Consider the following 229,858-nt stretch of genomic DNA (forward strand, 5'->3'; position numbering starts at 1 on the left):
TTGAGTCCCCTGAAGGGCCGTCGAAGACTACGACGTTGATAGGTTGGGTGTGTAAGCGCTGTGAGGCGTTGAGCTAACCAATACTAATTGCCCGTGAGGCTTGACCATATAACACCCAAGCAATTTGCTTACTCGAAAGAGCATCAGATTGCGGTGTGTGAAGACGCAATGAACCGAAAGTTCGCACCACACAAATCTATCACCTACCCAATTTGCTGAAGCGCGGCCAGCCGGCCACGACTCGGTACCCGAATTTCTTGACGACCATAGAGCATTGGAACCACCTGATCCCATCCCGAACTCAGCAGTGAAACGATGCATCGCCGATGGTAGTGTGGGGTTTCCCCATGTGAGAGTAGGTCATCGTCAAGATTAAATTCCAAAACCCCTATCTGCGTACGCAGGTAGGGGTTTTGTTTTTGTCCGCAGAAAAGTCACGGCTACTGGATTTCTATGCAATAGCTCGGTGCGTGGCTATCATGCGGGCCTCATTGTGAGGCGAGACCTGCATGCTGACGTTGTTAAAGCTTCTTAAAGATGGCCGATTCCATTCGGGGCAAGCATTGGGTGCTGCCCTGGGCATCAGCCGTAGTGCTGTGTGGAAGCAGCTTCAGCATTTGGAAGCTGAGCTGGGTTTGTCTATTCATAAGGTTCGTGGACGAGGCTATCAATTGTCCGCGCCATTGGCGCTGCTCGATCCTGCCGAGATAAGCGCTCAGGCGCTTTCTTGCGCCTGGCCCGTCCAGGTTTACGACTCAATTGACTCCACGAACGCCGAGGCACTGCGTGCTATAGAGCGGGGGCAGGCGGCACCATTTCTTGTGCTTTCGGAGCGGCAGACAGCCGGGCGCGGGCGACGTGGTCGCAAGTGGGTCAGTCCATTCGCAGAAAACGTCTATTACAGCCTGGTGCTACGCATTGATGGTGGGATGCGCCAGTTGGAAGGCTTGAGTCTCGTTGTTGGGCTTGCTGTCTTGCAGACGTTGCGTGAGCTCGGTATCGCAGCCGCTGGGTTGAAGTGGCCTAACGATGTCCTTGTAGGTCAGAAAAAGATCGCGGGAATACTGCTCGAGTTGGTTGGTGATCCTGCTGATGTGTGCCACGTGGTTCTGGGGGTGGGAATCAATGTGAACATGCAGTCCGCTGATGAGGTGGACCAGCAATGGACATCCATGCGGCTCGAGTCAGGTAAATTGTTTGATCGCAACCAATTGGTTGCGATGCTGGGGGAGATGCTGCAGCGATACCTGGCTCGTCACCAGTCGGGTGGATTTTTGGCCATCCAGTCAGAGTGGGAGCAGAATCACCTGTGGCAAGGGCGAAACGTGTCGTTGATTGCCGGTGTTAATAAAGTTGATGGTGAGGTGCTTGGTATTGATGGCCAGGGCGCCTTGCGCCTGAAGGTGGATGGTGTGGAGAAAGTCTTCAGTGGTGGTGAATTGAGCCTGAGGTTGCGTGATGATTCTTGAGCTCGATTGTGGGAATAGTTTCATCAAGTGGCGCGTGCTTGCCGATAATGCCGGACAGGTGCTTGGTGAGGGGGTCGTCGATTCCAATCTCGCATTGCTTGAGGGGTTGGGGGGGCTCAAGGGGCTTGCCCTTACGTTTTGCCGGCTGGTGAGCGTCAGGACCGCGGAGGAGACCGCTGCGCTGACGTCTTTGCTGAGGGATGCCTTCGATGTGCCGGTTGTGTGCGCGTCGCCCGCGCGCGAAATGTCTGGCGTGCGCAATGGGTATGAGGAGTTTGAGCGGCTGGGTCTGGATCGGTGGCTGGCAATGCTTGGAGGCTTTCATCTGGCTTCGGGTGCGTGCCTGGTGCTCGACTTCGGTACGGCCGTGACCGCTGATTTTATCGCTGCGGATGGAGAGCACCTGGGTGGTTTCATCTGTCCGGGGATGCCGTTGATGCGCAACCAATTGCGCACCCACACTCGCAAGATTCGTTATGGGGACCTGGCGGCTGAGCGGGCTCTGGAGAATCTTGTTCCAGGTCGCGCGACTGTTGAGGCTGTAGAGCGTGGCTGTTTGTTGATGTTGCGCGGCTTCGTATTGACTCAGCTCGAGTTGGCGCGCACCTACTGGGGTGAGGACTTTGTCGTGTTTCTCACCGGGGGAGATGCGAGCCTGGTTGCTGAGGTCGTGCCTCAGGCCAGGGTTGTTCCGGACTTGGTGTTTGTCGGATTGGCCATGGCCTGTCCCTTGTCCTGAGGTTTTTATGCGTTGGTTGTTTCTGCTGCTGCTTGTCCTCAATGGCTTCTACTACATCTGGCATCAACAAGAGGCTCCTCTGCGCGCGAAGGATGTCACGCCTTTGAGTCTGTATCGCGGGTCTCAACAAGATATCCGCTTGCTGAGCGAAGCGAGTGACGTCTCCAAAGACAAGGCTAAGGCTGTCTCGACAGACAATGGCTGCCTTTATCTGGGGGGCTATACGCGCCAGGAGGCCGCGCAGGCGGTTGAGCGGCGCTTGAGCGGGATGGAAGTCAAGTATCAGTCCCTGCCGAAAGCTGCGCCTGAGGGTGCAGGGTATTGGGTGCGTATCGCGCCGGAAAGCCGGCGTTGGCTGGACGATTTGCAGCTGCTAAACCTTTCTAAAGAATTCAATGAGTTAAAACATAAAATAATGCCGTGCGAGGGGGTTGCACCCACCGAATAGTTTGCATAGAATGGCGCCCGCTCCACAGCGAACACCGGAAACGGTTAACGGTGTGAAGCGAGGTCAACGCAGCTAAGCTCAGGTTTTTAATGAGAAAAATGCTTGACAGAAGGCTGGCATGATGTAGAATGCCGGCTCGCTTAGGAGGGGTTCCCGAGCGGCCAAAGGGATCAGACTGTAAATCTGACGTCTACGACTTCGAAGGTTCGAATCCTTCCCCCTCCACCATTTTTAGCGAGAGCTGTAAGCCTCGCGGGTATAGTTTAGTGGTAGAACCTCAGCCTTCCAAGCTGATGATGCGGGTTCGATTCCCGCTACCCGCTCCAAGTTTACGGGTTTTGCACAGTGTTACGCTCTTGTAGCTCAGTTGGTAGAGCACACCCTTGGTAAGGGTGAGGTCAGCGGTTCAAATCCGCTCAAGAGCTCCATATAACAAGGCAGATATGAAAATATCTGCCTTTGTTTTAGGTGGTAGTGGTTGCGCCTGATTGTGTTTCTGAAGGTTGCCGGTGTCATGGATGTCGGTGTTGCAACCAGGATTGCCTGGTAAGTGTTGTAAAGTCTTTTTCGGGTCGGCATAATGGTCGGCCTGATTTTGTTTTAGGTCAGTAGCTCAATTGGCAGAGCGACGGTCTCCAAAACCGTAGGTTGGGGGTTCGATTCCCTCCTGACCTGCCAGATTCACTCGGTGTGTCTGGCTTTCTTTTCACAGGATCTTCATAGATGACTCCTAAAGCTGAAGCTCAAGGCTCTCGTTTCGACCTCCTCAAGTGGCTTGTAGTAGTCGCTCTGGTGGTTGTTGGCGTTGTTGGCAATCAGTACTTTTCTGCTTCGCCGATCCTGTACCGCGTACTCGCATTGCTTGCTATTGCTGCTGTAGCTGCCTTTGTAGGCCTGCAGACAGTCAAGGGCAAGTCTTTCTTTGTACTGGTTAAGGAAGCGCGCACCGAGATTCGTAAAGTCGTTTGGCCAACTCGCCAAGAAACCACGCAGACCACGTTGATCGTTGTGGCTGTTGTCCTGGTTATGGCGTTGCTGTTGTGGGGGCTTGACTCCCTGCTCGGCTGGCTTGTTTCCTTGATCGTCGGCTAAGGGTGTCCCGTGGCTAAGCGTTGGTATGTTGTGCATGCTTACTCCGGTTACGAGAAGCATGTAATGCGCTCGCTGGTCGAGCGCGTAAAGCTGGCCGGTATGGAAGATGGCTTCGGCGAGATTCTGGTTCCCACTGAAGAAGTGGTTGAAATGCGCAATGGCCAGAAGCGCAAAAGCGAACGCAAATTCTTCCCTGGCTATGTGCTGGTGCAGATGGATATGAACGAGGGTACTTGGCACTTGGTCAAGGATACTCCTCGGGTGATGGGTTTCATTGGCGGTACTGCCGATAAGCCTGCGCCAATCACCGATAAAGAAGCAGAAGCGATTTTGCGCCGCGTTGCCGATGGCAGCGACAAGCCGAAGCCGAAGACGTTGTTCGAGCCGGGCGAGTCGGTGCGTGTCAATGATGGCCCGTTTGCGGACTTTACTGGTGTTGTTGAAGAAGTTAACTACGAAAAGAGCCGGATCCAGGTCGCAGTGCTCATTTTCGGTCGCTCTACTCCGGTGGAGCTCGAGTTCAGCCAGGTCGAAAAGGTCTAGTTGAACAAAAATCCCAACCCCGCAGCCCTAGGCTGTGGGGTTTTGTCGTCACTGGGATAAACGCGCAAGTAACCGGGGAGCCTTTCGAGGCGTTCGAACCCGTAATTGGAGTGCCTCATGGCCAAGAAGATTACCGCTTACATCAAGCTGCAAGTGAAAGCCGCTCAGGCTAACCCAAGCCCACCTGTTGGTCCTGCTCTGGGTCAGCACGGCGTGAACATCATGGAGTTCTGCAAGGCTTTCAACGCCCGTACTCAGGGTCTTGAGCCAGGTCTGCCGACTCCAGTGATCATCACTGTCTACAGCGACCGTAGCTTCACTTTCGAAACCAAATCCACCCCTGCTTCGGTTCTGCTGAAGAAGGCGGCCGGTCTGACCAGCGGCTCCGCTCGTCCGAACACCGTTAAGGTTGGCACCGTGACTCGTGCTCAGCTGGAAGAAATCGCGAAAACCAAAAACGCGGATCTGACTGCAGCTGATATGGAAGCAGCCGTGCGTACTATCGCCGGTTCTGCTCGTAGCATGGGCCTTAACGTGGAGGGTGTGTAATGGCTAAGCTGACCAAGCGTCAAAAGGCTATCGCCGGCAAAATCGAAGCAGGCAAGGCCTACAACTTTGTAGACGCTGCTGCCCTGCTGGCCGAGCTGTCGACTGTCAAGTTCAGCGAGTCGTTCGACGTAGCTGTAAACCTGGGTGTTGACCCGCGTAAATCCGACCAGGTCGTTCGTAGCGCTACTGTGCTGCCACACGGCACTGGCAAGACCGTTCGCGTTGCTGTGTTCACCCAGGGTCCAGCTGCTGAAGCCGCTCTGGCTGCCGGCGCTGACCGCGTAGGCATGGACGACCTGGCTGCCGAAATGAAAGGCGGCGACCTGAACTATGACGTAGTGATCGCATCCCCGGATGCAATGCGCGTTGTAGGTCAGTTGGGTCAGATCCTCGGTCCACGTGGCCTGATGCCTAACCCTAAAGTCGGCACCGTAACTCCAGACGTAGCTACCGCGGTTAAAAACGCCAAGGCTGGTCAGGTTCGTTATCGCACCGACAAAAACGGCATCATCCACACTTCCGTTGGCAAGATCGGCTTCGACGCCGTCAAGCTGAAGGAAAACGTTGAAGCCCTGATCGCTGATCTGAAGCGTATCAAGCCAGCTTCCTCGAAAGGCATTTACGTCAAGCGCGTTACCCTGAGCACCACTATGGGCCCAGGTCTGGTCATCGACCAAAGCTCGCTCGACGCGTAAGACACAGATTGGCGCAAGTAATTGCGCCAATTGAAAAATTGGGGTCCCTGCCTGGCGGGGGCTATCCAAGACCGTAGGCGACGCAAGTCTTAAACCACAAGCCTACGCAGATGGTGCTCCCGGTTCCTTACCGAATCAGACACCAAAACGACATCCGGTTTCGACCAGATGAAACGGTAACAAGCAGGAGTTAAACCCGTGGCAATTAAACTCGAAGACAAGAAGGCCATCGTCGCTGAAGTCAACGAGGCTGCCAAAGTCGCTCTGTCCGCTGTCGTGGCTGATGCCCGTGGCGTAACAGTAGGCGCGATGACCGGACTCCGTAAAGAGGCTCGTGAAGCTGGCGTTTACGTACGTGTTGTACGTAACACCCTGCTCAAGCGCGCTGTTGCCGACACTGAATTCAGTGTCCTCAACGACGTGTTCACTGGCCCTACCCTGATTGCGTTCTCCAAAGAACATCCAGGCGCTGCTGCCCGGATCTTCAAGGAATTCGCAAAGGGTCAGGACAAGTTCGAGATCAAGGCAGCTGCGTTCGAGGGCAAGTTCCTCGCAGCTAACCAAATCGACGTACTGGCAACTCTGCCGACCCGTGACGAAGCAATTTCTCAGCTGATGAGCGTGATTCAAGGCGCTACCAGCAAATTGGCTCGTACTCTGGCGGCAATTCGCGACCAGAAAGAAGCTGCTGCAGCCTAAGGCTCGTCAACTTCTCGCGTTTTTTGTTTTTTTCGATGGTCGCGTAGGCCGTCCCCAATATCAGGAATTAGATTCATGTCTATCTCTCAGAACGATATCCTTGAAGCAGTTGGCAACATGTCCGTAATGGAAGTTGTTGAGCTGATCAAAGCTTTCGAAGAAAAATTCGGTGTTACCGCTGCTGCTGCTTCGGCTGGTCCAGCTGCTGCTGCCGCTGTTGTTGAAGAGCAAACTGAATTCAACGTCATGCTGCTGGAAGCTGGCGAGAAGAAAGTTAACGTGATCAAGGCAGTACGTGAACTGACCGGTCTGGGCCTGAAAGAAGCCAAGGCTGTAGTTGACGGCGCTCCTGCCATGGTTCTGGAAGCAGTGACCAAAGATGCAGGCGACAAAGCCAAAGCAACTCTGGAAGAAGCAGGCGCTAAAGTCGAGCTGAAGTAAGCATCGACTTTGCGTCTCCAGCCCGAGCGTTAAGCGACAGGCTGATGGCTGGTGGCTCTTGCCACCGGCCTTTTTCCGTTACTGGCAGCCGACTCGGTCGGTGCCGATAACGTGCTGTAACCACCCGATGCGGTGGCGCAAACCATGGGGTTTGCACGATTTTCTGGCTGCTCCCGTCGGGAGGGGCCAAACAAGCAGGTGACCAAGCTGGGGAACGCTGATGGCTTACTCATATACTGAGAAAAAACGTATCCGCAAGGACTTTAGCAAGTTGCCGGACGTCATGGATGTGCCGTACCTCCTGGCCATCCAGCTGGATTCGTATCGTGAATTCTTGCAAGCGGGAGCGACTAAAGATCAGTTCCGCGACGTGGGCCTGCATGCGGCCTTCAAATCCGTTTTCCCGATCATCAGCTACTCCGGCAATGCTGCGCTGGAGTACGTCGGTTATCGCCTGGGCGAACCGGCATTTGATGTCAAAGAATGCGTATTGCGCGGTGTAACTTACGCCGTACCTTTGCGGGTAAAAGTGCGCCTGATCATTTTCGACAAAGAATCGTCGAACAAAGCGATCAAGGACATCAAAGAGCAAGAAGTCTACATGGGTGAAATCCCCCTGATGACTGAAAACGGTACCTTCGTAATCAACGGTACCGAGCGTGTAATCGTTTCCCAGCTGCACCGTTCCCCGGGCGTGTTCTTCGACCACGACCGTGGCAAGACGCACAGCTCCGGTAAACTGCTGTACTCCGCGCGCATCATTCCTTACCGCGGATCGTGGCTGGACTTCGAGTTCGACCCGAAAGACTGCGTGTTCGTGCGTATCGACCGTCGTCGCAAGCTGCCTGCCTCGGTACTGCTGCGCGCGCTGGGCTATACCACTGAAGAAGTGCTGGACGCGTTCTACACCACTAACGTATTCCACGTGAAGGGCGAGACCCTGAGCCTGGAACTGGTGCCTCAGCGCCTGCGCGGTGAAATCGCTGTCCTCGATATTCTGGATGACAAAGGCAAGGTTATTGTCGAGCAGGGTCGTCGTATCACCGCTCGCCACATCAACCAGCTGGAAAAAGCCGGGATCAAAGAGCTGGATGTGCCTCTGGACTACGTCCTGGGTCGCACAACCGCCAAGGTCATCGTGCATCCGGCAACCGGCGAAATCCTGGCAGAGTGCAACACCGAGCTGAACACCGAGATCCTGGCCAAAATCGCCAAGGCTCAGGTTGTTCGCATCGAAACTCTGTACACCAACGATATCGACTGCGGTCCGTTCGTCTCCGACACTCTGAAGATCGATTCCACCAGCAACCAACTGGAAGCGCTGGTCGAGATCTATCGCATGATGCGTCCTGGCGAGCCACCAACCAAAGACGCTGCCGAGACCCTGTTCAACAACCTGTTCTTCAGCCCTGAGCGCTATGACCTGTCTGCGGTCGGCCGGATGAAGTTCAACCGTCGTATCGGTCGCACCGAAATCGAAGGTTCGGGCGTGCTGTGCAAGGAAGACATCGTCGCGGTACTGAAGACCCTGGTCGACATCCGTAACGGTAAAGGCATCGTCGATGACATCGACCACCTGGGTAACCGTCGTGTTCGCTGCGTAGGCGAAATGGCCGAGAACCAGTTCCGCGTTGGCCTGGTACGTGTTGAGCGTGCGGTCAAAGAGCGTCTGTCGATGGCTGAAAGCGAAGGCCTGATGCCGCAAGACCTGATCAACGCCAAGCCAGTGGCTGCGGCGGTGAAAGAGTTCTTCGGTTCCAGCCAGCTGTCGCAGTTCATGGACCAGAACAACCCGCTGTCCGAGATCACCCACAAGCGTCGTGTCTCTGCACTCGGCCCTGGCGGTCTGACTCGTGAGCGTGCCGGCTTTGAAGTGCGTGACGTACACCCGACTCACTACGGTCGTGTATGCCCGATCGAAACGCCGGAAGGTCCGAACATCGGTCTGATCAACTCCCTGGCGGCCTACGCGCGCACCAACCAGTACGGCTTCCTGGAAAGCCCGTACCGCGTGGTGAAAGACGCTCTGGTCACCGACGAGATCGTGTTCCTGTCCGCCATCGAAGAAGCTGATCACGTGATCGCTCAGGCTTCGGCCACGATGAACGACAAGAAAGTCCTGATCGACGAGCTGGTAGCTGTTCGTCACTTGAACGAATTCACCGTCAAGGCGCCGGAAGACGTCACCTTGATGGACGTATCGCCGAAGCAGGTAGTTTCGGTTGCTGCGTCGCTGATTCCGTTCCTCGAGCACGACGACGCCAACCGTGCGTTGATGGGTTCGAACATGCAGCGTCAAGCTGTACCAACCCTGCGTGCTGACAAGCCGCTGGTAGGTACCGGCATGGAGCGTAACGTAGCCCGTGACTCCGGCGTTTGCGTCGTGGCTCGTCGTGGCGGCGTGATCGACTCCGTCGACGCCAGCCGTATCGTGGTTCGTGTTGCCGATGACGAAGTTGAAACCGGTGAAGCCGGTGTCGACATCTACAACCTGACCAAGTACACCCGCTCCAACCAGAACACCTGCATCAACCAGCGTCCGCTGGTCCGTAAGGGTGATCGGGTTCAGCGTAGCGACATCATGGCCGACGGCCCGTCCACCGACATGGGTGAACTGGCGCTGGGTCAGAACATGCGCATCGCGTTCATGGCATGGAACGGCTTCAACTTCGAAGACTCCATCTGCCTGTCCGAGCGTGTTGTTCAGGAAGACCGCTTCACCACGATCCACATCCAGGAACTGACCTGTGTGGCCCGTGACACCAAGCTTGGCCCAGAGGAAATCACTGCCGACATCCCGAACGTGGGTGAAGCGGCTCTGAACAAGCTGGACGAAGCCGGTATCGTTTACGTAGGTGCTGAAGTTGGTGCAGGCGACATCCTGGTCGGTAAGGTCACTCCGAAAGGCGAGACCCAGCTGACTCCGGAAGAAAAACTGCTGCGTGCGATCTTCGGTGAAAAAGCCAGCGACGTTAAAGACACCTCCCTGCGTGTACCTACCGGTACCAAGGGTACTGTCATCGACGTACAGGTCTTCACCCGCGACGGCGTTGAGCGTGATGCTCGTGCCCTGTCGATCGAGAAGTCCCAACTGGACGAGATCCGCAAGGACCTGAACGAAGAGTTCCGTATCGTTGAAGGTGCTACTTTCGAACGTCTGCGCTCCGCTCTGGTCGGCCACAAAGCCGAAGGTGGCGCCGGTCTGAAGAAAGGCCAGGACATCACCGACGAAGTTCTCGACGGTCTTGAGCACGGCCAGTGGTTCAAACTGCGCATGGCTGAAGATGCTCTGAACGAGCAGCTCGAGAAGGCTCAGGCCTACATCGTTGATCGTCGCCGTCTGCTGGACGACAAGTTCGAAGACAAGAAGCGCAAACTGCAGCAGGGCGATGACCTGGCTCCAGGCGTGCTGAAAATCGTCAAGGTTTACCTGGCAATCCGTCGTCGCATCCAGCCGGGCGACAAGATGGCCGGTCGTCACGGTAACAAGGGTGTGGTCTCCGTGATCATGCCGGTTGAAGACATGCCGCACGATGCCAATGGCACCCCGGTAGACGTCGTCCTCAACCCGTTGGGCGTACCTTCGCGTATGAACGTCGGTCAGATCCTTGAAACCCACCTGGGCCTCGCGGCCAAGGGTCTGGGCGAGAAGATCAACCGCATGATTGAAGAGCAACGTAAAGTCGCCGAGCTACGCAAGTTCCTGCACGAGATCTATAACGAGATCGGCGGTCGTCAGGAAAGCCTCGATGACTTCTCGGACCAGGAAATCCTGGACCTGGCTCAAAACCTGCGTGGCGGCGTTCCAATGGCCACTCCAGTGTTCGACGGCGCCAAGGAAAGCGAAATCAAGGCCATGCTGAAACTGGCGGACCTGCCAGAAAGCGGCCAGATGCAGCTGACCGACGGCCGTACCGGCAACAAGTTCGAGCGCCCGGTTACCGTTGGCTACATGTACATGCTGAAGCTGAACCACTTGGTAGACGACAAGATGCACGCTCGTTCTACCGGTTCGTACAGCCTGGTTACCCAGCAGCCGCTGGGTGGTAAGGCGCAGTTCGGTGGTCAGCGTTTCGGGGAGATGGAGGTCTGGGCACTGGAAGCATACGGTGCCGCTTACACTCTGCAAGAAATGCTCACAGTGAAGTCGGACGATGTGAACGGCCGTACCAAGATGTACAAAAACATCGTGGATGGCGATCACCGTATGGAGCCGGGCATGCCCGAGTCCTTCAACGTGTTGATCAAGGAAATTCGTTCCCTCGGCATCGATATCGATCTGGAAACCGAATAACACGTGACGCGAATCGAGAGCGGGGCTGTTTTGCCCGCTCTCTGCTCCGCCAGGAGGAAAGGCCTTGAAAGACCTACTGAATTTGCTGAAAAACCAGGGTCAAGTCGAAGAGTTCGACGCCATCCGTATCGGATTGGCATCGCCTGAGATGATCCGTTCGTGGTCGTTCGGTGAAGTTAAAAAGCCGGAAACCATCAACTACCGTACGTTCAAACCTGAGCGTGACGGCCTGTTCTGCGCCAAGATCTTTGGCCCGGTAAAGGATTACGAGTGCCTGTGCGGTAAGTACAAGCGCTTGAAGCACCGCGGTGTGATCTGCGAGAAGTGCGGCGTTGAAGTCGCGCTGGCAAAAGTTCGTCGTGAGCGCATGGCGCACATCGAACTGGCCTCGCCAGTTGCCCACATCTGGTTCCTGAAATCGCTGCCGTCGCGTATCGGCTTGCTGATGGACATGACCCTGCGTGATATCGAACGCGTTCTCTACTTCGAGAGCTATGTCGTTATTGATCCAGGCATGACCACCCTTGAAAAAGGTCAGCTGCTCAACGACGAGCAGTACTTCGAAGCGCTGGAAGAGTTCGGCGACGATTTCGATGCCCGCATGGGTGCCGAAGCTGTCCGCGAACTGCTGCACGCTATCGACCTGGAGCACGAGATTGGTCGTCTGCGCGAAGAGATTCCGCAAACCAACTCCGAAACCAAGATCAAGAAGCTGTCCAAGCGTCTGAAGTTGATGGAAGCCTTCCAGGGTTCCGGCAACCTGCCAGAGTGGATGGTGCTGACCGTTCTGCCGGTTCTGCCGCCAGATCTGCGTCCACTGGTCCCGCTGGATGGCGGTCGCTTCGCGACTTCCGACCTCAACGATCTGTATCGTCGAGTGATCAACCGTAACAACCGCTTGAAGCGCCTGCTCGATCTGTCCGCTCCGGACATCATCGTGCGCAACGAAAAGCGTATGTTGCAGGAAGCCGTCGACGCACTGCTCGACAACGGTCGTCGTGGCCGCGCTATCACCGGTTCCAACAAGCGTCCTCTGAAATCCCTGGCTGACATGATCAAGGGTAAGCAGGGTCGTTTCCGTCAGAACTTGCTCGGTAAGCGTGTTGACTACTCCGGTCGTTCGGTAATTACCGTAGGTCCGACCCTGCGTCTGCACCAGTGCGGTCTGCCGAAGAAAATGGCTCTCGAGCTGTTCAAACCGTTCATTTTCGGCAAGCTTGAGATGCGTGGTCTCGCTACCACCATCAAGGCTGCCAAGAAGATGGTCGAGCGCGAGCTGCCAGAGGTTTGGGACGTTCTCGCTGAAGTGATTCGCGAACACCCGGTACTTCTCAACCGTGCGCCGACCCTTCACCGTCTGGGTATCCAGGCGTTTGAACCGGTACTGATCGAAGGTAAGGCTATCCAGCTGCACCCTCTGGTCTGTGCTGCGTACAACGCCGACTTCGACGGCGACCAAATGGCCGTGCACGTACCGCTGACGCTGGAAGCCCAGCTCGAAGCGCGTGCGTTGATGATGTCGACCAACAACATTCTGTCGCCAGCCAACGGTGAGCCAATCATCGTTCCGTCGCAGGACGTTGTATTGGGTCTGTACTACATGACTCGTGAAGCGATCAATGCCAAGGGTGAAGGTCGTGTGTTCGCGGATCTGCAGGAAGTTGACCGTGTGTTCCGTGCCGGCGAAGCCGCATTGCACGCCAAGGTTAAAGTCCGGATCAACGAAACCGTCAACGACCGTGATGGCGGCAGCGTGAGCAACACCCGTATCGTCGATACCACTGTCGGCCGTGCGCTGTTGTTCCAGGTTGTGCCAAAAGGTCTGTCGTACGACGTCGTCAACCTGCCGATGAAGAAAAAGGCGATCTCCAAGCTGATCAACCAGTGCTACCGCGTGGTTGGTTTGAAAGAGACCGTTATTTTCGCTGACCAGTTGATGTACACCGGTTTTGCTTACTCGACCATTTCCGGCGTTTCCATCGGTGTTAACGACTTCGTTATCCCGGATGAGAAAGCCCGCATCATCGCGGCTGCAACCGATGAAGTGAAAGAGATCGAAAGTCAGTACGCCTCGGGCCTGGTAACTCAGGGCGAGAAGTACAACAAAGTAATCGACCTTTGGTCGAAAGCGAACGACGAAGTCTCCAAGGCAATGATGTCGAACCTCTCGAAAGAGAAGGTTATCGACCGTCACGGCAACGAAGTCGACCAAGAGTCTTTCAACTCGATGTACATGATGGCTGACTCGGGTGCGCGGGGTTCCGCAGCACAGATCCGTCAGCTGGCCGGTATGCGTGGTCTGATGGCCAAGCCGGACGGCTCCATCATCGAAACGCCGATTACGGCGAACTTCCGTGAAGGTTTGAGCGTACTTCAGTACTTCATCTCCACTCACGGTGCTCGTAAGGGTCTTGCGGATACTGCGTTGAAAACCGCTAACTCCGGTTACTTGACGCGTCGTCTGGTTGACGTTGCGCAGGATCTGGTTGTGACCGAAGTTGACTGCGGGACCGAACACGGTCTGCTGATGACTCCGCACATCGAAGGCGGTGACGTTGTAGAGCCGTTGGGTGAGCGCGTATTGGGTCGAGTTATCGCCCGTGACGTATTCAAGCCGGGTACCGAGGACGTCATCGTTCCTGCCGGCACCTTGGTAGACGAGAAGTGGGTCGAGTTCATCGAGCTCAACAGCATCGACGAAGTGATCGTGCGTTCGCCGATCAGCTGCGAAACCCGCTTCGGTATTTGCGCCAAGTGCTACGGCCGTGACTTGGCTCGTGGTCACCAGGTGAACATTGGTGAGGCGGTCGGCGTTATCGCTGCCCAGTCCATCGGTGAGCCGGGTACCCAGCTGACGATGCGTACGTTCCACATCGGTGGTGCGGCAAGCCGGACCTCCGCAGCCGACAGCGTTCAAGTGAAGAATGGCGGTACCGTCCGTCTGCATAACCTGAAACACGTTGAGCGAGTGGATGGTTGCCTGGTTGCTGTGTCCCGTTCCGGTGAGCTGGCCATCGCTGACGACTTCGGTCGTGAGCGCGAGCGTTACAAGCTGCCGTACGGTGCCGTGATTTCGGTTAAAGAAGGTGACAAGGTCGAAGCTGGCGCCATCGTGGCCAAGTGGGATCCGCACACTCACCCGATCGTTACCGAAATGAAAGGTACCGTGACCTACGTGGGCATGGAAGAAGGCATCACGATCAAGCGTCAGACTGACGAATTGACCGGTATGACCAACATTGAAGTACTCGACGCCAAAGATCGTCCAGCTGCCGGTAAGGACATCCGTCCTGCCGTGAAGATGGTTGATGACAACGGCAAGGATCTGTTGCTGCCAGGCACTGACGTTATCGCTCAGTACTTCCTGCCAGCCAACGCCCTGGTCGGTGTAGCGGATGGTGCGAAGATCGCGATCGGTGATGTTATCGCTCGTATCCCGCAAGAGACTTCGAAAACTCGCGACATCACCGGTGGTCTGCCGCGTGTTGCCGACTTGTTCGAAGCCCGTCGTCCGAAAGAAGCGTCGATTCTGGCTGAAGTCAGCGGCACCATCGCGTTCGGTAAAGAAACCAAAGGCAAGCGCCGTCTGGTTATCACCCCGAACGACGGTACCGATCCGTATGAAGAGCTGATTCCGAAGTGGCGTCACCTGAACGTGTTCGAAGGCGAACAGGTAAACCGCGGCGAAGTTATCTCCGACGGTCCGAGCGATCCACACGACATCCTGCGTCTGCTGGGTGTGAGTGCGCTGGCCAAGTACATCGTTAACGAGATCCAGGACGTTTACCGTCTGCAAGGCGTGAAGATCAACGACAAGCACATCGAGACCATTCTGCGTCAGATGCTGCGTAAAGTTGAGATCGCTGAATCCGGCGATTCCAGTTTCATCAAGGGCGACCAGATGGAATTGACTCATGTGCTGGTAGAGAACGAGCGTTTGAGCGGCGAAGACAAGTTTGTCTCCAAGTTCACTCGCGTTCTGCTGGGTATCACCAAGGCGTCGTTGTCCACCGAATCGTTCATCTCGGCGGCTTCCTTCCAGGAAACCACTCGCGTACTGACCGAAGCGGCGGTAACCGGCAAGCGCGATTACCTGCGCGGCCTGAAAGAGAACGTGGTCGTGGGTCGTCTGATCCCGGCCGGTACCGGCCTGGCTTATCACAGCGAGCGTAAGCGCCGCCGTGATGCAGACAAGCCGTTGCGCGTAAGCGCCAGTGAAGTGGAAGCTGCACTGACCGAAGCCCTGAACTCGAGCGGTAACTGAGTTCTGCGGTAAATGAGTGTGAGGCCCTGGTCGCTCCGTTCATCGAATCGAGACAATTTGTCGAGATTGGATGAGCGGGGAGGGCGGGGCCTTGCCTTGACTGGGGACAAGATCCTCTTTAGACTCTTGTACCCCTAAATTTGGCGGGAACTCGTTCCTGCCATTTTGCTTTTCTTGCAAGACAATAGCGTCGCAAGACAACAGTGGAGCTAGTAGATGGCAACTATCAACCAGCTGGTACGTCAGCCGCGTAAGCGTATCGTCGAGAAATCCGACGTGCCTGCGCTGCAGAACTGCCCGCAACGCCGTGGCGTGTGCACCCGTGTGTACACCACCACGCCGAAAAAACCTAACTCGGCACTGCGTAAAGTATGCCGTGTGCGTCTGACCAACGGTTTCGAGGTTTCCTCGTACATCGGCGGTGAAGGCCACAACCTGCAAGAACACAGCGTGGTACTGATCCGCGGCGGTCGTGTAAAAGACTTGCCAGGTGTTCGTTACCACACCGTTCGCGGTTCGTTGGATACTTCCGGTGTTAAAGGTCGTAACCAGGGTCGTTCGAAGTACGGTACCAAGCGTCCGAAGTAATCGGCCGTTTTGCAGTTTTTCATTTTATTGAGTCGATAAGAGTAAGGTCGGGCACGCATCCATAGGAGCTGTCCCGGGCTAACCTGAAGACCGTTTGAGGGCTTATCAATGCCAAGACGTCGCGTAGCAGCCAAGCGTGAGATTCTGGACGATCCGAAATACGGAAGCCAAATCCTCGCCAAATTCATGAACCACGTAATGGAAAGCGGCAAGAAAGCCGTTGCCGAGCGTATCGTTTATGGTGCCCTGGATACCGTGAAGGCTCGTAAGGCCGGCACCGATCCCCTGGAACTCTTCGAAAAAGCACTCGACGCCATCGCTCCGCTGGTCGAAGTGAAGTCGCGCCGCGTTGGTGGTGCTACTTACCAGGTTCCGGTCGAGGTTCGTCCTTCCCGTCGTAACGCTCTGGCAATGCGCTGGTTGGTAGACTACGCCCGCAAGCGCGGCGAGAAGTCTATGGCTCTGCGTTTGGCTGGCGAACTGTTGGACGCTGCCGAAGGTAAAGGTGCTGCAGTTAAGAAGCGTGAAGACGTTCACCGTATGGCTGAAGCCAACAAGGCTTTCTCGCACTACCGCTTCTAATTTTAGCGTCACTCATTTTGCGAGGGCTTTATGGCTCGTACAACACCGATTAATCGCTACCGTAACATTGGTATCGTTGCACACGTGGATGCTGGTAAAACCACCACCACTGAGCGCGTCCTTTTTTACACTGGCAAAAGTCACAAGATGGGCGAGGTGCATGACGGCGCCGCGACCACAGACTGGATGGTGCAGGAGCAGGAGCGTGGTATTACCATTACTTCTGCTGCCATTACCGCCTTCTGGCAGGGTTCTGCGAAGCAGCACAAGGACCAGTACCGTTTCAACGTCATCGATACCCCGGGCCACGTAGACTTCACTATTGAAGTTGAGCGTTCCCTGCGCGTACTCGACGGCGCGGTCGTTGTGTTCTGTGGTACTTCCGGCGTTGAGCCTCAGTCCGAAACCGTATGGCGTCAAGCCAACAAGTACGGTGTTCCACGTATCGTTTACGTGAACAAGATGGACCGTGCCGGTGCGAACTTCCTGCGCGTGATCGCTCAGATCAAGCAGCGTCTGGGTCACACTCCGGTGCCTATCCAGTTGGCTATCGGTTCCGAAGACAACTTCCAGGGTCAGATCGATCTGATGACCATGGAAGCGGTTTACTGGAACGATGCCGACAAGGGCATGACTCCTCGTCGTGAAGCCATCCCTGCTGAACTGCAGGAACTGGCTGAAGAGTGGCGTAACAACATGGTTGAGGCTGCGGCCGAAGCCAGCGAAGAGCTGATGAACAAGTACCTTGAAGGTGAAGAGCTCACCATCGAGGAGATCAAGGGTGCTCTGCGTCAGCGTACTATCGCTGGTGAGATCGTTCTGGCTGTTTGCGGTTCTTCCTTCAAGAACAAGGGTGTTCCCCTGGTTCTCGACGCCGTTATCGACTACCTGCCGGCTCCAACCGACATTCCTGCCATCAAGGGTACCGACCCGGATGACGAGGAAAAGCAAATGGAGCGTCATGCAGACGACAACGAGCCGTTCTCGGCTCTGGCGTTCAAGATCGCTACCGACCCATTCGTGGGTACCTTGACTTTCGTCCGTGTTTACTCGGGCGTGTTGGCCTCCGGCGACGGCGTGATCAACTCGGTCAAAGGCAAGAAAGAGCGCGTGGGCCGTATGGTGCAGATGCACGCAAACGCCCGTGAAGAGATCAAGGAAGTACGCGCTGGTGACATCGCGGCCTTGATCGGCATGAAGGACGTCACCACTGGTGAAACCTTGTGCAACGCTGACAAGCCAATCATCCTGGTTCGCATGGACTTCCCGGAGCCGGTTATTTCGGTTGCCGTTGAGCCCAAGACCAAGGATGACCAGGAAAAAATGGGTATCGCTCTGGGCAAACTTGCTCAGGAAGACCCGTCTTTCCGCGTCAAGACTGATGAAGAGACTGGTCAAACGATCATCTCTGGCATGGGCGAGTTGCACCTGGACATCCTGGTTGACCGGATGCGCCGTGAGTTCAACGTCGAAGCCAACATCGGCAAGCCTCAGGTTTCGTATCGTGAGCGCATCACGAAGAACTGCGAGATCGAAGGCAAGTTCGTTCGTCAGTCCGGCGGTCGTGGCCAGTTCGGCCATTGCTGGATCCGTTTTGCTCCTGCTGACGAAGGTCAGGAAGGTCTGCAATTCGTGAACGAAGTAGTGGGTGGTGTGGTTCCTAAGGAATACATCCCGGCTATCCAGAAGGGTATCGAAGAGCAGATGAAGAACGGCGTTGTTGCCGGCTATCCGCTGATCGGCCTGAAGGCTACCGTGTTTGATGGTTCTTACCACGACGTCGACTCGAACGAGATGGCGTTTAAGGTGGCTGCTTCCATGGCGACCAAGCAACTGGCCCAGAAGGGTGGTGGTGAGTTGCTCGAGCCGATCATGGCGGTAGAGGTTGTTACGCCTGAAGACTATATGGGTGACGTGATGGGCGACCTTAACCGTCGTCGCGGCATGATTCTGGGTATGGAAGACACGGTCTCCGGCAAGGTGATCCGTGCTGAAGTTCCGTTGGGCGAGATGTTCGGTTATGCGACCGACGTTCGTTCGATGTCCCAGGGTCGCGCAAGCTACTCTATGGAATTCAAAAAATACAATACAGCTCCGTCGCACATCGTCGAAACTGTAACCAAAAAACAAGGCTGATTCAGTCCTTTAGGCAAGGAGTTAATTGTCGTGGCTAAAGAAAAATTTGATCGTTCCCTACCGCACGTCAACGTTGGCACCATCGGTCACGTTGACCACGGTAAAACCACTCTGACCGCAGCTCTGACTCGCGTTTGCTCCGAAGTTTTCGGTTCTGCAATCGTTGATTTCGATAAAATCGACAGCGCTCCAGAAGAAAAAGCTCGTGGTATCACCATCAACACCGCGCACGTCGAGTACAACTCGAAGATCCGTCACTACGCTCACGTTGACTGCCCAGGTCACGCTGACTACGTGAAGAACATGATCACCGGTGCTGCCCAGATGGACGGCGCGATCCTGGTTTGCTCGGCCGCTGATGGTCCGATGCCACAAACCCGTGAACACATCCTGCTGTCCCGTCAGGTAGGCGTTCCGTACATCGTGGTTTTCCTGAACAAGGCTGACCTGGTAGACGACGCTGAGCTGCTGGAACTGGTCGAGATGGAAGTTCGCGACCTGCTGTCCACCTACGACTTCCCGGGCGATGACACTCCAATCATCATCGGTTCGGCTCGTATGGCGCTGGAAGGCAAAGACGACAACGAAATGGGCACCACTGCCGTTCGTAAACTGGTTGAGACTCTGGACAGCTACATCCCAGAACCAGAGCGTGCTATCGACAAGCCATTCCTGATGCCAATCGAAGACGTATTCTCGATCTCGGGTCGTGGTACTGTTGTGACCGGTCGTATCGAGCGCGGTATCGTTCGCGTTCAAGATGCACTGGAGATCGTTGGTCTGCGTGACACCACCACCACCACCTGCACCGGTGTTGAAATGTTCCGCAAGCTGCTCGACGAAGGTCGTGCTGGCGAGAACTGCGGCGTTCTGCTGCGTGGTACCAAGCGTGACGACGTTGAGCGTGGCCAGGTTCTGGTTAAGCCGGGTTCGGTTAAGCCGCACACCAAGTTCACCGCAGAAGTTTACGTTCTGAGCAAGGAAGAAGGCGGTCGTCACACTCCGTTCTTCAAAGGCTACCGTCCACAGTTCTACTTCCGTACTACTGACGTGACTGGTAACTGCCAGCTGCCAGAAGGCGTTGAAATGGTAATGCCAGGTGATAACATCCAGATGGAAGTTACCCTGATCAAGACCATCGCAATGGAAGACGGCCTGCGTTTCGCTATCCGTGAAGGCGGTCGTACCGTCGGCGCTGGCGTCGTAGCCAAAATCATCGAGTAAGCATCTCTTTTGAGATAGCTTCGATGCTTTGAAAAGCCCCCGCTCAGCGGGGGCTTTTTTATTGGGTTGACACCTATCTGGGGCGTCTATAGAATTGCGCCTCCTTTTAACGGGCGTATTGCGCTCGCTGGGAATAGCAGCCGGAGTCTGAAATCCAATGCAAAATCAGCAAATCCGTATCAGGTTGAAGGCTTTTGACCATCGCCTGATCGACCAATCCACCCAGGAAATCGTGGAAACCGCGAAACGTACTGGTGCACAAGTGCGTGGTCCAATTCCACTGCCTACCCGTAAAGAGCGGTTCACCGTTCTGGTCTCCCCGCACGTCAACAAAGACGCGCGTGACCAGTACGAGATCCGTACTCATAAGCGCGTACTGGACATCGTCCAGCCAACGGATAAAACCGTTGATGCACTTATGAAGCTTGATCTGGCGGCCGGTGTGGAAGTACAGATCAGCCTCGGCTAAGACTCGGTCTTAGTCGTGTAACGCTCTGAAATGGGCGGCCATAGCGGGTGAAAGCCCCGTACACTCATGAGGTTTACAACATGACTATTGGTGTAGTCGGTCGTAAATGCGGTATGACCCGTATTTTCACCGAAGAAGGTGTCTCCATTCCGGTCACGGTCATTGAGATCGAGCCGAATCGCGTCACCCAGTTCAAAACTGAAGAGACCGATGGCTATCGTGCAGTGCAAGTCACTGTCGGCGAGCGTCGTGCTTCGCGTGTAACAGCAGCTCAGGCTGGCCACTTCGCTAAAGCGAACGTTGCCGCTGGTCGTACCGTAATGGAATTCCGCCTTGAAGAAGGCGAGTACCAGGCCGGCGATCTGATCAACGCTGAAATCTTCGCCGCTGGTCAACTGGTTGATGTAACCGGTCAGTCCAAGGGTAAAGGCTTCCAGGGTACGATCAAGCGTTGGAATTTCCGCGGGCAAGATAACACCCACGGTAACTCCGTATCCCACCGCGTTCCAGGCTCTATCGGCCAGTGCCAGACTCCTGGTCGTGTATTCAAGGGCAAAAAAATGTCCGGTCATATGGGCGCTGAGCGCGTGACCGTGCAGTCCCTCGAAGTAGTGCGCGTGGACGCTGAACGCAATCTGTTGTTGGTCAAGGGCGCTGTTCCTGGCGCTACTGGCGGCAACTTGGTTGTACGTCCAGCAGCCAAGGCTCGCGGTTAAGGGGAAGCTGACATGCAATTAAATGTAAATGACGCTCAAGCGATCGAAGTTTCCGAACTGACATTTGGCGGCGAGTTCAACGAGACGCTGGTTCACCAAGCAGTCGTGGCCTACATGGCCGGCGGCCGTCAAGGTAGCAAGCAGCAAAAGACCCGTTCCGACGTTCGTGGTGGCGGTAAGCGCCCATGGCGTCAGAAAGGTACTGGCCGTGCTCGTGCCGGTACTATCCGTAGCCCTATCTGGCGCGGCGGCGGTACCACTTTCGCAGCTCGTCCACAGGATCACTCCCAGAAGCTGAACAAGAAGATGTATCGCGCAGCAATGCGTTCCATCCTTGCTGAGCTGGTGCGTACTGATCGTCTGGTCGTGGTTCAGGATTTCGCCGTTGAAACGCCGAAAACCAAAGACCTGCTGGGCAAGCTGAACAACATGAGCCTGACCGACGTTCTGATCGTGTCGGACGCTGTTGATCAGAACCTGTACCTGGCTGCTCGTAACCTGCCACACGTTGATGTACGTGACGTGCAAGGTTCCGATCCAGTTAGTCTGATCGCATACGACAAGGTGTTGATCACCGTGTCGGCCGTGAAGAAATTCGAGGAGCTGCTGGGATGAACCAGGAACGCGTATTTAAAGTTCTGCTTGGCCCGCACGTTTCCGAGAAGGCTACGGTTCTGGCAGACAAGAAAGGCCAGTTCGTTTTCAAGGTTGCTACTGATGCAACCAAGCTGGAAATCAAGAAGGCCGTCGAAAGCCTGTTCAGCGTGAAAGTAGAGCGTGTTACTACCCTGAATGTTCTGGGTAAGAGCAAGCGCACTGCTCGCGGTCTGGGCAAGCGTAATGACTGGAAGAAGGCAGTTATCTCCCTTCAGCCAGGCCAAGATCTCGATTTCAGCAGCAGTGCTGAGTAAGGAAGGGGTGCATCATGGCAATCGTTAAATGCAAACCGACTTCCCCTGGCCGCCGTTTTGTGGTCAAGGTGGTCAACCAGGAGCTGCATAAAGGCGCTCCTCACGCACCGCTGCTCGAGAAAAAATCGAAGACTGGTGGTCGTAACAACAATGGCCGTATTACTACCCGTCATATCGGTGGTGGTCATAAGCAGCATTATCGTATGGTCGATTTCCGTCGCAACGACAAAGATGGCATCGTCGCCACTGTCGAGCGTATCGAATACGATCCAAACCGTACTGCTCACATCGCACTGCTGTGCTACGCAGACGGCGAGCGCCGCTACATCATCGCCCCTAAAGGCGTGAGTGCTGGCGACCAGCTGATCGCAGGCGCACTGGCTCCAATCAAGCCAGGCAACGCTCTGCAACTGCGCAACATTCCAGTCGGTTCCACCGTACACGGCATCGAACTGAAGCCGGGTAAAGGCGCGCAGATCGCTCGTTCCGCTGGTGCTTCGGCTCAGCTGATCGCTCGTGAAGGCGTTTACGTGACCCTGCGTCTGCGTTCCGGTGAAATGCGTAAAGTCCTGGCTGAATGCCGTGCGACCCTGGGCGAAGTCTCGAACTCCGAGCACAGCCTGCGTTCGCTGGGTAAAGCTGGTGCCAAACGCTGGCGTGGCGTTCGCCCAACCGTTCGTGGTGTTGCCATGAACCCGGTTGACCACCCACATGGTGGTGGTGAAGGTCGTACCTCTGGTGGTCGTCATCCGGTATCGCCATGGGGCTTCCCGACTAAGGGCGCGAAGACTCGTGGTAATAAGCGTACCGACAAAATGATCGTCCGTCGTCGCAAGTAAATAGAGGGATACGACAGTGCCACGTTCTCTGAAAAAAGGTCCTTTTATCGATCTTCACCTACTGAAGAAGATCGAAGTGGCGGCGGAAAAGAACGATCGCAAACCGGTGAAAACCTGGTCGCGTCGTTCGATGATCCTGCCACAAATGGTCGGTCTGACCATCGCAGTACACAACGGTCGTCAGCACGTCCCAGTTCTCGTGAACGAAGACATGGTCGGCCACAAACTGGGCGAGTTCGCCGGTACCCGCACTTATCGCGGGCACGTGGCAGACAAGAAAGCCAAGCGTTAAGGGGTTAGGAAATGGAAGTAGCCGCTAAGTTGTCGGGCGCTCGAATCTCCGCCCAGAAAGCCCGCTTGGTCGCCGACCAGATTCGCGGGAAGAAGGTGGGCGAAGCGCTCAACCTGTTGGCTTTCAGCAGTAAGAAAGCCGCCGAGATCATGAAGAAAGTGCTGGAGTCGGCCGTAGCCAACGCCGAGCATAACGAAGGCGCAGACGTTGATGACCTGAAGGTCAGCACCGTTTTCGTCAACGAAGGGCGTTCGCTGAAGCGCATCATGCCACGTGCCAAAGGCCGTGCTGATCGCATCGTCAAGCGGTCTTGCCATATCACTGTCAAGGTTGCTGACAAGTAACGGAGTCGAAGAGATGGGTCAGAAAGTACATCCCATTGGCATTCGCCTGGGAATCGTCAAGGAGCACACCTCCGTCTGGTACGCAGACGGTCGGACTTATGCGGACTATTTGCTCGCAGATCTGAAGGTGCGTGAGTATCTCCAAGACAAACTAAAAAGCGCGTCCGTAAGCCGTATCGATATCCATCGTCCGGCCCAAACTGCACGTATCACCATCCACACCGCTCGTCCAGGTATCGTTATCGGGAAGAAAGGTGAAGATGTTGAGAAACTGCGTCAGGACCTGACCAAGCAAATGGGTGTGCCTGTGCACATCAATATCGAAGAGATCCGCAAGCCGGAACTCGACGGTATGCTGGTTGCGCAGAGCGTAGCTCAGCAGCTGGAGCGTCGCGTAATGTTCCGTCGCGCTATGAAGCGCGCCGTGCAGAACGCCATGCGCATTGGTGCCAAAGGCATCAAAATCCAAGTGAGCGGTCGTCTCGGCGGTGCTGAAATCGCACGTACTGAATGGTATCGCGAAGGTCGTGTGCCATTGCACACCCTGCGTGCCGACATCGACTATGCCAACTACGAAGCTCACACCACTTACGGTGTGATCGGTGTAAAGGTTTGGATCTTCAAAGGCGAAGTAATTGGTGGTCGCCAAGAAGAACTGAAACCACAAGCACCAGCGCCTCGTAAAAAAGCTGCTAAGTAAGGGGTACGCCAAATGTTGCAACCAAAGCGTACGAAGTTCCGCAAGCAAATGACTGGTCACAACCGTGGCCTGGCATTGCGCGGTAGCAAAGTCAGCTTCGGCGAGTTCGCGCTGAAGTCTGTTGCTCGTGGTCGTCTCACCGCTCGTCAGATCGAGTCAGCGCGTCGTGCTCTGACCCGTCACGTAAAACGTGGCGGCAAGATCTGGATCCGTGTATTCCCGGACAAGCCTATTTCCAAGAAGCCACTCGAAGTTCGGATGGGTAAAGGTAAGGGTAACGTCGAATACTGGGTTGCCCAGATTCAGCCAGGCAAAGTCCTGTATGAAATCGAGGGTGTTTCTGAAGAGCTGGCGCGTGAGGCTTTCGCCCTGGCTGCTGCAAAGCTGCCGCTCGCCACCTCCTTTGTTAAACGGACGGTGATGTGATGAAAGCGAATGAACTTCGTGAAAAATCCGCACAGCAGCTGAACGAGCAACTGCTCGGCTTGCTGCGCGACCAGTTCAATCTGCGTATGCAGAAAGCAACTGGCCAGTTGGGGCAGTCTCATCTGCTCTCGCAAGTTAAGCGTGACATCGCTCGCGTGAAGACTGTGCTCAACCAGCAGGCAGGTAAGTAATCATGGCTGAAGCCGAAAAAACTGTCCGTACGCTGACTGGCCGTGTTGTCAGCGACAAGATGGACAAAACCATCACCGTTCTGATCGAGCGTCGCGTTAAGCACCCGATCTACGGTAAATACGTTAAGCGTTCGACTAAGCTGCACGCGCACGACGAAACCAATCAGTGCCACATCGGCGACAAAGTCACTATTCGTGAAACTCGTCCTTTGGCCAAGACCAAGTCTTGGGCGCTGGTTGATGTTCTCGAACGCGCTGTGGAAGTCTAAGGACTAGGGGTCGGAGAAATTATATGATTCAGACTCAATCCATGCTCGATGTGGCCGATAACAGCGGCGCTCGCCGTGTTATGTGCATCAAGGTGCTGGGTGGCTCCCATCGTCGTTACGCTGGTATCGGTGACATCATCAAAGTTACCGTGAAGGAAGCAATTCCTCGCGGTAAAGTGAAAAAAGGCCAAGTGATGACTGCTGTTGTAGTCCGCACTCGTCACGGCGTACGTCGTGCTGATGGCTCCATTATCCGCTTTGATGGCAACGCTGCTGTTCTTCTGAACAACAAGCAAGAGCCGATCGGCACCCGTATCTTTGGGCCAGTGACCCGTGAACTTCGTACTGAGAAGTTCATGAAGATCGTCTCGCTCGCCCCAGAAGTGCTGTAAGGAGATCCGACATGCAAAAGATTCGTCGTGACGACGAGATCATCGTGATCGCCGGCAAAGACAAAGGTAAGCGCGGTAAGGTGCTTAAGGTTCTCGCTAACAACCGTTTGGTTATTGGCGGTCTGAACCTGGTTAAGCGTCATACCAAGCCTAACCCGATGTCGGGCGTACAGGGCGGTATCGTCGAAAAAGAAGCTCCGCTGGATGCTTCTAACGTCGCCATTTTCAACGGCGAAACCAACAAGGCTGACCGCGTTGGTTTCAAAGTAGAAGACGGCAAGAAAATTCGTGTCTTCAAGTCGACCCAAAAAGCGGTTGATGCTTGAACACTGCTAGGTAGATGAGACCATGGCACGACTAAAAGAGATTTACCGGAAGGAAATCGCTCCGAAACTTAAGGAAGAACTTAAGCTTTCGAACGTGATGGAAGTTCCGCGCGTTACCAAAATCACCCTGAACATGGGTCTGGGCGAAGCGATCGGCGACAAAAAAGTCATCGAGCACGCTGTTGCTGACCTGGAAAAGATCACCGGCCAGAAAGTCGTTGTGACCTACGCTCGCAAATCCATCGCTGGCTTTAAAGTCCGTGAAGGTTGGCCGATCGGCGTCAAAGTGACCCTGCGCCGTGAGCGTATGTACGAGTTCCTGGATCGTCTGCTGTCGATCTCCCTGCCTCGGGTTCGCGACTTCCGCGGCCTGAATGCCAAGTCCTTCGATGGTCGTGGCAACTACAGCATGGGCGTGAAAGAGCAGATCATCTTCCCGGAAATCGACTACGACAAGATCGATGCTCTCCGCGGTCTGGACATCACCCTGACCACCACTGCCAAGAACGATGATGAAGGCCGCGCTCTGCTGCGTGCGTTCAAATTCCCGTTCCGCAACTGATTGGAGTAGGACCATGGCCAAGATGAGCATGAAAAACCGCGAGCTGAAGCGTCAGCTCACGGTTGCCAAGTACGCCAAGAAGCGTGCAGCACTGAAAGCTATCATCGTTGATCTGAACGCAAGTCCAGAAGCGCGTTGGGAAGCTACAGTAGCCCTGCAGAAGCAGCCACGTGACGCAAGCGCTTCGCGCATGCGTAACCGCTGCCGCCTGACCGGTCGTCCACACGGCGTTTACCGCAAGTTCGGCCTCGGCCGTAACAAGCTGCGTGAAGCTGCCATGCGTGGTGACGTACCGGGTCTGGTTAAAGCCAGCTGGTAAGTACTGTCAAAGTCTCGGTGTCCAGGATCGCAAGATCCTGACCATCGGTGGCCTTGAATCTGGATCAAGCCCCTTTTGGGGCTTGATTCATTTCTGGGGTGTGTCTAGAATACCCGGCTCGCCTGAGCCCGTGTTTTTCATGCTCGGAGATTCTCGGCGACACGTAATAGCCGCAAGGCTAATTTTTTTGTATTAGGAGCGTCTAGCCCATGAGTATGCAGGACCCGTTAGCGGACATGCTAACTCGTATCCGTAATGCCCAGATGGCTGAAAAGTCCGTCGTAAGCATGCCATCTTCCACGTTGAAGGTAGCTGTTGCCAAAGTCCTGAAGGACGAAGGTTACATTGCGGGTTATCAGATCAGCAGCGAAATCAAACCTCTGCTGTCCATCGAGCTGAAGTACTTCGAAGGCCGTCCGGTTATCGAAGAAGTGAAGCGCGTTAGCCGTCCAGGCCTGCGTCAGTACAAGTCCGTCGATGATCTGCCAAAAGTTCGTGGCGGTCTCGGTGTGTCTATCGTCTCCACCAACAAGGGTGTGATGACTGATCGTGCTGCGCGCGCTGCCGGTGTCGGCGGCGAAGTTCTTTGCACTGTGTTCTAAGGGGGGATAAGCATGTCACGCGTCGCTAAGAACCCCGTTAAGCTGCCAGCCGGTGTCGAAGTAAAATTCGCAGGCCAACAGCTTTCGGTGAAGGGTGCCAAGGGTACTCTTGAACTGAACATCCATTCGTCCGTTGAGATCGTTGAAGAAGCTGGTGAGCTGCGTTTCGCTGCTCGCAATGGCGATCAACAGACTCGCGCAATGGCTGGTACCACTCGTGCGTTGGTAAACAACATGGTCCAAGGCGTAAGCCAAGGCTTCGAGCGCAAGCTCCAGCTGGTCGGTGTTGGTTACAAAGCGCAAGCAAAAGGCACAGTGCTGAACCTGGCTCTTGGCTTCTCGCACCCAGTGGATTACGAACTGCCGGAAGGCATCACCGCTGAGACTCCTAGCCAGACCGATATCCTGATCAAGGGCATCGACAAGCAGCTGGTAGGTCAAGTGGCCGCCGAGATCCGCGACTTCCGTCCACCAGAGCCGTACAAAGGCAAAGGTGTGCGCTACGCGGACGAAGTCGTCCGTCGTAAAGAAGCCAAGAAGAAGTAGGGCATAGCAAATGACCGACAAAAAAGTTACTCGACTGCGTCGCGCTCGCAAAGCACGCCTGAAAATGCACGAACTCGAAGTCGTGCGTCTCTGCGTGTTCCGCTCTTCGCAGCACATCTACGCCCAGGTCATTTCGGCCGACGGCAACAAAGTCCTGGCAAGCGCCTCGACTTTGGATAAAGAACTGCGTGATGGTGCCACCGGCAACATCGACGCGGCCACTAAGGTTGGCCAGCTGGTCGCTACGCGTGCTAAGGCCGCTGGCGTCTCGCAAGTGGCTTTCGACCGCTCTGGCTTCAAGTACCACGGCCGCGTTAAAGCGCTGGCTGATGCTGCTCGTGAAGCTGGGCTGGAGTTCTAAGTTATGTCAAATAACGACCAAAAGCGCGACGAAGGCTACATCGAGAAGCTGGTTCAAGTTAACCGCGTAGCCAAAACCGTTAAAGGCGGCCGTATCTTCACTTTCACCGCGTTGACCGTGGTTGGTGATGGTAAGGGCCGTGTTGGCTTCGGCCGTGGCAAGTCGCGTGAAGTGCCTGCTGCGATCCAGAAGGCAATGGAAGCTGCTCGCCGCAACATGATCCAGGTTGATCTGAACGGCACCACTCTGCAGTACGCAATGAAGTCCGCTCACGGCGCTTCGAAGGTGTACATGCAGCCTGCTTCTGAAGGTACCGGTATCATCGCTGGCGGCGCTATGCGTGCTGTCCTCGAAGTTGCTGGCGTTCAGAACGTTCTGGCCAAGTGCTACGGCTCGACTAACCCGGTAAACGTGGTTCACGCCACTTTCAAGGGTTTGAAAGCAATGCAGTCTCCTGAATCCATTGCCGCCAAGCGTGGCAAAAGCGTCAAGGAGATCTTCTGATCATGGCTACCGTAAAAGTAACGCTGATCAAAAGCATGACCGGCCGCATCCCTAACCACAAACTGTGCGTTAAGGGTCTGGGTCTGCGTCGCATCGGTCACACTGTAGAAGTCCTGGATACTCCCGAGAATCGCGGGATGATCAACAAGGCTTACTACATGCTGCGTGTCGAGGGTTAATCGATGAAACTCAATGATCTGAGTCCAGCGCCGGGTTCCCGTCGCGAAAAGCATCGTCCGGGCCGTGGTATCGGTAGCGGTTTGGGTAAGACTGGTGGCCGTGGTCACAAAGGTCAGACCTCCCGCTCCGGTGGCACCATTGCTCCAGGCTTTGAAGGCGGTCAACAGCCGCTGCATCGTCGCCTGCCGAAGTTCGGTTTCGTTTCCCTGAAAGCCATGGACCGCGCAGAAGTGCGTCTGTCCGAGCTGGCTAAAGTGGAAGGCGACATCGTCACCGTGCAGTCCCTGAAAGATGCCAACGTGATCAACGTCAACGTACAGCGTGTGAAAATCATGCTGTCCGGTGAAGTGACTCGCGCTGTCACTATCGGCAAGGGAATCGGCGCCACCAAAGGTGCGCGTGCGGCTATCGAAGCAGCTGGCGGCAAGTTCGAGGAATAAATGGCTAAGCAAGGTGCTCTCTCTGCGCTCGGCAAAGGCGGTATGTCTGAACTCTGGGCTCGTCTGCGTTTTCTGTTCCTGGCGATTATCGTCTACCGAATAGGCGCACACATCCCGGTTCCAGGTATCAACCCGGACCGACTCGCGGACCTGTTTCGACAGAATGAGGGGACCATTCTTAGCTTGTTCAACATGTTTTCCGGCGGCGCGCTGGAACGGATGAGCATCTTTGCACTGGGGATCATGCCGTACATCTCGGCATCGATCATCATGCAACTGATGACTGCCGTCAGCCCGCAGCTGGAGCAGTTGAAGAAGGAAGGTGAAGCTGGCCGTCGCAAGATCAGCCAGTACACCCGCTACGGCACTGTCGTCCTCGCTCTCGTCCAGGCCATTGGCATGTCCATTGGTCTGGCGGGGCAGGGCGTTGCGTTCACTGGTGACTTTGGCTTCCATTTCGTCGCGGTATCCACGTTTGTGGCTGGTGCGATGTTCATGATGTGGCTGGGTGAGCAGATTACTGAGCGTGGTGTTGGCAACGGTATCTCGATGTTGATTTTTTCGGGTATCGTCGCCGGTCTTCCGAGAGCGATCGGGCAGTCTTTCGAGTCTGCACGTCAGGGTGATATCAACATCTTCGCCCTGGTTGCCATCGGTTTGCTGGCAGTAGCGATTATCGGTTTCGTGGTGTTCATTGAGCGTGGTCAGCGTCGTATCGCTGTTCACTACGCCAAGCGTCAGCAGGGCCGCAAGGTCTTTGCCGCGCAGACCAGCCACTTGCCGCTGAAGGTGAACATGGCCGGTGTTATTCCGGCTATTTTCGCGAGCAGCATTTTGCTGTTCCCGGCTTCGTTGGGTGCCTGGTTCGGTCAGTCTGAAGGTATGGGCTGGTTGCAGGACATCTCGCAGTCGATCGCTCCTGGTCAGCCGTTGAATATTCTGCTGTTTAGTGCAGGGATTATTTTCTTCTGCTTCTTCTATACGGCGTTGATGTTCAATCCGAAAGACGTAGCGGAAAACCTGAAGAAGTCCGGTGCCTTTATTCCGGGCATCCGTCCAGGTGAGCAGTCTGCGCGCTACATTGATGGCGTTCTGACTCGCTTGACCATGTTCGGTGCTCTTTACATGACGGCCGTCTGCCTGTTGCCCCAGTTCCTGGTGGTTGCAGCCAACGTACCGTTCTACCTTGGCGGGACCTCGTTGCTGATCGTCGTCGTGGTTGTGATGGACTTCATGTCCCAAGTACAATCGCACCTCGTTTCGCACCAGTACGAATCCCTGATGAAGAAAGCCAACCTGAAGGGTTACGGCAGCGGCATGCTGCGCTGACCCATAAGGTTCGAGGAGTTGGTGATGAAAGTTCGTGCATCGGTGAAAAAGCTGTGCCGTAACTGCAAGATTATTCGCCGCGAAGGTGTTGTTCGAGTAATTTGCAGCGCGGAACCGCGTCACAAACAGCGCCAAGGCTGAGTGTGATTGTGCTTCAAGCCCGGCAGCTAGTGCGCTGCCGGGTTGATTATTTGTTATTACAGCGATATTATCTCGCGCCCTATTTCTTGGCTTCCGGGGCGTAGGTAGCTGTCAATTGGAGTCCCACTGAATGGCCCGTATTGCAGGCGTTAACATTCCAGATAACAAGCATACTGTTATCTCGCTGACCTACATCTATGGTGTTGGTCGCACTACTGCACAGAAAATTTGTGCAGAGACTGGGGTAAACCCAGCAGCAAAGATCAAAGATCTGAGCGACGAGCAAATTGAACAGCTGCGTGGCGAAGTGGCGAAGTTCACCACTGAAGGTGACCTGCGTCGCGAAATCAACATGAAAATCAAGCGCTTGATGGACCTCGGTTGCTATCGCGGTCTGCGTCATCGTCGCGGTCTTCCAGTACGCGGTCAGCGTACCAAGACCAACGCGCGTACCCGTAAAGGTCCGCGTAAGCCGATCCGCAAGTAATCGCCCCAGCGAATCGACAGGAAAATTATCATGGCAAAACCTGCTGCTCGTCCTCGTAAAAAAGTTAAAAAGACAGTGGTTGATGGCATCGCCCACATCCATGCATCTTTTAACAACACCATCGTGACCATCACCGACCGTCAAGGTAACGCGCTTTCTTGGGCTACCTCCGGTGGTTCGGGTTTCCGCGGTTCCCGCAAGTCCACCCCGTTTGCTGCTCAAGTAGCTGCTGAACGTGCTGGTCAAGCTGCGCTGGAATACGGCCTGAAAAACCTCGACGTTAACGTCAAAGGTCCAGGTCCAGGTCGTGAGTCTGCTGTCCGTGCTTTGAACGGCTGTGGCTATAAGATCGCCAGCATCACCGACGTGACGCCAATCCCGCACAACGGGTGCCGTCCGCCGAAGAAGCGCCGCGTGTAATCCAGGAGATTGTAAAGAATGGCTCGTTACATTGGTCCAAAATGCAAACTCGCTCGTCGCGAAGGCACCGATCTCTTCCTGAAGAGCGGCGTGCGCGCGATCGAATCGAAGTGCAACATTGAAGCAGCACCTGGTATCCACGGCCAACGCCGCGGTCGCCAGTCCGACTACGGCACCCAACTGCGTGAAAAGCAGAAGGTCCGTCGTATCTACGGCGTTCTCGAGCGTCAATTCAGCGGCTACTACAAAGAAGCTGCTGGCAAGAAAGGTGCAACCGGTGAAAACCTGCTGCAACTGCTCGAATGCCGTCTGGACAACGTTGTATACCGTATGGGCTTTGGTTCGACTCGTGCCGAATCCCGTCAGCTGGTATCGCACAAGTCGATCAGCGTAAACGGTCAGACCGTTAACGTTCCGTCCTACCAGGTTCGTGCTGGTGACGTGGTCGCTGTTCGCGAGAAAGCAAAAAATCAACTTCGCATTGTCCAAGCTCTCGATCTGTGTGCCCAACGTGGCCGCGTAGAATGGGTAGAAGTAGACACTGAGAAGAAGTCGGGCGTTTTCAAGAACGTTCCAGCTCGCAGTGATCTGTCCGCCGACATCAACGAAAGCCTGATTGTCGAGCTCTACTCCAAGTAAGGGCTAGAAAATAGGTGCATCCATGCAGATTTCGGTAAATGAGTTCCTGACACCCCGCCACATTGATGTGCAGGTTGTCAGTCCAACCCGCGCCAAGATCACTCTCGAGCCTCTCGAGCGTGGCTTTGGCCATACCCTGGGCAACGCGCTGCGCCGCATCCTGTTGTCCTCAATGCCCGGCTGTGCAGTAGTCGAGGCCGAGATTGACGGTGTGCTCCACGAGTACAGCGCCATCGAAGGTGTACAGGAAGACGTCATTGAAATCCTGTTGAACCTTAAAGGTCTGGCTATCAAGCTGCACGGTCGTGACGAAGTTACGCTGACCTTGTCGAAGAAGGGTTCGGGGGTGGTTACCGCTGCCGATATTCAGCTGGATCATGATGTCGAGATCGTTAATCCCGATCACGTAATCGCTAACCTGGCGTCTAACGGCGCCCTGAACATGAAGCTCGTAGTAGCTCGTGGTCGTGGTTATGAACCGGCAGATTCGCGTCAGAGCGATGAAGACGAAAGCCGCAGCATCGGTCGCTTGCAGCTTGACTCTTCGTTCAGCCCGGTTCGCCGTATCGCATACGTGGTGGAAAACGCCCGTGTCGAGCAGCGTACTAACCTGGACAAGCTGGTTATTGATCTGGAAACCAACGGTACTCTGGATCCTGAAGAGGCAATTCGCCGCGCTGCAACCATCCTGCAACAGCAGTTGGCTGCGTTCGTCGACCTCAAGGGTGACAGTGAGCCAGTGGTTGTCGAGCAGGAAGACGAGATCGATCCGATCCTGCTTCGCCCGGTTGACGATCTGGAACTGACTGTACGTTCGGCTAACTGCCTTAAGGCGGAAAACATCTACTACATCGGCGACCTGATTCAGCGTACCGAAGTAGAGCTGTTGAAGACTCCGAACCTGGGCAAGAAATCCTTGACTGAAATCAAGGACGTTCTGGCCTCCCGCGGTCTGTCCCTCGGCATGCGCCTCGACAACTGGCCGCCTGCAAGTCTTAAGAAGGACGACAAGGCGACTGCCTGATCGTCGTAATCACCGAACGTAGTGTTTGGTAAGGAATGAACCATGCGTCATCGTAAAAGTGGTCGTCACCTGAGCCGCACCAGCTCGCACCGCAAGGCCATGTTCCAAAACATGGCGGTGTCGCTGTTCGAGCACGAGCTGATCAAAACTACTCTGCCAAAAGCTAAAGAACTGCGCCGCGTTGCCGAGCCGCTGATCACTTTGGCCAAGATAGATAGCGTTGCTAACCGCCGTCTGGCTTTCGACCGTACTCGTTCGAAAGCTATCGTTGGTAAGCTCTTCAACGACCTGGGCAAGCGTTACGCTACCCGTGAGGGTGGCTACCTGCGCATCCTCAAGTGCGGTTTCCGCGCTGGCGACAACGCGCCTATGGCGTACGTCGAGTTGGTTGATCGTGCTACTGCTGGCGAAGCTGTATCTGCCGAGTAAGACGTCAGTCTGAAACAAAGAACCGGGCCTAGTGCCCGGTTTTTTGTGTCTGTAAGAAATGCACCCTTTGTACAAGCGTCTCCCTCGTCCACAGCGTCATCATGTGATGGGGATGATCATTAGTTTTTCTCTATCGATGTCTGCAAGTTAATGAATTTGTAGCTGTCATATTGATGATCAATACTCCCTCTCAGCCGATAGCCGGCAGTTCAAGACCGACAGAGGAAGGAAGATCGCATGAGCCAAAACACAACGCTTACCACCGCCAGTGGCGCTCCTGTTGCCGATAACCAGAATTCCCGTTCCGCCGGCCCTCGTGGCCCGTTGCTGCTCGACGATTTTCATCTGATTGAGAAGCTTGCCCACTTCAACCGTGAAAATATCCCTGAGCGCCGAGTACACGCCAAAGGCTCGGGTGCCTACGGTACGTTTACCGTGACGCGCGATATCACTCGATACACCAGCGCGAGGCTGTTTGAGGCAGTCGGCAAGCAAACCCCGACTTTCCTGCGGTTTTCCACCGTGGGTGGTGAGCGTGGTTCGGCCGATACCGAGCGTGATCCGCGCGGCTTTGCCTTGAAGTTCTACACCGAGGAAGGCAACTGGGACATCGTTGGCAATAACACCCCCGTGTTCTTCATTCGCGATCCACTGAAGTTTCCGGACTTTATCCACACCCAGAAGCGTTTGCCGCAAAGCAACCTGAAAAGTGCCCAGATGATGTGGGACTTCTGGTCGCATTCGCCCGAGGCGCTGCACCAGGTCACCATCCTGTTCTCCGACCGGGGTATCCCGGATGGATACCGCCACATGCACGGCTTTGGTAGCCATACTTACAGCCTTATCAACGCTCAAGGTGAGCGTCACTGGGTGAAGTGGCACTACAAGACTAAACAGGGGATCAAGAACCTTGCTCCTGCCGAGGCGACGCGCCTGGCGGGTACTGATCCGGATTACGCTCAGCGCGACCTGTTCAATGCCATCGAGCAGGGTGATTTCCCGAAATGGCGCGTATGCATTCAGATCATGAGTGAGGCCCAGGCGGCAGCGCACTACGACAACCCGTTTGATGTCACCAAAACCTGGTCGCAGAAAGAGTTTCCACTGATTGAAGTCGGAGAGCTGGAGCTCAATCGCAATCCGCAGAATTACTTCGCGGAAGTCGAGCAAGCGGCGTTTGGTCCCAGCAATATGGTTCCAGGCGTTGGTCTGTCGCCGGATCGTATGCTGCAAGGTCGGGTCTTCGCCTACGCGGACGCTCATCGCTACCGTGTCGGCACCAATCACCAGCAGTTGCCCGTCAACGCTCCACGGAGTCCGGTCAACACTTACCAGCGCGATGGTTCGATGGCTTTTGGCAGCAATGGCGGTGCGACGCCGAACTATGAGCCGAACAGCTACGTCGAGTCGCCGAAGCAGGCGCCTCGTTATGCAGAACCGGCGTTGGCCCTCAGTGGTGCCGCCGATCGTTACGATCATCGTGAAGATACTGATTACTACAGTCACGCTGGCGCGTTGTTCCGCTTGATGTCTGAAGAGCAGAAATCACTGCTGGTCAGCAACATCGCCGGTGCGATGGCGGGTGTGTCGAGCGATGTGGTCGATCGCCAGCTGCAACATTTCTACAAGGCTGACCCGGCGTATGGAGAAGCAATCGCAAAGCTGCTCAACGTACAGCTTAACGAAGTCTAAATGAGAAGCAGAACCGCCCTTGTTAGGGCGGTTTTTTGCGTTATTTCGGCTGATTTTCTCAGGATATCTTCGCTTTTATTGCGTCTTGCGAGTGACGATAAGGGCATGTTGGTTCAAACTACAACTTTCAAGCAGGGAGATGTAGGGCGATGCAAGGCCACCCGGATGTGATCGATTACCTCAACACGTTGCTGACCGGCGAACTGGCCGCGCGTGATCAATATTTCGTCCACTCGCGGATGTATGAGGACTGGGGTTTCACCAAGCTCTACGAACGAATCAACCACGAGATGGAAGAGGAAGCAGGGCACGCTGATGCCCTGATGCGCCGGATTCTGATGCTCGAAGGCACGCCGCGCATGCGTCCGGACGATCTCGATGTCGGCACCACGGTGACAGAGATGCTCGAAGCGGATTTGCGCCTGGAATACAAGGTTCGTGCTGCGCTGTGCAAGGGCATCTCGCTCTGCGAGCAGCACAAGGACTATGTCAGCCGCGAAATGCTGCGGGTTCAATTGCACGACACCGAAGAAGATCACACCTACTGGCTCGAGAAGCAGTTGGGTCTGATCAAGTTGATCGGGCTTGAGAACTACCTGCAATCCCACGCCTGATTGCATAGGGGAAGCCCCAACGTCTTTTGTAGGAGCGAGCTTGCTCGCGAAAAATCTGAAGGCGCTGCGTTATCGTTTGCGACCTTCGTCGGAACGCCGCCCGGAGCAAGCTCGCTCCTACAGATATAAAAAAGCCCCTGTCATTGATGAAGTGACAGGGGCTTTTTCGTGGGGCCAGGTTAAGCCCGGTCACGCTCCAGCAGCGGTTTGAGGTAGTAGCCAGTATGAGACTGCTTCATCTCGGACACTTCCTCTGGTGTGCCGACGGCAATGATCTGCCCGCCCTTGGAACCACCCTCCGGACCCAGGTCAACCAGCCAGTCAGCGGTCTTGATCACGTCCAGGTTGTGTTCGATCACTACCACTGTGTTGCCGTGGTCGCGCAGGCGATGCAGCACGTCCAGCAGTTGCTGGATATCCGCAAAGTGCAGCCCGGTGGTGGGTTCGTCGAGGATGTACAGGGTCTTGCCGGTATCGCGCTTGGACAGTTCGCGGGACAGTTTCACCCGCTGGGCTTCACCGCCGGACAGCGTGGTCGCCGATTGCCCCAGCTTGATGTATGACAGGCCGACGTCCATCAACGTTTGCAGCTTGCGCGCCAGGGCCGGTACGGCATCGAAGAACACCCGCGCTTCCTCGATGGTCATCTCGAGGGTTTCGTGGATGCTCTTGCCCTTGTACTTGATCTCAAGGGTTTCACGGTTGTAGCGCTTGCTCTTGCACACGTCGCAGGGCACATAGATGTCCGGCAGGAAGTGCATCTCCACCTTGATCAGGCCATCGCCCTGGCAGGCTTCGCAACGCCCGCCCTTCACGTTGAAGGAGAAGCGCCCCGGCCCGTAGCCACGGGAGCGGGACTCCGGTACGCCGGCGAACAACTCGCGGATCGGTGTAAACAGCCCGGTGTAGGTCGCCGGGTTGGAGCGCGGTGTACGGCCAATCGGGCTCTGGTCGATGTCGACGACCTTGTCCAGGTGCTCGAGGCCTTTGATGTTGTCGTGGGCGGCCGCTTCAAGGGTAGTGGCGCCATTCAGCGCCGTAGCGCTCAAAGGGAACAGCGTGTTGTTGATCAGGGTCGACTTGCCTGAGCCGGATACGCCGGTCACACAGGTCAGCAAGCCAATTGGAATCTCCAGGTCGACATCGCGCAGGTTGTTGCCGCGCGCACCCTTGAGCGACAGCGTCAGCTTCTTGTTGCGCGGTGTGCGCTTGGTCGGGACTTCGATCTTTACCCGGCCTGACAGGTATTTGCCCGTCAGCGAGTCCGGGTGCGCCATGACCTCGGCCGGTGTGCCTTCGGCGACGATATGCCCGCCGTGCACGCCGGCGCCCGGGCCGATGTCCACCACGTAGTCGGCAAGACGGATCGCGTCTTCGTCGTGCTCGACCACGATCACGGTGTTACCGATATCGCGCAGGTGCTTGAGGGTGCCCAGCAGCCGGTCGTTATCGCGCTGATGCAGGCCGATGGAGGGTTCGTCGAGGATGTACAGGACGCCCACCAGGCCGGCGCCAATCTGGCTGGCCAGACGAATACGCTGGGCCTCGCCACCGGACAGGGTGTCCGCACTGCGATCCAGCGACAGATAGTCGAGACCGACGTTGACCAGGAACTGCAGGCGTTCGCGGATTTCCTTGAGAATCTTGTCGGCAATTTCGCCACGCCGGCCGGTGAGCTTGAGCCCGCCAAAATAATCGGACGCATCGCCGATCGGCAGGTTGGTCACCGCCGGCAGGGTTTTCTCGCCAACCCACACATGACGCGCCTCACGCCGCAGACGGGTGCCGCGGCAATCCGGGCATGACTGGGTGCTGAGGAACTTGGCCAGCTCTTCGCGCACCGATGCCGATTCAGTCTCGCGGTAGCGTCGCTCCAGGTTCGGCACGATGCCTTCGAACGGATGCGAGCGTTTGACGATGTCGCCACGGTCGTTCAGGTATTTGAAGTCGACGTTTTGCGAACCGCTGCCGTGCAGGATGAATTTCTGCTGATCGGCCGGCAGTTCGTTGAACGGTACTTCCAGGCTGAACTTGTAGTGCGAGGCCAGCGAGCCGAGCATCTGGAAGTAATAGACGTTGCGCCGATCCCAACCGCGAATCGCCCCTTCGGCCAGGGTCAGTTCGCCATTGACCAGGCGCTTGATGTCGAAGAACTGCTTCACCCCCAAACCATCGCAGGTCGGGCAAGCGCCGGCCGGGTTGTTGAAGGAGAACAGTTTTGGCTCAAGCTCGCTGATGGCGTGGCCACAAATCGGGCAGGCGAAGCGTGCGGAGAAGATCATCTCTTCGCCGGGCTCGTCGTCCATCGGCGCCACCAGGGCGATGCCATCTGCCAATTTCAGCGCGGTTTCGAAGGATTCCGCCAGGCGCTGTTGCAGGTCGGCGCGGACCTTGAAGCGGTCGACCACGACATCGATCGTATGTTTTTTCTGCTTGTCGAGCTTGGGTGCTTCGTCCAGCTCATAGAGCTTGCCGTTGATCCGGGCGCGGACGAAGCCTTGGGCGCGCAGCTCTTCGAAAACCGACAGGTGCTCGCCTTTGCGCTCGCGGATGACTGGCGCCAACAGCATCAGCTTACTGCCCTCCGGTTCGGCGAGGACCAGGTCGACCATCTGGCTGACGGTCTGCGCTTCCAGCGGGATGTCGTGATCCGGGCAACGTGGAATACCCACGCGAGCATAAAGCAGGCGCAGGTAGTCGTAGATTTCGGTAATGGTGCCGACCGTCGAGCGCGGGTTGTGCGAGGTGGACTTCTGCTCGATGGAGATCGCCGGCGACAGGCCTTCGATGGTGTCGACGTCGGGTTTTTCCATCATTGACAGGAACTGCCGGGCGTAGGCCGACAGCGATTCGACGTAGCGGCGCTGACCTTCGGCGTACAGGGTGTCGAAAGCCAGGGACGACTTGCCGGAGCCGGACAGGCCGGTGATGACGATCAGTTTGTCCCGTGGCAGGGTCAGGTCGATGTTCTTCAGGTTGTGGGTTCGAGCCCCACGAATCAGGATCTTGTCCAAGGTGGCCTCGCTCGGCGGGCGTCGAAAACGTAGGAGTATACGGCCAAATACTGGATGGATGCACACTATCAAGCGAATGGGCTACTGTCTTACATGAAGAGTGCGTCAGCAATGCGCGTCAAAGCGTCGCGATATACCCAGCCAATCGATGGGACTGGTAGAATCGCCGCCGGTTCACATGAGGTTTTTCCATGCACGATCCCCACAGCGAGCGCATGAGTGGCAGCGAGACCCGCGCAGCAAGCGGTCTGGCCCTGGTGTTCGCCTTCCGTATGCTTGGCATGTTCATGGTGTTGCCGGTACTGGCGACCTATGGGATGGATCTGGCCGGAGCCACGCCGGCCCTGATCGGCCTGGCGATCGGCGCCTATGGCCTGACCCAGGCGATTTTCCAGATTCCGTTCGGGTTCATTTCCGACCGCATCGGTCGCCGCCCGGTGATTTACCTGGGCTTGATCGTCTTTGCCCTCGGCAGTCTGCTGGCAGCCAATGCCGATTCGATCTGGGGTGTGATTGCCGGGCGCATCCTGCAGGGCGCCGGGGCGATTTCCGCGGCGGTCATGGCCTTACTGTCGGACCTGACCCGCGAGCAACACCGGACCAAGGCCATGGCCATGATCGGCATGACCATCGGCCTGTCGTTTGCGGTGGCCATGGTGGTCGGCCCGCTGCTGACCCGCGCCTTCGGGTTGTCCGGGCTGTTCCTTGCCACGGGCGGCATGGCGTTGTTCGGCATCGTGATCGTGATGTTCATGGTGCCGCGCACCACCGGCCCGTTGCAGCATCGCGAATCCGGTGTCGCGCGCCAGGCGCTGATACCGACCCTCAAGCATCCGGACCTGCTGCGCCTGGACCTCGGCATTTTTGTGTTGCACGCGATGTTGATGTCCAGCTTCGTCGCCTTGCCACTGGCGCTAGTCGAAAAGGCCGGGCTGCCCAAAGAGCAGCACTGGTGGGTGTATCTGACCGCGCTGCTGATTTCTTTCTTCGCCATGATCCCGTTCATTATCTACGGCGAGAAGAAACGCAAAATGAAACGAGTTTTACTCGGCGCCGTCGTGACGCTGATGCTCACTGAGCTATTCTTTTGGCAGTTCGGCGACAGCTTGCGGGCTCTGGTGATCGGTACGGTGGTGTTCTTCACCGCGTTCAATCTGCTGGAAGCTTCGTTGCCATCGCTGATCAGCAAGGTTTCACCGGCGGGCGGCAAGGGCACGGCGATGGGGGTTTATTCCACCAGCCAGTTCCTCGGGTCGGCATTGGGTGGCATTCTTGGCGGCTGGCTGTTCCAGCATGGCGGTCTGTCGGTTGTGTTCCTCGGATGCGCCGGTCTGGCTGCCCTCTGGCTGGCCTTTGCTGTTACCATGCGAGAACCTCCCTACGTGACAAGCCTGCGCTTGCCGTTGTCGCCCGAGGCGATCCGCGAAGCGGGTCTGGTCGAGCGCTTGAAGGCGGTCGTAGGGGTAACAGATGCAGTGATAGTCGCTGATGAAGCGGCCATTTACATCAAATTGGACACCGAACTATTGGATCGCACCACCCTTGAAAGCCTGGTGAACAACCCGGACGGGGCAGCGTGCGTAGCCTAGGAGAACGTAATGGCCCGTGGGGTTAACAAAGTCATATTGGTCGGCACTTGCGGCCAGGATCCTGAAGTTCGTTACCTGCCGAATGGTAACGCCGTGACCAACTTGAGTCTGGCGACCAGCGAACAGTGGACCGACAAGCAAACCGGTCAGAAAGTCGAAAAAACCGAATGGCACCGTGTGTCGATGTTCGGCAAAGTTGCGGAAATCGCTGGCGAATACCTGCGTAAAGGTTCGCAGGTGTACATCGAAGGCAAGCTGCAGACCCGCGAGTGGGAAAAAGACGGTATCAAGCGTTACACCACCGAAATCGTGGTCGACATGCAAGGCACCATGCAACTGCTGGGCGGCCGTCCACAGGGCGAACAGCAGGGGCAGGGCGGCGGTAACAACTACCAGCAATCCGCTCCGCGCCAGCAGGCACCGCGTCCACAGCAGTCGGCACCGCAGCAGTCGCGCCCAGCTCCACAGCAGGCTGCTCCTCAGCCGGCTCCGGATTTCGACAGCTTTGATGACGATATCCCGTTCTGATTCTTTCATCAAAGAATAGAACCTGAAAAAAGCCCGGCCTCCTTATGGATGCCGGGCTTTTTGCATTTTTACCAGGGCATTCCTCGCTGGGATCGAGGACCGTCCAGCCGCCAGCGCGCGGTGATACTCTGCGACTGGTCCAGACCTTGTGCAGAGTTGCCCTATGGATCGTCTGTCTACGTTGTTGTCACAGTTCGGCGTGCGCGCGAACCTGTTTTACAGCGGCATGCTTTGCGGCGTGGCGTCCTACGATGGCGCCGACCAGCGCGGTCATATTCACCTGTTGCAGGCCGGCTCTGTCACGTTGAAAGGCCCAGGGAGGAGTGAGTTGTTGCTCTCTCGCCCCAGCCTGATTTTCCTGCCGCGCCCCAGCCGACATCAGCTCATCGCCAGTGACACTGAAGGTGCTCAGCTGTTATGTGCGTCGATGCTGTTCGATGGTGGCGCCAGTAATCCGATATCTGCTTCGCTCCCCGATCTTCTGGTATTGCCTCTGGATGAGCTGCCGTTGCTGGCCGACACCCTGAGATGGATGTTCGATGAAGCTGGCTCCGGGCATTGTGGCAGGGAGGCGGTGCTTGATCGTTTGTTTGAGCTGTTGATCATTCTGCTGTTCCGGCATCTGCTCGACCACCAACAGTTGAGCACCGGCATGATGGCCGGGTTGGCCGATGTGCGGCTGTCGCGCTCGCTGATACAGATGCAAAACCAACCTCAGCGGGCCTGGTCAGTGGCCGAGTTGGCGAATGAGTCGAACATGTCCCGTGCCGCTTATGCGGTGCATTTTCGCGCGGTCCTGGGGCAAACACCGTTGGATTATCTTTTGAGCTGGCGCATCAGTCTGGCGCAGAAGCGCCTGCGGGAAGGGCGGCCGATTACGCTGATCGCCGATGAGGTGGGTTATGAAAGTCCGTCGGCGCTTGCCCGTGCGTTTCGCCGCAAGACCGGCTGCAGTCCACGGGGTTGGATGAAATCCCTGGCCGTTGAGGGCCGCGTACTTGCTGATGATGACGATGACCTGAATGCATCGAGCTGATTCAGGCCATCGGCGGATGAAGTCGTCAGCTCAAGGGGTTTCCAGTCTGGTCAGCGAATGGCCCGCCACGAACAGGGAGGCGGCAAGCAAGCCGATGTCCTTAAGCAGGAACTGGCCAGGCGCGACCGTAATGGCCGGGAAACCAAGGCCGGGCTCAATCACGCCGGGTGTCGAGAACATAAAGCTCAAGGTGGTGAAAAACAGCCCGGCAGACAAGAAGCCTCCGATCAATGAAAGCTTTGGAGACAGCAGGCGGCCCGCAATCAGAACGCCGATGGAAATCTCCAGGACACCGAGCAAACTGGAAAACAGATCGACACTGAAAAGGTCATAGACCCATCCCAGCAAGGGGCTATTGCTCACCAGTGGCACCAGCCCCTCTGCTTCATAGTGGGTAAATTTCATTCCGCCGAACCAGAAGTAGATAACGGCGAGGGCGAAGTAAATGCCGTAGGTCCCGATCGCCATGGTGGTGAGTCCGAGGGACGTTTTTTTCGACAGGCTGTCAGTGCTGATATTCATGCTGTTCATTGTTCAGGCTTCCAGTGAGTTATCCAGAAAGTGGCATGGGTGAAAGCAACATCCCCCGCGTATGCGTTGGGAGTAGCGTCATTGTTGGCTTTGGCGTGCCTTTCCAGGGTTCTGGCGGTATTGCGTTCGATGCAGATCGTCCAGACTCACTGGCAATAAAAAGCCCATGGCATGTGAGGCCATGGGCTTCTTTCATTTCTGCTGTCTCGTCCTGAATAAGGTTTACACCTTCTGGCTTCCGATCAGGAAATCGTTGGTCGACACCACGCTGGCATACGCAAACGCCAGGGCTGCCATGAACGCCGCATGAACCTGCGCCGCCGGAACCGCTACGCCATTGAACTCCAGGTCGCGGGTGGCGCAGGCGTCGTGGATCACGGTCACCTTATAGCCAAAGTCCGCCGCCGCACGGGTGATGCCGTCGACGCACATGTGGCTCATGCTGCCCACGACCACCAGTTCCTTGATGCCTTGCTCGTCGAGGATCGATTTCAGCTCGGTTTCGCGGAATGAATTGACGAAGTGCTTGAGCACCACCGGTTCGTTGGCACGGTTGAGCACTTTGGGGTGCAGCTTGGCGCCTTCGGAGTTCGGGGTGAAAAACGGTGCCTCTTCGGAGGTGAATTCGTGGCGGATGTGCACCACCGAATCACCGGCGTCGCGGAAGGCCTTGATCAGGCGTACGGCGTTGTCTGCGGCGGCGTCGGCACCGACCAGCGGCCACTTGCCTTGGGGGAAGTAGTCGTTCTGGATATCGACTACGATGAGCGCTTGCTTGGCCATGACTGATTCCTCGAAGTGTGTGTTGGTGTGGAATGAAGTATTGGCGCTGGCAGGCGGTCCGGGGATTGGCCGCACCGACAATAAGAGGGGGAAAACTGACAATGGATGCAGAAAGGGCAATCGCCGAGCTCGGTGTGTTGATCTATCCCGGCGCGCAGAAGGCGGCGGTGCATGGCTTGACCGACCTGTTCGAGGTGGCCAACCGGATCGCCACCAAGCATCAGTCTGCGCAGTTGCCGCTGCTGCGGGTCAGCCATTGGCAAGTCGAGGGTGATCAGCCGCCAGTTCGGGTCTTCGACAGCCATCCCGGCCCGGAGCGTACCCTGGTGGCCGTGTTGATTCCGCCATCGATCGCCGGTTTTTCCGAAGGCCAGGCGCCACAGGGATTGATCCGCTGGTTGCGCGAGCAACATGCCAGCGGCGCGACACTGGGCGGGGTTTGCGTGGGCTCTATCCTGTTGGCTGAAAGCGGTCTGCTCGACGGTCGCAGCGCCACCACCCACTGGACCTCGGCCAAAACCTTTGCCGAACGTTACCCGGCGATCAGGCTCAAGGCCGACACACCGATTGTCGATGACGGCGATCTGATTACCACCGCCGGGCTGATGGCCTGGTCCGAACTCGGTTTGCGCCTGGTCAACCGGTTGCTGGGACCGAGCATTGCCACCAATACCGCACGTTTTCTGGTGGTGGAGCACAGCGACAGCGCCAGCGAGTGCGGCAGTAATTTTGCGCCGATTCTCAGCCATGGCGATGCGGCGATCCTCAAGGTGCAACACTGGCTGCAAAGTACCGGGGCGACCGATGTATCGCTGGCGGCGATGGCCGAAAAGGCCGGCCTGGAGGAGCGCACCTTCCTGCGAAGATTCCGCGCGGCTACCGGGCTCAAACCCACCGAATACTGCCAGCATCTGCGAGTCGGCAAGGCCCGGGAAATGCTCGAGTTCACCAACGGCACCATCGACCATATCGCCTGGACCGTGGGTTACCAGGACCCCGGGGCGTTTCGCGCGACGTTCAGGAAAATCACCGGGTTGGCGCCGAGTGATTATCGGTCGAGATTTGGGGTGACGCCGGGTGCTGCTGTGCGGTAGTCGCTGTACTGCCAATAACCTGTAGGAGCAGGCTCGCTCCCACAGGGCGTCGTGCAAAATGCCGGAAAATCAAAGGGCGTCGTGCAGAATAAAACAGGCCCCATGCCATCACTTTCTGCGTAACAGGCTGATTTGAAAAACGTTTCCCTGCACTGCGCCTTGGCCTGATCTCTGCACCCCTTCAGCTACATTCATCAAGCGTCGATTGAAGGGGGATGCATGACCCCAACAACCCGCAAGAAACTGGTGGTCGCCCATTCGGTGCTCGCCGATGCGCCACCGCATGAAGTTGAAACCAACCGTGCGCTGGCCCGCTGGCTGGCGCAGATTTTGGGGCTCAAGTACGGCGGCAGTTACCACCCGCAATTACACGACGGGCGGGACCTCTACCTGTTGCCGACCCAGACCCTGGTGGGCGCTGCGGCTGCCCGGCAACTGGGGGTCAAGGGGCCGGAGGATTTGTGGGGCGGTTATGTCGACCACGACTTCATATGCACCAAAGCCATCAGCCATGGATTACTCAACCACCATGCCCATGCACCGCCAGGCTGGGCGCCGTTGTTTTCCGAACGGGTGCGCAGTGTCGTGCTCGACGGTCTCAGCGTGTTCTCGCTGGAGGATGCACGGCCAGCGGCGAAGCATCTGCTCTATACCGGCCCGATCCGCCTCAAGCCGATTCACGCCTGCGCCGGGCGGGGTCAGGAAGTGATCGACAGCCTCGACCGGTTCGACGAAATCCTTGCCCGGCCCGAAGCCAAGACGCTGTTCACGCAAGGCGTGGTCTTGGAGCAGGACCTGGATCAAGTGATCACCCACAGCGTTGGTCAGAGTTTCATCGGCGACAAGGTGCTGAGTTACTGTGGTGAACAATACTTGACCAAGGACGCAAGGGGCGAAGAGGTGTATGGCGGCTCGAACCTGTTGGTGGTGCAGGGCAGCTACGTCGATTTGCTGAAGCTGGACCTGGCCGATGATGTGCGGGTGGCTATCAAGCAAGCGCAGGTGTTCGACAGCGCCGCGGATGAAGCCTATCCGCGTTTCTATGCGTCACGGCGCAACTACGACATCGCTCAGGGCATCGATAGCGACGGCAAACAGCGCAGTGGCGTGCTGGAACAGTCCTGGCGCATGGGCGGTGCCAGCAGCGCCGAGGTAGCGGCCTTGCAGAGTTTCGTCAGCGATCCGGGGATGTGCGCCATTCGTGTGTCTTCGGTGGAAACCTACAGCGATCAGCCGTTGCCGGCAGACGCTATCGAGGTGTACCGCGGGCCGGCGCAGACCAGTGACTTTCTCCTCAAGTACGTGACGGTTAAATCCTATGACGGCTAGAAGCGAATCCATTCAGATCGACATCGACAACGAACAGATGAGCGGGACTTTTCTGAGCCCCAAATCGAAAGTCCCCGGCGTGCTCTTCGTGCACGGTTGGGGCGGCAGTCAGGAGCGGGATCTGGAACGCGCCAAGGGCATCGCCGCGTTGGGCTGTGTCTGCCTGACGTTCGACCTGCGCGGACACACCGGCGGCACCGGCATTCCATTGTCCCGGGTGACCCGCGAAGACAACCTGCGCGACCTGCTGGCAGCCTATGACCGATTGCTCGCGCACCCGGCTCTCGATACGTCGGCGATTGCCGTGGTCGGCACCAGTTACGGAGGGTATCTGGCTTCGATTCTGACCTCGCTCAGGCCGGTTCGCTGGCTGGCGCTACGGGTACCGGCGTTGTATCGCGATGAGCAATGGCACGCGCCGAAACGCGAATTGGACAAGCTGGATCTGCGTGATTACCGAGCTAGCCTGATACGTGCCGACAGTAACCGCGCCTTGCATGCCTGTTCGCAATTCACTGGGGATGTCCTGCTGGTGCAGTCCGAGACCGACGAATACGTGCCCCACGCGACGATCATGAGCTATCGGGCAGCCTGCCAGCAGACGCACTCACTGACTCACCGCATCATCGATGGAGCCGACCATGCCTTGAGTGACCCGATTTCCCAGCAGGCCTACACCTCGATCCTGGTGGACTGGATTACCGAGATGGTGGTGGGGGAGCGGTTGAGCATTATTCAATCATCTTGAGATTTGTGGCGCGTCCAAGGCCGCCATCGCGAGCAGGCTCGCTCCCACATGGATCGAGGGTGTACATGGAATCTGCATCCACCAACAGACCCTGTGGGAGCGAGCCTGCTCGCGATGGCGGCCTCGCAACCACCCCATCACTTGGTTTTTTTCTCGACCCGCAACGCCTTGGCCTTGGCCTCCACCAGCAAATACATCACCACGCTAATCAACAGCGGCAAAATGAAATAAATCGCCCGATAGGCTAGCAGTCCCGCTACCAGACTGCCCCGCGAAACCTCATGTTGCAGCAGTGCCACGAACACCGCCTCGAGTACGCCAAGCCCGGCCGGGATGTGGGTGATGACTCCGGCGATGGCGCTGATCAACAGCACGCCCAGCACCAGTGGATAGTCCAGTTTGCCTGGCAACAAGGTGAAAATCACCGCCGCCATCAGCGACCAGTTCAATGCCCCCAGGACCAGTTGCAGCACCGCCATGCGCAGCGACGGCAGATCAATTTCCACGCCGCGAGTCGCCCACTCCCGATGTTTGGAAAACCGACACGCCGCCAGGTATCCGGTGCTCAGCAACAACAACAAAACTCCCACGCCTTGCAGCGCGCTACTGCTGAGTGTCCAGCCCGGTGGCATGTGCACCAGCCCGCTGCTGAACACCGCGCCGGCAATTATCATGTAGCCGAACCAGTTGGTCGCCAGGCTCAGGCCGAGAATTTTCGCGATGTTGCCCTTGCTCACCCCGAGCCGCGAATACAACCGGTAACGCATGGCGATGCCACCGACCCAGGCGCTCAGGCTCAGGTTGAAGGCGTAGCTGATGATTCCCACGGGCAGGATCTGTTTCCACGTCAGGTTCTGGCGGATGTAGGTGCGACCAATCAGGTCGAAGCAGGCGTACACCAGAAAACTCACCAGGGTCAGCCCCGAGGCAATGATCAGCGTGCGCACCTTGAAATCGGCCAGGTTATCGAACACTTCGTTCCACTCGATGCGCTGGGCGAGCGTCGTGAACAGCACGATCAGCATCAGGAAAAACAGCATCGTCAGCGGTCGTTTCCAGCGACGCCAATGGAACTTGCCGGAGCTTTTGCCGGGAGAGGCCGAATGGGTCTCAGCGCGGTTCATGGTCAGCACTCCCGGTTGGCGGGGGGAAGGGTTTCAGGCGAGGTTTATGCGCCGGCAACCAACCGGCCCACGCCGGAAAATGCCGCAGGAAGTGAAACACCAGAAAACCGATGGTCATGTGCCAGACACGCCCTCGTGGCGCGACGTCGGGAGGCATGGCTTTGCAATGGTTATCGCTGAGGTCTTGCAGGCGATCGAACAGATGACGATTGAAGGCCTGGTCGCGGATCAGCACGTTGGCTTCCAGATTCAACGACAGACTCAATGGGTCGAGGTTGCTGGAGCCGACGGTGCTCCAGTCTTCGTCCACCAGGGCGACTTTGCCGTGCAGCGGGCGGTCGCAATATTCGAAGATCTTCACGCCGGACTTGAGCAGGTAGTCATAGGTCATACGCGCGGCGAGCCTGGCCACCCGCATGTCTGGCTGGCCCTGCAGGATCAGCCGCACATCCACGCCTCGGCGGGCCGCGTTGCGGATCTCGCGCAGCAAGCGAAAACCGGGAAAGAAGTAGGCGTTGGCGATCACCGCTCGGCGCTGTGCCTGGCGCAACGCCTGGCGGTAAACCTCTTCGATGTCGGTCGGGTGTTCCCCGTTGTCGCGGTACACCAGCCGTACCTGGCCATCGTGATCGCTGAAGGCCAGTTCCGAGCGCCGCTGCCGACGGCGTTGCCACCAGTATTTGGCGTGCATCGGGCGACCGCATTGCAGCAGGGCGAAGTGATGGATGTCGGCCACGGCCGGGCCTTGCACCTCTACGGAATAATCCTGTTTGGCCTCGGGGCCGAAGTCGGCCAGATGATCGGCGGAAAAGTTGATCCCGCCGACGAACGCGAGGCTGCCATCCACCACCACGATCTTGCGGTGCAGGCGCCGGAACCAGTTGGTGCGGATGCCCAGGCGTTTCGGTGCCGGGTCGAATATTTGCAGGTGTACGCCGGCCGCAGTCAGCGCGGTGAGGAACCCGGTACTCAGCTCGCCGCAGCCAAAACCGTCGAGGCTGACGATGGTGCGCACGCCACGTTGAGCGGCTTCGATCAGGATCTGCTGCAGCTCATTGCCGACCTTGTCCTCGAACAGAATGAAGGTTTCCAGCAGGATCTCACTTTGCGCCCGGCGCAGGGCTGCAAACACCCGGGGAAAGTACGCCTCGCCATTTTCCAGCAACTCGACCCGATTGCTGCCTTGCCAGCCGTATTCGACATCGACCGCTGTCGGCTCGTGGGTGGGCGGAGCGGGGATGTGTTCCAGCGTGGTTTTTTCCATCGGCCGGCTGCTCATAGCTCGATCTCCACCGACAGCGGGGCGTGGTCGGAAAGGTGCGACCAGGGCCGGGTGGACAGCACTTGCGGATGGCTGGCCTTGAGGTTGCGCACGTAGATGCGGTCCAGGCGCAATGCCGGCAAGCGCGCGGGGAAACTGCGCGCCGGTTTGCCATGCTGCGCGGCGAAGACTTCATGCAGACCGCTGGGCTTGAGAAACGCATCGGCGCGCTGGCGCCAGTCGTTGAAGTCCCCGGCGACAATCACCGGGGCATTGCCGGGCAGGGCGTCCAGGCGTTGGGTGAGCAGCTTCAGTTGCGCGGTACGATGGGTTTCGCGCAGCCCCAGGTGCACGCAAATTGCATGCACCTCCTGACCGTCTCCGGGCATGCGCAACACACAGTGCAAGAGCCCGCGGTTCTCGTGGCCGCTGATGGACACGTCGAGGTTGTCGTGGCGGATGATCTGGAACTTCGACAACAGCGCATTGCCGTGATCACCCGTCGGATACACCGCATTGCGTCCATAGGCGAACTGCGGCCACAGGGTATCGGCGAGGAATTCGTATTGCGGCATCGCCGGCCAATTGGTGTAACGCTTGGGGTGCTGTTCATGGGTGCCGTGGACTTCCTGCAAAAACACCACATCGGCAGACACACTGCGCACCGCTTCACGCAGTTCCGGCAGGATGAAACGCCGGTTGAGCGCAGTGAACCCCTTGTGGGTGTTGACCGTCAGTACCGTAAAACGACAAATGACGGACGAACCTTGTACCCGCATGTCGGTTGCGTTTGAGTGTGCGGGAATATCGGTGTGATTCGCTGTCATGTCGCCTCCCGCCTGACGGCTACTGTCTTTGGATGACTCTGGGGCGGCGGCGAAAGTTTCGATGGGGCTACGGGCGGTACACAGTTATCACACCACAACAGATTTAATGTGGGAGCGAGCCTGTGGTGAGGGGGCTTGCCCCCGTTGGGCCGCGAAGCGGCCCCAAAATCGCTGATGTACCAAAGATTTTGTGAGTGCTACGCACTCAAACGGGGCGGTGCGGCGTTCCGACAAGCCCCCTCGGCACAGCTCGCGGTGCTGGCGCTGAAGCCGGAGAGGTCCTGAAGAATCGGCGCGAGAAAGGTAAAGGCGATGAACGAACCGCCGTAGCCGACGGCTGTCATGGCATACATCAGCAACAGGCGCGGTTGTTTGAGCACCTGCAATTACTGCAACATCGCTGTCCTGCTTTCTGCGGGCAATGTCCGAACTTGCCCGGCATTTCTCGATCAGTTCCTTACAGACACAGCCAAAGGAGTGGGTGCTTTGATCAGGCTCAAGACCGCGATACTGCTGGGCGCGTTGCTGTTGCTGGGCAGCGAACAACTGGAAGCCGCCGCGATACCGGGGCTGCCGACCACCGCGACACCGCTGGCGCACCCCGAACCGCTGGTGCAAGGCGGGTTACTGGGGGCCATCAGCTCAAGCATCGACGAGGTCCAGACCAAGCTTGATCTGGACCAAAACCTCGTCGACGTCTGGCGCCTGCGTGTCGACCTCGCGGCCGATGAAGTGGATCAGTTGGTCAATGAGCCCTCGGTCCGTTCGCCCTGGAGCGTCGCCGGCGATTTTCTGCTGTTGACCTGCGTGTGGGCAGCCGTGTTTGCCTGTCTTTGGCTGCTCGGGCGATTGTTGGCCAAACGCCTGTGCGAGCATCGCCTGCTGCTCAGCCGCGAGCGTGGCCAGGCCCTGCTCGGTTACTTACTGCCCTATACCCTTCCAGCGGTGGTCAGCCTGCCCCTGACGATTTATGCCAGCCAGTTTTTGCCGGTATCGGCGGGTCGGGTGCTGGCGCTGTGTCTGGCTTATGCCGCTAGCGCGGGGATATTTTCCGCGTCATTGGTGCTGTCGTTGGTGGTAGTGTTCAATGCCGGCCACAAACGGCGGGCGGTGCAGATCATTCGCGAGAAGAGTCCCCGGCCGTTATTCGGTATCGGTTTTCTGGTGGCCTTGAGCGATGCCCTGACCAGCCCGCAGATCGCCCATCAACTGGGCAGCAATCTCACCAGCAGCATCGCCGTGTTCACCGGGTTGGCAGCGTCGATGTCCTTCGGCTTGCTGGTGATCCGCATGCGCCGCCCGGTCGCCCATGTGATCCGCATCCTGCCGCTGGCCCAGCGCCTCGGCCAGCCGGCGTTGCGTGAAACCTTGCGGATATTTTCCGGGCTCTGGTATTGGCCGATTCTGTTGATGGTACTGGTTTCGATCATCAACCTGATCGGCGCCGGGGCCGACAACCAGAGAGTGCTGCGCAGCGCCTTGTTCACTACGGTGTTGCTGATTGCCACGGTGTTCCTCAGCACCACGCTGCACCATCTGTTCAAGGCGCGTAGCGAAGCGGAGCTGCGCCGCAGCGGGGCCTACAAGGAGCGTTTTCTCAACTTGTCCCATGCCTTGCTGCGCATTGGCATGGCCATCGTGTTCATCGATATCCTCGGGCGGATCTGGGGTGTGTCGCTGTTCGAATTCGCGGTGAGCAATGCCGTGGGCCGGGCGATCAGCGATTCCCTGAGCCACATCGGCCTGATCCTGCTGGTGACCTGGATGGTCTGGGTGGTGCTCGACACGGCGATTCAGGAGGCCCTGAAACCACCGACCAACAAACGCTCGGCGCGTCAGCCTAGTACGCGGGTGAAAACCATCCTGCCGCTGCTGCGCAACGCGATCAAAATCATCCTGGTGGTGATTTGCGCGATCACCACCATGGCCAACCTGGGAATCAACGTCGCGCCTTTCCTGGCCGGTGCCGGGGTGATCGGCCTGGCGATCGGTTTCGGTTCCCAGCAACTGGTGCAGGACGTGATTACCGGGCTGTTCATCATTATCGAAGACACCCTGTCCATCGGCGACTGGGTGGTGCTTGATTCCGGGCATGCCGGCACGGTCGAAGGCCTGACCATCCGCACCTTGCGCCTGCGCGACGGCAAGGGCTTCGTGCACTCGGTGCCGTTCGGGCAGATCAAGGCCGTGACCAACCAGTCGCGGCAATTCGCCTATGCGTTTTTTTCCGTGCAATTGACCTACGACACCGATGTCGACAAGGCCATCGAATTGATCCGCGAAGCCGGGCACTCCATCAGCAACGACCCGTTCCTGCGCTACAACCTGCAAGGGCCGCTGGATGTGTTTGGCGTCGACAGGATGGACCTCAACGGTGTGGTGCTGACCGCGCAATTCCGCACGGTGTCCGGTGGTCAGTATGCGGTGAGCCGGGCTTTCAATCAGCGATTGAAAAAGCTTGTGGATAACTGCCCGTGGGTGCATTTCGCGCAGACTTATCCACAGCAGGCGCTGGTGCCGAGGCATCCGGTCGAAGCGCCACCGGAGATCGAGCCCGAGCATGCTGCGGTGTTGATGCCGGATCAGCCTCGCTCCCAATAGCAACACCCCTGTAGGAGCTGGCTTGCCAGCGAAGGCGCATGGTCAGGCAACATCGATGTTGAACCTGACGGCCTCTTCGCTGGCAAGCCAGCTCCTACAGATAACTGTGTTGAATCAGTTTTTTATGTATTTGAGCGCCCATCTGCTGATCCAGCTCCCCCCAAAACTGTTGCTTGCCAGCAATCTCGGCAGCAACCGGCAATCCATCGCGATACACCAGCCGATTGCTCACCAGCGCCGGGACTTTTACACCGGGCAACAGCGTGCCGGCGAGGTTCAACGGATCGACCCCGCACACTGCGACCAGGCTGCCGTCATGGGGCCGACGCCGGACCTCGCGCAGCAATGGAATCGCTTCGGGCAGGGCGAATTGCTCACCCGCCAGGCCGCTGACAAACCGCCCGCCACGAATCTCGCCCCGCGCCTCCAGGCGATGGAAAGTGCGCAGCAGTTCGCGCCAGCTCGGCAGCCAGTCCGCCTCACGTTCCAGTAAGCGCCAGAACACCACGCCGTAGCGGCGTAGCAAGGTCATGGCGATGTGTTCAAGGGTTTCGGCTGGCGTTGGCGCGGGACGCTGGTTTTCCACCACGGGCGCGGCAGGTGCGCGTCGCAACAGAGCCCAGCGCCCGGCGTCGTCCATACCACCGATAAATGCCCCGCGCCCGCGCCGACTGTTGCGCGGCTGGCGCTTGCTGACCGGGGTGATCAGTGCGCGCAATCCGGCGAAGCTGTCGGCATTCACCAACCCCGCACCCACCAGTTCCTGCAGGGCGATTTCCAGCTCCGAGCGCAGCAGATGGGCCTCATGGATCAGCTCGTCGAAAAACAGCGCGCCATGCTGGCTGAGGGCGGCGTGGACCTTTTGCGTTTTCGGCGACAGTTCGCTGACCGGCGTCTGTTCGGTCAAGCCGCTCCAGAGGCCGACCCGGTTACGCGGCAGCAACACAATCGGCGTACTGCGCAGCGCGGTGCTGGCGCTTTTGTTGTACGCGGTCAGGCGCGTCCACACCAGTCTGCCGCTGCGGCACAACTCATCCAGCCAGGTCGCCGAGTAGTCCTTGATCCGCGCCGGCAGGATGTCGCTGTCCCAGGCTGAAGCGGCGGCGGGGTAGCCTTCGAATTGCGCGACGACGGCTGGCAAAACCGCCGCGCCCTGGCCCTGGCTCGCGGCCGACACATACTGCCAGTCGAACAGGAACCGCATGAAATCCTGCAACGCCACCGGTTCGATTTCCCGGCGCAGGCGCTTGACCGTATAGCGGTGAATCCGCGCCAGCAAATGCCGCTCGCACCATTCTTCCTCAGTGGTGCCCGGGATGAAGCGACCGCGCAGCACGTAGCCTTCGCGCTCCAGCTGCGCCAGGGCTTGATTCACTTGCGTAGCGGGCAAGCCGAGCGGTCCGGCAATGCGATCGAGCGCAAGAGGTCCGAAGGCACTGAGTCGCGCGCGGATCAGTTCGAGGATGGCGTCATCGGGGTCCCAGACCTCGTCGAAGTCCGGCAGCGCTTGTAGCGGTGGCGTCAATTCGGCCTGTGGATAAATCGTCCGCAGGCAGGTCAGGCGCTCGAGCGCCAGCCACAACGATTGGCCGGCGTTGATCTGCAAGTGGCTCGCGCGTCCACTGTCGGCCAGGGTCGTGAGCCAATCGAGCCACTGCGGATTGGCACCGGCCTCGGCATCGGTGATGCCCGCCAGGCTCATCAACGCTTCGTGCATTTCATCGACGCCGGAGGGCGCCGGCCAGGCTTCGTCGTGCACGGCGGCAATCGCCTCGGCGTCCAGCGCACCGAGGTCGTCGGTGGATTGCGGATCGCTCCAGCGGCGATTGAGCACGGCCTGGGTTCTACGTTCCTCCAGTGGCGCATCGTCGAGAAAGGTATAGGGCCGGGCGCTGAGAATCTCCGCCGCCAGCGGCGAGGGCGTCGGCAAATCGCGGCTGATCAGGCGAATGTCGCCGCGTTCCATACGCCGCAACAGGGCCAGCCAGCCTTCAGTGTCCATGGCGTCGTGCAGGCAATCGTCGAGGGTCTGTTCCACCAGCGGATGGTCGGGAATCTCCCGTTCGCCGGCGAGGTTTTCCACGCAGGCGATCTGATCGGGAAACACGCTGGCGATCAGGTCTTCGCTTTTCATCCGCTGGATCTGCGGCGGGACTTTGCGCCCGCCGCTGTAGCGCGGCAGCGCCAGGGCCACCCCGGCATTCCAGCGCCAGCGCACACCGAACAGCGGCGCGTCGAGCACCGCTTGAATCAGGATATGCTCGGCGCTGTTGCTGTGCAGGTAGCGCCAGACATCGTCCAGTTCAAAACTGTGGCTGGTGGACAGCGACAGCACGATGGCGTCTTCGCTGGCGGCGGCCTGCAATTCGAAGTTGAAGGTGCGACAGAAACGCTTGCGCAGGGCCAGACCCCAGGCGCGGTTGATACGGCTGCCGAACGGCGTGTGAATGACCAGTTGGGTGCCGCCGGACTCGTCGAAAAAACGCTCCATCAACAGCGTGTCTTGCGATGGCAGGGCGCCCAGCGTTTGTCGCGCTCGGGCCAGGTAGTCCACCAGTTGTCCGGCGCTGGCGAGGTTCAGGCCCAAGGTGTCAGTCAGCCAGTCGAGCGCTGGCTGCAAGTTGCCTGGCGCAGCCTCCAGCAGGTCGTCGAGTTGTGCCTGCAAGCGCGCAACCGCCGCGGACAGTTCGGCGCTGCGCCCCGGCGCTTCCCCGAGCCAGAACGGAATGGTCGGCGGTTGGCCCTGGGCATCCTCGACCCGGACTTTGCCGGTTTCCACGCGCAGGATCCGATAGGACGTATTGCCCAACTGGAAGACATCCCCGGCGATGCTTTCCACCGCGAAGTCTTCGTTGACGCTGCCGATGTTCAGCCCTTGAGGCTCCAGCAGCACGCTGTAGTCGGCGTTGTCCGGAATCGTCCCGCCACTGGTCACCGCTGTCAGTTTTGCGCCACGGCGACCGCGCAGGGTGCGGCTCACGGCGTCGCGGTGCAGGTAGGCGCTGCGGATGCCCTGACGCCCGTTGTAGCCCTCGGCGAGCATGTGCAGCAGCGCCTGGTAGTGTTTGTCGTCGAGTGCGGCGTAGGGCGAGGCACGGCGCAGCATCTCCAGCAGCGCTTGCTCCGGCCACTCCTGGCAACTGACCTCGGCGATGATCTGCTGCGCCAGCACGTCCAGCGGCGCTTGCGGGATCAACAAGGTATCGAGTTCGCCCCGGCGCACGCAGTCGAGCAGCGCGGCGCATTCGATCAGGTCGTCGCGGGTGGTGGCGAACAAACGGCCCTTGGGCGTGCCGCCGACCTGGTGCCCTGAACGGCCGACCCGCTGCAGAAACCCGGCAATCGAACGCGGCGAGGCGATCTGGCACACCAGGTCGACGTCGCCGATATCGATCCCCAGTTCCAGAGACGCCGTGGCGATCAGCACCTGCAGGTCGCCGCGCTTGAGTCGCTGCTCGGCGTCCAGGCGAAATTCCTTGGCCAGGCTGCCGTGGTGGGCCGCCACGGCGTCCTTGCCCAGGCGTTCGCTCAGATGACGGCTCAGGCGTTCGGCCAGGCGCCGGGTGTTGACGAAAATCAGCGTGGTCCGGTGTTCCCGGGCGAGGGCGGCGAGGCGGTCGTAGACCAGTTCCCAGACATCGTTGGCCATCACCGCCGATAGCGGCACGGGCGGCACTTCGATGTCCAGGTCGCGGGGGCGGGCGTGGCCGATGTCGACGATCTCGCACGGGCGGTCGCGACCGACAAGGAAGCGCGAGACGGCTTCGACGGGTTTTTGCGTGGCCGACAGACCGATGCGCAGCAACGGCTCAGGGCAGAGTGCTTGCAGGCGTTCGAGGCTCAGGGTCAGATGACTGCCGCGTTTGCTGGCGGCCATGGCGTGGATCTCGTCGATGATCACCGTTTGTGTCGTGCCAAGCATCTGCCGACCGGAATCGGAACCGAGCAGCACGTACAGGGACTCCGGCGTGGTCACCAGAATATGCGGCGCCGTCTTGCGCATCGCCGAGCGGTCCTTTTGCGGTGTATCGCCGGTGCGCACGGCAGTGGTGATCTGCATTTCGGGCAGGCCCATCACGCGCAACTGTTCGGTAATGCCGGCCAGCGGGTTTTGCAGGTTGATCTGGATGTCGTTGGACAGCGCTTTGAGCGGCGAGACGTAGACCACCAGGGTGGCGTCGGGCAAGCCTTCGGGGCTTTCCAGACCGCGGTGCACCAGATCGTCGATGACGGCGAGAAAGGCGGTGAGGGTTTTGCCGGAGCCGGTGGGCGCGGCGACCAGGGTCGAACGGCGCTGGCGGATCAACGGCCACGCCCGGGCCTGGGCGGCGGTGACCGCCGGGAACGTGTGGCTGAACCAGGCACTGACGGCAGGGTGAAAGCCGCTCAGGGCACTGTCTGCGGGGATGGGCAGGTTCATGCAGCAAGTTATGCGGGTGGGGGGCGCAAGATGCAAGTACCGCTCGGGATCTCTGGTGGCCTTCAGGGCCTCTTCGCGGGCAAGCCCGTTCCTACAATGGGTTTGTCCGGCCACTGTAGGAGCGAGCTTGCTCGCGATGAGGCCAGTGGCAGCACTACAAAACTCAGGGATCTACACTTTACGGATGACGGTTGCGCACTAAACCCGCAAAATGCAACGATTCCGGCATTTACCAACGACATCGCCTGGGCGCGGTGTCGATAACGCCATTGTTTCAATCAGACTGGGCCTGCTGACTCTATGCGAATGCGCCTTATGTTACTGGGCGGCGGAAATGCCCTTGGGCAGGCGCTGATTCGCCTCGGTGCGGAGGAAGACATCGGTTTCCTCGCACCCCGCCCGCCCGAAGACGGCTGGGATGCCGCGAGCCTGACACAACTGCTCGACGACACCCGTCCCGATGCGTTGATCAACCTTGCCTACTACTTCGACTGGTTTCAGGCAGAGGCGGTGAGCGAACAGCGTCTGGCCAGCCAGGAGCGTGCGATCGAGCGTCTGGCGGAGCTTTGCCAGCACCACAATATCGTCCTGCTGCAACCTTCCAGCTATCGAGTGTTCGACGGCTCCCGTGCCACGGCTTACAGCGAAAAAGACGAACCGGTGCCATTGGGCCTGCGCGGTCAGGCGTTGTGGCGAATCGAACAAAGCGTTCGCGCCACCTGCCCGCAACACGTGCTGTTGCGTTTCGGCTGGCTGCTGGACGACAGCCCGGATGGCACCCTTGGCCGCTTCCTCGCCCGTGCCGAACAACCTGAAGAATTGCTGATGGCCGACGACCGGCGCGGCAATCCGACGCCGGTCGACGATGCCGCCCGCGTGATCATTTCAGTGCTCAAGCAACTCGATTGCGCCGCGCCGCTGTGGGGCACCTACCACTACGCCGGGCATGAGGCGACCACGCCGCTGGCGCTGGGGCAGGCGATTCTGACCGAAGCCCGCAGCTTGCATCCGCTAGCCATCGAATCCCCGACCGCCCAGGCTCACGCCGCGCGTCCGGATGCTGCCGAAGAACCGCAGCACGCGGTATTGGCCTGCAAAAAAATTCTGCACACCTTCGGGATCAAACCGCGCGCTTGGCGTGCGGCGCTTCCCGGTCTACTGGACAGGTTCTATCGCCATGGCTGACGGCCCCGTTTTGATCACCGGCGGTGCCGGTTTCATTGGTTCGCACCTGACTGACGCCCTGCTTGCCAAGGGCCATGCGGTGCGGATTCTCGATGACCTGTCCACCGGCAAGCGCAGCAATCTGCCGCTGGACAATCCCAGGGTCGAACTGATCGTCGGCGACGTGGCCGATGCGGCCTTGGTTGCCCAGGCGATGGCCGGATGCAGCGCCGTGGCGCACCTGGCCGCCGTGGCTTCGGTGCAGGCCTCGGTGGACGATCCCGTGCGCACGCACCAAAGCAACTTCATCGGTACGTTGAACGTCTGTGAAGCCATGCGCCAGACCGGGGTCAAACGCGTGCTGTTCGCCTCCAGCGCGGCAGTGTATGGCAACAATGGCGAAGGTGAGTCGATCGACGAAGACACGCCCAAGGCGCCGCTGACGCCGTATGCAGTGGACAAACTGGCCGGTGAGCACTATTTCGATTTCTACCGCCGCCAGCATGGGCTGGAGCCGGTGATTTTCCGCTTCTTCAACATCTTCGGTCCGCGCCAGGATCCGTCCTCGCCGTACTCCGGGGTGATCAGCATATTCAGCGAGCGCGCACTGAAGGGCTTGCCGATCACAGTGTTCGGTGATGGTGAGCAGACCCGGGATTTTGTCTACGTCGAAGACCTGGTCGACCTGCTGGTGCAGGCCATCGAGAAGCCCCGGGTCGAAGTCGGTGCGGTCAACGTTGGCTGGAACCAGGCGACGACCCTCAAGCAAATGCTCGAAGCGCTGGAAGCCGTGGTCGGCAAGTTGCCACCGGTGAGCTACGGCCCGGCGCGCTCCGGTGACATTCGTCACTCCCGGGCGAACAACCGACGCCTGTTGGAACGCTTCAGCACCACAGAGCAGACACCGATGCGTGTGGGGTTGGCGCGGTTGCTGGGGCGCTGAGATTCTTGCGGCCACAAAAAAGGCGCCTTTGACTGGCGCCTTTTTTGTGGCCGGAATTTGCGTTAAAGCGGACGAAATCCCTGTGGCGAGGGGGCTTGTCGGATCGCCGCATCGCCCCGTTCGACTGCGCAGCAGTCGTCGTCATTTTTAAGTCTAATCACCACAAAGCCTCATTCACCACCACGTGAACATTTTTTAGAACTTGTAACCCAGACCCACCATGTAGATGAACGGGTCTACATCGACGTCCACACGTGCCCGGGTACCTGGGGCAATCGAGTTGTTCTCGACAGTGGCGCGGGTATCGATGTCGATGTAGCGCACCTGGGCGTTGATCATGATGTTGTCGGTCAGCATGTAGTCAGCACCGACCTGCCACGCCAGGCCCCAGGAGTTTTCCGCCTTGAAGTTGCTGAAACCGGCGGACTGCGCTTGGCTGCCAACGTGTTCATCGTAGATATAGGTGTAGTTGATGCCGCCGCCGACGTACGGCTGGAAGGCCGACTTCGGATCCAGCGGGTAGTACACCAGGCTCAAGGTTGGCGGCAGCTGCTTGAGGGTGCCGAGTTTGCCGTTGGCCGCGCTCAGGGCCGTGCCCTTGAGTTTCACGTCATGCTCGAACGGTGTGGCCGCCAGCAGCTCGATACCCAGGTGGTTGGTGAGCATGTAGGCGAAGTTCAGGCCCAGTTGTGTGTCGCTGCTCATGGTTGCCTTGCCGCCCAGGTCGGCACCTGCGAGCGGGCCTTGATCAACCTTGACGCTGGAGCTGTCAGCCTCGGGGTTGACGGTGATTGCACCAGCGCGAATGAGAATATCGCCGGCCTCGAAGGCGTGGGCGAGCGGGGCTGCGAGCGCGAGGGCAACCAGCGAAGCGCTGAGCATGGACTTGTTCATGGGGGCTCCAGAGGACGTTAAAAATGTTCGATGTCCAATGGTAAGGTGCCTAACGAATCGGTCTTTTGATGCAACTCAAGGAAAGTGCTAAGGAATGGATTTTGTAGCGATTTCGATGGCCCCTTTGCGAGCAGGTTCGCAGGTCCTGTGCCTGTCAGGCGATTGGGCCTCGCGGGTAGCGCTTGAGCTTTTCGATCAGCTCATTGCCCGGGATCGGACGATCGAACAGGTAGCCCTGGCCGACGTCGCAGCGGTGACGGCGCAGAAACGACAACTGCTCGGCGGTTTCGATGCCTTCAGCCACGACCTTGAGTTTCAGGTTGTGCGCCATGGCGATCACCGCGGAGGTGATTTCCATGTCGTCCTGGTTGTCCGGGATTTCGTGGATGAAGCTTCGGTCGATCTTGATGATGTCGATGGGGAATTTTTTCAAGTAGCTGAGCGACGAGTAACCGGTGCCGAAGTCGTCCATGGCCAGGGTCAGGCCCAGGCGCTTGAGTTGCTCGAGTTGCAAGTGGGTGTCTTCGGTGGCTTCCAGCAGCAGGCCTTCGGTCAGCTCCAGCTCCAGTAAATGAGCTGGAAGGGCTTCTTCCTTGAGGATGTTGGCAATGGAGGCCACCAGGTCCGGATCGGAAAACTGCTTGGGCGACAGGTTGATCGCCACTTGCAGGTTGCCCAGGCCGGCGACGGTCAGCGCTTTGCTCATGCGGCAGGCCTGGCGGGCGATCCATTTGCCGATCGGAATGATCAGCCCGGTTTCTTCGGCGACGCTGATGAACTGATCCGGACGGATCATGCCCTTTTCTGGATGGTCCCAGCGCAGCAGTGCTTCCATGCCCAGCAGGCGACCGCTGCGCAGGCACAGCTTGGGCTGATAGAACACGTCGAGCTCGTTCTGGGTCAGGGCGCGGCGCAGGTTGTTCTCGACGAACAGCTTGTAGCTGGCCTCGGCGTTCAGCGCTTCGGTGAACACTTGCACCTGGTGTTTGCCGTTGGCCTTGGCCTTGTGCAGCGCCAACCCGGCGTTGCGCATCAGGGTTTGCGGGTCGCGCCCGTGCAGCGGCGCGCAGGCCAGGCCCACGGAGCCGGTGACGCTGATCAACTGGTTGTCGACGAACATCGGTTTGTCGAGGGTCGCCAGCAACTGGTTGGCCACTTGCTGGCCTACCGTGAGGTCGCTGTTGTCCAGCAATACGGCGAATTCGTTACTGGCGAATCGCGCCAGGCTGCCGCTCGGAACCAGGCTGTTGCGCAGGCGCCGGGCGAGGCTGATCAGCAGCTTGTCGCCAGTCTGGTGGCCAAGGCTGTCATTGATCCGCTTGAAGTTATCGATGTCCACCAGCAACAGGCTGATTGGCGCATCGCTGTCCCGGGCGAAGCGTTCATCGAGGTTACGAATGAAGGCCGGGCGGTTGCCGAGATTGGTCAGGTTGTCGGTGTAGGCCAGGCGCTCGATACGTTGCTGAGCGAGCTTGTTCTGGGTGATGTCTTCGTAGATGCCGATGTAGTGGGTCAGCTCGCGGTTGTCGCCGTATACCTTGGAGATCGACAACTGGCCCCAATAGGGTTCGAGGTTTTTCCGGCGGCTCTTGAATTCGCCCTGCCAACTGTTGCTCTTGGCCAACGCCGAAGGCGCGTCGAACAGCAGTTCGCTGAGGTTCTCCAGGGCTGGTAGTTCTGACAGGCGCTGACCGTGCACTTCTTCGGTGGAATATTGGGTGATCGCGGTGAAGCTCGGGTTGACGTATTCCACCACGCCGTCGCAGTTGACCAGCAGAAAGGCGTTGGCACTTTGTTCGACGGCACGCTGGAACAGGTGCAGGGCGCTGGTGGCGGTTCGCCGGTTGTGGTTGCTGATGACCTGGGCAAACTGGTCCGCCAGTTCTCCGGCGAAGGCGATTTCATCCGACTGCCAGGCGCGGGTCGCGCCGGTCTGCTCCAGGCACAAAACGCCGACCACCTGGCCATCGACGCGGATGCTGGCGTCAAGCATTGCGTTGACGTCGCGCGGGCGCAGGCTTTCGGCCATCTCCCGGGTGCGCGGGTCGCGCATGGCGTTATGGGCGTCGATGGCGCGGCCGGTGTGCAGGGCGTCGAGGTAATCGGGGAAAACGCTGACGTCGATCGGTTGCGGCAGCAGGTATTCCTGATTCGTGCGGTGATAGGCCGAGATCGGCACCAGCCTCGAGCCTTCGAGGTGCCACAGGCTGGCGCAGTCGATTTCGTAAATATCGCAGGCGCTGCGGGTGATCAGCTCGGCGGCTTCCAGCAAGGAATTATTGCTGCTGTAGCGTTGGCGGGTGAGCAGCAGGATCAGGTCCTGCTGGGCACGCGCCCGGTCCAGATGCAGCAATTGCTCCTGCTGGGCACGTTGATTGAGTTCCAGGGCGATTTGCAGGCGCGAGTTCTGGGTTTCCAGATCCAGGGCCGGTTGCAGCGGGTCATCCTCGAACAGGCCGTCAATGACCAACAGGTAGCCGCGCAACAGGTGACGATTGTGTTGTTTGTAGGCTTCGCCCAGTTCCAGCAGATTCAGGGAGCCCGAGGCGGTGTGCAGGGTGTAGCGGATCAGGTAATGCGGGCTTTCAGTCAGCTGCTGCTGGACCGCGTCGTGCAGTTGATAGCGCGCTTGCGGTTCCATCAGGCTGGCGTAGGGCGAGCCCACCAGCGCACACAACTCGACGGCTGGCAGACCGAACTGGCGTTCGCAATTGGGATCGAGAAACAGCAGCGCCCAGCTGGGTTCATTAAGCCGTTCGAAACGCAGCATGCCGAGCCGCGAGGGCACAGGCAACTGCGTCACTACCTCGGCCACCATACGGCTGGCGGCATCGGGTTGGCTTTTCATGGAGGGAAACTCGCTTCGAATGTGCTGAACGCGCTGGGCTCTCGCCCTCTTTACTGTTGCCTGCGGCAAGGTTGCATCATTGCGGCACCGACTGACAAGAGAGATGAAGGCCAAGTGCTATAAGAATATGTCGGCAGGCGACGGGATTTCTTCAGTCGGTGGCAAAAAGTAATGCTGTTCGCCGAAAAGTCGCAGTTTTGCACGTGTTGCCAATGGCTGCGATCTGTTTCCGCGTCAGCGAATCGGGATGCCAATGGACTGCAAAAGCTTGCCCTCCCGGTCGTGGAAATTCACCTGAAGCCGCCGAGCCTCGACGACCATGTGTGAAAAGTTATCCTGGCTGATCACGCCGCTGGTCAGTTCATGTCGATAGTCGCCAGCGGCGGTGCAGACCAGGGGTTGATCAAGGGTGAACGTGGCGGCCGTGGCATAGGGCAGCATTCTGCTGTTGCACAGCGGTGACGAGACGACGGTGTGGACTTCGAAGTCCGGGTCCTCGCTGTAGGTCAGCCGACTGGTCAGCGAGCCGTGAACATCACCGGAAATGAACACGACGTTCTTGATGCGGTGTGTGCGAATGGTCTCCAGCAACCGTAGCCGTTGTTCCGGGAAGGCTTGCCAGGCGTCATCATCCGAGCGTTTTTGGTCAGGGTAGAACATGACGCTGGTGACCACGAACTTGACCCGCGCCGGGGTGTGGATCAGCCAGTCGCACAAGGTCTGCTCCTGGTCTGCGTCGAGAATGCGGCGGTCAGTGGCCGACAGATTGCGTCGGGTTCGACTGTCGGTCACAAACCATTCGATATCACCTTCAGTAAATTGATACCAGTATTTGTCCAGTCGTTTATTTATAAGTCCATCATTGGTGAGTGCATGAGCTGGACTATGGCTGGCCTGATACAACTCATAGGCCCTGATTGCGTTTGCATATAAGTAGTCATCGGACTTTCTCTTGTTGGCGGGCCAGTTGTCTTCTATTTCATGGTCGTCAAGGATCATGTAAGTGGGCAGACTGGACATTAGTCTGGCGATATTAACCTGCGAAAACGCCACGCGATATTTTTGCAGGATTTCCTTGAGCTTCCGATCGGGGGCGACGATGTTCAAATCATCGACATAGATTTGGTCCCCTGTCATCACCTGCGCACTGACGGGAGGACTGGCGTGCTCCACCAGGCGTGAAATTGAAGCGAAGATTCTGTCGCCCAATTGAGGGGCCCATGCAATGCCGGCGGTCATGCGCAAGTATCGGCAGGAACCGACAATGTAGGCCCTTGGCAGACTGGCCTGGCTGGAACGGGTACGAAAGTGATAAACCTGCCGTGGCCATTGCAGCGGCAGTTCCTTCACCGTGTCGACGGTGTGCGCCGGTCTCATCGGGCTGAACCACCCGGCCTGATATTCATAGTCGGAGTCGGCGGACAGATTGTTCAGTGCAAAGACTTCGCACATGTCGCGCTCGGGTTCGAGTTTCGCAAAGTCGCCTTTTGACCAGTGATCTTCGCCCAAGCGTCTATAACGAACTCCGGCAAATACCAAGGTGTTTTTATTGTGTTTGCCGCGTAAAAAAATACGGGCGTGATTAGTTGTGGTGTGGCCAATAATCGGGCCGACAGTTGGTTTAAGCATGATTGAGTCCATTCAGCTGTTTACGAATTGGTTAGATGGTTGTTTCGGGTGTGATAAGTAGTCTTTCAGCCAAGGCTAGTTATTTGGCCCGAAAAAATATCTGGCAGAAATGGACTCGAGTTGTGGGCGATATCAGCCACAAATGTAGGAAGACGTTTTAAGCAAGAAATTCAGGCAAAAAAAGCCCCGCCAAATTGGCGGGGTTGAGGTACGAGCGTGGCGCTCGGAAACGTGGAACGCGATCGGCCCTCCGGTGAAGGAGGGCCGGTCGGTGTTACAGGAGCATGGTGCGGATGTCGCCCAGCAGGTCGCTCAGACGCTTGGTGAAGCGTGCAGCAGCGGCGCCGTTGATCACACGGTGATCGTAGGACAGCGACAGGGGCAGCATCAGTTTCGGCTGGAAGGCTTTGCCATCCCAGACTGGCTGGATGGTTGCCTTGGAAACACCGAGGATCGCCACTTCCGGCGCGTTGACGATCGGCGTGAAGCCGGTGCCGCCAATGTGGCCGAGGCTGGAAATGGTGAAGCAGGCGCCTTGCATCTCGTCCGACGAGAGCTTCTTGGTCCGGGCTTTTTCAGCCAGGGAAGCCGCTTCGGCCGCCAGTTGCAGCAGGCTCTTCTGATCGACGTTCTTGATGACCGGTACCAGCAGGCCATCCGGGGTGTCGACGGCGAAGCCGATGTTCACGTATTTCTTGCGGATGATCGCTTTGCCGCTTGGCGCCAGCGAGCTGTTGAAGTCCGGCAGTTCCTTGAGCAGGTGCGCACAGGTCTTGAGCAGCAACGGCAGGATGGTCAGCTTGACGCCAGCCTTCTCTGCAACGGCTTTCTGGGCAACGCGGAACGCTTCGAGTTCGGTGATATCCGCCGAGTCGAATTGTGTCACGTGCGGCACGTTCAGCCAGCTGCGGTGCAGGTTGGCGGCGCCGACCTGCATCAGGCGGGTCATCGGCACTTCTTCGATTTCACCGAAGCGGCTGAAGTCCACGACCGGAATCGGCGGGATGCCCGCGCCACCGGTTGCGCCAGCAGCAGCGGCTGGTGCTTCCTTGGCCTTCTGCATCATGGCCTTGACGTAAACCTGCACGTCTTCCTTCAGGATGCGACCGTGCGGCCCGCTGGCACCCACTGCGTTCAGCTCGACGCCGAATTCGCGGGCCAGTTGACGCACGGCAGGGCCGGCGTGAACCTTGGCGCCCGGCTTGGCTGGAGCGGCGGCCGGGGCAGCAGCAGGTGCAGCGGCGGCGGCAGGAGCAGATGGAGCAGGTGCGCTCGGAGCAGCAGCGGCAGGTGCCGGAGCCGCGGCTGGAGCGGCGCCTTTGACTTTCAGTTTCAGGATCAGGTCGCCAGTACCGACTTCGTCATCGAGCTTGATGGAAACGCTTTCCACCACGCCAGCGGCTGGCGACGGGATTTCCATGCTTGCCTTGTCGGATTCCAGGGTGATCAGCGACTGGTCGGCGGCAACGGTGTCGCCGGCCTTGACCAGGACTTCGATGATCTTGGCCTTGCCCGAAGAACCGATGTCCGGAACGTGGATGTCCTGAACGCTGTCGGCCACTGGAGCAGCCGGGGCTGCCGCAGGTGCAGCGGCGGGTGCCGGAGCGGCAGCCTGGGCCGGAGCAGCAGCTGGTGCAGCAGCACCCGCCACTTCCAGATCCAGGATCAGGTCGCCGGTGCCGACTTCGTCGTTGAGCTTGACGCTGATGGCCTTGACCACGCCAGCGGCAGGCGACGGGATTTCCATGCTCGCCTTGTCCGATTCCAGGGTGATCAGCGACTGATCAGCCGCGACGGTGTCGCCGACCTTGACCTGGATCTCGATGATCTGGGCCTTGCCCGACGAACCGATGTCCGGCACGTGCACTTGCTGAACGCTGGCAGCAGCCGGCGCAGCAGGAGCAGGCGCAGCGGCAGGCGCAGCAGCCGGTTTGGCTTCTGCCTTGGCCGCCGGCGCAGCGGCAGCCGCAGGAGCCGCAGCAGCGGCACCTTCGACTTCCAGCTCCAGCAGTTCGTCGCCTTCTTTCAGGCGATCGCCCAGCTTCACTTTCAGGCTCTTGATGATACCGGCCTTCGGCGCGGGCACTTCCATGCTCGCCTTGTCCGACTCAAGTGTCAGGATGCTCTGGTCGGCTTCGATACGGTCGCCGACCTTCACAAACAGTTCAATTACTTCACCTTCACCGCTGCCGATGTCAGGTACGCGAATGAGTTCGCTCACAAAATCTCTCCTCAGCAGTCCAGTGGGTTGCGTTTTTCCGGGTTGATACCGAACTTGGCGATGGCCTCGGCCACCACTTTAGGTTCGATGTCGCCACGGTCAGCCAGTGCTTCCAGGGCTGCCAACACCACGAAATGACGGTCGACTTCGAAGAAATGACGCAGTTTCTTGCGGCTGTCGCTGCGGCCGAAACCGTCGGTGCCCAGGACTTTGAATTCCTTGGACGGTACCCACTGACGGATCTGCTCGGCGAACAGTTTCATGTAGTCGGTAGACGCAATGACCGGACCTTTACGGCCGTTCAGGCACTCTTCGACATAGCTCAGCTTAGGCTTCTGGCCCGGGTGCAGACGGTTGGTGCGTTCAACGGCCAGGCCGTCGCGACGCAGTTCGTTGAAGCTGGTGACGCTCCACACGTCGGCGCCGACGTTGAACTCTTCACGCAAAATCTTCGCTGCTTCACGGACTTCACGCAGGATGGTGCCGGAGCCCATCAGCTGAACGTGGTGCGCCGCTTCGCGGGTGTCTTCCTCAAGCAGGTACATGCCTTTCTTGATGCCTTCTTCGGCACCGGCCGGCATGGCTGGCTGCTGGTACGACTCGTTCATTACGGTGATGTAGTAGAAGACGTCCTGTTGCTCTTCGGTCATCTTCTTCATGCCGTCCTGAATGATCACCGCCAGCTCGTAGCCGTAGGTTGGATCGTAGGTGCGGCAGTTCGGGATGGTGGCAGCCAGCAGGTGGCTGTGACCGTCTTCGTGCTGCAGGCCTTCACCGTTCAGGGTGGTACGGCCGGCGGTGCCGCCGATCAGGAAGCCACGGGTGCGGCTGTCGCCAGCGGCCCAGGCCAGGTCGCCGATACGCTGGAAGCCGAACATCGAGTAGAAGATGTAGAACGGCAGCATCGGCTGGTTGTGGCTGGAGTACGAAGTACCGGCAGCGATGAAGGAGCTCATGGCGCCCGCTTCGTTGATGCCTTCTTCGAGGATCTGGCCCTTCTGGTCTTCCTTGTAGAACATCACCTGGTCTTTATCGACTGGCTCGTAGAGCTGGCCGACGGAGGAGTAGATGCCCAACTGACGGAACATGCCTTCCATACCGAAGGTACGGGCTTCGTCCGGGATGATCGGCACGATGCGCGGACCGATTTCCTTGTCCTTGACCAGCTGCGCGAGGATCCGCACGAAGGCCATGGTGGTGGAGATTTCACGGTCGCCCGAGCCGTCCAGGATCGCCTTGAGGGTGTCCAGTGGCGGCGTCGGGATGTTGAAGCTCTTGGCGCGACGCTGAGGTACGAAGCCGCCCAGTGCGGTACGACGCTCGCTCAGGTAACGGGCTTCGGCGCTGCCTTCTTCCGGTTTGAAGAATGGCAGGTTTTCCAGTTCATCGTCCTTGACCGGGATGTCGAAGCGGTCGCGGAACAACTTCAGGCTTTCGACATCGACCTTCTTGGTGTTGTGCGCAGTGTTTTTCGCTTCGCCGGCACCGGTGCCATAACCCTTGATGGTCTTGGCCAGGATGACGGTCGGTTGTTCTTTGTGGTTGACCGCTTCGTGGTACGCCGCGTAGACCTTGTACGGGTCGTGGCCGCCACGGTTGAGCTTCCAGATCTCGTCGTCGGACAGGTCTTCGACCATTGCCTTGAGTTCAGGCGTGTTGAAGAAGTGTTCACGCACGAACGCGCCGTCTTTGGCTTTGTAGTTCTGGTACTCGCCGTCGATGACTTCGTCCATGCGGCGTTGCAGGATACCGTCGACGTCCTTGGCCAGCAGTGGGTCCCAGAAACGGCCCCAGATGACTTTGGTCACGTTCCACTGGGCACCGCGGAACACGCCTTCGAGTTCCTGGATGATCTTGCCGTTGCCGCGAACCGGGCCGTCGAGGCGCTGCAGGTTGCAGTTGATGACGAAGATCAGGTTGTCCAGTTTCTCGCGGCCGGCCAGGGAAATCGCGCCCAGGGATTCCGGCTCGTCGCACTCGCCGTCGCCCAGGAAGCACCAGACTTTCTGTTTGCCCGGCTGGATGAAGCCACGGTGTTCCAGGTACTTCATGAAGCGTGCCTGGTAGATCGCCTGGATCGGGCCCAGACCCATGGATACGGTCGGGAACTGCCAGAAGTCTGGCATCAGCCAAGGGTGCGGGTAGGACGACAGGCCTTGACCATCGACTTCCTGACGGAAGTTGTTCATCTGGTCTTCGGTGATGCGGCCTTCCATGAATGCGCGGGCGTAAACGCCTGGCGAGGTATGGCCCTGGAAGTAGATCAGGTCGCCGCCGTGTTCGTCGCTCGGTGCCTGGAAGAAGTAGTTGAAGCCGATGTCATACAGGGTCGCACTGGAAGCGAAGCTGGAGATGTGACCGCCGAGGTCGGAATCTTTCAGGTTCGTACGCATTACCATGGCCATCGCGTTCCAGCGTACCAGCGAGCGAATGCGGCGTTCCATGAACAGGTCGCCAGGCATGCGTGCTTCGTGGGTAACGGGGATCGTGTTGCGGTAAGGCGTGGTGATGGCGTAAGGCAACTGCGAACCGCTGCGGGTCGCGAGTTCACCCATACGGGTCATCAGATAGTGAGCACGGTCTTCGCCTTCTTTGTCGAGAACCGATTCCAGGGCGTCCAGCCATTCCTGGGTTTCGACGGGATCGAGGTCTTGCATGGCTTGCTCCAGGGCGGAAAGGCTACCAGAATCGGTTGCCTGAGTTAGCGACTGGCCTTGTGGGCAGACGTTATGAATTCTTGGATTGCCGACAGGTTGTTCCGGCGGCGTGTAGTTTTACTACAAATCTTCCGGCATTTCAGCCCGTCTAATGTATATACGAGTAGTAAAACTACAGATGAGCGGCTTGTAGCCCCCGGCTGCGTTGTGAGAATAATCGTTAAGGTTGGTCTTTTTCCAACTACAAAAGGTAAAAGCTTGATGCTGGCTGCCAAAACTAAAGAAATTTCAGCTATTTCTAACTTTTGTTCGACAGTCCCTCAGGTAGTGAGTTTTCGAAAACCACTACATGCAGTCCGTTATACGCCGATCAAGGATAGACCATGAGCCTCCCTTCGCTTGCCGAACTGCCCGCCATTCTCCTGCCGTTGGTCACTCGCGCCGAGCAGTCGTTCCGGGCTGCCGTCGCTGCCCTGGACGATGACCATGGGCTGTCCACCTGGACGCCGGAACGCTGGGCGCAATTTGCCCGCGTGACCGCTGCCAGCGATTTCGTGATTGAACAGTGTATTCGTGACCCTTTGATGTTGCTGGCGTTGGTGCAGTCCGGCGAGCTGGACCGCCGCTTCGCTCCCGGTGAGTTGTGCGCGCAGATTGCCGCTGCCGTGAGCGTGGCCGAGACCGATGATCAGCTTGCTCGCGCCTTGCGCCGTCAGCGTGCACGCCATCAGGTGCGGATCATCTGGCGCGACCTGACCCGTCAGGCTGACCTGGTCCAGACCTGTCGCGACCTCTCGGACATGGCCGATGCCAGTATCGATCAGGCCTATCAATGGTTGTACGTGCGGCACTGCCAGCAGTTCGGCGTGCCGACCGGGCGGCGTAGCGGCGAGCCGCAGCAGATGGTCGTTCTCGGCATGGGTAAGCTCGGTGCCGTGGAGTTGAACCTGTCCTCGGACATCGACCTGATTTTCGCCTACCCCGAGGGCGGCGAAACCGTCGGTGTGAAACGCGCGCTGGATAACCAGGAGTTCTTCATTCGTCTGGGCCAGAGGCTGATCAAGGCCCTGGACCCGATGACCGTCGATGGCTTTGTATTCCGCGTCGACATGCGCTTGCGACCTTACGGTTCGTCCGGCGCTCTGGTGCTGAGCTTCAACGCGCTGGAACAGTATTACCAGGACCAGGGGCGCGACTGGGAACGCTACGCGATGATCAAGTCGCGGGTGGTGGCTGGCGATCAAGTAGCTGGCGCGCAACTGCAGGAGATGCTGCGGCCGTTCGTTTACCGGCGCTACCTGGACTTCTCGGCCATCGAAGCGCTGCGCACCATGAAGCAGCTGATCCAGCAGGAAGTGCGGCGCAAGGGCATGGCCGACAACATCAAGCTCGGTTCCGGCGGTATTCGTGAAGTCGAGTTCATTGCCCAGGCGTTCCAGCTGATTCACGGCGGCCGCGATCTGAGCTTGCAGCAACGCCCGCTATTAAAGGTGCTGAGCACGCTGGAAGGTCAGGGTTACCTGCCGCCGGCCGTGATCGGCGAGCTGCGTGAGGGTTACGAGTTCCTGCGTTACACCGAACACGCGATTCAGGCGATTGCCGACCGCCAGACGCAGATGTTGCCCGATAGCGAGCAGGATCAGGCGCGTATTGCCTTTATGCTGGGTTTCGCCAACTGGACGGCCTTCCACGAACAATTGATGTATTGGCGCGGCCGCGTGGCCTGGCACTTCGGGCAGGTGATCGCCGATCCCGACGAAGAGCAGGGCGCCGAAAGCGAAGTGGTGGTCGGTGGTGAGTGGTTGCCGCTGTGGGAAGAGGCCCAGGACGATGAGGCCGCTTGCCGCCAACTGGAAGAGGGTGGCTTCAAGGATGCCCCCAAAGCCTTGAAAGCCCTGGCCGGCTTGCGCAGCAGCCCACAATTGAGGGCAATGCAGCGTCTGGGGCGCGAACGCCTCGATGCTTTTATTCCGCGTTTGCTGGCACAGGCCGTGGAACATGACAATCCGGACCTGGTACTGGAGCGGGTGCTGCCGCTGGTCGAAGCCGTAGCCCGTCGTTCTGCGTACCTGGTGCTGTTGACTGAAAACCCCGGTGCGCTACGGCGCTTGCTGACGCTGTGCGCGGCGAGCCCGTGGATCGCCGAGCAAATCACCCGTTTTCCGCTGCTGCTCGACGAACTGCTCAACGAAGGCCGCTTGTTCAAGCCGCCACTGGCGCCAGAGCTGGCGGCCGAGTTGCGCGAGCGTCTGACGCGCATTCCCGAGGACGACCTCGAGCAGCAAATGGAGGCCCTGCGTCACTTCAAGCTGGCGCACCGCTTGCGGGTGGCCGCCTCGGAAATCGCCGGCAGCCTGCCGCTGATGAAAGTCAGCGATTACCTGACCTGGCTCGCCGAAGCGATCCTGGAACAAGTGCTGGCACTGGCCTGGCGCCAGACCGTGGCCAAGTACGGCACGCCGCTGCGCACCGATGGCACCTTGTGCGATCCCGGCTTCGTCATTGTCGGTTATGGGAAAGTCGGCGGACTGGAACTCGGGCATGGTTCGGACCTGGACCTGGTGTTCATCCACGATGGCGATCCGCAGGCTGAAACCGACGGACCCAAACCCATCGATGGCGCACAATTTTTCACCCGTCTGGGGCAGCGGATCATTCATTTGCTGACGGCGCAGACTAACTCCGGGCAGTTGTATGAAGTGGACATGCGTCTGCGGCCGTCCGGCGCGTCGGGGTTGCTGGTGAGTTCTCTGGGGGCGTTTGCCCGTTATCAGGAGAACGAAGCCTGGACCTGGGAGCACCAGGCGCTGGTGCGGGCGCGAGTGCTGGTGGGCAGTCAGGATGTCGGCCAGGCATTCGAGAAAGTCCGCGCCGCGATATTGGGCAAGACGCGTGATTTGCCGACCCTGCGCCAGGAGGTCAGCGAGATGCGCGCCAAGATGCGCGATAACCTCGGCAGCAAGAGCACGGCGGCCGGCACCGGGGCAAATGCCTTCGAAGCCACGGCGCCGTTCGATATCAAGCAGGACGCTGGAGGTATCGTCGATATTGAATTTATGGTGCAATACGCGGCCCTGGCGTGGTCCGAAACACACCCGCCATTGCTGCGCTGGACGGATAATATCCGCATTCTGGAAGAGCTGGAGCATGAAGGGCTGATGCCCGTCGAAGATGCCGGCCTGTTGCGTGAAGCGTATAAAGCGTACCGTTCCGCCGCCCACCGGCAGGCCTTGCAGAAAGACCCCGGGGTGATTCCGGGCGACCAGTTCGCAGACGAGCGGCAGCAGGTCATGCGGATCTGGCGTGAGCTGGGGCTAAGCTGAAACGGGATATTTGATACGCCAATATCCCCTGTAGGAGCGAGCTTGCTCGCGATGGTCGTTAACGATAACGCGGCGAGCCTGACACCCCGCGGAGTTCTCGGGTTCATCGCGAGCAAGCTCGCTCCTACAGTAGATTTGCGTTGTTCTGTAGAATTTTCGAGGCGGGGAGGCGTAGGCCTCCCCGGTTCGTTTATGGAAACCACATGAAAATTCTGATCGTTGGGCCCAGTTGGGTCGGTGACATGGTGATGGCGCAGACACTGTTCCAGTGTCTGAAACAACGCCACCCGCAATGCGAAATCGACGTGCTGGCCCCCGAGTGGAGCCGGCCGATTCTTGAGCGTATGCCCGAAGTTCGCCAGGCCTTGAGCTTTCCGCTCGGTCACGGTGTGCTGGAACTGGCGACGCGTCGGCGCATCGGCAAATCCCTGGCCGGCCAGTACGACCAGGCGATCCTGTTGCCCAATTCCCTGAAGTCGGCGCTGGTGCCGTTCTTTGCCGGCATCCCGAAGCGCACCGGCTGGCGTGGCGAGTTTCGCTATGGCCTGCTCAATGACGTGCGCACGCTGGATAAGGATCGTTACCCGCTGATGATCGAGCGCTTCATGGCCTTGGCGTTCGAGCCGGACGTTGAGCTGCCAAAGCCGTATCCGCGTCCGAGCCTGCAGATCGACCCGGTCACCCGCGAGGCGGCACTGGCCAAATTCGGCCTGACCCTCGACCGTCCGGTGTTGGCCCTGTGCCCTGGTGCCGAGTTTGGCGAGTCCAAGCGCTGGCCGTCCGAGCATTACGCCAAGGTTGCCGAAGCGAAGATCCGCGAAGGCTGGCAAGTCTGGCTGTTCGGATCGAAAAACGACCATGCCGTGGGCGAAGACATCCGCGCGCGGCTGATTCCCGGTCTGCGTGAAGAGTCTGTGAACCTCAGTGGCGGCACCTCGCTGGCCGAAGCCATCGACCTGATGTCCTGTGCAGATTCTGTGGTGTCCAACGACTCCGGCCTGATGCACGTCGCCGCCGCGCTGAACCGCCCGCTGGTCGCGGTCTACGGTTCGACGTCGCCGGGTTTCACGCCACCGCTGGCCGAGCATGTCGAAATCGTACGCCTGGGCATCGAGTGCAGTCCGTGCTTCGATCGCACCTGCCGTTTCGGTCATTACAACTGCCTGCGCCAGCTCATGCCGCAGGCCGTGAACGAAGCCTTGCAGCGGTTGCAAGGCACTGTGGTCGAGGTCAAATAGCTTGCGGGTTCTGTTGATCAAGACTTCTTCGCTGGGCGACGTCATTCACGCGTTACCGGCGTTGACCGATGCGGCGCGGGCGATTCCCGGCATCAAATTCGACTGGGTGGTGGAAGAAGGCTTTGCCGAGATCCCGACCTGGCATCCGGCGGTGGGCAAGGTGATTCCGGTGGCGATCCGTCGCTGGCGCAAAAACATCTGGCAGACCATCAAGAGCGGCGAGTGGAAGCGCTTCAAGCAAAGCGTGCGCGCCACCCAATATGACTTGGTGATAGACGCCCAGGGCTTGCTGAAAAGCGCCTGGCTGACCCGTTACGTCAAGGCTCCAGTGGCCGGCCTCGATAAAAGCTCCGCACGCGAGCCCATTGCTGCGCGCTTTTATGATCGACGTCTGGCCGTTGCCCGTGGGCAGCACGCGGTGGAGCGAGTGCGTCAGTTGTTCGCCATTGCGTTGGGCTATGACTTGCCCAAAGGTCTGGGCGACTACGGACTGAATATCGAGCGCCTGGTGGAGTTGCCGCGCAAGAATCCTTACGTGGTGTTTTTGCACGGCACCACCTGGGACACCAAGCACTGGCCCGAAGCCTACTGGCGCGAGCTGACCGAACGGGTCGGCTACCTTGGCGTCGGGGTGAAGTTGCCCTGGGGCAATGCCCTGGAGAAAGCCCGGGCCGAGCGTATCGCCGCGGGTTTCAAGCACGCCGAAGTGCTGCCAAAACTGAACCTGGCGGGTGTCGGCAAGGTGCTGGCCGGCGCGCAAGCCTGCGTGGCGGTCGACACCGGTCTTGGTCATCTGGCCGCCGCGCTGGATGTGCCGACGTTGTCGCTGTTCGGCCCGACCAACCCGGGCCTGACAGGCGCTTATGGCAAGGTGCAGATTCACATGGCCAGCGACTTCCCTTGTGCGCCGTGCCTGCAAAAGAAATGCACTTATCAGCCGACGGCTGAAGATGCCCGTCAATTTGACCTGAAACGCGAGTGGCCGTTGTGCTTCACGCGTCTGAATCCCGAGCGTGTCGCCAGCCGACTGAGCACGTTGTTAATGGCTGAGGAGTTGCGCTGATGCAATTGGCATTTGTCCTGTACAAATATTTCCCGTTCGGCGGCTTGCAGCGCGACTTCATGCGAATCGCCCTGGAGTGCCAGAAGCGTGGTCATCAGATTCGCGTCTACACGCTGATCTGGGAGGGTGACGTGCCGCCGGGTTTCGAAGTGCTGGTGGCGCCGGTCAAGGCGTTCTTCAACCATCGCCGCAATGAGAAGCTCAGCGAATGGATGGCGGCGGACCTGGCCAAGCGCCCGGTCGACCGCCTGATCGGCTTCAACAAGATGCCGGGCCTGGACGTCTACTACGCCGCCGACGGCTGCTTCGAAGACAAGGCGCAGAACCTGCGCAACTCGCTGTATCGCCGTTGGGGCCGCTATCGCCACTTCGCCGAATACGAGCGGGCGGTGTTCGCCAGGGACGCCAAGACTGAAGTGTTGATGATTTCCGAGGTCCAGCAGCCGCTGTTCATCAAGCATTACGACACGCCGCTGGAGCGTTTCCACCTGCTGCCACCGGGTATCGCCCAGGACCGTCGCCGACCGGCGGATGCCGATGAAATTCGCTCCGGGTTCCGCGCTGAATTCGATCTCAAGGACGACGAACTGCTGCTGGTGCAGATTGGCTCCGGGTTCAAGACCAAGGGCGTGGACCGTAGCCTCAAGGCACTGGCGGCATTGCCTGCCGAGTTGAGGAAACGCACCCGGCTGTTTGTAATTGGCCAGGATGACCCCAAATTATTCCAGATGCAGAGTGCGACATTAGGGCTGGGCGACAACGTCACGTTCCTCAAGGGGCGCAGTGATATCCCGCGTTTCCTGCTGGGGGCCGATCTGTTGATCCACCCGGCGTACAACGAAAATACCGGCACCGTGCTGCTCGAAGCGCTGGTGGCTGGCCTGCCGGTGCTGGTGAGCGCGGTGTGCGGGTACGCCCATTACATTGCCGAGGCCGACGCCGGCCTGGTGCTGGACGAACCGTTCGATCAGGCACAGCTGACGCAGTACCTGACCGGCATGTTGAACGACGCTCAAGCAAGGGCGGCCTGGAGCCGCAATGGTCTGGCCTACGCTGAGACGGCCGATCTCTACAGCATGCCGCAGCACGCGGCCGATGTGATTCTGGCGGAGCACGCTTAAATGAAGTTGATGCTGGCTGAACCGTTCAAGAGCCTCTGGGCCGGACGCGACCCGTTCGCCGAAGTCGAGGGGCTCAAGGGCGAGGTGTACCGCGAGCTGGAAGCGCGCCGGACTTTACGCACGGAAGTCGATGGCAACGGATTTTTCGTGAAAATCCACCGTGGCATCGGCTGGGGCGAAATTTTCAAGAACCTGCTCACTGCCAAGCTTCCGGTATTGGGGGCCGGTCAGGAGTGGCAGGCCATTCAGCGCCTGCAGCAAGTTGGCGTGCCGACCATGACCGCCGTCGCGTATGGCGAGAAGGGCAGCAACCCGGCCGACCAGCACTCGTTCATCGTCACCGAGGAGCTCGCGCCCACGGTCAGTCTCGAAGATTTCAGTATCAACTGGATCAAGCAGCCACCGGAGCCAAAACTCAAGCGCGCGCTGATTGCCGAAGTCGCACGCATGACCGGCATGATGCACCGCGCCGGGGTCAACCACCGCGACTGCTACATCTGCCACTTCCTGCTGCACACCGACAAACCGGTGACCTCGGACGACTTCAAGCTCTCGGTGATCGACCTGCACCGCGCCCAGACCCGCCCGGCGATCACCTCGCGCTGGCGCAACAAGGATCTGGCAGCCCTGTACTTTTCCGCGCTGGACATCGGCCTGACCCGCCGCGACAAGCTGCGTTTCCTCAAGGGCTATTTCCAGCAGCCGCTGCGTCAGATCCTGATTGAAGAGGCGTCTTTGCTGGCATGGCTCGATGGCAAGGCCAACAAGCTCTACGAGCGTAAACAGCGATACGGGGATGCGCTCTGATGTCGGGTTGGAAACTGGAACCGGCCTACAGCGAACTGGCCGATGACTTTGGCAGCCTCGAGGCTGTGTTTGCGCTGCAAGGCGAGCGTTTGACCAGCGATCTGCTTTCGGAGGTCATCCGGGTCGAGCGCAATGGCGTCAACTATTACGTCAAGCGCTACGTGGGTGCTGGCAAAGGCTTGCGGCGTTACCTGGGCAAGCCTCGGGTGAAGATGGAGTGGCAGAACCTCAAGCGCTTCGCCAAGTGGGGCATCCCCACTGCCGAAGTGGTGGCCTGGGGGCTGGAGCGGCGCGGTGCGGCCTACGCTCGCGGCGCGATGATTACCCGGGAACTGCCGCGTACCGAAGACTTGTCGGCACTGGCCGAGCGACGCGACCCGAAATTGTCGGATCGCGCCTGGGTCGATACCGTCAGTCGTCAGCTAGCCCAATACACCCGGACCATGCACGACCACCGCTTCACCCATAATGATTTGAAGTGGCGCAACCTGCTGATCGACGATGAGGCTCGAGTGTTTTTGATCGATTGCCCCAACGGCGATTTCTGGCGCGGTTTCTGGCTCAAGTACCGTATTACCAAGGATCTGGCGTGCCTGGACAAGGTCGCCAAGTATCAACTGTCGGCGACCCAGCGCCTGCGCTTTTACCTGCAATACCGCAACCGGACCCGGCTCAACGCTGCGGACAAAAAACGCATCCGGCATGTGGTGAGATTTTTCGAGGGGCGCGAATGACTGATTTTCTGGCCGCTGAAGACCGTGCACTGCTTGAGCGCCACGGCCTCGGCACATTCGAAGCACTCTGGGCCAAGCAACTCGATGCGGTGGACGAACCCAACACCGGTCGCGGCGGCTGGAGCAGCGTGTTTCGGCTGGATCTGGAAGGTCATGGTTTCTACCTCAAGCGCCAAAGCAACTATCTGACCCGCACGTTGCGCGCTCCGTTTGGCGAGCCGAGTTTCGCTCGCGAGTTTCGCAACATCTCCCGTTACCGGAAAATGGGCATACCGGCACTGGAAGCGGTGTTCTACGGGGAGCGCAAGGTCGATGGAGAAGTCCGCGCGATCCTGATGACCCGTGCCCTGGACGGCTGGGACGACCTCGACTCGCTGTTGCAGCGCTGGGCTGAATTGAGCCCTGAGCAGCACTCGGAAATCCTCAAGGCCAGTGGCGAACTTGCCCGGCAGCTGCACGCTGCACGCCAGGTGCATGGGTGCTTCTATCCCAAGCACATTTTCATGCGCGCCACCGGCAACGGCTATCAGGCTCAATTGATCGACCTGGAAAAGACCCGACCACTGCTGTATGGGCAGCGTGACCGAATCAAGGACCTGGAACCGTTGACGCGCCGCGCGCCCGAGTGGAGCGAGTCGCAACTGCGGCAATTGCTGGCCGCCTATCTGGATCAACCTCAGGACAGCTCGTTGATCGACAGCTGGCTGGGGCGTTTGACGACGCGGCGCAGCCAAAAGGGACCACGCTGATGCGTTTATCCAAGTTGAAGTCCGTCGGCCGCAATCCGGCATTGCCGCTGAGCGTTTCGCTGGCCGATGCCGCCGGCCCTGCCGATCTGCAACTGCTGAGCCTCTTGCGGGTGTTGCCGGGGCAGCGTTATGTCGGTGCCGGCGTCTGGCGTGGCCGGCCGGTGTTGGCCAAATTGCTGGTCGGCAGCAAGGCTGCGCGGCACTTCCAGCGGGAGCTGGATGGCGTGCGCTTGCTTGCCGCTCAAGGATTGACCACGCCGCAGCTGTTGGCCGATGGCCTGAAAGAAGGCGAGGGTGGTTGGCTGCTGTTCGAGTTTCTGGAGGGCGCCGAAAGCCTTGGTGATACCTGGAAACAGGTTGAGCAGCAACCGGTTCTGTCCGATGGGCAAGGGGCAGTGCTGGCCGAGGCGTTAGGCGCGATCGGTCAGATGCACCGCAAAGGTCTGTGGCAGGAGGACCTGCACCTGGACAACCTGCTGCGTCAGCGTGGTCGCCTGTACTTGATCGACGGCGCCGGGATTTGCTCCGAAACGCCGGGACAGCCGCTGTCCCGGCAGAAGGTCCTGGAAAACCTCGGGGTGTTCTTCGCCCAGTTGCCGAAGTCGATTGAGCCCTTCATTGAAGAATTGCTGGTGTATTACCTGCTGAGCAACGGCGAACACGCCCTGCCCATGGAAGTGTTGCAGAAGCAGATCGACAAGGTCCGCAGCTGGCGCCTCAAGGACTTCCTGATCAAGGTCGGTCGCGAGTGCACGCTGTTCAGCGTCCAGCGCGGGGCCTTCGGATTGCGGGCGATTCGCCGCGAGGAAGAGCCGTCGATGGTGCCGGTGCTGGAGCATGCCGATGCCTTGCTCGATCAGGGGCATCTGTACAAGACCGGGGGCGCGGCGAGCGTCGGTAAGGTCGAGGTGGATGGCCGCACGCTGGTGATCAAACGCTACAACATCAAAGGCTTCGCCCACTGGCTCAAACGCTTCTGGCGCCCGAGCCGGGCCTGGCATTCGTGGCGCGAAGGCAACCGCCTGGCGTTCCTCGGGATCGCCACGCCCAAGCCGCTGGCGTTGCTGGAAACGCGTTTTCTGTGGCTGCGCAGCCGGGCGTACCTGATCACCGAGTATCTGGCGGGGCCGGACATCATCGAACGTTTTGCGCCGTATGTTGAAAGCGGTGCTGCACCGGAAGCCGAGCTGGCGGCGCTGGATCATTTGTTTGCCGAGCTGATTCGCGAACGCATCAGCCATGGCGACTTCAAGGGGCATAACCTGTTCTGGCAGCAGGATCGCTGGGCGCTGATCGATCTCGATTCGATGTGCCAGCACAGCTCCCTTGGCAGTTTCGCCCCGGCGTATGCAAGGGATCGCGCGCGGTTCATGCGCAACTGGCCTGAAGGCAGCGCCCTTTACCAGGTCATCGATCAGCGGTTGCCCAAGGACATCTCCAGCGCGGCCTGAATCCTTTTCGCGAGCAAGCTCGCTCCCACAGGGATCGTTGGTGAACACATAGCCTGTGAATGCCTCGCTCCAAATGTGGGAGCGAGCCTGCTCGCGAAGAGGCCCGAACTGCCAACCGAGAAAGCAGACAAGTTCTTGTGATCCGTCCTACGCGATCTTGGGATGCCATGAACTGTGGCCGAAATCGCCTCGATGCTAGTTTGCCTGACGTTCTCGGAGGGCAGGCTGTGACGATCAAAATGGCAGTTTCAACGGGTGTTTTATCAGTGTCGCTAATGGGCTGCGGGACCGCCGCCACCGTCCTGCAGGATGACGCCCAGGCCGCGCAAGGGCTGCGTCGGCAGAAGACCTATTGCCAGTCCATCCCGCGAACCTACAGCGGCCTGGCTTACGACTTCTGCGTATTGAATGCACCGCCAGACCCTACGGGTATCCTTGTGCCGCTCGTATTGGTGGACCTGGCCGTGTCTGGCGCGCTGGACACCGTTGTCTTGCCGTACACGATTTACCGGCAAAGCGTGGACGGCAATATTTCCATCTATTGGCGACCCGCGCGCGGATAAAAATGCCGCGAGGTCCCCGCCGCAGTTGCTGGCCGTTTGCGGCTAGAGGTTTGCCGCTGCTTTTAAGCTATAATCCCGCCCTTTAGCTGTCTCTCGCCCCTTGCGAGGGCACATTAATTTTTGAGGCGCTTGCGCCTGCATGCAGACTAAAGAGGCTAGACCCCTGTGGCATTGACGATTCTTGGCCTGTCCGGCGCCCTTAGCCATGATCCTTCCGCAGCCCTGTACATCGACGGCAAGCTGGTCGCGGCGGCTGAAGAGGAACGCTTCGTACGCGATAAACATGCAAAGAACCGCATGCCTTACGAGTCGGCGAAGTTCTGCCTGGAACAGGCTGGCATCAAGCCGTCCGACGTTGACGTGGTAGCGATTCCATTCGCACCGATCAGCCTGTTCGGCAAGGCCCGCTGGCAGTACGCCAAGCGTTACTGGTATGCCCCGGACCGTGCACTCGACGCGATCCTGATGGGCAACCGTCGCTACAAGCGTTATCGCAACAAGATCGTCTGGTGCCTGGAGCAACTGGGTTTTGATCCGAAGAAGATCAAGATCGAGCCGGTCGAACACCACCTGGCCCACGCCTCCAGCGCTTATCACTGTTCCGGTTTCAAAGAGAAAACCGCGATCCTCGGTATCGACGGCAAAGGCGAGTACGCCACGACCTTCTTTGGTTACGGCCAAAACGGCAAGATCCACAAGATCAAGGAATTCTTCGATCCGGACTCCCTCGGCGGCCTGTACGGCGCGATCACCGAGTTCCTCGGTTTCGATATGCTTGACGGTGAGTTCAAGGTCATGGGCATGGCGCCGTATGGCGATGCCAGCAAATACGATTTTTCGCGCCTGGCTTCGTTCGAAAACGGCGAGCTGGTGATCAACACCGACTACGCCAACGTTATCGGTCTGCGTCGTTACAAAGAGAAGGGCAAGGGTTACTACTTCTCGCCGAAGCTGATCGAGTGGCTGGGTCCCAAGCGCGAAGGCGATATCGCCGACGAGCCTTACATCCACTACGCTGCGAGCATTCAAGCGCTGTTCGAAAAAATTGCGCTGCAGATGATCGACTACTACTTGGGCGACGTGCTCAAGGAAACCGGCAAACTGGCCTACGCCGGTGGCTGTGCGTTGAACGTCAAGCTCAACCAGAAAATCATCGCTCGCGACGACGTCAAGGAGCTGTTTGTTCAGCCTGCCTCCGGCGACGCCGGTACCGCAGTGGGCGCGGCAGCCTATGTGTCCCACTCCCGTGGCGTACCGGTCGAGAAGATGGAACACGTCTACCTCGGCCCGTCATACAGCAACGAAGACGTGATCGCCGCGTGCGCCCGTCACGAGAACAAGCCGACCTGGCGCAAGCTCGACAACATGCCGGAGCAGATCGCCAAAATCATGGTCGATGGCAACCCGGTGGCCTGGTTCCAGGGCCGCATGGAGTTTGGTCCGCGCGCCTTGGGCGGTCGTTCGATCATCGGTTGCCCGAGCATTGCGGGCGTGGCTGACCGGATCAACCACCAGATCAAGTTCCGCGAGCGCTGGAGGCCTTTCTGCCCATCGATGCTCGACACTGTCGCTCCACAGATGATCAAGATCGATCACCCGGCCCCGTTCATGACCTTCACCTTCGAAGTGGCTGAAGAGTGGAAAACCCGCGTGCCGGAAGTCGTCCACGAAGACGGCACTTCCCGCGCCCAGGTGCTCAAGCGCGAATACAACCCGCGCTACTACGACATGATGAAAGCGCTGGAAGTGCTCACCGGCAACGGCGTATCGCTCAACACCTCGCTCAACCGTCGCGGCGAACCGATGATCTGCTCGCCGACCGACGCCTTGAACATGTTCTTCGGTTCGGATCTACAGTATCTGATCATGGAAGACATCCTGGTGGTCAAAGAGGGCGCGAACGCCTATGACACGTTCGGCTGAACGCCTTGTGCTGCAGTTCTGCCACGGCTATGACGGGCCGTTCCTGGACTGCGCACGGCAGTACGCCAGCCTGTTCGCGGGGACCGGTTATCGAGTGACCACGGTGTTTCTCACCGGGGTTGCCGATGCCGAAGTCGCCGCGGGTTGTGCTTGCGATGAAGTGCTGTTCATGGAGTACAGCTCCAAGGCCATTCGCGGCCTGAAGCTGGGCGCCATCGGCGATCTGCGCAAGATCGCCGCGTCGCGCAACTTCAGTTTCTGCATCGCTCATCGCTTCAAGCCGATCTATATCGCCTTGCTCGGTACGTCGTTGCCGGTGATTGGCGTGCATCACGCTTTTGACGATTACAAGCGTGGCAGCCGCAAACTGTTCGCGCATATCTTTCGCAAGCGTCTGAGTCTGCTCGGTGTGTCCGACGCGGTGCGCGACGACATGCGCCAATGCCTGCCGAAGTGGCCGGCTTCGCGGATCCAGACCTTGTACAACCGTATCGACGTGGACACCTTGCAGGCGACCCAGGTGTCGGCTCGCGAGGCCCGGGAAACCCTCGGTTTGGCGGCGGATGCGTGGATCATCGGCAACGTCGGACGGCTGCATCCCGACAAGGACCAGGCCACGCTGTTGCAGGGTTTCGCCGAGGCGTTGCCGGGGTTGCCGGCCAACAGCCAGTTGGTGATTCTCGGTAAGGGGCGTCTGGAGGAAAACCTCAAGGCTCAAGCCCGGGAGCTGGGTATCGGTGACCGGGTGCTGTTTCTCGGTCAGGTACCGGATGCGCGCAACTACTTCCGGGCCTTCGATGTGTTTGCCCTGAGCTCTGATCACGAACCGTTCGGCATGGTGCTGCTGGAGGCCATGGCCGCTGGTGTACCTTTGCTCGCAACGGCGTGCGGCGGAGCGAAAGAAGTGGTCGAAAGCGTGGGCATCCTGTTCCCGTTGGGTGATGCCGAGCGTCTGGCCCAAGGGCTGCAACATCTGGCTGGCATGGATGATCAGCAACGCCGACAGTGTGCCGAGTTGATGCTCGAGCGCTTGCACGAACGCTTCTCCGATTGCGCGGTACGCGATGCTTTCTGGCATTTGCCGCACGTTACCGAACTGGCACAGAGGGGCTGATGCTCAACCGATTTCAAGGCTGGCGCGAGCGTGGCTGGGCGGTAGTCGACGCCTCGACTTACGCCGAAACCTGGCAGCGTTATGGCGGCAGCGTCGCAACTCATCCGATGGTGGTCGAGCGGCTGGCGAAACTGGCCGAGATTCCGGTGCGTTACCTGGCCTGGGTCCAGGGTGACGAGGTCAAGGCGGCGATCCCGACCTGGGGGCGCGACCTGGCCTTGTCCAAGGACGTGCTCAAGCGTCGCGGCAAAAAGGGCTTGTTCGACCTTGGCAACGCCGAGATCATCCTGCCCGCCGCTGCCGATACCCAGGCGCCTTTGCGCCATCGCGCGCGGTATCTGTCGGCGCTGAACGAAGGCCGTTTCACTGGCATCAGGTTGCAAGCCGAACAACTGGCCATGGCCCGTACCCCCGAAGAGCTGTCGAAAAAATTTCGCTATAACCAGCGCCGCGAATTGCGTTTGCTGGAAGAGGCCGGTGGCGTGGTGCGGCCGGTGTCCGAGTTTTCCAGCATCGATCTGGCGGCGATTTATTGCGACCTGTTCCAGCGCCGCTGGGGCTTCCCGGCGACGGGTGCCGAACGCATGGCCGAGGTCATCGAGTTGCTGCGCGAGTTGTTGATCGGTTCGGTGATTTTCCTCAACGATGCGCCGATTGCGATTCAACTGGTGTACCGCGTCGAAACCTCGCAGTGGATCAGCGTCGAGTACATCAACGGCGGAGTCGATCCCGAGACTCGCGAGTTCAGCCCTGGCAGTGTGCTGAGTTTTCTCAATACGCAAAGCGCCTGGGAGCATGCCCGGGCGCAGGACAAACCGTTGCGCTTTTCCTTCGGTCGCGCCGACCGTGAATACAAGGATCGCTGGTGCAACCCTGTGCCGGTCTTCACCGTATGAGCCAAGCCATAAGCCGCAAACAGCAACTGCTCAAGCGCCACCGGCGCAATAAACGTATCGGCCTGTTGATTGCGCTGGTGCTGTTGATCGTCATGGGTGTGGCGGTGGCCTGGTGGTTGCCGCTGGTGCTGGCGGTTCTGGGCTGGATTGCCCACGAAGCCTGGTTTGCCGACCATCTGTTCTACTCAGCGAAAGACGATTACCAGTACAGCTTTCCCCCGTACACGCCACAGCCCAAGGTGCACCTGAGCGGTGAACACTTGCGGCTGGACGAGGGCGTGATGCTGGTCGACGACGCGACGCTGGTGTTGGCCCTGCGGGTAAAGAGCACCTGGCTGGGGCGTTTTATCGATCCGGTGGTGGAGTTGGCGGGTGGCGAAAACCCTGATCGACAAACCTTCGAACGGGGCGTAAACGGCCTGCGTTACCTCAATCTCAGTGGTCAGGCACAGGCGCTGTCGCGTGGTGACCTGCGCTTGCGCGGGCGCTTCTGTCGCGTGTTTGGTGAGCCCGTGCTGTGGGCGTTCGAGCATCCGGATTACCGGCGTCAGCGGGTGATGGTCATCGCCCCTCACGCCGATGACGCCGAATTGGCAGCCTACGGTTTGTACAGCCAGGCCGACGAAACCTGGATCGTCACGCTGACCGCCGGTGAAATCGAAGCCGAACACTATCGGCAGATGGGCCTGAACAAGGTCGATGCGGCCCGCTTGAAAGGCCGCCTGCGCACCTGGGACAGCATTGCCGTGCCACGTTGGGCCGGTGTGCCCGAGGCTCACTGCGTACAACTGGGTTACTTCTGTCTACAGTTGCCGAGCATGCAGGCTGCGCCTGCGGTGGCGGCGGGATCGCGGGAAGCGGATATGAGCGACATCCGTCTGTTCCGCCGGCTGAATCCTTTCGCACTGCCCGGCGATGTCGATGGCGCGCCGACCTGGAACAACCTGCTGGCGGATCTACGAGAGTTGTTGCTGCGGGCCCGGCCCGAGGTCATCGTCCTGCCGCATCCGACCCTGGATCCGCACCCCGATCATATCTGCGCCCAGGCGGCAGTCCTCGAAGCCTTGCAAGGCCTGGACTGGCAACCGACCACGCTATTGGGCTACGCCAACCACCTGCACGACAACGACCGCTGGCCGATGGGTGATACCGGTGATGGCATCGCCTTGCCGCCGGCCTTCGAACCGGCCCAACCGATGCAGCCTTATTGCCTGCCAATACCGCTGGAACAACAGCGAGACAAAGCCATGGCGTTGGGCATGATGCACGACCTGCAGCCGGCGATGCCGTTCAAGCGTCGCTTGCGTCGGTTGATCCAACGGTTGTTGGCCGGCCGCTTGCCGCCAACCTATGGCCAGAACGAATTCTTTCGCAAGGCCGTCCGGCGCCACGAGCTTTTGTGGTCCCTCAAGCACACACCAGGCAATGTTTCTCAGCGGGGAGAGTTATGAGTCAGCGGTCAAAGGTCCTGCAACTGCAGCCTGACTACAACGTCAAAGCCCATGATTTCGCCGACCTCGCGGAGCAAATCGTCAAGGCCCTGCCCAGTGAGCGCTATGAAGTGACTGCCGCGTTTTTGCGCGGCAAACCCGGGCCGGGCGAAGCGGTGAGCCGAGCCGACCGTTCGGTGTACTTCGAGTTTTCCGACAAGTCCCTCAAGGGCATGCGCCTGCGGGCCATGTGGCAGCTATACAAGTTCTGCCGTCGGGAAAAATTCGATGTGGTGATCTGCAACCGCTTCAAGCCGGTGAACATGATGCTGGCGCTCAACCGCTGGCTGAAAGTGCCTTTGTGCATCGGCATTTCCCACGGCTTTGGCGAGTACGACCGTTTTTACCGGCGCCGCCAGACCCAGCGCCTGATCGATCGTCACTGGCGCTTCGTTGGCGTGTCGCCTGCGGTGAAACAGTATCTGCTGGACTGTGACTGCGGCTTCACCGACCAGAATACCTACGCCATCACCAATGCCATCGACATCGAGCAAGCCGAAGGTCTGCAACACAGTCGTGAAAAGGCCCGAGAAATGTTGGGCATTGATCCGTCGGTGCGGCTGATCGGTGCGTTGGGGCGACTGGTGCCGGTCAAGGGCCATATCTATTTGCTGCAGGCCTTCGCGGCACTCAAGGACAAATACCCGAATACCCAACTGGCGATCATCGGTGCCGGCCGCGAAGAGTCGCGCCTGGCGGCGGAAATCGACCGCCTCGGTCTCAGCGGTCGCGCCCATTTGCTGGGGTTCAAGGAAATTGCCCTGCAGTACATTCGCGCTTTCGATATCTGGACCATGCCTTCCCTGGCCGAAGGTCTCGGGCTGGCGCTGCTTGAAGGCATGAGTGGGCATTTGCCGGTGATTGCCTCGAACGTGCCGGCCATGTTGCCGCTCATCGAGGGGGCCGGTGGCCTGGCGATTACGCCGAAGGATGTGCCGACGTTGCAGGCGGCGCTGGACACCTACCTCGGGCTGTCGGATAACGAGCTCAAGGCCAAGGGTGAGCAGGCCTTCCGTTATCTGCAGCAACACCATGACATCGAGGAGTTCCGTCGCGAATACCTCAATCTGATCGACTCCGGCCTGGAACAGGCCCGCAAGGAACAGCCATGAACGACGCGCAACCCATCGTCACGGTCATCATCGCGTCGTATAACCATGCCCCTTACATCGAGGAAAGCATTCTCAGCGTCCTCAACCAGACCTATCAGAACATCGAGTTGCTGGTGGTCGACGATGGCTCGAAAGATGACAGCGTCAAGCGGATCAAGGCGTTGCAGGTCATCCATGGTTTCGATTTCCGGGTGCAGGAAAACCAGGGGCTGACCAACACCCTCAATGGTGCTATTGCCCGGGCCAAGGGCAGCCTGATCGTGCCGTTCGGTTCGGATGACATCATGTTGCCGGAGCGAATCGCCACCCAGGTCGCGCATATGGATGGCAAGCCCGAGGTCGGCATTTGCGCCGGTAACATCGAGTTGATCGATGCCGATGGCAATCTCTACCCCGAGAAGCGCCAGCGCCGGGATGTACCGTTCCGTCGCCTGGACTTCGACGACATGTTCCTGGAGCGCAAGCCCTATCCTCCGGCACCCACCCTGATGATCCGTCGCGAAGCGCTGGAGAAGGTGGGCGGATTCGACCCGACCATTCGCCTGGAAGACTTGCTGATTGAGCTGAAGGTGACCCATGCCGGTTACTTTATCGATGGTCTGAATGTGTTGATGGCGCGCTATCGCAAGCACGCCACCAACTCCTACAAGAACCACCGCTTCATGATCGACAGCATCCTGCGCACCTACGCACTCTTCAGCGATCACCCGCTGTATGACGAAGTGCGCTACAAATTTCTCAACTCCATGTTCCTCAAGACCGCCAACCGTGATCGCAAGCTGGCGCGGGAGCTGCTGGCGCAGATTCCGTTCAAGGCCTGGAACAAGAAAACCTGGCGCGGGCTGGGGCGGATGTACTTCTCGCGGCTGGAGAAAGACTGAGCCCCGGGCTGGACTCAAGGGGAGCGGGGCGGGATGTTGGGTGGCGATATGCCGCGACGATTGCTCAACGTTGTTGAGCCGTCTCCTCTAAAAACTCTTTCCTCGGCTTCCTGTTCTGGCGCAACCAGTGCAGGGTTTTCTTGCCGGCATTGATACCGGGCTTTTCGATGTACAGGTAAGTCAGGCTGCTGATGATGATCAGCAGGCAACTGCACACAGCCAGCAACGGCAGGAAAACCCAGGCTTGCCGGGCGTCAAGATGCAATAGCGGCGGCAGTCGCTGCACCAGTACCCAGAGCACGAAACCGTGCAGCAAATACGTGCTGTAGCTGATTTCCCCCAGCCAGCGAATGCTGCGTGGTCTCAGGGCGCCGAACAAGGTGTTGCCGGACGCCACGATCACAAAGAACAGTGAAAGCAGCAGCAGCGCTCCCAGGTTGAATGCCCGGTTGAACACCGTAAAGGCGATCGCCAATGCGAGCAGGGCGATGATGCCCGCCAGCGGAGACAGGCTCCAGGCGACCCATTGTGGACGGCGAACCCAGTACGCCGCAGCGATGCCGCCGAGGAAACTGGTCAGGAAGTGCTTCTTCAGCGAGTGCTCCCATCCGACCACCTGATAAAGGGTGTAGATGCCGATCAGGCACAGCACCGTCTGCATCCAGCCTCCGCGATAAATGAACACCATGGCGGCCAGTGGCAGGGCAAGGTAGAAAAACACCTCGTACCCCAGCGTCCAGGTGACGTTGGAGATCAGCATACCGGTCTGGTGGTACTGGTTGACGTCTGGCCGGTCGAAGAACAGCCAGGCCAGGGTCTGGCCAATGAGTTGGGTGGCGGAATCCTTGAGTTCCCAGTCCTGCAAATAGAACACACAGACAAACACGGCCAACATCAGCGGCAGGTAGAGCGGGTAGAGGCGAAACAGCCGAGATACCGCAAATGCCAGCCAGTCGTGTTGCCGCCCGTGGGTGAGCAAGCGGTCCCAGAACAGAAAGCCGGTGATCATGAAAAAGAGGGCGACGCTGCCCTGGCCGAGCTGCGAGTAGAAGTTGCTCGGCGGAAAATCGGTCACGCCGGTTTGCAGAAAGATCCAGGTAATGATCGAGTGATGGACGAACACGCCGAAGGCCAGATACCCGCGTAAGCCGTCGATGCCGGCAAAGCGGCTTTCGCCGCGATGCTCCAGCTGTCGGGTGAGTCTCGGCACGCTGCGCAACAGTAGCGCAGCAGTCGCGATGGCGAGCAGGTAGGCCGTCATCGCGATAAGCGGGTTGGTTTCTATCATCGGTGAGCCTGGGCCGGAGGACTCCCGGCCAGCACGTGCCTGTGCAAATTATCCACGTCGGCTTTCGAAGCCACCGCAGCGTATCCCTGAAGCAGCGCTTCGAAGTGATCCTCGAACAGCCAGTGCCGATCTGATGCGTAGCGCTGCATGTGGCGCAGATTGCGCCGACGCAGCGAAGGGCTCAACGATGAAGGGTAAATCCGCAGGTCGGCCAGGTCGATCAGGCCGAACTCGCCGTCCTCCAGCACCAGCACATTGCCCAAGTGCAGGGAGCGGAAATAGACCCCTTGCTGATGCAGTTGGGCCATGAATTTGCCGAAGCGTTCCACCAGTGCCTGGCGCACAGCCGGGGCGGTGATGCCTTGCAGGATCTGGCGCAGCGTGTTGCCCGGCAAGGGAGAGTAGTGCACAGCGGTGCTGCCGTCTTCGAACCGGTAAAGGTCGAGGATGTGCGGTGTCGGGATGCCCATGCTGCGCAGTTGCACGCTGTTGACGGCAAAACGATCGGAGTAGGGCGTGAAACTGCCCGAGGTGTACCAGCGGCGACGGCGGAACAGCTTGAGAAAGCTGCCATCGGTCAGGCGCAGGACTTTGGGGCCCAAACCATCTTCTTCGATGATCAGGGCATCGGCCGTCAGCTGTTGCAGGGCGCTTGGCGTCGCGGTCTTGATCGGTCTGTCCAGCAGGCGCCTGGCCCGTTGATTGATGCTCAATGCGGCAATCAGTGCCAACGGGATCCACAGCAGGAACCAGTGCTCCTTGGGGCGAGAGATAATCCCGCCACCTTCGGTCAGCCCCGCACCGATACCGAAGGCCAGCCAGGTCGAGGCAATGATGAACAGCGGTTGCACGCGATGGCGCCGGCTGCTGATGAAGCTCCACACAATGAAGAACAGCCATGGCAGCAGACCGATAATGCCGACGTAGTAGAGCACGCCCAGGGCGAAGCTATGAGGCTCCTGAAGGGGGGAGCCGGCGCCGGGGTCCAGGCTCAGTCCAGCGTTGTAGCCGTGCCCGATCCATGGGTGTTCAGCGATCCTGTCCAGGGCCATTTGCCAGAGTTCGATACGGAAGGAACTGCCTCTTTCGAAGATCTTGTCCGCAAACAACGCGAAAGTCGCCGTTTCGGCGATGACCATGGAACCAAGCATGAAGACCGACTGTCGATTCCAGCAGATGTAACTCAGCCACAGCGCGGCCAGCGTCAGTGCAACCAGTGGAGTCCTTGAGCCGGTGGCCAGGACGGCGGCGAACATGATCGCCATCGCCGGTATGCTCAACCAAAGTACCTGGTGTCGCTTGCAGGTCATGCTCAGGCTCAGCCAGTAGGTACAGAAAAAACCGAAAACGTGGGAGCTGAGCAGTGGGTTGTCGAACGCACCTACTCCGATCAGGCGCATTTCCGGTTGGTAGATCAGGCCGAACCTGTACAGGTTGTAGACAGTGGCGACCAGCGCCACGATCGCGGCGCAGAACAGCAGGGGCTGAATGATTTCGCTGCGATAGCGCACCAGCAGGTAGCAGCCGACGAACAGAAACAGGGTGTGCAATGGGGGTTTGAACTGACCGAAGTCGATGTCGCCGCCCGGTCCCCAGCGCAGACTGAGCAGTGCCCACGCCACAAACAGCAGGGCTGCAATGACGATCGGTTCGCGCAGCAGTTCTTTGCTGAACCGCGGACGCAGGCACAGCGCAATCAGTGCCGGAATACTGAACAGGCCATAGTAAAGCTTGTGATGCACACTGCGCCCAGGCAGGAAAAACAGCGCACAAAGCAGCAATAAATAACCGAGCGGAAGGATCCACAAACAAATGAAATCGAAGATTCTATTGGACGTGCTGTTCAAAGCGTTTGATTGCATGCTGAATAACTTATTCCTGAATTGAGCGAGCGTACCAAGGCAGGGACATCTGGTGGGTATTTGACGCGCCACAATACACAGACTGTATGCGATTGCCAGAACCCTGGGGAAGCTGTGCTAAAGTCAGCGTCCTTTTTATCGACATTCGCGTGATATGACCGACTCCAGTCTTAGTGCAAGCCCATCGAGCTTGAAAATCTACTTCCGTCTGCTCGGCTATGTCCGGCCGTACATCAGCCTGTTCCTGATCAGCATCGTCGGTTTTCTGATTTTCGCTTCGACGCAGCCAATGCTGGGCTACATCCTCAAGTACTTCGTCGACGGTCTGTCCAACCCAGAAGCGGCGCTGTTTCCAAGCGTGCCCTACCTGCGGGATCTGCAACTGCTGCAGGCGGTGCCGTTGTTGATCATCCTGATCGCTGCGTGGCAGGGATTGGGGTCGTACCTGGGCAACTACTTCCTGGCCAAGGTTTCCCTGGGCCTGGTCCATGACTTGCGGGTGCAGTTATTCAACAACCTGCTGGTGTTGCCAAACCGGTATTTCGACAAGCATAACTCGGGACACCTGATTTCACGTATCACCTTCAACGTGACCATGGTCACGGGGGCGGCAACGGATGCAATCAAGGTCGTAATTCGTGAAGGCATGACGGTGATCTTCCTGTTTGCCTCGCTGTTGTTCATGAACTGGCGCCTGACGCTGGTCATGGTCGCCATCCTGCCGCTGATCGCCATCATGGTGCGCACCGCCAGCAAGAAATTCCGCAAGCAGAGCAAGAAAATCCAGCTGGCCATGGGAGACGTGACGCATGTGGCGTCCGAAACCATCCAGGGTTATCGCGTGGTGCGCAGCTTCGGTGGTGAAGCCTATGAAGAGAAACGCTTCTTCGACGCCAGCCAGGGCAACACTGACAAGCAATTGCGCATGACCCGCACCGGCGCCATCTACACGCCGCTGCTGCAATTGGTGATCTATACCGCCATGGCCGTGCTGATGTTCCTGGTGCTGTTCCTGCGTGGCGATGCGTCAGCCGGCGACATGGTGGCCTACATCACCCTGGCCGGCCTGCTGCCCAAGCCGATTCGCCAGTTGTCCGAAGTCAGCTCGACCATCCAGAAGGGGGTGGCCGGCGCTGAAAGTATCTTCGAGCAACTGGATGTCGAGCCTGAAGTCGATACCGGCACCGTCGAGCGCGATGCCGTCAGCGGTCGCCTGGACGTGCGCAACCTCAGCTTCACCTACCCTGATACCGAGCGTCAGGTGCTCAATGACATCAGTTTCTCGGTCGAGCCCGGGCAAATGGTGGCGTTGGTGGGACGTTCGGGCAGCGGCAAGTCGACCCTGGCCAATCTGATTCCGCGTTTCTATCACCACGACAAGGGCGAAATCCTCATCGATGGCGTCGAAGTGGAGCAGTACAAGCTGTTGAACCTGCGTCGGCATATCGCCCAGGTGACTCAGCACGTGACACTGTTCAGCGATACCGTGGCCAACAACATCGCCTATGGCGACCTGGCTGGCGCACCCCGTGAAGACATTGAAAAGGCGGCCAAGGATGCCTATGCAATGGACTTCATTGCTCAGTTGCCTGAAGGCCTGGATACCCAGGTCGGGGAAAACGGCGTGCTGCTGTCCGGTGGTCAGCGCCAGCGCCTGGCGATTGCCCGGGCGCTGTTGAAGAATGCTCCGCTGCTGATTCTCGATGAGGCGACCTCGGCACTCGATACCGAGTCCGAGCGGCATATTCAGGCCGCCCTGGATCAGGTCATGAAAGGTCGCACCACGCTGGTGATCGCTCATCGCCTGTCGACGATCGAGAAGGCCGACCTGATCCTGGTCATGGATCAGGGGAAAATCGTCGAGCGCGGCACCCATGAGCAACTGCTGGCGCAAAACGGCTACTACTCGCGCCTCAACGCGATGGGCCTCGACGCCCCGGCCGAAGACATCGCCTGACCCCGAAAGGGCGAGCCTGGCTCGCCCTTTCGCACACCTGACGTGCAACGCGTCTGGTGATTTGTATCCAGACCTTTACGCTTCTTGCCCGATCAAGGACTTCACCGCTATAGACAGTCCCTACGAGGCGCCGCTGCATGCCGAGTGCGAAATCGATGCGCAAGCGATGGGGATGAGCGATACGTGTCGTCGTCTGGCGGATCTGCTGCTCAAAAAATGAGCAAGAAAGCCCCGCGAATCATCCGCTTGCAGCCACCACACAAGCCGACGCCAACCCTGTGCTAATATCGCGCCCCTGTTCATTTTGTATGTGGGTTGCACCATGAAGTTGTCCATGCCGCGATTCGATCAAGCCCCTGTCTTGGTAGTCGGCGATGTCATGCTCGACCGTTACTGGCATGGTGGTACCTCACGGATTTCTCCTGAGGCGCCGGTGCCGGTGGTCAAGGTCGATCACATCGAGGACCGTCCGGGCGGCGCTGCCAACGTTGCCTTGAACATTGCCGCCCTGGGGGCTCCGGCCTCGCTGGTCGGTGTCACCGGCGACGATGAAGCCGCCAACAGCCTGGTCAACAGCCTCAAGGGCGCTGGCGTGCGGGCCACCTTCCAGCGCATCGCGCACCAGCCGACCATCGTCAAGCTGCGGGTCATGAGCCGTCACCAGCAATTGCTGCGTATCGACTTCGAAGAACCTTTCGCCACTGATGCGCTGGCGCTGGTCGCGCAGGTCGATGAGTTGCTCGAAGGCATCAAGGTGCTGGTGCTGTCCGACTACGGCAAAGGTGCGCTGAAAAACCATCAGGCGCTGATCCAGGCCGCCCGTGCCCGTGGCATTCCGGTGCTGGCTGATCCCAAGGGCAAGGATTTCTCGATCTACCGCGGTGCGAGCCTGATCACGCCGAATCTCAACGAATTCGAAACCATCGTCGGTGGTTGCGCCGATGAGCACGAATTGGTGAGCAAGGGCGCGCAGCTGATGCACGACCTGGACCTCGGTGCTTTGTTGGTGACCCGTGGCGAGCACGGCATGACCTTGCTGCGTCCGGATCATCCGGCGCTGCACTTGCCGGCCCGGGCCCGTGAAGTGTTCGACGTGACCGGTGCTGGCGATACGGTGATTTCCACCCTGGCGGCCGCGATTGCCGCTGGCGAAGAGCTGCCTCACGCGGTGGCTCTGGCCAATCTGGCGGCCGGTATCGTGGTCGGCAAACTCGGTACGGCGGCCATCAGTGCGCCGGAACTGCGTCGTGCGATCCAGCGCGAGGAAGGTTCCGAGCGCGGTGTGCTAGGTCTTGAGCAACTGTTGCTGGCGGTCGACGATGCCCGCGCGCACAAAGAGCGGATCGTGTTCACCAACGGTTGCTTCGATATTCTGCACGCCGGTCATGTGACCTACCTCGAACAGGCGCGGGCCCAGGGCGATCGTTTGATCGTTGCGGTAAACGACGATGCATCGGTCAGCCGCCTGAAAGGGCCGGGCCGTCCGATCAACAGTGTCGACCGGCGCATGGCGGTGCTGGCCGGTCTGGGGGCGGTGGACTGGGTCATCAGTTTCCCGGAAGGCACTCCGGAAAACCTGCTGAGCGCGGTCAAGCCGGATGTGCTGGTCAAGGGTGGTGACTACGGGGTCGACCAGGTGGTCGGCGCGGACATCGTGACGGCCTACGGCGGCACCGTGAAAGTGCTGGGGCTGGTGGAAAACAGCTCGACCACCGCGATTGTCGAGAAGATCCGCAAGTCGTAGGAGCTGGCGTAGCCTGCGATCTTTTCCTGTAGCCCGGGGATCGTAAAATCAAAAGATCGCAGCCTGCGGCAGCTCCTACAGGAACACGCGTTCCAACGTAGGAGCTGCCGCAGGCTGCGATCTTTTACGTTTAAGAGCTGACCTTTTTTCTCGGCACGATCTTCTTCAGCAGTTGCTTGGCCTTACCGCGTAACAGCGCCAACCCCGAATCCTTCCCCGGAGGGGTCAAACCCTGCTGTCTCACCCAGTCCTTCCAGCGAATCCGCTCATCGCGCACCAACCAGCCTTCCTGTCGGGCAAAACTCTCGGCCAGGTACAGGCCGCGCGTGCTGGCCGGGTACAGTTGATCCTTTTTCAAGGTGTAGAGCTCAGCCAACGGGTGACCATCCTGCAAGGGCATCAAGTACAGATCGGGGCGCTTGCGGTCGAGGCGGGCGACGAGTTGATCGCCTTCCAGTCTTTCATCGACATGGAGCAGGCTCAGGGATTTGGCTTCCTTGGGAACGTCCAGGCGCAAGTCGTAAATCAACTGCAGTGACGCCGTTGGCAAATGCACGTAAGCCCGCGGGCGCTCTATCAGCATCAGGTTGGCGCAGCGTACCGGCCGCGCCGAGCCGGACAGTGGCGACAAGCGAAATGGCAGGGCTTCACGGTAATGCAGGGCGGCCGAGTAGGGCGTCGGCAGCCAGGTGTCATTGAACCGCCCACCGAGCCAGCCTTCCGGAGTCTCCAGCAGGCATTCTTCGGCAATTTCCTGGATCGCCGTGTGCAAGGGCAGGTTCAGCTCATGAGCCGGCACGTATCCGGAGATCAGCTTGAGCACCACATCGCCACGGTCCTGCCGGCGTTGGCGCACCAGCACCCAATAATCGCGATTCTGCCAATGCAGGGTCAGGCGCACCGAAACCCCGAGATTGGCCAGTTCCAGAGCAAACCGTTCGCTGTCGCCGACCGTCACCGGACGACGACGTTGCAGGGTCTGGGCGAAGTTCAGCGGCCTGCCGACGCTCTGATAAGCCAGGCCTTCGGGCGTCGCTTCGACGAATAACGGCAGGGTCTTGAAGTTGCTCGGGTTCTTTCTGATGAGCGTACGCGACATGTCGGCTCCTGCTTAAGGCCGCGTGGGCGGCGTCAGTGGCTACGTAGGACCTGGGCAACGGTCGCGACATTGTGGGCGAGGTGCAGCGGATTGATGGTCCCGACAATAGCACTGGCAACACCCGGATGTTCAAACAACAATTCGAAACTGGCGCGCACCGGATCTACGCCCGGACTCAGGCAGACATGACCACTGGCGAGGGCTTTCTTGACCAGAATGGCTTTGCCGTGTGCAGCAGCATAGTCAATCACGGCCTTCTCGTTTTGTTCGTTCAGATTGTAGGTGACCATCGCGCAGTCGCCTTGCTCCAGTGCCTTCAGGCCACCGTCGACGGTTTTGCCGGAAAAGCCGAAACCGCGAATCTTGCCTTCGGCCTTGAGCGCGGCAAGGGTCTCGTAGACTTCGCAGTCATTGAGGATCGCCAGGTCGTTACCATCGGAGTGCACCAGCACCAGGTCGATGAAGTCCGTTTCAAGACGTTGCAGGCTGCGTTCCACCGACATTCGAGTGTGTGCGGCGCTGAAATCGTGAAGGGACTGGCCGTCGGCAAACTCTTCACCGGCCTTGCTGACAATCACCCAATCCTGACGCTGACCGCGCAGCAACGGGCCGAGGCGTTCTTCGCTGCGACCATAGGCCGGGGCGGTGTCGATCAGGTTGATGCCCAGGCCGCGGGCGAGTTTGAGCAGCATGCGAGCTTCAACGTCATCGGGAATCCGGAAGCCGTTGGGGTACTTCACCCCTTGGTCGCGGCCCAGTTTCACCGTGCCCAGGCCCAAGGGTGAAACCACCAGGCCGGTACTGCCCAGCGGGCGATGCAGGTCGTGCAGGGTCGGTTGGCTCATGGCAGCAGTTGCTCCCAGGCAGGTACGCCCATCGGCGGCTTCGGCAGCTCAGGCAATGCTGCCAGGTGGCTTGGCTGGATACCGTCGCGGGTCAGGCTGGCGATCACGCGATCGGCGAAGTCCGGCGCCAGGGCGAGCTTGGTCGGCCAGCCCACCAGCAGTCGGCCTTCTTCTGCGAGAAACGCATTGTCGGGGCGGGTCAGGCCGGATTGCAGGGGTTCGGCGCGATCCACACGCAGGGTGGCCCAACGGACCGTGCTCAAGTCGATCCACGGCAGCAACTGGCCGAGTTCTTTCTGTGCGGTGGCGATCTGCTCGGCGGGCTCACGGGCCACACCTTCGGATTCCGCGATATCGCCGCCCAGGTACCAGACCCATTGGCCATCCGCCGCCGGGTGCGTGGTCACGGTGATGCGCGGTTTGGTGCCGCCACCCAGGCAATGGGCGTAAAGCGGTTTGAGGCTCGGCCCCTTGGCGATGATCATGTGCAACGGGCGGCGCTGCATGGCGGGCTGGCTCAGGCCCAGCGCTTCAAGCAATGCCGCCGTCCCGGCACCGGCGCTCAGGACGATGCGTTGGGCACGGATCTCGCGCTCGTCCACCTTCAGGCCGACCAGCACGCCGCCTTCCAGCAGCGGCTCGATCTTTTGCCCTGCGAGCAAGCCATCTCCGGCCAGGTCGGCCAGGCGCTGGATCAGGCTCGGCACGTCGACCACCAGTTCCGCCAGGCGATAGACCTTGCCCTTGAAGCGCTTGTCCTGCAGGGCCGGCGGCAATTGCTCGCCCTTGACCTGATCGACGCGACCGCGCACGGCCTTGCTGGCAAAGAAACTGGTGAGGTTGCCGGCGAGGGTGCCGGGGGACCAGAGGTAATGAGCTTCGGACAGCAGGCGCACGCCGGACAGATCCAGCTCGCCGTCACCGGCCAGGGCTTCGCGCCAGCGGCGCGGCATGTCGGCGATGGCTTCCGAGGCGCCGGTCAGGGCGCCATGCAGCGCGTATTTGGCGCCGCCGTGGATGATGCCCTGGGACTTCACGCTCTGCCCGCCACCGAGGCTGGCACTTTCCACCAGCACGGTCGAAAAACCCTGGCGGCGCAGGCGTGCATTCAGCCAGAGGCCGGCGACACCAGCGCCGACAATCAGAACGTCGGTGGAAATAACGGATGGCATTCGGCGACCTCTGTGTTCAAGACGAGGGCGCAGTATACAGACTCGAAGTGGAGGGGATTTACTGGATCAAGACGTGAGCACAAAACCTGTGGGAGCGAGCCTGCTCGCGATGGGGCCGCATCAGTCGATATCAATGTCGACTAATACACCGCTTTCGCGAGCTGGCTCGCTCCCACAGTGAAATGTGCTTCGGACTTAGTGGCCGGCCGACTTGGAGAAGAGCTGGATGACCACAACACCCAGCACAATCAACGCCATCCCCAGCATCGCCGGCACGTCCAGCTTCTGCCCGTAGATAAACAGCGCCGCGACGCTGACCATCACGATCCCCATGCCGGCCCACACAGCGTACGCCACACCCACCGGAACGCTGCGCACCACCAGGGTCAGCATCCAGAAGGCAATGCCGTAGCCGAGGATGACCAGCACCAGCGGCAGCGGGGTGCTGAGGCCCTTGACGGCTTTCATCGAAACAGTGGCAATCACTTCGGCACAGATGGCAATGGCCAGGTAGTAGTAAGCGGTCATGGGTCAATCCTCGTGTGAAGTGTTGCTCTCTGAGGTCGGCATTCTAGTGATTCGCCAGATGCGGTAAAGTCATTACCTATCTGTTTAGAAGATGGGTTGAGCCATGAGCATGCAATGGAATCTGGAGCAGTTGCGGTTGTTTGTCAGCGTAGCGGAGCAGCGTTCGTTTTCTGCCGTGGCGCGGGATCAGCGCAAGGCGCAGTCGGCGGTCAGCAGTTCGATAGCGCTGCTGGAAGAAGACCTGGGTGTCAGCCTGTTCGACCGTAGCAGCGGGCGTCAACCGAAGCTCACTGAAGCCGGTACCGCTTTGCTGGACGAAGCACGGGAGGTGTTGCGCCAGTGCGAACGGCTCAACGGCCGGGCGCTGGCGATGATGCGCGGGCAGGAAGCGCGACTGCGTGTGGCGCAGGATGAAGCGATGCCGTATCAGCCGATCATCGAAAGCTTCGAGGCCCTGGCGGAAAAATTCCCCAGCCTTGAAGTGCAACTGACCAGCGCCGCCCAAGGCGATGTCGCGCGCAAGCTGGTGGAGCGGCGCGCCGATCTGGGGCTGCTGTTCTTTCACGATCAGATTCCCGAGGCACTTGAACGGCGGGTGCTGGGCAGCGTGGAAATGGTCACGGTGTGCGGCAAGGATCATCCGTTGGCGCGTAAAGGCGCAGTGGATAGCCAACAATTGGCGCAACATCGGCAGTTGCTGATGTCCACGGCGTCGAGCATTTACCCCGGCAGTGATCCCGCCAGCCCGCAAGTCTGGCGCGCCGACAGTTTCTATGTGATGGCCGAATGGCTGGTGCGTGGCCTCGGCTGGGCCTGGTTGCCACGCCACGTAGTGCAGTACCCGACTTATCAGAATCAGATGGTCGAACTGGTCAGCGAATGGACCCCGCCGGCCCTGGTGGTGGAACTGGTATGGCGTCGGGATGAGCCGCTCGGTCCTGCGGCGCGCTGGCTCGCCGAACGTTTTGCCGTGCACTTGCAGACGATTGGCGAAAAAAGCCGATAAACTCCGCCGCCATGAATAGAACTCTCTACACCGCGCTGTTTTATCTGGGGCTGCCATTGGTAGCGATTCGGCTGTGGCTGCGCGCGCGCAAGGCGCCGGCGTATGCCAAGCGCATCGGCGAGCGCTTTTCCTTCGCGATGCCGACGATGAAACCGGGCGGCATCTGGGTGCACGCCGTGTCGGTGGGCGAAAGCATTGCGGCTGCGCCAATGATCCGCGCCTTGCTGGCGCGTTATCCGAATCTGCCGATCACCGTTACCTGCATGACGCCGACCGGGTCGGAACGGATCCTGGCACTGTTCGCCAATGAGCCGCGCATCCAGCACTGCTATCTGCCTTACGATTTGCCGTGCGCCGCCCGGCGCTTCCTCGATCGGGTCCAGCCGAAACTGGCGGTGATCATGGAAACCGAACTGTGGCCCAACCATATCCATCAGTGTGCCAAACGCGGGATCCCCGTGGCGCTGGCCAATGCGCGGCTGTCCGAGCGTTCGGCCAAGGGCTATGGCCGGTTTCCCACGCTGACCCAGCCGATGCTGGCGGAGATGAGCCTGTTCGCAGTGCAGACCGAAGCCGAGGCGCAACGCTTGCGTAACCTGGGCGCCCGGACCGAAACAGTCCAGGTCACGGGCTCGATCAAGTTCGACCTGACCATCGACCCGCAACTGCTGGAGCGCGCCAGCCAATTGCGCGGGCAATGGCAGGCGCTGGAACGGCCGGTGTGGATCGCGGCCAGTACCCATGACGGCGAAGACGAGGTGGTGCTGGCGGCCCATCGTCAGTTGCTGGCCACTCATCCCGATGCCTTGCTGATTCTGGTACCGCGTCATCCGGAGCGCTTCAATTCGGTGTACGGGTTGTGCCTGCAACAAGGGTTTGCCACGGTCCGGCGTTCCAGCGGCGATGCGGTCGGCGCGAATACTTCAGTGCTGCTGGGCGACACCATGGGCGAGTTGCTGTTTCTCTATGCCCTGGCGGACAGTGCATTCGTCGGTGGCAGCCTGGTACCCAACGGCGGGCATAACCTGCTGGAGCCGGCGGCCCTCGCTAAGCCGGTATTGAGCGGGCCGCATCTTTTCAACTTCCTCGAAATCGCCGCGCAGTTGCGCAGTGCCGGGGCGTTGCAGGAAGTGGAGGATGCCGAAGGGCTGGCGGTGGCGGTGCAGCGGCTGTTCGAACTGCCGCGAGATGCGCAGCGCATGGCAGAGGCCGGGTTGAACGTGATGCGCACTAATCAAGGTGCGTTGCAGCGGTTGCTGGACGGGTTGGGGCGGTTGATCGAGCGTTAGACCGAGTTGTATTCATTCGCGAGCAGGCTCGCTCCCACACTCGAAACACTGTGGGAGCGAGCCTGCTCGCGAAGCTTTTGCTTTTACTGCTCCGGTCGCGCTTTCAATTGCTCAGCCGCAGCCTTGGCCAGATCCGGTGGCAGGAAATCCTTGTCCGGGTTGTAGTTCGGATTGAGCCAGCGTGCCAGGGTTTGCAGATCCCCCGGATTCAACGTGCCGGCCTGTTGCTTCAAGCGCAGGTTGTCGAGGATGTAGTCGTAGCGGGTGTTGTTGTAGTCGCGCACCGAGGTGTAGAGCTGGCGCTGCGCATCCAGCACGTCGACGATGTTTCGCGTACCCACCTGATAGCCGATTTCAGTCGCTTCCACCGCGCTCTGGTTGGAAATGATCGATTGCTTGCGCGCCTGTACCTGCTCGACATCGGTGTTCACCGCGCGGTGCAGGTCGCGGGTGTTTTCCACGATGCTGCGGCGCAGGGATTCGCGTTGCTGCTCGGTCTGGTCCAGCTGTGCATACGATTGACGGACCTGGGAGTTGATCAAGCCACCACTGTAGATCGGGATGTTCAGTTGCAGGCCAACGGTCGTTTGCTCGGCGTTGCCACCGAACGGCACGGCCTGGTTGTTCGGGTTGCTGAAGCCCAATGCGTCGTTGTCGCCTTTCTCGTACTTGGCTATCGCATCAACCGTTGGCAAGTGCCCGGACTTGCGCTGCTTGAGGGTTTGCTCGGCGGCGCTGACGGCATAGTTGCTGGCCAACAGATTGAGGTTCTGCCTGCCCGCCGTTTCGACCCAGGCCTTGGCGTCGTTCGGTATTGGCGGCAGGATCGGTAAGTTATGGCTGATGCCCCAGATCGAGTTGTACTGACGGTTGGTCAGGGTGATCAATGCTTCAAAGGCGTCGTCCACCTGGCGCTGCGCAACGATCCGGTTGGCACGTGCGGTGTCGTAGCTGGCTTGTGAGTTCAATACGTCGGTCTTGTCCGAGAGACCGACATCGAAACGCTCGTTGGATTGATCGAGCTGGCGTTTGAACGCCGCTTCTTCAGCCTTGGTCGAGGCCAGGTTGTCCTGGGTGCGCAGCACGTTGAAATAGCTGTCGGCGGTTTGCAGGATCAGGTTTTGCTCGGTCGCCGAGAGTTGCAGGGCGGCCTGTTCGTTGACTTCCTTGGCGGCCTGGAACTGGAACCAGCGATCAGCCCGGAACAGCGGCTGCGCCAAAGTGGCCTGGTAAGAATGAGCGTCGCGGTTGAGCGTGGCGGACGGCTGATCGAGATCCGTACGCACCTCGGAAATATTCGCGCCGGCCGAGAGGTTCGGCAGCAGCCCGGCGCGGGCCTGGGGTACGACTTCCTTCTGCGCGCCATATTGGGCGATGGCAGCCGCCAGATCGGCGTTGTTGTTGACGGCTTCCTGATAAACGCTGACCAGGTCCGTCTTGTTCGATAAGGGCGCATCTGCTGCCCAGGCCATTCCGTTGGACGCACAAGACACGGCAAGGGCCAGTGAGAGTTTGCGCAGCATAGACGATCCCTAGAATTGATATTACGAAGGTAATTTGAGCACCAAGGCTAAGGCCCTGCTTTGACAGCGTCAATGCCGGCTCAGCGTAGCGAGTGTAGTTGTGCATTGGGGCGGCAACAATCCTGATACTGCGTGTAATAACGCCATTCATCATGGTGTTTGCCGCGGGGTTGGCGTTCTTTGCCAGTTGTGTCTAGACTGGTCGGGTTCTTGTCGGGGTGCCTTGCTATGAGGCTGAGATCGAATAATTTCGGATCCCGTTGAACCTGATCAGGTTAGCGCCTGCGTAGGGAACAAGATTTCTCGTCACCCGGCGAGTCCTCTTGTGCTTCGTCCGGGATGTTGTTCGACAATCGAACACCCCTCGAGCATTGAGCACAGCACAGCTGGTTTTCCAGCATCCGTGCGCCCATTCGTTTACAGGTTCGCTCCGACAAAAAATCCACTGCCTGGATGTGTGTCTGGAGAGCCCGTGATGACTACAAAATCAAAAATCGCAACCAATCTGAGTGACTCGGCCAAGGTCGATCAGCAATCGGTTCAGCCGTTTACCCGCTCGCAAAAAATTTATGTCCAGGGCACTCGCCCGGACATCCTCGTGCCGATGCGCGAAATCAGCCTGGACGTGACCCCGACCGACTTCGGCGGCGAAATCAACGCGCCGGTAGTGGTGTACGACACCTCGGGCCCCTACACCGACCCCAATGTCATCATCGACGTGCGCAAAGGCTTGGCCGACGTGCGTTCGCCGTGGATCGAATCCCGTGGCGACACCGAACGTCTGTCCGGCTTGAGCTCCAACTTCGGCCAGGAGCGCCTTGCCGATCCGGAGCTGACCAAACTGCGTTTCGCCCACGTCAACAACCCGCGCCGCGCCAAGCCGGGTGCCAACGTCAGCCAGATGCACTACGCGCGCAAAGGCATCATCACCGCCGAGATGGAATACGTCGCCATCCGCGAAAACATGAAGCTGGAAGTGGCCCGCGCCGCCGGCCTGCTGGACCAGCAACACGCCGGCCATAGCTTCGGCGCCAGCGTACCGAAAATCATCACCCCTGAATTCGTCCGTGACGAAATCGCCCGCGGCCGCGCGATCATTCCGGCCAACATCAACCACACCGAACTGGAACCGATGATCATCGGCCGTAACTTCCTGGTGAAGATCAACGGCAACATCGGCAACAGTGCCCTGGGTTCGTCCATCGAAGAAGAAGTGGCGAAACTGACCTGGGGCATTCGCTGGGGTTCGGACACGGTCATGGACCTGTCCACCGGCAAGCACATCCACGAAACCCGCGAGTGGATCATCCGTAACTCGCCGGTGCCGATCGGTACCGTGCCGATCTACCAGGCCCTGGAAAAAGTCGGCGGCGCCGCTGAAGACCTGACCTGGGAGCTGTTCCACGACACGCTGATCGAGCAGGCCGAGCAGGGCGTCGACTACTTCACCATCCACGCTGGCGTGCTGTTGCGCTACGTGCCGATGACCGCCAAGCGCGTGACCGGCATCGTCTCCCGCGGCGGTTCGATCATGGCCAAGTGGTGCCTGGCGCACCACAAAGAGAACTTCCTCTATACCCATTTCGAAGACATCTGCGAAATCATGAAGGCCTACGACGTCAGCTTCTCGCTGGGCGACGGCCTGCGTCCGGGCTCGATTGCCGACGCCAACGACGAAGCGCAGTTCGGCGAGCTGGAAACCCTCGGCGAGCTGACCAAGATTGCCTGGAAACACGACGTGCAGTGCATGATCGAAGGTCCGGGCCACGTGCCGATGCAGTTGATCAAAGAGAACATGGACAAGCAGCTTGAGTGCTGCGACGAGGCACCGTTCTACACCCTCGGCCCGCTGACCACCGACATCGCGCCGGGCTACGACCACATCACCTCCGGCATCGGTGCGGCGATGATCGGCTGGTTCGGTTGCGCCATGCTCTGCTACGTGACGCCGAAAGAGCACCTGGGCCTGCCGAACAAGGATGACGTGAAGACCGGGATCATCACGTACAAGATCGCCGCGCATGCCGCTGATCTGGCGAAGGGGCACCCGGGCGCACAGATCCGCGACAATGCCTTGAGCAAGGCGCGTTTCGAATTCCGTTGGGAAGACCAGTTCAACCTGGGCCTCGATCCGGACACTGCCCGCTCGTATCACGATGAAACCCTGCCGAAGGACTCGGCCAAGGTCGCGCATTTCTGCTCGATGTGCGGGCCGAAATTCTGCTCGATGAAGATCACTCAGGAAGTCCGCGAGTACGCGGCTAACCAACGGATCGAAGCGGTCGACGTGGATGTCGCCCAGGGCATGGCCGAACAGGCTGAACGCTTCAAGCAGGAAGGCAGTCAGCTGTATCAGAAAGTTTGATCTGACCTGAAAGGGTGGGGCCTGCACAGGCCCCATCGCCAGCAGGCTGGCTCCCACATTGGATCTGTGGCGTTCACATGTCCCCTGTGGGAGCCAGCCTGCTGGCGATAGCGATCTACACAACAACAAATGCCCCTCTGAGATAACACCCTTGAGCATTCAACCCAGCACTTATTCCCCTGACATCGCGGTGCCGACCGACAAACGTGTCTTCGGTGGCCGCGACCTGTTTTCGTTGTGGTTCTCCCTCGGCATCGGCCTGATGGTGTTGCAAACCGGTGCATTGCTCGCGCCAGGCCTGGGTCTGTCCGGTTCGTTGCTGGCGATTTTTCTCGGCACCCTGGTCGGCGTTCTACTGCTGGCGGCGGTCGGAGTGATTGGCAGCGACACCGGCCTGTCGTCGATGGCCGCGCTCAAGCTCAGCCTCGGTACCAAAGGCGCGAGCCTGCCGGCGGTGCTGAACCTGCTGCAACTGATCGGCTGGGGCTCGTTCGAAATCATCGTCATGCGCGATGCCGCCAGCCTGTTGGGCGCCAAAGCGTTCAGCGAAGGCAGTCTGCTGTCCAATCCATTGCTCTGGACGCTGTTCTTCGGCGCCCTGGCGACCCTGTTGGCGGTCAGTGGTCCGCTGACGTTCGTCCGGCAGATCCTGCGCAAATGGGGTATCTGGCTGCTGCTGGCCGCCTGCGCCTGGCTGACCTGGAACCTGTTCGCCAAGGCTGACCTGGCCGCATTGTGGGCCCAGGCCGGTGACGGTTCGATGCCGTTCGCTGTGGGTTTCGACATCGCCATTGCCATGCCGCTGTCGTGGTTGCCGCTGATCGCCGACTACTCGCGCTTCGGCAAGCGGGCGAAAAACGTCTTCGGTGGCACCGCCATCGGTTTCTTTATCGGTAATTTCTGGCTGATGAGCCTGGGCGTGGCCTACACCCTGGCGTTCGCGCCGAGCGGTGAAGTCAATGCCTTGCTGCTGGCGCTGGCCGGTGCCGGCTTGGGGATTCCGCTACTGCTGATTCTGCTGGATGAATCGGAAAATGCCTTTGCCGATATTCACTCGGCGGCGGTGTCCAGCGGGATTCTGTTGCGCGCCAAAGTCGAGCACCTGGCCCTGGCCATCGGCGTCATCTGCACGCTGATTGCCCTGCTGGCGCCGTTGGCCCAGTACCAGAACTTCCTGCTGCTGATCGGTTCGGTGTTTGCGCCGTTGTTCGGCGTGGTGCTGGTGGACCACTTCATCCTGCGCAAGCGTAGCGGCCAGGTGGCCTCGGTCGCATTGCGCTGGCCGGCGCTGCTCGCCTGGCTGGGCGGGGTCAGCACCTATCATTTGCTGGCCAACCTGTATCCGGATGTCGGCGCCACCCTGCCGGCACTGGTAGTGGCAGGGCTGCTGCAGCTTGTGCTGGGCCGGGCCTTCAGTTACGGCCGGGAAACAGCTCGGGTTTGATGATGCCGTTCAGGCGAGGGTAGGGGATCTTCAGTTCGACATGGCCCAGCGCGTAAGGCGCGATGGTGCTGGTTTCGTACTTGAGGATCACCCCACCGTAGGTCAGCGCCACGTTCCGGGTTTTCTGGAACGGCCAGCTCTTCACGAACTCCGGTTCCTGATCGAGCTTGGTGCTGATCAGCCAGCTGTTGTGCGCCACCTGCGCCGCTTTCCAGAACGCGTCCTCCTGCCCTGGCACCAGCATGTCCGACAACGTCAGCACTTTATGCTGCTGGCGCGAGTAGTTGATAAAGCCTCGCCCCGGCGTGCCATGGTCACCGCCGGTGTCCAGGTAGCTGGACAATTCGACGATCACCAAGCCGTCATGCTGCTCACGTACCTTCGCCTGCAGATAACTGCTGTTGTGTGGGCTGGCAGTGTGCAAAAACTCTTCGCGATAGGCCGCCAGGGTCGGTGCCACCGGGGAATCGGGCGAGGTGCGGGTCATTTGCAGCAGGCGTTTTTCAATGATGCCGTCCAATTGCGGCTCGGCCGGGAAGTGCAGGGTGTCGATGTTGACCAGCGGGCAATCCGGGTTGCTGCAACCGGGCTTGAGTTGCTCGGAGGCATCGCGGGTGGTTTCCAGCGGCGTCCGGTAGTTGGGCTGGAACAGACTCGCGCAAGCGCCCAGGGTCAGGGCGATAGCGGCCACGGAGGCGATTTTGAAAAACGACATGTGCGTCCTTTCTGAAACAGGGGAAGGCAAAAAGTTACCGGCTTCGACTCTCAACAAAGCAGTCAGTTCGCCACTAAGCTAATTAGAGTGGGTTTCGCCCTCACCGTCCATCCCGCTGACTGGAAAGGGCTGCATCAAACATCACGGGCGCGTTAGGATGGCGCGAAGTCGAGGCCCAGGAAAAAAAGCAGCCTCGAACAGGGTTTGCAGTAAAAGAGGATAGTCATGACGGATTTTACCAACGCCATTCCGACCGCCGTTGATATCGTGCGGCGCGAAAAGTGCTACGAGGGCTTCTACAAACTCGAGCGTGTGCACTTGCGTCACGAATTGTTCGCCGGGGGCATGAGCCGCGAGATCAATCGCGAAGTGTTCGTTCGTCATGACGCGGTCTGCATGCTGCCTTACGACCCGCAGCGCGATGAAGTGGTACTGATCGAGCAGTTTCGCGTCGGTGCCATGGGCAAGACCGACAATCCGTGGCTGATCGAACTGGTCGCTGGTCTGATCGACAAGGATGAAGTGCCGGAAGCAGTTGCTCACCGCGAAGCGCAGGAGGAAGCTGGGCTGGAAATCGGAGCGCTCTGGCCGATGCTCAATTACTTTCCATCGCCGGGCGGCAGCAACGAATTCGTGCATCTGTATCTGGGGCGTTGCGACAGTACCGGGGTTGGCGGCCTGCATGGGCTGGAGGAAGAGGCAGAAGACATCCGCGTCACGGTCTGGGCTTTCGAAGATGCCCTGCAAGCCGTACGCGACGGACGTATTGCCAACGCGGCGAGCATCATTGCCTTGCAATGGCTGGCTTTGAACCGCGTTGAAGTGAGGGGGTTATGGTCGTAAACAAGCTGCGCGATCGCTATCGGGTGGACCTGGTGGGGCTGCAAGCATCCTGCGAAGCGAACTACGCGCGCCTGATGCGACTGCTGCCGGACATGCGCAGCGAGCCTGCCGCGCGGCGCATCGCCGTGACCCATGGCGACCAGATGCTGGGTGTGCTGGCCCTGGAAGTGCTGCTGACTTGTCCTTACACCACGACCCTGCAAGTGCGTCAGGAACACAGCCTGCCCTGGCTGCCGGTGCCGCAACTGGAAGTGCAGGTCTATCACGATGCGCGCATGGCCGAAGTGGTCAGCGCCGAACATGCGCGACGCTTTCGTGGCATCTATCCTTACCCGAACGCTGCGATGCACCAGCCGGACGAAAAAGCCCAGTTGAACATGTTTCTGGGCGAATGGTTGAGCCATTGCCTGGCGCTGGGGCATGAATACGAAGTAGTACGTTAGTTGTGAAGCGCAGTTGTGAACCATGTCAGGTTCACAGGTTTCCCCTTTCGATCGTCCCCCAGCATAATTGCGGCACTTACCCATCCCCGTGATCACGCCCTGGGAGAACGCCTTGCCGAGCGTATCCACATTGACCACCGCCGATCCGGCGTTGCTGGTGCAACTCTCCGACAGCCATCTGTTTGCCGAGGCGGACGCCGCGTTGCTGGGCATGAACACCCGCGACAGCCTGCAAAAGGTCATCGAACTGGTGCGCGCGCAACAGCCGCGGATTGACTTGATCCTGGCCACGGGTGATCTGTCCCAGGACGGGACGCTGGAATCCTACCGGCAATTTCGCGACATGACGCGTCAGCTCGATGCGCCGGCGCGCTGGATTCCCGGCAATCACGATGAGCCGCAGTTCATGGCCGAGGCGGCGGTGCAGAGCGCCTTGCTCGAACCGGTGGTGGATATCGGCAACTGGCGGGTCACATTGCTCGATTCCGCCGTGCCGGGCTCGGTGCCGGGGTATTTGCAGGACGATCAGTTGCAGTTGCTCGCCCGCTCGTTGAGCGAAGCGCCGGATCGCCATCATCTGGTGTGCTTCCACCATCACCCGGTGTCCATCGGTTGCGTATGGATGGAGCCTATCGGCCTGCGTAATCCCGAGGCGTTTTTTGAAGTGCTGGATCGTTTTCCGCAGGTGCGTGCCGTGCTGTGGGGACATGTGCACCAGGAAATCGATCAATTACGTAACGGCGTGCGTCTGATTGCCTCGCCGTCGACCTGCATCCAGTTCGAGCCGGGCAGCGAGGATTTCAAGGTCGGGGAACAGGCGCCAGGCTATCGCTGGTTGCGGCTGCTGCCCGACGGGCGGCTGGAAACCGGTGTGGAGCGGGTCACCGGGTTTGAGTTCACTGTGGATTACGGCTCCAACGGCTACTGATGTCCCCATTCCCCCGTAGGAGCTGGCTTGCCAGCTCCTACGGGGTGGCGTTCATTTCCAAGGATGCTGGCCCAACACCCCCCGGGTCCCTGTAAACTCCGCCTCTTTAGCCGACGCACAGGGAGCTCAAATGTCCGGTTCGATCCTTTATGTCCACGGCTTCAACAGCTCGCCGTTGTCGAAGAAGGCCTGTCAGTTGGTCGAGGTGATGGAACGCTTGGGCCTGAGCGAACAGGTGCGCGTTCCAGCGTTGCACCATCACCCACGCCAGGCTATCGCACAACTGGAACAGGCTATTTCCGAGCTCGGTCGGCCACTGCTGGTCGGCAGCTCGCTCGGCGGCTACTATGCCACTCATCTGGCCGAGCGCCTTGGCCTGAAAGCCCTGTTGATCAACCCTGCCGTCGGTCCGCACCGGATGTTCGACGGATTTCTGGGAACGCAGAAAAACCTGTATACCGATGAGACCTGGGAAATGACCCACGACCACGTGACGGCCCTGGCCGAACTGGAAGTAGCGGCGCCCCGGGATCCACAGCGCTATCAGGTATGGCTGCAGACCGGGGACGAAACGCTGGACTATCGCCTCGCCCAGCAGTATTACCGGGCTTGTGCCTTGCGCATCCAGGCCGGCGGCGACCATGGTTACCAGGGGTTTGCCGCACAGCTTCCGGCCATGTTGAGCTTTGCCGGCATTGGCGCAGATTTGTATCAAGCGATTGATTTCACGGCATTGTGAAATCTCGCTCTTATTTTCAATGAATGACTGACGACGAGACCCCATGGCCACTCCCAGCGCTAGCTCTTATAACGCAGACGCCATCGAAGTCCTCTCGGGCCTCGACCCGGTGCGCAAACGCCCCGGCATGTACACCGACACCAGTCGGCCGAACCACCTTGCCCAGGAAGTCATCGACAACAGTGTCGACGAAGCCTTGGCCGGGCATGCCTCATCGGTACAGGTGATCCTGCATGCCGACCATTCCCTGGAAGTCAGCGATGACGGCCGTGGCATGCCGGTGGATATTCACCCTGAGGAAGGTGTTTCGGGCGTCGAGCTGATCCTCACCAAACTTCATGCCGGTGGCAAGTTTTCCAACAAGAACTACCAGTTCTCCGGCGGCTTGCACGGGGTGGGTATTTCCGTGGTCAACGCCTTGTCCACCGAAGTGCGGGTGCGTGTAAAACGTGACGGCAACGAATACCAGATGACCTTCAAGGATGGCTACAAGGCCACCGAGCTGGAAATCATCGGCACTGTCGGCAAGCGCAACACCGGCACCAGCGTGTTCTTCGCGCCGGATCCGAAATACTTCGACTCTCCGAAATTCTCCATCAGCCGCCTCAAGCACGTGCTCAAGGCCAAGGCTGTGTTGTGCCCGGGGCTGCTGGTCAGTTTTGAAGACAAGGCCACCGGCGAGAAAGTCGAATGGCATTACGAAGACGGCCTGCGTTCCTACCTGGTGGATGCGGTCAGCGAATTCGAGCGCCTGCCGGACGAGCCGTTTTGCGGCAGCCTGGCCGGTAATAAAGAAGCGGTGGATTGGGCGCTGCTGTGGCTGCCCGAAGGTGGCGACGCGGTCCAGGAAAGCTACGTCAACCTGATCCCGACAGCCCAGGGCGGTACTCACGTCAACGGTTTGCGTCAAGGCCTGCTCGACGCCATGCGCGAGTTCTGCGAATTCCGCAGCCTGTTGCCACGTGGTGTGAAGCTGGCGCCGGAAGACGTCTGGGAACGCATCGCCTTCGTACTGTCGATGAAGATGCAGGAACCGCAATTCTCCGGTCAGACCAAGGAGCGCCTGTCGTCCCGTGAGGCGGCGGCGTTCGTCTCCGGTGTAGTCAAGGATGCGTTCAGCCTGTGGCTCAACGCCAACCCGGAAACCGGCATGCTGTTGGCGGAACTGGCGATCAACAACGCCGGTCGTCGCCTCAAGGCCAGCAAGAAGGTCGAGCGCAAACGCATTACCCAAGGCCCGGCGCTGCCGGGCAAACTGGCCGACTGCGCCGGCCAGGACCCGATGCGTTCCGAACTGTTCCTGGTGGAAGGTGATTCCGCTGGCGGCTCGGCCAAGCAAGCGCGGGACAAAGAGTTCCAGGCGATCCTGCCGTTGCGCGGCAAGATCCTCAACACTTGGGAAGTCGACGGCAGCGAAGTGCTGGCCAGCCAGGAAGTGCACAACATCGCGGTGGCCATCGGTGTCGATCCGGGCGCGGCCGACATGAGCCAACTGCGCTATGGCAAGATCTGCATCCTCGCCGACGCCGACTCCGACGGTCTGCACATCGCAACCTTGCTGTGCGCCTTGTTCGTCCAGCATTTCCGCCCGTTGGTGGATGCCGGTCACGTCTACGTCGCGATGCCGCCGTTGTACCGCATCGATCTGGGCAAAGAGATCTACTACGCCCTCGATGAAGCCGAACGCGATGGCATCCTCGATCGTCTGGTGGCCGAGAAGAAGCGCGGCAAGCCGCAGGTCACCCGATTCAAGGGCCTGGGTGAAATGAACCCGCCGCAGCTGCGTGAGACCACCATGGACCCGAACACCCGGCGTCTGGTGCAGTTGACCCTGGAAGATTTCGAGGCGACCTCGGAAATGATGGACATGCTGCTGGCGAAGAAACGCGCCGGCGACCGCAAGACCTGGCTGGAGTCCAAGGGCAACCTGGCCGAGGTGCTGGGCTGATGCGTCTGGGCTTTACCCTGGCCTGTGGGTTGCTGACGTCGATCACGGTATCCGCCGAGCCGGCGCCACAGCTGCGCCTGTTGTCCGAACATGTCGTCGACGGCATGCGCGGCGGCAACCTGTCCGGGCTGGCGCAGTGCGGCAATGATCTGTGGGCGGTTTCCGACCGCGACGATAATCAGATCTACCGCCTGGATACCCGCGAATCTGCCTGGCAGGCACAAACGGTGCACATCGACGTACCGCCGGTGCCTGACAGCGGTTTGCCCTGGGGGCTGAAGTCTCGCGTCTGGGGGGCTTCGTTCGTGCGTGGCGGCGATCTGGACTTTGAAGGCATCACCTGCGACAGCGCCGGCAATCGCTACATCGTCAGCGAAGGCCATGCCGCTGTCTTGCAAGTGCCGCCAGCGGGACCTGCCGCCTGGCTGAAAATTTCGCCGATGCTGGGTCGCGAGGCACGGGCCAGAGGCCTGCTATTGCAGTTCAATGCGTTGCTCGAAGGGCTGGCGGTCAATCCGGCGGGTGATCAGATGTGGTTCGCCGCCGAGCGTCAAGGCCGCGGATTGCTGATGATCAAACGCAAGCAGACGTTGTGGGATTGCGACGGTGGCTGCGTGCTGCTGAGCGAGGCGGGCGTGGAAATGCAGCCCGAGCAATTTCCTGACGCCAAAGCTGTACTGCGGGATTTTTCTGACCTGTCGCTATTCAACGGCAAGCTGTTCACCCTTGAACGCAACGCCTACCAGATCTGCCGCCGGGATCCGCAGACGGCCAAGGTCGAGCGCTGCTGGTCGTACGCCGCCGAGTTGTTACAACCAAACCGTCGTTATCCACAGGACTACGGGTTGGAAGAGGCGTTGATCGTGGATGCCGATGGCGCCTGGATCGGTGTCGACAATAACTTCGGCGCGCGCGCCGATGGCGAAGTCCGTCCGGTGGTCTGGCGCTTCGCTGCACCGGAAGGTGGCTGGAGTGCCAAGCCATGAGACAACAAAGCCCGGGGCAGCGCATAGGCCGGGTATTCATGGTGCTGGCCTGGTGTGCGGCGCTGTTTCTGGCCACGCGTTTTTTCGGCCAGTGGGAAGCGCGTCAGCAAAATCCGAATGTGGTGGTCAGCTCGGAGCAGGGTGAAGGTTTCATCGAGGTGAAACTGGTGAGCAATGTGCAGGGGCATTTCGTCGCCAGCGGCCAGATCAACGGCCAGCCGGTGGACTTCATGCTCGACACCGGGGCGACCGATGTGTCGGTTCCGGCGGACCTGGCCAGGCGCTTGAAGCTCGAAGAAGGATTTGGCGTGACCCTGAGCACGGCCAATGGCCTGAGCCAGGGCTATCGCACCCGTATCGAACGCCTGCAACTGGGCGACATCGTGCTGCGTGACGTACGCGCACTGGTGGCCCCGGGGCTGCATGGCGATCAGGTGTTGCTCGGCATGAGCGCACTGAACAGACTTGAATTTACCCAGCGCGGTGGCACCATGCTGCTGCGCCAGACAACGAACCGATGAGGCCCGCATGAGCGACTCCCTTGATCTCAGCCTGGACGGTGTAGAACGCCGCTCGCTGGCTGACTTCACCGAAAATGCCTACCTCAACTACTCCATGTACGTGATCATGGACCGTGCCTTGCCGCATATCGGCGACGGCCTGAAACCGGTACAGCGCCGCATTATTTATGCGATGAGCGAGTTGGGGCTGGACGCCGATTCCAAGCACAAGAAGTCGGCGCGTACCGTCGGTGATGTGCTCGGTAAGTTCCACCCTCACGGCGATTCGGCCTGCTACGAAGCCATGGTGCTGATGGCCCAGCCGTTCAGCTATCGCTACACGCTGGTCGACGGCCAGGGCAACTGGGGTGCGCCGGATGATCCCAAGTCCTTCGCCGCCATGCGTTACACCGAAGCGCGGCTTTCGCGTTATTCCGAAGTGCTGCTCAGTGAGTTGGGCCAGGGCACGGCGGACTGGGGGCCGAACTTCGACGGCACGCTGGACGAGCCACTGGTCTTGCCGGCCCGTCTGCCGAACATTCTGCTCAACGGTACCACTGGCATTGCCGTGGGCATGGCCACCGACGTTCCGCCGCATAACCTGCGCGAAGTCGCCACCGCCTGCGTGCGCTTGCTCGACGAGCCCAAGGCCACGGTCGAACAGCTCTGTGAACACATCCAGGGCCCGGACTACCCGACCGAAGCGGAAATCATCACCCCGCGCGCCGACCTGCTGAAAATCTACGAAACCGGTCGCGGTTCGGTGCGCATGCGCGCCGTGTATCACATCGAAGACGGCGACATCATCGTCACCGCGCTGCCGCATCAAGTCTCGGGTGCCAAGGTGCTGGAGCAGATCGCCGCGATGATGCAGGCCAAGCCGTCCAAGGCGCCGCAAATTGCCGACCTGCGTGACGAATCCGACCACGAAAATCCGTGCCGGATCGTGATCATTCCGGGGGCTCGGAAAAACTTCGACCACGATGCCTTGATGCAGCACTTGTTCGCCAGCACCGAGCTGGAGTCGAGCTACCGGGTCAACATCAACATTATCGGCCTGGACGGCAAGCCGCAGCTGAAGAACCTGCGTGCGCTGCTGGTCGAATGGCTGGAGTTCCGGGTGCAGACCGTGCGTCGTCGCCTGCAATTCCGCCTCGACAAGGTCGAGCGTCGCCTGCACCTGTTGGATGGTTTGTTGATTGCCTACCTCAACCTGGATGAAGTGATCCACATCATCCGTACCGAGGAGCACCCGAAAGCCGCGCTGATCGAGCGCTTCGCCCTGAGCGAAATCCAGGCCGACTACATCCTCGACACCCGTTTGCGTCAGTTGGCGCGACTGGAAGAGATGAAGCTGCGTGCCGAGCAGGATGAACTGCTCAAGGAACAAGCCAAGCTGCAAGCCCTGTTGAGCAGCGAAGCCAAGTTGAAAAAACTGGTGCGCAGCGAACTGATCAAGGACGCTGAAACCTACGGCGATGACCGTCGGTCGCCTATTGTCGAGCGCGCCGAAGCCAAGGCCCTGACCGAACACGATCTGCTGCCGAACGAGAAAGTGACGGTGGTGCTGTCGGAAAAAGGCTGGATTCGCTCCGCCAAAGGCCACGAGATCGACGCCACCGGGCTTTCCTACAAGGCCGGGGACGGTTTCAAGGCCCTGGCAGCCGGACGCTCCAACCAGTTCGCAGTGTTTATCGACTCCACCGGTCGCAGTTATTCAGTGGCCGCCCATACCTTGCCGTCGGCCCGTGGCCAGGGCGAACCGCTGACCGGTCGCCTGACGCCGCCGCCAGGGGCGAGTTTCGAATGCGTGCTGATGCCGGAAGACGATGCGCTGTACGTGATCGCTTCCGACGCCGGCTACGGATTCGTGGTCAAGGGTGAAGACCTGCAGGCCAAGAACAAGGCGGGCAAGGCCTTGTTGAGTCTGCCGAACAATGCCAAGGTCATGCTGCCGCGCCCGGTGGCTGATCGTGAGCAGAACTGGCTGGCGTCGGTGACGACCGAAGGTCGCCTGCTGATCTTCAAGATCAGCGACCTGCCACAATTAGGTAAGGGCAAAGGCAACAAGATCATCGGGATTCCAGGTGAGCGAGTGGCCAGTCGTGAAGAGTATGTGACGGACATCGCCGTATTGCCGGACGGTGCAACACTGGTGTTGCAGGCCGGGAAACGTACCTTGTCACTGAAAGCGGACGACCTTGAACACTACAAGGGTGAACGTGGTCGTCGGGGCAATAAATTGCCGCGTGGCTTCCAGAGGGTCGATGCGCTGCTCGTCGAAAATTCGGTCAATTGACCGAAGAACGCGAGTTAGAGTCGCCGATCTACGATTTAACCCGTAGTTCGGCGCTTTGCGCTGGAGTCGGAACGCATATTCACGGATGATATGGCCTTTCAAGCGCCGGCATTGCCGCGTGTTCTTCATATTTGTTGAGTATTTTCACTGTGATCAGCCTTTTAACGATCACCTGGATGGGACGATGACTGCTCTGCGCCTTCCTTTTATTCTTATGCTCGCCGGCGTTCTTGGCCTGGCGGGTTGCAGCGTTCACCAACCGGTGTCGTTGTATCAACTGGACGCTGGTAGTCCGGTTCAGCCCGCACAGAACGCGGGCATGGCGGTATTGTTGGGGCCGGTCACCGTGGCCGACTACCTGCAACGCGAAACCCTGTTGCAGCGCCAGCCCGATGGCAGCCTGCAAGCCTCGACCGACGGTCGTTGGGCAGGCAGCCTTTCGTCGGATATCGATCAGCTGCTGCTGCGTCAGGTCGCAGGTCACCTGGACAGTCAGCGCGTAGTGTTGGCCCCGGCGACAGTGGGTTTCACTCCGGATGTTCAGGTGCTGCTGACTATCACGCGCCTGGATTCGGGTGCAAAACAACCGGCGATCCTCGACGCGCAATGGCGCTTGATCGACCGTCGCGGACAGGTCCGTGACAACCGCATCATCCATTTGCAGGAACAGCATGCCGGTAGTACGGCGGCTCAGGTCCAGGCGCAGGGCGTGTTGCTGCAACGCCTGGCCGAGCAGCTGTCGGTGGCGCTCAAGCCGCTGGCCAATCAGCCACCGATCGCCGAAGTCCCGCGCAAGCCGGCAGCCAAGGCGGCAGCACCTGCGGTAGAACAGGAAAAGCAGCCGAAGATCCCGATGGCCGCGCCGGTCCGGACGGATATGGAAGTGTTCCGCTTCTGACCCTGGATGGATTTGAAACAAAGCCCGTATTGATGCGGGCTTTGTTGTTTCTGCAGGTTGGAGATCTTTATCGTCAGTTCCGGCCTCTTCGCTGGCAAGCCGGCTCCTACAGGTTTTGCGTCGTTCACAAAGTTGTGGGCTTACACTGATCCATTGTAGGAGCTGGCTTGTCGGGTCGCCGCATCGCAGCGAAAGCGTCAGAGCAGGCCACAAAAAAGCCCGCAGACGATCGCTCATCTGCGGGCTTCCAGGTTCAAAGGCTAAAAAATCACAGCCTTCGGCAGCTCCTACGCCCGACGCTCATGCATCCGCGCCAATTGCCTTTCCAGCATTGATGGATACGGCTCCATCAAACGTTCCACGCAGCACGCGCCCTCTGGGCTGGCAATCGGGCGGATCCGTGCACGCTGGCGGATCAACGCGTCGTCACTGATCTTGCGCTCCACCAGCAGCAGGTTGCGGCTGTGTTGCGACAGGGCCAGGGCGTCCTGGGCGGAGTCGGTCAGCAGCAGGTCGATCTGGCTCAGGCCGAACAGTTCGTCACCGAGGGTCAGGCCCAGCTGCAATTGCAGGGTGATGCCGCTGTCCGCGACTTCGATCTGCAACTGGTGGCCCAGGGCTCGCAGCAGCTCGCCACAGCAAATGGCGTTGGTCAGGTAATCGTCGCCGCTGTCTTCGGTGTGGAACAGCATCAGCGTGCTGCCATCGTTCAAGGTCTCCACTTCGCCCTGATACAGGGAAGCGGCCTGGTCGAGGCAGTCGCGATAGCGTTCGAGCAGTTCTTCAAGGCGCGCCCGCGGCAGGCGTCGCAGTTGTTCCTGGGAGCCCAGTTGCACGGCCAGTACGGCGCTGTGCTGCGGCACGTTGGATACCACGGGTTTGGCCACCGGTTTGGTCGCGCTGTCTGCCGAAACATCGAGCAAGTCGGCAAAGGCATCGTCGTCATCATCGTCTTCGACTGTGCTGACAATGCGCCGTGGCGCGGCTTTCATTGCGGCCATCGGACGAGTTTCATCGAAACTTGGATCGCGCAGGTTGCGCACTTCGAAACCCGGTTCGGCATCGTCGTAATCGCTGTCGTCGAGCTCAGGCTCAGGCTCAGGTTCCGGCTCGACGGGTTCCGGTGCGTAACTCGCGTGAAGCTGGCGCGCCAGGTCGCCGATCTCGTCATTACGCTCGGTGGCCGGGGTGTGTTCGTCGATGTTGCGCAACCACACCCGCAGTTGCAGCAGCGGCGTCGAGAGATAGCGGCCCATACGCAAGCTCAAGGCCAGGGACAAAGCCAGCAGGATCGCGCTCAGAATGCCCATGCTTTGCAGGCTGATGGTCATCGGCTGCTGGAACTGATCCATGTCCAGGCTGATGCGCAGCTGGCCAGCCGTCACGTCCTGGAAAGTGATCTTGCTCTGGTAGATGCCCTCGGCTTCGCCCAGCAGGCCGTGTTTGGGGCGCTGACCGGCTTCGGCAAGGATGCGGTTATCCATGCTGTAGATGGCTGCGTGCGCCACCAGCTTGTTCTTGGTCAGGTTGTTGAGCAGCACGTTGAGGCTGAGGATGTCGTTGGACACCAACAGCTCGGTGGCCGAGGTGGCCGTCTGCGTAGTCAGGCTTTCGCCCAGCGCATCCGCCTGCTCGTGCATGGCCTGCTTGAACTGCAAGCCCATCACACCGGCATAGATGACCAGGGCCAGGGCGACCAGGATCACGTTATGGCTGGCGATGCGCAATGCAATCGGTACACGGCGGTGGCGCAGTGCCCGGAAGATCAGCAGGAAGAAGTTATCGGTTTTTACTGGCGTGGGCCGGTTCACTTGAGCTCGGCTCTTTTGTCCGTGAAGTTGACGCGCAGTATAGCGACAGGCCCTAGGCCGTCAAAGCGCTCGCGGTGCCCGATGGTCACTGAAAGTGGGTAGAATGCGTTTTTTTTCCACCTGCGGGGGTGCGCCTTGCGCGAAATCGTCCTGATAAACATCACGGGAGTCGACCGTCCGGGTCTGACTGCGGCCATTACCGGCGTTCTGGCCCAGGGTGGTGTGAACATTCTCGACATCGGTCAGGCGGTGATCCACGACACCTTGTCGTTCGGCATCCTGGTTGAAATTCCTGACACCGAACAAGGCAAATCCGTGCTCAAGGACATCCTGTTCAAGGGGTACGAGCTCGATCAACAGGTGCGTTTCACGCCGGTGTCCGAAGAGGATTACCAGCAGTGGGTCGGCAACCAGGGTAAAAAACGCCACATCGTGACCCTGTTGACCCGCAAGGTGACAGCCGGGCAGTTGCAGGCCGTGAGTTCGATCACCGCCAAATATGGCCTGAACATCGACCACATCGATCGTCTTTCCGGGCGTATGCCGCTGGATACGCCGGCCGACAAGGGCAAGGGTTGCATCGAGTTTTCCGTGCGTGGCGAGGCGGCTGATCCGCAGGCGCTGCGTGCCGAATTCCTCAGCGTTGCCCAGGAACTGAACGTCGACATCGCCTTCCAGGAAGATTCGCTGTTCCGGCGCAACCGTCGCCTGGCGGTGTTCGACATGGACTCGACGCTGATCGAAGCCGAAGTGATCGATGAACTGGCCAAGGCTGCAGGCGTCGGCGACAAAGTGTCGGAAATCACCGAGCGGGCAATGGCCGGTGAACTGGATTTCCGTGCCAGCTTCAAGGAGCGCCTGGCCTTGCTCAAAGGGCTGGACGTCAATGTGCTGGACTCCATCGGCGCCTCGCTACGCCTGACCGAAGGCGCTGAAACCTTGTTCGCCGAACTCAAGCGCCTGGGCTACAAGACCGCGATTCTGTCGGGCGGCTTCACCTACTTCGCCAAGCAATTGCAGGCCAAGCTGGGTATCGACTACGTGTTCGCCAACGAACTGGAAGTGGTCGACGGCAAAGTCACCGGCGTGGCGGTCGAGCCGATTGTCGATGCGCAGCGCAAGGCCGATTTGCTGAAGGAGCTGGCACACAAGGAAGGCTTGCGCCTTGAGCAGACCATTGCGGTCGGCGACGGTGCCAACGACCTGCCGATGCTGGCGATTGCCGGGTTGGGCGTGGCATTCCGCGCCAAGCCGCTGGTCAAGCAGTCGGCCAAGCAGGCGATTTCGACCCTGGGTCTGGATGGTGTGTTGTACCTGCTGGGCTTCCGTGATCGCGACGGGCAGCTCTAAAACAACTGTAGGAGCGAGCCTGCTCGCGATGGACGTTAACGATGACGCGGGCTTTCTGAATGCACGCGTCGCCTATTCACTCATCGCGAGCAGGCTCGCTCCTACAGGTTTGCGTACAAATCAGGCCTTCGGTGAGCCCATGCCCTGACCCATCTGCACCGCTGTACCAGCGGTCATTTCTTCAGCCCACTTCACTTGATCCGGCCCGAACAGCACGACAGCGGTCGAGCCCAGCTTGAAGCGACCCAGTTCTGCGCCTTTTTCCAGGTGGATCGGTGCGCGTGCGGCTTCGTCGTAGCGGAAGGTTTTCAGCTCGCGCTTCGGCGGCGTCACCAGACCGGCCCAGACGGTTTCAATCGAAGCCACGATCATCGCACCCACCAGCACCACGGCCATCGGCCCGCGCTCGGTGTCGAAAATGCACGCCACGCGCTCGTTGCGGGCAAACAATTCCGGAACGTTTTCAGCGGTGGTCTGGTTGACCGAGAACAGGCGACCCGGGATGTAGACCATCTCGCGCAGGGTGCCGGCCAGTGGCATGTGCACGCGGTGATAGTCCTTCGGCGACAGGTAGATGGTCGCGAAGTCACCGCCCATGAACGGCGCGGCGTTTGCCGCATCGCCACCCAACAGTTCCAGCACGCTGAAGCTGTGGCCCTTGGCCTGGAACACGCGGCCGTGCTCGATCGGGCCGAGCTGGCTGATCGCGCCGTCGGCCGGGCTGAGGATTGCGCCCGGGGTTTCGTCCAGCGGACGGGCACCGTCTTTCAGTGCGCGGGTGAAGAACGCGTTGAAGTGTTCGTAGGCGGTCAGGTCTTCGACCAGCGCCTGGGACATATCCACCTGATAACGCTTGGCGAACCAGGCGGTAAAGGCGTTCTTGAACCAGCGCACGCGGCATTCGGCGATACAGCCGGCCATTCGCGAGAGCAAGTTGTGGGGCAGCAGGTACTGGCTGACGATAAACAGACGCTTGTTCATTAACTGTCCTTAAAAACCTTAAATCTCTACGGGCGTGTCGGGATGGTTACCCCACTCGCCCCAGGAGCCGGCGTAGCCTTTGACCCGCGGATAACCGAGAGCCTTGGCCACCAGATAGGTGAAGCCAGAACGATGGTGGGTCTGGCAGTGGGTAATCACTTCTTTGTCTTTGCTGATCCCGAGTTGTTCGAGGATCTGCTGCATGTCGGTGCGGATGCGCAACTGGCGCGCCTGATCCATGCCGGCGGTCCATTCGAAATTGACCGCGCCGGGAATGTGCCCGCCCTTGGCTGCGAGCACTTTCTCGCCGGAGTACTCCAGCGGGCCGCGAGCATCCCAGATTGCCAGGTCGGCGGCGCCGAGTCGGCTTTGCAGGTATTCGCGGGTGGCGGTGGGCTCATCATGCAAGGTCAGTGAAACCGGGCCACCCACGGACGGCGGGATCTGGATCGACATGGGCAAACCCTCTGCCAGCCAGGCCGGCAGGCCGCCATTTATATAGTGGTACTTGCTGTGGCCGATGACATCCAGCAGCCAGATGAAGCGCCCGGCCCAACCGCCGCCTTCGTCGTCATACACCACGTAGACCGCGTTGGGGTTGTGTCCCAGCTCACCAAACAGCGCTTCGAGAGCTGCCTGCGGGGGCATCAGCCCCGGGGCGGGGGCCTGGCCGAGCTGCGTGCGTTTCGGTTCGACAAAGCGCGCGCCGGGAATGTGCCCTTCGGCGTAGCGGGCGGCACTGGTCAAGTCCACCAGAATCAGTTCGCGGGCGTCGAGGCGAGGGAGCAAGTCGCTCGGCTCGATCACCAGCGGCAAGCCAGAGAAGTCAGACATGTGAGGTCTCCAGAGCACAAAAGGGAGGATTGTAGCGCAGCCTTATTGGCCACGGTGGCTAAAGCTGTGCAGGGCTTTCTCGATGCACTGCGCGGTTTTGCCGAAGGCCTGTACGGAAACTTCCGAAAACGGTCCGCCGCCCTGGTCCGCCACGACGATCATGATCACCCGGCCATTGTTGACCAGCGAGCGCAGCAGCAGATGTTCGCCGCTGAACTGCGAACGCAGACTGTTGGGCAGCAGGGCCGAGAATTGCACGTTGTTGGCTGGCGTCAGGCGCACCTGGGCCTGTTGCGCGAGCAGGCGTTGCAACACGTTGCTCTGGCTGACCACGAAGTTCAACCCGGCCGCTTCCTTCGGCAGACCGGCCGTCTGGTGCACGCGCAGGTTGGCATGAGTGCGGTCGGCCATCAGGATCATCACCCGACGCATGCCGCAGGCCACGAGGGCGTCCCGGGCGGCGATGGTCAGGTGCATGGCATTGGTGAAACGACTCGGCTCGACCAGCAATTCGGCGCATTGTTTGCGCCACTTCACCAGGTCTTCGGCGGTGGGTGCCGCTGCCGGCAGCAAGCCTGCGTGGACACGGTTCATGCCCCACGGCCAAATCAGCGATTCGGCAGGGTGCCAGAGGTCGGGCATGGCGTGTTGGCGTGCGCTGTTGGCGGCTTGCTGGTGCAGTTGCTGTTGCACCTCGTCCATCGGCATTTGCAGGTAAAGGCTGGTCAGGAATTGCCAGCGCTCACTGTGCGGGCTGTTCCAGGCGTGTTGCGCCGACAGCGCCAGCCCGTTGGCCAGTAGCACTGTGTTGGCCGGCTGATTGAGCCAGCGACGCAGGGTCGGATCGTCATCGAGACGGTTCTGCTGGCGCAGTGGATGCTCACTGTCACGGGCGATGCGCAGGACTTTCACCAGTTCCCGCTGCTCGGTGAGCAACAGGCGATAACCCTGCTGCACCCAGATCGGCAATCGCCAGACCTCCACCAGCGCCTGGCCGATGTCCAGCAGGCGTACACCAAACAGTTGCTGTTCGACTTTGCGTGCCGACTCACCTTTATGGATGACCCGCAGCTCCCACTCTTCGAGCAGTTTCGGATGGGTCAGCGCCAACGGCCACAGAGGCGAAAGAAACAGCAGGCTGCCCCAGTGGATGTCCTGCCACAGGCGCGCCAGGCGACTGGCAAAAAAACCGTTGGCTTGTTGCGTGGCGTGCTGGCTGATCATCTGCAGCTGACGCAAGGCTTTGGGAATCTCGGACTGGGGTTCGGCGGGCAGGCGCGCGAGCAGTTCTTCGGTGCGTTTGAGGCCGAGGCGATTGATCGCGACCTCAAGGTTTTCCGCAGGCTCGGCCATGCCGCCGTGAGTGTGCCGGTTGGCTTCGCGAATCACGCTCAAGGCCAGGGCCGGACTGCCTTGCATCAAGTCAGCGATATCGCGCAGCGAGCTGCGATTGTCGCGGATGGCTTTGCAGACACGGTCGTGGCTGGCTTGCGGGACGGGAAGACGTACGCCGTCGAGCAGCTTGACCCAGCCTTCGAGCGTCGTTGGTTTTTGCGTTGGAACGTTCGTTTCGTTAACCATGGTGGGAGGCGATCATCGTCAACATTACCTGGGCCCGGATGGGGTCAAATCAGTTTTTCGCCTGAACGGCCTATAGTCTGGCGCAGTTTTGCCGATAAGTAGAAGAAGAGATTTTTTAACTTCCGAATATGACCTTGAACCCGACTCAGTAAGTGCTCCCCTAACCTATGGCTAAAATTATCGGCATCATCGTCGTATTCGCGAGCGTGCTTGGCGGATACGTGCTTTCCCACGGCAAGATTGCCGCCCTGATCCAGCCTTTCGAGGTCATGATCATCGGCGGTGCCGCCCTCGGCGCATTCTTGCAGGCCAACCCCGGCCACATGACGATGCACGTGCTCAAGAAGTCCCTGAGCATGTTCGGCTCGCGTTTCAATCATGGCTTCTACCTTGAAGTGCTGGGCCTGATCTACGAGATCCTCAACAAGAGCCGCCGCGAAGGCATGATGGCCATCGAAGGCGACATCGAAGATGCCGCCGCGAGCCCGATCTTCGCCAAGTACCCGACTGTTCTCAAGGACGAGCGCATGACCGCGTTCATCTGCGATTACCTGCGCATCATGTCCTCCGGCAACATGGCTCCGCACGAGCTGGAAGGCTTGTTCGACATGGAACTGTTCAGCCTCAAGGAAGACCTGGAACACCCATCCCACGCCGTGAACGGCATCGCCGACGCCATGCCCGGTTTCGGTATAGTCGCGGCGGTACTGGGGATCGTGGTGACCATGGCTTCGCTGGGGGAGGGCGATCAGAAATCTATCGGCCTGCACGTGGGTGCGGCACTGGTGGGGACCTTCTTCGGTATTCTCGCCGCCTACGGCTTCTTCGGCCCGCTGGCCCATTCCCTGGCCCACGATGCCAAGGAGGAACTGAACGTCTACGAAGCCATCAAGGCCTCGCTGGTGGCTTCGGCTTCCGGCATGCCGCCATCGCTGGCCGTGGAGTTCGGACGCAAGGTGCTGTACCCGGCGCACCGTCCAAGCTTCGCCGAGCTGGAACAAGCGGTTCGCGGTCGTTAAGTTATGGAAAACAATCAGCCGATAATCATCAAGCGCGTCAAGCGCATCGCCGGCGGACACCACGGAGGCGCCTGGAAAATCGCCTTCGCGGACTTCGCCACAGCGATGATGGCGTTCTTCCTGGTGTTGTGGCTGCTGTCCACCGCCACGCCGGAACAGAAGATTGCCATCGCCGGTTACTTCAAGGACCCGATCGGTTTTTCCGAAAGCGGCACGCCCTACATCATCGATCTGGGCGGCACGCCGACCCTGGCGCCGGAAAACACCCTCAACCCCGAAGTGAAGTCCCAGCCGCAGCCGGACAAGGTCACCATCGATACCGACCAGGTTGAAGGCATGGCCGAGCAGGTCGAGAAAGAACGCCTCGAACTGTTGCTGCAAGAACTGCAGAACAAGGTTGAAGAGAACCCGCAGCTGCAGAAGTTCAAGGATCAGATCCTGTTCGAAATCACGCAGGACGGCCTGCGTATCCAGATCATGGACGCAGAAAACCGCCCAATGTTCGACTCAGGCTCGGCCCGTCTGAAACCGTATTTCGAAGACATCCTGCTGGCCATGGCCGATACCATCAAGGCAGTGCCAAACAAGATCAGCATCAGCGGCCACACCGATGCCAAGCCATACACCGGCACCGGTGATTTCGGTAACTGGGAGCTCTCGGCCAACCGTGCCAACGCCGCGCGTCGTGCGCTGGTGGCAGGCAGCTATCCGGATGCGCAGGTGGCGCGGGTGGTCGGTTATGCCTCGTCGGCCCTGTTCGATCGCGAGCATCCGTTCAACCCGGTGAACCGTCGTATCGACATCGTCGTACTGACGAAGAAAGCCCAACGTGCGATCGAAGGTTCGCAAGGTGCGGAGCCTGCCCCCGATGCGCCGCAAGGTTCGGCTGTTCCGGGAGCCACACCGGCTACACCGGTCGACCCGAACGCATTGCCGGCGGACAAGGAACCGCTGCCGGCCCACGAACTGCGCGAGCGTCTGAACTTGTTCGATAATCCGGCACCGAAACCGGGTGAGCCAGCCAAACCGGCTGAGCCGCCCAAGCAGTGACCCACAAGAAAGCCGACAGTGATGTCGGCTTTTTTGTGCCTCGTGCCAGTGCTTCCGAGTTTTTGTGTTTGCTTAGTAGTTGTAGGAATGATCTGAAATTTCGCACCAAGGTTTTCAGTCGTGCACGCATCTGCTTATAGTTCAGCCGTTGCTGCTCACGCGGTGACCGATCTTAGCCGGTCGAAACAAAGATGGAACCACACCCACATAATCGGAGTTAGACCTATGGCTAAGTACCACCCTCTAAAAGGCAACTTCAGCGTCGGCACGACGTTGTACATCGACACCGAAGCCAAAGTTACGGATCTTCTCGAAACCGCCACTCACCGCATCAAAGCCGCACGTAATCTGCTCAACAGCGTCACCTGCCTATGCGTGAAAGATGCCGAAGGTCATGACCTGGAGCATTTCGCCAACGCCGCACACATATTGATTCAGGATGGCTGCGACGCCTTGGACACGTTGGGGTGGCAGCTGGAAAAGATCGCGCGCTGAAAATAAGAAAGCTGCGCTAGTCGTGTAATGCTGCTCACTTAAGAAATCGAGCGAACAATAAGCAACCTGTGGCGAGGGAGCTTGCTCCCTCGCCACAGATACAGTGTTCGTCCTTAAGTGAACAGCATTACGATAGTCGCGGCTTTTTTACGTTTGCGGAACGACTGGAATGAATGCCGCCGATCATTTTCGTGGTGTCACGAAAATGATCGATAGACCGCAAGGCGAGTATAAGAAGCCGCGACACGATCACGGCTTTTTGTGCCTCTACTGCAGCTTCAGAACCCACGGGTGATCCGGGACTTGAGGTCGGAGTGAAAGCGATCCGCATTGGATTTGTTGACGCTGCGCACCGACTCGCTGCCGGTCACCGACTCCAGTGACATCGAGCGCTTGAGCATCGCTTCGTTTCGATAGGCATCGATAAAGAACTCGATGTCCCGGTCGCTGGTCAGCTTCGGCCATTTGTCCAGGTACAACGGCAGCTCTGTCGGGCCGGTCCTGTACGAACAGATACGTCGATTCGTGATGGTCGCCTCGCCGATTTCGAACGGCACCCACCAGGAAAGCGCGGTTTTCTCCGACACCACCGCCAGCAGGTGCGTGCACTCGCCGATGTTGCGGGTGATCACCCCGGTGATGTCATCGGTGGTCTGGGATTCGGCATCCAGTACGTCGAGGTAGGTCTTGATGTTGGCCTGGATCAGGCGCGCGTTGATTTTGACCGCGTGGGCGCGATCCATGTGGCGGTAGCTGATAAACACTGGCATCAGAAATGTCCCTTGATCGCGAGTTCGCGGTAATAGGCGCCGAGGGCAGTGAGGCGGCAGCCGGTGGCGTGAATGGCGGCGTAGTACATGTGCTCGGCGTCCACCGGTTCGATGAGGCTGTGGCGATTGCACTTTTGCAGCTGGGCGAAGACCTCGCCGTGTTCCGGGTTGAATTCAGGTTCGGTGGGCTCAAAGCTGGGGGCGAGGGGGTACACCGATTCGGCTTCGGCAAACCATTCGGGGAGTTTGCGCAGGATGTCCTTGGGGATCAGCGGCGACACTTCGCGCAGGGAAATGAACTGCGAGACATTGGTCTTGAACACCGGGCGCTGTTCCCAGGCATCGAGCGCGTTGTCGACAAACGAATAAAGGCTGCCGGGGGTGATCTTGCCCAGGATGTTCGCGGCTCCGCCGTGCAGGGCCTGGAGCAGCAATCCGGTGAACACGCCGTGTTGCGCGCCCTCCATCGCCGGTTCTTCCTTTTTACAGGCAGTCAGAATCGTCATGCCTTCGCCGACCACGCTGCCTTCACTGCGCAAGGCGCGCAGTTCGCCGGCCGAGCCGCTCTGGCAGCAGTCGAGAATGATCACTTTGTTTTTGATCTTCGTGGCTTTGCTCGCCCAGTTGAGGATGTCGCTGAGGCGAATCCCGTCCTTGGCGCTCTTGTAATCCTGCGGGATCAACATGCCTTCGTCGGTGTCGGTATCGAAGCTGCCATGGCCGGCGAAGTACAGCAGCGCGACATTGCAATCCCCGACAAACAGCTCGCGGATCTGGTCTTCGAGTTTTTCCCGGCTCAGGTAGTCCTCGGCGGAGGTCAGTACGATGTTCTTGAAGTTTGGATCGCCATTGGCGTCGGTCTTCAACACCGAGGCCATGGCCATGGCGTCATTGCTGCAACCGCTCAGGCGCGACACATGGGTGTAGTCGTTGATGCCGATAAACAGTCCCTTGCGCATGGTTACACCGCCGTATGCTTGCGAATCGCATCGATGATGCTGTTGGTGTTCCACGCACATTCGGCATGTGCCGCGTCACGTACCACCGTGGAAATCCGCTCGGCACCGAACGGCTTGATCGCAATGATCACCTTGCCCATGCGCTTGGCGATCTCGATTTCCTTGTTGATCCACTTGCTGTAGGTGGAGTACATCCCGGCCATGATCAATACCGCCGAACACGGGCGAATCTTGTTTTTGATGGCCTCCTCAAGTTGCTTGTCGGTTCTCGCGTCGACAATCGGGTTGTCCGATGGCACCGAAAAATTCTTGTAGGTGAAACCGGGTTTGGCGTTGAGCAGGCGTACGAGATTGTCGTGGGCGTCGGAGTAGTTCCACGAGTGGCTGATGAACAGATGGTAGGTTTGCATGGGTGTCCCTCGGTGTCGCTGGAGTGCGAAGAGGGTCTGAAGCTAGGCTATTGGCTGGCGGCTACAAGGGGATGTGACTTAAAGAGAATTGCCCTACAAGCGCCGGTGCGGGTGTCTTACAGAAAGGTCTGATGTTTAAGCAGGGGAAAATCCAGCCACCGGCCGCCCCGCTGAAGGCAGGGCGGCCGGTACGTCTCTTTAGTAGCCGTTTTCCGGGAGACTGGCGATGATCGAGCGGTAGCTGTTCATCCGTTGCTGCTGCACGCGGCCGTCTTCAAGGGCCTTGAGCAGGGCGCAACCAGGTTCGCGGTCGTGCTTGCAGTCGCGGAAGCGACAAGTGCCGAGCAGGTCGTTGAACTCGATGAAACCGGCTTCGACGTCGGCACGGCTGACGTGGCCCAGGCCGAATTCGCGGATACCCGGGGAGTCGATCAACTCACCGCCGCCGGGGAAGTGGAACAACCGCGCGGTGGTGGTGGTGTGAGTGCCCTGGCCGGACAGCTCGGACAACGGACCGACGCGGGTTTCGACTTCCGGCAGCAGGCTGTTGACCAGCGACGACTTGCCGACGCCGGACTGGCCGACGAACACGCTGATGCGCCCGTCCAGCTGCTTCTGCAGTTGTTCCATGCCGTTGCCGTGGTGCGCCGACACTTCCAGCACCGGATAACCGAGGGTGCGGTACACCGCGAGCAAGGCATTCAGCGCAGGAGCGTTGTTGTCGTCGATCAGGTCGAACTTGTTCAGCAGCAACAGCGGTTTGATGCCCGCATGCTCGGCCGCGACCAGGTAGCGGTCGATCAGGTTGGCGTGGGGCTCGGGCAGCGGTGCAAACACGATGACGATCATGTCGACGTTGGCCGCAACAGGCTTGAGCTGACCACGGCTGTCCGGGCGGCACAGCTCGGTGTTGCGCGGCAGTTGCGCCACGATAACGCCGATGCCCTGGTTGCCGGCACGCCACACCACCTGATCGCCGGTCACCAGCGCCGGCAGGTTGGCGCGCAGGTGGCAACGGAACACCTGGCCGGCCAGTTCGCCGTCGCGGGCCTCGACCTCGACCTGCACGCCGAAGTGCGCGATCACCAGGCCATGCTGTTCCGGGCCCAGATCGCCGCCCTCAAGTGCCTCGACAGCCGAGGACTCGCGTTTGGCGGCGCGGGCGGCGCGCTCGCCCTGAATCTTTTCGATGCGCCAGTTTTGACGACGATTGAGTTGGCGTTTGGCCATGGGTGTTCCGTATCAAGAATGCAGCGATTAGGTAAAACGGCCGCGAGTTTAGCACGCCCGGCCACCGGCCTAGGCTAAACTGCGCAGCATTGCCTAGGAGCCGACACATGCAAAACCCGCAGAACCTGATCTGGATCGACCTGGAAATGACCGGTCTGAACCCGGATACCGACGTCATCATCGAAATGGCCACCATCGTCACCGACAGTGACCTGAACACCCTGGCCGAAGGCCCGGTGATCGCCATTCATCACAGCGACGAAATCCTCGCCGGCATGGACGAGTGGAACACCCGTCAGCACGGCGGTTCCGGGCTGACCCAGCGGGTTCGCGACAGCCGCATCAGCATGGCCGAAGCCGAAGCCGAAACCATCGCCTTCCTGGAGAAGTGGGTGCCCAAGGGCAAGTCGCCGATCTGCGGCAACAGCATCTGCCAGGATCGTCGCTTCCTTTATACCCACATGAAATCCCTGGAAAGCTTCTTCCACTACCGCAACCTCGATGTGTCCACGCTCAAAGAGCTGGCTGCGCGTTGGGCACCGGACGTGCGCGACAGCTTCAAGAAGGGCAGCACCCACCTGGCCCTGGACGACATCCGCGAATCCATCGCCGAGTTGCAGCACTACCGCAAGCATTTCATCAAGTTCTGATACGGCCCACGGTCCTTGTGTAGGAGCTGCCGCAGGCTGCGATCTTTTGATCTTGAGCACCAAAGTCAAAAGATCGCAGCCTGCGGCAGCTCCTGCAGGGGCTTGTAGGCTTTGGTGAAGTCAGTAGACTGCGCGCCTTTTCGCAAGGATCGCCACCATGCTGCTGATGCTCTACCTGATCGCCATCACTACCGAAGCCATGACCGGCGCCCTGTCTGCCGGGCGTCGTGGCATGGACTGGTTCGGTGTGGTGCTGATCGCTTGCGTCACGGCGCTGGGTGGCGGGTCGGTGCGTGACGTGCTGCTCGGGCACTACCCGCTGACCTGGGTCAAACACCCGGAATACCTGGTGCTGACGTCTGTCGCCGCGATGGTTACGGTGTTCACGGCGCGCTGGATGCGCCATCTGCGTTCACTGTTCCTGGTACTCGATGCCATGGGCCTGGTGGCGTTCACCCTGATCGGCTGCATCACCGCCCTGGAAATGGGCCACGGCATGTTGGTGGCCTCGGTCAGCGGGGTGATCACCGGGGTTTTCGGCGGCATCCTGCGAGACATCTTCTGCAACGATATTCCGCTGATCTTCCGGCGTGAGCTCTATGCCAGCGTGTCGTTTGCGGCGGCGTGGTGCTACATGCTCTGCATCTATCTGCAATTACCCGATGAACAATCGATTCTGATCACCCTGTTCGGTGGATTTTTGCTGCGCTTGCTGGCGATCCGTTTCCACTGGGAAATGCCCAAGTTCGTCTACAACGACGAAGCCTGACGTTCGGCATGTTGGCGCAACGCCCACTCGACGTGTTCACGTACCAGTTGCGAAGGATGTTCCCGTCGCGCCTTCAACGCTTCCAGCACCGGAATCGTTGAAGGCGCATTCCCCAGCCCCACCGCCAGGTTACGCAACCAGTTTTCGTAACCGGTCCGGCGCAGCGGCGAGCCTTCGGTGCTGCTGAGAAACTTCTCTTCATCCCACATGAACAGTTCCGCCAGTTCGGCATTGTCCAGATTGTGCCGCGGCTTGAAGTCGCTTTCACCGGACGGACGGGCGAAGCGGTTCCACGGGCAGACAATCTGGCAATCATCGCAACCGAACACCCGATTGCCGATCAGCGGTCGCAGGTCTTCAGGGATCGCGCCTTTGAGTTCGATGGTCAGGTAGGAAATGCAGCGCCGGGCATCCAGCACATAGGGGCCGACGAAGGCATTGGTCGGGCAGATGTCGAGGCAGGCGCTGCACCGCCCGCAGTGTTCGGTGGCGTGGGGCGGGTCTACCGGCAGCGGCAAGTCAACGAACAATTCGGCGAGGAAGAAATAACTGCCTGCCTTGCGATTCAACACCAGAGTGTTTTTGCCGATCCAACCCAGTCCGGCCTGTTCGGCAATGGCTTTTTCCAGCACCGGGGCGCTGTCGACGAATGCGCGATAGCCGAAAGGCCCGATGACCGCCTGGATCTTTTCCGCTAGTTGTTGCACGCGTTTACGGATCAACTTGTGGTAATCGCGACCCAGGGCATAACGCGAGACGTAGGCTTTTTCCGGCTGGGCGAGCATTTTTGCCATGTGGGTGTCGCCCGCCAGGTAGTCCATGCGCAGGGACACCACGCGCAATGTGCCCGGCACCAGCTCTTCGGGGTGCGAGCGTTTACTGCCGTGAGCGCCCATGTAGTCCATTTCGCCGTGGTAGCCGGCGGCGAGCCAGCGCTCCAGATGCTGCTCATGCTCGGCCAGGTCGAGGCCGCTGATGCCGACTTGTTGAAAGCCCAGCTCGCGGCCCCAGTCCTTGATGGATTGGGCGAGGGCGGGCAGGTCTGTGTCAATAGCGGGAATAGCGGGCATGAGGCGAGAGAAACCGGAGCTGAGGTGCGTATAATTCTGCCAGACATCGGAGCCCGAAGACGCATGCCGCACATTAAAGATGAATTACCCGACGCGCTGTACAGCGCAGCGCAAGTGCGAAGCCTCGATGCGAGCCTGATCGCGGCCGGCACACCGGGCTTCGAATTGATGCAGCGTGCAGCACATGCGACCTGGCGGGCCTTGGTCCGCCGATGGCCGACAGCGAAAGAAATGAGCGTGCTGGCCGGTCACGGCAACAATGCCGGGGATGGGTATCTGGTGGCGGCGCTGGCCAAACGTGCCGGTTGGACGGTGCGGGTGCTGGCGGTGGGGGATCCGCAGCGCTTGCAGGGTGATGCGGCGTTGGCCCATGCCGAGGCAGTGTCTGAAAAAGTGCTCATCGAGCCTTGGACCGCACAATCCGGAATACGCGGCATTGTGCTGGATGCTTTGCTTGGTACCGGACTGGGCGGCGATGTGCGTGAGCCGTATGCCAGCGCCATCGCCGCGATCAACTCCAGCGGGTTGCCGGTTGCGGCGGTGGATATCCCTTCGGGGCTGTGTGCCGATACCGGTCGTGTGCTTGGCTGCGCGGTGTGTGCCGATCTGACGGTGACGTTCATCGGGTTGAAGCTGGGGGTGTTCACCGGTGATGCGGCGGATGTGGTGGGTGAGCTGGTATTCAACGACCTGCGCGCCGATCCACAGCTGCTTGAGGCGGCACCGCGCAGTGCCCTTCGCCTGACGGCGGCTAACCTGCCGCGTCTGGCCTTCCGGCAACCTGCTTCCCATAAAGGCAAGTTCGGCCATGTGCTGCTGATCGGCGGTGATCGCGGTTATGGCGGAGCGATCCTGCTGAGCGCGCAGGCTGCGCTACGCAGCGGTGCGGGCATGGTGTCGGTGGCAACCCGCGGCGAACATGTGCCGGCGGCCCTGGCCAGAATCCCCGAGGCCATGGTGTTGGGCGCTTCTTCGGCCAATCAGTTGATGGAATTGCTGCAAAAAGCTTCCGTGTTGGTGGTCGGCCCGGGTCTGGGTCAGACTGCCTGGGCGCGCAGCCTGTTGTCGGCCGCCGCCAACGCACCACTGCCGCAAGTCTGGGATGCCGATGCGCTGAACATGTTGGCCGAAGCCTGTGTGAGCTTGCCCAGGTATTGCGTGATCACGCCGCATCCCGGGGAGGCCGCGCGGTTGCTGGGCCTGAGCACTGCCGAGGTTCAGGCTGATCGTCCTGCAGCTGCCCGTGCATTGAGCAAAAAATACACAGCGGTCGTGGTGCTCAAAGGTGCCGGAAGTTTGATCGCCAGTCCTGACGGGCGCCTGGCGCTGTGTCATCAGGGCCATCCGGCGATGGCCACCGCCGGGTTGGGCGACGTGCTGGCCGGTTTGCTGGGGGCGCTGCTGGCTCAGGGCATGGCCGCATTCGACGCGGCCTGCCTGGGAGTCTGGCTGCACGCCAATGCCGGCGTGCAACAAGGAAAAATGGGCCGTGGGCTGGCGGCCAGTGATCTGATTCCAGCCATTCGTCAGTTGTTGGAGGAGCAAGCACCGTGTCTGAAGTAACCCTGTACCTGGCCGATGAGCAGGCCATGAGCGACTTTGGCGCACGCATTGCCCGAATCACCCAAGGCCATGGCCTGATCTTCCTCGAGGGCAACCTGGGGATGGGCAAAACCACCTTGTCCCGAGGCATTATCCGCGGCCTGGGGCATGCCGGGGCAGTAAAAAGCCCGACGTTCACCCTGGTTGAACCCTATGAGATCGGCGATATTCGCGCCTTCCATTTCGACTTGTACCGTCTGGTCGACCCGGAGGAGCTTGAGTTCCTCGGTATCCGCGACTACTTCGAAGACGACGCGCTGTGCCTGATCGAGTGGCCTGAAAAAGGTGCAGGCTTTTTGCCAAAGCCGGACCTGACCATTACCATTAGCCCGCAAGACAGCGGGCGTTCGCTGAAAATTTTATCCCAGGGCTCGCGTGGCGAGGCCTGGTGTGCCGCTTTGGCATTGGAATCCAAATAGATGATGGGGTTAGGTATGCGCTTTCGCGCGTTGGTGGCTGCCGTAGGGGTGTTGTTTTTGGCGGTGACCGTCGACGCTGTGGCCGATACGAAGGTCAACAGTGTTCGTCTGTGGCGGGCACCGGACAACACACGACTGGTGTTTGACCTCACCGGCCCGGTGCAACACAGCGTCTTTACCCTGACGGCTCCGGATCGTCTGGTCATCGACATCAATGGCGCGACCCTCGGTGCGCCGCTCAACGTCAACACCTCGAACACTCCGATCACCGCCATGCGCTCGGCTCAACGCACGCCGACCGACCTGCGGGTGGTCATCGATCTGAAAAGGGCGGTAACGCCGAAGAGCTTCTCCCTGGCGCCGAACGCCCAGTACGGCAACCGGTTGGTGGTCGATCTGTTCGATAACGCCGCAGATGCCGCTCCTCCTCCAGCACCAACGCCTTCGGTCGCCACAGTGCCCGCCGTGCCGGTCACGCCTGCTGAACCGGCAATCAAGCTGCCACCGGCCCCGGCCGGCAAGCGCGATATCATTGTGGTGATCGACGCCGGTCACGGTGGCGAAGACCCGGGGGCTTCGGGTTCTCGCGGTCAGCGTGAAAAAGACGTGGTACTGGCCATCGCCCGTGAACTGCAACGGCAGGTCAGCGGCATGAAAGGCTTCCGCGCCGAACTGACCCGTACCGGCGACTATTTCATTCCATTGCGCGGCCGTACCGAAATTGCCCGCAAGAAAGGCGCCGACCTGTTCGTCTCGATCCACGCCGACGCCGCGCCTTCTACCGCCGCTTTCGGTGCCTCGGTCTTTGCCCTGTCTGATCGCGGCGCGACCTCGGAGACGGCCCGTTGGCTGGCCGACAGCGAAAACCGTTCCGACCTGATCGGTGGTGCCGGCAACGTCAGCCTCGATGACAAGGACCGCATGCTCGCCGGCGTGCTGCTTGACCTGTCGATGACCGCATCCCTGACGTCCAGCCTGAACGTTGGCCAGAAGGTGCTAAGCAACATCGGCCGGGTTACGCCGCTGCACAAGCAGCGGGTCGAGCAAGCCGGATTCATGGTGTTGAAGTCGCCGGATATTCCGTCGATCCTGGTGGAAACCGGGTTCATCTCCAACGCCGACGAAGCCTCGAAACTCGCGGCATCGAGCCATCAGCAGGCGTTGGCGCGTTCGATTAGCAGCGGCGTGCGTCAGTTCTTCCAGCAGAACCCTCCACCGGGCACTTACATCGCCTGGCTGCGTGATTCCGGCAAAATCGCCCAAGGCCCACGTGACCACCGGGTAAACCCGGGCGAAACGCTGGCGATGATCGCCGTGCGCTATCAGGTGTCGCCCGCGACCCTGCGCAGCGCCAACAACCTGTCGAGCGATGAACTCAAGATCGGTCAACACCTGACTATTCCGGGCACTGAATTGGCGGCCAAAGAATGAATCAGGTCGAGAACAACAGCGCTCGCATCGAGCTGCTCAGCCCGCGACTGGCGAACCAGATTGCGGCGGGTGAGGTGGTCGAACGCCCGGCTTCGGTGATCAAGGAGCTGCTGGAAAACAGCCTCGACTCCGGCGCCAAACGCATCGACGTCGATGTGGAGCAGGGCGGCGTCAAGCTGCTGCGGGTGCGCGACGATGGCAGCGGCATTTCCGCCGATGACCTGCCGCTGGCGCTGGCCCGTCACGCCACCAGCAAGATCCGCAACCTGGAAGACCTCGAACAGGTCATGAGCCTGGGGTTTCGTGGTGAGGCTCTGGCATCGATCAGCTCCGTGGCGCGCCTGACCCTGACCTCGCGCACCCGCGACGCCGATCAGGCCTGGCAGGTCGAGACCGAAGGCCGGGACATGGCGCCTCGCGTGCAGCCCGCGGCCCATCCGGTGGGCACATCGGTTGAAGTGCGCGACCTGTTCTTCAACACGCCGGCGCGACGCAAATTTCTCAAGACGGAAAAAACCGAATTCGATCACCTGCAAGAAGTGATCAGGCGCCTGGCCCTGGCGCGCTTCGATGTGGCGTTCCATCTGCGCCACAACGGCAAGACCATCCTCAGCCTGCACGAGGCCCATGATGATGCGGCCCGTGCCCGGCGCGTGGCAGCGATCTGCGGGCCGGGCTTCCTGGAGCAGGCGCTGCCGATCGAGATCGAGCGCAACGGCCTGCATCTATGGGGCTGGGTCGGCCTGCCGACCTTCAACCGCAGCCAGGCCGACTTGCAGTATTTCTTCGTCAATGGCCGTGCGGTGCGCGACAAACTGGTGGCTCACGCGGTACGCCAGGCTTATCGCGACGTGCTGTTCAACGGTCGACACCCGACCTTTGTACTGTTTTTCGAAGTCGATCCGACCGGCGTGGACGTCAACGTACACCCGACCAAGCACGAAGTGCGCTTCCGTGAAGGGCGCATGGTTCACGATTTCCTCTACGGCACCTTGCACCGCGCCTTGGGCGATGTGCGGCCGGACGATCATCTGGCGGCGCCGGTTGCCACGGCCATCGTCCGGCCTACCGGCCTCGAAGCCGGTGAATTCGGGCCCCAGGGTGAAATGCGCCTGGCCGCCAATGCGCTGCTGGAGCAGCCTCAGGCTCAGCCGTCGTTCAATACGCCGGCGGGTTCGGGAGCGGGCGCGGGTTATCAGTATCAATACACGCCGCGTCCGCAGTCCGGAGTGCCCGTCGCCGAAGCGCAGGCCGCCTATCGCGAGTTCTTTGCACCGCTGCCCGAAGCCAATGCCGTCGCGCTACCGGCCGGGCAGGACGACATCCCGCCGCTCGGTTATGCACTGGCACAACTCAAGGGCATCTACATCCTTTCGGAAAACGCCCAGGGCCTGGTACTGGTGGACATGCATGCCGCCCACGAGCGGATCATGTATGAGCGTCTGAAGGTGGCGATGGCCAGCGAAGGCCTGAGCGGCCAGCCGTTGCTGGTGCCGGAGTCCCTGGCCGTCAGCCAGCGTGAAGCCGATTGCGCCGAGGAGCATGTCGCCTGGTTCCAGCGCCTGGGCTTTGAATTGCAGCGTCTGGGCCCGGAAACCCTGGCGATCCGGCAGATCCCGGCACTGCTCAAGCAGGCCGAAGCCAACCGGCTGGTCGCCGACGTCCTGGCTGATCTGATGGAGTTCGGCACCAGCGACCGCATTCAGGCGCACCTGAACGAATTGCTCGGGACCATGGCCTGCCATGGTGCGGTTCGTGCGAATCGGCGCCTGGCCCTGCCGGAAATGAACGGTCTGCTGCGTGACATGGAAAACACCGAGCGCAGCGGTCAATGCAACCATGGCCGACCGACCTGGACCCAACTGGGCCTGGACGATCTGGACAAACTGTTCTTGCGCGGTCGTTGATGAGCCAGTTCCCACCTGCGATTTTCCTGATGGGCCCGACCGCCGCCGGCAAGACCGACCTGGCCATCGAACTCACCAAGGTCCTGCCGTGCGAGTTGATCAGCGTCGATTCGGCGCTGGTCTACCGTGGCATGGACATCGGCACCGCCAAGCCTTCCAAAGAGCTGCTGGCGCAATATCCGCATCGTCTGATCGATATTCTCGACCCGGCCGAGAGCTATTCGGCTGCGGATTTCCGCCGTGATGCCCTGGAAGCCATGGCGGAGATCACCGCACGCGGAAAAATTCCGCTGCTGGTGGGCGGCACCATGCTCTATTACAAGGCTTTGGTTGAAGGTCTGGCGGATATGCCGGCCGCCGATCCCGAGGTCCGCGCGCAAATCGAAGAAGAGGCTGCGCGCCTTGGCTGGCAAGCCTTGCACGAACAATTGGCGGTGATTGATCCGGAGTCCGCAGCCCGAATACATCCGAACGATCCCCAGCGATTGAGTCGAGCACTGGAGGTTTATCGTGTCAGCGGTCAAAGCATGACCGCCCTGCGGTTGCAACAATCTGTGCAAAGTACTGAAGCAGCCGCTTCGGGACTGCAACAATTGCCCTATACTGTCGCGAACTTGGCCATTGCTCCGGCAAATCGCCAGGTACTGCATGAGCGAATTAAACAAAGATTCACTTTAATGTTGGAACAGGGATTCATTGACGAGGTCGTAGCCCTGCGTAATAGAGGTGACCTGCATACCGGGTTGCCGTCTATACGTGCAGTAGGCTACCGCCAAGTCTGGGACTACCTGGATGGCAAGCTGACGTCAGCCGAGATGCAGGAGCGTGGAATCATTGCCACGCGCCAATTGGCGAAACGTCAGTTCACCTGGCTGCGCAGTTGGACTGATCTGCATTGGCTGGACAGTCTGGATTGCGACAATCTGCCGCGCGCCTTGAAATACCTGGGGACCGTCTCCATATTGAGCTGAGTCCTTGCAATTGCCGTCTATCCTTGGGGGTGTGACGGCCAAAGCCATCTGTTTACCTATTTTTTATATTGAATCCTTAAAGGAGTGCGGCACATGTCAAAAGGGCATTCGCTACAAGACCCTTACTTGAATACGTTACGTAAAGAGAAAGTTGGGGTGTCCATCTATCTGGTCAACGGTATCAAACTGCAAGGCACGATCGAGTCTTTCGACCAGTTCGTTATCCTGCTGAAAAACACCGTCAGCCAGATGGTCTACAAACACGCGATCTCTACAGTGGTGCCGGTTCGTCCAATTCGTCTGCCTAGCGCAACCGAATCCGAAGCAGGTGACGCTGAGCCAGGTAACGCCTGATAGGAGTCTCCTTTGTTCTTTGAGCGCCACGGTGGTGGTGAGCGAGTAATCCTCGTTCACTTGGATGGACAGGACCCTGAGGCGCGCGAAGATCCGCAGGAGTTTCAGGAACTGGCTAATTCGGCGGGTGCCGAGACCGTCGCGTTTTTTAACGTGCCGCGTCATCGGCCAACCGCCAAGACACTGATTGGCAGTGGCAAGGTCGAGGAGCTGCGCGACCTGGTCAAAGCCGAACAGGCCGATCTGGTAATTTTCAATCACATCCTCACGCCCAGTCAGGAGCGTAACCTCGAACGTGTTTTCGAGTGTCGCGTGATCGACCGTACCGGTCTGATTCTCGATATTTTCGCCCAGCGCGCCCGTACCCATGAAGGCAAGCTCCAGGTCGAACTGGCCCAGCTTGACCACATGAGCACCCGGCTGGTTCGTGGGTGGACTCACCTTGAGCGCCAAGGTGGCGGTATCGGTATGCGTGGCCCGGGTGAAACCCAGCTGGAAACCGACCGCCGTTTGCTGCGGGTTCGCCTGCGGCAGATCAAGGGTCGGCTGGAGAAAGTACGCAGCCAGCGAGAACAGTCGCGCCGTGGCCGATCGCGTGCGGATATTCCTACCGTGTCCCTGGTGGGGTACACCAACGCCGGTAAATCCACGCTCTTCAATAACGTGACGAAATCTGACGTCTACGCGGCTGACCAATTGTTTGCCACGCTGGACCCGACCCTGCGTCGTCTGGATATAGACGATCTGGGGCCGATTGTCCTGGCGGACACTGTGGGTTTCATTCGCCACTTGCCCCACAAGCTGGTCGAAGCATTTCGGTCTACCCTCGAAGAGTCGAGTAACTCCGATCTGTTGTTGCACGTGATCGATGCGGCCGAACCGGATCGCATGTTGCAGATCGAGCAGGTAATGGTGGTGCTCGGCGAGATTGGTGCCCAGGACTTGCCGATCCTCGAGGTCTATAACAAACTCGATTTGCTTGAAGGCGTTGAGCCACAAATCCAGCGCGACGAAAACGGCAAGCCCCAACGGGTCTGGCTGTCGGCGCGTGATGGCAGTGGTCTGGAATTGCTTGAGCAAGCCATTGCCGAGTTACTGGGCAGTGATTTGTTTGTCGGTACCTTGCGCTTGCCGCAACGATTCGCTCGGCTGCGTGCGCAGTTCTTCGAACTCGGTGCGGTGCAGAAAGAAGAACACGACGAAGAAGGCATCAGTTTGCTGGCCGTTCGTTTGCCCCGGATCGAGTTGAATCGACTGGTAAGCCGCGAGGGATTGCAGCCGATGGAATTCATCGAGCAACACACTTTGCAATAAAAGCCTGAGAAAGCGGTTGTGCCGCGGTGACAGGCATTCTGTAGCATTGGTCGGCGCGCCGTGGGTGCGTCTTTGCTTTATCAGATGGAGAGCGCTATGGCTTGGAATGAGCCGGGTGGCAACTCGAATAATCAGGATCCTTGGGGTGGCAAGCGTCGTAACAACGGCGACCGCAAGGGCCCACCGGATCTCGACGAGGCCTTCCGAAAGCTGCAGGAAAGCCTGAACGGGTTGTTCGGTGGCGGTAAGAAACGTGGTAGCGACGACGGCGGTGGTCCGGGCAAGAGTGGCGGCTTTGGCGGCCTGCTCGGCATCGGTCTGGTCGTGCTGGCCGCCGTGTGGCTGTATAGCGCGGTCTACGTGGTCGACGAGCAGGAGCAGGCCGTGGTGCTGCGCTTCGGCAAGTACTACGAAACCGTCGGCCCGGGTCTGAACATCTATTTCCCGCCGATCGACAAGAAGTACATGGAAAACGTCACGCGTGAGCGTGCGTACACCAAGCAGGGCCAGATGCTGACTGAAGACGAAAACATCGTCGAAGTGCCGCTGACCGTGCAGTACAAGATCAGCAACCTGCAGGACTTCGTGCTGAGCGTCGATCAGCCGGAAATCAGCCTGCAGCACGCGACCGACAGCGCCTTGCGCCATGTGGTGGGTTCCACCGCGATGGACCAGGTACTGACCGAAGGTCGTGAGTTGATGGCCAGCGAAATCAAGGAGCGTCTGCAACGCTTCATGGACACCTATCGCACCGGTATCACCGTTACCCAGGTCAACGTACAGAGCGCAGCGGCACCGCGCGAAGTCCAGGAAGCCTTCGATGACGTGATCCGTGCCCGGGAAGACGAGCAGCGTTCGCGCAACCAGGCAGAAACCTATGCCAACGGCGTCGTGCCGGAAGCCCGTGGTCAGGCCCAGCGCATCCTCGAAGATGCCAATGGTTACCGTGACGAAACCGTCTCGCGCGCCAAGGGTGAGGCCGATCGCTTCACCAAGCTGGTCGCCGAGTACCGCAAGGCTCCTGAGGTCACCCGCCAGCGTCTGTATCTGGACACCATGCAGGAAGTCTTCAGCAACACCAGCAAGGTTCTCGTGACCGGCAACAAGAACGGCCAGAACAACCTGCTGTACCTGCCGCTGGACAAAATGGTCGAAAGTGGTCGCAATACCAGCACTCCAATGAGCGGTGCGGCAGCCACCAGCAATGAAGCGAATACGCGTGCGGCAGCAGATCTGCAGCAACAGCAAGCACGTACCAGGGAGAGTCGCTGATGAGCAATAAATCGCTGATCGCCCTTATTGTCGGCGTCGTCGTGGCGATCGCTGCCTGGAACTGCTTCTACATCGTGGCTCAGACCGAGCGTGCGGTGTTGCTGCAGTTCGGTCGCGTGGTCCAGACCGATGTTCAGCCGGGCCTGCATGTGAAAGTGCCTTACGTTAACCAGGTGCGCAAATTCGACGCACGCCTGATGACGCTGGATGCCCCGACACAACGCTTCCTGACGCTGGAAAAGAAAGCCGTGATGGTCGACGCCTTCGCCAAGTGGCGCGTGAAGGACGCAGAGCGTTACTACACCGCGACTTCCGGCCTCAAGCAGATCGCCGACGAGCGCCTGTCTCGCCGTCTGGAATCGGGCCTGCGTGACCAGTTCGGTAAGCGCACCCTGCATGAAGTGGTGTCGGGTGAGCGTGATGCGCTCATGGCGGATATCACGGCTTCGCTGAACAAGATGGCTGAAAAAGAACTGGGCATCGAAGTTGTCGATGTTCGGGTCAAGACCATCGACCTTCCGAAAGAAGTGAACCGCAGCGTGTTCGAACGTATGAGCACCGAGCGTGAGCGTGAAGCTCGTGAGCACCGCGCCAAGGGTAACGAGCTGGCCGAAGGCATTCGAGCTGACGCCGATCGTCAGCGCCGCGTGCTGCTGGCTGAAGCCTATCGTGAATCCGAGGAGGTTCGCGGTGACGGTGATGCCCAGGCCGCTGCGATCTATTCCAAGGCCTACGGCCAGGATCAGGAGTTCTACGCGTTCTATCGTAGCCTGCGCGCCTACCGTGAAAGCTTCGCGAACAAATCCGACGTATTGGTCCTCGACCCAAGCAGCGACTTCTTCCACTACCTGGAAAAAGCCAAGCCTTGATACGACGTTGACCTGAATCCTCCCGCCGGGCGGCTAAAACCTCTGGCGGGGTGATCCTTTGGGAAAACGTGTGTATGATGCGGCAGCCGGGAAATTCCCGGCTTTTTTGCGTCTGCATGTTTGATTGCTGTTTTTAAGCAGATGCCGGGCCGATGGGCTCGACAGTTTTTCGAGGAAAGTGGTCAGCGAAGCCGGTAGAAGGGCTTTTCGCTCCGTCGCTCATGCGCGTGGTTTGCGCATGGGCTGATCATTTTCTGCTTCACTCAAGGATCGCCGACAGGCTGGTCGCCCGGATATAGGGGAAGGCGTAATGGCAACGGTAGACCGCTGGCTTCTGCCAGATGGCATCGAAGAAGTACTGCCACCGGAAGCGGCGCGTATTGAAATCGCGCGTCGTCAGGTGTTGGATCTGTTCCAGAGCTGGGGTTACGAGTTTGTCGTGACTCCCCATATCGAGTACCTGGAATCCCTGCTGACCGGCGCAGGCCAGGACCTGGATCTGCGCACCTTCAAGGTCATCGACCCGCAATCGGGCCGGCAGATGGGTTTCCGTGCCGACATCACGCCGCAAGTGGCGCGCATCGATGCGCATACCCTGCGTCGCGAAGGTCCGAGTCGACTGTGCTATGCCGGTAGCGTGCTGCATGCTCAGCCTCGCGCCTTGTCGTCCTCGCGCAGCCCGATTCAGCTGGGCGCCGAGTTGTACGGCGACGGCAGCCCAAGCAGCGACGTCGAAGTCATCAGCCTGATGCTCGCCATGTTGCAACTGGCCGATGTGCCGGATGTGCACATGGACCTCGGCCATGTCGGAATCTACCGTGGCCTGGCCCGCGCTGCCGGTTTGTCCGGTGAAGTCGAGCAGCAGTTGTTCGATGCTTTGCAACGCAAGGCCATCGATGAGGTCATTACCTTGACCGAGGGCTTGCCTACCGATCTGTCGGGCATGCTGCGGGCGTTGGTCGATCTGTGTGGCGATCGTGAAGTGCTGGCTGCGGCCCGCGAGCGCCTGGCCAAGGCTCCGGCCCCTGTTCTGGCAGCTCTGGACGACTTGCTGGCGATTGCCGAGCGGCTGTCCGCGCGTTTCCCTGAGCTGCCGCTATATTTCGACCTCGGCGAGCTGCGCGGGTACCACTACCACACCGGTGTGGTGTTCGCCGTGTTCGTGCCGGGTGTTGGCCAGTCGATTGCCCAGGGCGGTCGTTACGACGACATCGGCGCCGACTTCGGTCGCGCACGTCCGGCAACCGGTTTCTCTACCGATTTGAAAACCCTGGTGACCCTGGGGCGTGCTGAGATCGAGCTACCGTCTGGCGGTATCTGGATGCCTGACAGTACGGATGCAGCACTCTGGCAGCAGGTTTGCCAGTTGCGCAGTGAGGGTCAGCGTGTCGTTCAGGCCTTGCCTGGACAACCTTTGGCCGCCGCCCGTGAAGCGGACTGCGACCGGCAATTGATTCAGCAGAACGGGCTTTGGCAAGTTTCGCCACTGGCTTCTTGAGTTTTCCTGCCGGCCGCCGCCGGCACCAAGTTTGCGCGAATGAGGACAAGTGTTATGGGTAAGAATGTCGTAGTCCTGGGCACCCAATGGGGTGATGAGGGCAAAGGCAAGATCGTTGATCTGCTGACCGAACATGCTGCCGCCGTAGTGCGTTACCAGGGTGGCCACAACGCTGGCCACACGCTGGTGATCGACGGTGAGAAGACCGTCTTGCACCTGATCCCGTCGGGTGTACTGCGCGAAGGCGTGCAGTGCCTGATCGGCAACGGCGTGGTGGTTGCACCTGACGCCTTGCTGCGCGAGATCACCAAGCTGGAAGAAAAAGGTGTGCCGGTGCGCGAGCGCCTGCGTATCAGCCCTTCCTGCCCGCTGATCCTGTCCTTCCACGTTGCGCTGGACCAGGCCCGTGAAAAGGCCCGTGGCGAGCTGAAGATCGGTACCACCGGTCGTGGCATCGGCCCGGCCTACGAAGACAAGGTTGCACGTCGTGGCCTGCGTGTGGGCGACCTGCTCAACATGCCGCGCTTTGAAGACAAGCTGCGTGAACTGGTGGATTACCATAACTTCATGCTGGTGGGTTACTACAAAGAGCCAGCCATCGAATTCGACAAGACCCTGGCCGAATGCAAAGAATACGCTGAGCTGCTCAAGCCGCTGATGCTGGATGTGACTGCCGAGCTGCACGACCTGCGTCGCGCTGGCAAAGACATCATGTTCGAAGGCGCTCAAGGCTCCCTGCTGGACATCGACCACGGTACCTACCCGTACGTGACCAGCTCTAACACCACCGCTGGCGGCGTTGCTACCGGTTCGGGTGTTGGCCCTATGTTCCTGGACTACATCCTGGGTATCACCAAGGCTTACACCACGCGTGTAGGTTCGGGCCCATTCCCGACGGAGTTGTTCGACGAAGTCGGGGCGCACCTGGCTAAACAAGGTCACGAGTTCGGCGCGACTACCGGCCGTGCTCGTCGTTGTGGCTGGTTCGACGCTGTTATCCTGCGTCGCGCTATCGATGTGAACAGCATCTCGGGCATCTGCCTGACCAAGCTGGACGTGCTCGACGGTCTGGAAGCCATCAACATCTGTGTCGGCTACAAGGATGCGGAAGGTAAGGCCGTTGCTCCGACTGATGCTGACAGCTACGTAGGCCTGCAGCCTGTGTACGAAGAAGTGCCGGGCTGGACCGAGTCGACCGTGGGTGCCAAAACCCTGGAAGAGCTGCCAGCTAACGCCCGTGCTTACATCAAGCGCGTCGAAGAGCTGATCGGCGCGCCGATCGACATTATTTCGACGGGCCCGGACCGCAACGAAACTATCGTTCTGCGTCATCCGTTTGCTTGATAAGTCGTTGATGTAAAACACAAAGGCTCCTTAATCGGGGCCTTTGTCGTATTCGTCTGTCGGACGGCATGACCTTTGCTGTGAACATTAAAAAAAGCATTGCTTCCGGCGTGCTATCAATTTAATGGCGCCAAAGCAGAGGGATTTCAGATGTCGGCCGTTCTCTCGTTGTTACAAAGCCGTTTGTTGCGGCCCGTGTTCGTTACCCTGGGTATCGCCCTATTGGTGCAGGTGCTGGTGGCTGTTGCTCTGACCCGGAGCACGGTGACTGCGCTGGAAGCCGATCTGGGCCTGCGCCTGGGCGCGGACAGTCAAAAGCTCTCTGCCGAGCTCGAGCAGGCAGGGCGCGAAGTCACGTCCAGTCTGGACAGCCTCTCTACCAGTACGCGTCAGCGCCTCACGGCCGGCTTGTCCTCGCGACTGGAGGAAGAGCGGGCGCAATTGCGTTCGACCCTGGAAAAGGATCTGAAGGACTCCGCCAGCGACATGGCGCAGCTTCTGGCATCAGTCGCGCCCCGCGCCATGTGGGACAACGACGTCCCGACGCTTTCCGAATTCGCCCGCCGGGCCCAGCGCAATCCCAATGTGCTGTTCGTGGTGTATGACGACGCTACCGGCCAGCACCTGACACGCTACCTCAACCGGGAAAACCCGATCAACAAGGCGCTGCTGGAAAAAGGCCAGGGCGAGCGGGCGCTCGACAAGGTGCTGGATGCGGCGAAGAACGATCCATCGGTCTTCTACACCGAGGCTTCGATCAATCCCAATGGCGTAGAAATCGGCAAGGTCCTGATGGGGGTCTCGACCGCTTCGGTGGAGACCGATCTCACGGCCCTGGACAAGCGCTTCTCGGCGTTGATAGCCAGCAGCGATCAACTGGTGGGCGACAGTCTGAAAGGCGCGGCGGCTGACAGCGCAACGGCCATGCGCTCGCGCCTGCAGTCGGCGCAGTCCACGGCAACTGAAATGAAAGCCAATACCACCGGCACCGTGCAGGAAGCTGCAACGACATTACGCTGGCGCATCGGCGCATGTCTGGCGGTGGTGGGTTTCAGTGTCCTGCTGTTGTTGGCGGTGGTGCTCGGTCGCCGAGTGGTCAATCGCCTGAAAATGCTGATCGTAGCCATGGATGACCTGGCGGCGGGCGAGGGCGATCTGACCAAGCGCGTGCAGATCAACAGCAAGGATGAAATCGGCGACATGGCCTCGGCGGTCAATCGCTTTGTGGACAAGTTACAGCCGATCGTGCGCGAGGCGGGCGATGTGGCCCAGCGTACCGGCGTGGAAATTGGCGCCATGACCTTGCGCAACGCTGGTGCGGATGCGGCGGCTGGCATGCAGCGCGACGAGGTGGCGGAGAGTTTGCGCGCACTGTCGCAAATGGCTGATGAGGCGCAGTCGGAAAGCCACGCCATGCAGGCGGCGCTCAAGCAGGTCGTGGACATTCGTCAGGCCACCGATGAAAACACCCGCACCTCGGCGAAGGTCGGCAGCCTGATCGAGGAGCTGGCGGGTCAGGTCAATACAGGCGCGCAAGTGATCGAGCGTCTGGCACAGCAAAGTGAGCAGATTGAAGTGGTGCTGACGGTGATTCACGGCATCGCCGAGCAGACCAACCTGCTGGCGCTGAACGCGGCCATTGAAGCGGCGCGTGCCGGCGAGACGGGGCGCGGGTTTGCGGTGGTGGCAGATGAGGTGCGGGCGCTGGCGAGCAAGACGCAGAGCTCCACTGGCGATATTCAGGCGCACATCGTGGCGTTGCAGCAAGGTGCACGTGAGGCGGTGGCGGCAATCGGGCAGGCCGGGCGCCAGGCCAGTGAGGGTTTGCTGGTGCTACGTGACAGTGCGCGGTTGCAGCAGTCGGTGCAGGCATCTGTCGAGCAGGTCCATGCGGCGATCGGTCTGGCTACCCAGGCTGCCGAGCATCAGGCCCGCGGAGCCCAGGCGGTGCGCGGTCGGGTCGAGACCATTCATGTGCAGGCCGAGAAAGCGGCGCAAGCTGTCGTGGAGACCACAGCGAGCGGCAAGGTGCTCGATGGCCTGGCGGCGCAGTTGAAGGCGAGCCTGGGGCAGTTCAGGGCTTGATGCCTTAAAGATCAAAAGATCGCAGCCTGCGGCAGCTCCTGCACGGGAATATGCGTTTCCCTGTAGGGGCTGCCGCAGGCTGCGATCTTTTGCTTTATCAGCGACTCAAATACATCCGGGTCGTTAACAGGTAAACGGGCAACCCCGACACCAATATCAACAACGCCGCATAAGGCGCCGCCGCCGCAAACTCGACATTCGCGGTATGTGCCCAGACTTCCGTTGCCAGTGTATTCAGCCCGGTTGGACTCAACAGCAAGGTCGCCGTCAGTTCCTTCATCGCATCCAGGAACACCAGGGCAAAAGCCGCGCCCAGCGCCGGGAAAATGATCGGCAGCGTCACTCGGCAAAACGCGCTGAACGATGACGCGCCCAGCGTGCGTGCCGCCTCTTCAAGTTGCGGTGCCGCCTTGTTCAGGGCAGTGCGGATCGGCGCCTGGGCCAGCGGCAGAAACAGCAGGGCGTAGGCGATCAGCAGCAATGCCGATGTCTGGTAAAGCATCGGCACGTAGTGCAGGGCGAAATACACCAGGGTCAGGGCAATGACCAACCCCGGCAGGGCGTGCAGCAGATACGGCAGGCGCTCGGCCCAGATCGACAATTGGCCTTTGTAGCGCACGACCAGCAGGCCAACCGGCACCGCCAGCACCAGGCACAGTGCAGCGCCGCCCAGCGACAGTGCCAGGGAGGACAGCAATGCTTCGCCGATTGCCGTCACGGGAAAGGCTGCCGATGATCCCACTGCCAACCAGTAGGCCAGCATACCCAACGGAATCCCGCTGCCAATGATTGCCAGCAGCAGGCAATAAAGCTGTCCCGCCACAGCCCAAGGGCCCAGTTGAACCTGTTCCGCGCGTCTCGCCGCACCTTGGCCGGTGCGCACGTGTCGACCCTTGCCGCGTATGCGCAGCTCCAGCCACAACAGCGCCAGGCACAACATCAGCAGTACGGTGGAGAGCATCGCGGCGTTGGCATTGCTGAACTCCAGCTCGAACTGCTGATAGATCGCGGTGGTGAAGGTTTGCAGGCCGATGATCGACAAGGCACCGAACTCCACCAGCATGTGCAGTGCAATCAGCAACGACCCCGCCAGCATTGAAGGCCAGAGCAGGGGCAGGGTGACCTTGAAAAATACGCCCCAACGATTCTGCCCCAGCGTGCGCGCGGACTCTTCGAGGGACGGGTCAAGGTTGCGCAGCGTTGCCGCTACAGGCAGGAAAATCAGCGGGTATTTGGACAGGCTCATCACGAGGATGGCCCCGCCAAGTCCCTCGAAATGAGCGCTCAACGAAACCCAGGTAAAGCTGCTGACAAATGCCGGTACGGCGAACGGCAGGCAGAGGATCACGCCCCACAATCGTCGGCCCGGCAAATTACTGCGTTCCAGCAACCAGGCCAGCGACAAGCCGATTACCCCGCAAACAGCGGTGACCCCAATCATCAATGCGAGTGTGTTGCGCAGCAAGCCGAACACATAAGGTCGCCATAGCAAATGCAGTGCTTCTGCCCAGCCCGCCTGCCAGGCTTTCAGGCCGACATACAGCAAAGGCAGGAGGCTGAGCGCCACCAACAGCAACACGGGCAGTATCAGCCAGATAGACGGCCGCTTGCGCCGTGGCGCGTACGCGTGATGCGCGGACAGTGAGGCACCCATCAATTCAGGCCAACGTCACGTTCCAGGTCCAGCGCTTCTTCGGCGTTGCCGAGGTCGGCAGGCGTGACTTTGGGTGCTTCCAGTTCGCTGAACGGCTTGAGCCCGCGATCAGATTCCATGCCTTTGTGCAGAGGGTATTCGGCGGTGGTCTGGGTGATCACACGCTGGCCTTCCTCGCTGGCCACGTAGGCGAGCAATTGCTGTGCTTCTTTGGGGTGTTTGCTGGATTTGAGGACTGCGGCGCTGGAAACTGTGATCAGCCCGCCGACGTCGCCGCCGCTGAAATAATGCAGTTTCGAGTCGAGCTGGCCTTTTTCCCGCTGCAAGGCGAACCAGTAGTAGTTGTTCACCAATACTGTTGCCACTTCGCCATTTTCCACGGCCTTGAGTGCAACCATGTTATTGCTGTAGGTCTTGCCGAATGCGCGCAGTCCGGTCAGCCATTCTTCGGCAGCATCCATGCCGTGAACTTTGATGATCGCAACGGCCTGTTCCTGAAAGGCACCACTGGTGGGTACGAAGCCGACCTTGCCTTGCCATATTGGATTGGAGAACTCCATCACCGACTTCGGCAGGTCTTTTTCATCGACCAGTTTCGGGTTGTAGGCTACAACGCGTACCCGGGCAGTCACGCCAATCCAGGTGCCATTGCCGGCGACGTATTCCTTGGGCAGAACGGCCAGCGTGGCGTCATCCGCCTTGGCCAGCAGGCCTTGTTCACCGAGTTTGTTCAGTGGCGGCGACTCTTCGGTGTAGATCACGTCGGCGGGAGAACGATCGCCTTCTTCGACGATCTGGCTGGCGAGCTGGTTGCTGCTGCCTTTGCGCACATTGACGTGGATCCCGGTCTTGGCTTCGAAAGCTTTGGCAACCGCGTCGCCGACTTCTTTGTGTTGGCCGTTGTAGAGGGTCAGGGCAACCGGGTCGGCGGCTTGGGTGAGGGGAGTGGCGAGCGCCAGGCCTAGCAGGGTAATGGTCAGGCCGCGGCGCAGGGTATTTCGAAACATCATTCGCAGGGTTCCTCACTGTCGCATTGCAAAAACTTGCAACAATGATAAACGATATTGTTTCTCAAATGCGCTTTACAGGTTGTGTAATTCCTGTAGGAGCGAGCTTGCTCGCGATGGGCGTGAACGATGACGCGTTCTGTCTGCTGGCAAACGTCAGCCTCGAGTGCATCGTCGGAACGCCGCCCGGAGCAAGCTCGCTCCTACAGAAGAGGGTGGGGTGTTTTTCGGAAGGCCAGAAACGCAAAAACCCGCTTTCGCGGGTTTCTGTGAAATTCAAGGTCTTAACCTTGAATTTGAATTGGTGCCCAGAAGAAGACTCGAACTTCCACGACCTTGCGGTCACCAGCACCTGAAGCTGGCGTGTCTACCAATTTCACCATCTGGGCATTTATCTTCAGCGTTGTCGCTGTTGATGTGGCGCACTATACGGAGAGCTATTTGATCTGTAAACCCCTGATTTAAAAAAAATAAACCAGCACTCCAAAATGCAAAAAACCCGCTTTCGCGGGTTTTTGTGTGAGCCTTGAAATTGAACTAATCTCAAGCTCGAAATTGGTGCCCAGAAGAAGACTCGAACTTCCACGACCTTGCGGTCACCAGCACCTGAAGCTGGCGTGTCTACCAATTTCACCATCTGGGCAGTATCGGCAACGTTGTCCGTCGTCGATGGCGCGCACTATACGGAGCGTCTTTTTAACTGTAAACCCCCGACATCAAAAAAACCTGGAAAATTTCGCCGGCGGTCTTCAAAACGGCTTTTCGGTGTCGATACAGGGCTTTAGATGGGTCGTCTTAGCCTGAAATTTCCCGTTTCATTACGCCTATGCCAAACTAACCCGCATATAGACAAGGTGAAAACTCTCTAATGGCCGATTGGCAGTCCCTCGATCCCGAGGCCGCTCGTGAAGCGGAAAAATATGAAAACCCTATTCCTAGCCGTGAACTGATCCTTCAGCACCTTGCTGATCGAGGTTCGCCTGCTAACCGCGAGCAGCTGGTCGAAGAGTTTGGTCTGACCACGGAAGACCAGATCGAAGCCCTGCGCCGCCGCCTGCGCGCCATGGAGCGCGATGCTCAACTCATCTACACCCGACGCGGCACTTATGCGCCGGTGGACAAGCTCGACCTGATCCTGGGTCGCATCAGCGGTCACCGTGATGGCTTCGGCTTCCTGGTGCCGGACGACGGCAGTGACGACCTGTTCATGAGCCCGGCGCAGATGCGCCTGGTGTTCGATGGTGACCGTGCGCTGGCCCGTGTATCCGGCCTGGATCGTCGTGGTCGTCGCGAAGGCATGATCGTCGAAGTGGTTTCCCGGGCTCACGAGAGCATCGTCGGCCGCTACTTCGAAGAGGGTGGCATCGGTTTCGTGGTTGCCGACAACCCGAAAATCCAGCAGGAAGTGCTGGTCACGCCGGGTCGTAACGCCAACGCGCAGATCGGTCAGTTCGTCGAAGTGAAGATCACTCACTGGCCGACGCCACGCTTCCAGCCGCAAGGCGACGTGGTCGAAGTCGTGGGCAACTACATGGCGCCGGGCATGGAAATCGATGTTGCCCTGCGTACCTACGACATTCCTCACGTCTGGCCTGATGCCGTGCTCAAGGAAGCCGGCAAGCTCAAGCCGGAAGTCGAAGAGAAAGACAAAGAGAAGCGCATCGACCTGCGTCATCTGCCGTTCGTCACCATCGACGGCGAAGATGCCCGCGACTTCGATGATGCGGTCTACTGCGAAGCCCGTCCGGGCAAACTGCGTCTGTTCTCCGGCGGCTGGAAGCTGTACGTGGCGATTGCCGACGTATCCAGCTACGTGAAGCTCGGTTCGGCGCTGGATGCCGAAGCGCAGGTTCGTGGCAACTCGGTGTACTTCCCCGAGCGTGTGATTCCGATGCTGCCTGAGCAGCTGTCCAATGGTTTGTGCTCGCTGAACCCGCAAGTCGATCGTCTGGCCATGGTTTGCGAGATGACCATCTCCAAAACCGGCGAAATGACCGACTACTGCTTCTACGAAGCGGTGATCCACTCCCATGCCCGCCTGACCTACAACAAGGTCAGCGCCATGCTCGAAACGCCGAAAGCCACCGAAGCGCGTAAGCTGCGCGGCGAATACACCGACGTGGTGCCGCACCTCAAGCAGCTCTACTCGCTGTACAAGGTGTTGCTGGCGGCTCGTCATGTGCGTGGCGCGATCGATTTCGAAACCCAGGAAACCCGGATCATCTTCGGTACCGAGCGCAAGATTGCCGAAATCCGTCCGACCGTGCGCAATGACGCTCACAAGCTGATCGAGGAATGCATGCTGGCGGCCAACGTGGCCACCGCCGAGTTCCTGAAAAAGCACGAGATCCCGGCGCTGTACCGCGTTCACGATGGTCCGCCACCAGAGCGCCTGGAAAAGCTGCGCGCTTTCCTTGGCGAGCTCGGTCTGTCCCTGCACAAAGGCAAGGATGGTCCGTCGCCGAAGGATTATCAGGCACTGTTGGCCGGTATCAAGGATCGTCCGGATTTCCACCTGATCCAGACCGTCATGCTGCGTTCGTTGAGCCAGGCGGTGTACAGCGCCGATAACCAGGGCCACTTCGGCCTGAATTACGAGGCGTACACGCACTTCACTTCGCCGATCCGCCGCTACCCGGACTTGCTCACGCACCGGGCGATTCGTAGCGTGATCCATTCGAAGCAGAACACCCCGCACGTTCGTCGTGCCGGTGCGATGACCATTCCGAAAGCACGCATCTATCCGTACGACGAAGCGGCGCTGGAGCAGCTCGGCGAGCAGTGCTCGATGAGCGAGCGCCGTGCCGACGAAGCGACCCGCGACGTAGTGAACTGGCTCAAATGCGAGTTCATGAAAGATCGCGTGGGCGAGTCGTTCCCGGGCGTGATCACCGCCGTGACCGGTTTTGGCCTGTTCGTCGAACTGACCGATATCTACGTCGAAGGCCTGGTGCACGTCACCGCGCTGCCGGGCGATTACTACCACTTCGATCCTGTGCACCACCGCCTGGCCGGTGAGCGTACCGGTCGCAGTTTCCGCCTGGGTGACACCGTGGAAGTGCGGGTCATGCGCGTCGACCTCGACGAACGCAAGATCGACTTCGAGATGGCTGAAAAAACCATCAGCGCGCCGATCGGCCGCAAAAAGCGTGGCACCGAAGCGGCAGCGCCCGCAGCTAAAGCCGAAGCAGAGGCCCCGGCGAAAACCGGTCGTCGTCCTGCCAAGGAAAAGGCTGTAGAAGCCTATCGCCCGAGCGATGCGGCGGCGAAAAACGCCGAAGTGCGCAAAAGCCGTGAAATGAAGCAGGCGTTGCTGGCTGGAGCGAAAAGCGGCGGTAAAGCGGCGTCTGGGGGAAAGACCAGTCGGTCGACGCCTGACAAGGCCGTCGGCGGCAAGCCAGCCAAACCGAGCAAACATCGTAAAGGCCCGCCAAAAGCGGGCTCGGCTCCAGCCAAGAGTGGCGGGGCGCGTAAACCTAAGGCCAAGCCATGAGTCAGTTGGAAAAGATCTACGGCGTACACGCTGTAGAAGCGTTGTTGCGTCACCACCCGAAACGCGTCAAGCAGATCTGGCTGGCCGAAGGTCGCAATGACCCTCGGGTCCAGACACTGATCGAGCTCGCCAACGAAAACCGGGTCCAGGTCGGCCAGGCCGAGCGCCGCGAAATGGACGCCTGGGTTGAGGGCGTGCACCAGGGTGTGGTCGCGGACGTGAGTCCGAGCCAGGTCTGGGGCGAGGCGATGCTCGATGAATTGCTCGATCGCACCGACGGCGCGCCGTTGTTGCTGGTGCTCGACGGCGTGACCGATCCGCACAACCTCGGTGCCTGCTTGCGTTCGGCCGATGCGGCGGGTGCGTTGGCAGTGATCGTGCCGAAGGACAAGTCGGCGACCCTGACTCCGGTTGTGCGAAAAATCGCCTGCGGCGCGGCGGAAGTGATTCCGCTGGTTGCCGTGACCAACCTGGCGCGCACCCTGGAAAAACTCCAGCAGCGCGGCTTGTGGGTTGTCGGTACGGCGGGGGAGGCCGAAGTCAGTCTTTATGATCAGGACCTCACAGGTCCGACCATCCTGATCATGGGTGCCGAAGGCAAGGGCATGCGCCGCCTGACCCGCGAACATTGCGACTACCTGGTGAATCTGCCGATGGCCGGTAGTGTCAGCAGTCTCAACGTGTCGGTGGCGACGGGTGTTTGCCTGTTCGAGGCGCAGCGTCAGCGTAGCGTCAAAGCCAAGGCTGCCGCCAAAAAGCCCTGATCCACGTACGATCCACTGTAGGAGCGAGCTTGCTCGCGAAGGACTCAAGATCACCGCGGAGAATCAGCTTCCCCGCGTTATCGTTGACGACCTTCGCGAGCAAGCTCGCTCCTACAGTGCCTTTTAGTGTCGGGGGTTGTTCAATTAATCACCAATTACCTTGCGCCTCCCTCGCCCCTTCTCTACAATTGCGCCCCTTGCTGTGATGGCAGGCACCAACGTGTCTAGCGTCCGCAAGTCCATAAGTGTCATTCACTCCTTGTCTGACCGCTTTTGAGCGGCAGGCTACAACCCGTAAGGAGCATTCATGCGTCATTACGAAATCATCTTTTTGGTCCACCCGGATCAAAGCGAGCAAGTCGGCGGCATGGTTGAGCGTTACACCAAGCTGATCGAAGAAGACGGCGGCAAAATCCACCGTCTGGAAGATTGGGGCCGTCGTCAACTGGCCTACGCAATCAACAATGTTCACAAGGCTCACTACGTGATGCTGAACGTTGAGTGCACTGGCAAGGCCCTGGCCGAGCTGGAAGACAACTTCCGCTACAACGATGCAGTGATCCGTAACCTGGTCATCCGTCGCGACGAAGCCGTTACCGGCCAGTCCGAGATGCTCAAGGCTGAAGAAAACCGCAGTGAGCGCCGTGAGCGTCGCGACCGTCCTGAGCACGAAGGCGCTGAAAGCGTTGACAGTGATGACAGCGACAACAGCGATAACGCTGACGAGTAATCCACGGACCTTTTAAGGAGCCTATCAAATGGCACGTTTCTTCCGTCGTCGTAAATTCTGCCGCTTCACCGCTGAAGACGTGAAAGAGATCGATTACAAAGATCTCAACACTCTGAAAGCCTACGTATCCGAGACCGGCAAAATCGTTCCAAGCCGCATCACCGGTACCAAAGCTCGTTATCAGCGTCAGCTGGCCACCGCTATCAAGCGCGCCCGCTTCCTGGCCCTGCTGGCCTACACCGACAGCCACGGCCGCTGAGACCGGGCAGTCGACACGTAGCAAAGGATTGAATGCATGCGGGCCATAGCTGAGTTCATCATGCGCGGCCGTATGCAGGCCACTCTCGTAGTGGCTGGATGCGCGGCGATGCCGTTGTTGTATTGGTTGGGTGCTGCCGCCGGATGCCTTGTGCTCCTGCGGCGCGGATTGAGGGACGCCCTGGGCGTTCTTGCTCTGGGACTGCTGCCGGCATTGGCCTGGTGGCTGTACTCCGAAGATCCACGGGCACTTCTGGTGCTGCTGGGGTCTGCGAGCCTTGCGCTGGTTTTGCGCGCAAGCGAGTCCTGGAACCGCGTGCTGCTGGTCAGCATAGCGATGGGAGTGGTGTTTTCAGTGGTGTTGGGGACAGCTTTTGCTCCCCAGATCGAGATGCTGGCGCAGGCTTTGATCAAGGTCATGCCGTCGCTACTCGGTGACGTCTACCAGAAGTTGTCGGTAGACGAACAAGCGCGTTTCGCGTCCCTGATTGCACCGGTCCTGACCGGCCTGATTGCGGCGTTGTTGCAAATCGTCAGCTTGCTGAGCCTGCTTGTCGGGCGCTACTGGCAGGCGTTGTTGTACAACCCGGGCGGTTTTGGTCGCGAGTTTCGCGCCATCCGCTTCCCGCTGTTGCCGGCGATGTTGCTGCTGGCGTGCATGCTTCTGGGGCCGAACATCGGCCCACAGATGGCCATGTTGACGCCGTTGTGCAGCGTACCGCTGGTGTTCGCCGGGCTGGCCCTGATTCACGGGCTGGTGGCGCAGAAGCGACTGGCCAGGTTCTGGCTGGTGGGGTTGTACGTGACGCTGTTGCTGTTCATGCAACTGATCTATCCGTTGCTGGTGGTCTTGGCCATCGTCGACAGCCTGATTGATTTTCGCGGTCGTTCGGCACCGAAAGATGCCGATAACGCGAACGGTGAAGGTTAAAAGTTAAGAGGATTTTCACATGCAACTGATCCTTCTGGAAAAAGTCACCAACCTGGGCAACCTGGGTGACAAAGTGAACGTTAAGGCTGGTTACGGTCGTAACTACCTGCTGCCTTACGGCAAAGCTACCGCTGCGACCCCAGCCAACCTGGCTGCGTTCGAAGAGCGTCGTGCCGAGCTGGAAAAAGCTGCAGCAGATCGTAAATCGTCGGCTGAAAGCCGCGCTGCCCAACTGGCCGAGCTGGAAGTGACCATCACTGCCACCGCTGGCGACGAAGGCAAGCTGTTCGGTTCGATCGGTACTCACGACATCGCTGACGCACTGACCGCCTCCGGCGTTGAAGTGCAGAAGAGCGAAGTTCGTCTGCCGAACGGCACCATCCGCAACGTAGGCGAATTCGACGTAGCCGTGCACCTGCACGCCGAAGTTGAAGCCACCGTACGCGTTGTCGTGGTAGCAGCTTAAGCAGCACTTGTCGGCTGGCACCCTCGGGTGCTTGCCGGTAACATCGGGCACGATCCTGTTTACAGGTCGTGCCCTTTGTCTTTTTGGTAGCTCCTGTTTTCCAACCCCTGCTTTTTCTAAACAACCAAGTGGCCATGAACGATATCTCCGCTCCTGAGCAATACGATCTGCAAACCGCCGCGCTGAAGGTGCCGCCGCATTCCATCGAGGCCGAACAGGCCGTGCTCGGTGGTCTGATGCTGGACAACAACGCCTGGGAGCGTGTGCTCGATCAAGTCTCCGACGGCGATTTCTATCGACATGACCACCGTCTGATCTTCCGCGCGATCGCCAAGCTGGCCGATCAGAACATGCCGATCGACGTCGTGACCCTGTCCGAACAACTGGACAAGGAAGGTCAGACTTCACAGGTCGGCGGTCTCGGTTACCTGGGCGAACTGGCGAAGAACACCCCGTCAGTCGCCAACATCAAGGCCTATGCGCAGATCGTTCGCGAGCGGGCGACGTTGCGCCAACTGATCGGCATCAGTACCGAGATTGCCGACAGCGCGTTCAACCCTGAGGGTCGCACTGCCGCCGAGATTCTCGACGAGGCTGAGCGGCAGATCTTCCAGATCGCCGAGGCCCGACCTAAAACCGGTGGCCCGGTGGGCGTCAATGACCTGCTGACCAAGGCCATCGACCGCATCGACACCTTGTTCAACACCGACAACGCCATCACCGGGCTGTCCACGGGTTACACCGACCTCGACGAGAAAACCAGCGGCCTGCAACCGTCCGACCTGATCATCGTCGCCGGCCGTCCATCGATGGGTAAAACCACCTTTGCGATGAACCTGGTGGAAAACGCCGTGTTGCGCAGCGAAAAGGCCGTCCTGGTTTACTCCCTCGAGATGCCAGGCGAATCGCTGATCATGCGTATGCTGTCTTCCCTGGGTCGTATCGACCAGACCAAGGTCCGTTCCGGTCAGCTTGAAGACGACGACTGGCCGCGCCTGACCTCGGCGGTCAACCTGCTCAACGATCGCAAGTTGTTCATCGACGACACCGCCGGCATCAGCCCGTCGGAAATGCGCGCCCGGACCCGCCGTCTGGTACGTGAGCACGGCGAAATCGGCTTGATCATGATCGACTACCTGCAACTGATGCAGATCCCGGGTTCCAGTGGCGATAATCGGACCAACGAGATTTCCGAGATCTCCCGGTCCCTGAAAGCCCTGGCGAAAGAATTCCAATGTCCGGTGGTGGCGCTCTCGCAGCTCAACCGTTCCCTGGAGCAGCGCCCGAACAAACGCCCGGTGAACTCCGACTTGCGGGAATCCGGAGCGATCGAGCAGGACGCCGACGTGATCATGTTCGTGTATCGCGACGAGGTGTATCACCCGGAGACCGAGCACAAAGGCATCGCCGAGATCATCATCGGCAAGCAGCGGAACGGCCCGATCGGCTTTATCCGCCTGGCGTTCATCGGAAAGTACACCCGCTTCGAGAACCTGGCACCGGGTAGCTACAACTTCGACGACGATGAGTAACTATTGACGCAGGGCCTCTGTGGCGAGGGAGCTTGCTCCCGCTGGGCTGCGCAGCAGCCCCAATACCTGCAACGATACTGATTCAGGCACACCACTTTTTCTGGTTTTGCGACTGCTTCGCAGTCGAACGGGAGCAAGCTCCCTCGCCACATAGGTTGTGTGTGTCAGAGCTCCCACCAATTTCCGACCATAGCCGTCGGAATTGGTCAAAATTTGTGCTATATTCCGCGCCCGCGAAATTCAATGAAAGCCAACACCGGTTATCGACATGCAAGCAGCCAAGCCGTTATTTGACTATCCCAAGTACTGGGCCGAATGTTTCGGGCCAGCGCCGTTCCTGCCCATGAGCAGGGAGGAGATGGATCAGCTCGGCTGGGATTCCTGCGACATCATCATCGTCACCGGTGATGCCTACGTCGATCACCCTTCGTTCGGCATGGCGATCATCGGCCGGCTGCTGGAGTCCCAGGGCTTCCGCGTCGGGATCATTGCCCAGCCGAACTGGCAGTCCAAAGACGACTTCATGAAGCTCGGCGAGCCGAACCTGTTCTTCGGTGTCGCGGCCGGCAACATGGACTCGATGATCAACCGCTACACCGCGGACAAGAAAATCCGTTCCGACGACGCCTACACCCCGGGTGGCATGGCCGGGAAGCGTCCGGACCGCGCGAGCCTGGTCTACAGCCAGCGCTGCAAGGAAGCTTACAAAAACGTGCCGATCGTGCTCGGCGGCATCGAAGCGTCCCTGCGCCGTATCGCCCACTACGACTACTGGCAAGACCGTGTGCGCAACTCGATCCTGATCGACGCCAGCGCCGACATCCTGCTTTACGGCAACGCCGAGCGGGCCATCGTCGAGGTCGCCCAGCGTCTGTCCTACGGGCACAAGATCGAAGATATCACCGACGTGCGTGGCACCGCGTTCATCCGTCGTGACACGCCGCAAGGCTGGTACGAAGTCGACTCCACGCGCATCGACCGTCCGGGCAAGATCGACAAGATCATCAACCCGTACGTCAACACCCAGGACACCCAGGCCTGCGCAATCGAGCAGGAAAAGGGCCCGGTCGACGATCCGCAGGAAGCCAAGGTCGTGCAGATCCTGGCCAGCCCGCGCATGACCCGCGACAAGACCGTGATACGTCTGCCATCGGTGGAAAAGGTCCGTAACGACGCAGTGCTCTACGCCCACGCCAACCGCGTGCTGCACCTGGAAACCAACCCGGGCAACGCCCGTGCGCTGGTGCAGAAGCATGGCGAGGTCGATGTCTGGTTCAATCCGCCACCGATTCCGATGACCACCGAAGAAATGGACTACGTGTTCGGCATGCCTTATGCGCGCATTCCGCACCCGGCGTACGGCAAGGAAAAGATCCCGGCCTACGACATGATCCGCTTCTCGGTGAACATCATGCGTGGCTGTTTCGGCGGCTGCACCTTCTGCTCGATCACCGAGCACGAAGGCCGGATCATCCAGAACCGTTCCCACGAGTCGATCATTCGCGAAATCGAAGAAATTCGTGACAAGGTTCCCGGCTTTACCGGCGTGATCTCCGACCTCGGCGGCCCGACCGCGAACATGTACCGCATCGCGTGCAAGAGCCCGGAAATCGAATCCGCGTGCCGCAAGCCATCGTGCGTATTCCCTGGCATCTGCCCGAACCTGAACACCGACCACTCGGCGCTGATCCAGCTATACCGCAGTGCCCGTGAATTGCCGGGTGTGAAGAAGATCCTGATCGCTTCCGGCCTGCGCTACGACCTCGCGGTCGAGTCGCCGGAATACGTCAAGGAACTGGTGACCCACCACGTCGGTGGTTACCTGAAGATCGCCCCGGAACACACCGAGGAAGGTCCGCTCAACCAGATGATGAAACCGGGCATCGGCAGCTATGACAAGTTCAAGCGCATGTTCGAGAAGTACTCCAAGGAAGCGGGCAAGGAGCAGTACCTGATTCCGTACTTCATCGCCGCCCACCCGGGCACCACCGATGAAGACATGATGAACCTGGCCCTGTGGCTCAAGGGCAACGGCTTCCGTGCCGACCAGGTGCAGGCGTTCTACCCGTCGCCGATGGCCACCGCCACCGCGATGTACCATTCGGGCAAGAACCCGCTGCGCAAGGTCACCTACAAGAGTGACGCGGTGACCATCGTCAAGAGCGAAGAGCAGCGTCGTCTGCACAAGGCGTTCTTGCGTTATCACGACCCGAAAGGCTGGCCAATGCTGCGTGAAGCGTTGACCCGCATGGGTCGCGCTGACCTGATCGGGCCGGGCAAGAACCAGTTGATCCCGCTGCACCAGCCGTCCACCGACAGCTACCAGAGCGCCCGTCGCAAGAACTCGACGCCAGCTGGCAGCCACAAGGTTGCAGGGGAAAAGACCACCAAGATCCTCACCCAGCACACCGGCCTGCCACCCCGCGCCAGCGATGGCGGCAATCCGTGGGACAAGCGTGAACAGGCCAAGGCGGCGGCATTCGCTCGCAACCAGCAGGCGGCCAAGGAGCGCAAGGACGCGGCCAAGGGCAAAGGCCCCAAACCGACCCGCAAGCCGGTCGTGCCGCGCTAAGCCTCGCGTGAACTGAACAGAACGCCAACCTTCGGGTTGGCGTTTTGCGTTGTGCCTGAAGATCAAAAGATCGCAGCCTTCGGCAGCTCCTACAGATAATGCATACATCCAATCAATCGCGGGTGTACATGATCGTTGTAGGAGCTGCCGAAGGCTGCGATCTTTTGATCTTCGCCACATTTATGTGCGCCAACGCCAAACCATTTTCCCGCCTCGCCCGATTTTGGTGCTGTACTGCCTCAGGCAACCGAAGAAAGCGCCAGCATTGCTGGATGGCATAAGTCTTGCGCGCTTTCCCATACGCTCTAGGCTCGCAGGAGGCACGCCGTGTCGATTCATGTCGCATTGCACCACGTTACGCATTACCGTTATGACCGCGCTGTCGAGCTCGGCCCGCAGATCGTTCGCCTGCGTCCCGCCGCTCACAGCCGCACGCGGATTCTGTCCTATGCGTTGAAAATCTCGCCCGAGCAGCATTTCATCAACTGGCAGCAGGACCCTCAGGGCAATTACCTGGCGCGGCTGGTGTTCCCGGAGAAAACCGAGGAATTGCGAATCGAAGTCGATCTGCTGGCAGAAATGGCGATCTTCAATCCGTTCGACTTCTTCCTCGAGCCCTATGCGGAAAAGATCCCCTTCGCCTATGCCGCGGATGAGCGCAAGGAACTGGCGCCGTACCTGGAAACCTTGCCCCTGACGCCGAAGTTCCAGGCCTACCTGGACGGCATCGACCGCACACCGTTGCCCGCCGTGGATTTTCTCGTCGCACTCAACCAGCGCCTGAGCGAAGACATCGACTACCTGATCCGCATGGAGCCCGGCGTACAAACACCTGAGCACACCCTCGACCAGGCTTCCGGATCGTGCCGCGACTCCGCTTGGTTGCTGGTGCAACTGCTGCGCAACCTGGGGCTGGCGGCGCGTTTCGTGTCGGGTTACCTGATTCAGCTGACCGCTGACGTAAAAAGTCTCGACGGTCCGTCCGGCACCGAAGTGGATTTCACCGACCTGCACGCCTGGTGCGAGGTGTACTTGCCTGGTGCCGGCTGGATCGGCCTGGACGCAACCTCCGGGCTGTTTGCCGGTGAAGGGCATATTCCGTTGGCCTGTAGTCCCGATCCGTCCTCTGCGGCACCGATCAGTGGTTTGGTGGAGCCCTGCGAGTGCGAATTCAGCCACGAAATGTCCGTGGAGCGGATTTGGGAAGCACCGCGGGTCACCAAGCCCTACACCGACGACCAGTGGCTGGCGATTCAAGCCTTGGGCCGACAGATCGATGCCGACCTGCTGGAAGGCGATGTGCGCCTGACCATGGGCGGCGAGCCGACCTTTGTGTCCATCGATGACCCGGACGGCGCCGAGTGGAATACCGCGGCATTGGGGCCGGATAAACGACGGTTGTCCGCCGAACTGTTCCAGCGCATGCGCAAGCATTACGCGCCCCAGGGGCTGGTGCATTTCGGGCAGGGCAAGTGGTACCCCGGCGAGCAACTGCCGCGCTGGTCGCTCAATTGCTACTGGCGTCGTGACGGCGTGCCAATTTGGCACAACAGCGCGCTGATCGCCGACGAGCAGGAAGATTATGGCGCCGACGGTGTGCTGGCCGGACGTTTCCTGGCGAGTGTCGCCGAACGCCTGAAGATTCCGACACGCTTTGTGTTTGCAGCCTACGAAGACAATTTCTATTACCTCTGGCGCGAAGGAATGCTGCCGCAAAACGTCAGCGCCGAAGACTCGCGTCTGGAAGAACCGCTGGAGCGGGCTCGCCTGCGCAAAGTATTCAGCCAAGGGCTGGACAAGGTCATCGGTCAGGTCCTGCCGCTGGCGCGCACCGCCAAGGGTGATCAGTGGCAGAGCGGGCGCTGGTATCTGCGCGACGAGCACTGCCGCCTGGTGCCGGGGGACTCGCCGCTGGGTTATCGCTTGCCGCTGGGTTCGCAGCCTTGGGTGAAGGCGGCGGAATATCCGTTCATTCATCCGCAAGACCCGAATCAGGACTTCCCGCCGCTGCCCGACACCGCGCAACTGCAAGGCCAAAGCGAAGCTGCCGAGGTACAAGAGCGCGCACCGAAGATCGACGAATCCGCCGACTGGCTGACCCGCACCGCCTTCTGCGCCGAGGCGCGGGAAGGCCGGTTGTACCTGTTCATGCCGCCGCTGGAACGGGTCGAGGATTACCTCGAACTGGTCGCTGCCATCGAAGCCACTGCCGAAGAGTTGCTGTGCCCGGTGTTGCTTGAGGGCTACGAGCCGCCAAGCGATCCACGCCTGAGCAACTTCCGAATCACCCCGGATCCGGGGGTGATCGAGGTCAACGTACAGCCGTCCGCGACCTGGGATGAGCTGGTCGAGCGCACCGAGTTTCTCTACGAAGAAGCGCGGCAGACCCGACTGACTACTGAAAAATTCATGATCGACGGTCGGCACACCGGCACGGGTGGCGGTAACCATTTCGTGCTGGGGGGCGCGACACCGGGGGACTCGCCGTTTCTGCGGCGCCCGGATCTGCTGCGCAGCCTGATCAGTTACTGGCACAACCATCCGTCGCTGTCCTACCTGTTTTCCGGATTGTTCATCGGCCCGACGTCCCAGGCGCCCCGCGTCGATGAAGCACGCAACGATGCCTTGTACGAACTGGAAATTGCTTTCGCACAAATGCCTGAAGCGGGTGAGGAATGCCCGCCATGGCTGGTGGATCGACTGCTGCGCAATCTGCTGATCGATGTGACCGGCAATACCCACCGCGCCGAGTTCTGCATCGACAAGCTCTATTCGCCGGACGGCGCCACCGGGCGCCTCGGATTGCTGGAGCTGCGTGCGTTCGAGATGCCGCCCCATGCACGCATGAGCCTGGCGCAACAATTGTTGCTGCGGGCGCTGGTCGCGCGGTTCTGGCGCGAGCCCTATGCGCCGCCGAAACTGGCGCGTTGGGGCACGGAGCTGCACGATCGCTTCCTGTTACCGCACTTTATCGAGCAAGACTTCGCCGATGTCATCGTCGACCTCAACGCCGCCGGTTATCCGGTGCGGGCCGAATGGTTCGCCGCGCATCTGGAGTTCCGTTTTCCCAAGGTTGGCGACTACGCCGTCAGTGGCATTGCGCTGGAGTTGCGCCAGGCGCTCGAGCCGTGGCATGTATTGGGTGAAGAGGGCGCGGTCGGTGGCACGGTACGTTACGTGGATTCCTCGCTTGAACGTTTGCAGGTCAAGCTCAGCGGTCTACCACCCCAGCGTTATCTGCTGACCTGCAATGGCATCCCGGTGCCCTTGCAGCCCACCGGGCGTGTAGGCGAATTCGTCGCGGGCGTGAGATTTCGTGCCTGGCAACCGGCCAACTGCCTGCAGCCCACCATCCCGGTCCACGCGCCCCTGGTGTTCGACTTGCTCGATACCTGGATGCAGCGTTCGTTGGGCGGCTGCCAGTACCACGTCGCCCACCCGGGCGGGCGCAATTACGACAGCTTGCCGGTCAACGCCAACGAGGCCGAGAGCCGGCGGATGGCGCGTTTCTTCCGCGTCGGACACACGCCAGGGAAACTTCCTATGCCCAATCTGGACATTAACGACGAGCTGCCGATGACGCTCGATTTGCGACGTTTCTAAACCGTACGCGACGCTCGGATTTTACGTATATCCGAGCGTCACGAGCCTGCGTTAGTCTGACCGTTCATTGCTGTCTGCCGAGCTTTCCATGCCTGACCTGCTAGACCGCTACCCGCTGACGGCGGGCACCTATCATGAACTGCTCGACGACAGTGGCGCCGTGCGCCCGCACTGGCGCCGGCTTTTCGAGCAGTTGCAACGCAGCACGTCGGCGCAACTGGTGCAGCGTCAGGCCCTGCTGACCCGGCAAATCCAGGAGAACGGCGTTACCTATAACGTTTATGCCGATCCCAAAGGCGCTGACCGACCCTGGGAACTGGACCTGCTGCCCCATGTCATTGCCGCCGAGGAGTGGGAGCACCTGGCGGCCGGCATCGCGCAACGGGCCAGGTTGCTCAATGCCGTGCTGGCTGACCTTTACGGTCCGCAACGGCTGATTGCCGAAGGTCTTTTGCCCGCCGAGCTGGTGTTCGGTCACAACAACTTCCTTTGGCCCTGTCAGGGCGTCAGCCCGCCTGACGGAGCTTTTCTGCATCTGTATGCCGTGGATCTGGCGCGCACCCCCGATGGCCGCTGGTGGGTGACGGCGGATCGTACCCAGGCGCCTTCGGGAGCCGGGTATGCGCTGGAAAACCGCACGATTGTGTCCCGGGCCTTTCCCGAGCTGTACCGCGATCTGAAGGTGCAGCACCTGGCCGGGTTCTTTCGCACCTTGCAGGAAACCCTGGCTCGTCAGGCCCCGAGTGACGGGGACGCGCCATTGGTCGTGCTGCTGACGCCGGGGCGTTTCAACGAAAGCTATTTCGAACATTTGTACCTCGCTCGCCAGCTCGGCTATCCACTGGTGGAGGGCGGTGACCTGACGGTGCGCGATGCGACGGTCTACCTGAAGACCCTGAGTGGTCTGTGCCGGGTGCACGTGATCATGCGTCGGCTCGACGATGATTTCTGCGACCCGCTGGAGCTGCGTACCGACTCAGCCCTCGGCGTGCCGGGCCTGCTTGAGGCCGTGCGGCAGGGGCGGGTGCTGGTGGCCAATGCTCTGGGCAGCGGTGTGCTGGAATCCCCCGGCCTATTGGGGTTCCTGCCGAAGATCAATCAATTCCTGTTCGGCGAAGAACTGATCCTGCCGTCCATCGCCACCTGGTGGTGCGGCGAAGCGCCGGTATTGGCCCAGGCCCTGGAAAAGCTGCCGGAGCTGTTGATCAAACCGGCATTTCCGTCCCAGAGCTTTGCACCGGTATTTGGCCGTGACTTGAGTGAAAAACAGCGCGAGGAACTCGCCGAACGCATGCAGGCACGGCCATACGCTTATGTGGCGCAAGAACTCGCGCAATTATCCCAGGCGCCGATCTGGCAAGCCGAAGACGGTCAACTGCAACCCCGTGCCATCGGCATGCGCGTGTACGCGGTGGCCAGCCGCGAGGGCTATCGGGTGCTGCCCGGTGGCTTGACCCGGGTCGCCGCCGATGCCGATGCCGAAGTGGTGTCGATGCAGCGCGGCGGCGCCAGCAAGGACACCTGGGTGCTGGGCGAGCGTGCGCCCAGCGGCGAACAATGGAAGGCCCAGCGCAACATCGGCGTGCATGATCTGGTGCGGCGCGATCCGTACCTGCCGTCGCGAGTGGTGGAAAACCTGTTCTGGTTCGGTCGTTACTGCGAACGTTGCGACGACAGTGCCCGTTTGCTGCGCATCATGCTGGCGCGCTATATCGACGGCGACGACCCGCAAGCCCTGCAGGCCGCGGTGGATCTCGGCGAACGGCTGATGTTGTTGCCCGATGAGGGCGAATTGCCGGAGCGCCTGTTGGCGGCGCTGCTTGGCGATGACTGGCCGTTCAGCCTGCGTTCCAACCTGCAACGCTTGCAGTGGGCTGCTTCACAGGTGCGCGGCAAACTCTCGCGGGAAAACTGGCAGGCACTGGTGGAGTTGCAGCGTGAAGCCATGGAGCTGGAAACCGAAGAGCCGGATTTCGGCGAGTTGCTGGATTTCCTCAACCGTCTGGTGATGTCCCTGGCGGCACTGTCCGGCTTTGCCCTGGACGACATGACCCGGGACGAAGGCTGGCGTTTCCTGATGATTGGCCGGCGGCTCGAGCGTCTGCAGTTTCTCAGCGGCAGCCTGGCGGCGTTCCTGCGGGGCGCCGGGGCATTCGATCAGGCCGGGCTGGAGTGGTTGCTGGAACTGGGCAACAGCAGTATCACCTATCGTTCTCGATACCTGGCGGTGGCGCAGCTGATCCCGGTGCTCGACCTGCTGTTGCTCGACGAGCAGAACCCTCACGCCGTGTTGTTCCAGTTGAAACTGGTGACCCGCACCCTCAAACGGCTCAATGATGACTTTGGTGTACCGCGTGAAGCAGCGCTGCCGCAATTGGTAGCGCGTCTGGCGCGATTCGATCTGGGCTGCCTGGAAAATCCGCTGTTCGGCGACGCGAGTGTTCGCGCCGCCATCGAGGGGCTGGCCGCATTGTTACAGGAGGTCGCTGACGTCAGCGGGCAAGTTTCCGATCGCCTGGCGCTGCGGCATTTCGCCCATGTCGATGATGTCAGCCAGCGCACGGTGTCCGTCTGATGAGCGCCCACTACCAGATTTTCCACGACACCCATTATCACTACGACAGCCCGGTGTCCCTGGCCCAGCAACTGGCGCATTTGTGGCCACGGCCTTGTGCCTGGCAGCGCTGTACCGACCGGCAATTGCAGATCAGTCCACAGCCGACCTCGCGTCGCGATGAACTGGATGTGTTCGGCAATCCGCTGACCCGGCTGGCGTTCGAGCGTCCCCACGATGAATTGCTGGTCAACGCCAGCCTCACGATCGAAGTGTTGCCCCGGCCTGTGCTGGACTTCAATCGGTCTGCGACGTGGGAAAACACTCGAAGCGCACTGACCTACAGCAGCCAACCGCTGTCCCCCGAATTGCTCGAAGCCTGCCGATACCGGTTTGAATCGCCGTATGTGCATTTGAAGAGAAACTTCGTCGAGTTCTCGCAAAGCTGTTTTCCGCCCGGTCGACCGTTACTGCTCGGCGTGCAGGCGCTGATGGAGAAAATCTTCAGCGAGTTCACCTTCGATGCCGAGGCGACCCAGGTGGCGACGCCGCTGGTGGAGGTGCTGGAGAGCCGACGCGGGGTCTGCCAGGACTTTGCTCACCTGATGCTCGCTTGCGTGCGTTCCAGAGGATTGGCGGCGCGCTACGTCAGCGGCTACCTGCTGACCCAGCCACCGCCGGGGCAGCCGCGATTGATCGGTGCCGATGCGTCCCACGCCTGGGTTTCGGTGTTTTGCCCGGTGCTGGGATGGGTGGATTTCGATCCGACCAACAATGTGCAACCGGCGCTGGAGCACATCACCCTGGCCTGGGGCCGGGATTTTTCCGATGTGTCGCCGTTGCGGGGGGTGATTCTGGGAGGAGGGAGCCACGATCCGGAAGTGCGCGTCACAGTGATGCCACTGGATTAACGCAGGTCCCCTGTAGGAGCGAGCTTGCTCGCGAAAAACGATAGGGCACCGCGTTTCTCCCGGTTTCCCGCGTCATCGTTAACGACCATCGCGAGCAAGCTCGCTCCTACAGAGGATCCGGTGGGCCTGATCAGATCATCGGGCCCTGAGGGTCTCAGGCGTCGGGCGCCTGATCTTTCGGTGCTTCAACATCACTTTCTGCGGCCACTTTACCTTCTGCTTCCGGGTTCAGTGCGGCTGCTTCTTCTTCAGCTGTAGCTTTCTTGCGCTGAAGCTTTTCCTCTTTCTTCTGCTCCTTGGCCAAGTCTCTCTGACGTTTGGCGAAGGAATAATTAGGTTTGGCCATGGGCGATCCTCTGGGGTCGAAGGTGAGGTTGAGCGGCGCATATTCTGCCCTGTATCGGTGCCAAGCCGTTAGCTGGGTTTTTGCTCGGCCCATTTTGGCGCTGTGGACGGTTGCCAGGCATCCAGAGCATCGAGCAGGGTTTGTGGCGATTCGCTCACTTGCAGCATGTCACGGTGCTGCCCGCGAACGAAGCCTTCGCCGACGATATGATCGAGAAAAGACGTCAATTTGCTGTAGAAACCGTTCACTTCCAGCAAACCCAGCGGTTTGCCGTGGTAGCCGAGCTGGCCCCAGGTCCAGACTTCAAACAGTTCTTCGAGGGTGCCAAGGCCACCGGGCAGTGCGATAAAGGCATCGCTGAGCTCGGCCATCCGCGCCTTGCGCGCGTGCATGCCATCGACGACTTCCAGGCGAGTCAGGCCACTGTGGCCGATTTCCTTATCCTTGAGGCTTTGGGGGATGATGCCGATCACTTCACCGCCGGCCGCCAGGGCCGCATCGGCGACGATGCCCATCAGGCCCACGGCGCCACCGCCATACACCAGGGTCAGCTTGCGCTCGGCCAACGCCCGGCCAAGGGCCACGGCTGCTTCGCGATAAGCCGGGTTGGTGCCGGTGCTGGCACCACAAAATACACAAACGGATGTTAAAGACATGCCTTGCTCCATGTTCGCTCAGGGCCACAGAGTAAAGGCAGGCGCACGGCACTCCAAGGGCTAGACTTGGTTTTCCGGGGTTTCGTACGTACCGCTGGCGCCGCAGGCGTAGGCGGCGAGCAAACTGCACAACAGGCTGTTGATCGACATGACAGGCGTTCCATTTGAAGGGGACGGCCTGATGATAGGCCCGGGCCAGACACTTGGCCGGTAGATATTTCGTATCGGCGTCATAGTCCAAAAGTTGTATACAATTTTTGATTCAAGTCATATGAACTTGCGAAGTTTTCAGGCAGTCTTCTGTTCGTTCGCGATTTCGTTAACCCTGCCTTGGAGATTCACCATGTTTGCCAAACTTGTTGCGGTATCCCTGTTGACACTGGCCAGCAGCCAATTGATGGCTGCCGAGTGCAAGACCACCATTGACTCCACCGATCAAATGTCCTTCAGCACCAAGGCCATTGAAATCGACAAGAGCTGCAAGACCTTCACTGTCGAGCTGACTCACACCGGCAGCTTGCCGAAGAACGTCATGGGCCATAACTGGGTGCTGAGTAAAGAAGCCGACATGCAGCCGATCGCCACCGACGGCCTGAGCGCTGGTATCGACAAGAACTACCTGAAAGAAGGCGACGCCCGCATCATCGCTCACACCAAGATCATCGGCGCTGGCGAGACAGACTCGGTGACCTTCGATGTGTCCAAGCTGGATGCCGCTGAAAAATATGGCTTCTTCTGCTCGTTCCCGGGCCACATCTCGATGATGAAAGGCACCGTGACCCTGAAGTAATCGAATCGCAGTCATAAAAAAAGCGTCCGTAGTGGACGCTTTTTTTTGCACTTGTAGGAGCTGCTGCAGGCTGCGATCTTTTGATCTTGAACATCAAAAGATCGCAGCCTCGTTTTACTCGACAGCTCCTACACGCTCCTGCGCGCAGGCGTTACGGCGCAAACGGCATCACGCGCTTGTGATGGGTCTTGTTGTACGTATCGACGATGATATTGAACGCCTCTTCACGCACCGGGTTGCCATGCAGGAATGCATCGATCTCGGCATAAGTCACGCCGTGGGAGGCTTCGTCCGGTTTGCCGGGTGACAGGTCTTCCAGATCGGCGGTCGGGACTTTCTCCACCAGCGACTCCGGCGCGCCGAAGCTGCGGGCGATGGCGCGGACCTGGTTTTTCACCAGGCCACTCAGTGGTGCCAGGTCGCAGGCGCCGTCACCGAATTTGGTGAAGAAACCCATCACCGCTTCCGCCGCGTGATCGGTGCCGATCACCAGGCCCTGGGTTGCGCCGGCGATGGTGTACTGGGCGACCATGCGCATGCGCGCCTTGGTGTTGCCGAGCACGAAGTCCACCGACACCGCATGTTTGCCTTCGAAGGCCGCCACTTCATTGGCCAGGGATTTGACCGCCGGGCCGATGTTCACGGTGTGGCGCTCGTCCGGTTTGATGAAGTCCACCGACGCCTGGGCGTCGTGCTCATCGAACTGGGTTTCGTAGGGCAGGCGCACGGCGATGAACTTATAGGCGGCATCACCGCTGCGCTGGCGCAGTTCACGGACGGCCCGTTGGGCCAGCAGGCCGGCGGTCAGGGAGTCGACACCGCCACTGATGCCCAGTACCAGGGTCTTGAGCCCGGAGTTGACCAGGCAGTCCTGAATGAAGGTCACCCGCCGGGCGACTTCGGCCTCAAGGGCGGCTTCGTCGGCGAATGGCGGCTGGACCTTGAGCTGTTCAGCAATCTCACGCTGTACGGCTTGCATGAATTCACTCCTTGTTTGATGTACTTGAAAGGGCGGCAGGAACCTGGAAAACGTGTCGCAGGTAAGCGACGAAATTCGGGTCTTTGCAGTGTGTCTTGCCTGGCTCGTCGGAGATCTTCGCCACCGGCTGGCCGTTGCAGGCGGCCATTTTAAGCACGATGTTCATCGGTTCGACACCCGGAATATCACAGGTCAGGTTGGTGCCGATGCCGAAGCTGACATTGATCCGACCGCGCAGCGCCCGGAATATCTCCAGGGACTTGGGCAGGGTCAGGCTGTCGGAGAACGTCAGTGTCTTGCTCATCGGGTCGATGCCGAGCTTGTGATAGTGGGCGATGGCTTTTTCCGCCCACAATACCGGATCGCCTGAATCGTGGCGCAAACCGTCGAAAAGCTTGGCGAAAAACAGATCGAAATCGCCGAGGAAGGCATCAATGGTGATGCAGTCGGTCAGGGCAATCCCCAGCAGGCCACGGTATTCGCGGACCCAGCAATCGAGGGCGGCGATCTGGCTGTCGATCAGCCGTGGGCCGAGTTGCTGGTGCGCCATGATCCACTCGTGGGCCATGGTGCCCAGCGGTTTCATGTCCAGCTCCCGGGACAGATGCACGTTGCTGGTGCCGACGAAGCGTCCGGGGAAGTCATGCTTGAGCACATTCACCACTTCTTCCTGTACGCGATACGAGAAGCGACGGCGCGTGCCGAAATCGGCCACCTGCAATTCGGACAATTCATCGCTGCTGGCATTGGCACTCAGCCAGTCGAACTTGCGGTAGAGCTGCTCGCGGGCCTGCTCCAGTACGATTTCACGGTAGCGATAGCGGTTGCGCACCTCGCTGACCAGCGCCAGCAGCGGCACTTCGAACAGGATCACATGCAGCCAAGGGCCCCGCAGGCGGATAAACAGCTCACCGTTTTCGATGCCGGTGTGGATGTAGCGCAGGTTAAAGCGGAACAACCCGAGAAAGCGCAGGAAATCCGGCTTCAGGAAGCTGATGCGCTCCAGAAAGCTCAATTGATCGGCGCTCAGGCTCAGTTCGGCCAAGCGCTCGATCTGGAAGCGGATTTCCGCCAGGTAGGGGCACAAGTCCTCGCTGTTGCGGCAACGAAACTCCCATTCGACTTCGACGTTCGGGTAGTTGTGCAGCACCGCCTGCATCATCGTCAGTTTGTAGAAGTCGGTGTCGAGCAGGTTCTGCACGATGCGATCGGCAAACACACTCTCGCTCATAACGGGAATCTCCAGCGTTGCAGCGGTATTGAACAATGGCGTTAGTGGCGCATATCAGTAGCAAGGAATGCCAGCGATTTTTTGGCCGCTGCAATTCCCCTGTGGGAGCGAGCCTGCTCGCGAATGCGGTTTGTCAGTCACATTGATGCTGGATGTGCCGACGCCTTCGCGAGCAGGCTCGCTCCCACAAGGAATGCGCCAAGGCTCAATGTTGTGGGGCATCCGGATTGTCGATCTGCTCCAGCATCCACTTCACGAAGTCCCGCACTTTGGGCACTTCCGCCGAGTGCTCCGGGTATGCAAGGTAATAGGCGTCCGTGCTGGGCATTGCATGCTGCCAGGGAATGACCAGCTTGCCGTCAGCCAGTTCCTCTTCCACCAGAAAGCGCGGTAGCAACGCCACGCCGCAACCGACCTGGGCGGCGCGGATGCACATGTAAAAGGTTTCGAAACGCGGACCGTGGTAGCTGTGCTCGGTGTGGTAGCCCTGATGCTCGAACCAGTCGTGCCAGGCCTGGGGGCGGGAGGCGTTTTGCAGCAGTACCAGATCGGACAGTTGCGTCGGATCGGTGAACGGTTGGGCAGGCAGGCTGCCCGGGGCGCATACCGGCACCAGCTCTTCGCCGAACAGCTTCAGGCATTCGGTGCCGGGTCGCGAGCCCTGGCCGAAGTAGAACGCCAGATCGCTGCGACCTTGCAACAGGTCGTCGGCCTCCTGTTCGCTGCACAGGTCCAGGTGGATCGACGGGTGCCGCAGACGCCAGCCTTTCAGGCGCGGCACCAGCCAGCGTGCGCCGAAGGTGGGAGGCGTCGAAACCCGCAGGACTTCTGTTTCGCCACCGTAGGAACGCAGGTAATGGGTCGACATCTCGACCTGCGTGAGGATTTTTCGCACCTCAACCAGATACAGATCGCCCGCCGGCGTCATCTGCAGGCGGCGGCGCACCCGGCGAAACAGCAGGTGTTGCAACAGCTCTTCGAGTTGCGCAACCTGTTTGCTCACGGCGCTTTGGGTCAGGTTCAACTCTTCGGCGGCCCGGGTGAAGCTCAAGTGCCGGGTGACGGCCTCGAAGCACTGCAACGCAGCGATCGATGGCAAGTAGCGTTTATTCAGCATGGGCGGTCCTTGGTTCTTGTTTCTTATTGCCAGCAATGCACAGCATGAATAAACGGAATGATATCTCTCTTAATGGTCGTTTGTTGAGTAACCTCCGGACAGCTAAAACTACAGGTCTGATCAGCCGTGAATTTCCGGCTGCACGTGTTCTGTCTTTTGCTTGAGGAGTGACCCATGGTTGCCGCATTGCTTGATCGTCTAGGTGTGAACCCGGCCCTGTACCAGAATGGCAAAGTGCCGGTGCATTCGCCGATCGATGGCAGCAGGATCGCTGCCGTGAACTGGGAAGGCGCTGCTGAAGTCGAGCAGCACATCAGTCGCGCAGATCATGCGTTCGAACTCTGGCGCAAGGTTCCGGCGCCGCGCCGTGGCGAACTGGTGCGACAACTGGGTGACATCCTGCGTGAATACAAGGCCGACCTCGGCGAGCTGGTGTCCTGGGAGGCTGGCAAGATCACCCAGGAAGGCCTGGGTGAAGTTCAGGAAATGATCGACATCTGCGACTTCGCCGTCGGTCTGTCGCGCCAGTTGTACGGCTTGACCATCGCCTCCGAGCGTCCAGGCCATCACATGCGTGAAACCTGGCATCCGCTGGGCGTCGTCGGCGTGATCAGCGCATTCAACTTCCCGGTCGCGGTCTGGGCCTGGAACGCCACGCTGGCACTGGTCTGCGGCAACCCGGTGATCTGGAAACCGTCGGAAAAGACTCCACTGACCGCACTGGCTTGCCAGGCGCTGTTCGATCGTGTGCTGAAGAACTTCAGCGATGCGCCACCGCACCTGAGCCAGGTGATCGTTGGCGGTCGCGATGCCGGCGAAGCCCTGGTCGATGATCCGCGTGTCGCGCTGGTCAGTGCCACCGGCAGCACCCGCATGGGCCGTGAAGTGGCGCCGAAAATCGCCGCACGTTTCGCCCGTAGCATCCTGGAGCTGGGCGGCAACAACGCAATGATCCTCGGCCCAAGCGCCGACCTGGACATGGCCGTTCGCGCGATCCTGTTCAGTGCCGTCGGCACCGCCGGTCAGCGCTGCACCACCCTGCGTCGCCTGATTGCCCATGAGTCGGTAAAAGAAGAAATCGTCACCCGCCTGAAAGCCGCGTACTCGAAAGTACGTATCGGCCATCCGCTGGAAGGCAACCTGATCGGCCCGCTGATCGACAAGCAAAGCTTCGACAACATGCAGGACGCGCTGGAACAGGCCTTGAGCGAAGGCGGCCGGGTGTTTGGCGGTGAGCGTCAGTTGGAAGACAAGTTCCCGAATGCCTACTACGTGTCGCCGGCCATCGTCGAAATGCCGGAGCAGAGCGATGTGGTCTGCCACGAAACCTTCGCCCCGATCCTGTACGTGGTTGGCTACAGCGATTTCCAGGAAGCCCTGCGCCTGAACAACGCCGTACCACAAGGCCTGTCCTCGTGCATCTTCACCACCGACGTGCGTGAAGCCGAGCAGTTCATGTCGGCGGTGGGCAGCGACTGTGGCATCGCCAACGTCAATATCGGCCCGAGCGGCGCTGAAATCGGTGGTGCATTTGGTGGCGAGAAAGAAACCGGCGGTGGTCGTGAATCCGGCTCCGATGCATGGCGCGGCTACATGCGCCGCCAGACCAACACCGTGAACTATTCGCTGGAGTTGCCGTTGGCGCAGGGTATTACGTTCGATTGATTCTCTAATCGAACAACATTCCCTTGTAGGAGCGAGCTCGCTCGCGAAAAACGTCAGGACAACGCGTTTATGCAGCAAGCACGCGTTATCGTTGACGTCCATCGCGAGCAAGCTCGCTCCTACAGTTTGTTAGGTTTCTGTTGGAGTCTGGCAATGCCGTTACGCGAAGAGTGTCTGTGGGAAAAACTGACGCCGCAAAGGCCGGACAATTCGGCCCTCAAGGGGGAGGTCAAAGTGGATGTCTGCGTCATCGGCGCCGGTTTTACCGGTTTGTCGGCGGCGGTGCATCTGCTGGAACAAGGCAAGACCGTTTGTGTGCTGGAGGCCCATCGCGCCGGCCACGGTGGTTCAGGGCGTAACGTCGGGCTGGTCAACGCCGGGATGTGGATTCCACCGGACGAGATCGAAGCCGGGTTTGGCACGCAAGTCGGCAGTCAGCTCAACCGCATGCTGGGTGCGGCACCATCCCTGGTGTTCAGCCTGGTGGACAAGTACGACATCGATTGCCAGTTGCGCCGCGAAGGCACGCTGCACATGGCGCACAACGCCCGTGGGGAAGCCGACTTGCGCAGTCGTGAAGAACAATGGAAACGCCGCGGGGCGCCGGTGGAATTGCTCACTGGTCAGGCCTGCGAACAAGCGACGGGCACGAAAAAGATCGCCGCCGCGCTGCTCGATCGCCGCGCCGGCACGCTCAACCCGATGGCCTACACCACGGGGCTGGCCAAAGCGACCATCGGCCTGGGCGGTCAATTGTTCGATCATTCCCCGGTCACCCGACTCGAACGTCAGGGCCAGCGTTGGTCAGTGCAAACCGCCCAGGGTTCGGTCATGGCTGAGAAAGTGGTGATTGCCTCCAATGCCTACACCGAAGGCGACTGGACGGAGCTGCGGCGCAATTTCTTCCCTGGGTATTACTACCAGGTGGCTTCGGCCCCGCTGACTGAAGAGGCTGCCCGGCAAATTCTTCCCGGCGGCCAGGGGTCCTGGGACACCCGCCAGGTATTGAGCAGTATTCGTCGGGATAAAGACGGACGCCTGCTGCTGGGCAGTCTCGGTAATGGCAATCAGAAACCGGCCTGGTTTCTCAAGGCCTGGGCCGACCGGGTACAGCAACACTATTTCCCGTACCTCAAACCGGTGGAGTGGGAGTGCACCTGGACCGGTTGCATCGCCTTTACCCCCGATCATTTGATGCGCCTGTTCGAACCAGCGCCCGGTTTGGTGGCAGTCACCGGCTACAACGGGCGGGGCGTGACCACGGGAACGGTGGTCGGCAAGGCCTTCGCCGATTACCTGTGTAACGGAAATCCTCAAGCGCTACCGATTCCTTTCGCGCCCATGCAGCCATTGGCCGGGGTGGGGTTGCGCAGCTGTCTGTATGAGGCGGGATTCTCGCTGTATCACGCAGGCCAGTGCCTGCGGATCGTGATCTGAAGGTTGATTTTTGCAGTGGGAAGCGGCGCTTTTTCGATCTGCGGCTAGCCTGTAGTGGTGCGGGTTGTAGCAGTCCCGCACCAGCAGTGTGCACTTCGGTGACGCACGATGTTACAGGCTGGTTGCACGTCGTTTAAAGCCGCGGTTGCAATGATGGCGCAGGCGGGTTGCGCCTCAAAAAAATAATGGTTCTACCTTCCGCGGTTTAGACGGTTGCACGCCCAATGAAAATGGGCCCGAAACAGTCGAAATAACAAGAAAGCAGCGACTTTTTTCAGAATAAAAAACCGATGGCACGGCCCTTGCTCTGAGCATTCAGTGAAGTCGCAGTGCCAATTAAAAAAAACCATGGAGCACCACCTCATGTCCCAGACGTTTTACAAGAAAGGCTTTCTGGCCCTCGCAGTGGCAACTGCGCTGGGTGTTTCTGCGTTTGCTCAGGCTGACATCAAGATCGGCGTAGCGGGACCAATGACAGGCGCCAACGCGGCATTTGGCGAACAGTACATGAAGGGTGCACAGGCGGCGGCCGACGCGGTCAACGCAGCGGGCGGCGTGAACGGGGAAAAAATCGTACTGGTCAAGGGCGATGACGCCTGCGAACCGAAGCAGGCCGTGACAGTCGCCAAGGACCTGACCGAAAAGAAAGTCGTTGGTGTGGTAGGCCATTTCTGCTCCTCGTCGACCATCCCGGCCTCCGAGATCTACGACGAAGCCGGCATCATCACGATCACCCCGGGTTCCACCAACCCCAAGGTCACCGAGCGCGGCCTGAGTGCCATGTTCCGCATGTGCGGGCGTGACGACCAGCAAGGTATCGTGGCTGGCGACTATGTCGTCGACGTGCTCAAGGGCAAGAAAGTCGCCGTACTGCACGACAAGGACACCTACGGTCAGGGTCTGGCGGACGCCACCAAGGCTCAGTTGGAAAAACGCGGCGTGAAGCCTGTGCTGTACGAGGGTCTGACCCGCGGCGAGAAAGACTTCAGTGCCGTCGTCACCAAGATCCGTGCGGCCGGTGCCGACGTAGTCTACTTCGGCGGCTTGCACCCGGAAGCCGGTCCACTGGTTCGGCAGCTGCGTGAACAGGGCCTCAAAGACGTCAAGTTCATGTCCGATGACGGCATCGTGACTGACGAACTGGTGACCACCGCCGGTGGCCCACAGAACGTTGATGGCGTACTGATGACCTTCGGCGCCGACCCACGCCTGCTGCCAGACAGCAAGACCGTGGTAGACGCTTTCCGCAAGGCCGGCACCGAACCTGAAGGCTACACCCTGTACGCCTACGCATCGGTCCAGACCCTCGCTGCCGCCTTCAACGGCGCCAAGTCCAACAAGGGCGAAGACGCTGCTGCCTGGCTGAAGAAGAACCCGGTCAAGACCGTCATGGGCGAGAAGACCTGGGACAGCAAGGGTGACCTGAAAGTCTCCGACTACGTGGTTTACCAGTGGGACAAGGAAGGCAAATACCACCAGCTGGAAACACAGAAGTAAGGGCTGACTCAATCGGGTGCCCTCCAGATCCCTTGCAGGAGCGGGCTTGCCTACGAAGGCGGACATGCAGACGACAACCTGGTCGAATGTTCAACCGCTTTCGCTGGCAAGCCAGCTCCTACAGGGGGCGGTGGTGGCCTGCCTGATCGTGGCTGACATTGCTCCGACGTAAATCTGTATTTTCCTTAGAAGAACCGCACAGCCACATGTGCAGGTTCTCATTGCGTGAGATTGCGTTATGGATGGTATTTTCCTGCAGCAACTGGTCAACGGCCTGACCCTAGGGTCGGTCTATGGCCTGATCGCCATCGGCTACACAATGGTCTATGGCATCATCGGCATGATCAACTTCGCCCACGGCGAGGTTTACATGATTTCCGCTTACCTCGCGGCAATCAGTCTGGCTCTGCTGGCATACTTCGGTATTGAATCCTTCCCTCTGTTGATGCTCGGCACACTGATCTTCACCATCGTCGTCACGGCAGTGTATGGCTGGGTCATCGAGCGTGTTGCCTACAAACCCCTGCGTAACTCCACCCGACTGGCCCCACTGATCAGCGCCATCGGCATCTCGCTGATCCTGCAAAACTATGCACAGATCGCCCAGGGTGCCCGCCAACAAGGCGTTCCGACACTGCTGACGGGTGCATGGCGAGTAGACGTCGGGACCGGCTTCGTCCAGCTCACTTACACCAAGATCTTCATTCTGGTCGCAGCGTTTGTCGGGATGGGCCTGCTGACCTATGTCATCAAGTACACCAAGCTCGGCCGCATGTGCCGCGCGACCCAGCAAGACCGCAAGATGGCCTCGATCCTGGGGATCAACACCGACCGCATCATTTCGTACGTGTTCATCATTGGTGCGGCGATGGCGGCCCTGGCCGGCGTGCTGATCACCATGAACTACGGCACGTTCGACTTCTATGCAGGCTTTGTCATCGGCATCAAGGCGTTCACCGCCGCGGTGCTCGGCGGGATTGGCTCGCTACCCGGCGCCATGCTCGGCGGGATCATCCTCGGCATCTCCGAGTCGCTGTTCTCCGGTCTGGTCAACTCGGACTACAAAGACGTCTTCAGCTTCTCGCTGCTGGTTCTCGTTCTGGTCTTTCGGCCCCAAGGCCTGCTCGGCCGTCCTCTTGTGTCGAAGGTGTAAGCGATGTCTTCAACCACTGAAAAAACCATTGATATCAAAAGAAGCCTGGTTGACGCGATTCTTGCCGGCCTCGTGGCCCTGATTGTGTTCGGCCCGATTGTCGGCATCGTCCTCGACGGCTACGGCTTCAACTTGCAGCCCACTCGCGTGGCCTGGATTGTCGCTATTGTCATGGCCGGTCGTTTTGCCTTGAGCCTGTTCCTGCAAACCCCAAAGGGCCTGAGAATTCTCGAGGGCTTTGAAACCACCGGCTCCGGGGTTCATGTACTGGCGCCTGACTACAAATCCCGGTTGCGCTGGATCATCCCGCTGCTGATTGTCATCGCCGTGGTGTTCCCGTTTTTCTCCAACTCCTACCTGCTGGGCGTGGTCATCCTCGGGCTGATCTACGTATTGCTGGGGCTGGGTTTGAACATTGTGGTCGGCCTGGCCGGCCTGCTCGACCTGGGTTACGTGGCGTTCTACGCCATCGGCGCCTACGGCCTGGCGCTCGGTTATCAATACCTGGGGTTGGGTTTCTGGACGGTGTTGCCACTGGCGGCGATCACCGCCGGCCTGGCCGGTTGCATCCTCGGTTTCCCGGTGCTGCGCCTGCACGGTGACTACCTGGCGATCGTGACCCTGGGCTTCGGTGAAATCATTCGGTTGATCCTCAATAACTGGCTGTCCCTGACCGGCGGCCCGAATGGCATGGCAGCGCCGTTGCCAACCTTCTTCGGCATCGAGTTCGGAAAAAGGGCGAAAGAAGGCGGGGTGCCGTTCCATGAGTTCTTCGGTATCGCCTACAACCCTGACGTGAAGTACTACTTCATCTACGCCGTGTTGTTCCTGGTGGTCCTGGCCGTGCTGCACATCAAGCATCGCCTGACCCGCATGCCTGTCGGCCGCGCCTGGGAAGCCCTGCGCGAAGACGAAATTGCCTGCCGCTCCATGGGCCTGAACCACGTACTGGTCAAGCTCTCGGCATTCACCATCGGTGCTTCGACTGCCGGGCTGGCCGGAGTGTTCTTCGCCACTTACCAGGGCTTCGTCAATCCGACGTCGTTCACTTTCTTTGAGTCGGCGCTGATCCTTGCCATCGTAGTACTCGGCGGCATGGGCTCGACCATAGGTGTCGTCATCGCGGCATTCGTGCTGACCGTGGCTCCGGAACTGCTGCGTGGCTTCGCCGAATACCGCGTGCTGCTGTTCGGCATCCTGATGGTATTGATGATGATCTGGCGACCGCGCGGCCTGATTCGGATCAGCCGTACCGGTGTGACCCCGCGTAAAGGAGTAGCGCCATGAGCGAAGTCGTACTCAGTGTCGAAAAGCTGATGATGCACTTCGGCGGCATCAAGGCGTTGAACGATGTCAGCCTGAAAGTCCACCGCAATTCGATCTTCGCCCTGATCGGGCCCAACGGCGCCGGCAAAACCACAGTGTTCAACTGCCTGACCGGGTTCTACAAGGCCTCCGGCGGCAAGATCGAACTCAATGTGCGTGGTCAGCAGACGAACGTCATCAAATTGCTGGGTGAATCGTTCAAACCGACCGATTTCGTGTCGCCTAAATCGTTCGCCAGTCGGCTGTTCTACAAGGCGTTCGGCGGCACCCACCTGGTGAACCGCGCCGGACTGGCGCGTACGTTCCAGAACATTCGCCTGTTCAAGGAAATGTCGGTGCTGGAAAACCTGCTGGTGGCACAGCACATGTGGGTCAACCGCAGCATGCTGGCCGGCATCCTCAATACCAAGGGCTACCGCAAGGCCGAAAGCGATGCGCTGGACCACGCGTTCTACTGGCTGGAGGTGGTGGACCTGGTGGATTGCGCCAATCGCCTGGCCGGTGAACTGTCCTACGGCCAGCAACGCCGCCTGGAAATCGCCCGTGCCATGTGCACCCGTCCGCAGATCATCTGCCTTGACGAGCCGGCCGCCGGCCTCAACCCCCAGGAAACCGAAGCGCTGAGCGCGATGATCCGGCTGCTGCGCGACGAGCACGATCTGACCGTGGTGCTGATCGAACACGACATGGGCATGGTAATGAGCATTTCCGATCACATCGTGGTGCTGGACCACGGCATCGTCATCGCCGAGGGCGGACCCGATGCGATTCGTAACGACCCGAAAGTGATTGCGGCCTACCTGGGCGCCGATGAAGAGGAAGTGGTGCTATGAGCAAACCCATCCTCGAACTCAAGGAACTGGATGTGTTTTACGGGCCGATCCAGGCCCTGAAGAAAGTCTCGCTGCACATCAAGGAAGGGGAAACCGTCAGCCTGATCGGCTCCAACGGCGCCGGCAAGTCGACCCTGTTGATGTCGATCTTCGGCCAGCCGCGGGCGGCGGACGGGCAGATCCTCTATCAGGGTGTGGACATCACCCACAAGTCGTCCCACTACATCGCCTCCAACGGCATCGCGCAATCGCCGGAAGGGCGGCGGGTGTTTCCCGACATGACCGTCGAGGAGAACCTGCTGATGGGCACCATCCCTATCGGTGACAAGTACGCCAAGGAAGACATGCAACGCATGTTCGAGCTGTTCCCGCGGCTCGAAGAGCGGCGCACCCAGCGGGCGATGACCATGTCTGGCGGCGAGCAGCAAATGCTCGCCATCGCCCGGGCACTGATGAGCCGGCCCAAGTTGCTGCTGCTCGATGAGCCGAGCCTGGGTCTGGCGCCGATTGTGGTGAAACAGATCTTCGCGACACTGCGGGAACTGGCCAAGACCGGCATGACCATCTTTCTGGTGGAGCAGAACGCCAACCACGCCCTGCGGTTGTCGGACCGGGCGTACGTGATGGTCAACGGCGAAATCCGGATGACGGGTACCGGCAAAGAATTGCTGGTCAACGAGGACGTGCGTAACGCCTATCTCGGCGGGCACTGAGTTTCAGTGGTTATGCACAAGCCCCTGCGCGCAATCGCCGGGGCTTTTTTGTCTCTCAAATCCACCAATCCCCCTGTAGGAGCAGCCGGTCGACGCTCGATTGCTCGCGAAGGATTCAAGGGCAACGCGTTTTTCCAGAATGCGCGCGTTTTCGTTAACGTCCATCGCGAGCAAGCTCGCTCCTACAGAGTTTTGTGGCGGGCCCCGAGGAATTGTGGAAAACAATATTCCCAAGCTCGCAAAGCGCGACATAAAGCCGCTGCAAATAGTTGTTTTGTCACAGTTTTGACTTGTCCCCGTTTGCTGTGGAGCCGGCTGTGAATAACGTGGGAGTAGCTGGCTGTAGGCCTTTAAAGCCGTGGCTTGTAGAGGTGTGGTTGTTTTTTGAACAGGTGCTTTTGCGCAACTTCAAGGCCGCTTTGTCAACCTTTTTGTTCGGGACGAAAGTGCGTGGAATCGGCATGGACAAGCCTGTGGATAAGTCTGTGACTAAACTCTGGAAAGACCCGGCTGAAGGCCGTGGTTACTGGCTTGGCGCCATCGCGGGTTTGACCCGTCAGTCGCGAAAATGGCCAAGGGCTACACAGCTGGCGGTTGAGGGTCAAGCAAAAAAGTTTTAAAACCCCGCGCAAAGCCGTGTGGATAGCGGCTTGCAGCTTTTCCACTTGCCCCCAAAGACTGTGGACCGGCCTGTGGATAACGTGCGCGCACATGGCTGCAGGCCACGTTGGTCGAGGGCTTGCAAGGATTGATCGATTTTTATACAGAAAGTGCGGTGAACGTAGGAGCTGCCGCAGGCTGCGATCTTTTCCACAGGCGCACGGCAAGATCAAAGGATCGCAGCCTGCGGCAGCTCCTACGGGGCAAAGGTTGCCGGTATGAGCGTGGCCGGGCATGCTGCCTGCTGATTTTCTATTCCAATGGCTGGCGATCAGCCGAAGCAAGGAGAACACGATGTCCAACACCCTGTTTATTACCGGCGCGACTTCCGGTTTTGGTGAAGCCTGTGCCCGTCGTTTTGCCGAGGCCGGCTGGAAACTGGTGCTGACTGGCCGTCGTGAAGAGCGTCTCAATGCGCTGTGCGCCGAACTGTCGAAGCAGACCGAAGTCCATGGCCTGGTGCTCGATGTGCGTGATCGCAAGGCCATGGAAGAGGCGATTGCCAATCTGCCGCCATCCTTCGCCAAACTGCGCGGGTTGATCAACAACGCCGGGCTGGCCCTGGGCGTTGACCCGGCGCCCAAGTGCGACCTGGACGATTGGGACACCATGGTCGATACCAACGTCAAAGGCCTGATGTATAGCACCCGTCTGCTGTTGCCACGCCTGATCGCCCACGGTCGTGGTGCCGGCATCGTCAACCTGGGGTCCATCGCCGGCAACTACCCGTACCCGGGCAGCCACGTGTATGGCGCGACCAAGGCGTTCGTCAAACAGTTCTCCCTGAACCTGCGCTGCGACCTGCAAGGCACGGGCGTACGGGTCAGCAACATCGAGCCGGGCCTGTGCGAGAGTGAGTTCTCGCTGGTGCGTTTTGCCGGTGACCAGGAGCGCTACAACGCCACCTACGCCGGCGCTGAGCCGATTCAGCCACAAGATATCGCCGAGACCATTTTCTGGGTCCTCAATGCGCCAGCGCACATCAACATCAACAGCCTGGAGCTGATGCCGGTGAGCCAGACCTGGTCCGGGTTTGCTATCGAGCGCAAGTCTTAAGACCGCATAATGGCCTTTCGCGAGCAGGCTCGCTCCCACATGGATCGCATTGAACCTGTGGGAGCGAGCCTGCTCGCGAAGGGGCCGGAATTGGCAGTGGAAGGCATCAGCTAGACTCCTTCCTCAAGCAGCCCGCCACACCCGGCGGTCTAGAGGTTTTAGAGGAGATCAAGTGAGTAATCGAGGCGAGCAGTCGCTGCTCAAGCAATCGACCTTCCTGATGCTCGCCGTGACATTCGCCGGGATCATCACCGGTTTTGTTTCGGGCGCCCAATCCATCCTGTTCGATGGCTTTTTTTCGTTGATCGCGGCCTTCATCAAGGTCCTGATGCTGATCACCGCGAGGTTGATCGCCAAGGAAAGCAACCAGCGCTTCCAGTTCGGTTACTGGCACCTGGAACCCATGGTGCTGCTGATCGAAGGCAGTTTCCTGTTCCTGGTTGCCATTTATGCCTTTCTCAACGGTGTGTTCGGCATCATCAGTGGTGGCCGCGAGGTCGAGCTCGGCCTGGTGATCCTCTACGCGGCGGTGTTCACCGTCGTTGAGCTGATTTATTTTTTCTACGTCCGCCATCGCAATCGCACACTCAAATCATCGCTGATCCAGTTCGACAACATCAGTTGGCTGGTGGACGCGATGCTATCGGCGGGACTGCTGGTGAGTTTCCTGATCGCGCTGCTGCTCAAGACTCAGGGTTACGACAAGTGGGCAGTGTATGTCGACCCGATGATTCTGATTCTGCTGGCCCTGGGCATGCTTCCTCCAGCGTTCAAAATCCTCGGGCCGGCATTGCGCGATGTGTTGGGGATCGTCCCGGATCAACTGGACGACAAGGTGCGTCGGGTGATGGAGGTGGCGAAGGTCGAGCATGGCTTCGACGACTACATTTCCTACGTGCAGAAACACGGCAGGGCCTGTTTTATCGAGATTCACATCGTATTGCCGAAGGATTACTGGCTAGACGGAATAGGGCAGCTGGACAGTTTGCGCGAGGAGATTTCCGCGAAGCTCGGTAAGCCGGATGCAGCGCGATGGCTGACCATCAGTTTTACCGGGGATCGCAAGTGGACCGAGTGACTGGATTGCCCCAGGCCACAAAGTCAGCCGAGATATTGCGCCAACCCGCGATAACAGGTCGCCAAGTGATAGGGCGTGGTCGACGGCATGTCGCGGCGGCTGACTTCACCGTGCTCGTCACGGCACTCAAACCAGCCGCCGGCATGCAGCGAGTGTTGCTGTAACGCCTGTAATTGACGCAGTACATCCGCTTCGCTGTCCGGGCGCAGCGTCAATGCGCGCAGGTATTCAGCCTGGGCCCAGATACGCTGCGTGGCGTCCCGGACGCCGCCATCCGGTCCGAAGTCGAGCATCGCCCGCACAGCGCCAGTCTGCTGATCGATGCCCACCTGCTCGGTAAAGGCGAAGGCCCGCGCCAGATCGGCATGCAGCGCCGAATGGCGTAACAGCGGCGAGGATTCCAGCAGGAAATACCACTCGAACTGATGCCCGGGTTCAAACCAGTTATCCACAGACCCCAGCGGCTTTTCCATCAACACGCTGTGTTGCGGATCGATGAAGCGCGCGTGCATGGCTGTGCATAACTCGACGAGCGCCTGTTGCACGTCGAGGTCTTCACGCACCGACAGGGTAGCGAGGAAAGCTTCGGCCAGGTGCATCAGCGGGTTTTGCAAAGGGCCGCTGTCCAGCGCTGCCCAGTCGCGGTCGAGCGTGGCTTCGTACAGACCGTCGTCCGTGGCGAAACGCTGCGCAATCACTTCCAGCGAGGCGTTGAGTACCGACTCCACCAGTGGCTCGCGAACCTTGTCCCAGTAATGGGCGCAGGCGAACAGGATGAAGGCGTGGGTGTAGAGATCCTTGCGCTGATCCAGCGGCGTCCCTTGTGCATCGACGCTGTAGAACCAGCCACCGTGCTCGGCATCGTGGAAGTGCCGCTGCAAGGAGCGGAACAACGCGGCGGCACGCTCTTCGGCGCCCGGCAGCTGACCGATCAGGCTGGCAAACAGATACAACTGCCGCGCACAGGCCATGGCCCGGTAGCGTTGCGGTGGCAGCGGTTGGTGTCCGGCATCCAGCGCCTCGTAGGGCAACGCCATGTCGGCGTTCCAGCCCGGACCTTGCCAGAGCGGCACGATGACGTTCAGGAAGTGCTGTTGCACCGAGGCGAACAGGGCGGTCAATTCAGGCTGAGAGGCGGAGCGGGAAACAGGCGGCATTGGCTGGCGTCGTCACGGCAGGGGCGATTGCGCGACATGTTAGCAGAGAGGCTGACTCGACGGATGCGATCCTCGTAGGAGCTGCCGCAGGCTGCGATCTTTTGATGTGGATTTTGAATGCAAGATCAAAGATCGCAGCCTGCGGCAGCTCCTACAGGGAGGGGGTTAGCCCGCCAGCAACCACACCCCGGTCGCCGCCGATGCCGCACCCGCCAGTCGAACCAGCGGTGCTGCGGCCTGCGGCAACACTCGCACCAGCGCGTAACCCGCCGTGTGCAATACCATCGTCGCCGCGACGAAACCTGCAGCGTAGGTCCACGGACTCGACATGTCCGGTAATTCCAAGCCATGCGCCACGCCATGAAACAGCGCAAACAACGCCGTCGCACCCACCGCCATCACCAACGGTGGACGCACCGCCAACGCTACTGCCATACCCAGCGCCAATACCGAGGCGGCAATCCCGCTCTCCAGTGCCGGCAGGTTCAGTCCTTCAAAACCCAGCAGTCCGCCGATCAGCATGGTGCTGACAAAGGTGCACGGCAGCGCCCAACGCGCTGCACCTTGCTGCTGTGCGGCCCAAAGGCCGACCGCGAGCATCGCCAGCAAATGATCGAGACCGCCAAGGGGATGGCTGATGCCGGCGATCAAGCCGTTGTCACCGTGCCCCGGATGAGCGAAGGCCAGGGCCGGAGTCAGCAGCAGGGCCAGGGCACCGAGAGTGCGCTTGAGTGTCATGGATAAGCTTCCTTGTTGAAGTCGTGATCAGGCAGCGGTCAGCAAACCCTGGCGTTCGATGAAGGCGATGATCTGTTCCAGACCCTGGCCGGTTTTCTGATTGCTGAAGACAAACGGCTTGCCGTTGCGCATGCGCTGGGTGTCGCTGTTCATCATCTCCAGCGAGGCACCGACCAGCGGCGCGAGGTCGATCTTGTTGATCACCAGCAAATCGGATTTACAGATCCCGGGCCCGCCCTTGCGCGGCAGCTTGTCGCCGGCCGAGACGTCGATCACGTAGATGGTCAGGTCCGACAGTTCCGGGCTGAAGGTCGCGGAGAGGTTGTCGCCCCCGGACTCCACCAGAATCAGGTCCAGCCCCGGAAAGCGGCGATTGAGTTGATCCACGGCTTCAAGGTTGATCGAGGCGTCTTCGCGGATGGCCGTGTGCGGGCAGCCACCTGTTTCCACGCCGATGATGCGCTCCGGTGCCAGGGCTTCGTTGCGCACCAGAAAGTCGGCGTCTTCGCGGGTGTAGATGTCGTTGGTCACGACGGCCAGGTTGTAGCGCTCGCGCAGGGCCAGGCACAGGGCCAGGGTCAGGGCGGTTTTGCCGGAGCCGACCGGGCCGCCGATGCCGACACGCAGGGGTTGTGTGTTCATGTGATTCTCCAAAATAACAGGCCCTAGGAACGGAACAGACGGCTGTACTGGCGCTCGTGGGCCATGCACGCCAGGGACAGGCCGAAAGCGGCACTGCCGTAATGATCGGTATCGATTCGGGTGGCGTTCTGTTGAGCTTGTTGAAGCAGCGGCAACAGTTCGCTGGTCAGGCGCTGGGCGGCTTGCTGACCCAGGGGCAGGGTCTTCATCAGCACTGCCAACTGGTTTTCCAGCCAGCTCCACAGCCATGCGGCCAGGGCGTCCTGCGGGCTGATCTGCCAGGCGCGTGCGGCCAAGGCCCAACCCAGGGCCAGATGTGGCTCGCTGCGTTGTTCGAGGAAGGCTCGGGCCGGCACGTCAAGTTCCGGCAAGCCATTGAGCAATTGCTGCAACGAGTAGCCCATTTGCCGGCTCTCCTGATGCAACTCGCGGGTTTCGCGACTGGCGCGGTGTTCCTCGCAACGTTGCAGCAATTCACCCCAGTTGTCCTCGCTGGCGGCCAGGCAATGTGCGAGCAGCAACGGTGCTTCGAAGCGTGCCAGGTTTAACAACAACTGATCGCTGATCCAGCGCCGGGCGCTGTCGGGATCATTTACGCGGCCGTTATCCACCGCCATTTCCAGCCCTTGGGAGTAGCTGTAGCCACCAATCGGCAATTGCGGACTGGCCAGGCGCAACAGCGCCCAGGCCGGGTTCATGGGCGGACACCGAACTGGTGCAGTTTCGGCGCGTAGTTGAAGTCTTCATCGCCGTGGCGCGAATGATGATGACCACCGCCGTAGGCGCCATGTTCCGGCTGGAACGGGGCCTCGATGTTCTCGGCATGGGCGCCGAGTTGCTCGAGCATGGCCTTGAGCACGTAATCGTCGAGCAGGCGCAACCAGCCTTCGCCGACTTGCAGGGCGACATGACGATTGCCCAGGTGATAGGCCGCGCGGGTCAGTTCAAAGGTATTGGCGCAGGTGACGTGGAGCAATTGTTCGGGGCGGGCGCAGACACGTACGATTCGCCCGTCTTCGGCTTGCAGGCATTCGCCGTCATGCAACGGCGGCTGGCCGCGCTGCAAAAACAACCCGACGTCTTCGCCCTCGGCACTGAAACAGCGCAAACGGCTTTTGCTGCGGGCTTCGAACGTCAGGTGCAGTTCGGCGGCCCAAACGGGTTGAGGGTCGATTCTGCGATGAATCACCAGCATCGGAAGGCTTCCAGCAATGGACAATGCTCAGGCTAGAGCAAGGGGCTTGCCAATCGACATGATGCGTAGGAAATGGCTGAAGGAGACGTGGGACTGGTATTGATGGAGTGAGCTTTTTGGTTGAAGTTGGTGCGTTGATTTTGATCTGCGCACCAAGATGATGCTATGCGGGACATCGTAGGAGCGAGCTTGCTCGCGAAAGCGGTTTGTCTGTCACATGAATGTCGAAGATGTCGAAGATGTCGAAGATGTCGAAGATGTCGAAGATGTCGAAGATGTCGAAGATGTCGAAGATGTCGAAGATGTCGACGCATTCGCGAGCAAGCTCGCTCCTATAAAGGGCGTTACTCGGTGCTGCCGAGCCCTTGCCAATGCTTGAGGCCGATAAAGATAAACCGCAGTTGCTGGGTGATTTTCGCCTGGGGCGTCAGGTGCTCGGGCAAGGCTTCGGCTGGCGGATCGATGATGTCCGGCAGGGTGGCGAACACGCTTTTGACGATCAGGTCCGCCATGACACTCAGGTCGGCGATGTCCAGATGCTGCAGCTTCGGCATCAGTGACAAGTCCGCCGCCAGGTCCGAACTGATGTCTTCACGCAAACGGCCGATGGCCTGGCGCACCGGCAGCGAACCGCCGTATTGCTCACGGGCGAGAAACAGGAACTGCGAACGGTTGGCGCTGACCACGTCGAGAAAGATCCGCACCGAGGCATCGATGATGCCGCCCATCACGAATTCGTTGTGTCGTACCAGGCGAATGGTTTCGCGGAATGTCTGGCCGACTTCGCTGACCAGCACCAGGCCCAGTTCATCCATATCGGCAAAATGGCGGTAGAAACCGGTCGGTACGATGCCGGCGGTTTTCGCGACTTCGCGCAGGCTCAGGCTGCCGAATCCTCGGCCTCCATCCATCAGATGCCGGGCAGCATCCATCAGAGCGTTACGGGTTTGTCGTTTCTGTTCGGCGCGGGGCAGCATCGCAAGGGTGTTTTCTGGACAGGGACGCGGCGCACTCTAGCAAATCGTCTTTGCCGGCGTCGAATGACTGTAGGGGGGATCAAGCAGGGAAGTGCGGCATCTATCAAGCGGATCGCTGAAAAGTCAAAAGCCCAATCCGGGGATTGGGCTTTTTTTCAGGGCGGCCATAGGGCTTAGCTCGCGGCGCTGTTGCGTTCGATCACACGGTCACCACCGCCTTCGGCGAGGGTTTGACCTTGTGGGGTGCGATCCGAACCGCCTTCAGCGAGGGTTTGACCTTGTGGGGTGCGATCCGAACCGCCTTCAGCGAGGGTTTGACCTTGTGGGGTGCGATCGGAACCGCCTTCGGCGAGGGTCTGGCCTTGTGGGGTGCGTTCGGAACCATCGGCAGCCAGGGTCTGGCCTTGTGGAGTACGGTCCGAGCCATCCTGAGTGATCAGGCCTTTTTCTTTCAGGCGATCATTACCACCTTCGGCAAGGGTCTGGCCTTGTGGGGTGCGTTCGGAGCCATCGGCGGCGACGGTCTGGCTGAACACCGAGTGGTTCTGTTTCACTTGTGGAGTGGCCTGGTCAGCGGCTGGCAGGGCAAAAGCAGTGCTGGCCAGCATCGAGAGGGTAAGGCTAAGCAGTAGTTGGCGTTTCATGATTGTTTTGCTCCTCGGGAGGGCGAATAAGTGGGTACGAGAACAATGCTACTCTCGATAAGTCGATATGAAAGTTCATAAACGCAATGGTAATAATCAACGGAATTGATTGTTTGCTGCGCAGGCTCTAGGTCGGGCGTCTCCGGCGAGTTGTTGTGCACCGATGTGGGTATTTTCGACCCGCCTTTGGCATGCAAAAGTGCAGGGCCGGTAACGCCGAATGACTGATTGGTCAGTATTGGACTGGGCGAAATCGGCGAAATCGGTCTATCGATTAAACCTGCCGGTTTTTTATCAGTCGTAGACTTTATGGCGTGTCGCTTGCGGCTCACCGTTTCACATGTGCGTCGCAGTCGGGGCGCTCAGTCGTATCAGGAGCCCTGTGCAATGACGCGCACTCAAAAGATGTTTGTCTGGACCCTTTCCACTTTCCTTACCTTGTTGATGGTGCTGGTATTGATCATCGTGTTCTTCGACTGGAACCGGATCAAACCGCCGCTCAACGCCAAAGTTTCCGAAGAGCTGCACCGTGCTTTTGCTATCAATGGCAATCTTTCGGTGGCCTGGCGGCCCGAGCCCGATGAAGGCGGCTGGCGCGCCTGGGTGCCGTGGCCCCACGTGGTGGCTGAAGACTTGAGCCTGGGCAATCCCGACTGGTCGAAACAACCGCAGATGGTCACCCTCAAACGGGTAGAACTGCGTATTTCACCCCTGGCGTTGCTGGCGCAGCGGGTGGTGATCCCGCGTATCGATCTCACCGAGCCGAATGCCGAGCTGCAACGCCTGGCTGACGGGCGCGCCAACTGGACCTTCCAGTTCGATCCCAAGGACCCGAACGCCGAGCCTTCCAGCTGGGTGGTGGATATCGGCGCGATCGGTTTCGACAAGGGCCACGTCACCCTCGACGACCAGAGCCTGAAGACTCGACTCGACGTGCTGATCGACCCCTTGGGCAAACCGGTTCCGTTCAGCGATATCGTCGGCGATAAAGCGGCGAAAGCCGCGCAGGAAAAGGGCTCGTCGCCCCAGGATTATGCGTTCGCCCTTAAGGTCAACGGCCAGTACCACGGCCAGAAACTCGCGGGCCAGGGCAAGATTGGCGGGCTGTTGGCGCTGCAGGACGCGGCACGGCCGTTTCCGCTTCAGGCACAGGTGAAGATCGCCGACTCCAGCGTCGAATTGGCCGGTACCCTGACCGATCCGCTTAATCTAGGCGCCCTGGACCTGCGCCTGAAACTGGCCGGCACCAGCCTGGGCAACCTCTACCCGCTGACCGGCGTGATCCTGCCGGACACGCCACCCTATGCCACCGACGGCCACCTGATCGCCAGGTTGCACGAGGCAGGTGGCGCAGCGTTCCGCTATGAGGAATTCAACGGCAAGATCGGCGAGAGCGATATCCACGGCAATCTGACTTACGTGGCCAGCCAGCCACGGCCAAAACTCAGCGGCTCGCTGTTGTCCAATCAATTGTTGTTCGCTGACCTGGCACCGCTGATTGGTGCCGACTCCAACGCCGAACAGAAGGCCCGTGGCGGTGACAGCAAACAACCGGCCGATAAAGTGCTGCCGGTCGAAGAGTTCAAGACCGATCGCTGGCGCGATATGGACGCCGATGTCGAGTTCACCGGCAAGCGCATCGTGCACAGCGAAAAACTGCCGTTCAACGACCTCTATACCCATCTAGTGCTCACCGATGGCGTGCTCAGCCTCGAGCCGCTGCGTTTCGGCGTGGCCGGCGGCAAGCTGGATGCGCAGATTCGCCTGAACGGCCACACCGATCCACTGGAAGGCCAAGCCAGGCTCACGGCGCGAGGCTTCAAGCTCAAGCAGCTGTTCCCCGGCTTCGAACCGATGAAAACCAGTTTTGGCGAACTCAATGGCGATGCTGATATCAGCGGGCGCGGCAATTCGGTGGCCAAACTGTTGGGCAGCGCCAATGGCAATCTGAAAATGCTGATCAACGATGGCGCCATCAGTCGCGAATTGATGGAGCTGGCGGGCCTGAATGTCGGCAACTATGTGGTCGGCAAGATCTTTGGCGACAAGGAAGTGAAGATCAACTGCGCAGCCGCTGACTTCGGCATCCAGTCTGGCCTGGCGAGTACCCGCTTGTTTGTATTCGACACCGAGAACGCCATCGTCTACATCGACGGCACCGCGAGCATGGCGACCGAACAGCTGGACCTGACCATCACTCCGGAATCCAAGGGGTGGCGCCTGATTTCATTGCGCTCGCCACTGTATGTGCGCGGCAAGTTCATCAAGCCCGATGCCGGGGTCAAGGCCGTGCCGTTGATGCTGCGCGGAGCCGGGATGGTGGCGCTGGGCGTGATCGCCGCACCGGCGGCAGGTTTGCTGGCGCTGGTGGCGCCGAGTGGGGGGGAGGCGAATCAATGCGCACCATTGCTGGAACAGATGAAGGCGGGCAAGGCGCCTGTCACCGTCAAGTCAACCAAGTAATCGGGCGCCTATAAGGGTCCCATCGCGAGCAGGCTCGCTCCCACAGGGGATCTGTGCATGCAGGACTAATGTGGGAGCGAGCCTGCTCGCGATGGCGGTTTTGCAGTCACTGCATTTGGTTGCTTATGCCAAAGCATGCCCGGACAACAATGCCTCTTCGCGCAGCCATGCAAAAAACGCCCGAACCGGCGGATGACGTTCGCGTCCCGGCACGCACAGTGCGCTGTATCCGGCGCCATCGACCTGGACTTCCCCCCGGTAAGGCAACAACAACCCACTGGCCACGCTTTCCGACACCAGAATATTGCTCGCCAGCACCAGACCTTGCCCGGCAATCGCCGCTTGCAGGGCGTAGTGCTCTTCGTCGTATTCGCGCACGGCGGGTCGGCCGCTCAGCCAGGTTTCGCCGGATTGCGCACACCAGGCCTCCCAGCCGTGGGCATAGAGTTTGGAGTTGTGCCAGCGCACGCTGATCAGCGTCGGGGCGCGACTCGACGCCAGGGCCACTTGTTCGGGCGAACCGTAGACGCCGAAGGTTTCATCGAACAGGCACTGGCCGTACAGGTTGGGGTAGCTGTCGAGGCTGTAGCGCAGCACCAGATCGACACTGGCGTCCTGATGCAGGTCGATGACTTCGCAGTGGGTATCGAGGCGTACGTTGATGTTCGGGTGCCGGGCGTAGAAGCGCCCCAGCCGTGGCACCAGCCACAGGGCAGCGAAGGCGGCAGTGGTGGAGACCGTCAGGCTGGCACCGCTGCGTTGAGGGCGCAGGGTGTCGACGCTTTGAGCCACCTCCAGAAAAGCCCCGTGCAGGCTCTGGAAGAGCCGTTCGCCGCATTCGGTCAGGCGCACCTGGCGTGGCAGGCGCTCGAACAGCGGCACACCGAGCCAGGTCTCCAGAGAGCGGATCTGATGGGACACCGCCGTCGGGGTGACTGACAGTTCTTCGGCGGCAGCCTTGAAGCTCAACAGGCGTGAGGCGGATTCAAAGGCGCGCAGGGCGGTCAATGGCAGCGAGGCAAACATTGAGGACTCCATAGATGAAATGGATTCATCTTGACTGATTTTTGCTCATTTGAATGGACGTAGCGGTGAGCTTCAAGCTGCAAGTCACAAGCTGTTTGAGTTTAGTCCCTGAGGAGATTCAGATGAGTAAAATTCTTGCCGTTCATGCCAGCCCCCGTGGTGATCGCTCGCACTCCCGCCGTTTGGCCGAAGTGTTTCTGTCGGCCTGGCAGGCCCGTTATCCCCACTCACAGTTGACCCGACGCGAAGTCGGGCGGGCGTTGATACCGCCGGTCAACGAGGCGTTCGTGGCGGCCGCGTTTTACCCCGAGCCCGACGTTCGGCCACTGTCGATGCAGGCCGACCTGGCGCTCAGCGACGAGCTGGTTGGCGAACTGCTTGACCATGATGTGTTGCTGATTTCCACGCCGATGCACAACTTCAGCGTACCGAGCGGCCTCAAGGCCTGGATCGATCAGGTCGTGCGCATCGGGGTGACCTTCGATCACACCCTGGACAATGGCGTGGCCCAGTACCAACCGTTGGTGCAGGGCAAAAAAGCCCTGATCATCACCAGTCGTGGCGGCTTCGGTTTTGGCCCGGGAGGCGAGCTGGAAACCATGAACCATGCCGACAAGCTGCTGCGCACGGTGCTCGGATTCATCGGCATCACGGACGTCACCGTGGTGGCTGCCGAGGGCGAAGAGTCCGCCGAGCGCACATTTGAAATTTCCGTCGCCGAGGCTGAGCAGCACTTGCTGGCGCTGGCCGGGGAGTTCTAGATGGCCTGGCTGTTTCTGCTGGTCGCCGCCGGGTTCGAAGTCACTTTCGCCATGGGCATGAAGTACGCCGAGGGCTTCACCCGGCCCTGGCCTTCGCTGATCACGGTGGTGGCCGCTGTGGGCGGGATCTACTTCCTGACCCTGGCCATGCGCGAGTTGCCGGTGAGCATCGCGTACCCGATCTGGACGGCTATCGGTTCGCTGGGCACGGTGTTTCTCGGTTTCGCGCTGCTGGGCGAAAGCCTGACCGTGATCAAGCTGGTCTCGGTCGGGCTGATCGTGGCGGGCGTGGCGGGGTTGAAGTAGGGCTGATGACATAGACTTGTCATCTTCGCTGGCGATGCTTGGCGGATGTCTTGCATCCCGCCTTGCGTCACCACCCGACCACCAGGATGTCCGCCCATGTCGCAAGGTTCTGCCCCGCGCTACCCGTTGGTGCTGGTCCCGGGAATGCTCGGGTTTATCCGCCTGGTGCTTTATCCCTACTGGTACGGGATCGTCGAGGCGTTGCGCCGTGGTGGTGCCGTGGTGTTCGCGGTGCAGGTCTCGCCGCTCAACTCGAACGAAGTGCGCGGCGAGCAACTGCTGGTACGTATCGACGAAATTCTGCGGGAGACAGGGGCCGACAAGGTCAACCTGATCGGCCATAGCCAGGGCTCGCTGACCGCCCGCTATGCCGCCGCCAAGCGTCCTGACCTGGTGGCATCGGTGACCTCGGTGGCGGGGCCGAACCACGGCTCGGAGCTCGCCGATTATCTGCACAGGCATTATCCCCATGACAGCGTCCGTGGTCGTTTGCTGTGCTTTTTGCTGCGGATGGTCGGCGCGTTGATGGCTTTGCTGGATACCGGTTACCGCGGACCGAAGCTGCCGGTGGATATCCCTGCATCCCATCACTCCCTTACTACCGCTGGCGTGGCGCTGTTCAATCAGTGCTATCCACAGGGCTTGCCTGAAACCTGGGGAGGTCACGGTGCCGAAGAGGTCAACGGCGTGCGCTATTACTCCTGGTCCGGCACCTTGCAGCCAGGTGTTACCGATCGCGGTCGCAATCTGCTGGATGGCACCAACCGCAGTTGCCGGTTGTTCGCCAAAACCTTCGTCCGCGAAGCCGGGCATTGCGACGGCATGGTCGGGCGCTACAGCTCGCACCTGGGGACGGTGATTGGCGATGAGTATCCGCTGGATCACTTCGATATCGTCAACCAGTCGCTGGGGCTGGTGGGCAAGGGGGCCGAACCGATCCGGTTGTTTGTCGAGCATGCGGCGCGGCTGGCGGCGGCAGGTGTCTAGACCGCATTGATGCTTATCGCGAGCAGGCTCGCTCCCACAAGGGGTATGCAGTGAACACATTATTTGTGAGCGTTGGAGATTAAATGTGGGAGCGAGCCTGCTCGCGATGGCGTCAGATCAGGCAACACTGACCTTACGGCCCAACACCGTCGTCCAACGTTCGGAAACAATCACCCCACCCAAGGTCAGCACCCCGCCCACCAGGTGATACATCGCCAGCTGTTCATGCAGCACCACCGCCGCAATCAATGCGGTAATCAACGGCAGCAAATTGAAAAACTGCGTGGTCCGGCTCGGCCCTAAACGTACCACGGCCTGCATCCACGCCAGCGGCGCGACCATCGAAGCCAGCAGACAGGCGTACAGCACCAGCGGAATGTTCTGCAGGGTCGGGCCGACTTTCGGTGAGGCGAGGAACAGCGGAAACAGCACCAACACGGCCACCAGCACCTGCAAATACAGGAGCACCAGCGGCGGCAGCTTCAGCTGCCATTTTTTCAGCAAGGTGCTGTAGACCGCGTAGGCCAGGGTGGCGATCAGCATCATCGCGTCACCCAGGTTGACCCCGTGTTCCAGCAATGCGCCAAGGCTGCCGGACGACACCACCACCAGGACACCGGCGAACGACAGCACCGCACCGGCCAGGGCCCCCATGGTCAGGCGCTGGCCGAGGCTGATGATCGCCATGGCGAGCGACATCAGCGGCATCAGCGACAGGATGATGCCCATGTTAGTGGCCGAGGTCAGACTCGCGGCGAAGTACGCGAGGCTTTGATAAACGGCCATGCCCAGCACACCGAGGACAAAGATCTTGCCCAGTTTCGGGCGGATCAGCGGCCAATGGGCGAGCACCGGTTTGAGCATGAAGGGCGTGAACAGCAACCCGGCCAGCAGCCAGCGGTAGAAACCGATCTCGGCAGGGAAGATCGCCCCGGCCGACATTTTGGTGATCACGGTGTTGCCGGCCCAGATAAGAATGGCCAGCAGGGGGTAAGCGTATTGCATCGGGAAAAACCAGAACGTTAATGAGGGGCAATTATCCGCCTGTCTGGATACAAGCCTATACTTCAATCCAGACAACCGGCCCTTGATGACGGACAGTATGAGCAGTAAACACATCGACCTGCTGGATTTCAGCGAACTGCCGTCGGCGGTGTACTTCCGCTACGCCGATTTCGACGCCCACGAATACGCCGCGCCCCACCGGCATCCCTGGGGGACGCTGGAATACGCGGCCCACGGAGTGCTGCACATGGACGTCGATGGCAGCCGCTTCATGTCGCCGCCGCAATACGCGGTGTGGGTGCCGCCGCAGATCGAACACAGTTTCTACAGTCACCAACCGGTCAACTACCGTGCGGTGTGCCTGGCCCCCAAAGTGTGCGCCGATCTGCCGCCGCGAGCCTGCACCCTGGCCATCAGCGACATCCTCAAGGCGATCCTCAAGGACTTCGCCGCCCGTGACGTGAAAATCCCCGAGCAGGCTGCGGACCAGCGTCTGGCCCAAGTCCTGGTGGACCAACTGCAACAGGCACCGGTGCACGAGTGCTACCTGCCCTACGCCAGCAGCCCGGGACTGCTGGGGATTCTGGAGTCATTGCAGGCCGAGCCGGGGGATAACCGAGCGCTGTCGGAATGGGCTGCACGCATTCATGTCAGCGAGCGCACCCTGGCGCGGCAGTTCGTGCGGGAACTGGGCATGAGTTTCGGTGAGTGGCGCCAGCGCCTGCGGTTTCTGGCGGCGATCGAGGCGCTGGATAGCTCGCGCAGTGTTCAAGAGATCGCCTTCGACATGGGCTACAGCACCGGCTCGGCGTTTATCGCGATGTTTCAGCGCCAGGCCGGGTGTACGCCGGAGCAGTATCGCCGCAGCCACCTGGAGAACAGGAAGGTGTAACAGGGGTTGTCTACACTCCAGTTCAAGGCCGTGCCCCTCGGTGTGGCGACCAGGAGAAAACTCCATGAAGATGATGCGTGTCCCTTTGTTGATGATCGGTTTGCTGCTCTGCTCCCAAGGCTTCGCCGCCACAGCCCAACAGGAAAAGATGACTACCTGCAACGCCGACGCCACCGCGAAAAGCCTCAAGGGCGACGAGCGCAAAGCCTTCATGAGCACTTGCCTGAAGGTTGCACCGGCGGCAAACGATGTCGGCAAGGCCCTGACCCCACAGCAAGAGAAGATGAAAACCTGCAACGCCGACGCCGCCACCAAAGCCCTCAAGGGTGACGAGCGCAAGGCGTTCATGAGCGATTGCCTGAAGAAAAAATAAACATTGAGCCGATTGATGTGGCAGCTGCGAGGGCCTCATCGCGAGCAGGCTCGCTCCCACAGTGGGACTGAGTGCACAGGACAAATGTGGGAGCGAGCCTGCTCGCGATGAGGTCGGTCGCAGCACTGCAAAAGAACCTGACCCCCCACTAAGGTCGCCCCACACAATCCCTAGTGCTCGCACCGGATCGCTGGCAGACTGCCAATCCTTTTTATGCCGTTCGTTTTTGAGGCTGTATGCCAACGTTTTCTCAGCGTCAAGTTTTGCTGGTCATCAGCTGGGTCATCATTTTTGGCGGGCTGCTGCTGGTCATCCCGCTGCGATTGCTGCCCAGCCTGCTCGCCGGGTTGCTGGTGTTCGAACTGGTCAACATGCTCACCCCGCAACTGCAGCGGTTGATCGAGGGCCGGCGCGCACGCTGGCTGGCGGTGGCGTTGCTGGGGACTCTGATTGTCAGCGTGCTGACGCTGATCTTTGCCGGTGCCATCAGCTTCCTGCTGCACGAAGCAGAAAACCCTGGCGCTTCCCTCGACAAGTTCATGGGCGTAGTCGACCGCGCACGCGGGCAACTGCCGCCGTTCATCGACGCTTACCTGCCAGCCAGTGCCGCGGAGTTTCGTGTGGCGATTGGCGAGTGGGTGAGCAAGCACCTCAGTGATTTGCAACTGGTGGGCAAGGATGCGGCGCACATGTTCGTGACGCTGCTGATCGGCATGGTGCTCGGCGCGATCATTGCCTTGCAGCGCGTTCCGGACCTGACCAAGCGCAAACCATTGGCGGCGGCGCTGTTCGAACGTCTGCACCTGCTGGTCCAGGCGTTTCGCAACATCGTGTTCGCCCAGATCAAGATCTCCCTGCTCAACACCGTCTTCACCGGGATTTTCCTGGCGGTGATCCTGCCGATGTTCGGTATCAAGCTGCCGCTGACCAAAACCCTGATCGTGCTGACGTTCCTGCTCGGCCTGCTGCCGGTGATCGGCAACCTGATGTCGAACACACTGATCACCATCGTCGGCCTGTCGCTGTCGATCTGGGTTGCCGTGGCAGCGCTGGGTTATCTGATTTTTATCCACAAGCTCGAATACTTCCTCAACGCGCGCATCGTCGGCGGGCAGATCAGTGCCAAGTCGTGGGAGTTGCTGCTGGCGATGCTGGTGTTCGAGGCCGCGTTCGGCCTGCCGGGGGTGGTGGCGGGGCCGATTTACTACGCGTATCTGAAGAGTGAGTTGAAGCAGGTGGGGATGGTTTGATCCGAAAGATGCAGGCTCTGGTCTGACGCTTTCGCTGGCAAGCCAGCTCCTACAAGGGCGACGCAATCCTGTAGGAGCTGGCTTGCCAGCGAAGGGGGCACCACTGAATCTGGATCAGTCCATGGAGCCGTAACGCTTGGCCGCCTCGATCGCCAGACCACTGCCGATACTGCCAAAGATGTTCCCTTCCACATGCCACGCATTCGGCAACATCGCCGAAACACTGTTGCGCAATGCCGGAATCCCGCTCGAACCACCGGTGAAGAACACCGTATCGACCTGATCGACCCGCACATTGGCGTCCGCCAGCAGTTGGGTGACGCTGGCTCGCACCCGCTCCAGCAGGCTGTCGATGGCCGACTCGAACAATGCACGGCTCAAGTCCACGCTCAGGCCCGCTTCAATGCGGTCCAGTGGCACGTGACGGTTGTCGGCGTGGGTCAGCTGGATCTTGGTTTCTTCCACTTCCATGGCCAGCCAGTGCCCGGCGCGCTGCTCGATCAGCTTGAACAGGCGGTCGATACCGCCGGTGTCCTCGATGTCGTAGCGCATGCTGCCCAGGGCCAGTTGCGACTTCTGCGAGTACACCGAGTTGATGGTATGCCAGGTCGCCAGGTTCATGTGGTGGCTGGTGGGCATGTAGGCGCCGCTCTTCATGCGGCTGCCGTAGCCGAACAGCGGCATCAGGCCTTGCAGGCTGAGCTGTTTGTCGAAGTCGGTTCCGCCGATGTGCACACCGCCGGTGGCGAGGATGTCCTCGTGACGGTTATCCACACCCCGACGCTCCGGCGACAAGCGCACCAGCGAGAAGTCGGAGGTACCACCGCCGATGTCGACGATCAGTACCAGCTCTTCTTTCTCGATGGTCGACTCGTAGTCGAACGCTGCGGCAATCGGCTCGTACTGGAACGAGACTTCCTTGAAACCGATCTTGCGTGCCACGTCGACCAGGGTGTCTTCGGCTTCTTTGTCGGCCATCGGGTCATCGTCGACAAAAAACACCGGCCGACCCAGTACCACTTCTTCGAATTCCCGACCGGCGGCCGCTTCGGCGCGGCTCTTGAGCTGGCCGATGAACAGCCCGAGCAGGTCCTTGAACGGCATCGCCGTGCCCAGGACACTGGTGTCGTGCTTGATCAGCTTGGAACCCAGCAGGCTCTTGAGCGAGCGCATCAGGCGGCCTTCGTAGCCTTCCAGGTACTCGTGCAGCGCCAGCCGGCCGTACACCGGGCGACGTTCCTCGATATTGAAGAAGACCACTGACGGCAGGGTGATCTTGTCGTCCTCCAGCGCGATCAGCGTTTCCACGCCGGGGCGCAGCCAGCCGACAGTGGAGTTGGACGTGCCAAAGTCGATACCCAAGGCACGGGCTGGAGATGCGTTGTTCATGTCTTTCAGGTTCCGGTTAAAAAACGGCCGCGCAGTGTATGTCAGAGCGCGCCAGATTCGAAGGCCGGTTATCTGCTAATTCTTCGCAGACGATGCCTTGAAAGATGGGGCATCCCCCCCAAACTACCCTGCATCAACCGGACAGCCGCGGGAGTGCTCGCAAGAAGCCCCGCGTGCTGCCGATAAACTTCTGCTGCGCCGCCCGGTCACAAATTTGAGATCGGTCAGACCAATGGCTGCAAACAAGCGCATGCTGTGGCCTGTGGCGCGATTCTGATAACGGATGGTGATTCCTTCGATGGACTTCAAAGACTATTACAAGATTCTCGGTGTGGAGCCGACAGCAGACGACAAGGCGATCAAGGCCGCCTATCGCAAGCTGGCGCGCAAATACCACCCCGACGTCAGCAAGGAAAAGGACGCCGAGGCCAAGTTCAAGGACGCCTCGGAAGCCTATGAAGCGCTGAAAAGCGCGGACAAACGCGCCGAATACGATGATTTGCGCCGCTATGGCCAGCACGGCCAGCCATTCCAGGGGCCTCCGGGCTGGCAGAGCCGTGGCGGTTTCGGTGGTGGTGGCCAGGACACGGGCGATTTTTCGGACTTTTTCAGTTCGATATTCGGCAATCGTGGGCCAGGCTTTGGTGGTGGAGAGTCGCGTCGCAGCACCGGACGCCGAGGGCAAGACGTGGAAATGGAGCTTGGGGTTTTTCTCGAAGAAACACTGTCGACCGAGTCGAAGAAGGTCACCTTCCAGGTACCGCAGTACAACGCGGCCGGGCAGCATGTGAGCAACACCAGCAAAAGCCTGAACGTGAAGATCCCCGCCGGCGTGACCGACGGCGAGCGCATTCGCCTCAAGGGGCAGGGCGCTCCGGGCGTGGGTGGCGGCGCCAATGGCGACCTGTACCTGACGATCCGTTTTGCCCCGCACCCGAAATTCGACGTCGAAGGCGAGAACCTGATCATCACCTTGCCATTGGCACCGTGGGAACTGGCACTGGGTGCAGAAGTCGCCGTGCCGACCCTGACCGGCAAGATCAACCTCAAGGTACCGGCGGGCAGCCAGAACGGCCAGCGCATGCGCGCCAAGGGCCATGGCCTGATGAACAAGGCCGGTGAGCGCGGTTATCTGTTCGTACAACTGAAGGCTGTCATGCCGAAGAAGTCCGACGATGACATCAAGGCCCTGTGGCAGGAACTGGCGAAAAAAGCCGCGTTCGATCCCAGAGAACACTTCTGAACCCAGACATGGAGTAGCCCGTCATGAGCAGCCCCCTGATCGTTCAACTGGACCTGGCAGAATTCTGTGAGGCGGCCGATTTGTCGGACGTCCATGTGATCGAAATCGTCGAACACGGCATCCTCGAACCTCAGGGCGCCCAGCCCAAGGACTGGCGTTTCAACGATTATGAGCTGACCCTGGCCAAACGCGCCGTCAAGCTGCGGCGCGATCTGGAGCTGGAATGGGAAGGCGTCGCCCTGGCGCTGGACCTGCTTGAAGAGGTCCGGCAGCTTCGGGCGGAGAATCGAATGCTCAAGCAGCGGTTGGGGCGGCTGCTGGTCGAGTAAGCGTTCTGGTGTTTTTGTGTTGGCTGTCAGGTTGCTTTCGCGAGCAGGCTCGCTCCCACGGGTGATTGCTGTGAACACAGGATTTGTGAACAGCACGATCCATTGCAGGCGCGAGCTTGCTCGCGATAAAAGCCGGCACATTCGTGGTTGTGTGGTGCGGTAAATAGATATTTTCGGCACCTGGATTTCCGAATGCACAGGGCTGTTTTTGTACATTGAACCAACGATTATTTGCGCTTTTGTTCACGGGACAAGCGCATGACCATAGAGACCCAATCAATGGTTTGAAGGTGTTCAAGACATGCCTCAATTGCAAGGAAGCAATCCAACAGGGCCGTCAAGTCCGGCAAAAAAGGAAGACAACGGGGTTCATCACCAACGGATAAAACCGTTGATCCCCAGGGCGATTACCGAAGCACCACGGGCCAGGCTCCTGACGGCGGTGGATGTACAGCCGACGTTCCCTGCCTGGTATCTGAAAGCCCGACCGATGGACCGCGACTATCTCAAGCAACTCATCGACGAGCGCTGGCGCCTGCAAGGGCGGCTGGACGAATTGCTCGGCGATTTGCAGCACGACATCAAGGCCTTTGCCGAGCCGTTGCTCAAAACCCTGTTGCTCTCGAACTTCAACGAGCATGGCAATCCGAATGACCTGCAATTGCGCCTGTATGTGCCGAACAAAATCGCCGGTGTAATCGATACCCAGGCCAGTACCATCCGTCGCTCCACGCTGCTCGAAGCGGCGCTGCACAACTTCGAAGAGGATGAAACCCGTGATGATGCGTTTCGCAGCGGCTCCGCGGTGTTACGCAAGGACTTTCGTGGCGACCTGCACGAGAACAAGGTCATCACCCCGCAAAAATTTGCGGCGCTGTGTCGCCGTGTCGATATAGGCGGGCAATACCAGACTCACATCAAGTCATTGCTCACCCCCGCAGATGCCAATGCCGCTCGCCTGCTCAAGGAACGTTCGATCGCCAGTGACAAAGCGGCCCTTAAACTGGCGTCGACGACGGCGTATCTCAAGGGCGATATCGGCCTGCACGGCTACGCATCGATCGGCGCACTGATCGACGGCAAGTCTGATATCCAGTGGTATGGTCGTGCGCTGCAAAGTCATCGTTTGTCGCTAATGGGCTGCCAGATGACCGGCGTTGTGCTGTTCAGCGCTGTGGCCGAACCAGCGGCGGTCAAAAGGGCCATTGATGGCCTGACGCCCGATGCACGCAAGCAATGGCTTGATTTCTCCCGACGGGCAACGTCCTCGCTACCCAATGGCTTCGATACCTTTCGCCTGCTCAAGGCTTTTTTCGCCAACGGCCCGAAAGGCGTGGTGGAAGAGATGCTGCGCAAGGACGAAATCTACAGCCAGAATCGGCTGAGCGGGCATTTGATCGCCTGGGTACCGGATGACCCGGACCATCCGCTGAAGGAATATGCCTCGCTCACCGACTTCATGAAAACGCTGATCGGCCAACTGCGTGAAAGTGACTACCAGGTTTTTTTCAGTCGTTTTGTCGCACAGAAAGACAAGGCGATTTTTTTCAGCCGGGTCAACGAGCGGCTCAAGACCCTCACCTGGCAACGGCGCGAACCGCTGGACATGGGGCCATGGTGGCGAGAAACGCCGGTGGAAAACCCTAATGCGCAACCTGTCACTCATCTGATCAGCGACGACCTGTGGGGCCGTCTGTTTCGTGAGCGCCGCGACAAAGCCATCGCCGATGCCCGATTGATCGCGGTGCCGACCGATGACGAAGACGCCAGTGCTCGCTGGAAACGCCTGAGCAACTATCTGGACAAAGCCTGGAACCTGTTCAACTTTGGCGCAATGCTGGTGCCAGTGCTCGGGCCGGCCATGCTGGGCCTGATGGCCGCGCAATTGCTGGTGGAGCTGGTCGAGGGCATTGAAGACTGGAGCAAGGGTGACGTCGAAGAGGGCGCGGCGCACGTCAACAGTTTCTTGATCAACGGTGCGCAATTGGCCCTGATGTTCATGGGGCACGTGCTGCCCAAAGGCCCCACGCCGATCAGACCATCACCCCTGATCGACAGCCTTAAACCGGTGGAACTGCCCAACGGAAAAACACGTCTGATCAAACCCGATCATGCACCTTATGAGCACCGCCTGACGCTGCCCGAAACCGCAACGCCCGATGACTTCGGTGTCATCGAGCATGACGGGCGCAAAGTGCTGCCGCTCGAGGGCAAGCAATTCGTGCTCAAGGAGGATCCGCTCACTGGACAGCCTCGACTGCAACATCCCAAGCGGCCAGATGCCTATCAACTGAACATCGAACACAACGGTGCTGGCGCCTGGCACACGGAGTTCGAACAACCGATGGAATGGGACAAGGGCAAGCTGTTGCGGCGTCTCGGTCCATCAGTGGATGGGATCAGTGACGAAGTGCTGGAGCAGGTGCGGCATGTCAGCGGTGTCGAGGAAGGCGTACTACGTCGTATGCATGTCGAAAATGATCCACCGGCGCCCTTGTTCATGGACACGCTGAAGCGCTTCAAGGCTTACGCGGACGCCGACAAGCTCAGTGCGCAAATCCTGAATGGTCAGGTGCCGCAGGAACTGTCGGAGAATGTGACGGGGTTTGTTACTGCGTTACATGGCTGGCCAGAATCCAGGGCCCTGGTGCTGGAAGCCGATGCCGCTTCGGGCCGACCATCACTGAATTTCGGTGCAGCTGAGGCTACGCCTGAAAATACCCTCAACATTTCCCGGGCGGATGTTTGCGAAGGCCGCCTGCCGACACGAGTGGTTGACGCCCTCAGCGAGTCGCAATTGCAGGACTGGTTCGGCAGTGAAGTTGCGAAAGAACGCTCGGCGCGTATTGCCGAGCTGCAAAAACGCATCGCCCGTCTGGCGCAAGACAGCAAAAAAACACTGTTCGATACGTTGTACGAGGCCCGGGAAACCACCAGCGATGCGCGGATAAACCTGCTGAAGCGGGATTTTCCGGACCTGTCGAACGCCGCCGCACAAGCCCTGCTGGACGATGCCACTGAAGCCGAGTTGTTGAAGTTGACCCGAGACAGACGGATCCCGTTGCGCTTACGCGAAATGGCGCGAAAGTCGGTGTTCGGCCTGCGTTTGAGTCGCGCCTATGAAGGGCTTTATCTAGACGGATTGAGTAATGCCGACACCGACCGGCTGGCGCTGCATACCCTGGCAAACTGGCCGAAATGGCCATCGGATATGCGCATCGAAGTCCGCGATTTCTCCTCCACCGGCACACTGCGTGACAGCGTTGGCCCGGTCGATGCCTCGGTGCGCAAGGTGTTGGTATTGCGCGAGGACGGGCGCTATGAAGCTTACGACAATGAGGGTGGCCATCTGCAGGGAGCGGACGATCTGTACGGGGCATTGCTGCATGCCTTGCCCGATGCCGACCGCAAAACGCTGGGGTATGAGATCAATCAGGGGGCGCAGCTGCGTCAGGCGGTTAAACAAACGCCGCTGTCACACGACGCGTTCTCGAAAACCCTGCTGGATCACCCGATACGCAAGCCCGCTTACGACCCACAGATCATGCGTTTGCGTGGCGGAATGCGCATTTACAGGGTGCGCTCACAAGATCCGGATCTTTTGCGAGTTCGTACAAGATCACTCTATCCAGGCCTGGATGATAGTCAGGTACAGGCGCTTCTGAACGATTTTGGTGATTGGGGCAATCAGCGACTGACTGCGTTGGAAACCGAGTTCAACCGCTTCAATGATTCAATGCGTCGTTGGGTCAACCAACCTACCCAATCCTGGCGCCTTACAGCCGACGGAGCCGCGGAGTGGCAATCCAGAACCGATCTCTACGCGAAACTCCGCCGCTGCTGGCAGCGCACCGGACCGGCGGGCGTTGAGGCCCCCGGTATCGTGGCGCCGCAAGCATTGAATCTGGATGGTTTCCCTCTGGACAGGCATATGGCGACGATGCCTGAACTGGCGGCCAGTTTTGATCACGTAACCGAACTCAGTCTGAACAACGTACGACTGCGTAATGAACAGGTTGGATTCCTGCGGCCATTCCGGCAATTGCGCCAGTTGAACATGACGCAAAACCGTTTGACCTTGTTTCCTCAAGAGATCGGCAACATGCGCTGGCTGACTCATCTGGTGCTCAGCGATAACAACATCTCCCTGGACAGCGAGGGAATCGCCCACCTCAGGGGACTGACCCGCTTGCACCTGTTGCGCTTGGATAACAACCCGTTACGCTTGCCGCCTGATGTCAGTCGTATGCCCAACTTGCAGGCGATAACCCTTAACCATGGCCAGCTCAATACCTGGCCCACGGGCTACCTTGCCCGCAATCGCCCGCGCAGCATTTATCTGAACCTTGAGTTCAACGTGCTCACGCAAATTCCCGATGTGGCGCCCGGTTCCTTCCGTGCAGAGTTGCTGGCGCGCACATTCTTCACTCGCGAAGAGGGCTGGATTTCGCCCGAGAACCTTGAACAGGTGCGCACTTACATCGAATCGCTCGGTCTGGACCCTGATCGTGCCTATCCCCCTCGCGGCGTGCTAGACAGCTCCGAGTGGGGAGAAGGGCTGAGCAATGCAAAGTGGAATGCGAAACAGCCCATCTGGGACTGCGTCGAAGACGAGTATGGCTCGCTGCCGTTTTTCAATGAAATCCGGCGGTTGACCGAGTCCTACGATTTCAAGGCCGACGACAAAAGTTATCGTATCGAACTCACTGCCAAAGTGTGGCGCATGCTCGAGGCCATGGCCGAAAGAACCGAGTTACGGGAAAAGCTGTTTGCCGAGGCGACCAGCACCACCAACTGTGTCGATGGCGGCACTCAGTTGTTCAATGCAATGGGCGTCGAGGTATTGGTGCACGAGGCTCGCTCATTGGCCAATCCGGGGCTGGTGGAAGCCGAGTTGCTGCAACTGGCGAGGGGCAAGGCGCGTCTGGACGAACTGGGCAGGATTGCCCGCGAGCGTGTCGCTGAGCGCCTGCGGGCCGGAGAGACCTTTTATCGCCTCGGAACCGAAGGTGGAACCATCGATGAAGTCGAGGTGCATTTGGCTTACATGACGGATCTGGCGGAGCGCCTGGATCTGCCATGGCAAGCGCGAGGCATGCAGTTTCGGGCTATTTCCAAGGTGAGCAAGGAGATGATCGAGGCGGCCTGTCAGCGTGTGCTGGCTCTGGAAGAAGGGGGCTTGCTGACTCAGCTGATTCTTGAGCAACCGATCTGGCAAACCTTTATGGAAACGACCTATCGTCAGGAGTTCGATGCCCTCAAGCTGAGGCTGGAAAACGCTGAGGATGAAGACATATTTCAGGCCATCAAGGCACTCGAAAAAACGTTGACCCAGCAGGCTCTGGGCCGAGCCAAACTGGACAAGGTGAACACCAAAATCGGTAGCTGACCCACAAGCCCCGAACGCCTGGCGTCCGGGGCTTCTTGCATTGCTCAGAACAGGAAGTAGCGCTGGGCCATTGGCAGGGTTTCCGCTGGCTCACACCACAGCAACACACCGTCAGCCTTGACCTGATAAGTTTGAGGATCGACGTCGATATCCGGCAGGTAATCGTTGTGGATCAGGTCGCTTTTCTGCACGTTGCGACAACCTTTGACCACGGCGATTTTCTTCTTCAGACCCAAGGCTTCCGGCAAGCCGGCCTGCTGCGCCGCCTGGCTGATGAAGGTCAGGCTGGTGGCGTGCAGCGAGCCGCCAAAGCTGGCGAACATCGGGCGGTAATGCACCGGTTGCGGCGTCGGGATAGAGGCATTGGCGTCACCCATCAGGCTGGCCGCAATGGCACCGCCCTTGAGAATCAGCGTCGGTTTCACGCCGAAAAACGCCGGGCGCCAGAGCACCAGATCCGCCCATTTGCCCACTTCGACCGAACCCACTTCATGGCTGATGCCGTGGGTGATCGCCGGGTTGATGGTGTATTTGGCGATGTAGCGTTTGGCGCGGAAGTTGTCGTTGCCTTCACCGTCGCCGGGTAGCGGGCCGCGTTGTTTTTTCATCTTGTCGGCGGTCTGCCAGGTACGCGTGATGACTTCGCCGACCCGGCCCATGGCCTGACTGTCGGAGCTGATCATCGAGAAGGCGCCGAGGTCGTGGAGGATGTCTTCGGCCGCGATGGTTTCGCGGCGGATGCGGCTTTCGGCGAAGGCCACGTCTTCGGCAATGCTCGGGTCCAGGTGGTGGCAGACCATCAGCATGTCGAGGTGTTCGTCGATGGTGTTGCGGGTGAACGGCCGGGTCGGGTTGGTCGAGCTCGGCAGCACGTTGGCAAAACCGCAGGCCTTGATGATGTCCGGCGCGTGGCCGCCACCGGCGCCTTCGGTGTGGTAGGTGTGAATGGTGCGGCCCTTGAAGGCGGCGAGGGTGGTTTCGACGAAGCCCGACTCGTTGAGGGTGTCGGTGTGGATTGCCACCTGCACGTCGTACTGATCGGCCACGTTCAGGCAGTTGTCGATGCTCGCCGGCGTGGTGCCCCAGTCTTCGTGCAGCTTGAGGCCGATGGCGCCGGCCTTGACCTGTTCGATCAACGGCTCCGGCAGGCTGGCGTTGCCTTTGCCGGTGAGGCCGATGTTCATCGCAAAGGCATCGGCGGCCTGGAGCATGCGCGCCAGGTGCCACGGCCCGGAGGTGCACGTGGTCGCATTGGTGCCGGTGGCCGGCCCGGTGCCGCCACCGATCATGGTGGTAACGCCGCTCATCAACGCCTCTTCGATCTGCTGCGGGCAGATGAAGTGGATATGGGTGTCGATGCCGCCGGCGGTGAGGATCATGCCCTCACCGGCGATCACTTCAGTGCTGGCGCCGATGGCGATGGTGACATTGGGCTGGATGTCCGGATTGCCGGCCTTGCCGATCGCGGCGATGCGCCCGTCCTTGAGGCCGACGTCGGCCTTGACGATGCCCCAGTGGTCGATGATCAACGCGTTGGTAATCAGAGTGTCGACCACTTCCGCGGCCAGTAACTGGCTCTGGCCCTGGCCGTCGCGGATGACTTTGCCGCCGCCGAATTTCACTTCTTCGCCGTAGGTGGTGAAGTCCTGTTCCACTTCGATCCATAACTCGGTATCGGCCAGCCGCACCTTGTCACCGACGGTGGGACCGAACATGTCGGCGTAGGCTTGTCTTGAGATTTTCATGCGCATGCCTTGAGATTCAATTGATTTGGAGACCGCTCGCGGTGCTCGCTTTCGCTGGCAAGTCGGAACGCCGCATCGCAGCTCCTACAGGGGGAATGGATTTCGCCGCAATAGCGGTGTTGGAATGCGATTCCCTGTAGGAGCCGGCTTGCCGGCGAAGGGGCCGGTACTGGCGCTGCATGACTTAGAGATCACCCATGATCCGCCCGGCAAAGCCGAACACCCGGCGATGCCCGGCCAGGTCCACCAACTCGACCTCGCGACTCTGCCCCGGTTCGAAACGCACCGCCGTGCCGGCCGGGATGTTCAGGCGCATGCCGCGACTGGCAGCGCGGTCGAACGTCAGGGCATCGTTGGTTTCGAAAAAGTGGTAATGCGAGCCGACCTGGATTGGCCGGTCGCCACTGTTGGCCACCTTGAGGCTGAGGGTGCGCCGGCCAGCGTTGAGCTCGATCTCGCCGGGCTGGATCTGGTATTCACCGGGAATCATCAATGGGCTCCTTGGAGAATCTTGTAGTAGAGGGCAGTCGGCTTGTAGCGGCCACTCGGGTCGCAGGCGTAGTCGGGGATTTCACCGGCGCGGGTATAGCCCAGCGATTGGTAGAAGGCTTCGGCGGGCGAGCCGGCCTCGGTGTCGAGATAAAGCATGCCGCGCTTGTGCTGCAGGGCTGCCGCCTCCAGCGCGCTCATCAGTTGCTGGCCCAGGCCGCGACGCCGCGCATGTTCGCGCACCAGCAGCTTCTGCACTTCGGCACGGTTCAGGCCGTTGGCTTTCTGGCACAGACTCAGTTGCACACTGGCCTGCACCTGCTCGTCCTTGACCACCACCCACAGCAACACATTGCCCTTGTTCAGGTTCTCCTGAACCTCATCGAAATACGCACGCGCCTGGGTGGCATCGAGTTCAGCCATGAAGCCGACACTGGCGCCATAGCCGACGGCATCGAGCAGCAGGTCGATCAGGCCCTGACGATAATGCGCAAAGCTTTCTACGTTGACGCGTCGCAGTTGGGCGGCGTTCATCGGGGATTACTCCTGGTTGATGCTTGGCGGCTGCGCGCCGGGATTCAGGGTCAGTTGCATGAAGGTCAGATCCAGCCAGCGGCCAAACTTGGTGCCGACCTGCGGCATTTGCCCGGTGGTGATAAAGCCGATGCGCTCATGCAAGCGAATGGAGGCAGCGTTACCGCTTTCGATAGCCGCGACCATCACGTGCTTGCCGCAGCCTTTGGCGCGTTCGATCAGCGCTTGCATCAATTGCGGGCCGAGGCCGTTGCCGCGCTGGTCGCTGCGCACATAGACCGAGTGCTCGACGGTGTGGCGGAAACCGTCGAAGGGCCGCCAGTCGCCGAACGAGGCGTACCCGAGCACCGTGTCGTCGGCATCGACGATCACCAGAATCGGATAAGCCTGGGATTGCCGGGCGCTGAACCAGGCCTGACGGTTGTCGAGGTCGACCGCGTGCTCGTTCCAGATCGCCGTGGTGTTGAGCACCGCGTCGTTGTAGATGTCGCGGATGGCCGGCAGATCGGCATGCACGGCATCGCGGATGTGGTAAGTCATGGCGCGGCCTCAGGCGATGGGTTGGTGGACGGTGACCAGTTTGGTGCCGTCGGGGAAGGTGGCCTCGACCTGGACTTCCGGGATCATTTCCGGGATTCCTTCCATCACTTGTTCGCGGGTCAGCAGGGTGGTTCCCAAGTGCATCAGCTCGGCCACCGTCTGCCCGTCGCGTGCGCCTTCAAGCAGCGCGGCGCAGATGTAGGCCATGGCTTCCGGGTAATTGAGTTTCACGCCGCGAGCCAAACGCCGCTCGGCCACCAGGCCGGCGGTGAAGATCAGCAGCTTGTCTTTTTCGCGTGGGGTCAGGTCCATCGTTGAGAATCCATATTAGGCTGTTGAAAAGGTCTTGAATTTGTCAGGCCGCCCTCCTGTAGGCGACCCGACAAGCCAGCTCCTACAGGAATCGGTGTCAGGTGTTCCATATTCGGGGTGGCACGGCCTCGCGACCGAGCAACGCCGGCCTGAGCAATCGCCACAAATCAATCAGCCATCCCCGCGCCAACAGCGCCTCACTGGCCAGGCATCGGGCAACCAGCAACCCCGGCAATTGGGTCAAATCCCCGCGCACGTCGTTGGGCAGCGAGCGGCAGGTTTCCAGCAGTTCGCTATCGATCTCACCCGTCACCAACAACGTCGCAAACACCGGTTGCCCGTCCAGCCCGATGGGTGAATCGAGCAAGCCGTCCGCCCCGACAACGCGCTGGCGTTCATGCCAGAGCAACTGGCCGTCGCGGCAGATATCCAGATGTGCCTGGAAGTGCCCAAGGTCGAAGCGCTCGCCACTGGCCGGCCGGCCCAGCGCCACGACGTCCCAATAGAACAGCCGTGCATCGCTTTCAAGGTCGATGCAGGTGCTGAGTTCAGCCTGGGCCGCGCTGAAAATGATCGTCTCCTGGGGCAGCCATTCCAGAGTCGCACCGGCTGCCACCTTCAACTTCAGCTGCTGATAGGCGGGGCCGGCGGCGCGATACCACTTGGCCGCGCCGGGGCTGGTGATCTGCGCCCAGGCATCGCGCTCGACGCGGGCTGAAATATCCAGCCGATCACCGCCGGCAATCCCGCCTGGCGGGTGGACGATGATGTGTTGGCAGACTTCAGGCCCTTCGGCATACAGATGCTTTTGTACCCGCAGCGGACCCAAGTGGCGGCGCTGGATCGGACGTGTGCTATCGCCGAAGCGGGCGTAACCCAGCTCCAGCTCGGCGTGCCAGCTCGGGGTGAACAGCGTTGTTTGAGCAGGTAAATTCATGATTTCTGATTATCGTCAGGACACTACAGATTAGATCGTAACCAGACCGCGCACACCTTCGGCTTCCATATTCTCTCCGCGACCCTGTTGCACGATCTCGCCTCGGGACATCACCAGGTACTGGTCAGCCAGTTCGGCTGCGAAATCGTAGAACTGCTCCACCAGCAGAATCGCCATGTCACCCCGTGCGGCGAGTTTTTTGATCACGGCACCGATCTCCTTGATTACCGACGGCTGGATGCCTTCGGTGGGCTCGTCGAGGATCAGCAGACGAGGGCGGCTGGCCAGCGCCCGACCAATGGCCAGTTGCTGTTGCTGGCCACCGGACAGGTCGCCGCCGCGCCGTTGCTTCATTTGCAGCAGCACCGGGAACAGTTCGTAGATGAAGGCAGGGACTTCCCTGGCTTCGCTGCCGGGAAAACGCGACAGCCCCATCAGCAGGTTTTCTTCCACGGTCAGGCGGCCGAAGATTTCCCGGCCCTGCGGTACGTAAGCGATGCCGGCATGCACACGCTGGTGCGGCTTGAACGTAGTGATCGGTTTACCTTCCCAGTTCACTGCGCCTTCCTTGGCCGGCAGCAAACCCATCAGGCACTTGAGCAGGGTGGTCTTGCCCACGCCGTTACGCCCGAGCAGGCAGGTGACTTCACCGACTTTCACGTCAAATGTCAGACCGCGCAGGATGTGGCTTCCGCCGTAGTACTGGTGCAGCTTGTCGACTTGCAGCATTCCAAAATTCTCCTCAGATCCCTTGTAGGAGCGAGCTTGCTCGCGATGAGCCAGAGATCGACGCGTACATTCAGGCAGCCCGCGTCATCGTTAACCTCCATCGCGAGCAAGCTCGCTCCTACAAAGAGCAATCAGCGACCGAGATAAACCTCGATCACCCGCTCGTTGTCCTGCACCTGCTCCAGTGACCCTTCGGCCAGCACACTGCCCTGATGCAGCACAGTAACGTGGTCGGCAATCGAACCGACGAAGCCCATATCGTGCTCGACTACCATCAGCGAGTGCTTGCCGGCCAGGGTCTTGAACAGCTCGGCGGTGAATTCGGTTTCGGCGTCGGTCATGCCCGCGACCGGTTCATCGAGCAGCAGCAATTGCGGGTCCTGCATCAACAACATGCCGATCTCCAGGAACTGCTTCTGGCCGTGGGACAACAGGCCCGCCGGGCGATTGACCGAGGAGGTCAGGCGAATGGTCTCCAGCACTTCGTCGATGCGGTCTTTCTGCTCGCCGTTCAAGCGCGCCCGCAGGCTGGCCCAAACGGATTTGTCGGTTTTCTGTGCCAGTTCCAGGTTCTCGAACACCGTCAGGGCCTCGAACACCGTCGGCTTCTGGAACTTGCGGCCGATACCGGCCTGGGCGATCTGCACTTCGCTCATTTGCGTCAGGTCCAGGGTTTCGCCGTACCAGGCCTTGCCGTGACTGGGACGGGTCTTGCCGGTGATCACGTCCATCAGCGTGGTCTTGCCCGCGCCGTTGGGGCCGATGATGCAACGCAGTTCGCCGACGCCGATGTACAGGTTCAGGCTGTTCAGTGCGCGGAAGCCGTCGAAGCTGACGCTGATGTCTTCCAGGGTCAGGATGGTGCCGTGACGGGTGTTGAGGCCGGGGCCGACACGCTGGCCGAGGCCGATGGCATCGCGGCTGCTGCCTGCGTCCTTGTTGGGCTCTACAGGAAAAAAAGCCGGTTCGAGCATGAATTCAGCGGTTGCAGTGACTCTCATTGCTCACCTCTTTTCTTCAAGAGACCGATCACGCCTTTGGGTAGATACAGGGTCACGATGATGAACAACGCGCCGAGGAAGAACAGCCAGTACTCGGGGAACGCCACGGTGAACCAGCTCTTCATGCCGTTGACCACGCCGGCGCCGAGCAGCGGACCGATCAAGGTGCCGCGCCCACCGAGAGCCACCCAGACTGCCGCTTCGATCGAGTTGGTCGGCGACATTTCGCTCGGGTTGATGATGCCGACTTGCGGCACGTACAACGCACCGGCCAGACCGCACAACACCGCGCTCAATACCCAGACGAACAGCTTGAAACCGCGCGGGTCGTAGCCGCAGAACATCAACCGGTTTTCCGCATCGCGCAGCGCGGTCAGGACCCGGCCGAACTTGCTCTGCGCCAGGCGCCAGCCGATGTACAGGCTCGCCACCAGCAACAGCACAGTGGCGAAAAACAGCACGGCGCGGGTACCTGGTTCGGTGATGCCAAAGCCAAGAATCGTGCGGAAGTTGGTGAAACCGTTGTTGCCGCCGAAGCCGGTTTCATTGCGGAAGAACAACAACATGCCGGCGAAGGTCAGGGCCTGGGTCATGATTGAGAAATACACGCCCTTGATCCGCGAACGAAAGGCGAAGAAGCCGAACAGCAACGCCAGCAGCCCCGGCGCCAATACCACCAGGCACAGGGTCCAGAGGAAGCTGCTGGTGCCGGTCCAGAACCATGGCATTTCGGTCCACGACAGGAACGTCATGAACGCCGGCAAACCATCGCCCGAGGCCTGGCGCATCAGGTACATGCCCATGGCATAACCACCGAGGGCGAAGAACAGGCCGTGGCCGAGGGACAGCAGGCCGGCGTAACCCCACACCAGATCGAGCGCCAGGGCGACGATGGCGTAGCAAAGGATCTTGCCCACCAGTGTCAGTGTGTAGGCCGAAACGTGAAACGTGCTGTCGGGCGATAACAGCGATAGCAGCGGTAACGCCAGCAGCACAACGAGGATCACTGCACCTACGGCAATCGAGACTTTGGGGCCGGCTTTTTGGGTCGCGGTAACGAGCAGGGGCTGGTTCATCAGTCGATCACCCGTCCTTTGAGTGCGAAGAGGCCTTGCGGACGTTTCTGGATGAACAGAATGATCAGCGCGAGGATGAGGATCTTGCCGAGCACGGCACCGATCTGCGGTTCGAGAATCTTGTTGGCGATCCCTAAGCCAAACGCCGCCAGTACGCTACCGGCCAACTGACCGACGCCGCCGAGCACCACCACCAGGAAAGAGTCGATGATGTAACTCTGGCCGAGGTCCGGGCCGACGTTGCCGATCTGGCTCAGGGCCACGCCACCGAGGCCGGCGATGCCCGAGCCGAGGCCGAAGGCGAGCATGTCCACGCGCCCGGTCGGGACGCCGCAGCAGGCGGCCATGTTGCGGTTCTGGGTGACTGCGCGCACGTTGAGACCCAGGCGAGTCCTGTTCAGCAACAGCCACGTGAGCACCACCACAAACAAGGCAAAGGCAATGATGACGATGCGGCTATAGGGCAGCACGAGATTGGGCAGTACTTGAATTCCGCCCGACAGCCAGGCCGGGTTGGCCACTTCGACGTTCTGGGCGCCGAACACCAGTCGAACCAGTTGGATCAGCATGAGGCTGATGCCCCAGGTGGCGAGCAGGGTTTCCAGTGGACGGCCATAGAGGTGGCGAATCACCGTACGCTCCAGCGCCATGCCGATGGCAGCGGTGACAAAAAATGCCACCGGCAACGCGATCAGCGGATAGAACTCGATGGCCTGCGGGGCGAAGCGCTGGAACATCAACTGCACCACGTAGGTCGAGTAGGCGCCGAGCATCAGCATCTCGCCATGGGCCATGTTGATCACGCCGAGCAGGCCGAAGGTGATCGCCAGACCGAGGGCGGCGAGCAGCAGAATCGATCCCAGGGACATGCCACTGAAGGCCTGCCCCAGGAGCTCGCCGACCAACAGTTTGCGTTTGACTTGAGCGAGGCTGGTTTCAGCGGCGGTACGTACATTCGCGTCGGTTTCAACGCCCGGCTCCAGCAGGTTTTCGAGACGGGTGCGGGCCAGCGGCTCGCCGGTTTCGCCGAGCAGGCGCACAGCGGCGAGGCGCACGGCCGGATCTGCGTCCACCAATTGCAAGTTGGCCAAGGCGAGGCTCAATGCCGCGTGAACACCTTCATCCCGTTCGCCAGCGAGCTGCTGGTCGAGGAATTTCAACTGCGCCGGTTTGGCGCTTTTCTGTAAATGCTGCGCAGCCACCAGACGAGTTTTGGCGTCGGCGGCGAGCAACTGATGGCTGGCCAGCGCGGTGTCGATCAGCCCCCGCAGGCGGTTGTTCAGGCGCAGAGTTTTCGGTTGGCCGTCGAGGGTCAATTCGCCTTGTTGCAGGGCATTGATCAACTCGATACGGGCTGGGTCGGGCTGCGCGGCCCAGGTTTCCAGCAACTTGGCCTGCTGCACGGGATTGGCGGCGACGAAGTCTTCGGCGTCACCGGCGTGGGCGGCCATCGGCAATAAAAGTGCGATGGCAAGGAAAAAGCGGTAAAGGGCGGTGGGCATGTCAAATGTCCTGGTGATACGCGGACCTTGTAGGAGCTGGCTTGTCGGGTCGCCGCATCGCAGCGAAGGCGTACTGACTGACGCCAAAGGCTTCGCTGGCAAGCCAGCTCCTGCAGGATTTGTGTCGGGCCGAGCAATGTCGTGCTGCTCGACACCCAATGACTCAGTTGCTCTTCACCGCATACTCCGGCTTCTTGTCGTTACCCGGGATGAACGGACTCCACGGCTGGGCGCGGATTGGCCCTTCTGTCTGCCACACCACATTGAACTGACCGTCGGCCTGGATCTCGCCGATCATCACCGGCTTGTGCAGGTGGTGGTTGGTCTTGTCCATGGTCAGGGTGTAACCGGACGGCGCGGCAAACGTCTGGCCGGCCAGGGCTTCGCGGACTTTGTCGACGTCGGTGGATTTGGCTTTTTCCGCCGCTTGCGCCCACATGTGGATGCCGACATAAGTGGCCTCCATCGGGTCGTTGGTCACCGCCTTGTCGGCGCCCGGCAGGTTGTGTTTCTTCGCGTAGGCTTTCCAGTCATCGACGAACTTCTTGTTCACCGGGTTCTCGACCGATTCGAAGTAGTTCCACGCCGCCAGGTTGCCCACCAGTGGCTTGGTGTCGATGCCGCGCAGTTCTTCTTCGCCGACCGAAAACGCCACGACCGGAACGTCGGTGGCTTTCAGGCCCTGGTTCGCCAGTTCTTTGTAGAAAGGCACGTTGGAGTCGCCGTTGACGGTGGAGATAACCGCTGTCTTGCCACCGGCCGAGAACTTCTTGATGTTGGCGACGATGGTCTGGTAGTCGCTGTGGCCGAACGGGGTGTAAACCTCTTCGATGTCCTTGTCGGCCACGCCTTTGGAGTGCAGGAACGAACGCAGGATCTTGTTGGTGGTGCGCGGGTAGACGTAGTCGGTGCCGAGCAGGAAGTAGCGCTTGGCGCTGCCGCCTTCTTCGCTCATCAAGTATTCAACGGCAGGGATCGCCTGCTGGTTCGGCGCGGCGCCGGTGTAGAACACGTTTGGCGACATCTCTTCACCTTCGTATTGCACCGGGTAGAACAGCAGGCCGTTGAGTTCTTCGAATACCGGCAGCACCGATTTGCGCGACACGGAAGTCCAGCAACCGAACACCACGGCGACCTTGTCCTGGGTCAGCAACTGACGACCCTTCTCGGCGAACAGCGGCCAGTTCGATGCAGGGTCGACTACCACCGGCTCGAGCATCTTGCCGTTCACGCCGCCCTTGGCGTTGATCTCGTCGATGGTCATCAGTGCCATGTCTTTCAACGACGTTTCGGAGATCGCCATGGTCCCGGACAACGAATGCAGAATACCGACCTTGATGGTCTCGGCGGCCTGGACAGTCCAGGTCATGCCCATCGCGGCAATGGATGCCGTGAGTGTGAAAGCCTTGATCAAACTGCGACGCTTCATTGTGCGATCTCCATGAACTTATGAGTTTTCTTGGTTGGCAGATGCGGACTACTGAAGGTGTGTTTTGCAAGGGCTGTGCCCGGTCGATAAAAGACAGGGGAATGTCGTTCTAGAGCGGTTGCACGGTTTTACAGCGCACCATGAGGGGACGGCTTGCGTGCACTGGTGCGCCGGCATGCGCCACATTGGGGCGAGCAGGCTCGCTCCTACAGTTTGGGATGTGGTGAATCAGCGACGTCGCATCAGGCCGATGAAGAACAACCCGCCAATCGCCGCAGTGGCAACACCGATGGGCAAGTCTTCGGGGGCGATCAGAGTCCGGGCGGCGACGTCGACCCAGACCAGAAACACGCTGCCGAGCAATACGCACACCGGCAGCAATCTTCGGTGTTCAGCCCCGACCAGACGCCGCGCAATGTGCGGCACCATCAGCCCGACAAAACCGATCGAGCCGCTGATCGACACCAGCACCCCGGTCATCAATGACGCAATCAGAAACACTCGCAGGCGCACAGTGCGTGCATTCAGGCCCAGGGTCACCGCTGTCTGCTCGCCGGCCATCAGCGCATTGAGCGGTCGCGCCATGCCCAGCAGCAATACCAGCCCGAGCAACACACAGGCTGTCGGCACTGCCAGCAGCTCCCAACGGGCCAACCCGAGCCCGCCGAGCATCCAGAACATCACCGCCGAACTGGCTCGATGGTCGCCCATGAACAGCAGCAGATTGGCAATCGCCATCATCACGAACGACACCGCCACGCCGCACAGCAGCAAGCGGTCACTGTCGAGGCGACCGTGGCGACTGGCAATCAACAGCACCACCAGCATGCTCAGCAATGCACCGATGAATGCCGCAATCGGCAAGGTCAGCAGGCCAACGATTTCACCGACATGCAGCACCACGATCACCGCGCCAAGTGTGGCCCCGGACGTCACGCCGAGCAGGTGCGGGTCAGCCAACGGGTTGCGTGTGACCGCTTGCAGCACCGCGCCGATCAACGCCAGGCCGGCGCCCACCAGCGCGCCGAGCAGCATGCGCGGCACACGAATCAGCCAGACGATATGTTCCTGTCCGGGGTTCCAGTCCGGCACACCGAAACCGAACAGCTTGTGCAACAGGATGCGCCACACCAAATCCAGCGGCACCCGCGCCGGGCCGAAACCCAGGGACACCACGCACGACACCAGCAACAGGGCGCCGAGGGCGATCAGCAACAGGACGTAGCGACGGTTGATCATTCGCCGTGGAAACCCTTGGCCAGGGTGGCGACCGCGAGCACGTTATCGATCCCCGGCGTGGCCTGCACGTAAGGGATGACGATGAAGCGCCGGTGCTTGATGGCGTCCACCGAGTGCAGGGCCTTGTTGCCCAGCAGGAATTGAATCTTCTGTTCGGCAGTTATTTCGCTGTAGTCGACGATCACGATCACCTGCGGGTTACGCTCGACCACGGTTTCCCAATTGACCCGGGTCCAGCTCGCGTCGACATCCTCCAGGACATTGCGCCCGCCAGCGGCATCGATCAGCGCTTGCGGCATGCCCAGTCGTCCCGAGGTCATGGCCCGGTCTTCGCCGCTGTCGTACAGGAAGACCCGGGGTTTTTCCGCGGGCAGGTCTTTGCGAATATTCGCGACTTGCGCCTGCATGTTCGCGATCAGGGCATTGGCGCGGTCCTGCACATCGAAGATTCTGCCGAGGTTGCGCAGGTCGTTGTAGGTGTCGTCGAGGCTGGCCGGTGGGCGCTTCATTACGAAGGCGCAGGATTCGCTCAGCTCATACACATTGATGCCCAGCGGTTGCAGGGTTTGTGGCGTGAGGTCGCCGCCGATACGCATGCCGTAGTCCCAGCCGGCGAAGAAGAAATCGACGTTGGCATTGAGCAGGGTTTCCACCGACGGGTACTTGGCCGCGAGTTCCGGCAGGCCTTCGAGAATGCTCTGCATCTCGGGCGTCACGGCCTTCCAGCCACTGATGCCGCTGTAACCGGCCATCTGCGGCTTGAGGCCGAGGGCGAGCATCATCTGGGTCATGTTGATGTCGTGGCTGAGGGCGTGTTGCGGTGCCTGCTTGAAGGTCACCTCGCGGTTGCAGCTTTTGATTGTCAGCGGGTAACGGGTGGCTTCGGCCAATGCCTGGGCGCTGCCCAGCAGCATCACGAGAGGGAGGCAGGAGCGCAGCAGGGAACGCAAAGTCATGGTTGGGTTATCCAGGTGATTCGTGGGTAGCCGTGCAGTGGATGTTCATCGATCAGTGCTTCGACGCCGAACACATTGCGCAACAGCGCAGCGCTCAGGACTTCTTTCGGTATGCCGCTGGCGACGATACGGCCATGGTTGATCACGTACAGCCGGTCACAAAAAGCCGCCGCCAGATTGAGGTCGTGGATGCTCGCCAGGGTGCCGATGTTCAAGCGCTTGACCAACTGCAAAAGCTCAAGCTGATAACGCGGGTCGAGGTGGTTGGTCGGTTCGTCGAGGATCAGCAATTGTGGTTGCTGGGCCAGGGCGCGGGCGAGGATGACCCGCTGTTTTTCACCACCGGAGAGAGTGGCGAACCCGTGGTCTTCGAAGCCCTTGAGGCCGACGGATTCCAGGGCCTGATTGATCAGGTCGCGGTCTTCAAGGGTGTCGCCATCGAACAAGCCTTTGTGCGGCGTGCGGCCCATGGCGACCACTTCCTCAACGGTCAGGCCGAAGGCATCAGGAAACTCCTGCAACACCACGGCGATGCGTTGCGCACACCAGCGCGAGGATTGTTTCCAGACGTTCTGGTGATCGAGCCTGACCTCGCCGCTTTCCGGTCTGTTGAAGCGCCAGGCACATCGCAACAGGCTGGTCTTGCCGCTGCCATTGGGACCGATCAGCCCAACGAACTCACCGGCGGCCACGTGTAGCGAGGCGTCACGCAGCTGGAACTGGTGGTGGCAATGGCCGTGGCCCAGTGGGGACCAGGTGAGGTTTGTGAGGTTCAGCGAGGTCATGCAGTGGCTCTTGAGTGATGCCAAGGGCCCCATCGCGAGCAAGCTCGCTCCCACAGGTCTTACGCTATCCCTGTGGGAGCGAGCTTGCTCGCGATGGGGCTGAGGTGATGCGCGGGGAGTTTACAGTGCCTTTCGCCCGGCGCATCTCGCCTGTTTCATGATGAAGATGAGGCGCTCTCAGTCTGCCGGGTGAAGCGCGACAACAGCACACGATCGAGCACCCACACCGCCACCAGCGAAGCACCCACCAACGGGAAGACCACTGCCAGGGCGAACATGATCAGCATCGCGGTTTTCCATTTCGGCAGGTCGTGGCGCAGCGGCGGCACGCCGAGTTTTCCTTGCGGGCGGCGTTTCCACCAGATCACCACGCCGCTGACCGCGCTGAGCAAAATCATCAGGCAGATCAGCAACACGACGATCTGGTTGAACACACCGAACATCTTGCCCTCGTGCAGCATCACGCCGATTTCCGTGGCGCGGGCGACGCTGCCGTACTGCTCGAAACGTACATCGGCCAGGACCTTGCCGGTGTATTGATCGATGTGCAGCGTGGCGTCATTGCGCGGGTCGTCGGCGAATACGGCGATGGTGAACACGCCGGTTGCAGTGGTCGGCAGGGTGATGCTGTAACCCGGTTCGACCTTGCGTTCGCTGGCGATGTTTTGTACGTCCTGCAGGCGGATGGTCGGCGAGGCCGGGCCGGCCGCTGCACCGTCGTGGGCCATGTGCTCGGCATGGTCGCCGGACATCGGCATCGGCGTGTTTTCCATGGCCCACGGCACGGTCTGGCGGGTGGCGGTGTTGAGGCTGCGCGCCTCGATATCGGACTTCGGCACGTCATCCCACATGGCGGCCGGGAACACGTTCCATACTTCGGCGTATTGCTTGCCCCAGAAGCCGGTCCAGGTCATGCCGCTGAGCAGCATCACCAGCAGCAGGGAAGCGCCCCAGAACCCGGTGACCGCGTGCAGGTCGCGCCACAATACGCGACCACGACTGTTCAGGCGTGGCCACAAAATGCCTGCCGCCTGACCGCGCGGCCACCACAGGAAGATGCCGGACACCACCAGCACCACGCCCCAACCGGCGGCCAGTTCGATCAGCCGATCGCCAATGGTGCCGATCATCAACTCGCCGTGAATCGACCGGGCGATGGCTTGCAGGTTCTTCTTGGCGTCTTGCTCGCCGAGGATGTCGCCGTGGTACGGATCGACGAAAACATTCAGCTCCTTGTCTTCGTTGAGCACGACAAACTGCGCGCTGCGCTCGGCGTTGACCGGTGGCAGGTACTGGGTGACCTGGCCTTGTGGATAAGCTGTTTTCACCCGTGTCAGCAGGTCGTCGGCCGGCACGGTGTGATGACCGGCCGGAACGTTGAGCAGGCTGCTGTACATCAGCGAGTCGAGCTGCGGTTTGAACAGGTAGACGGTGCCGGTCAGGGCCAGCATCACCATGAATGGCGCAACGAACAATCCGGCATAGAAATGCCAGCGCCAGGCCAGGTTGTAGTAATTCACTTTGGGCTGTTTCATCACGAGTGCTCCGCTTGGCTGGATCTTTTAGTTGTTTGTTTTGCGGTTGCTGCGCAACCGTTCGCGGGCAAGCCCGCTCCCACAGAGGGAGCGGGTGCCCTCAAGGGTTAGAAACTCATATCCACCTTGGTCCAGAGCGTTCGCCCCGGTTCCTTGATGGCCTGCGGGTCATTGGCCGGGTAGCCGAAACCCGCATTGCCGGCCAGGTTCAAGTGCTCGGCGTAAGCCTTGCCGAACAGGTTGTCGACGCCGCTGCTGACCTTCCAGTTGCTGTTGATCCGATAGGCACCGTTGAGGGAGAACACGCCGAAGCCCGGCGTCTTGCCGAAATCCTTGCCGACCACGTTGCCCTTGTTCTGGTCGATGCGGTTTTGCGCGGCGACCACTCTCCACAGTGCGCCGGCGCTCCAGTTGTCTTCGCTGTAGGTCAGGCCGAAACGGGCATCCAGCGGCGGCATCTGCGGCAATGCACTGCCATCGCTGCTGTTCTTGCCCCAGGCGTAGGCCAGGGTCGCGTCGGCTTTCCAGTTGTCGGTGAGGTTGTAGGCGGCGCCCAATTCGCCGCCCATGATTCGCGCGTCGATGTTTTCGGCTTGCGAGGTCGTACCCATCATCGTCGGGGTGTAGTTGAACAGGATGTAATCGCGCACCTGCCCGACGTAAGCCGAGGCCCAGGCTTCGAGGTCTTCGGTCTTGTATTGCAGGCCGAAATCGAGCTGGGTGGTTTTTTCCGGTTTGATCGAATCGAAGGCATTCAACGAACCGGCGGGGCCGGACTTGGGTGAAAACAGCTCCCAGTAATCCGGGAATCGCTGGGTGTGACCGAGGCCGGCATACAAGGTTGTCGGGCTATCGGCCAGGTCATGCTCGTAGCGGATGAAACCGCTCGGCAGGGTATCGGCGCGGGTGTCGTCGGTGGTCGGATTCGGGCGGGTCATCATGCCCGAGCCGATGGTCTGCCGAAAATCCTTGGCCGAGGCGCGGTCCAGGCGTGCGCCGCTGATCAGGCGGTCACGGTCGGCGGCGTACCAGGTCAGTTCGCCGAACACGCCGTAGTTATGGAAGTCGGCATCCTTGGTGTACGGCAGGTCCTTGTAGGTGTCGACACCCATGGCGCTGCGCTGGCGATGTTCGTTGGTCTGCGCGTCGATGCCGCTGATCAGTTGTACATCAGCCCAGCGCCAGGTGGCCTTGACCCGGGCGCCGAGGGTGCGGCGGTCGACGTTGGAGGCCATGGGCCCGGCCATCATCCCGGTACCGGACGGCGTGCGCAGGGTGTAGTTGTCCATCACATGGTCGGCGTAGTTGTAGTAGACCTGCGCCTCGACCTTATCCAGTACCTCGCCGATGTTGGACTGCTCAAATCGCAGGCCGAGGCTCTCGCGCAGGAACTGCGAACCGTCCATGCCGCGCCCGGCGTAGCGGGCTTCGCCATCGCCACGGCCGGCGGTCAGTTCCAGCAAGGTGTCGGTATTCGGCGTCCAGCCGACGGCCACGTCACCGTTCCATTTGTCATAGCGCGACGCCACGGTGTCGTTGTTGCCGTCCTGGTAGTCGTCGGAGTGCGCGGTGTTGCCGATGACCCGCACATAACCCGATTGTCCACCGGCTGCGGCGTCCACCAGTTTGTCGAAGCGACCGTAGGAGCCAGCCAGTACGCTGGCGTTGACCCGCGTGCCGAGTTCGCCGAAGTGCTCCGGCTCGCGGTCGAACAGGATAGTGCCGGCCGAAGAACCCGGTCCCCACAGCACGGTTTGCGGGCCTTTGATCACGGTGAGCTTGTCGTAGGTTTCCGGCGAGATGTAGGAGGTCGGGGCGTCCATCCTCCCCGGGCAGGCGCCGAGCATCATGCTGCCATTGGTGAGGATGTTCAGCCGCGAGCCGAACATGCCGCGCAGCACCGGGTCACCATTGGTGCCGCCATTGCGCACCATGGCGAAGCCCGGGATGGTTTTCAGGTAATCGGCACCGTCGCTGGCCGGCACCGGTTGGCGCGGTTCCTTGGGGTTGGTGACGATGGTCAATGGCGAACTGGGGGCAACGGCGGTAATCACTGTCGGGCTCAGTTCTTCACTGTGACTGGCATGCTCATCGGCGAGCGCAGAGGGCGCGAGCAATGCACCGCACAGGATTGCGGTGGCGTGCCTGAAACGAACGCCGGATTCGTTCAGGGCAAAAGAGGCTTGGGCAGGGCTCAAGCAAGGGACAGCAGAAAACCTGGACATGACAATTTCCATCGAACAGTCGTAAACGACACGGCCGGCAGCCTGCGCAATCCCTGTGGGATTGAGCGTTGGCTGTCTTGCGGACCGTGTGAAATCAGAAGTGAGTGTTTACGCGACGACGGGTGGGGCGCGGGTGCGAGCGCCGGGGAAGAAGGTTTGCCGGGCATGGCCCAGGCGTGGGGAAGGCGTGGTGAAGGTGTTGACGGGCGAGATGACGAAGTTGGCGAAAGACACGCCACCGGTCAGCGCCGGGCAATTGAAGAGCAGGCTGCAATAGCCGCACTTTTCCCATAGCGCATGGTGCCCCGGGGCTGGCGGGCAATGCTCGGCAGTGGCTTGCGTTCCATGGTCGGCATGCTCCATCGCCGACATGTCCATGTCCATGCTCATACCGGCAGGCATGGTCATCGACATGGCGCGCGAATCCATCGGCATCGACTGAGAGATCAGCGGACCGATAAAGATCATCAGCATGGCGAACAGGCTGATCCAGCTGCCGCGTGTCAGGCTCAATGCTTGACTGCGTGGCCTGGATGACCTGGCGCTAAGCGGGCGCATGGGCGTTTTCAGTTCAGGCGATCAAGGCTTGTGCACGTGCGCTTGCATGGTATCCGGCGCCTGCTTCTGCACCGCGACTTCGACCGTCACGTCACCGGACTTCTCGAAGTGCAGCGTCATGGGGAAACGCTTGCCGTCAACCAGCAGGCTGCGGTCCTTGAGGCCCAGCAACATCACGTGATAAGCCATCGGTGCGAAAGTGACCTCACCTCCGGCGGGCACTTCCACGCTCGGTACGTGCTGCATTTTCATCACGTCGCCTTGCATCACGTGCTCATGCAATTGCGCTTCGTCCGCAATGGGGGTGTCGACGCTGAGCAGGCGGTCGGCGGTCTTGCCTTCATTGCTGATCACGAAATACGCCGCAACGGTGGGCGCGTTGGGCGGCAACTCCTGGGACCACGGATGCGCGATTTCCAGTTCGCCGACTTTGTATTCGTGGGCATTGGCAAAGCAGGCAGGCAGCAGCAACGCGGCCAGAACGATGAGTTTGTTCAACATGGCAGTTCTCCGGAACGATTTAAAACGCAGTCAATTGCGAGAAAAAATCACACCAGAGGGGACGCGCGGGGGTTGAGACTCGGCCATTGCTGGCGCGGTGACGGGCTGTCGAGCGAGGTGGCGGGCAGGCTTCGGTTGGACTCGAAGCGGGCGAAGTACAGCTGCGGTGAATGCCCCGGCAACGCCACCAATGGCGCAGAACCGGAGCAGCACCAACAATGCTGCATGTTGGAATGATCGTCGTTTTTCGGGGTTTTCTGTTCAAGGTCCCCGATGGAAATCGCCACCATCCTGGTGCCGCTGGAGCTGCAGAAACTGCCCCACAACAACTGTTCGGCAGGTGAGTTAGCCGTTTGTGCCATCGCTCCGGACATCGGCATGGCGAGCATGTTGAACAGCACTGCGAAGCAGGCTATCCAGGCAATTGCGAGCCGTTGTCGGGACATGGGACAAAATCCGTTTGGGTGGGCGATCAGGCGCGGGCTATTTAGCCTGATCAGGGCCGATAAGTAAAAAGGCGGCATGCGGTCTGGTGTCGCAGCGTAATCAGACAGCGATGGCATGCAAGCGCAGACCCAAGGCTTTCATAACTTTCATGATAGTCGCGAATTCCGGATTGCCACTACTGCTCAGCGCTTTGTAAAGACTCTCGCGTCCCAGACCGGCATCACGGGCGATTTGTGTCATGCCCTTTGCTCGGGCGATATCGTTGAGCGCTGCACGTATCAGCACGCCGTCTCCGGCATCTTCTTCAAAGCAGGCATCCAGATAAGCCGCCATTTCCTCCGGAGTTTTGAGAAACTCGACGGCATCAAAACGGGTAAATTGTTCGGCCATGATTTACTCCTCATTACCGATATTGTGTGCCATTTGAATAGCACGTTTGATATCTCGTTTTTGAGTCGACTTGTCACCCCCGATCAACAGCAAGTAAATCACCTCATCTCTGCGAGTGAAGTACATCCTGTAGCCTGGGCCGTACTGAACGCGCATCTCATAAACCGCAGCACCTACAGATTCACAATCACCAAAATTTCCATACTCGGCTGCCCGGAGTCTGGCGATTATTCGAGCTTTGCCGATGGTGTCCCTCAGCGAGTTGAGCCAGTCAGCAAATACTTGGGATCGCTCAAATTCGATCATGTTGAATCGTATTCCTTGGGATACAGGGTGGCAAGCGGCACTTTCTTTTGGGCGAGACCATTCATCCCTGTGGATGTTGGGTGCGCTTGATTGGTTCAGGGGGGAGGCGAACTATAGGATTGAGGCCGTAGAGTCGATAGCCAGCTTCGTCTGAGAATGCTGCCAGCGGAATCGCAAGGTTTAGCAGGTCTTAGGAATAGTCCTACACTGGTAGGGCACCCAGCATATCTGCCACTGAGCCAAACTCCCGTTCCACACTTGGCAATTCGGGGCGCTTCAAGACAATCACCGGCACACCACGCTCACGCGCCACTTCCAGCTTCGGCTCGGTCGCCGTGCTGCCGCTGTTCTTGCTGATCAGCACGTCGATGTTTCGCCGCTCGAACAACTCACGTTCATCGTCGATCAGGAAGGGCCCACGTGCGCCGATCACTTCACAGCGCTCGTTGCCCGGATACACATCCAGTGCGCGCAGGGTCCAGAATTGCTCCGCCGGAATTTCATCCAGGTGCTGCAGGGGCTCGCGACCGAGGGTGAACAGCGGTCGACGGAAGGGTTTCAGGGCTTCGATCAATTCGGCCCAATCGCTGACTTCCCGCCAGTCATCCCCCGCCTGGGCCTGCCAGGCCTGTCGCCGTAGCGCCCAGCAGGGAATGCCGCTCAAGCGCGCGGCGGTCGCGGCGTTCTGGCTGATTTGGGCGGCGTAGGGGTGAGTGGCATCGAGCAGCAGATCGATGCCTTCGTCGCCAATGAATTGCGCCAGGCCCTCGGCACCGCCGTAGCCGCCGACGCGAACCTGGCATTGCAGGTCCGTCGGCACCCGACCGACACCAGCCAGGCTATAGATGTGCTGCGGTCCCAGCGTGCGGGCAATGGCCATGGCTTCGGTCACGCCGCCTAGCAGGAGAATGCGCTTCATTGAAAGGCTCCCGCATGACCAACGATCCCGCCCTGGCGATCGATGGCAAAGACCTCCACTTGAACCTGCGCCGGCACCACGCTGCGGGCAAAGTCCAGGGCATGCTGACAGACTGCATCACCCAGGGCGACCCCGGCTGCAGCGGCCATGGCCAATGCCTGCTGGCTGGTGTTGGCCTCGCGGATGCTCTGCTGCAACGCCACATCGGCGCCGACCTGTGCCGCCCATAGCGCCAGTTGCGGCAGGTCGATGCTCGAATGGCGACTGTGCAAATCCATGTGCCCGGCCGCCAGTTTGCTGATCTTGCCGAAACCACCGCACAGGCTGAGTTTTTCCACCGGTACTTTACGCAGGTGCTTGAGCACGGCGCCAACGAAGTCGCCCATTTCGATCAGGGCGATTTCCGGCAGGTTGTAGACCCGGCGCATGGTGTCTTCGCTGGCGTTGCCGGTGCAGGCGGCGATGTGCAGGTAACCGTTGGTTTTCGCCACGTCGATGCCCTGGTGGATCGAGGCGATGTAGGCCGCACAGGAAAACGGCCGGACGATGCCGCTGGTTCCGAGTATCGACAAGCCGCCAAGAATGCCCAGGCGCGGGTTCATGGTTTTCAATGCCAGCGCCTCGCCGTTCTCGACATTGACCGTGACCTCGAAGCCGCCGCTGTAGCCGAGTTCATCGGCCAGTCGGGCCAGGTGTTCGCTGATCATTTTGCGCGGCACCGGGTTGATCGCCGGTTCGCCGACACCCAGCACCAGCCCGGGCCGGGTCACTGTGCCGACGCCGCGGCCGGCCTTGAAGCGAGTCCCGGGTTCGCTACTCAGACGCACCTGGGAGTAGAGCAGGGCACCGTGGGTCACGTCCGGATCGTCACCGGCGTCTTTGAGGGTTCCGGCTTCGGCGCCGTCCTCGGTGAGGCGGCAGAACTCCAGGCGCATCTGCACCTGCTTGCCCTTGGGCAACACGATTTCCACTGCATCGGCCGATGTGCCATCCAGCAGCAGACGCGCGGCGGCGAGGCTGGTGGCCGTGGCGCAACTGCCGGTGGTCAGGCCGCTGCGCAGTGGTGCGGGTTGTTCGGCGGTTTCGTCACGCATCGAAGGGTTTCGTCACATCCAGCAAGGTAATCGGCAAGGCCTGGCGCCAGGTGTCAAAGTCGCCCAGCGGTTGTGCCTGGGCGATATGAATGCGCGTCAACTCCCCGCCGTGTTGCTCGCGCCAGGCCATCAGGGTCATTTCACTTTGCAGGGTGACTGCGTTGGCAATCAGCCGGCCCCCGGGTTTGAGTTCGGCCCAACAGGTATCGAGCACGCCTTCGCGGGTGACACCGCCGCCGATGAAAATCGCCTCCGGTCGCTCCAGCCCGGCCAGGGCCAGCGGCGCACTGCCGCGAACCAGTTGCAGGCCGGGAACCCCGAGCGCATCGCGGTTGTGTTCGATCAACGTTTGTCGGCCCGCATCCGCCTCGATGGCCAGTGCGCGGCAACTGGGGTGTGCGCGCATCCATTCGATGCCGATCGAGCCGCTGCCGGCGCCGACGTCCCACAACAGTTCGCCAGGGACCGGGGCCAGGCGCGCGAGGGTGATGGCGCGCACATCGCGTTTGGTCAGTTGGCCGTCGTGCTGGAAGGCCGAGTCCGGCAGGCCGGCCAGTCGCGACAGCCGCAGCGTGTTCGGCTCGGCGACGCACTCGATGGCGATCAGGTTCAGGTCGGCGATCAGCGGATCGTTCCAGTCGCTGGCGATACCGTCGATACGCCGCTCGGCTTCACCGCCCAGGTGTTCCAGCACGGTGAGACGGCTAGGGCCGAAGCCATGTTCGCGCAACAGGGCCGCGATGGCGGCGGGGCTGCGGCCGTCGTTGCTCAACACCAGCAAACGCACGCCACTGGACAAGTGGGCGTTGAGTGCGGCGCAAGGCCGGGCCACCACGGACAGTGTGACCACCTCCTGCAAGGGCCAACCCATTCGTGCAGCGGCCAGCGAGCAGGAGGACGGTGCGGGAAGCGTCAGCATCTCGACTGCGGGGAGTTGCCGGGCGAGGCTGGCGCCGACGCCGAAGAACATCGGGTCGCCACTGGCCAGGACGCAGACGGGTTCGCCACGCTGCGACAGCAGCGACTCCAGGCAGAAGGGACTTGGCCACGGCTGGCGCTCGCCGCGTATGCACGGCGGGAGCAAATCCAGATGCCGCTGGCCGCCGAAGATTTTCGAGGCGCGCAACAGTGCATGCCGGGCGTTCTTGCCCAGGCCCTTGAAACCGTCTTCGCCGATGCCTACTACCGTCAGCCAGGGTGTCATGCCGTTCCTCAATCACGCGTTCAACGTTGTTGGGCGGCATGATAGCGCGGGTTCCTTGAGCTGACTGCCTTCTCTTCCCGACCGGAGTCTTTTCATGCAGCGAAGCAAAGCAGGCATAATACCGCGCACTTTCGCCGTGAATCGCCTCGCCACCTGAACGGGTCCGCCTTGAACGAACGTCCGCTGTCCTCTGCCTTACGCCCCTCGGCCTGCCCGGGGTTGCTGCGTATTGTGCCGGCACTGGACGGCGGCATCTGCCGGATCAAGTTGAGCGGTGGTTCGATCAGCAGCGACCAGGCAGAGGTCGTAGCGTCTGCGGCCGAGCGTTACGCCAGCGGAGCGATCGAGGCGACCAACCGGGCCAACCTGCAGATCCGCGGCATTGGCAGCGAACAAGCGGCGTTGATCGACAGCCTGCTGGCCGCCGATCTGGGGCCGCAGAACGCGGCCGGCGACGATGTGCGTAACCTGATGCTCAGCCCCGGCGCCGGGATCGACCTGCGCATGCTGTTCGACACTCGCCCGCTGGCAGGGCAGATCCTCGCCACACTGCAAGGCCACGAAGCGTTCCACGACCTCAGTGCCAAGTTCGCCGTGCAGCTCGATGGCGGTGAAGACCTGGCGATGCTCGAACATCCCCATGACCTGTGGCTCTCGGCGTTTGAGCAAGATGGCGAGCGACGGCTGGCGTTCGGTCTGACGGGATGCCCGACGGACAGCCCCGCCGGTTCGGTTGCGCTGGCTGACGGGTACGCTCTGGTGGTCGCGGTCCTTGAATTGTTCCTTGAACTGGCGCGCCCCGAGCAGACGCGGATGCGCCATCTACTGACCGGGTATTCGGTCGAGGACGTTCTGCTTCGGTTGGCTGAGCGAGTGTCGATGCAAGCGGTTGTCGGCTGGCAGCGGGTTTCGGGCTCCAGTGATGTGCACATCGGCGCACATCCCCAGGCCGAGCCGGGTGTTGTCTATGTGGGGGCTGTCCCGCCGCTGGGTCGGCTCGATCCGACGATGCTGCGGGGTGTGGCGCAACTGGCACGCGAGTTCGGTGATTCCAGCCTGCGCTTCACACCCTGGCAAAGCCTGCTGCTGCCCAATGTCCACGCGAAAAACGCCGCCGAGGTCATTCGACAATTGCATTGCCTGGGCTTGCAGTGCGAAGCCGATCAGCCATTGTCCCGGTTGATCGCCTGCACCGGTTCCAACGGTTGCGCCAAGGGGTTGGCCGAGACCAAGGGTGATGCCCTGAAATTGGCCGAATTGCTGCAGAGTCTTGGACAAGCGCCGAACGTACATTTGAGCGGTTGCCCGCGTTCTTGCGCCGCCGCGCATACGGCGCCCGTCACCTTGCTGGCCGTCGCCCCCGGTCACTACGATCTCTATTTACGCGATGCAGCGCAGCCGGGTTTCGGCGCGCTACACGCACGCAACCTTACTATTGAAGCGGTCGCGGCCTTGCTCGACGCCCGCTCACGGAGCCCCATTGATGCTTGATTACATCCGCGACGGTCAGGAGATCTATCGCAACTCC

General features: G+C 59.9%; 208 protein-coding genes, 6 tRNA genes, 2 rRNA genes, 1 pseudogene and 1 riboswitch (1 of these 218 cut by a window edge). Of the genes and pseudogenes, 144 read left to right on the top strand and 73 right to left on the bottom strand.

What is annotated here, in order from left to right; all coding sequences use genetic code 11:
* From KGA83_RS12680 to bfr, 51 genes are all read left to right on the top strand, one after another.
* A 23S ribosomal RNA gene (locus tag KGA83_RS12680) occupies positions 1-108 on the top strand; the annotation flags it as partial.
* 148 nt (positions 109-256) lie between these two features.
* Positions 257-372 (top strand): 5S ribosomal RNA (gene rrf, locus KGA83_RS12685).
* 137 nt (positions 373-509) lie between these two features.
* On the top strand, positions 510-1,469 hold the full coding sequence (gene birA / locus KGA83_RS12690; RefSeq protein WP_223529846.1) for a bifunctional biotin--[acetyl-CoA-carboxylase] ligase/biotin operon repressor BirA: 960 nt from the start codon (positions 510-512) through the stop codon (positions 1,467-1,469).
* Positions 1,459-2,208: a pantothenate kinase gene (locus KGA83_RS12695; protein WP_108218338.1), complete on the top strand. Its 750-nt coding sequence runs from the start codon at positions 1,459-1,461 to the stop codon at positions 2,206-2,208. Before birA ends, KGA83_RS12695 begins: the two co-directional genes overlap by 11 nt.
* A gap of 7 nt (positions 2,209-2,215) precedes the next feature.
* On the top strand, positions 2,216-2,656 hold the full coding sequence (locus tag KGA83_RS12700) for a hypothetical protein (RefSeq protein WP_108218339.1): 441 nt from the start codon (positions 2,216-2,218) through the stop codon (positions 2,654-2,656).
* Positions 2,657-2,799: 143 nt separating this feature from the next.
* Positions 2,800-2,884: transfer RNA gene (locus tag KGA83_RS12705), tRNA-Tyr, on the top strand.
* Positions 2,885-2,908: 24 nt separating this feature from the next.
* Positions 2,909-2,982, top strand: a tRNA-Gly gene (locus tag KGA83_RS12710).
* Between the two features lie 26 nt (positions 2,983-3,008).
* Positions 3,009-3,084, top strand: a tRNA-Thr gene (locus KGA83_RS12715).
* A gap of 174 nt (positions 3,085-3,258) precedes the next feature.
* A tRNA-Trp gene (locus KGA83_RS12720) sits at positions 3,259-3,334 on the top strand.
* A 45-nt stretch (positions 3,335-3,379) separates the two neighbouring features.
* Positions 3,380-3,748 carry a preprotein translocase subunit SecE gene (secE, locus tag KGA83_RS12725; protein WP_007984402.1) on the top strand — a complete coding sequence of 123 codons (369 nt, stop codon included), beginning with the start codon at positions 3,380-3,382 and terminating at the stop codon, positions 3,746-3,748.
* Between the two features lie 9 nt (positions 3,749-3,757).
* Entirely contained in the window at positions 3,758-4,291 is a 534-nt protein-coding gene (gene nusG / locus KGA83_RS12730; RefSeq protein WP_046041611.1) for a transcription termination/antitermination protein NusG, read from the top strand.
* A 117-nt stretch (positions 4,292-4,408) separates the two neighbouring features.
* Positions 4,409-4,840, top strand: a complete 432-nt coding sequence (rplK, locus tag KGA83_RS12735) for a 50S ribosomal protein L11 (protein ID WP_007933726.1) — start codon at positions 4,409-4,411, stop codon at positions 4,838-4,840.
* Complete coding sequence (gene rplA, locus KGA83_RS12740; protein WP_003186095.1) at positions 4,840-5,535, top strand: 50S ribosomal protein L1; 696 nt, start codon at positions 4,840-4,842, stop codon at positions 5,533-5,535. Before rplK ends, rplA begins: the two co-directional genes overlap by 1 nt.
* A gap of 198 nt (positions 5,536-5,733) precedes the next feature.
* On the top strand, positions 5,734-6,234 hold the full coding sequence (gene rplJ, locus KGA83_RS12745) for a 50S ribosomal protein L10 (protein WP_007970413.1): 501 nt from the start codon (positions 5,734-5,736) through the stop codon (positions 6,232-6,234).
* Positions 6,235-6,309: 75 nt separating this feature from the next.
* The gene (rplL, locus tag KGA83_RS12750) at positions 6,310-6,675 is read left to right on the top strand and encodes a 50S ribosomal protein L7/L12 (protein ID WP_108218340.1); all 366 of its coding nucleotides are present in this window, start codon (positions 6,310-6,312) and stop codon (positions 6,673-6,675) included.
* Positions 6,676-6,895: 220 nt separating this feature from the next.
* Positions 6,896-10,969 carry a DNA-directed RNA polymerase subunit beta gene (rpoB, locus tag KGA83_RS12755; protein ID WP_108218341.1) on the top strand — a complete coding sequence of 1,358 codons (4,074 nt, stop codon included), beginning with the start codon at positions 6,896-6,898 and terminating at the stop codon, positions 10,967-10,969.
* A 64-nt stretch (positions 10,970-11,033) separates the two neighbouring features.
* Entirely contained in the window at positions 11,034-15,233 is a 4,200-nt protein-coding gene (gene rpoC / locus KGA83_RS12760; protein ID WP_108218342.1) for a DNA-directed RNA polymerase subunit beta', read from the top strand.
* Between the two features lie 216 nt (positions 15,234-15,449).
* Positions 15,450-15,821 (top strand): 30S ribosomal protein S12, encoded by a 372-nt coding sequence (gene rpsL / locus KGA83_RS12765; RefSeq protein ID WP_003186084.1) that lies wholly within the window; start codon positions 15,450-15,452, stop codon positions 15,819-15,821.
* Between the two features lie 108 nt (positions 15,822-15,929).
* The gene (rpsG, locus tag KGA83_RS12770) at positions 15,930-16,403 is read left to right on the top strand and encodes a 30S ribosomal protein S7 (RefSeq protein ID WP_007994653.1); all 474 of its coding nucleotides are present in this window, start codon (positions 15,930-15,932) and stop codon (positions 16,401-16,403) included.
* A 30-nt stretch (positions 16,404-16,433) separates the two neighbouring features.
* Positions 16,434-18,539 (top strand): elongation factor G, encoded by a 2,106-nt coding sequence (gene fusA / locus KGA83_RS12775; RefSeq protein ID WP_007994652.1) that lies wholly within the window; start codon positions 16,434-16,436, stop codon positions 18,537-18,539.
* Positions 18,540-18,569: 30 nt separating this feature from the next.
* A complete protein-coding gene (tuf, locus tag KGA83_RS12780) occupies positions 18,570-19,763 on the top strand; it encodes an elongation factor Tu (RefSeq protein ID WP_008053875.1) in 1,194 nt (397 codons plus the stop codon).
* A 157-nt stretch (positions 19,764-19,920) separates the two neighbouring features.
* The gene (gene rpsJ / locus KGA83_RS12785) at positions 19,921-20,232 is read left to right on the top strand and encodes a 30S ribosomal protein S10 (protein WP_003186070.1); all 312 of its coding nucleotides are present in this window, start codon (positions 19,921-19,923) and stop codon (positions 20,230-20,232) included.
* An 80-nt stretch (positions 20,233-20,312) separates the two neighbouring features.
* The gene (rplC, locus tag KGA83_RS12790; protein WP_003186059.1) at positions 20,313-20,948 is read left to right on the top strand and encodes a 50S ribosomal protein L3; all 636 of its coding nucleotides are present in this window, start codon (positions 20,313-20,315) and stop codon (positions 20,946-20,948) included.
* A 12-nt stretch (positions 20,949-20,960) separates the two neighbouring features.
* The gene (gene rplD, locus KGA83_RS12795) at positions 20,961-21,563 is read left to right on the top strand and encodes a 50S ribosomal protein L4 (protein ID WP_003228735.1); all 603 of its coding nucleotides are present in this window, start codon (positions 20,961-20,963) and stop codon (positions 21,561-21,563) included.
* Positions 21,560-21,859, top strand: a complete 300-nt coding sequence (rplW, locus tag KGA83_RS12800) for a 50S ribosomal protein L23 (protein ID WP_002555488.1) — start codon at positions 21,560-21,562, stop codon at positions 21,857-21,859. Before rplD ends, rplW begins: the two co-directional genes overlap by 4 nt.
* 14 nt (positions 21,860-21,873) lie before the next feature.
* Positions 21,874-22,698 carry a 50S ribosomal protein L2 gene (rplB, locus tag KGA83_RS12805; protein WP_003228734.1) on the top strand — a complete coding sequence of 275 codons (825 nt, stop codon included), beginning with the start codon at positions 21,874-21,876 and terminating at the stop codon, positions 22,696-22,698.
* A gap of 16 nt (positions 22,699-22,714) precedes the next feature.
* Positions 22,715-22,990, top strand: coding sequence for a 30S ribosomal protein S19 (rpsS, locus tag KGA83_RS12810; RefSeq protein WP_002555486.1), 276 nt, complete (start codon positions 22,715-22,717; stop codon positions 22,988-22,990).
* 11 nt (positions 22,991-23,001) lie between these two features.
* Positions 23,002-23,334 (top strand): 50S ribosomal protein L22, encoded by a 333-nt coding sequence (gene rplV / locus KGA83_RS12815; RefSeq protein ID WP_003103908.1) that lies wholly within the window; start codon positions 23,002-23,004, stop codon positions 23,332-23,334.
* Between the two features lie 13 nt (positions 23,335-23,347).
* Positions 23,348-24,034, top strand: coding sequence for a 30S ribosomal protein S3 (gene rpsC, locus KGA83_RS12820; RefSeq protein WP_008065719.1), 687 nt, complete (start codon positions 23,348-23,350; stop codon positions 24,032-24,034).
* A 12-nt stretch (positions 24,035-24,046) separates the two neighbouring features.
* Positions 24,047-24,460, top strand: coding sequence for a 50S ribosomal protein L16 (rplP, locus tag KGA83_RS12825; RefSeq protein ID WP_003228729.1), 414 nt, complete (start codon positions 24,047-24,049; stop codon positions 24,458-24,460).
* Complete coding sequence (gene rpmC, locus KGA83_RS12830) at positions 24,460-24,651, top strand: 50S ribosomal protein L29 (RefSeq protein ID WP_002555481.1); 192 nt, start codon at positions 24,460-24,462, stop codon at positions 24,649-24,651. Before rplP ends, rpmC begins: the two co-directional genes overlap by 1 nt.
* Positions 24,652-24,653: 2 nt before the next feature.
* Positions 24,654-24,920, top strand: a complete 267-nt coding sequence (gene rpsQ / locus KGA83_RS12835; RefSeq protein WP_003176419.1) for a 30S ribosomal protein S17 — start codon at positions 24,654-24,656, stop codon at positions 24,918-24,920.
* Positions 24,921-24,943: 23 nt separating this feature from the next.
* Positions 24,944-25,312 carry a 50S ribosomal protein L14 gene (gene rplN / locus KGA83_RS12840; RefSeq protein WP_002555479.1) on the top strand — a complete coding sequence of 123 codons (369 nt, stop codon included), beginning with the start codon at positions 24,944-24,946 and terminating at the stop codon, positions 25,310-25,312.
* Between the two features lie 11 nt (positions 25,313-25,323).
* Positions 25,324-25,638, top strand: a complete 315-nt coding sequence (rplX, locus tag KGA83_RS12845) for a 50S ribosomal protein L24 (RefSeq protein WP_003176416.1) — start codon at positions 25,324-25,326, stop codon at positions 25,636-25,638.
* Between the two features lie 22 nt (positions 25,639-25,660).
* A complete protein-coding gene (rplE, locus tag KGA83_RS12850) occupies positions 25,661-26,200 on the top strand; it encodes a 50S ribosomal protein L5 (RefSeq protein WP_003210069.1) in 540 nt (179 codons plus the stop codon).
* A 13-nt stretch (positions 26,201-26,213) separates the two neighbouring features.
* Positions 26,214-26,519 (top strand): 30S ribosomal protein S14, encoded by a 306-nt coding sequence (rpsN, locus tag KGA83_RS12855; protein ID WP_003176414.1) that lies wholly within the window; start codon positions 26,214-26,216, stop codon positions 26,517-26,519.
* A 209-nt stretch (positions 26,520-26,728) separates the two neighbouring features.
* Positions 26,729-27,121 carry a 30S ribosomal protein S8 gene (gene rpsH, locus KGA83_RS12860; protein ID WP_003186040.1) on the top strand — a complete coding sequence of 131 codons (393 nt, stop codon included), beginning with the start codon at positions 26,729-26,731 and terminating at the stop codon, positions 27,119-27,121.
* Between the two features lie 12 nt (positions 27,122-27,133).
* Positions 27,134-27,667 (top strand): 50S ribosomal protein L6, encoded by a 534-nt coding sequence (rplF, locus tag KGA83_RS12865; RefSeq protein WP_003176412.1) that lies wholly within the window; start codon positions 27,134-27,136, stop codon positions 27,665-27,667.
* 10 nt (positions 27,668-27,677) lie between these two features.
* Positions 27,678-28,028 carry a 50S ribosomal protein L18 gene (rplR, locus tag KGA83_RS12870; protein WP_003186037.1) on the top strand — a complete coding sequence of 117 codons (351 nt, stop codon included), beginning with the start codon at positions 27,678-27,680 and terminating at the stop codon, positions 28,026-28,028.
* Positions 28,029-28,031: 3 nt separating this feature from the next.
* On the top strand, positions 28,032-28,532 hold the full coding sequence (gene rpsE / locus KGA83_RS12875) for a 30S ribosomal protein S5 (RefSeq protein ID WP_003186035.1): 501 nt from the start codon (positions 28,032-28,034) through the stop codon (positions 28,530-28,532).
* 2 nt (positions 28,533-28,534) lie between these two features.
* Entirely contained in the window at positions 28,535-28,711 is a 177-nt protein-coding gene (rpmD, locus tag KGA83_RS12880) for a 50S ribosomal protein L30 (protein WP_003186033.1), read from the top strand.
* 3 nt (positions 28,712-28,714) lie between these two features.
* Positions 28,715-29,152 (top strand): 50S ribosomal protein L15, encoded by a 438-nt coding sequence (gene rplO / locus KGA83_RS12885; RefSeq protein ID WP_003228720.1) that lies wholly within the window; start codon positions 28,715-28,717, stop codon positions 29,150-29,152.
* Positions 29,153-30,481 (top strand): preprotein translocase subunit SecY, encoded by a 1,329-nt coding sequence (gene secY / locus KGA83_RS12890; RefSeq protein ID WP_003228718.1) that lies wholly within the window; start codon positions 29,153-29,155, stop codon positions 30,479-30,481.
* A gap of 24 nt (positions 30,482-30,505) precedes the next feature.
* Entirely contained in the window at positions 30,506-30,622 is a 117-nt protein-coding gene (gene rpmJ, locus KGA83_RS12895) for a 50S ribosomal protein L36 (RefSeq protein WP_002555468.1), read from the top strand.
* Between the two features lie 130 nt (positions 30,623-30,752).
* Positions 30,753-31,109 (top strand): 30S ribosomal protein S13, encoded by a 357-nt coding sequence (gene rpsM / locus KGA83_RS12900; protein ID WP_009045849.1) that lies wholly within the window; start codon positions 30,753-30,755, stop codon positions 31,107-31,109.
* A gap of 30 nt (positions 31,110-31,139) precedes the next feature.
* Entirely contained in the window at positions 31,140-31,529 is a 390-nt protein-coding gene (gene rpsK / locus KGA83_RS12905) for a 30S ribosomal protein S11 (RefSeq protein ID WP_002555466.1), read from the top strand.
* 18 nt (positions 31,530-31,547) lie between these two features.
* The gene (gene rpsD, locus KGA83_RS12910; RefSeq protein ID WP_003176404.1) at positions 31,548-32,168 is read left to right on the top strand and encodes a 30S ribosomal protein S4; all 621 of its coding nucleotides are present in this window, start codon (positions 31,548-31,550) and stop codon (positions 32,166-32,168) included.
* A gap of 22 nt (positions 32,169-32,190) precedes the next feature.
* Positions 32,191-33,192, top strand: a complete 1,002-nt coding sequence (locus tag KGA83_RS12915; protein ID WP_007970428.1) for a DNA-directed RNA polymerase subunit alpha — start codon at positions 32,191-32,193, stop codon at positions 33,190-33,192.
* 42 nt (positions 33,193-33,234) lie between these two features.
* The gene (rplQ, locus tag KGA83_RS12920) at positions 33,235-33,621 is read left to right on the top strand and encodes a 50S ribosomal protein L17 (protein ID WP_046041617.1); all 387 of its coding nucleotides are present in this window, start codon (positions 33,235-33,237) and stop codon (positions 33,619-33,621) included.
* A 237-nt stretch (positions 33,622-33,858) separates the two neighbouring features.
* Positions 33,859-35,313 (top strand): catalase, encoded by a 1,455-nt coding sequence (locus KGA83_RS12925; protein WP_223529847.1) that lies wholly within the window; start codon positions 33,859-33,861, stop codon positions 35,311-35,313.
* 149 nt (positions 35,314-35,462) lie between these two features.
* Positions 35,463-35,927 carry a bacterioferritin gene (bfr, locus tag KGA83_RS12930; protein ID WP_108218344.1) on the top strand — a complete coding sequence of 155 codons (465 nt, stop codon included), beginning with the start codon at positions 35,463-35,465 and terminating at the stop codon, positions 35,925-35,927.
* Between the two features lie 179 nt (positions 35,928-36,106).
* Here bfr and uvrA read toward each other — a convergent pair whose 3' ends face one another.
* Positions 36,107-38,941 (bottom strand): excinuclease ABC subunit UvrA, encoded by a 2,835-nt coding sequence (gene uvrA / locus KGA83_RS12935; protein WP_108218345.1) that lies wholly within the window; start codon positions 38,939-38,941, stop codon positions 36,107-36,109.
* 191 nt (positions 38,942-39,132) lie between these two features.
* On the opposite strand from uvrA, the gene KGA83_RS12940 reads away from it, so the two are divergent.
* From KGA83_RS12940 to KGA83_RS12950, 3 genes are all read left to right on the top strand, one after another.
* Entirely contained in the window at positions 39,133-40,530 is a 1,398-nt protein-coding gene (locus tag KGA83_RS12940; protein WP_108218346.1) for an MFS transporter, read from the top strand.
* Positions 40,531-40,539: 9 nt separating this feature from the next.
* Positions 40,540-41,058: a single-stranded DNA-binding protein gene (locus tag KGA83_RS12945; RefSeq protein ID WP_150673757.1), complete on the top strand. Its 519-nt coding sequence runs from the start codon at positions 40,540-40,542 to the stop codon at positions 41,056-41,058.
* Between the two features lie 163 nt (positions 41,059-41,221).
* Positions 41,222-42,094 (top strand): AraC family transcriptional regulator, encoded by an 873-nt coding sequence (locus KGA83_RS12950; RefSeq protein WP_108218347.1) that lies wholly within the window; start codon positions 41,222-41,224, stop codon positions 42,092-42,094.
* A gap of 30 nt (positions 42,095-42,124) precedes the next feature.
* On the opposite strand, the gene KGA83_RS12955 is transcribed toward KGA83_RS12950, so the two are convergent.
* Both KGA83_RS12955 and KGA83_RS12960 read right to left on the bottom strand, forming a co-directional pair.
* Positions 42,125-42,625: a YkgB family protein gene (locus KGA83_RS12955; RefSeq protein ID WP_223529848.1), complete on the bottom strand. Its 501-nt coding sequence runs from the start codon at positions 42,623-42,625 to the stop codon at positions 42,125-42,127.
* Between the two features lie 222 nt (positions 42,626-42,847).
* Positions 42,848-43,408: a cysteine hydrolase family protein gene (locus tag KGA83_RS12960; protein WP_223529849.1), complete on the bottom strand. Its 561-nt coding sequence runs from the start codon at positions 43,406-43,408 to the stop codon at positions 42,848-42,850.
* 101 nt (positions 43,409-43,509) lie between these two features.
* Here KGA83_RS12960 and KGA83_RS12965 point away from each other — a divergent pair, with 101 nt between their 5' ends.
* The 3 genes from KGA83_RS12965 to KGA83_RS12975 all read left to right on the top strand — a co-directional run bounded on the left by KGA83_RS12965 (position 43,510) and on the right by KGA83_RS12975 (position 46,579).
* Complete coding sequence (locus KGA83_RS12965) at positions 43,510-44,502, top strand: GlxA family transcriptional regulator (protein WP_108218350.1); 993 nt, start codon at positions 43,510-43,512, stop codon at positions 44,500-44,502.
* A 219-nt stretch (positions 44,503-44,721) separates the two neighbouring features.
* Positions 44,722-45,831, top strand: coding sequence for a DUF3182 family protein (locus KGA83_RS12970; protein WP_108218351.1), 1,110 nt, complete (start codon positions 44,722-44,724; stop codon positions 45,829-45,831).
* Positions 45,821-46,579, top strand: coding sequence for an alpha/beta hydrolase family protein (locus KGA83_RS12975; protein ID WP_108218352.1), 759 nt, complete (start codon positions 45,821-45,823; stop codon positions 46,577-46,579). Before KGA83_RS12970 ends, KGA83_RS12975 begins: the two co-directional genes overlap by 11 nt.
* Before the next feature lie 137 nt (positions 46,580-46,716).
* Here KGA83_RS12975 and KGA83_RS12980 read toward each other — a convergent pair whose 3' ends face one another.
* From KGA83_RS12980 to KGA83_RS12995, 4 genes and pseudogenes are all read right to left on the bottom strand, one after another.
* A complete protein-coding gene (locus KGA83_RS12980; protein ID WP_108218353.1) occupies positions 46,717-47,703 on the bottom strand; it encodes a lysylphosphatidylglycerol synthase domain-containing protein in 987 nt (328 codons plus the stop codon).
* Complete coding sequence (gene clsB, locus KGA83_RS12985; RefSeq protein ID WP_223529850.1) at positions 47,690-48,982, bottom strand: cardiolipin synthase ClsB; 1,293 nt, start codon at positions 48,980-48,982, stop codon at positions 47,690-47,692. The genes KGA83_RS12980 and clsB overlap by 14 nt, the downstream gene beginning before the upstream one ends.
* Positions 48,979-49,743: an endonuclease/exonuclease/phosphatase family protein gene (locus KGA83_RS12990; protein ID WP_223529921.1), complete on the bottom strand. Its 765-nt coding sequence runs from the start codon at positions 49,741-49,743 to the stop codon at positions 48,979-48,981. The genes clsB and KGA83_RS12990 overlap by 4 nt, the downstream gene beginning before the upstream one ends.
* Before the next feature lie 296 nt (positions 49,744-50,039).
* Positions 50,040-50,177 (bottom strand): annotated as a pseudogene (locus KGA83_RS12995) (MFS sugar transporter); the annotation flags it as partial.
* Positions 50,178-50,277: 100 nt separating this feature from the next.
* On the opposite strand from KGA83_RS12995, the gene KGA83_RS13000 reads away from it, so the two are divergent.
* Positions 50,278-52,392 carry a mechanosensitive ion channel family protein gene (locus tag KGA83_RS13000; protein WP_223529851.1) on the top strand — a complete coding sequence of 705 codons (2,115 nt, stop codon included), beginning with the start codon at positions 50,278-50,280 and terminating at the stop codon, positions 52,390-52,392.
* Positions 52,393-52,486: 94 nt separating this feature from the next.
* Here KGA83_RS13000 and KGA83_RS13005 read toward each other — a convergent pair whose 3' ends face one another.
* Entirely contained in the window at positions 52,487-56,812 is a 4,326-nt protein-coding gene (locus KGA83_RS13005; RefSeq protein ID WP_223529853.1) for a DNA glycosylase AlkZ-like family protein, read from the bottom strand.
* A gap of 300 nt (positions 56,813-57,112) precedes the next feature.
* On the opposite strand from KGA83_RS13005, the gene KGA83_RS13010 reads away from it, so the two are divergent.
* A complete protein-coding gene (locus KGA83_RS13010) occupies positions 57,113-57,997 on the top strand; it encodes a sugar nucleotide-binding protein (RefSeq protein ID WP_108218358.1) in 885 nt (294 codons plus the stop codon).
* Positions 57,990-58,919, top strand: coding sequence for an NAD-dependent epimerase/dehydratase family protein (locus tag KGA83_RS13015; RefSeq protein WP_223529854.1), 930 nt, complete (start codon positions 57,990-57,992; stop codon positions 58,917-58,919). Before KGA83_RS13010 ends, KGA83_RS13015 begins: the two co-directional genes overlap by 8 nt.
* 195 nt (positions 58,920-59,114) lie before the next feature.
* Here the strand turns inward: KGA83_RS13015 and KGA83_RS13020 are convergent, their stop codons facing one another.
* From KGA83_RS13020 to aceE, 5 genes are all read right to left on the bottom strand, one after another.
* Positions 59,115-59,813: an OmpW/AlkL family protein gene (locus KGA83_RS13020; protein WP_108218360.1), complete on the bottom strand. Its 699-nt coding sequence runs from the start codon at positions 59,811-59,813 to the stop codon at positions 59,115-59,117.
* Between the two features lie 154 nt (positions 59,814-59,967).
* Complete coding sequence (locus KGA83_RS13025; protein WP_108218361.1) at positions 59,968-62,661, bottom strand: putative bifunctional diguanylate cyclase/phosphodiesterase; 2,694 nt, start codon at positions 62,659-62,661, stop codon at positions 59,968-59,970.
* 234 nt (positions 62,662-62,895) lie between these two features.
* Positions 62,896-64,290 carry an alkaline phosphatase D family protein gene (locus KGA83_RS13030; RefSeq protein WP_223529922.1) on the bottom strand — a complete coding sequence of 465 codons (1,395 nt, stop codon included), beginning with the start codon at positions 64,288-64,290 and terminating at the stop codon, positions 62,896-62,898.
* A gap of 274 nt (positions 64,291-64,564) precedes the next feature.
* Entirely contained in the window at positions 64,565-66,511 is a 1,947-nt protein-coding gene (gene aceF / locus KGA83_RS13035) for a dihydrolipoyllysine-residue acetyltransferase (RefSeq protein ID WP_108218363.1), read from the bottom strand.
* A gap of 11 nt (positions 66,512-66,522) precedes the next feature.
* On the bottom strand, positions 66,523-69,168 hold the full coding sequence (aceE, locus tag KGA83_RS13040) for a pyruvate dehydrogenase (acetyl-transferring), homodimeric type (protein ID WP_223529855.1): 2,646 nt from the start codon (positions 69,166-69,168) through the stop codon (positions 66,523-66,525).
* 383 nt (positions 69,169-69,551) lie between these two features.
* On the opposite strand from aceE, the gene glnE reads away from it, so the two are divergent.
* The 15 genes from glnE (at position 69,552) to KGA83_RS13115 (ending at position 87,633) form a co-directional block, all read left to right on the top strand.
* Positions 69,552-72,491, top strand: a complete 2,940-nt coding sequence (gene glnE / locus KGA83_RS13045; RefSeq protein WP_223529856.1) for a bifunctional [glutamate--ammonia ligase]-adenylyl-L-tyrosine phosphorylase/[glutamate--ammonia-ligase] adenylyltransferase — start codon at positions 69,552-69,554, stop codon at positions 72,489-72,491.
* 203 nt (positions 72,492-72,694) lie between these two features.
* On the top strand, positions 72,695-73,729 hold the full coding sequence (waaF, locus tag KGA83_RS13050) for a lipopolysaccharide heptosyltransferase II (protein ID WP_108218366.1): 1,035 nt from the start codon (positions 72,695-72,697) through the stop codon (positions 73,727-73,729).
* 1 nt (position 73,730) lies between these two features.
* Complete coding sequence (waaC, locus tag KGA83_RS13055; protein WP_108218367.1) at positions 73,731-74,792, top strand: lipopolysaccharide heptosyltransferase I; 1,062 nt, start codon at positions 73,731-73,733, stop codon at positions 74,790-74,792.
* Positions 74,792-75,913 (top strand): glycosyltransferase family 4 protein, encoded by a 1,122-nt coding sequence (locus KGA83_RS13060; RefSeq protein ID WP_108218368.1) that lies wholly within the window; start codon positions 74,792-74,794, stop codon positions 75,911-75,913. Before waaC ends, KGA83_RS13060 begins: the two co-directional genes overlap by 1 nt.
* Positions 75,914-76,720 carry a lipopolysaccharide core heptose(I) kinase RfaP gene (rfaP, locus tag KGA83_RS13065; RefSeq protein ID WP_108218369.1) on the top strand — a complete coding sequence of 269 codons (807 nt, stop codon included), beginning with the start codon at positions 75,914-75,916 and terminating at the stop codon, positions 76,718-76,720.
* Complete coding sequence (locus tag KGA83_RS13070; RefSeq protein WP_108218370.1) at positions 76,720-77,454, top strand: lipopolysaccharide kinase InaA family protein; 735 nt, start codon at positions 76,720-76,722, stop codon at positions 77,452-77,454. The genes rfaP and KGA83_RS13070 overlap by 1 nt, the downstream gene beginning before the upstream one ends.
* Positions 77,451-78,203, top strand: a complete 753-nt coding sequence (locus KGA83_RS13075) for a lipopolysaccharide kinase InaA family protein (protein ID WP_108218371.1) — start codon at positions 77,451-77,453, stop codon at positions 78,201-78,203. The genes KGA83_RS13070 and KGA83_RS13075 overlap by 4 nt, the downstream gene beginning before the upstream one ends.
* Positions 78,203-79,654 carry a lipopolysaccharide kinase InaA family protein gene (locus KGA83_RS13080; RefSeq protein ID WP_115947734.1) on the top strand — a complete coding sequence of 484 codons (1,452 nt, stop codon included), beginning with the start codon at positions 78,203-78,205 and terminating at the stop codon, positions 79,652-79,654. The genes KGA83_RS13075 and KGA83_RS13080 overlap by 1 nt, the downstream gene beginning before the upstream one ends.
* A gap of 227 nt (positions 79,655-79,881) precedes the next feature.
* On the top strand, positions 79,882-80,217 hold the full coding sequence (locus KGA83_RS13085; RefSeq protein ID WP_223529857.1) for a YceK/YidQ family lipoprotein: 336 nt from the start codon (positions 79,882-79,884) through the stop codon (positions 80,215-80,217).
* A gap of 165 nt (positions 80,218-80,382) precedes the next feature.
* Complete coding sequence (locus KGA83_RS13090) at positions 80,383-82,140, top strand: carbamoyltransferase (RefSeq protein WP_223529858.1); 1,758 nt, start codon at positions 80,383-80,385, stop codon at positions 82,138-82,140.
* A complete protein-coding gene (locus KGA83_RS13095) occupies positions 82,124-83,254 on the top strand; it encodes a glycosyltransferase (RefSeq protein WP_223529860.1) in 1,131 nt (376 codons plus the stop codon). Before KGA83_RS13090 ends, KGA83_RS13095 begins: the two co-directional genes overlap by 17 nt.
* Entirely contained in the window at positions 83,254-84,150 is an 897-nt protein-coding gene (locus KGA83_RS13100; RefSeq protein ID WP_108218376.1) for an antimicrobial resistance protein Mig-14, read from the top strand. The genes KGA83_RS13095 and KGA83_RS13100 overlap by 1 nt, the downstream gene beginning before the upstream one ends.
* An 8-nt stretch (positions 84,151-84,158) precedes the next feature.
* A complete protein-coding gene (locus tag KGA83_RS13105; protein ID WP_108218499.1) occupies positions 84,159-85,601 on the top strand; it encodes a PIG-L deacetylase family protein in 1,443 nt (480 codons plus the stop codon).
* Entirely contained in the window at positions 85,598-86,752 is a 1,155-nt protein-coding gene (locus KGA83_RS13110; RefSeq protein ID WP_108218377.1) for a glycosyltransferase family 4 protein, read from the top strand. The genes KGA83_RS13105 and KGA83_RS13110 overlap by 4 nt, the downstream gene beginning before the upstream one ends.
* A complete protein-coding gene (locus tag KGA83_RS13115) occupies positions 86,749-87,633 on the top strand; it encodes a glycosyltransferase (protein WP_108218378.1) in 885 nt (294 codons plus the stop codon). Before KGA83_RS13110 ends, KGA83_RS13115 begins: the two co-directional genes overlap by 4 nt.
* 64 nt (positions 87,634-87,697) lie before the next feature.
* Here KGA83_RS13115 and KGA83_RS13120 read toward each other — a convergent pair whose 3' ends face one another.
* Positions 87,698-88,921, bottom strand: coding sequence for an acyltransferase family protein (locus KGA83_RS13120; protein ID WP_108218379.1), 1,224 nt, complete (start codon positions 88,919-88,921; stop codon positions 87,698-87,700).
* A complete protein-coding gene (locus tag KGA83_RS13125; protein WP_108218380.1) occupies positions 88,918-90,783 on the bottom strand; it encodes a bifunctional O-antigen ligase/aminoglycoside phosphotransferase family protein in 1,866 nt (621 codons plus the stop codon). Before KGA83_RS13125 ends, KGA83_RS13120 begins: the two co-directional genes overlap by 4 nt.
* A gap of 154 nt (positions 90,784-90,937) precedes the next feature.
* Here KGA83_RS13125 and msbA point away from each other — a divergent pair, with 154 nt between their 5' ends.
* From msbA to hldE, 3 genes are all read left to right on the top strand, one after another.
* Positions 90,938-92,740, top strand: coding sequence for a lipid A export permease/ATP-binding protein MsbA (gene msbA, locus KGA83_RS13130; protein WP_108218381.1), 1,803 nt, complete (start codon positions 90,938-90,940; stop codon positions 92,738-92,740).
* 61 nt (positions 92,741-92,801) lie between these two features.
* Positions 92,802-92,960, top strand: a complete 159-nt coding sequence (locus KGA83_RS13135; RefSeq protein WP_223529861.1) for a hypothetical protein — start codon at positions 92,802-92,804, stop codon at positions 92,958-92,960.
* Between the two features lie 102 nt (positions 92,961-93,062).
* Complete coding sequence (gene hldE / locus KGA83_RS13140) at positions 93,063-94,484, top strand: bifunctional D-glycero-beta-D-manno-heptose-7-phosphate kinase/D-glycero-beta-D-manno-heptose 1-phosphate adenylyltransferase HldE (protein WP_108218500.1); 1,422 nt, start codon at positions 93,063-93,065, stop codon at positions 94,482-94,484.
* A gap of 130 nt (positions 94,485-94,614) precedes the next feature.
* Here hldE and KGA83_RS13145 read toward each other — a convergent pair whose 3' ends face one another.
* The 4 genes from KGA83_RS13145 to KGA83_RS13160 all read right to left on the bottom strand — a co-directional run bounded on the left by KGA83_RS13145 (position 94,615) and on the right by KGA83_RS13160 (position 98,128).
* The gene (locus KGA83_RS13145) at positions 94,615-95,583 is read right to left on the bottom strand and encodes a metal ABC transporter ATPase (RefSeq protein ID WP_108218382.1); all 969 of its coding nucleotides are present in this window, start codon (positions 95,581-95,583) and stop codon (positions 94,615-94,617) included.
* A gap of 32 nt (positions 95,584-95,615) precedes the next feature.
* Positions 95,616-96,428, bottom strand: coding sequence for an aldo/keto reductase (locus KGA83_RS13150; protein ID WP_223529862.1), 813 nt, complete (start codon positions 96,426-96,428; stop codon positions 95,616-95,618).
* On the bottom strand, positions 96,425-97,600 hold the full coding sequence (locus KGA83_RS13155; RefSeq protein WP_108218384.1) for an NAD(P)/FAD-dependent oxidoreductase: 1,176 nt from the start codon (positions 97,598-97,600) through the stop codon (positions 96,425-96,427). The genes KGA83_RS13150 and KGA83_RS13155 overlap by 4 nt, the downstream gene beginning before the upstream one ends.
* Before the next feature lie 195 nt (positions 97,601-97,795).
* Entirely contained in the window at positions 97,796-98,128 is a 333-nt protein-coding gene (locus KGA83_RS13160; RefSeq protein ID WP_108218385.1) for a DMT family transporter, read from the bottom strand.
* A 103-nt stretch (positions 98,129-98,231) separates the two neighbouring features.
* On the opposite strand from KGA83_RS13160, the gene KGA83_RS13165 reads away from it, so the two are divergent.
* Complete coding sequence (locus KGA83_RS13165; RefSeq protein WP_177413258.1) at positions 98,232-99,134, top strand: LysR family transcriptional regulator; 903 nt, start codon at positions 98,232-98,234, stop codon at positions 99,132-99,134.
* Positions 99,135-99,145: 11 nt separating this feature from the next.
* Positions 99,146-100,423 (top strand): lipid IV(A) 3-deoxy-D-manno-octulosonic acid transferase, encoded by a 1,278-nt coding sequence (gene waaA / locus KGA83_RS13170; RefSeq protein ID WP_108218386.1) that lies wholly within the window; start codon positions 99,146-99,148, stop codon positions 100,421-100,423.
* A gap of 83 nt (positions 100,424-100,506) precedes the next feature.
* On the opposite strand, the gene KGA83_RS13175 is transcribed toward waaA, so the two are convergent.
* Complete coding sequence (locus KGA83_RS13175; RefSeq protein ID WP_108218387.1) at positions 100,507-101,946, bottom strand: TolC family outer membrane protein; 1,440 nt, start codon at positions 101,944-101,946, stop codon at positions 100,507-100,509.
* 204 nt (positions 101,947-102,150) lie between these two features.
* A riboswitch (TPP riboswitch) is annotated at positions 102,151-102,256 on the top strand.
* 165 nt (positions 102,257-102,421) lie between these two features.
* Between KGA83_RS13175 and thiC the strand changes: the two genes are divergently transcribed.
* Positions 102,422-104,311, top strand: a complete 1,890-nt coding sequence (thiC, locus tag KGA83_RS13180; RefSeq protein WP_223529863.1) for a phosphomethylpyrimidine synthase ThiC — start codon at positions 102,422-102,424, stop codon at positions 104,309-104,311.
* A 151-nt stretch (positions 104,312-104,462) separates the two neighbouring features.
* Positions 104,463-105,755 carry a putative hydroxymethylpyrimidine transporter CytX gene (gene cytX, locus KGA83_RS13185; protein WP_223529864.1) on the top strand — a complete coding sequence of 431 codons (1,293 nt, stop codon included), beginning with the start codon at positions 104,463-104,465 and terminating at the stop codon, positions 105,753-105,755.
* Here the strand turns inward: cytX and KGA83_RS13190 are convergent.
* On the bottom strand, positions 105,724-106,470 hold the full coding sequence (locus tag KGA83_RS13190) for an RsiV family protein (RefSeq protein ID WP_223529865.1): 747 nt from the start codon (positions 106,468-106,470) through the stop codon (positions 105,724-105,726). The genes cytX and KGA83_RS13190 overlap by 32 nt on opposite strands.
* A 225-nt stretch (positions 106,471-106,695) precedes the next feature.
* Between KGA83_RS13190 and KGA83_RS13195 the strand changes: the two genes are divergently transcribed.
* From KGA83_RS13195 to KGA83_RS13235, 9 genes are all read left to right on the top strand, one after another.
* Positions 106,696-107,313, top strand: a complete 618-nt coding sequence (locus KGA83_RS13195; protein ID WP_108218391.1) for an NUDIX domain-containing protein — start codon at positions 106,696-106,698, stop codon at positions 107,311-107,313.
* Positions 107,304-107,756, top strand: coding sequence for a DUF1249 domain-containing protein (locus tag KGA83_RS13200; protein ID WP_108218392.1), 453 nt, complete (start codon positions 107,304-107,306; stop codon positions 107,754-107,756). Before KGA83_RS13195 ends, KGA83_RS13200 begins: the two co-directional genes overlap by 10 nt.
* Positions 107,757-107,868: 112 nt before the next feature.
* Positions 107,869-108,684, top strand: a complete 816-nt coding sequence (cpdA, locus tag KGA83_RS13205) for a 3',5'-cyclic-AMP phosphodiesterase (RefSeq protein ID WP_108218393.1) — start codon at positions 107,869-107,871, stop codon at positions 108,682-108,684.
* 130 nt (positions 108,685-108,814) lie between these two features.
* The gene (locus KGA83_RS13210; RefSeq protein WP_108218394.1) at positions 108,815-109,423 is read left to right on the top strand and encodes a YqiA/YcfP family alpha/beta fold hydrolase; all 609 of its coding nucleotides are present in this window, start codon (positions 108,815-108,817) and stop codon (positions 109,421-109,423) included.
* Positions 109,424-109,466: 43 nt separating this feature from the next.
* Entirely contained in the window at positions 109,467-111,371 is a 1,905-nt protein-coding gene (gene parE / locus KGA83_RS13215; protein ID WP_095943188.1) for a DNA topoisomerase IV subunit B, read from the top strand.
* Complete coding sequence (locus KGA83_RS13220; RefSeq protein WP_223529866.1) at positions 111,371-112,357, top strand: esterase-like activity of phytase family protein; 987 nt, start codon at positions 111,371-111,373, stop codon at positions 112,355-112,357. Before parE ends, KGA83_RS13220 begins: the two co-directional genes overlap by 1 nt.
* Positions 112,354-112,878, top strand: coding sequence for a TIGR02281 family clan AA aspartic protease (locus KGA83_RS13225; RefSeq protein WP_108218396.1), 525 nt, complete (start codon positions 112,354-112,356; stop codon positions 112,876-112,878). The genes KGA83_RS13220 and KGA83_RS13225 overlap by 4 nt, the downstream gene beginning before the upstream one ends.
* Before the next feature lie 7 nt (positions 112,879-112,885).
* Complete coding sequence (gene parC / locus KGA83_RS13230) at positions 112,886-115,156, top strand: DNA topoisomerase IV subunit A (RefSeq protein WP_108218397.1); 2,271 nt, start codon at positions 112,886-112,888, stop codon at positions 115,154-115,156.
* A 184-nt stretch (positions 115,157-115,340) separates the two neighbouring features.
* Positions 115,341-116,054: a membrane integrity-associated transporter subunit PqiC gene (locus KGA83_RS13235; protein WP_108218398.1), complete on the top strand. Its 714-nt coding sequence runs from the start codon at positions 115,341-115,343 to the stop codon at positions 116,052-116,054.
* A 287-nt stretch (positions 116,055-116,341) separates the two neighbouring features.
* Here the strand turns inward: KGA83_RS13235 and KGA83_RS13240 are convergent, their stop codons facing one another.
* Complete coding sequence (locus KGA83_RS13240) at positions 116,342-117,865, bottom strand: AhpA/YtjB family protein (protein ID WP_108218399.1); 1,524 nt, start codon at positions 117,863-117,865, stop codon at positions 116,342-116,344.
* 135 nt (positions 117,866-118,000) lie between these two features.
* Between KGA83_RS13240 and serB the strand changes: the two genes are divergently transcribed.
* Positions 118,001-119,215 carry a phosphoserine phosphatase SerB gene (gene serB, locus KGA83_RS13245; RefSeq protein ID WP_108218400.1) on the top strand — a complete coding sequence of 405 codons (1,215 nt, stop codon included), beginning with the start codon at positions 118,001-118,003 and terminating at the stop codon, positions 119,213-119,215.
* A 120-nt stretch (positions 119,216-119,335) separates the two neighbouring features.
* Here the strand turns inward: serB and asd are convergent, their stop codons facing one another.
* The 3 genes from asd to KGA83_RS13260 are packed head-to-tail and all read right to left on the bottom strand — an operon-like array spanning position 119,336 to position 122,611.
* Positions 119,336-120,196, bottom strand: a complete 861-nt coding sequence (gene asd / locus KGA83_RS13250) for an archaetidylserine decarboxylase (protein ID WP_108218401.1) — start codon at positions 120,194-120,196, stop codon at positions 119,336-119,338.
* Between the two features lie 18 nt (positions 120,197-120,214).
* Complete coding sequence (rhdA, locus tag KGA83_RS13255; protein WP_108218402.1) at positions 120,215-121,030, bottom strand: thiosulfate sulfurtransferase; 816 nt, start codon at positions 121,028-121,030, stop codon at positions 120,215-120,217.
* A gap of 42 nt (positions 121,031-121,072) precedes the next feature.
* A complete protein-coding gene (locus KGA83_RS13260; protein WP_223529868.1) occupies positions 121,073-122,611 on the bottom strand; it encodes an HDOD domain-containing protein in 1,539 nt (512 codons plus the stop codon).
* A 167-nt stretch (positions 122,612-122,778) separates the two neighbouring features.
* On the opposite strand from KGA83_RS13260, the gene motA reads away from it, so the two are divergent.
* The 3 genes from motA to KGA83_RS13275 all read left to right on the top strand — a co-directional run bounded on the left by motA (position 122,779) and on the right by KGA83_RS13275 (position 125,175).
* Positions 122,779-123,630: a flagellar motor stator protein MotA gene (gene motA / locus KGA83_RS13265; RefSeq protein ID WP_108218404.1), complete on the top strand. Its 852-nt coding sequence runs from the start codon at positions 122,779-122,781 to the stop codon at positions 123,628-123,630.
* A 3-nt stretch (positions 123,631-123,633) separates the two neighbouring features.
* Positions 123,634-124,680 carry a flagellar motor protein MotB gene (gene motB, locus KGA83_RS13270; RefSeq protein WP_223529870.1) on the top strand — a complete coding sequence of 349 codons (1,047 nt, stop codon included), beginning with the start codon at positions 123,634-123,636 and terminating at the stop codon, positions 124,678-124,680.
* A 225-nt stretch (positions 124,681-124,905) separates the two neighbouring features.
* Positions 124,906-125,175, top strand: coding sequence for a hypothetical protein (locus KGA83_RS13275; protein WP_223529872.1), 270 nt, complete (start codon positions 124,906-124,908; stop codon positions 125,173-125,175).
* Positions 125,176-125,453: 278 nt separating this feature from the next.
* On the opposite strand, the gene KGA83_RS13280 is transcribed toward KGA83_RS13275, so the two are convergent.
* From KGA83_RS13280 to rsgA, 4 genes are all read right to left on the bottom strand, one after another.
* A complete protein-coding gene (locus KGA83_RS13280; RefSeq protein ID WP_223529874.1) occupies positions 125,454-125,945 on the bottom strand; it encodes a toll/interleukin-1 receptor domain-containing protein in 492 nt (163 codons plus the stop codon).
* Entirely contained in the window at positions 125,945-126,904 is a 960-nt protein-coding gene (locus KGA83_RS13285) for a caspase domain-containing protein (RefSeq protein ID WP_223529876.1), read from the bottom strand. Before KGA83_RS13285 ends, KGA83_RS13280 begins: the two co-directional genes overlap by 1 nt.
* A 2-nt stretch (positions 126,905-126,906) precedes the next feature.
* Positions 126,907-127,314, bottom strand: coding sequence for a TIR domain-containing protein (locus KGA83_RS13290; protein ID WP_223529877.1), 408 nt, complete (start codon positions 127,312-127,314; stop codon positions 126,907-126,909).
* Positions 127,315-127,512: 198 nt separating this feature from the next.
* Positions 127,513-128,544, bottom strand: a complete 1,032-nt coding sequence (gene rsgA / locus KGA83_RS13295) for a small ribosomal subunit biogenesis GTPase RsgA (protein WP_095943175.1) — start codon at positions 128,542-128,544, stop codon at positions 127,513-127,515.
* A 107-nt stretch (positions 128,545-128,651) separates the two neighbouring features.
* Between rsgA and orn the strand changes: the two genes are divergently transcribed.
* On the top strand, positions 128,652-129,194 hold the full coding sequence (gene orn / locus KGA83_RS13300; protein ID WP_008035288.1) for an oligoribonuclease: 543 nt from the start codon (positions 128,652-128,654) through the stop codon (positions 129,192-129,194).
* Between the two features lie 157 nt (positions 129,195-129,351).
* Positions 129,352-129,963 (top strand): trimeric intracellular cation channel family protein, encoded by a 612-nt coding sequence (locus KGA83_RS13305; RefSeq protein ID WP_108218410.1) that lies wholly within the window; start codon positions 129,352-129,354, stop codon positions 129,961-129,963.
* Here the strand turns inward: KGA83_RS13305 and queG are convergent.
* Positions 129,945-131,033 carry a tRNA epoxyqueuosine(34) reductase QueG gene (gene queG / locus KGA83_RS13310; RefSeq protein WP_223529879.1) on the bottom strand — a complete coding sequence of 363 codons (1,089 nt, stop codon included), beginning with the start codon at positions 131,031-131,033 and terminating at the stop codon, positions 129,945-129,947. The two genes, KGA83_RS13305 and queG, sit on opposite strands and share 19 nt — an antisense overlap.
* Before the next feature lie 63 nt (positions 131,034-131,096).
* Between queG and KGA83_RS13315 the strand changes: the two genes are divergently transcribed.
* From KGA83_RS13315 to KGA83_RS13370, 12 genes are all read left to right on the top strand, one after another.
* Positions 131,097-132,596, top strand: a complete 1,500-nt coding sequence (locus KGA83_RS13315) for an NAD(P)H-hydrate dehydratase (RefSeq protein ID WP_223529881.1) — start codon at positions 131,097-131,099, stop codon at positions 132,594-132,596.
* Positions 132,584-133,054, top strand: coding sequence for a tRNA (adenosine(37)-N6)-threonylcarbamoyltransferase complex ATPase subunit type 1 TsaE (gene tsaE, locus KGA83_RS13320; RefSeq protein ID WP_108218412.1), 471 nt, complete (start codon positions 132,584-132,586; stop codon positions 133,052-133,054). Before KGA83_RS13315 ends, tsaE begins: the two co-directional genes overlap by 13 nt.
* On the top strand, positions 133,055-134,485 hold the full coding sequence (locus KGA83_RS13325; protein WP_108218413.1) for an N-acetylmuramoyl-L-alanine amidase: 1,431 nt from the start codon (positions 133,055-133,057) through the stop codon (positions 134,483-134,485). It begins immediately after the preceding gene.
* Positions 134,482-136,392, top strand: coding sequence for a DNA mismatch repair endonuclease MutL (gene mutL / locus KGA83_RS13330; RefSeq protein WP_223529883.1), 1,911 nt, complete (start codon positions 134,482-134,484; stop codon positions 136,390-136,392). The genes KGA83_RS13325 and mutL overlap by 4 nt, the downstream gene beginning before the upstream one ends.
* Complete coding sequence (gene miaA / locus KGA83_RS13335) at positions 136,392-137,363, top strand: tRNA (adenosine(37)-N6)-dimethylallyltransferase MiaA (RefSeq protein ID WP_108218415.1); 972 nt, start codon at positions 136,392-136,394, stop codon at positions 137,361-137,363. The genes mutL and miaA overlap by 1 nt, the downstream gene beginning before the upstream one ends.
* 93 nt (positions 137,364-137,456) lie before the next feature.
* Positions 137,457-137,717: an RNA chaperone Hfq gene (gene hfq / locus KGA83_RS13340; RefSeq protein ID WP_007902656.1), complete on the top strand. Its 261-nt coding sequence runs from the start codon at positions 137,457-137,459 to the stop codon at positions 137,715-137,717.
* A 12-nt stretch (positions 137,718-137,729) separates the two neighbouring features.
* Positions 137,730-139,031: a ribosome rescue GTPase HflX gene (gene hflX / locus KGA83_RS13345; RefSeq protein ID WP_223529884.1), complete on the top strand. Its 1,302-nt coding sequence runs from the start codon at positions 137,730-137,732 to the stop codon at positions 139,029-139,031.
* Between the two features lie 96 nt (positions 139,032-139,127).
* Positions 139,128-140,303, top strand: coding sequence for an FtsH protease activity modulator HflK (gene hflK, locus KGA83_RS13350; protein ID WP_108218416.1), 1,176 nt, complete (start codon positions 139,128-139,130; stop codon positions 140,301-140,303).
* Positions 140,303-141,172 carry a protease modulator HflC gene (gene hflC, locus KGA83_RS13355; RefSeq protein ID WP_108218417.1) on the top strand — a complete coding sequence of 290 codons (870 nt, stop codon included), beginning with the start codon at positions 140,303-140,305 and terminating at the stop codon, positions 141,170-141,172. Before hflK ends, hflC begins: the two co-directional genes overlap by 1 nt.
* A gap of 310 nt (positions 141,173-141,482) precedes the next feature.
* The gene (locus KGA83_RS13360; RefSeq protein WP_108218418.1) at positions 141,483-142,670 is read left to right on the top strand and encodes an ATP phosphoribosyltransferase regulatory subunit; all 1,188 of its coding nucleotides are present in this window, start codon (positions 141,483-141,485) and stop codon (positions 142,668-142,670) included.
* 54 nt (positions 142,671-142,724) lie between these two features.
* Positions 142,725-144,014, top strand: a complete 1,290-nt coding sequence (locus KGA83_RS13365) for an adenylosuccinate synthase (protein ID WP_108218419.1) — start codon at positions 142,725-142,727, stop codon at positions 144,012-144,014.
* A gap of 150 nt (positions 144,015-144,164) precedes the next feature.
* Positions 144,165-146,099 carry a methyl-accepting chemotaxis protein gene (locus KGA83_RS13370; protein ID WP_108218420.1) on the top strand — a complete coding sequence of 645 codons (1,935 nt, stop codon included), beginning with the start codon at positions 144,165-144,167 and terminating at the stop codon, positions 146,097-146,099.
* Positions 146,100-146,196: 97 nt separating this feature from the next.
* On the opposite strand, the gene KGA83_RS13375 is transcribed toward KGA83_RS13370, so the two are convergent.
* The 4 genes from KGA83_RS13375 to KGA83_RS13390 all read right to left on the bottom strand — a co-directional run bounded on the left by KGA83_RS13375 (position 146,197) and on the right by KGA83_RS13390 (position 149,403).
* Positions 146,197-147,753 (bottom strand): ABC transporter permease, encoded by a 1,557-nt coding sequence (locus tag KGA83_RS13375; protein ID WP_223529886.1) that lies wholly within the window; start codon positions 147,751-147,753, stop codon positions 146,197-146,199.
* Positions 147,753-148,763 (bottom strand): extracellular solute-binding protein, encoded by a 1,011-nt coding sequence (locus KGA83_RS13380; RefSeq protein WP_108218422.1) that lies wholly within the window; start codon positions 148,761-148,763, stop codon positions 147,753-147,755. The genes KGA83_RS13375 and KGA83_RS13380 overlap by 1 nt, the downstream gene beginning before the upstream one ends.
* A 299-nt stretch (positions 148,764-149,062) precedes the next feature.
* Positions 149,063-149,149 (bottom strand) — tRNA-Leu (locus KGA83_RS13385).
* A 167-nt stretch (positions 149,150-149,316) separates the two neighbouring features.
* Positions 149,317-149,403: transfer RNA gene (locus tag KGA83_RS13390), tRNA-Leu, on the bottom strand.
* A 225-nt stretch (positions 149,404-149,628) separates the two neighbouring features.
* Between KGA83_RS13390 and rnr the strand changes: the two genes are divergently transcribed.
* From rnr to KGA83_RS13445, 11 genes are all read left to right on the top strand, one after another.
* Entirely contained in the window at positions 149,629-152,253 is a 2,625-nt protein-coding gene (gene rnr / locus KGA83_RS13395; protein ID WP_108218423.1) for a ribonuclease R, read from the top strand.
* Positions 152,250-153,017, top strand: coding sequence for a 23S rRNA (guanosine(2251)-2'-O)-methyltransferase RlmB (rlmB, locus tag KGA83_RS13400; protein ID WP_108218424.1), 768 nt, complete (start codon positions 152,250-152,252; stop codon positions 153,015-153,017). Before rnr ends, rlmB begins: the two co-directional genes overlap by 4 nt.
* Before the next feature lie 307 nt (positions 153,018-153,324).
* Positions 153,325-153,747 (top strand): 30S ribosomal protein S6, encoded by a 423-nt coding sequence (gene rpsF / locus KGA83_RS13405; protein ID WP_007982042.1) that lies wholly within the window; start codon positions 153,325-153,327, stop codon positions 153,745-153,747.
* Positions 153,748-153,775: 28 nt separating this feature from the next.
* Positions 153,776-154,006 carry a 30S ribosomal protein S18 gene (gene rpsR / locus KGA83_RS13410; RefSeq protein ID WP_002551829.1) on the top strand — a complete coding sequence of 77 codons (231 nt, stop codon included), beginning with the start codon at positions 153,776-153,778 and terminating at the stop codon, positions 154,004-154,006.
* Positions 154,007-154,042: 36 nt separating this feature from the next.
* Positions 154,043-154,936: a hypothetical protein gene (locus KGA83_RS13415; protein WP_108218425.1), complete on the top strand. Its 894-nt coding sequence runs from the start codon at positions 154,043-154,045 to the stop codon at positions 154,934-154,936.
* Between the two features lie 19 nt (positions 154,937-154,955).
* Positions 154,956-155,402 (top strand): 50S ribosomal protein L9, encoded by a 447-nt coding sequence (gene rplI, locus KGA83_RS13420; RefSeq protein ID WP_034149636.1) that lies wholly within the window; start codon positions 154,956-154,958, stop codon positions 155,400-155,402.
* 134 nt (positions 155,403-155,536) lie between these two features.
* Positions 155,537-156,934 (top strand): replicative DNA helicase, encoded by a 1,398-nt coding sequence (gene dnaB / locus KGA83_RS13425; RefSeq protein WP_108218426.1) that lies wholly within the window; start codon positions 155,537-155,539, stop codon positions 156,932-156,934.
* Positions 156,935-157,202: 268 nt separating this feature from the next.
* Positions 157,203-159,506 carry a YgiQ family radical SAM protein gene (locus KGA83_RS13430; RefSeq protein ID WP_108218427.1) on the top strand — a complete coding sequence of 768 codons (2,304 nt, stop codon included), beginning with the start codon at positions 157,203-157,205 and terminating at the stop codon, positions 159,504-159,506.
* Positions 159,507-159,833: 327 nt separating this feature from the next.
* Entirely contained in the window at positions 159,834-163,109 is a 3,276-nt protein-coding gene (locus KGA83_RS13435) for a DUF2126 domain-containing protein (RefSeq protein WP_223529887.1), read from the top strand.
* An 88-nt stretch (positions 163,110-163,197) separates the two neighbouring features.
* Complete coding sequence (locus tag KGA83_RS13440; RefSeq protein WP_108218429.1) at positions 163,198-165,684, top strand: circularly permuted type 2 ATP-grasp protein; 2,487 nt, start codon at positions 163,198-163,200, stop codon at positions 165,682-165,684.
* Complete coding sequence (locus tag KGA83_RS13445) at positions 165,684-166,574, top strand: transglutaminase N-terminal domain-containing protein (RefSeq protein WP_108218430.1); 891 nt, start codon at positions 165,684-165,686, stop codon at positions 166,572-166,574. Before KGA83_RS13440 ends, KGA83_RS13445 begins: the two co-directional genes overlap by 1 nt.
* A gap of 154 nt (positions 166,575-166,728) precedes the next feature.
* On the opposite strand, the gene KGA83_RS13450 is transcribed toward KGA83_RS13445, so the two are convergent.
* Both KGA83_RS13450 and KGA83_RS13455 read right to left on the bottom strand, forming a co-directional pair.
* A complete protein-coding gene (locus KGA83_RS13450; protein ID WP_223529888.1) occupies positions 166,729-166,920 on the bottom strand; it encodes a hypothetical protein in 192 nt (63 codons plus the stop codon).
* Positions 166,921-166,988: 68 nt separating this feature from the next.
* Positions 166,989-167,576 (bottom strand): TIGR00730 family Rossman fold protein, encoded by a 588-nt coding sequence (locus KGA83_RS13455; protein ID WP_108218432.1) that lies wholly within the window; start codon positions 167,574-167,576, stop codon positions 166,989-166,991.
* Between the two features lie 343 nt (positions 167,577-167,919).
* On the opposite strand from KGA83_RS13455, the gene azu reads away from it, so the two are divergent.
* Positions 167,920-168,366, top strand: coding sequence for an azurin (gene azu, locus KGA83_RS13460; protein ID WP_108218433.1), 447 nt, complete (start codon positions 167,920-167,922; stop codon positions 168,364-168,366).
* A 151-nt stretch (positions 168,367-168,517) separates the two neighbouring features.
* Here azu and nadE read toward each other — a convergent pair whose 3' ends face one another.
* The 3 genes from nadE to KGA83_RS13475 all read right to left on the bottom strand — a co-directional run bounded on the left by nadE (position 168,518) and on the right by KGA83_RS13475 (position 171,693).
* The gene (nadE, locus tag KGA83_RS13465; protein WP_218430967.1) at positions 168,518-169,345 is read right to left on the bottom strand and encodes an ammonia-dependent NAD(+) synthetase; all 828 of its coding nucleotides are present in this window, start codon (positions 169,343-169,345) and stop codon (positions 168,518-168,520) included.
* Positions 169,346-169,349: 4 nt separating this feature from the next.
* Complete coding sequence (gene pncB, locus KGA83_RS13470; RefSeq protein WP_108218435.1) at positions 169,350-170,576, bottom strand: nicotinate phosphoribosyltransferase; 1,227 nt, start codon at positions 170,574-170,576, stop codon at positions 169,350-169,352.
* Positions 170,577-170,781: 205 nt separating this feature from the next.
* On the bottom strand, positions 170,782-171,693 hold the full coding sequence (locus KGA83_RS13475; protein WP_108218436.1) for a LysR family transcriptional regulator: 912 nt from the start codon (positions 171,691-171,693) through the stop codon (positions 170,782-170,784).
* A gap of 174 nt (positions 171,694-171,867) precedes the next feature.
* Here KGA83_RS13475 and KGA83_RS13480 point away from each other — a divergent pair, with 174 nt between their 5' ends.
* The 10 genes from KGA83_RS13480 to KGA83_RS13525 all read left to right on the top strand — a co-directional run bounded on the left by KGA83_RS13480 (position 171,868) and on the right by KGA83_RS13525 (position 183,111).
* The gene (locus KGA83_RS13480) at positions 171,868-173,358 is read left to right on the top strand and encodes an aldehyde dehydrogenase family protein (RefSeq protein ID WP_223529889.1); all 1,491 of its coding nucleotides are present in this window, start codon (positions 171,868-171,870) and stop codon (positions 173,356-173,358) included.
* Between the two features lie 153 nt (positions 173,359-173,511).
* The gene (locus KGA83_RS13485) at positions 173,512-174,795 is read left to right on the top strand and encodes an NAD(P)/FAD-dependent oxidoreductase (protein ID WP_108218438.1); all 1,284 of its coding nucleotides are present in this window, start codon (positions 173,512-173,514) and stop codon (positions 174,793-174,795) included.
* A gap of 363 nt (positions 174,796-175,158) precedes the next feature.
* On the top strand, positions 175,159-176,292 hold the full coding sequence (locus tag KGA83_RS13490) for a branched-chain amino acid ABC transporter substrate-binding protein (protein ID WP_108218439.1): 1,134 nt from the start codon (positions 175,159-175,161) through the stop codon (positions 176,290-176,292).
* A gap of 238 nt (positions 176,293-176,530) precedes the next feature.
* Positions 176,531-177,445 (top strand): ABC transporter permease subunit, encoded by a 915-nt coding sequence (locus KGA83_RS13495; protein WP_108218440.1) that lies wholly within the window; start codon positions 176,531-176,533, stop codon positions 177,443-177,445.
* A gap of 3 nt (positions 177,446-177,448) precedes the next feature.
* Complete coding sequence (gene livM / locus KGA83_RS13500) at positions 177,449-178,732, top strand: high-affinity branched-chain amino acid ABC transporter permease LivM (RefSeq protein WP_108218441.1); 1,284 nt, start codon at positions 177,449-177,451, stop codon at positions 178,730-178,732.
* Positions 178,729-179,604, top strand: coding sequence for an ABC transporter ATP-binding protein (locus KGA83_RS13505; protein ID WP_008001872.1), 876 nt, complete (start codon positions 178,729-178,731; stop codon positions 179,602-179,604). Before livM ends, KGA83_RS13505 begins: the two co-directional genes overlap by 4 nt.
* On the top strand, positions 179,601-180,317 hold the full coding sequence (locus KGA83_RS13510; RefSeq protein ID WP_007991194.1) for an ABC transporter ATP-binding protein: 717 nt from the start codon (positions 179,601-179,603) through the stop codon (positions 180,315-180,317). Before KGA83_RS13505 ends, KGA83_RS13510 begins: the two co-directional genes overlap by 4 nt.
* Positions 180,318-180,634: 317 nt before the next feature.
* Positions 180,635-180,937: a hypothetical protein gene (locus KGA83_RS13515; RefSeq protein WP_108218442.1), complete on the top strand. Its 303-nt coding sequence runs from the start codon at positions 180,635-180,637 to the stop codon at positions 180,935-180,937.
* Positions 180,938-181,271: 334 nt separating this feature from the next.
* Positions 181,272-182,033, top strand: coding sequence for an SDR family oxidoreductase (locus tag KGA83_RS13520; protein WP_108218443.1), 762 nt, complete (start codon positions 181,272-181,274; stop codon positions 182,031-182,033).
* 172 nt (positions 182,034-182,205) lie between these two features.
* Positions 182,206-183,111, top strand: coding sequence for a cation diffusion facilitator family transporter (locus KGA83_RS13525; protein WP_108218444.1), 906 nt, complete (start codon positions 182,206-182,208; stop codon positions 183,109-183,111).
* Between the two features lie 23 nt (positions 183,112-183,134).
* Here KGA83_RS13525 and KGA83_RS13530 read toward each other — a convergent pair whose 3' ends face one another.
* The 5 genes from KGA83_RS13530 to ureE form a co-directional block, all read right to left on the bottom strand.
* On the bottom strand, positions 183,135-184,268 hold the full coding sequence (locus KGA83_RS13530; RefSeq protein ID WP_108218445.1) for an AGE family epimerase/isomerase: 1,134 nt from the start codon (positions 184,266-184,268) through the stop codon (positions 183,135-183,137).
* Positions 184,269-184,433: 165 nt separating this feature from the next.
* Positions 184,434-185,006 (bottom strand): HupE/UreJ family protein, encoded by a 573-nt coding sequence (locus tag KGA83_RS13535; RefSeq protein ID WP_223529891.1) that lies wholly within the window; start codon positions 185,004-185,006, stop codon positions 184,434-184,436.
* 27 nt (positions 185,007-185,033) lie between these two features.
* Positions 185,034-185,648 carry an urease accessory protein UreG gene (ureG, locus tag KGA83_RS13540; RefSeq protein ID WP_007979691.1) on the bottom strand — a complete coding sequence of 205 codons (615 nt, stop codon included), beginning with the start codon at positions 185,646-185,648 and terminating at the stop codon, positions 185,034-185,036.
* A gap of 23 nt (positions 185,649-185,671) precedes the next feature.
* Positions 185,672-186,346 (bottom strand): urease accessory protein UreF, encoded by a 675-nt coding sequence (locus tag KGA83_RS13545; RefSeq protein WP_108218447.1) that lies wholly within the window; start codon positions 186,344-186,346, stop codon positions 185,672-185,674.
* On the bottom strand, positions 186,343-186,843 hold the full coding sequence (ureE, locus tag KGA83_RS13550; protein WP_108218448.1) for an urease accessory protein UreE: 501 nt from the start codon (positions 186,841-186,843) through the stop codon (positions 186,343-186,345). Before ureE ends, KGA83_RS13545 begins: the two co-directional genes overlap by 4 nt.
* A gap of 217 nt (positions 186,844-187,060) precedes the next feature.
* On the opposite strand from ureE, the gene KGA83_RS13555 reads away from it, so the two are divergent.
* A complete protein-coding gene (locus KGA83_RS13555; protein ID WP_223529892.1) occupies positions 187,061-187,222 on the top strand; it encodes a hypothetical protein in 162 nt (53 codons plus the stop codon).
* Here KGA83_RS13555 and KGA83_RS13560 read toward each other — a convergent pair.
* Positions 187,188-187,820 (bottom strand): TetR family transcriptional regulator, encoded by a 633-nt coding sequence (locus tag KGA83_RS13560; RefSeq protein ID WP_108218449.1) that lies wholly within the window; start codon positions 187,818-187,820, stop codon positions 187,188-187,190. The two genes, KGA83_RS13555 and KGA83_RS13560, sit on opposite strands and share 35 nt — an antisense overlap.
* 173 nt (positions 187,821-187,993) lie before the next feature.
* Positions 187,994-188,464 (bottom strand): hypothetical protein, encoded by a 471-nt coding sequence (locus tag KGA83_RS13565; protein ID WP_108218450.1) that lies wholly within the window; start codon positions 188,462-188,464, stop codon positions 187,994-187,996.
* 387 nt (positions 188,465-188,851) lie between these two features.
* On the opposite strand from KGA83_RS13565, the gene KGA83_RS13570 reads away from it, so the two are divergent.
* On the top strand, positions 188,852-190,927 hold the full coding sequence (locus KGA83_RS13570; protein WP_108218451.1) for an AsmA family protein: 2,076 nt from the start codon (positions 188,852-188,854) through the stop codon (positions 190,925-190,927).
* A 123-nt stretch (positions 190,928-191,050) separates the two neighbouring features.
* On the opposite strand, the gene KGA83_RS13575 is transcribed toward KGA83_RS13570, so the two are convergent.
* Complete coding sequence (locus KGA83_RS13575) at positions 191,051-191,965, bottom strand: LysR substrate-binding domain-containing protein (protein WP_177413261.1); 915 nt, start codon at positions 191,963-191,965, stop codon at positions 191,051-191,053.
* A 110-nt stretch (positions 191,966-192,075) separates the two neighbouring features.
* On the opposite strand from KGA83_RS13575, the gene KGA83_RS13580 reads away from it, so the two are divergent.
* The 3 genes from KGA83_RS13580 to KGA83_RS13590 all read left to right on the top strand — a co-directional run bounded on the left by KGA83_RS13580 (position 192,076) and on the right by KGA83_RS13590 (position 194,007).
* Entirely contained in the window at positions 192,076-192,714 is a 639-nt protein-coding gene (locus KGA83_RS13580) for an FMN-dependent NADH-azoreductase (protein ID WP_108218453.1), read from the top strand.
* Positions 192,715-193,020: a DMT family transporter gene (locus KGA83_RS13585; protein WP_218430948.1), complete on the top strand. Its 306-nt coding sequence runs from the start codon at positions 192,715-192,717 to the stop codon at positions 193,018-193,020.
* Positions 193,021-193,116: 96 nt separating this feature from the next.
* The gene (locus KGA83_RS13590) at positions 193,117-194,007 is read left to right on the top strand and encodes an esterase/lipase family protein (RefSeq protein WP_108218455.1); all 891 of its coding nucleotides are present in this window, start codon (positions 193,117-193,119) and stop codon (positions 194,005-194,007) included.
* Positions 194,008-194,124: 117 nt separating this feature from the next.
* Here KGA83_RS13590 and KGA83_RS13595 read toward each other — a convergent pair whose 3' ends face one another.
* A complete protein-coding gene (locus tag KGA83_RS13595) occupies positions 194,125-195,012 on the bottom strand; it encodes a DMT family transporter (RefSeq protein WP_223529894.1) in 888 nt (295 codons plus the stop codon).
* A gap of 97 nt (positions 195,013-195,109) precedes the next feature.
* Between KGA83_RS13595 and KGA83_RS13600 the strand changes: the two genes are divergently transcribed.
* The 3 genes from KGA83_RS13600 to KGA83_RS13610 all read left to right on the top strand — a co-directional run bounded on the left by KGA83_RS13600 (position 195,110) and on the right by KGA83_RS13610 (position 197,527).
* Positions 195,110-195,904, top strand: coding sequence for an AraC family transcriptional regulator (locus tag KGA83_RS13600; RefSeq protein WP_108218457.1), 795 nt, complete (start codon positions 195,110-195,112; stop codon positions 195,902-195,904).
* 64 nt (positions 195,905-195,968) lie between these two features.
* Positions 195,969-196,277, top strand: coding sequence for a PsiF family protein (locus KGA83_RS13605; RefSeq protein WP_108218458.1), 309 nt, complete (start codon positions 195,969-195,971; stop codon positions 196,275-196,277).
* A gap of 236 nt (positions 196,278-196,513) precedes the next feature.
* On the top strand, positions 196,514-197,527 hold the full coding sequence (locus KGA83_RS13610; RefSeq protein WP_108218459.1) for an AI-2E family transporter: 1,014 nt from the start codon (positions 196,514-196,516) through the stop codon (positions 197,525-197,527).
* A gap of 114 nt (positions 197,528-197,641) precedes the next feature.
* Here KGA83_RS13610 and KGA83_RS13615 read toward each other — a convergent pair whose 3' ends face one another.
* The gene (locus KGA83_RS13615) at positions 197,642-198,916 is read right to left on the bottom strand and encodes an Hsp70 family protein (RefSeq protein WP_108218460.1); all 1,275 of its coding nucleotides are present in this window, start codon (positions 198,914-198,916) and stop codon (positions 197,642-197,644) included.
* Between the two features lie 298 nt (positions 198,917-199,214).
* Between KGA83_RS13615 and KGA83_RS13620 the strand changes: the two genes are divergently transcribed.
* The 3 genes from KGA83_RS13620 to KGA83_RS13630 all read left to right on the top strand — a co-directional run bounded on the left by KGA83_RS13620 (position 199,215) and on the right by KGA83_RS13630 (position 205,877).
* Positions 199,215-200,159: a DnaJ C-terminal domain-containing protein gene (locus tag KGA83_RS13620; RefSeq protein WP_108218461.1), complete on the top strand. Its 945-nt coding sequence runs from the start codon at positions 199,215-199,217 to the stop codon at positions 200,157-200,159.
* A gap of 23 nt (positions 200,160-200,182) precedes the next feature.
* On the top strand, positions 200,183-200,488 hold the full coding sequence (locus tag KGA83_RS13625; RefSeq protein ID WP_108218462.1) for a chaperone modulator CbpM: 306 nt from the start codon (positions 200,183-200,185) through the stop codon (positions 200,486-200,488).
* Between the two features lie 301 nt (positions 200,489-200,789).
* Positions 200,790-205,877, top strand: a complete 5,088-nt coding sequence (locus tag KGA83_RS13630; RefSeq protein ID WP_223529896.1) for an NEL-type E3 ubiquitin ligase domain-containing protein — start codon at positions 200,790-200,792, stop codon at positions 205,875-205,877.
* A gap of 44 nt (positions 205,878-205,921) precedes the next feature.
* Here KGA83_RS13630 and ureC read toward each other — a convergent pair whose 3' ends face one another.
* The 24 genes from ureC to cbiE form a co-directional block, all read right to left on the bottom strand.
* Complete coding sequence (ureC, locus tag KGA83_RS13635; RefSeq protein ID WP_108218504.1) at positions 205,922-207,622, bottom strand: urease subunit alpha; 1,701 nt, start codon at positions 207,620-207,622, stop codon at positions 205,922-205,924.
* A gap of 184 nt (positions 207,623-207,806) precedes the next feature.
* Positions 207,807-208,112, bottom strand: coding sequence for an urease subunit beta (locus KGA83_RS13640; protein ID WP_108218464.1), 306 nt, complete (start codon positions 208,110-208,112; stop codon positions 207,807-207,809).
* The gene (locus KGA83_RS13645) at positions 208,112-208,645 is read right to left on the bottom strand and encodes a GNAT family N-acetyltransferase (protein WP_108218465.1); all 534 of its coding nucleotides are present in this window, start codon (positions 208,643-208,645) and stop codon (positions 208,112-208,114) included. The genes KGA83_RS13640 and KGA83_RS13645 overlap by 1 nt, the downstream gene beginning before the upstream one ends.
* 6 nt (positions 208,646-208,651) lie before the next feature.
* A complete protein-coding gene (locus tag KGA83_RS13650; RefSeq protein ID WP_223529897.1) occupies positions 208,652-209,185 on the bottom strand; it encodes a GNAT family N-acetyltransferase in 534 nt (177 codons plus the stop codon).
* Positions 209,186-209,194: 9 nt separating this feature from the next.
* Entirely contained in the window at positions 209,195-209,497 is a 303-nt protein-coding gene (gene ureA, locus KGA83_RS13655) for an urease subunit gamma (RefSeq protein ID WP_108218467.1), read from the bottom strand.
* 97 nt (positions 209,498-209,594) lie between these two features.
* Entirely contained in the window at positions 209,595-210,434 is an 840-nt protein-coding gene (locus KGA83_RS13660; protein ID WP_223529898.1) for an urease accessory protein UreD, read from the bottom strand.
* A 30-nt stretch (positions 210,435-210,464) separates the two neighbouring features.
* The gene (urtE, locus tag KGA83_RS13665) at positions 210,465-211,163 is read right to left on the bottom strand and encodes an urea ABC transporter ATP-binding subunit UrtE (RefSeq protein WP_060542795.1); all 699 of its coding nucleotides are present in this window, start codon (positions 211,161-211,163) and stop codon (positions 210,465-210,467) included.
* Between the two features lie 131 nt (positions 211,164-211,294).
* A complete protein-coding gene (urtD, locus tag KGA83_RS13670) occupies positions 211,295-212,164 on the bottom strand; it encodes an urea ABC transporter ATP-binding protein UrtD (protein WP_108218470.1) in 870 nt (289 codons plus the stop codon).
* On the bottom strand, positions 212,161-213,240 hold the full coding sequence (urtC, locus tag KGA83_RS13675; protein ID WP_223529899.1) for an urea ABC transporter permease subunit UrtC: 1,080 nt from the start codon (positions 213,238-213,240) through the stop codon (positions 212,161-212,163). Before urtC ends, urtD begins: the two co-directional genes overlap by 4 nt.
* Positions 213,240-214,742 (bottom strand): urea ABC transporter permease subunit UrtB, encoded by a 1,503-nt coding sequence (urtB, locus tag KGA83_RS13680; protein ID WP_223529900.1) that lies wholly within the window; start codon positions 214,740-214,742, stop codon positions 213,240-213,242. Before urtB ends, urtC begins: the two co-directional genes overlap by 1 nt.
* Positions 214,743-214,905: 163 nt before the next feature.
* Positions 214,906-216,171 (bottom strand): urea ABC transporter substrate-binding protein, encoded by a 1,266-nt coding sequence (gene urtA, locus KGA83_RS13685; RefSeq protein WP_223529901.1) that lies wholly within the window; start codon positions 216,169-216,171, stop codon positions 214,906-214,908.
* Between the two features lie 228 nt (positions 216,172-216,399).
* Entirely contained in the window at positions 216,400-217,410 is a 1,011-nt protein-coding gene (locus KGA83_RS13690; RefSeq protein ID WP_223529903.1) for a FecCD family ABC transporter permease, read from the bottom strand.
* Positions 217,407-218,366 (bottom strand): ABC transporter substrate-binding protein, encoded by a 960-nt coding sequence (locus tag KGA83_RS13695; protein ID WP_108218475.1) that lies wholly within the window; start codon positions 218,364-218,366, stop codon positions 217,407-217,409. Before KGA83_RS13695 ends, KGA83_RS13690 begins: the two co-directional genes overlap by 4 nt.
* Positions 218,363-219,151: an ABC transporter ATP-binding protein gene (locus KGA83_RS13700; RefSeq protein ID WP_108218476.1), complete on the bottom strand. Its 789-nt coding sequence runs from the start codon at positions 219,149-219,151 to the stop codon at positions 218,363-218,365. Before KGA83_RS13700 ends, KGA83_RS13695 begins: the two co-directional genes overlap by 4 nt.
* Positions 219,152-219,306: 155 nt before the next feature.
* Complete coding sequence (locus KGA83_RS13705; RefSeq protein WP_223529904.1) at positions 219,307-220,686, bottom strand: PepSY-associated TM helix domain-containing protein; 1,380 nt, start codon at positions 220,684-220,686, stop codon at positions 219,307-219,309.
* A gap of 107 nt (positions 220,687-220,793) precedes the next feature.
* Positions 220,794-222,911, bottom strand: coding sequence for a TonB-dependent copper receptor (locus KGA83_RS13710; RefSeq protein ID WP_115947741.1), 2,118 nt, complete (start codon positions 222,909-222,911; stop codon positions 220,794-220,796).
* 108 nt (positions 222,912-223,019) lie between these two features.
* Complete coding sequence (locus KGA83_RS13715) at positions 223,020-223,469, bottom strand: DUF2946 domain-containing protein (RefSeq protein WP_108218479.1); 450 nt, start codon at positions 223,467-223,469, stop codon at positions 223,020-223,022.
* Positions 223,470-223,490: 21 nt separating this feature from the next.
* Complete coding sequence (locus tag KGA83_RS13720) at positions 223,491-223,970, bottom strand: copper chaperone PCu(A)C (protein ID WP_108218480.1); 480 nt, start codon at positions 223,968-223,970, stop codon at positions 223,491-223,493.
* Positions 223,971-224,017: 47 nt separating this feature from the next.
* The gene (locus KGA83_RS13725; RefSeq protein WP_108218481.1) at positions 224,018-224,416 is read right to left on the bottom strand and encodes a DUF2946 domain-containing protein; all 399 of its coding nucleotides are present in this window, start codon (positions 224,414-224,416) and stop codon (positions 224,018-224,020) included.
* A 100-nt stretch (positions 224,417-224,516) separates the two neighbouring features.
* The gene (locus KGA83_RS13730) at positions 224,517-224,807 is read right to left on the bottom strand and encodes an addiction module antidote protein (RefSeq protein WP_007994260.1); all 291 of its coding nucleotides are present in this window, start codon (positions 224,805-224,807) and stop codon (positions 224,517-224,519) included.
* A gap of 3 nt (positions 224,808-224,810) precedes the next feature.
* Complete coding sequence (locus tag KGA83_RS13735; protein WP_108218482.1) at positions 224,811-225,113, bottom strand: type II toxin-antitoxin system RelE/ParE family toxin; 303 nt, start codon at positions 225,111-225,113, stop codon at positions 224,811-224,813.
* A gap of 202 nt (positions 225,114-225,315) precedes the next feature.
* Positions 225,316-226,032: a cobalt-precorrin-6A reductase gene (locus tag KGA83_RS13740; RefSeq protein WP_108218483.1), complete on the bottom strand. Its 717-nt coding sequence runs from the start codon at positions 226,030-226,032 to the stop codon at positions 225,316-225,318.
* Positions 226,029-227,126 (bottom strand): cobalt-precorrin-5B (C(1))-methyltransferase, encoded by a 1,098-nt coding sequence (locus tag KGA83_RS13745; protein WP_108218484.1) that lies wholly within the window; start codon positions 227,124-227,126, stop codon positions 226,029-226,031. Before KGA83_RS13745 ends, KGA83_RS13740 begins: the two co-directional genes overlap by 4 nt.
* On the bottom strand, positions 227,119-228,330 hold the full coding sequence (gene cbiE, locus KGA83_RS13750; protein WP_108218485.1) for a precorrin-6y C5,15-methyltransferase (decarboxylating) subunit CbiE: 1,212 nt from the start codon (positions 228,328-228,330) through the stop codon (positions 227,119-227,121). Before cbiE ends, KGA83_RS13745 begins: the two co-directional genes overlap by 8 nt.
* 168 nt (positions 228,331-228,498) lie before the next feature.
* Here cbiE and cobG point away from each other — a divergent pair, with 168 nt between their 5' ends.
* A complete protein-coding gene (gene cobG, locus KGA83_RS13755; protein ID WP_108218486.1) occupies positions 228,499-229,821 on the top strand; it encodes a precorrin-3B synthase in 1,323 nt (440 codons plus the stop codon).
* Positions 229,814-229,858, top strand: partial view of a precorrin-8X methylmutase gene (locus tag KGA83_RS13760; RefSeq protein WP_108218487.1) — the beginning only. Its footprint extends 582 nt past the window's final position; the window shows 45 of its 627 coding nt (coding positions 1-45); the start codon lies at positions 229,814-229,816; the stop codon falls past the right edge of the window. Before cobG ends, KGA83_RS13760 begins: the two co-directional genes overlap by 8 nt.

The sequence above is a fragment of the Pseudomonas sp. GL-R-19 genome (assembly GCF_019956375.1).
In the GTDB taxonomy this organism is placed as follows: domain Bacteria; phylum Pseudomonadota; class Gammaproteobacteria; order Pseudomonadales; family Pseudomonadaceae; genus Aquipseudomonas.

Excerpts from the sequence above, each read along its gene's own strand:
- waaA (WP_108218386.1), top strand. The coding sequence starts at position 99,146 with ATGAATAGAACTCTCTACACCGCGCTGTTTTATCTGGGGCTGCCATTG.
- parC (WP_108218397.1), top strand. The coding sequence starts at position 112,886 with ATGAGCGACTCCCTTGATCTCAGCCTGGACGGTGTAGAACGCCGCTCG.
- rlmB (WP_108218424.1), top strand. The coding sequence starts at position 152,250 with ATGAGTCAGTTGGAAAAGATCTACGGCGTACACGCTGTAGAAGCGTTG.
- ureC (WP_108218504.1), bottom strand. The coding sequence starts at position 207,622 with ATGAAAATCTCAAGACAAGCCTACGCCGACATGTTCGGTCCCACCGTC.
- KGA83_RS13530 (WP_108218445.1), bottom strand. The coding sequence starts at position 184,268 with ATGCCGCCTGTTTCCCGCTCCGCCTCTCAGCCTGAATTGACCGCCCTG.
- KGA83_RS13720 (WP_108218480.1), bottom strand. The coding sequence starts at position 223,970 with ATGTTGAACAAACTCATCGTTCTGGCCGCGTTGCTGCTGCCTGCCTGC.
- KGA83_RS13520 (WP_108218443.1), top strand. The coding sequence starts at position 181,272 with ATGTCCAACACCCTGTTTATTACCGGCGCGACTTCCGGTTTTGGTGAA.
- KGA83_RS13545 (WP_108218447.1), bottom strand. The coding sequence starts at position 186,346 with ATGAACCCGGCCTGGGCGCTGTTGCGCCTGGCCAGTCCGCAATTGCCG.
- KGA83_RS12990 (WP_223529921.1), bottom strand. The coding sequence starts at position 49,743 with ATGCGGGTACAAGGTTCGTCCGTCATTTGTCGTTTTACGGTACTGACG.
- KGA83_RS13060 (WP_108218368.1), top strand. The coding sequence starts at position 74,792 with ATGCAATTGGCATTTGTCCTGTACAAATATTTCCCGTTCGGCGGCTTG.
- KGA83_RS13695 (WP_108218475.1), bottom strand. The coding sequence starts at position 218,366 with ATGACTTTGCGTTCCCTGCTGCGCTCCTGCCTCCCTCTCGTGATGCTG.
- KGA83_RS12700 (WP_108218339.1), top strand. The coding sequence starts at position 2,216 with ATGCGTTGGTTGTTTCTGCTGCTGCTTGTCCTCAATGGCTTCTACTAC.
- rplX (WP_003176416.1), top strand. The coding sequence starts at position 25,324 with ATGCAAAAGATTCGTCGTGACGACGAGATCATCGTGATCGCCGGCAAA.
- dnaB (WP_108218426.1), top strand. The coding sequence starts at position 155,537 with ATGAACGATATCTCCGCTCCTGAGCAATACGATCTGCAAACCGCCGCG.
- KGA83_RS13030 (WP_223529922.1), bottom strand. The coding sequence starts at position 64,290 with ATGCTTAAACCAACTGTCGGCCCGATTATTGGCCACACCACAACTAAT.
- KGA83_RS13325 (WP_108218413.1), top strand. The coding sequence starts at position 133,055 with ATGATGGGGTTAGGTATGCGCTTTCGCGCGTTGGTGGCTGCCGTAGGG.
- birA (WP_223529846.1), top strand. The coding sequence starts at position 510 with ATGCTGACGTTGTTAAAGCTTCTTAAAGATGGCCGATTCCATTCGGGG.
- KGA83_RS13120 (WP_108218379.1), bottom strand. The coding sequence starts at position 88,921 with ATGATAGAAACCAACCCGCTTATCGCGATGACGGCCTACCTGCTCGCC.
- KGA83_RS13445 (WP_108218430.1), top strand. The coding sequence starts at position 165,684 with ATGAGCGCCCACTACCAGATTTTCCACGACACCCATTATCACTACGAC.
- rplN (WP_002555479.1), top strand. The coding sequence starts at position 24,944 with ATGATTCAGACTCAATCCATGCTCGATGTGGCCGATAACAGCGGCGCT.
- rpoB (WP_108218341.1), top strand. The coding sequence starts at position 6,896 with ATGGCTTACTCATATACTGAGAAAAAACGTATCCGCAAGGACTTTAGC.
- KGA83_RS13380 (WP_108218422.1), bottom strand. The coding sequence starts at position 148,763 with ATGATGTTTCGAAATACCCTGCGCCGCGGCCTGACCATTACCCTGCTA.
- KGA83_RS13200 (WP_108218392.1), top strand. The coding sequence starts at position 107,304 with ATGGTCGTAAACAAGCTGCGCGATCGCTATCGGGTGGACCTGGTGGGG.
- KGA83_RS12695 (WP_108218338.1), top strand. The coding sequence starts at position 1,459 with ATGATTCTTGAGCTCGATTGTGGGAATAGTTTCATCAAGTGGCGCGTG.
- urtD (WP_108218470.1), bottom strand. The coding sequence starts at position 212,164 with ATGAGAGTCACTGCAACCGCTGAATTCATGCTCGAACCGGCTTTTTTT.
- KGA83_RS13650 (WP_223529897.1), bottom strand. The coding sequence starts at position 209,185 with ATGACTTACCACATCCGCGATGCCGTGCATGCCGATCTGCCGGCCATC.
- rplQ (WP_046041617.1), top strand. The coding sequence starts at position 33,235 with ATGCGTCATCGTAAAAGTGGTCGTCACCTGAGCCGCACCAGCTCGCAC.
- KGA83_RS13705 (WP_223529904.1), bottom strand. The coding sequence starts at position 220,686 with ATGAAACAGCCCAAAGTGAATTACTACAACCTGGCCTGGCGCTGGCAT.
- KGA83_RS13450 (WP_223529888.1), bottom strand. The coding sequence starts at position 166,920 with ATGGCCAAACCTAATTATTCCTTCGCCAAACGTCAGAGAGACTTGGCC.
- KGA83_RS13315 (WP_223529881.1), top strand. The coding sequence starts at position 131,097 with ATGCCGCACATTAAAGATGAATTACCCGACGCGCTGTACAGCGCAGCG.
- hfq (WP_007902656.1), top strand. The coding sequence starts at position 137,457 with ATGTCAAAAGGGCATTCGCTACAAGACCCTTACTTGAATACGTTACGT.
- hldE (WP_108218500.1), top strand. The coding sequence starts at position 93,063 with ATGAAGTTGTCCATGCCGCGATTCGATCAAGCCCCTGTCTTGGTAGTC.
- rpsQ (WP_003176419.1), top strand. The coding sequence starts at position 24,654 with ATGGCTGAAGCCGAAAAAACTGTCCGTACGCTGACTGGCCGTGTTGTC.
- KGA83_RS13600 (WP_108218457.1), top strand. The coding sequence starts at position 195,110 with ATGAGCAGTAAACACATCGACCTGCTGGATTTCAGCGAACTGCCGTCG.
- ureA (WP_108218467.1), bottom strand. The coding sequence starts at position 209,497 with ATGGACCTGACCCCACGCGAAAAAGACAAGCTGCTGATCTTCACCGCC.
- thiC (WP_223529863.1), top strand. The coding sequence starts at position 102,422 with ATGACTACAAAATCAAAAATCGCAACCAATCTGAGTGACTCGGCCAAG.
- urtC (WP_223529899.1), bottom strand. The coding sequence starts at position 213,240 with ATGAACCAGCCCCTGCTCGTTACCGCGACCCAAAAAGCCGGCCCCAAA.
- KGA83_RS13630 (WP_223529896.1), top strand. The coding sequence starts at position 200,790 with ATGCCTCAATTGCAAGGAAGCAATCCAACAGGGCCGTCAAGTCCGGCA.
- KGA83_RS13290 (WP_223529877.1), bottom strand. The coding sequence starts at position 127,314 with ATGCAAACCTACCATCTGTTCATCAGCCACTCGTGGAACTACTCCGAC.
- KGA83_RS13125 (WP_108218380.1), bottom strand. The coding sequence starts at position 90,783 with ATGCAATCAAACGCTTTGAACAGCACGTCCAATAGAATCTTCGATTTC.
- KGA83_RS13535 (WP_223529891.1), bottom strand. The coding sequence starts at position 185,006 with ATGACACTCAAGCGCACTCTCGGTGCCCTGGCCCTGCTGCTGACTCCG.
- KGA83_RS13115 (WP_108218378.1), top strand. The coding sequence starts at position 86,749 with ATGAACGACGCGCAACCCATCGTCACGGTCATCATCGCGTCGTATAAC.
- KGA83_RS13575 (WP_177413261.1), bottom strand. The coding sequence starts at position 191,965 with ATGGAGTCCTCAATGTTTGCCTCGCTGCCATTGACCGCCCTGCGCGCC.
- secY (WP_003228718.1), top strand. The coding sequence starts at position 29,153 with ATGGCTAAGCAAGGTGCTCTCTCTGCGCTCGGCAAAGGCGGTATGTCT.
- urtE (WP_060542795.1), bottom strand. The coding sequence starts at position 211,163 with ATGCTGCAAGTCGACAAGCTGCACCAGTACTACGGCGGAAGCCACATC.
- KGA83_RS12970 (WP_108218351.1), top strand. The coding sequence starts at position 44,722 with ATGACCCCAACAACCCGCAAGAAACTGGTGGTCGCCCATTCGGTGCTC.
- rpsC (WP_008065719.1), top strand. The coding sequence starts at position 23,348 with ATGGGTCAGAAAGTACATCCCATTGGCATTCGCCTGGGAATCGTCAAG.
- KGA83_RS13195 (WP_108218391.1), top strand. The coding sequence starts at position 106,696 with ATGACGGATTTTACCAACGCCATTCCGACCGCCGTTGATATCGTGCGG.
- rplW (WP_002555488.1), top strand. The coding sequence starts at position 21,560 with ATGAACCAGGAACGCGTATTTAAAGTTCTGCTTGGCCCGCACGTTTCC.
- urtA (WP_223529901.1), bottom strand. The coding sequence starts at position 216,171 with ATGAAGCGTCGCAGTTTGATCAAGGCTTTCACACTCACGGCATCCATT.
- KGA83_RS13260 (WP_223529868.1), bottom strand. The coding sequence starts at position 122,611 with ATGGTTAACGAAACGAACGTTCCAACGCAAAAACCAACGACGCTCGAA.
- KGA83_RS13440 (WP_108218429.1), top strand. The coding sequence starts at position 163,198 with ATGCCTGACCTGCTAGACCGCTACCCGCTGACGGCGGGCACCTATCAT.
- KGA83_RS12965 (WP_108218350.1), top strand. The coding sequence starts at position 43,510 with ATGGATGCAGAAAGGGCAATCGCCGAGCTCGGTGTGTTGATCTATCCC.
- KGA83_RS13560 (WP_108218449.1), bottom strand. The coding sequence starts at position 187,820 with ATGCTGCCCCGCGCCGAACAGAAACGACAAACCCGTAACGCTCTGATG.
- KGA83_RS12980 (WP_108218353.1), bottom strand. The coding sequence starts at position 47,703 with ATGAACCGCGCTGAGACCCATTCGGCCTCTCCCGGCAAAAGCTCCGGC.
- KGA83_RS12925 (WP_223529847.1), top strand. The coding sequence starts at position 33,859 with ATGAGCCAAAACACAACGCTTACCACCGCCAGTGGCGCTCCTGTTGCC.
- cbiE (WP_108218485.1), bottom strand. The coding sequence starts at position 228,330 with ATGACACCCTGGCTGACGGTAGTAGGCATCGGCGAAGACGGTTTCAAG.
- rpsK (WP_002555466.1), top strand. The coding sequence starts at position 31,140 with ATGGCAAAACCTGCTGCTCGTCCTCGTAAAAAAGTTAAAAAGACAGTG.
- KGA83_RS13280 (WP_223529874.1), bottom strand. The coding sequence starts at position 125,945 with ATGCCAGTGTTTATCAGCTACCGCCACATGGATCGCGCCCACGCGGTC.
- KGA83_RS13165 (WP_177413258.1), top strand. The coding sequence starts at position 98,232 with ATGAGCATGCAATGGAATCTGGAGCAGTTGCGGTTGTTTGTCAGCGTA.
- rpsJ (WP_003186070.1), top strand. The coding sequence starts at position 19,921 with ATGCAAAATCAGCAAATCCGTATCAGGTTGAAGGCTTTTGACCATCGC.
- KGA83_RS12975 (WP_108218352.1), top strand. The coding sequence starts at position 45,821 with ATGACGGCTAGAAGCGAATCCATTCAGATCGACATCGACAACGAACAG.
- miaA (WP_108218415.1), top strand. The coding sequence starts at position 136,392 with ATGAGCCAGTTCCCACCTGCGATTTTCCTGATGGGCCCGACCGCCGCC.
- KGA83_RS12960 (WP_223529849.1), bottom strand. The coding sequence starts at position 43,408 with ATGGCCAAGCAAGCGCTCATCGTAGTCGATATCCAGAACGACTACTTC.
- rplC (WP_003186059.1), top strand. The coding sequence starts at position 20,313 with ATGACTATTGGTGTAGTCGGTCGTAAATGCGGTATGACCCGTATTTTC.
- KGA83_RS13640 (WP_108218464.1), bottom strand. The coding sequence starts at position 208,112 with ATGATTCCCGGTGAATACCAGATCCAGCCCGGCGAGATCGAGCTCAAC.
- KGA83_RS12915 (WP_007970428.1), top strand. The coding sequence starts at position 32,191 with ATGCAGATTTCGGTAAATGAGTTCCTGACACCCCGCCACATTGATGTG.
- KGA83_RS12945 (WP_150673757.1), top strand. The coding sequence starts at position 40,540 with ATGGCCCGTGGGGTTAACAAAGTCATATTGGTCGGCACTTGCGGCCAG.
- KGA83_RS13430 (WP_108218427.1), top strand. The coding sequence starts at position 157,203 with ATGCAAGCAGCCAAGCCGTTATTTGACTATCCCAAGTACTGGGCCGAA.
- rpsM (WP_009045849.1), top strand. The coding sequence starts at position 30,753 with ATGGCCCGTATTGCAGGCGTTAACATTCCAGATAACAAGCATACTGTT.
- KGA83_RS13735 (WP_108218482.1), bottom strand. The coding sequence starts at position 225,113 with ATGATCGAATTTGAGCGATCCCAAGTATTTGCTGACTGGCTCAACTCG.
- rpmJ (WP_002555468.1), top strand. The coding sequence starts at position 30,506 with ATGAAAGTTCGTGCATCGGTGAAAAAGCTGTGCCGTAACTGCAAGATT.
- motA (WP_108218404.1), top strand. The coding sequence starts at position 122,779 with ATGGCTAAAATTATCGGCATCATCGTCGTATTCGCGAGCGTGCTTGGC.
- KGA83_RS13155 (WP_108218384.1), bottom strand. The coding sequence starts at position 97,600 with ATGCCATCCGTTATTTCCACCGACGTTCTGATTGTCGGCGCTGGTGTC.
- KGA83_RS13645 (WP_108218465.1), bottom strand. The coding sequence starts at position 208,645 with ATGAACGCCGCCCAACTGCGACGCGTCAACGTAGAAAGCTTTGCGCAT.
- hflK (WP_108218416.1), top strand. The coding sequence starts at position 139,128 with ATGGCTTGGAATGAGCCGGGTGGCAACTCGAATAATCAGGATCCTTGG.
- rplF (WP_003176412.1), top strand. The coding sequence starts at position 27,134 with ATGTCACGCGTCGCTAAGAACCCCGTTAAGCTGCCAGCCGGTGTCGAA.
- secE (WP_007984402.1), top strand. The coding sequence starts at position 3,380 with ATGACTCCTAAAGCTGAAGCTCAAGGCTCTCGTTTCGACCTCCTCAAG.
- rplR (WP_003186037.1), top strand. The coding sequence starts at position 27,678 with ATGACCGACAAAAAAGTTACTCGACTGCGTCGCGCTCGCAAAGCACGC.
- KGA83_RS13740 (WP_108218483.1), bottom strand. The coding sequence starts at position 226,032 with ATGAAGCGCATTCTCCTGCTAGGCGGCGTGACCGAAGCCATGGCCATT.
- KGA83_RS13150 (WP_223529862.1), bottom strand. The coding sequence starts at position 96,428 with ATGAGCCAACCGACCCTGCACGACCTGCATCGCCCGCTGGGCAGTACC.
- livM (WP_108218441.1), top strand. The coding sequence starts at position 177,449 with ATGTCTTCAACCACTGAAAAAACCATTGATATCAAAAGAAGCCTGGTT.
- KGA83_RS13730 (WP_007994260.1), bottom strand. The coding sequence starts at position 224,807 with ATGGCCGAACAATTTACCCGTTTTGATGCCGTCGAGTTTCTCAAAACT.
- KGA83_RS13690 (WP_223529903.1), bottom strand. The coding sequence starts at position 217,410 with ATGATCAACCGTCGCTACGTCCTGTTGCTGATCGCCCTCGGCGCCCTG.
- KGA83_RS13615 (WP_108218460.1), bottom strand. The coding sequence starts at position 198,916 with ATGAACAACGCATCTCCAGCCCGTGCCTTGGGTATCGACTTTGGCACG.
- KGA83_RS13475 (WP_108218436.1), bottom strand. The coding sequence starts at position 171,693 with ATGCTGAATAAACGCTACTTGCCATCGATCGCTGCGTTGCAGTGCTTC.
- KGA83_RS13190 (WP_223529865.1), bottom strand. The coding sequence starts at position 106,470 with ATGTCGTTTTTCAAAATCGCCTCCGTGGCCGCTATCGCCCTGACCCTG.
- motB (WP_223529870.1), top strand. The coding sequence starts at position 123,634 with ATGGAAAACAATCAGCCGATAATCATCAAGCGCGTCAAGCGCATCGCC.
- rplI (WP_034149636.1), top strand. The coding sequence starts at position 154,956 with ATGCAACTGATCCTTCTGGAAAAAGTCACCAACCTGGGCAACCTGGGT.
- rpsH (WP_003186040.1), top strand. The coding sequence starts at position 26,729 with ATGAGTATGCAGGACCCGTTAGCGGACATGCTAACTCGTATCCGTAAT.
- KGA83_RS13100 (WP_108218376.1), top strand. The coding sequence starts at position 83,254 with ATGCTCAACCGATTTCAAGGCTGGCGCGAGCGTGGCTGGGCGGTAGTC.
- KGA83_RS13305 (WP_108218410.1), top strand. The coding sequence starts at position 129,352 with ATGCTGCTGATGCTCTACCTGATCGCCATCACTACCGAAGCCATGACC.
- KGA83_RS13015 (WP_223529854.1), top strand. The coding sequence starts at position 57,990 with ATGGCTGACGGCCCCGTTTTGATCACCGGCGGTGCCGGTTTCATTGGT.
- azu (WP_108218433.1), top strand. The coding sequence starts at position 167,920 with ATGTTTGCCAAACTTGTTGCGGTATCCCTGTTGACACTGGCCAGCAGC.
- nadE (WP_218430967.1), bottom strand. The coding sequence starts at position 169,345 with ATGCAAGCCGTACAGCGTGAGATTGCTGAACAGCTCAAGGTCCAGCCG.
- queG (WP_223529879.1), bottom strand. The coding sequence starts at position 131,033 with ATGCCCGCTATTCCCGCTATTGACACAGACCTGCCCGCCCTCGCCCAA.
- rsgA (WP_095943175.1), bottom strand. The coding sequence starts at position 128,544 with ATGGCCAAACGCCAACTCAATCGTCGTCAAAACTGGCGCATCGAAAAG.
- glnE (WP_223529856.1), top strand. The coding sequence starts at position 69,552 with ATGAGCCTCCCTTCGCTTGCCGAACTGCCCGCCATTCTCCTGCCGTTG.
- KGA83_RS13505 (WP_008001872.1), top strand. The coding sequence starts at position 178,729 with ATGAGCGAAGTCGTACTCAGTGTCGAAAAGCTGATGATGCACTTCGGC.
- rplB (WP_003228734.1), top strand. The coding sequence starts at position 21,874 with ATGGCAATCGTTAAATGCAAACCGACTTCCCCTGGCCGCCGTTTTGTG.
- KGA83_RS13565 (WP_108218450.1), bottom strand. The coding sequence starts at position 188,464 with ATGAAACGCCAACTACTGCTTAGCCTTACCCTCTCGATGCTGGCCAGC.
- KGA83_RS13455 (WP_108218432.1), bottom strand. The coding sequence starts at position 167,576 with ATGTCTTTAACATCCGTTTGTGTATTTTGTGGTGCCAGCACCGGCACC.
- pncB (WP_108218435.1), bottom strand. The coding sequence starts at position 170,576 with ATGAGCGAGAGTGTGTTTGCCGATCGCATCGTGCAGAACCTGCTCGAC.
- rplA (WP_003186095.1), top strand. The coding sequence starts at position 4,840 with ATGGCTAAGCTGACCAAGCGTCAAAAGGCTATCGCCGGCAAAATCGAA.
- urtB (WP_223529900.1), bottom strand. The coding sequence starts at position 214,742 with ATGCCCACCGCCCTTTACCGCTTTTTCCTTGCCATCGCACTTTTATTG.
- KGA83_RS13275 (WP_223529872.1), top strand. The coding sequence starts at position 124,906 with ATGGCTAAGTACCACCCTCTAAAAGGCAACTTCAGCGTCGGCACGACG.
- ureE (WP_108218448.1), bottom strand. The coding sequence starts at position 186,843 with ATGCTGGTGATTCATCGCAGAATCGACCCTCAACCCGTTTGGGCCGCC.
- hflC (WP_108218417.1), top strand. The coding sequence starts at position 140,303 with ATGAGCAATAAATCGCTGATCGCCCTTATTGTCGGCGTCGTCGTGGCG.
- KGA83_RS13160 (WP_108218385.1), bottom strand. The coding sequence starts at position 98,128 with ATGACCGCTTACTACTACCTGGCCATTGCCATCTGTGCCGAAGTGATT.
- KGA83_RS13145 (WP_108218382.1), bottom strand. The coding sequence starts at position 95,583 with ATGTCGCGTACGCTCATCAGAAAGAACCCGAGCAACTTCAAGACCCTG.
- KGA83_RS13710 (WP_115947741.1), bottom strand. The coding sequence starts at position 222,911 with ATGTCCAGGTTTTCTGCTGTCCCTTGCTTGAGCCCTGCCCAAGCCTCT.
- rplE (WP_003210069.1), top strand. The coding sequence starts at position 25,661 with ATGGCACGACTAAAAGAGATTTACCGGAAGGAAATCGCTCCGAAACTT.
- KGA83_RS13555 (WP_223529892.1), top strand. The coding sequence starts at position 187,061 with ATGAATGTCGAAGATGTCGAAGATGTCGAAGATGTCGAAGATGTCGAA.
- KGA83_RS13510 (WP_007991194.1), top strand. The coding sequence starts at position 179,601 with ATGAGCAAACCCATCCTCGAACTCAAGGAACTGGATGTGTTTTACGGG.
- KGA83_RS13725 (WP_108218481.1), bottom strand. The coding sequence starts at position 224,416 with ATGTCCCGACAACGGCTCGCAATTGCCTGGATAGCCTGCTTCGCAGTG.
- rplP (WP_003228729.1), top strand. The coding sequence starts at position 24,047 with ATGTTGCAACCAAAGCGTACGAAGTTCCGCAAGCAAATGACTGGTCAC.
- KGA83_RS12955 (WP_223529848.1), bottom strand. The coding sequence starts at position 42,625 with ATGAACAGCATGAATATCAGCACTGACAGCCTGTCGAAAAAAACGTCC.
- waaF (WP_108218366.1), top strand. The coding sequence starts at position 72,695 with ATGAAAATTCTGATCGTTGGGCCCAGTTGGGTCGGTGACATGGTGATG.
- KGA83_RS13210 (WP_108218394.1), top strand. The coding sequence starts at position 108,815 with ATGTCCGGTTCGATCCTTTATGTCCACGGCTTCAACAGCTCGCCGTTG.
- KGA83_RS13485 (WP_108218438.1), top strand. The coding sequence starts at position 173,512 with ATGCCGTTACGCGAAGAGTGTCTGTGGGAAAAACTGACGCCGCAAAGG.
- rpsR (WP_002551829.1), top strand. The coding sequence starts at position 153,776 with ATGGCACGTTTCTTCCGTCGTCGTAAATTCTGCCGCTTCACCGCTGAA.
- KGA83_RS13095 (WP_223529860.1), top strand. The coding sequence starts at position 82,124 with ATGACACGTTCGGCTGAACGCCTTGTGCTGCAGTTCTGCCACGGCTAT.
- asd (WP_108218401.1), bottom strand. The coding sequence starts at position 120,196 with ATGAACAAGCGTCTGTTTATCGTCAGCCAGTACCTGCTGCCCCACAAC.
- rplD (WP_003228735.1), top strand. The coding sequence starts at position 20,961 with ATGCAATTAAATGTAAATGACGCTCAAGCGATCGAAGTTTCCGAACTG.
- KGA83_RS13020 (WP_108218360.1), bottom strand. The coding sequence starts at position 59,813 with ATGAACAAGTCCATGCTCAGCGCTTCGCTGGTTGCCCTCGCGCTCGCA.
- KGA83_RS13610 (WP_108218459.1), top strand. The coding sequence starts at position 196,514 with ATGCCAACGTTTTCTCAGCGTCAAGTTTTGCTGGTCATCAGCTGGGTC.
- KGA83_RS13225 (WP_108218396.1), top strand. The coding sequence starts at position 112,354 with ATGAGACAACAAAGCCCGGGGCAGCGCATAGGCCGGGTATTCATGGTG.
- rplV (WP_003103908.1), top strand. The coding sequence starts at position 23,002 with ATGGAAGTAGCCGCTAAGTTGTCGGGCGCTCGAATCTCCGCCCAGAAA.
- bfr (WP_108218344.1), top strand. The coding sequence starts at position 35,463 with ATGCAAGGCCACCCGGATGTGATCGATTACCTCAACACGTTGCTGACC.
- KGA83_RS13080 (WP_115947734.1), top strand. The coding sequence starts at position 78,203 with ATGCGTTTATCCAAGTTGAAGTCCGTCGGCCGCAATCCGGCATTGCCG.
- KGA83_RS13660 (WP_223529898.1), bottom strand. The coding sequence starts at position 210,434 with ATGAATTTACCTGCTCAAACAACGCTGTTCACCCCGAGCTGGCACGCC.
- fusA (WP_007994652.1), top strand. The coding sequence starts at position 16,434 with ATGGCTCGTACAACACCGATTAATCGCTACCGTAACATTGGTATCGTT.
- rpmD (WP_003186033.1), top strand. The coding sequence starts at position 28,535 with ATGGCTACCGTAAAAGTAACGCTGATCAAAAGCATGACCGGCCGCATC.
- orn (WP_008035288.1), top strand. The coding sequence starts at position 128,652 with ATGCAAAACCCGCAGAACCTGATCTGGATCGACCTGGAAATGACCGGT.
- rpsE (WP_003186035.1), top strand. The coding sequence starts at position 28,032 with ATGTCAAATAACGACCAAAAGCGCGACGAAGGCTACATCGAGAAGCTG.
- rpsG (WP_007994653.1), top strand. The coding sequence starts at position 15,930 with ATGCCAAGACGTCGCGTAGCAGCCAAGCGTGAGATTCTGGACGATCCG.
- rpsD (WP_003176404.1), top strand. The coding sequence starts at position 31,548 with ATGGCTCGTTACATTGGTCCAAAATGCAAACTCGCTCGTCGCGAAGGC.
- KGA83_RS13625 (WP_108218462.1), top strand. The coding sequence starts at position 200,183 with ATGAGCAGCCCCCTGATCGTTCAACTGGACCTGGCAGAATTCTGTGAG.
- KGA83_RS13025 (WP_108218361.1), bottom strand. The coding sequence starts at position 62,661 with ATGAAAAGCCAACCCGATGCCGCCAGCCGTATGGTGGCCGAGGTAGTG.
- rnr (WP_108218423.1), top strand. The coding sequence starts at position 149,629 with ATGGCCGATTGGCAGTCCCTCGATCCCGAGGCCGCTCGTGAAGCGGAA.
- KGA83_RS13005 (WP_223529853.1), bottom strand. The coding sequence starts at position 56,812 with ATGAACCTGCCCATCCCCGCAGACAGTGCCCTGAGCGGCTTTCACCCT.
- parE (WP_095943188.1), top strand. The coding sequence starts at position 109,467 with ATGGCCACTCCCAGCGCTAGCTCTTATAACGCAGACGCCATCGAAGTC.
- KGA83_RS13360 (WP_108218418.1), top strand. The coding sequence starts at position 141,483 with ATGGCAACGGTAGACCGCTGGCTTCTGCCAGATGGCATCGAAGAAGTA.
- KGA83_RS13745 (WP_108218484.1), bottom strand. The coding sequence starts at position 227,126 with ATGCGTGACGAAACCGCCGAACAACCCGCACCACTGCGCAGCGGCCTG.
- KGA83_RS12940 (WP_108218346.1), top strand. The coding sequence starts at position 39,133 with ATGCACGATCCCCACAGCGAGCGCATGAGTGGCAGCGAGACCCGCGCA.
- KGA83_RS13235 (WP_108218398.1), top strand. The coding sequence starts at position 115,341 with ATGACTGCTCTGCGCCTTCCTTTTATTCTTATGCTCGCCGGCGTTCTT.
- KGA83_RS13495 (WP_108218440.1), top strand. The coding sequence starts at position 176,531 with ATGGATGGTATTTTCCTGCAGCAACTGGTCAACGGCCTGACCCTAGGG.
- KGA83_RS13605 (WP_108218458.1), top strand. The coding sequence starts at position 195,969 with ATGAAGATGATGCGTGTCCCTTTGTTGATGATCGGTTTGCTGCTCTGC.
- KGA83_RS13075 (WP_108218371.1), top strand. The coding sequence starts at position 77,451 with ATGACTGATTTTCTGGCCGCTGAAGACCGTGCACTGCTTGAGCGCCAC.
- rhdA (WP_108218402.1), bottom strand. The coding sequence starts at position 121,030 with ATGTCTGACTTCTCTGGCTTGCCGCTGGTGATCGAGCCGAGCGACTTG.
- KGA83_RS13620 (WP_108218461.1), top strand. The coding sequence starts at position 199,215 with ATGGACTTCAAAGACTATTACAAGATTCTCGGTGTGGAGCCGACAGCA.
- KGA83_RS13700 (WP_108218476.1), bottom strand. The coding sequence starts at position 219,151 with ATGACCTCGCTGAACCTCACAAACCTCACCTGGTCCCCACTGGGCCAC.
- rpsN (WP_003176414.1), top strand. The coding sequence starts at position 26,214 with ATGGCCAAGATGAGCATGAAAAACCGCGAGCTGAAGCGTCAGCTCACG.
- KGA83_RS13490 (WP_108218439.1), top strand. The coding sequence starts at position 175,159 with ATGTCCCAGACGTTTTACAAGAAAGGCTTTCTGGCCCTCGCAGTGGCA.
- rpsF (WP_007982042.1), top strand. The coding sequence starts at position 153,325 with ATGCGTCATTACGAAATCATCTTTTTGGTCCACCCGGATCAAAGCGAG.
- KGA83_RS13595 (WP_223529894.1), bottom strand. The coding sequence starts at position 195,012 with ATGCAATACGCTTACCCCCTGCTGGCCATTCTTATCTGGGCCGGCAAC.
- KGA83_RS13415 (WP_108218425.1), top strand. The coding sequence starts at position 154,043 with ATGCGGGCCATAGCTGAGTTCATCATGCGCGGCCGTATGCAGGCCACT.
- mutL (WP_223529883.1), top strand. The coding sequence starts at position 134,482 with ATGAATCAGGTCGAGAACAACAGCGCTCGCATCGAGCTGCTCAGCCCG.
- KGA83_RS13585 (WP_218430948.1), top strand. The coding sequence starts at position 192,715 with ATGGCCTGGCTGTTTCTGCTGGTCGCCGCCGGGTTCGAAGTCACTTTC.
- rpmC (WP_002555481.1), top strand. The coding sequence starts at position 24,460 with ATGAAAGCGAATGAACTTCGTGAAAAATCCGCACAGCAGCTGAACGAG.
- rplL (WP_108218340.1), top strand. The coding sequence starts at position 6,310 with ATGTCTATCTCTCAGAACGATATCCTTGAAGCAGTTGGCAACATGTCC.
- KGA83_RS13010 (WP_108218358.1), top strand. The coding sequence starts at position 57,113 with ATGCGAATGCGCCTTATGTTACTGGGCGGCGGAAATGCCCTTGGGCAG.
- KGA83_RS13365 (WP_108218419.1), top strand. The coding sequence starts at position 142,725 with ATGGGTAAGAATGTCGTAGTCCTGGGCACCCAATGGGGTGATGAGGGC.
- KGA83_RS13175 (WP_108218387.1), bottom strand. The coding sequence starts at position 101,946 with ATGCTGCGCAAACTCTCACTGGCCCTTGCCGTGTCTTGTGCGTCCAAC.
- KGA83_RS13110 (WP_108218377.1), top strand. The coding sequence starts at position 85,598 with ATGAGTCAGCGGTCAAAGGTCCTGCAACTGCAGCCTGACTACAACGTC.
- rpsL (WP_003186084.1), top strand. The coding sequence starts at position 15,450 with ATGGCAACTATCAACCAGCTGGTACGTCAGCCGCGTAAGCGTATCGTC.
- rfaP (WP_108218369.1), top strand. The coding sequence starts at position 75,914 with ATGAAGTTGATGCTGGCTGAACCGTTCAAGAGCCTCTGGGCCGGACGC.
- rplK (WP_007933726.1), top strand. The coding sequence starts at position 4,409 with ATGGCCAAGAAGATTACCGCTTACATCAAGCTGCAAGTGAAAGCCGCT.
- KGA83_RS13570 (WP_108218451.1), top strand. The coding sequence starts at position 188,852 with ATGACGCGCACTCAAAAGATGTTTGTCTGGACCCTTTCCACTTTCCTT.
- KGA83_RS13285 (WP_223529876.1), bottom strand. The coding sequence starts at position 126,904 with ATGCGCAAGGGACTGTTTATCGGCATCAACGACTACACCCATGTGTCG.
- msbA (WP_108218381.1), top strand. The coding sequence starts at position 90,938 with ATGACCGACTCCAGTCTTAGTGCAAGCCCATCGAGCTTGAAAATCTAC.
- KGA83_RS13375 (WP_223529886.1), bottom strand. The coding sequence starts at position 147,753 with ATGGGTGCCTCACTGTCCGCGCATCACGCGTACGCGCCACGGCGCAAG.
- KGA83_RS13220 (WP_223529866.1), top strand. The coding sequence starts at position 111,371 with ATGCGTCTGGGCTTTACCCTGGCCTGTGGGTTGCTGACGTCGATCACG.
- KGA83_RS13580 (WP_108218453.1), top strand. The coding sequence starts at position 192,076 with ATGAGTAAAATTCTTGCCGTTCATGCCAGCCCCCGTGGTGATCGCTCG.
- KGA83_RS13070 (WP_108218370.1), top strand. The coding sequence starts at position 76,720 with ATGTCGGGTTGGAAACTGGAACCGGCCTACAGCGAACTGGCCGATGAC.
- KGA83_RS13715 (WP_108218479.1), bottom strand. The coding sequence starts at position 223,469 with ATGCGCCCGCTTAGCGCCAGGTCATCCAGGCCACGCAGTCAAGCATTG.
- KGA83_RS12950 (WP_108218347.1), top strand. The coding sequence starts at position 41,222 with ATGGATCGTCTGTCTACGTTGTTGTCACAGTTCGGCGTGCGCGCGAAC.
- rplO (WP_003228720.1), top strand. The coding sequence starts at position 28,715 with ATGAAACTCAATGATCTGAGTCCAGCGCCGGGTTCCCGTCGCGAAAAG.
- KGA83_RS13590 (WP_108218455.1), top strand. The coding sequence starts at position 193,117 with ATGTCGCAAGGTTCTGCCCCGCGCTACCCGTTGGTGCTGGTCCCGGGA.
- KGA83_RS13480 (WP_223529889.1), top strand. The coding sequence starts at position 171,868 with ATGGTTGCCGCATTGCTTGATCGTCTAGGTGTGAACCCGGCCCTGTAC.
- ureG (WP_007979691.1), bottom strand. The coding sequence starts at position 185,648 with ATGAACACACAACCCCTGCGTGTCGGCATCGGCGGCCCGGTCGGCTCC.
- clsB (WP_223529850.1), bottom strand. The coding sequence starts at position 48,982 with ATGAGCAGCCGGCCGATGGAAAAAACCACGCTGGAACACATCCCCGCT.
- aceE (WP_223529855.1), bottom strand. The coding sequence starts at position 69,168 with ATGCAAGACCTCGATCCCGTCGAAACCCAGGAATGGCTGGACGCCCTG.
- KGA83_RS13370 (WP_108218420.1), top strand. The coding sequence starts at position 144,165 with ATGTCGGCCGTTCTCTCGTTGTTACAAAGCCGTTTGTTGCGGCCCGTG.